General features: G+C 57.2%; 204 protein-coding genes, 1 tRNA gene and 10 pseudogenes (2 of these 215 only partly in view). 118 read left to right on the plus strand and 97 right to left on the minus strand.

All coding sequences use genetic code 11. The annotated features are described in order from the left end of the window. Positions 1-127, minus strand: the start of a protein-coding gene (locus RVM24_RS17905; protein ID WP_106694311.1) for a hotdog fold thioesterase. The gene continues 302 nt to the left of window position 1, outside the view; 127 of the gene's 429 nt are visible here — the first part of the coding sequence; the start codon lies at positions 125-127; the stop codon falls past the left edge of the window. Positions 128-264: 137 nt separating this feature from the next. On the opposite strand from RVM24_RS17905, the gene RVM24_RS17910 reads away from it, so the two are divergent. Next, a complete protein-coding gene (locus RVM24_RS17910) occupies positions 265-729 on the plus strand; it encodes a c-type cytochrome (protein WP_138436974.1) in 465 nt (154 codons plus the stop codon). A 14-nt stretch (positions 730-743) separates the two neighbouring features. Here RVM24_RS17910 and RVM24_RS17915 read toward each other — a convergent pair whose 3' ends face one another. From RVM24_RS17915 to RVM24_RS17925, 3 genes are all read right to left on the minus strand, one after another. After that, positions 744-1,436: a cytochrome b/b6 domain-containing protein gene (locus RVM24_RS17915; protein WP_431474492.1), complete on the minus strand. Its 693-nt coding sequence runs from the start codon at positions 1,434-1,436 to the stop codon at positions 744-746. A 71-nt stretch (positions 1,437-1,507) separates the two neighbouring features. Then, positions 1,508-2,890: a ribonuclease J gene (locus RVM24_RS17920; RefSeq protein ID WP_374813929.1), complete on the minus strand. Its 1,383-nt coding sequence runs from the start codon at positions 2,888-2,890 to the stop codon at positions 1,508-1,510. Beyond that, positions 2,887-3,654 carry a substrate-binding periplasmic protein gene (locus RVM24_RS17925; protein WP_374813930.1) on the minus strand — a complete coding sequence of 256 codons (768 nt, stop codon included), beginning with the start codon at positions 3,652-3,654 and terminating at the stop codon, positions 2,887-2,889. The genes RVM24_RS17920 and RVM24_RS17925 overlap by 4 nt, the downstream gene beginning before the upstream one ends. Positions 3,655-3,828: 174 nt before the next feature. Here RVM24_RS17925 and RVM24_RS17930 point away from each other — a divergent pair, with 174 nt between their 5' ends. Then, a complete protein-coding gene (locus RVM24_RS17930) occupies positions 3,829-4,512 on the plus strand; it encodes a type 1 glutamine amidotransferase domain-containing protein (RefSeq protein ID WP_374813932.1) in 684 nt (227 codons plus the stop codon). A gap of 80 nt (positions 4,513-4,592) precedes the next feature. On the opposite strand, the gene RVM24_RS17935 is transcribed toward RVM24_RS17930, so the two are convergent. Continuing rightward, the gene (locus tag RVM24_RS17935) at positions 4,593-5,705 is read right to left on the minus strand and encodes an S-(hydroxymethyl)glutathione dehydrogenase/class III alcohol dehydrogenase (protein ID WP_061331193.1); all 1,113 of its coding nucleotides are present in this window, start codon (positions 5,703-5,705) and stop codon (positions 4,593-4,595) included. A gap of 152 nt (positions 5,706-5,857) precedes the next feature. Here RVM24_RS17935 and RVM24_RS17940 point away from each other — a divergent pair, with 152 nt between their 5' ends. The 7 genes from RVM24_RS17940 to RVM24_RS17970 all read left to right on the plus strand — a co-directional run bounded on the left by RVM24_RS17940 (position 5,858) and on the right by RVM24_RS17970 (position 11,814). Next, positions 5,858-7,183 (plus strand): DASH family cryptochrome, encoded by a 1,326-nt coding sequence (locus tag RVM24_RS17940; protein ID WP_374813934.1) that lies wholly within the window; start codon positions 5,858-5,860, stop codon positions 7,181-7,183. Beyond that, the gene (locus tag RVM24_RS17945; RefSeq protein ID WP_061331195.1) at positions 7,180-7,668 is read left to right on the plus strand and encodes a DUF6231 family protein; all 489 of its coding nucleotides are present in this window, start codon (positions 7,180-7,182) and stop codon (positions 7,666-7,668) included. The genes RVM24_RS17940 and RVM24_RS17945 overlap by 4 nt, the downstream gene beginning before the upstream one ends. Next, complete coding sequence (locus RVM24_RS17950) at positions 7,662-9,305, plus strand: phytoene desaturase family protein (protein WP_431474493.1); 1,644 nt, start codon at positions 7,662-7,664, stop codon at positions 9,303-9,305. Before RVM24_RS17945 ends, RVM24_RS17950 begins: the two co-directional genes overlap by 7 nt. Before the next feature lie 9 nt (positions 9,306-9,314). After that, the gene (locus tag RVM24_RS17955; RefSeq protein WP_061331197.1) at positions 9,315-9,572 is read left to right on the plus strand and encodes a TIGR03643 family protein; all 258 of its coding nucleotides are present in this window, start codon (positions 9,315-9,317) and stop codon (positions 9,570-9,572) included. 56 nt (positions 9,573-9,628) lie between these two features. Further along, positions 9,629-10,051, plus strand: coding sequence for a YkvA family protein (locus RVM24_RS17960; RefSeq protein WP_061331198.1), 423 nt, complete (start codon positions 9,629-9,631; stop codon positions 10,049-10,051). Between the two features lie 63 nt (positions 10,052-10,114). Then, on the plus strand, positions 10,115-10,891 hold the full coding sequence (pomA, locus tag RVM24_RS17965; protein ID WP_061331199.1) for a flagellar motor protein PomA: 777 nt from the start codon (positions 10,115-10,117) through the stop codon (positions 10,889-10,891). A gap of 2 nt (positions 10,892-10,893) precedes the next feature. Beyond that, entirely contained in the window at positions 10,894-11,814 is a 921-nt protein-coding gene (locus tag RVM24_RS17970; RefSeq protein WP_431474494.1) for a MotB family protein, read from the plus strand. A 4-nt stretch (positions 11,815-11,818) separates the two neighbouring features. Here the strand turns inward: RVM24_RS17970 and RVM24_RS17975 are convergent, their stop codons facing one another. The 7 genes from RVM24_RS17975 to RVM24_RS18005 form a co-directional block, all read right to left on the minus strand. Further along, positions 11,819-12,919, minus strand: coding sequence for a lipocalin-like domain-containing protein (locus RVM24_RS17975; RefSeq protein WP_431474495.1), 1,101 nt, complete (start codon positions 12,917-12,919; stop codon positions 11,819-11,821). Continuing rightward, the gene (locus RVM24_RS17980; RefSeq protein ID WP_286920674.1) at positions 12,916-15,174 is read right to left on the minus strand and encodes an FtsX-like permease family protein; all 2,259 of its coding nucleotides are present in this window, start codon (positions 15,172-15,174) and stop codon (positions 12,916-12,918) included. The genes RVM24_RS17975 and RVM24_RS17980 overlap by 4 nt, the downstream gene beginning before the upstream one ends. Positions 15,175-15,180: 6 nt before the next feature. Then, positions 15,181-15,831, minus strand: coding sequence for an ABC transporter ATP-binding protein (locus RVM24_RS17985; RefSeq protein WP_061331424.1), 651 nt, complete (start codon positions 15,829-15,831; stop codon positions 15,181-15,183). Between the two features lie 39 nt (positions 15,832-15,870). Further along, positions 15,871-19,029: an efflux RND transporter permease subunit gene (locus RVM24_RS17990; protein ID WP_431474496.1), complete on the minus strand. Its 3,159-nt coding sequence runs from the start codon at positions 19,027-19,029 to the stop codon at positions 15,871-15,873. Next, complete coding sequence (locus tag RVM24_RS17995; RefSeq protein WP_286920670.1) at positions 19,026-20,267, minus strand: efflux RND transporter periplasmic adaptor subunit; 1,242 nt, start codon at positions 20,265-20,267, stop codon at positions 19,026-19,028. The genes RVM24_RS17990 and RVM24_RS17995 overlap by 4 nt, the downstream gene beginning before the upstream one ends. Positions 20,268-20,430: 163 nt before the next feature. Then, positions 20,431-22,044 carry a BCCT family transporter gene (locus RVM24_RS18000; RefSeq protein ID WP_431474497.1) on the minus strand — a complete coding sequence of 538 codons (1,614 nt, stop codon included), beginning with the start codon at positions 22,042-22,044 and terminating at the stop codon, positions 20,431-20,433. A gap of 180 nt (positions 22,045-22,224) precedes the next feature. Continuing rightward, positions 22,225-24,249 (minus strand): TonB-dependent receptor domain-containing protein, encoded by a 2,025-nt coding sequence (locus RVM24_RS18005; RefSeq protein ID WP_431474498.1) that lies wholly within the window; start codon positions 24,247-24,249, stop codon positions 22,225-22,227. A gap of 244 nt (positions 24,250-24,493) precedes the next feature. Between RVM24_RS18005 and RVM24_RS18010 the strand changes: the two genes are divergently transcribed. Beyond that, positions 24,494-25,699: an ISL3 family transposase gene (locus tag RVM24_RS18010; protein WP_431474477.1), complete on the plus strand. Its 1,206-nt coding sequence runs from the start codon at positions 24,494-24,496 to the stop codon at positions 25,697-25,699. A gap of 7 nt (positions 25,700-25,706) precedes the next feature. On the opposite strand, the gene RVM24_RS18015 is transcribed toward RVM24_RS18010, so the two are convergent. After that, a complete protein-coding gene (locus RVM24_RS18015) occupies positions 25,707-26,492 on the minus strand; it encodes a GntR family transcriptional regulator (protein WP_431474499.1) in 786 nt (261 codons plus the stop codon). Between the two features lie 218 nt (positions 26,493-26,710). On the opposite strand from RVM24_RS18015, the gene RVM24_RS18020 reads away from it, so the two are divergent. From RVM24_RS18020 to RVM24_RS18035, 4 genes are read left to right on the plus strand one after another with little or no spacing between them, the layout of a single operon-like run. Continuing rightward, positions 26,711-28,405: an L-lactate permease gene (locus RVM24_RS18020; protein WP_431474500.1), complete on the plus strand. Its 1,695-nt coding sequence runs from the start codon at positions 26,711-26,713 to the stop codon at positions 28,403-28,405. Positions 28,406-28,465: 60 nt separating this feature from the next. Further along, positions 28,466-29,293 (plus strand): (Fe-S)-binding protein, encoded by an 828-nt coding sequence (locus tag RVM24_RS18025; RefSeq protein ID WP_431474501.1) that lies wholly within the window; start codon positions 28,466-28,468, stop codon positions 29,291-29,293. Continuing rightward, the gene (locus RVM24_RS18030) at positions 29,290-30,732 is read left to right on the plus strand and encodes a LutB/LldF family L-lactate oxidation iron-sulfur protein (RefSeq protein WP_431474502.1); all 1,443 of its coding nucleotides are present in this window, start codon (positions 29,290-29,292) and stop codon (positions 30,730-30,732) included. The genes RVM24_RS18025 and RVM24_RS18030 overlap by 4 nt, the downstream gene beginning before the upstream one ends. Further along, positions 30,732-31,403 carry a LutC/YkgG family protein gene (locus tag RVM24_RS18035; RefSeq protein WP_061332488.1) on the plus strand — a complete coding sequence of 224 codons (672 nt, stop codon included), beginning with the start codon at positions 30,732-30,734 and terminating at the stop codon, positions 31,401-31,403. Before RVM24_RS18030 ends, RVM24_RS18035 begins: the two co-directional genes overlap by 1 nt. A 10-nt stretch (positions 31,404-31,413) precedes the next feature. On the opposite strand, the gene nfsA is transcribed toward RVM24_RS18035, so the two are convergent. Together nfsA and RVM24_RS18045 are read right to left on the minus strand one after the other, a co-directional pair. Continuing rightward, positions 31,414-32,151, minus strand: a complete 738-nt coding sequence (gene nfsA / locus RVM24_RS18040) for an oxygen-insensitive NADPH nitroreductase (protein WP_431474503.1) — start codon at positions 32,149-32,151, stop codon at positions 31,414-31,416. A 154-nt stretch (positions 32,152-32,305) separates the two neighbouring features. Further along, positions 32,306-33,355 carry a cytochrome-c peroxidase gene (locus RVM24_RS18045; protein ID WP_431474504.1) on the minus strand — a complete coding sequence of 350 codons (1,050 nt, stop codon included), beginning with the start codon at positions 33,353-33,355 and terminating at the stop codon, positions 32,306-32,308. A 248-nt stretch (positions 33,356-33,603) separates the two neighbouring features. Between RVM24_RS18045 and RVM24_RS18050 the strand changes: the two genes are divergently transcribed. Next, positions 33,604-34,149 (plus strand): rhodanese-like domain-containing protein, encoded by a 546-nt coding sequence (locus RVM24_RS18050; protein ID WP_431474505.1) that lies wholly within the window; start codon positions 33,604-33,606, stop codon positions 34,147-34,149. Positions 34,150-34,191: 42 nt separating this feature from the next. Here RVM24_RS18050 and RVM24_RS18055 read toward each other — a convergent pair whose 3' ends face one another. Both RVM24_RS18055 and RVM24_RS18060 read right to left on the minus strand, forming a co-directional pair. Next, a complete protein-coding gene (locus RVM24_RS18055) occupies positions 34,192-35,154 on the minus strand; it encodes an SLAC1 anion channel family protein (protein ID WP_286253217.1) in 963 nt (320 codons plus the stop codon). An 83-nt stretch (positions 35,155-35,237) separates the two neighbouring features. Beyond that, the gene (locus tag RVM24_RS18060; RefSeq protein WP_431474506.1) at positions 35,238-35,690 is read right to left on the minus strand and encodes a hypothetical protein; all 453 of its coding nucleotides are present in this window, start codon (positions 35,688-35,690) and stop codon (positions 35,238-35,240) included. Positions 35,691-35,753: 63 nt separating this feature from the next. Here RVM24_RS18060 and RVM24_RS18065 point away from each other — a divergent pair, with 63 nt between their 5' ends. The 4 genes from RVM24_RS18065 to RVM24_RS18080 all read left to right on the plus strand — a co-directional run bounded on the left by RVM24_RS18065 (position 35,754) and on the right by RVM24_RS18080 (position 38,165). Further along, on the plus strand, positions 35,754-35,909 hold the full coding sequence (locus tag RVM24_RS18065; protein ID WP_431474507.1) for a hypothetical protein: 156 nt from the start codon (positions 35,754-35,756) through the stop codon (positions 35,907-35,909). Between the two features lie 176 nt (positions 35,910-36,085). Then, positions 36,086-36,952: an MBL fold metallo-hydrolase gene (locus tag RVM24_RS18070; protein ID WP_138436943.1), complete on the plus strand. Its 867-nt coding sequence runs from the start codon at positions 36,086-36,088 to the stop codon at positions 36,950-36,952. Between the two features lie 27 nt (positions 36,953-36,979). Then, a complete protein-coding gene (locus RVM24_RS18075) occupies positions 36,980-37,405 on the plus strand; it encodes a TIGR01244 family sulfur transferase (RefSeq protein WP_431474508.1) in 426 nt (141 codons plus the stop codon). 133 nt (positions 37,406-37,538) lie between these two features. Next, complete coding sequence (locus RVM24_RS18080; RefSeq protein WP_138436941.1) at positions 37,539-38,165, plus strand: peroxiredoxin; 627 nt, start codon at positions 37,539-37,541, stop codon at positions 38,163-38,165. A gap of 56 nt (positions 38,166-38,221) precedes the next feature. On the opposite strand, the gene RVM24_RS18085 is transcribed toward RVM24_RS18080, so the two are convergent. After that, positions 38,222-39,325: a PilT/PilU family type 4a pilus ATPase gene (locus RVM24_RS18085; protein WP_431474509.1), complete on the minus strand. Its 1,104-nt coding sequence runs from the start codon at positions 39,323-39,325 to the stop codon at positions 38,222-38,224. A 189-nt stretch (positions 39,326-39,514) separates the two neighbouring features. On the opposite strand from RVM24_RS18085, the gene RVM24_RS18090 reads away from it, so the two are divergent. Both RVM24_RS18090 and RVM24_RS18095 read left to right on the plus strand, forming a co-directional pair. Next, the gene (locus RVM24_RS18090; protein WP_138436899.1) at positions 39,515-41,203 is read left to right on the plus strand and encodes an arylsulfatase; all 1,689 of its coding nucleotides are present in this window, start codon (positions 39,515-39,517) and stop codon (positions 41,201-41,203) included. Between the two features lie 33 nt (positions 41,204-41,236). Continuing rightward, on the plus strand, positions 41,237-42,262 hold the full coding sequence (locus RVM24_RS18095) for a porin (protein ID WP_286920742.1): 1,026 nt from the start codon (positions 41,237-41,239) through the stop codon (positions 42,260-42,262). Positions 42,263-42,295: 33 nt separating this feature from the next. On the opposite strand, the gene RVM24_RS18100 is transcribed toward RVM24_RS18095, so the two are convergent. After that, positions 42,296-43,285: a helix-turn-helix domain-containing protein gene (locus tag RVM24_RS18100; RefSeq protein ID WP_431474510.1), complete on the minus strand. Its 990-nt coding sequence runs from the start codon at positions 43,283-43,285 to the stop codon at positions 42,296-42,298. A gap of 186 nt (positions 43,286-43,471) precedes the next feature. Between RVM24_RS18100 and RVM24_RS18105 the strand changes: the two genes are divergently transcribed. Continuing rightward, on the plus strand, positions 43,472-45,562 hold the full coding sequence (locus tag RVM24_RS18105; RefSeq protein ID WP_431474511.1) for a tetratricopeptide repeat protein: 2,091 nt from the start codon (positions 43,472-43,474) through the stop codon (positions 45,560-45,562). A 36-nt stretch (positions 45,563-45,598) separates the two neighbouring features. Here RVM24_RS18105 and RVM24_RS18110 read toward each other — a convergent pair whose 3' ends face one another. The 8 genes from RVM24_RS18110 to RVM24_RS18145 form a co-directional block, all read right to left on the minus strand. Beyond that, positions 45,599-46,987 (minus strand): SLC13 family permease, encoded by a 1,389-nt coding sequence (locus RVM24_RS18110; RefSeq protein WP_431474512.1) that lies wholly within the window; start codon positions 46,985-46,987, stop codon positions 45,599-45,601. Between the two features lie 24 nt (positions 46,988-47,011). Continuing rightward, positions 47,012-47,596, minus strand: a complete 585-nt coding sequence (locus RVM24_RS18115) for an antibiotic biosynthesis monooxygenase (protein ID WP_431474513.1) — start codon at positions 47,594-47,596, stop codon at positions 47,012-47,014. Next, positions 47,593-49,200 carry a methyl-accepting chemotaxis protein gene (locus tag RVM24_RS18120; protein ID WP_431474514.1) on the minus strand — a complete coding sequence of 536 codons (1,608 nt, stop codon included), beginning with the start codon at positions 49,198-49,200 and terminating at the stop codon, positions 47,593-47,595. The genes RVM24_RS18115 and RVM24_RS18120 overlap by 4 nt, the downstream gene beginning before the upstream one ends. A 72-nt stretch (positions 49,201-49,272) precedes the next feature. Continuing rightward, positions 49,273-50,604, minus strand: coding sequence for a DUF1329 domain-containing protein (locus RVM24_RS18125; protein ID WP_286253315.1), 1,332 nt, complete (start codon positions 50,602-50,604; stop codon positions 49,273-49,275). A gap of 18 nt (positions 50,605-50,622) precedes the next feature. After that, entirely contained in the window at positions 50,623-52,566 is a 1,944-nt protein-coding gene (locus tag RVM24_RS18130; RefSeq protein WP_431474515.1) for a DUF1302 family protein, read from the minus strand. A gap of 41 nt (positions 52,567-52,607) precedes the next feature. Continuing rightward, positions 52,608-55,073 (minus strand): efflux RND transporter permease subunit, encoded by a 2,466-nt coding sequence (locus RVM24_RS18135; RefSeq protein WP_106694350.1) that lies wholly within the window; start codon positions 55,071-55,073, stop codon positions 52,608-52,610. Between the two features lie 11 nt (positions 55,074-55,084). Continuing rightward, positions 55,085-56,077, minus strand: coding sequence for a WD40/YVTN/BNR-like repeat-containing protein (locus RVM24_RS18140; RefSeq protein WP_106694521.1), 993 nt, complete (start codon positions 56,075-56,077; stop codon positions 55,085-55,087). Between the two features lie 262 nt (positions 56,078-56,339). After that, positions 56,340-58,043 carry a sigma 54-interacting transcriptional regulator gene (locus RVM24_RS18145; protein ID WP_431474516.1) on the minus strand — a complete coding sequence of 568 codons (1,704 nt, stop codon included), beginning with the start codon at positions 58,041-58,043 and terminating at the stop codon, positions 56,340-56,342. Positions 58,044-58,407: 364 nt separating this feature from the next. Between RVM24_RS18145 and RVM24_RS18150 the strand changes: the two genes are divergently transcribed. The 19 genes and pseudogenes from RVM24_RS18150 to RVM24_RS18240 all read left to right on the plus strand — a co-directional run bounded on the left by RVM24_RS18150 (position 58,408) and on the right by RVM24_RS18240 (position 73,431). Further along, positions 58,408-58,668, plus strand: a complete 261-nt coding sequence (locus RVM24_RS18150; protein WP_061332472.1) for a phenol hydroxylase subunit — start codon at positions 58,408-58,410, stop codon at positions 58,666-58,668. Between the two features lie 55 nt (positions 58,669-58,723). Beyond that, the gene (locus tag RVM24_RS18155) at positions 58,724-59,725 is read left to right on the plus strand and encodes an aromatic/alkene monooxygenase hydroxylase subunit beta (RefSeq protein WP_431474517.1); all 1,002 of its coding nucleotides are present in this window, start codon (positions 58,724-58,726) and stop codon (positions 59,723-59,725) included. Continuing rightward, positions 59,722-59,991, plus strand: a complete 270-nt coding sequence (locus tag RVM24_RS18160; protein WP_061332470.1) for an MmoB/DmpM family protein — start codon at positions 59,722-59,724, stop codon at positions 59,989-59,991. The genes RVM24_RS18155 and RVM24_RS18160 overlap by 4 nt, the downstream gene beginning before the upstream one ends. A 14-nt stretch (positions 59,992-60,005) precedes the next feature. Further along, entirely contained in the window at positions 60,006-61,541 is a 1,536-nt protein-coding gene (locus tag RVM24_RS18165; RefSeq protein ID WP_061332469.1) for an aromatic/alkene/methane monooxygenase hydroxylase/oxygenase subunit alpha, read from the plus strand. A 72-nt stretch (positions 61,542-61,613) separates the two neighbouring features. Further along, entirely contained in the window at positions 61,614-61,973 is a 360-nt protein-coding gene (locus tag RVM24_RS18170; protein WP_113880255.1) for a phenol hydroxylase subunit P4, read from the plus strand. Positions 61,974-61,983: 10 nt separating this feature from the next. Continuing rightward, positions 61,984-63,045: an NADH:ubiquinone reductase (Na(+)-transporting) subunit F gene (locus tag RVM24_RS18175; RefSeq protein ID WP_431474518.1), complete on the plus strand. Its 1,062-nt coding sequence runs from the start codon at positions 61,984-61,986 to the stop codon at positions 63,043-63,045. Between the two features lie 105 nt (positions 63,046-63,150). After that, the gene (locus tag RVM24_RS18180) at positions 63,151-63,318 is read left to right on the plus strand and encodes a 2Fe-2S iron-sulfur cluster-binding protein (RefSeq protein WP_431475415.1); all 168 of its coding nucleotides are present in this window, start codon (positions 63,151-63,153) and stop codon (positions 63,316-63,318) included. Between the two features lie 73 nt (positions 63,319-63,391). Further along, positions 63,392-64,315, plus strand: coding sequence for a catechol 2,3-dioxygenase (locus RVM24_RS18185; protein WP_061333813.1), 924 nt, complete (start codon positions 63,392-63,394; stop codon positions 64,313-64,315). A 46-nt stretch (positions 64,316-64,361) separates the two neighbouring features. Then, complete coding sequence (locus RVM24_RS18190; RefSeq protein WP_431474519.1) at positions 64,362-65,822, plus strand: 2-hydroxymuconic semialdehyde dehydrogenase; 1,461 nt, start codon at positions 64,362-64,364, stop codon at positions 65,820-65,822. Positions 65,823-65,829: 7 nt separating this feature from the next. Further along, the gene (locus RVM24_RS18195; protein WP_138436882.1) at positions 65,830-66,690 is read left to right on the plus strand and encodes an alpha/beta fold hydrolase; all 861 of its coding nucleotides are present in this window, start codon (positions 65,830-65,832) and stop codon (positions 66,688-66,690) included. Further along, positions 66,690-67,475, plus strand: coding sequence for a 2-oxopent-4-enoate hydratase (gene dmpE, locus RVM24_RS18200; RefSeq protein ID WP_431474520.1), 786 nt, complete (start codon positions 66,690-66,692; stop codon positions 67,473-67,475). The genes RVM24_RS18195 and dmpE overlap by 1 nt, the downstream gene beginning before the upstream one ends. Positions 67,476-67,499: 24 nt before the next feature. After that, positions 67,500-68,435, plus strand: a complete 936-nt coding sequence (locus RVM24_RS18205) for an acetaldehyde dehydrogenase (acetylating) (protein WP_431474521.1) — start codon at positions 67,500-67,502, stop codon at positions 68,433-68,435. A 12-nt stretch (positions 68,436-68,447) separates the two neighbouring features. After that, complete coding sequence (gene dmpG, locus RVM24_RS18210; RefSeq protein WP_431474522.1) at positions 68,448-69,485, plus strand: 4-hydroxy-2-oxovalerate aldolase; 1,038 nt, start codon at positions 68,448-68,450, stop codon at positions 69,483-69,485. Next, complete coding sequence (dmpH, locus tag RVM24_RS18215) at positions 69,482-70,276, plus strand: 2-oxo-3-hexenedioate decarboxylase (protein WP_431474523.1); 795 nt, start codon at positions 69,482-69,484, stop codon at positions 70,274-70,276. The genes dmpG and dmpH overlap by 4 nt, the downstream gene beginning before the upstream one ends. Before the next feature lie 9 nt (positions 70,277-70,285). Continuing rightward, a pseudogene (locus RVM24_RS18220) lies at positions 70,286-70,471 on the plus strand (2-hydroxymuconate tautomerase); the annotation flags it as partial. 551 nt (positions 70,472-71,022) lie between these two features. Further along, entirely contained in the window at positions 71,023-71,199 is a 177-nt protein-coding gene (locus tag RVM24_RS18225; protein ID WP_431474524.1) for a hypothetical protein, read from the plus strand. A gap of 5 nt (positions 71,200-71,204) precedes the next feature. Beyond that, positions 71,205-71,648, plus strand: coding sequence for a GlcG/HbpS family heme-binding protein (locus RVM24_RS18230; protein WP_431474525.1), 444 nt, complete (start codon positions 71,205-71,207; stop codon positions 71,646-71,648). Between the two features lie 79 nt (positions 71,649-71,727). Next, positions 71,728-72,672, plus strand: a complete 945-nt coding sequence (locus tag RVM24_RS18235; protein ID WP_228263858.1) for a ketopantoate reductase family protein — start codon at positions 71,728-71,730, stop codon at positions 72,670-72,672. A gap of 9 nt (positions 72,673-72,681) precedes the next feature. Further along, positions 72,682-73,431, plus strand: a complete 750-nt coding sequence (locus tag RVM24_RS18240; protein WP_431474526.1) for a fructosamine kinase family protein — start codon at positions 72,682-72,684, stop codon at positions 73,429-73,431. A gap of 72 nt (positions 73,432-73,503) precedes the next feature. On the opposite strand, the gene RVM24_RS18245 is transcribed toward RVM24_RS18240, so the two are convergent. From RVM24_RS18245 to RVM24_RS18260, 4 genes are all read right to left on the minus strand, one after another. After that, positions 73,504-74,388 carry a mechanosensitive ion channel family protein gene (locus RVM24_RS18245; RefSeq protein WP_106694369.1) on the minus strand — a complete coding sequence of 295 codons (885 nt, stop codon included), beginning with the start codon at positions 74,386-74,388 and terminating at the stop codon, positions 73,504-73,506. Positions 74,389-74,444: 56 nt separating this feature from the next. Further along, positions 74,445-75,758, minus strand: a complete 1,314-nt coding sequence (locus RVM24_RS18250) for a peptidoglycan DD-metalloendopeptidase family protein (protein ID WP_431474527.1) — start codon at positions 75,756-75,758, stop codon at positions 74,445-74,447. Between the two features lie 129 nt (positions 75,759-75,887). After that, positions 75,888-77,297 (minus strand): cytochrome P450, encoded by a 1,410-nt coding sequence (locus RVM24_RS18255; RefSeq protein WP_431474528.1) that lies wholly within the window; start codon positions 77,295-77,297, stop codon positions 75,888-75,890. Positions 77,298-77,376: 79 nt separating this feature from the next. Further along, positions 77,377-77,697 carry a 2Fe-2S iron-sulfur cluster-binding protein gene (locus tag RVM24_RS18260; RefSeq protein WP_431474529.1) on the minus strand — a complete coding sequence of 107 codons (321 nt, stop codon included), beginning with the start codon at positions 77,695-77,697 and terminating at the stop codon, positions 77,377-77,379. Positions 77,698-77,856: 159 nt separating this feature from the next. On the opposite strand from RVM24_RS18260, the gene RVM24_RS18265 reads away from it, so the two are divergent. After that, positions 77,857-78,894: a helix-turn-helix domain-containing protein gene (locus RVM24_RS18265; protein WP_431474530.1), complete on the plus strand. Its 1,038-nt coding sequence runs from the start codon at positions 77,857-77,859 to the stop codon at positions 78,892-78,894. 30 nt (positions 78,895-78,924) lie between these two features. On the opposite strand, the gene RVM24_RS18270 is transcribed toward RVM24_RS18265, so the two are convergent. From RVM24_RS18270 to RVM24_RS18310, 9 genes are all read right to left on the minus strand, one after another. Beyond that, positions 78,925-79,164: a sulfurtransferase TusA family protein gene (locus RVM24_RS18270; protein WP_061333170.1), complete on the minus strand. Its 240-nt coding sequence runs from the start codon at positions 79,162-79,164 to the stop codon at positions 78,925-78,927. Then, the gene (locus RVM24_RS18275; protein ID WP_264753582.1) at positions 79,157-79,285 is read right to left on the minus strand and encodes a hypothetical protein; all 129 of its coding nucleotides are present in this window, start codon (positions 79,283-79,285) and stop codon (positions 79,157-79,159) included. Before RVM24_RS18275 ends, RVM24_RS18270 begins: the two co-directional genes overlap by 8 nt. Continuing rightward, complete coding sequence (locus tag RVM24_RS18280; protein ID WP_431474531.1) at positions 79,282-80,454, minus strand: formate dehydrogenase subunit gamma; 1,173 nt, start codon at positions 80,452-80,454, stop codon at positions 79,282-79,284. Before RVM24_RS18280 ends, RVM24_RS18275 begins: the two co-directional genes overlap by 4 nt. A gap of 85 nt (positions 80,455-80,539) precedes the next feature. Beyond that, on the minus strand, positions 80,540-81,148 hold the full coding sequence (gene fdh3B, locus RVM24_RS18285; protein WP_058092956.1) for a formate dehydrogenase FDH3 subunit beta: 609 nt from the start codon (positions 81,146-81,148) through the stop codon (positions 80,540-80,542). Positions 81,149-81,163: 15 nt separating this feature from the next. Beyond that, positions 81,164-84,049 carry a formate dehydrogenase subunit alpha gene (locus tag RVM24_RS18290; protein ID WP_431474532.1) on the minus strand — a complete coding sequence of 962 codons (2,886 nt, stop codon included), beginning with the start codon at positions 84,047-84,049 and terminating at the stop codon, positions 81,164-81,166. A gap of 89 nt (positions 84,050-84,138) precedes the next feature. Further along, on the minus strand, positions 84,139-84,327 hold the full coding sequence (locus RVM24_RS18295; RefSeq protein WP_058092954.1) for a twin-arginine translocation signal domain-containing protein: 189 nt from the start codon (positions 84,325-84,327) through the stop codon (positions 84,139-84,141). A 41-nt stretch (positions 84,328-84,368) separates the two neighbouring features. Then, entirely contained in the window at positions 84,369-84,995 is a 627-nt protein-coding gene (locus tag RVM24_RS18300) for a TorD/DmsD family molecular chaperone (protein WP_431474533.1), read from the minus strand. 92 nt (positions 84,996-85,087) lie between these two features. Continuing rightward, entirely contained in the window at positions 85,088-85,702 is a 615-nt protein-coding gene (locus RVM24_RS18305) for a DUF3306 domain-containing protein (RefSeq protein ID WP_286920769.1), read from the minus strand. Beyond that, positions 85,702-86,280, minus strand: a complete 579-nt coding sequence (locus RVM24_RS18310; RefSeq protein ID WP_286920770.1) for a DUF3305 domain-containing protein — start codon at positions 86,278-86,280, stop codon at positions 85,702-85,704. The genes RVM24_RS18305 and RVM24_RS18310 overlap by 1 nt, the downstream gene beginning before the upstream one ends. 152 nt (positions 86,281-86,432) lie before the next feature. Here RVM24_RS18310 and RVM24_RS18315 point away from each other — a divergent pair, with 152 nt between their 5' ends. From RVM24_RS18315 to RVM24_RS18330, 4 genes are read left to right on the plus strand one after another with little or no spacing between them, the layout of a single operon-like run. Then, positions 86,433-88,412 carry a 4Fe-4S binding protein gene (locus RVM24_RS18315; RefSeq protein WP_431474534.1) on the plus strand — a complete coding sequence of 660 codons (1,980 nt, stop codon included), beginning with the start codon at positions 86,433-86,435 and terminating at the stop codon, positions 88,410-88,412. 18 nt (positions 88,413-88,430) lie between these two features. Beyond that, entirely contained in the window at positions 88,431-89,276 is an 846-nt protein-coding gene (locus RVM24_RS18320; RefSeq protein WP_082780612.1) for an Mrp/NBP35 family ATP-binding protein, read from the plus strand. Further along, positions 89,273-89,977 carry a biotin/lipoate--protein ligase family protein gene (locus RVM24_RS18325; protein ID WP_431474535.1) on the plus strand — a complete coding sequence of 235 codons (705 nt, stop codon included), beginning with the start codon at positions 89,273-89,275 and terminating at the stop codon, positions 89,975-89,977. Before RVM24_RS18320 ends, RVM24_RS18325 begins: the two co-directional genes overlap by 4 nt. Further along, positions 89,974-90,450, plus strand: a complete 477-nt coding sequence (locus RVM24_RS18330) for a DUF6505 family protein (RefSeq protein ID WP_431474536.1) — start codon at positions 89,974-89,976, stop codon at positions 90,448-90,450. Before RVM24_RS18325 ends, RVM24_RS18330 begins: the two co-directional genes overlap by 4 nt. Here the strand turns inward: RVM24_RS18330 and RVM24_RS18335 are convergent, their stop codons facing one another. The 7 genes from RVM24_RS18335 to RVM24_RS18365 all read right to left on the minus strand — a co-directional run bounded on the left by RVM24_RS18335 (position 90,451) and on the right by RVM24_RS18365 (position 96,040). Then, positions 90,451-91,728 (minus strand): molybdopterin-binding protein, encoded by a 1,278-nt coding sequence (locus tag RVM24_RS18335; RefSeq protein ID WP_431474537.1) that lies wholly within the window; start codon positions 91,726-91,728, stop codon positions 90,451-90,453. It lies immediately after the preceding gene. Continuing rightward, entirely contained in the window at positions 91,725-92,216 is a 492-nt protein-coding gene (gene mobB / locus RVM24_RS18340) for a molybdopterin-guanine dinucleotide biosynthesis protein B (RefSeq protein ID WP_431474538.1), read from the minus strand. The genes RVM24_RS18335 and mobB overlap by 4 nt, the downstream gene beginning before the upstream one ends. Next, positions 92,213-92,800, minus strand: coding sequence for a molybdenum cofactor guanylyltransferase MobA (gene mobA / locus RVM24_RS18345; RefSeq protein WP_431474539.1), 588 nt, complete (start codon positions 92,798-92,800; stop codon positions 92,213-92,215). The genes mobB and mobA overlap by 4 nt, the downstream gene beginning before the upstream one ends. After that, a complete protein-coding gene (locus tag RVM24_RS18350; protein WP_431474540.1) occupies positions 92,793-93,662 on the minus strand; it encodes a formate dehydrogenase accessory sulfurtransferase FdhD in 870 nt (289 codons plus the stop codon). The genes mobA and RVM24_RS18350 overlap by 8 nt, the downstream gene beginning before the upstream one ends. 65 nt (positions 93,663-93,727) lie before the next feature. Beyond that, a complete protein-coding gene (locus tag RVM24_RS18355) occupies positions 93,728-94,534 on the minus strand; it encodes a substrate-binding domain-containing protein (protein ID WP_431474541.1) in 807 nt (268 codons plus the stop codon). Between the two features lie 67 nt (positions 94,535-94,601). Next, positions 94,602-95,345 carry an ATP-binding cassette domain-containing protein gene (locus RVM24_RS18360; protein ID WP_431474542.1) on the minus strand — a complete coding sequence of 248 codons (744 nt, stop codon included), beginning with the start codon at positions 95,343-95,345 and terminating at the stop codon, positions 94,602-94,604. Continuing rightward, complete coding sequence (locus tag RVM24_RS18365; RefSeq protein ID WP_058092941.1) at positions 95,342-96,040, minus strand: ABC transporter permease; 699 nt, start codon at positions 96,038-96,040, stop codon at positions 95,342-95,344. Before RVM24_RS18365 ends, RVM24_RS18360 begins: the two co-directional genes overlap by 4 nt. A gap of 118 nt (positions 96,041-96,158) precedes the next feature. On the opposite strand from RVM24_RS18365, the gene RVM24_RS18370 reads away from it, so the two are divergent. The 4 genes from RVM24_RS18370 to RVM24_RS18385 all read left to right on the plus strand — a co-directional run bounded on the left by RVM24_RS18370 (position 96,159) and on the right by RVM24_RS18385 (position 100,376). After that, positions 96,159-97,043, plus strand: a complete 885-nt coding sequence (locus tag RVM24_RS18370) for a substrate-binding domain-containing protein (protein ID WP_431474543.1) — start codon at positions 96,159-96,161, stop codon at positions 97,041-97,043. Between the two features lie 268 nt (positions 97,044-97,311). After that, entirely contained in the window at positions 97,312-97,764 is a 453-nt protein-coding gene (locus RVM24_RS18375; protein ID WP_061333153.1) for an excisionase family DNA-binding protein, read from the plus strand. A 131-nt stretch (positions 97,765-97,895) separates the two neighbouring features. Then, a complete protein-coding gene (locus RVM24_RS18380) occupies positions 97,896-98,336 on the plus strand; it encodes a PIN domain-containing protein (RefSeq protein ID WP_431474544.1) in 441 nt (146 codons plus the stop codon). Between the two features lie 1,017 nt (positions 98,337-99,353). Further along, on the plus strand, positions 99,354-100,376 hold the full coding sequence (locus RVM24_RS18385) for a lipid A deacylase LpxR family protein (protein ID WP_286920779.1): 1,023 nt from the start codon (positions 99,354-99,356) through the stop codon (positions 100,374-100,376). 441 nt (positions 100,377-100,817) lie between these two features. Here the strand turns inward: RVM24_RS18385 and RVM24_RS18390 are convergent. Then, a pseudogene (locus tag RVM24_RS18390) lies at positions 100,818-101,459 on the minus strand (IS3 family transposase); the annotation flags it as partial. A gap of 959 nt (positions 101,460-102,418) precedes the next feature. On the opposite strand from RVM24_RS18390, the gene RVM24_RS18395 reads away from it, so the two are divergent. From RVM24_RS18395 to RVM24_RS18455, 13 genes are all read left to right on the plus strand, one after another. After that, complete coding sequence (locus tag RVM24_RS18395; protein WP_053114414.1) at positions 102,419-103,564, plus strand: acyl-CoA dehydrogenase family protein; 1,146 nt, start codon at positions 102,419-102,421, stop codon at positions 103,562-103,564. 38 nt (positions 103,565-103,602) lie between these two features. Next, on the plus strand, positions 103,603-104,391 hold the full coding sequence (locus RVM24_RS18400; RefSeq protein WP_058091432.1) for an enoyl-CoA hydratase/isomerase family protein: 789 nt from the start codon (positions 103,603-103,605) through the stop codon (positions 104,389-104,391). A 39-nt stretch (positions 104,392-104,430) separates the two neighbouring features. Continuing rightward, on the plus strand, positions 104,431-105,207 hold the full coding sequence (locus RVM24_RS18405) for an SDR family NAD(P)-dependent oxidoreductase (protein WP_094626091.1): 777 nt from the start codon (positions 104,431-104,433) through the stop codon (positions 105,205-105,207). 88 nt (positions 105,208-105,295) lie between these two features. Continuing rightward, positions 105,296-106,357 carry an MBL fold metallo-hydrolase gene (locus RVM24_RS18410; protein WP_167373050.1) on the plus strand — a complete coding sequence of 354 codons (1,062 nt, stop codon included), beginning with the start codon at positions 105,296-105,298 and terminating at the stop codon, positions 106,355-106,357. Between the two features lie 78 nt (positions 106,358-106,435). Then, complete coding sequence (locus RVM24_RS18415; protein WP_286920782.1) at positions 106,436-107,998, plus strand: class I adenylate-forming enzyme family protein; 1,563 nt, start codon at positions 106,436-106,438, stop codon at positions 107,996-107,998. An 82-nt stretch (positions 107,999-108,080) separates the two neighbouring features. Further along, complete coding sequence (locus RVM24_RS18420; protein ID WP_094626088.1) at positions 108,081-109,319, plus strand: thiolase family protein; 1,239 nt, start codon at positions 108,081-108,083, stop codon at positions 109,317-109,319. A gap of 371 nt (positions 109,320-109,690) precedes the next feature. Then, a complete protein-coding gene (locus tag RVM24_RS18425) occupies positions 109,691-110,590 on the plus strand; it encodes an IS630 family transposase (RefSeq protein WP_167373049.1) in 900 nt (299 codons plus the stop codon). Positions 110,591-110,632: 42 nt separating this feature from the next. Beyond that, positions 110,633-113,431 carry a LuxR C-terminal-related transcriptional regulator gene (locus RVM24_RS18430; protein ID WP_431474545.1) on the plus strand — a complete coding sequence of 933 codons (2,799 nt, stop codon included), beginning with the start codon at positions 110,633-110,635 and terminating at the stop codon, positions 113,429-113,431. A gap of 139 nt (positions 113,432-113,570) precedes the next feature. Continuing rightward, entirely contained in the window at positions 113,571-114,704 is a 1,134-nt protein-coding gene (locus RVM24_RS18435; protein WP_094626085.1) for a CaiB/BaiF CoA transferase family protein, read from the plus strand. Between the two features lie 163 nt (positions 114,705-114,867). After that, positions 114,868-115,242 carry an IS66-like element accessory protein TnpA gene (gene tnpA / locus RVM24_RS18440; RefSeq protein WP_431474546.1) on the plus strand — a complete coding sequence of 125 codons (375 nt, stop codon included), beginning with the start codon at positions 114,868-114,870 and terminating at the stop codon, positions 115,240-115,242. Then, the gene (tnpB, locus tag RVM24_RS18445; protein ID WP_022990718.1) at positions 115,239-115,574 is read left to right on the plus strand and encodes an IS66 family insertion sequence element accessory protein TnpB; all 336 of its coding nucleotides are present in this window, start codon (positions 115,239-115,241) and stop codon (positions 115,572-115,574) included. The genes tnpA and tnpB overlap by 4 nt, the downstream gene beginning before the upstream one ends. 75 nt (positions 115,575-115,649) lie before the next feature. Continuing rightward, positions 115,650-117,215, plus strand: a complete 1,566-nt coding sequence (gene tnpC / locus RVM24_RS18450; protein ID WP_431474547.1) for an IS66 family transposase — start codon at positions 115,650-115,652, stop codon at positions 117,213-117,215. 28 nt (positions 117,216-117,243) lie between these two features. Further along, positions 117,244-118,458 carry an IS256 family transposase gene (locus RVM24_RS18455; protein WP_094626143.1) on the plus strand — a complete coding sequence of 405 codons (1,215 nt, stop codon included), beginning with the start codon at positions 117,244-117,246 and terminating at the stop codon, positions 118,456-118,458. Positions 118,459-118,526: 68 nt separating this feature from the next. Here RVM24_RS18455 and RVM24_RS18460 read toward each other — a convergent pair. Together RVM24_RS18460 and RVM24_RS18465 are read right to left on the minus strand one after the other, a co-directional pair. Further along, positions 118,527-118,982, minus strand: a pseudogene (locus RVM24_RS18460) (DDE-type integrase/transposase/recombinase); the annotation flags it as partial. Positions 118,983-118,984: 2 nt separating this feature from the next. Continuing rightward, positions 118,985-119,325, minus strand: a pseudogene (locus tag RVM24_RS18465) (transposase); the annotation flags it as partial. A gap of 151 nt (positions 119,326-119,476) precedes the next feature. Between RVM24_RS18465 and RVM24_RS18470 the strand changes: the two are divergent. From RVM24_RS18470 to RVM24_RS18540, 15 genes and pseudogenes are all read left to right on the plus strand, one after another. Next, positions 119,477-119,746 (plus strand): ATP-binding protein, encoded by a 270-nt coding sequence (locus RVM24_RS18470; protein ID WP_286920790.1) that lies wholly within the window; start codon positions 119,477-119,479, stop codon positions 119,744-119,746. Positions 119,747-119,852: 106 nt separating this feature from the next. Further along, a complete protein-coding gene (locus tag RVM24_RS18475) occupies positions 119,853-120,659 on the plus strand; it encodes an ABC transporter ATP-binding protein (RefSeq protein ID WP_094626145.1) in 807 nt (268 codons plus the stop codon). Continuing rightward, the gene (locus RVM24_RS18480; RefSeq protein ID WP_094626146.1) at positions 120,656-121,378 is read left to right on the plus strand and encodes an ABC transporter ATP-binding protein; all 723 of its coding nucleotides are present in this window, start codon (positions 120,656-120,658) and stop codon (positions 121,376-121,378) included. Before RVM24_RS18475 ends, RVM24_RS18480 begins: the two co-directional genes overlap by 4 nt. 100 nt (positions 121,379-121,478) lie before the next feature. After that, positions 121,479-122,696, plus strand: coding sequence for an ABC transporter substrate-binding protein (locus tag RVM24_RS18485; RefSeq protein WP_058091424.1), 1,218 nt, complete (start codon positions 121,479-121,481; stop codon positions 122,694-122,696). 104 nt (positions 122,697-122,800) lie between these two features. After that, positions 122,801-123,688 carry a branched-chain amino acid ABC transporter permease gene (locus tag RVM24_RS18490; protein WP_094626147.1) on the plus strand — a complete coding sequence of 296 codons (888 nt, stop codon included), beginning with the start codon at positions 122,801-122,803 and terminating at the stop codon, positions 123,686-123,688. A 2-nt stretch (positions 123,689-123,690) separates the two neighbouring features. Further along, positions 123,691-124,686, plus strand: a complete 996-nt coding sequence (locus RVM24_RS18495; RefSeq protein ID WP_058091422.1) for a branched-chain amino acid ABC transporter permease — start codon at positions 123,691-123,693, stop codon at positions 124,684-124,686. A 413-nt stretch (positions 124,687-125,099) separates the two neighbouring features. Beyond that, a complete protein-coding gene (locus tag RVM24_RS18500) occupies positions 125,100-126,248 on the plus strand; it encodes a DcaP family trimeric outer membrane transporter (RefSeq protein ID WP_094626148.1) in 1,149 nt (382 codons plus the stop codon). 216 nt (positions 126,249-126,464) lie between these two features. Then, positions 126,465-127,112 (plus strand): annotated as a pseudogene (locus RVM24_RS18505) (IS1380-like element ISMaq4 family transposase); the annotation flags it as partial. A gap of 71 nt (positions 127,113-127,183) precedes the next feature. Next, positions 127,184-128,754 (plus strand): annotated as a pseudogene (locus RVM24_RS18510) (IS3 family transposase). Positions 128,755-128,792: 38 nt separating this feature from the next. Next, positions 128,793-129,452: pseudogene (locus RVM24_RS18515) on the plus strand (transposase); the annotation flags it as partial. A 589-nt stretch (positions 129,453-130,041) separates the two neighbouring features. Then, positions 130,042-131,226: a lipid-transfer protein gene (locus RVM24_RS18520; protein WP_094626201.1), complete on the plus strand. Its 1,185-nt coding sequence runs from the start codon at positions 130,042-130,044 to the stop codon at positions 131,224-131,226. Positions 131,227-131,320: 94 nt separating this feature from the next. Beyond that, positions 131,321-131,569, plus strand: a pseudogene (locus RVM24_RS18525) (TRAP transporter large permease subunit); the annotation flags it as partial. Between the two features lie 256 nt (positions 131,570-131,825). Then, positions 131,826-132,059, plus strand: a complete 234-nt coding sequence (locus RVM24_RS18530; protein ID WP_425268641.1) for a GmrSD restriction endonuclease domain-containing protein — start codon at positions 131,826-131,828, stop codon at positions 132,057-132,059. A 46-nt stretch (positions 132,060-132,105) separates the two neighbouring features. Beyond that, entirely contained in the window at positions 132,106-132,345 is a 240-nt protein-coding gene (locus RVM24_RS18535; RefSeq protein ID WP_064230386.1) for a hypothetical protein, read from the plus strand. Further along, on the plus strand, positions 132,345-132,722 hold the full coding sequence (locus RVM24_RS18540) for an antitoxin Xre-like helix-turn-helix domain-containing protein (protein WP_094626199.1): 378 nt from the start codon (positions 132,345-132,347) through the stop codon (positions 132,720-132,722). Before RVM24_RS18535 ends, RVM24_RS18540 begins: the two co-directional genes overlap by 1 nt. A gap of 622 nt (positions 132,723-133,344) precedes the next feature. On the opposite strand, the gene RVM24_RS18545 is transcribed toward RVM24_RS18540, so the two are convergent. From RVM24_RS18545 to RVM24_RS18565, 5 genes are all read right to left on the minus strand, one after another. Continuing rightward, positions 133,345-133,521, minus strand: coding sequence for a hypothetical protein (locus RVM24_RS18545; protein WP_286922146.1), 177 nt, complete (start codon positions 133,519-133,521; stop codon positions 133,345-133,347). Positions 133,522-133,593: 72 nt separating this feature from the next. After that, positions 133,594-133,791 carry a hypothetical protein gene (locus RVM24_RS18550; RefSeq protein ID WP_431474548.1) on the minus strand — a complete coding sequence of 66 codons (198 nt, stop codon included), beginning with the start codon at positions 133,789-133,791 and terminating at the stop codon, positions 133,594-133,596. 28 nt (positions 133,792-133,819) lie between these two features. Then, positions 133,820-134,059, minus strand: coding sequence for a hypothetical protein (locus RVM24_RS18555; RefSeq protein ID WP_094625146.1), 240 nt, complete (start codon positions 134,057-134,059; stop codon positions 133,820-133,822). Between the two features lie 28 nt (positions 134,060-134,087). Then, on the minus strand, positions 134,088-134,720 hold the full coding sequence (locus RVM24_RS18560) for a metallophosphatase domain-containing protein (protein WP_094625147.1): 633 nt from the start codon (positions 134,718-134,720) through the stop codon (positions 134,088-134,090). Further along, positions 134,717-135,322, minus strand: coding sequence for a 3'-5' exonuclease (locus RVM24_RS18565; protein WP_094625148.1), 606 nt, complete (start codon positions 135,320-135,322; stop codon positions 134,717-134,719). Before RVM24_RS18565 ends, RVM24_RS18560 begins: the two co-directional genes overlap by 4 nt. A 544-nt stretch (positions 135,323-135,866) precedes the next feature. Here RVM24_RS18565 and RVM24_RS18570 point away from each other — a divergent pair. The 3 genes from RVM24_RS18570 (at position 135,867) to RVM24_RS18580 (ending at position 142,841) form a co-directional block, all read left to right on the plus strand. Further along, positions 135,867-137,114 (plus strand): hypothetical protein, encoded by a 1,248-nt coding sequence (locus RVM24_RS18570; RefSeq protein ID WP_094625149.1) that lies wholly within the window; start codon positions 135,867-135,869, stop codon positions 137,112-137,114. After that, positions 137,114-139,474: a hypothetical protein gene (locus RVM24_RS18575; RefSeq protein ID WP_431474549.1), complete on the plus strand. Its 2,361-nt coding sequence runs from the start codon at positions 137,114-137,116 to the stop codon at positions 139,472-139,474. The genes RVM24_RS18570 and RVM24_RS18575 overlap by 1 nt, the downstream gene beginning before the upstream one ends. Positions 139,475-139,556: 82 nt before the next feature. After that, on the plus strand, positions 139,557-142,841 hold the full coding sequence (locus RVM24_RS18580) for a hypothetical protein (protein WP_431474550.1): 3,285 nt from the start codon (positions 139,557-139,559) through the stop codon (positions 142,839-142,841). Between the two features lie 303 nt (positions 142,842-143,144). Here RVM24_RS18580 and RVM24_RS18585 read toward each other — a convergent pair whose 3' ends face one another. The 3 genes from RVM24_RS18585 to RVM24_RS18595 are packed head-to-tail and all read right to left on the minus strand — an operon-like array spanning position 143,145 to position 144,868. After that, positions 143,145-143,438, minus strand: a complete 294-nt coding sequence (locus RVM24_RS18585) for a hypothetical protein (protein WP_035232409.1) — start codon at positions 143,436-143,438, stop codon at positions 143,145-143,147. Beyond that, positions 143,428-144,636 carry an Arm DNA-binding domain-containing protein gene (locus tag RVM24_RS18590; protein ID WP_431474551.1) on the minus strand — a complete coding sequence of 403 codons (1,209 nt, stop codon included), beginning with the start codon at positions 144,634-144,636 and terminating at the stop codon, positions 143,428-143,430. Before RVM24_RS18590 ends, RVM24_RS18585 begins: the two co-directional genes overlap by 11 nt. Further along, positions 144,629-144,868, minus strand: coding sequence for a hypothetical protein (locus RVM24_RS18595; RefSeq protein ID WP_058091260.1), 240 nt, complete (start codon positions 144,866-144,868; stop codon positions 144,629-144,631). The genes RVM24_RS18590 and RVM24_RS18595 overlap by 8 nt, the downstream gene beginning before the upstream one ends. Positions 144,869-145,020: 152 nt before the next feature. Between RVM24_RS18595 and RVM24_RS18600 the strand changes: the two genes are divergently transcribed. Further along, the gene (locus RVM24_RS18600) at positions 145,021-145,257 is read left to right on the plus strand and encodes a helix-turn-helix domain-containing protein (RefSeq protein ID WP_431475416.1); all 237 of its coding nucleotides are present in this window, start codon (positions 145,021-145,023) and stop codon (positions 145,255-145,257) included. Positions 145,258-145,568: 311 nt separating this feature from the next. Here the strand turns inward: RVM24_RS18600 and RVM24_RS18605 are convergent. The 8 genes and pseudogenes from RVM24_RS18605 to RVM24_RS18640 all read right to left on the minus strand — a co-directional run bounded on the left by RVM24_RS18605 (position 145,569) and on the right by RVM24_RS18640 (position 157,239). Then, positions 145,569-148,722 (minus strand): annotated as a pseudogene (locus RVM24_RS18605) (type I restriction endonuclease subunit R). A 9-nt stretch (positions 148,723-148,731) separates the two neighbouring features. Beyond that, positions 148,732-149,739 carry a virulence protein RhuM/Fic/DOC family protein gene (rhuM, locus tag RVM24_RS18610; protein ID WP_058341818.1) on the minus strand — a complete coding sequence of 336 codons (1,008 nt, stop codon included), beginning with the start codon at positions 149,737-149,739 and terminating at the stop codon, positions 148,732-148,734. A gap of 93 nt (positions 149,740-149,832) precedes the next feature. Further along, on the minus strand, positions 149,833-151,815 hold the full coding sequence (locus RVM24_RS18615) for an ATP-binding protein (protein ID WP_431474552.1): 1,983 nt from the start codon (positions 151,813-151,815) through the stop codon (positions 149,833-149,835). Positions 151,816-151,868: 53 nt separating this feature from the next. Then, positions 151,869-153,050 carry a DUF4268 domain-containing protein gene (locus RVM24_RS18620; protein ID WP_058341817.1) on the minus strand — a complete coding sequence of 394 codons (1,182 nt, stop codon included), beginning with the start codon at positions 153,048-153,050 and terminating at the stop codon, positions 151,869-151,871. Continuing rightward, entirely contained in the window at positions 153,043-154,473 is a 1,431-nt protein-coding gene (locus RVM24_RS18625; protein WP_431474553.1) for a restriction endonuclease subunit S, read from the minus strand. The genes RVM24_RS18620 and RVM24_RS18625 overlap by 8 nt, the downstream gene beginning before the upstream one ends. Next, positions 154,463-156,174, minus strand: a pseudogene (locus RVM24_RS18630) (type I restriction-modification system subunit M). The gene RVM24_RS18625 and the pseudogene RVM24_RS18630 overlap by 11 nt, the downstream one beginning before the upstream one ends. Positions 156,175-156,526: 352 nt before the next feature. Further along, positions 156,527-156,603, minus strand: a tRNA-Arg gene (locus RVM24_RS18635). A gap of 90 nt (positions 156,604-156,693) precedes the next feature. Beyond that, positions 156,694-157,239, minus strand: coding sequence for a YaeQ family protein (locus tag RVM24_RS18640; protein WP_431474554.1), 546 nt, complete (start codon positions 157,237-157,239; stop codon positions 156,694-156,696). 69 nt (positions 157,240-157,308) lie between these two features. On the opposite strand from RVM24_RS18640, the gene RVM24_RS18645 reads away from it, so the two are divergent. The 5 genes from RVM24_RS18645 to RVM24_RS18665 all read left to right on the plus strand — a co-directional run bounded on the left by RVM24_RS18645 (position 157,309) and on the right by RVM24_RS18665 (position 160,667). Further along, positions 157,309-157,674 carry a CidA/LrgA family protein gene (locus RVM24_RS18645; RefSeq protein ID WP_230715774.1) on the plus strand — a complete coding sequence of 122 codons (366 nt, stop codon included), beginning with the start codon at positions 157,309-157,311 and terminating at the stop codon, positions 157,672-157,674. Continuing rightward, positions 157,667-158,392, plus strand: a complete 726-nt coding sequence (locus RVM24_RS18650; RefSeq protein ID WP_138436851.1) for an LrgB family protein — start codon at positions 157,667-157,669, stop codon at positions 158,390-158,392. The genes RVM24_RS18645 and RVM24_RS18650 overlap by 8 nt, the downstream gene beginning before the upstream one ends. Positions 158,393-158,489: 97 nt before the next feature. Beyond that, positions 158,490-158,696 carry a bacterioferritin-associated ferredoxin gene (locus RVM24_RS18655; RefSeq protein WP_061333472.1) on the plus strand — a complete coding sequence of 69 codons (207 nt, stop codon included), beginning with the start codon at positions 158,490-158,492 and terminating at the stop codon, positions 158,694-158,696. Between the two features lie 129 nt (positions 158,697-158,825). Beyond that, positions 158,826-159,302, plus strand: coding sequence for a bacterioferritin (gene bfr / locus RVM24_RS18660; RefSeq protein WP_061333471.1), 477 nt, complete (start codon positions 158,826-158,828; stop codon positions 159,300-159,302). A gap of 9 nt (positions 159,303-159,311) precedes the next feature. Beyond that, complete coding sequence (locus RVM24_RS18665; RefSeq protein ID WP_431474555.1) at positions 159,312-160,667, plus strand: phosphomannomutase; 1,356 nt, start codon at positions 159,312-159,314, stop codon at positions 160,665-160,667. A gap of 128 nt (positions 160,668-160,795) precedes the next feature. Here RVM24_RS18665 and RVM24_RS18670 read toward each other — a convergent pair whose 3' ends face one another. Together RVM24_RS18670 and RVM24_RS18675 are read right to left on the minus strand one after the other, a co-directional pair. Next, entirely contained in the window at positions 160,796-161,914 is a 1,119-nt protein-coding gene (locus RVM24_RS18670; RefSeq protein ID WP_431474556.1) for a phospholipase A, read from the minus strand. A gap of 9 nt (positions 161,915-161,923) precedes the next feature. Further along, the gene (locus tag RVM24_RS18675; RefSeq protein WP_431474557.1) at positions 161,924-162,256 is read right to left on the minus strand and encodes a hypothetical protein; all 333 of its coding nucleotides are present in this window, start codon (positions 162,254-162,256) and stop codon (positions 161,924-161,926) included. A gap of 215 nt (positions 162,257-162,471) precedes the next feature. Here RVM24_RS18675 and RVM24_RS18680 point away from each other — a divergent pair, with 215 nt between their 5' ends. Then, positions 162,472-162,885, plus strand: coding sequence for a c-type cytochrome (locus tag RVM24_RS18680; RefSeq protein WP_106694394.1), 414 nt, complete (start codon positions 162,472-162,474; stop codon positions 162,883-162,885). 67 nt (positions 162,886-162,952) lie between these two features. Here RVM24_RS18680 and RVM24_RS18685 read toward each other — a convergent pair whose 3' ends face one another. From RVM24_RS18685 to rep, 3 genes are all read right to left on the minus strand, one after another. Then, positions 162,953-163,492 (minus strand): hypothetical protein, encoded by a 540-nt coding sequence (locus RVM24_RS18685; RefSeq protein WP_431474558.1) that lies wholly within the window; start codon positions 163,490-163,492, stop codon positions 162,953-162,955. 10 nt (positions 163,493-163,502) lie between these two features. After that, on the minus strand, positions 163,503-165,806 hold the full coding sequence (locus RVM24_RS18690) for a galactose oxidase-like domain-containing protein (RefSeq protein WP_431474559.1): 2,304 nt from the start codon (positions 165,804-165,806) through the stop codon (positions 163,503-163,505). 121 nt (positions 165,807-165,927) lie between these two features. Then, positions 165,928-167,946 (minus strand): DNA helicase Rep, encoded by a 2,019-nt coding sequence (gene rep / locus RVM24_RS18695; protein ID WP_420194992.1) that lies wholly within the window; start codon positions 167,944-167,946, stop codon positions 165,928-165,930. Between the two features lie 144 nt (positions 167,947-168,090). On the opposite strand from rep, the gene RVM24_RS18700 reads away from it, so the two are divergent. The 4 genes from RVM24_RS18700 (at position 168,091) to rmf (ending at position 174,155) form a co-directional block, all read left to right on the plus strand. Further along, complete coding sequence (locus RVM24_RS18700) at positions 168,091-169,824, plus strand: EAL domain-containing protein (protein ID WP_431474560.1); 1,734 nt, start codon at positions 168,091-168,093, stop codon at positions 169,822-169,824. A 52-nt stretch (positions 169,825-169,876) separates the two neighbouring features. Continuing rightward, positions 169,877-172,207, plus strand: coding sequence for a Tex family protein (locus tag RVM24_RS18705; protein WP_431474561.1), 2,331 nt, complete (start codon positions 169,877-169,879; stop codon positions 172,205-172,207). 65 nt (positions 172,208-172,272) lie between these two features. Next, entirely contained in the window at positions 172,273-173,829 is a 1,557-nt protein-coding gene (gene gshA / locus RVM24_RS18710) for a glutamate--cysteine ligase (protein WP_431474562.1), read from the plus strand. A 113-nt stretch (positions 173,830-173,942) separates the two neighbouring features. Beyond that, positions 173,943-174,155, plus strand: coding sequence for a ribosome modulation factor (rmf, locus tag RVM24_RS18715; protein WP_058091935.1), 213 nt, complete (start codon positions 173,943-173,945; stop codon positions 174,153-174,155). 1 nt (position 174,156) lies between these two features. Here rmf and RVM24_RS18720 read toward each other — a convergent pair whose 3' ends face one another. Next, positions 174,157-174,582, minus strand: coding sequence for a flagellar basal body-associated FliL family protein (locus RVM24_RS18720; RefSeq protein ID WP_058091955.1), 426 nt, complete (start codon positions 174,580-174,582; stop codon positions 174,157-174,159). A gap of 67 nt (positions 174,583-174,649) precedes the next feature. Between RVM24_RS18720 and RVM24_RS18725 the strand changes: the two genes are divergently transcribed. Both RVM24_RS18725 and rsd read left to right on the plus strand, forming a co-directional pair. After that, positions 174,650-175,156: a disulfide bond formation protein B gene (locus tag RVM24_RS18725; RefSeq protein ID WP_138436841.1), complete on the plus strand. Its 507-nt coding sequence runs from the start codon at positions 174,650-174,652 to the stop codon at positions 175,154-175,156. A gap of 105 nt (positions 175,157-175,261) precedes the next feature. Further along, positions 175,262-175,741: a sigma D regulator gene (rsd, locus tag RVM24_RS18730; protein WP_431474563.1), complete on the plus strand. Its 480-nt coding sequence runs from the start codon at positions 175,262-175,264 to the stop codon at positions 175,739-175,741. A gap of 71 nt (positions 175,742-175,812) precedes the next feature. Here rsd and RVM24_RS18735 read toward each other — a convergent pair whose 3' ends face one another. The 3 genes from RVM24_RS18735 to RVM24_RS18745 all read right to left on the minus strand — a co-directional run bounded on the left by RVM24_RS18735 (position 175,813) and on the right by RVM24_RS18745 (position 177,563). After that, the gene (locus tag RVM24_RS18735; RefSeq protein WP_138436840.1) at positions 175,813-176,526 is read right to left on the minus strand and encodes an FKBP-type peptidyl-prolyl cis-trans isomerase; all 714 of its coding nucleotides are present in this window, start codon (positions 176,524-176,526) and stop codon (positions 175,813-175,815) included. 123 nt (positions 176,527-176,649) lie between these two features. After that, the gene (locus tag RVM24_RS18740) at positions 176,650-177,033 is read right to left on the minus strand and encodes a hypothetical protein (RefSeq protein ID WP_072678671.1); all 384 of its coding nucleotides are present in this window, start codon (positions 177,031-177,033) and stop codon (positions 176,650-176,652) included. Next, positions 177,030-177,563 (minus strand): DUF2390 domain-containing protein, encoded by a 534-nt coding sequence (locus RVM24_RS18745; protein WP_138436839.1) that lies wholly within the window; start codon positions 177,561-177,563, stop codon positions 177,030-177,032. Before RVM24_RS18745 ends, RVM24_RS18740 begins: the two co-directional genes overlap by 4 nt. A 44-nt stretch (positions 177,564-177,607) precedes the next feature. On the opposite strand from RVM24_RS18745, the gene RVM24_RS18750 reads away from it, so the two are divergent. After that, positions 177,608-179,554 carry an ATP-binding cassette domain-containing protein gene (locus RVM24_RS18750; RefSeq protein WP_431474564.1) on the plus strand — a complete coding sequence of 649 codons (1,947 nt, stop codon included), beginning with the start codon at positions 177,608-177,610 and terminating at the stop codon, positions 179,552-179,554. 1 nt (position 179,555) lies between these two features. On the opposite strand, the gene ppx is transcribed toward RVM24_RS18750, so the two are convergent. Then, the gene (gene ppx, locus RVM24_RS18755; protein WP_138436837.1) at positions 179,556-181,082 is read right to left on the minus strand and encodes an exopolyphosphatase; all 1,527 of its coding nucleotides are present in this window, start codon (positions 181,080-181,082) and stop codon (positions 179,556-179,558) included. 285 nt (positions 181,083-181,367) lie between these two features. On the opposite strand from ppx, the gene trxA reads away from it, so the two are divergent. After that, a complete protein-coding gene (trxA, locus tag RVM24_RS18760) occupies positions 181,368-181,694 on the plus strand; it encodes a thioredoxin TrxA (RefSeq protein WP_011784020.1) in 327 nt (108 codons plus the stop codon). Positions 181,695-181,788: 94 nt separating this feature from the next. Here the strand turns inward: trxA and RVM24_RS18765 are convergent, their stop codons facing one another. Genes RVM24_RS18765 through moaB form a run of 4 tightly spaced genes read right to left on the minus strand, consistent with a single transcriptional unit; the run spans position 181,789 to position 184,299 of the window. Continuing rightward, positions 181,789-182,235 carry a molybdenum cofactor biosynthesis protein MoaE gene (locus tag RVM24_RS18765; protein WP_431474565.1) on the minus strand — a complete coding sequence of 149 codons (447 nt, stop codon included), beginning with the start codon at positions 182,233-182,235 and terminating at the stop codon, positions 181,789-181,791. A gap of 1 nt (position 182,236) precedes the next feature. Next, a complete protein-coding gene (gene moaD, locus RVM24_RS18770; protein ID WP_061332511.1) occupies positions 182,237-182,497 on the minus strand; it encodes a molybdopterin converting factor subunit 1 in 261 nt (86 codons plus the stop codon). A gap of 2 nt (positions 182,498-182,499) precedes the next feature. Next, complete coding sequence (locus RVM24_RS18775) at positions 182,500-183,714, minus strand: molybdopterin molybdotransferase MoeA (RefSeq protein ID WP_061332512.1); 1,215 nt, start codon at positions 183,712-183,714, stop codon at positions 182,500-182,502. A 12-nt stretch (positions 183,715-183,726) separates the two neighbouring features. Beyond that, on the minus strand, positions 183,727-184,299 hold the full coding sequence (gene moaB, locus RVM24_RS18780) for a molybdenum cofactor biosynthesis protein B (RefSeq protein WP_061332513.1): 573 nt from the start codon (positions 184,297-184,299) through the stop codon (positions 183,727-183,729). 367 nt (positions 184,300-184,666) lie between these two features. Between moaB and rho the strand changes: the two genes are divergently transcribed. The 3 genes from rho to RVM24_RS18795 all read left to right on the plus strand — a co-directional run bounded on the left by rho (position 184,667) and on the right by RVM24_RS18795 (position 188,647). Continuing rightward, entirely contained in the window at positions 184,667-185,929 is a 1,263-nt protein-coding gene (gene rho, locus RVM24_RS18785; protein ID WP_058091947.1) for a transcription termination factor Rho, read from the plus strand. A gap of 224 nt (positions 185,930-186,153) precedes the next feature. After that, positions 186,154-187,641 carry a 4-hydroxy-3-polyprenylbenzoate decarboxylase gene (ubiD, locus tag RVM24_RS18790; protein ID WP_374786388.1) on the plus strand — a complete coding sequence of 496 codons (1,488 nt, stop codon included), beginning with the start codon at positions 186,154-186,156 and terminating at the stop codon, positions 187,639-187,641. A gap of 13 nt (positions 187,642-187,654) precedes the next feature. Then, the gene (locus RVM24_RS18795; protein WP_431474566.1) at positions 187,655-188,647 is read left to right on the plus strand and encodes a 2Fe-2S iron-sulfur cluster-binding protein; all 993 of its coding nucleotides are present in this window, start codon (positions 187,655-187,657) and stop codon (positions 188,645-188,647) included. A gap of 61 nt (positions 188,648-188,708) precedes the next feature. Here the strand turns inward: RVM24_RS18795 and RVM24_RS18800 are convergent, their stop codons facing one another. The 6 genes from RVM24_RS18800 to RVM24_RS18825 form a co-directional block, all read right to left on the minus strand. Beyond that, entirely contained in the window at positions 188,709-189,950 is a 1,242-nt protein-coding gene (locus RVM24_RS18800) for a heme biosynthesis HemY N-terminal domain-containing protein (protein WP_431474567.1), read from the minus strand. Continuing rightward, on the minus strand, positions 189,947-191,059 hold the full coding sequence (locus tag RVM24_RS18805; protein ID WP_431474568.1) for a uroporphyrinogen-III C-methyltransferase: 1,113 nt from the start codon (positions 191,057-191,059) through the stop codon (positions 189,947-189,949). Before RVM24_RS18805 ends, RVM24_RS18800 begins: the two co-directional genes overlap by 4 nt. Beyond that, positions 191,046-191,885 carry a uroporphyrinogen-III synthase gene (locus RVM24_RS18810; protein WP_431474569.1) on the minus strand — a complete coding sequence of 280 codons (840 nt, stop codon included), beginning with the start codon at positions 191,883-191,885 and terminating at the stop codon, positions 191,046-191,048. The genes RVM24_RS18805 and RVM24_RS18810 overlap by 14 nt, the downstream gene beginning before the upstream one ends. Next, the gene (gene hemC / locus RVM24_RS18815) at positions 191,866-192,807 is read right to left on the minus strand and encodes a hydroxymethylbilane synthase (protein ID WP_061332518.1); all 942 of its coding nucleotides are present in this window, start codon (positions 192,805-192,807) and stop codon (positions 191,866-191,868) included. The genes RVM24_RS18810 and hemC overlap by 20 nt, the downstream gene beginning before the upstream one ends. A gap of 85 nt (positions 192,808-192,892) precedes the next feature. Beyond that, entirely contained in the window at positions 192,893-193,648 is a 756-nt protein-coding gene (locus RVM24_RS18820; RefSeq protein ID WP_061332519.1) for a LytR/AlgR family response regulator transcription factor, read from the minus strand. Between the two features lie 30 nt (positions 193,649-193,678). Then, complete coding sequence (locus RVM24_RS18825) at positions 193,679-194,767, minus strand: sensor histidine kinase (RefSeq protein WP_413774331.1); 1,089 nt, start codon at positions 194,765-194,767, stop codon at positions 193,679-193,681. Between the two features lie 59 nt (positions 194,768-194,826). Between RVM24_RS18825 and argH the strand changes: the two genes are divergently transcribed. The 3 genes from argH to RVM24_RS18840 all read left to right on the plus strand — a co-directional run bounded on the left by argH (position 194,827) and on the right by RVM24_RS18840 (position 199,065). Further along, positions 194,827-196,242: an argininosuccinate lyase gene (gene argH, locus RVM24_RS18830; protein ID WP_431474570.1), complete on the plus strand. Its 1,416-nt coding sequence runs from the start codon at positions 194,827-194,829 to the stop codon at positions 196,240-196,242. Positions 196,243-196,384: 142 nt separating this feature from the next. Then, positions 196,385-198,463, plus strand: a complete 2,079-nt coding sequence (locus RVM24_RS18835; protein WP_342631724.1) for a T6SS phospholipase effector Tle1-like catalytic domain-containing protein — start codon at positions 196,385-196,387, stop codon at positions 198,461-198,463. Then, positions 198,460-199,065, plus strand: a complete 606-nt coding sequence (locus RVM24_RS18840) for a DUF2931 family protein (RefSeq protein ID WP_227510188.1) — start codon at positions 198,460-198,462, stop codon at positions 199,063-199,065. The genes RVM24_RS18835 and RVM24_RS18840 overlap by 4 nt, the downstream gene beginning before the upstream one ends. Positions 199,066-199,083: 18 nt before the next feature. On the opposite strand, the gene RVM24_RS18845 is transcribed toward RVM24_RS18840, so the two are convergent. Beyond that, positions 199,084-201,525 (minus strand): EAL domain-containing protein, encoded by a 2,442-nt coding sequence (locus RVM24_RS18845; protein ID WP_431474571.1) that lies wholly within the window; start codon positions 201,523-201,525, stop codon positions 199,084-199,086. 139 nt (positions 201,526-201,664) lie between these two features. Here RVM24_RS18845 and RVM24_RS18850 point away from each other — a divergent pair, with 139 nt between their 5' ends. The 7 genes from RVM24_RS18850 (at position 201,665) to RVM24_RS18880 (ending at position 210,125) form a co-directional block, all read left to right on the plus strand. Further along, a complete protein-coding gene (locus RVM24_RS18850; protein WP_342631726.1) occupies positions 201,665-204,514 on the plus strand; it encodes a class I adenylate cyclase in 2,850 nt (949 codons plus the stop codon). A 72-nt stretch (positions 204,515-204,586) separates the two neighbouring features. After that, complete coding sequence (lptM, locus tag RVM24_RS18855) at positions 204,587-204,757, plus strand: LPS translocon maturation chaperone LptM (RefSeq protein WP_138436827.1); 171 nt, start codon at positions 204,587-204,589, stop codon at positions 204,755-204,757. A 44-nt stretch (positions 204,758-204,801) separates the two neighbouring features. Continuing rightward, positions 204,802-206,052, plus strand: coding sequence for a diaminopimelate decarboxylase (gene lysA, locus RVM24_RS18860; protein ID WP_106694427.1), 1,251 nt, complete (start codon positions 204,802-204,804; stop codon positions 206,050-206,052). 14 nt (positions 206,053-206,066) lie between these two features. Next, the gene (gene dapF, locus RVM24_RS18865) at positions 206,067-206,981 is read left to right on the plus strand and encodes a diaminopimelate epimerase (RefSeq protein WP_342631727.1); all 915 of its coding nucleotides are present in this window, start codon (positions 206,067-206,069) and stop codon (positions 206,979-206,981) included. A gap of 17 nt (positions 206,982-206,998) precedes the next feature. Next, the gene (locus tag RVM24_RS18870) at positions 206,999-207,751 is read left to right on the plus strand and encodes a DUF484 family protein (RefSeq protein WP_431474572.1); all 753 of its coding nucleotides are present in this window, start codon (positions 206,999-207,001) and stop codon (positions 207,749-207,751) included. Positions 207,752-207,786: 35 nt separating this feature from the next. Next, the gene (gene xerC, locus RVM24_RS18875; protein WP_431475417.1) at positions 207,787-208,719 is read left to right on the plus strand and encodes a tyrosine recombinase XerC; all 933 of its coding nucleotides are present in this window, start codon (positions 207,787-207,789) and stop codon (positions 208,717-208,719) included. Positions 208,720-208,730: 11 nt separating this feature from the next. Continuing rightward, positions 208,731-210,125 carry a diguanylate cyclase gene (locus RVM24_RS18880; RefSeq protein ID WP_431474573.1) on the plus strand — a complete coding sequence of 465 codons (1,395 nt, stop codon included), beginning with the start codon at positions 208,731-208,733 and terminating at the stop codon, positions 210,123-210,125. Between the two features lie 9 nt (positions 210,126-210,134). Here RVM24_RS18880 and RVM24_RS18885 read toward each other — a convergent pair whose 3' ends face one another. Beyond that, the gene (locus RVM24_RS18885; protein ID WP_061332527.1) at positions 210,135-210,368 is read right to left on the minus strand and encodes a DUF2789 domain-containing protein; all 234 of its coding nucleotides are present in this window, start codon (positions 210,366-210,368) and stop codon (positions 210,135-210,137) included. A 97-nt stretch (positions 210,369-210,465) separates the two neighbouring features. Between RVM24_RS18885 and RVM24_RS18890 the strand changes: the two genes are divergently transcribed. After that, positions 210,466-213,222 (plus strand): ATP-binding protein, encoded by a 2,757-nt coding sequence (locus RVM24_RS18890; RefSeq protein WP_286253493.1) that lies wholly within the window; start codon positions 210,466-210,468, stop codon positions 213,220-213,222. A gap of 2 nt (positions 213,223-213,224) precedes the next feature. On the opposite strand, the gene RVM24_RS18895 is transcribed toward RVM24_RS18890, so the two are convergent. Next, the gene (locus tag RVM24_RS18895; protein ID WP_061332529.1) at positions 213,225-213,590 is read right to left on the minus strand and encodes a hypothetical protein; all 366 of its coding nucleotides are present in this window, start codon (positions 213,588-213,590) and stop codon (positions 213,225-213,227) included. A 231-nt stretch (positions 213,591-213,821) separates the two neighbouring features. Here RVM24_RS18895 and RVM24_RS18900 point away from each other — a divergent pair, with 231 nt between their 5' ends. Beyond that, entirely contained in the window at positions 213,822-214,430 is a 609-nt protein-coding gene (locus RVM24_RS18900; RefSeq protein ID WP_286920919.1) for a hypothetical protein, read from the plus strand. 7 nt (positions 214,431-214,437) lie between these two features. After that, positions 214,438-216,648, plus strand: a complete 2,211-nt coding sequence (locus tag RVM24_RS18905) for a patatin-like phospholipase family protein (RefSeq protein ID WP_431474574.1) — start codon at positions 214,438-214,440, stop codon at positions 216,646-216,648. Positions 216,649-216,668: 20 nt separating this feature from the next. Here RVM24_RS18905 and RVM24_RS18910 read toward each other — a convergent pair whose 3' ends face one another. The 3 genes from RVM24_RS18910 to RVM24_RS18920 form a co-directional block, all read right to left on the minus strand. Beyond that, positions 216,669-217,331, minus strand: a complete 663-nt coding sequence (locus RVM24_RS18910; RefSeq protein ID WP_072678631.1) for a GntR family transcriptional regulator — start codon at positions 217,329-217,331, stop codon at positions 216,669-216,671. A 77-nt stretch (positions 217,332-217,408) separates the two neighbouring features. Next, entirely contained in the window at positions 217,409-218,845 is a 1,437-nt protein-coding gene (cls, locus tag RVM24_RS18915) for a cardiolipin synthase (RefSeq protein ID WP_072678630.1), read from the minus strand. Next, a complete protein-coding gene (locus RVM24_RS18920) occupies positions 218,842-219,882 on the minus strand; it encodes an AraC family transcriptional regulator (RefSeq protein WP_106694435.1) in 1,041 nt (346 codons plus the stop codon). The genes cls and RVM24_RS18920 overlap by 4 nt, the downstream gene beginning before the upstream one ends. 387 nt (positions 219,883-220,269) lie before the next feature. On the opposite strand from RVM24_RS18920, the gene RVM24_RS18925 reads away from it, so the two are divergent. The 4 genes from RVM24_RS18925 to RVM24_RS18940 all read left to right on the plus strand — a co-directional run bounded on the left by RVM24_RS18925 (position 220,270) and on the right by RVM24_RS18940 (position 223,768). Beyond that, a complete protein-coding gene (locus RVM24_RS18925; RefSeq protein WP_106694436.1) occupies positions 220,270-221,061 on the plus strand; it encodes an alpha/beta fold hydrolase in 792 nt (263 codons plus the stop codon). Between the two features lie 102 nt (positions 221,062-221,163). Further along, positions 221,164-222,249, plus strand: coding sequence for an SMP-30/gluconolactonase/LRE family protein (locus RVM24_RS18930; RefSeq protein WP_431475418.1), 1,086 nt, complete (start codon positions 221,164-221,166; stop codon positions 222,247-222,249). Continuing rightward, on the plus strand, positions 222,246-222,710 hold the full coding sequence (locus RVM24_RS18935) for an acyl-CoA thioesterase (RefSeq protein WP_072678627.1): 465 nt from the start codon (positions 222,246-222,248) through the stop codon (positions 222,708-222,710). The genes RVM24_RS18930 and RVM24_RS18935 overlap by 4 nt, the downstream gene beginning before the upstream one ends. Before the next feature lie 77 nt (positions 222,711-222,787). Continuing rightward, entirely contained in the window at positions 222,788-223,768 is a 981-nt protein-coding gene (locus RVM24_RS18940; RefSeq protein WP_286253507.1) for an NADP-dependent oxidoreductase, read from the plus strand. Here the strand turns inward: RVM24_RS18940 and tcdA are convergent. Both tcdA and RVM24_RS18950 read right to left on the minus strand, forming a co-directional pair. Beyond that, positions 223,765-224,562 carry a tRNA cyclic N6-threonylcarbamoyladenosine(37) synthase TcdA gene (gene tcdA, locus RVM24_RS18945; protein WP_106694438.1) on the minus strand — a complete coding sequence of 266 codons (798 nt, stop codon included), beginning with the start codon at positions 224,560-224,562 and terminating at the stop codon, positions 223,765-223,767. The two genes, RVM24_RS18940 and tcdA, sit on opposite strands and share 4 nt — an antisense overlap. Before the next feature lie 257 nt (positions 224,563-224,819). After that, positions 224,820-226,595 (minus strand): acyl-CoA dehydrogenase C-terminal domain-containing protein, encoded by a 1,776-nt coding sequence (locus RVM24_RS18950; protein ID WP_431474575.1) that lies wholly within the window; start codon positions 226,593-226,595, stop codon positions 224,820-224,822. 176 nt (positions 226,596-226,771) lie between these two features. Here RVM24_RS18950 and RVM24_RS18955 point away from each other — a divergent pair, with 176 nt between their 5' ends. Beyond that, a complete protein-coding gene (locus RVM24_RS18955) occupies positions 226,772-227,506 on the plus strand; it encodes an SDR family NAD(P)-dependent oxidoreductase (protein ID WP_374813099.1) in 735 nt (244 codons plus the stop codon). 18 nt (positions 227,507-227,524) lie between these two features. Here the strand turns inward: RVM24_RS18955 and RVM24_RS18960 are convergent, their stop codons facing one another. From RVM24_RS18960 to RVM24_RS18970, 3 genes are all read right to left on the minus strand, one after another. Beyond that, positions 227,525-228,469 (minus strand): sodium-dependent bicarbonate transport family permease, encoded by a 945-nt coding sequence (locus tag RVM24_RS18960; RefSeq protein WP_106694441.1) that lies wholly within the window; start codon positions 228,467-228,469, stop codon positions 227,525-227,527. 174 nt (positions 228,470-228,643) lie between these two features. Then, the gene (locus tag RVM24_RS18965; protein WP_061332541.1) at positions 228,644-229,282 is read right to left on the minus strand and encodes a ChrR family anti-sigma-E factor; all 639 of its coding nucleotides are present in this window, start codon (positions 229,280-229,282) and stop codon (positions 228,644-228,646) included. Continuing rightward, complete coding sequence (locus tag RVM24_RS18970; RefSeq protein WP_061332542.1) at positions 229,279-229,878, minus strand: sigma-70 family RNA polymerase sigma factor; 600 nt, start codon at positions 229,876-229,878, stop codon at positions 229,279-229,281. Before RVM24_RS18970 ends, RVM24_RS18965 begins: the two co-directional genes overlap by 4 nt. A 227-nt stretch (positions 229,879-230,105) precedes the next feature. Between RVM24_RS18970 and RVM24_RS18975 the strand changes: the two genes are divergently transcribed. Further along, positions 230,106-230,686: the 5' portion of an AraC family transcriptional regulator gene (locus RVM24_RS18975; protein ID WP_230713398.1), read on the plus strand. Its footprint extends 466 nt past the window's final position; only the first 581 of its 1,047 coding nucleotides appear in the window; it begins with the start codon at positions 230,106-230,108; the stop codon falls past the right edge of the window.

Below are 230,686 nucleotides of genomic sequence, written 5' to 3' on the forward strand. Positions count from 1 at the left end.
CCGGCATGCGGCCCTTCACGTAATCGTCACCAATCTCGAGGTATTCAATACCCATGTGGCTGACGGCGGTGTTTTTACTTGCCTCAGCCATGTGTTCCAGGTTCGGGGTTACTGTCCAGATCGCCATATGCGGAATTCTCCAGATTGAACTTTGGTCTGCTATAACTGTCTGCAATGAGTCTATACAGGTAGCATGCTCATAACCATGCCTTTATAGAGCATTTTGGTAACCTAACCAATCAGACTAAAAGAGAGGGACCTGAGATGAAAAAAACCGGTGTTATTACCGCCGCTATACTCGCTGCTTCGTTTGCCATACCAGCGGTTGCCCAGTTGAGCGTGGAGGACCAGATCAAAGCACGCCAAGCGGGTTACCAGTTCATGTCCTGGAACATGGGCAAGATCAAGGCCCAGGCGGTTGATGGCGACGTTGAATTCAATGCTGACCAGATGAAAGCCGCAGCCAATGCCATTGCCGCCGTTGCCAACTCCGGCATGGGCGCTCTGTACAGCCCGGATTCAGCCATGGACAAGGCGGAAAACACTCGCCTGAAGCCTGAGTTTTTCCAGCAAACGGATAAAGTCCGGGAAGTCGGCACCAACTTTGTTCGTGAAGCCAACAAACTGCAGGAAGTGGCTGCCACTGGTGACCGTGGTGCATTGGCGCGCCAGTTCAGCGCTGTCGGGCAAACCTGCAAGGCCTGCCACGACAACTTCCGCGCCGACTGATCAGCGCGGTTAACCTACCAACCCAGATCCTGGGGTGCAGGTGCGGGTGCCGGCGGTGGTGATACAAGCTCACCGCTGGCCACCCACACCACCGCCAGTGCAAGCACCAGAGACACCACGAATGCGATCGCACCCCCGCCTTTAGCATCCTCAGCCTGCCCTTGTGGGACCACTTTCCTGCCGGTGATCATCGGTTTCACCAGATTGTCTTTCTTGACGTGGGTGTAGAACATCACCGCTGCCACATGCAGGGCCACCAGGCCATACAGATACCATTCGGTTTGCCGGTGCCAGCCACTCAGGGTGCCGCTCAGATCTGACGACACCAGCGGGTACAGAGGGCCGTAGAAGGCGATTTCGTCATTGGCGAACAACCCAGTCACGGCCTGAAAACCGAACAGGCCGATCAGGGCCAGAACCGATAAAGCACCCAGCGGGTTGTGGCCCACGCCCTGCCACCGGCCTTTGAGATAGGCCATGATAGCGCCGGGGCCGCGTACAAAACGGGTAAACCTGGCGTAACTGGAACCCAGAAAGCCCCAGGCGATACGAAACGCCAGCAAGCCCACAACCAGCAAGCCAAATCGCTCATGCCACGCCATCCAGCTGCCACCGAGCTTGGTGGTCACGATGGCGCCAATCACCGCCAACACCAACAACCAGTGAAACAGCCGGACCGGTAGATCCCATAATCGAATAGTGGTCATCTTCATTCCCTTGCGTCACTCACGGATTGGCGACATAGACCATCATAAGCTTACTAAGTTCCTTGTAGCCCTCAGTACACTCTGACCAACTCCTGCTTCTGCCACCCCAACCGTCCGGTTTCGACAACCTGACGCCGAATGCCCGGTACTGGCCGCACCATGAACAGGTCGCCATTTCGGCCAACCATGGCCCTGGGCACGCCTGCACCTTTCGCAAGATCGGCATGCACGTCCATGTGTTCAGCCTCACCGTGAACAGGAATGGCAATGCGGGGCTGAACCCAGCGATACATCGCCTTGAGTTCATCCTGGGCCGGATGGCCTGAGGCATGAATGGGCACGCCCGCGTCTTCGGCGGTAATCACAATCACCCCCAGTTTGCGCAGCTGGCTGATCAGCGCCTCGATGGCTTCTTCATTGCCGGGTATTGCCCGGGCACTGAAAATCACCGTGTCACCGGCTTCCAGCTCAAAATCCGGGTGGCTGCCCTGGGCAAGGCGCCGCAACGCGGTTCGAGGTTCACCCTGGCTGCCGGTGGCCACACCCAGCACCTCATGGCGCGGCAGGTAGCCCAGATGGGCGGGGCTGATCAGTTTGTCTGAGCCCGGCCAAAGCCCCGTAGCCTTGGCCGCACCACTCATGTTTACCAACGAGCGGCCCAGCAATCCCATGTAGCGGCCTGTTTCCCGGGCAATACTGGCCAGCGTGTGCAGGCGCGCAATATTGCTGCCAAAGCAGGTGACAATCACCCGCCCCTCGGCCACCGCAATCAGGTCCCGCAGGCCTTCGTGCAGCGCCGCCTCGGAGACCGAGTGGCCCTGCACGGTGGCGTTGGTGGAATCACAGACCATGGCGGCCACACCTTCTTCCGCCAGATCGGTAAACGTGGATGTGGTGTAACCGTGACCAACCAACGGATTATCATCCAGCTTCCAGTCACCGCTGTGGAAAATGTTGCCAATCCGGGTGCGGATCATCAGGGCATTGGGGTCGGGAATCGAGTGGGTGAGTGCCAGCCACTGCACATTGAACGGGCCGATCTGCCGGCGCTCTCCGGTATCCACCTCGATGATCGGTACCCGATGCAACAGATCAAACTCCGCCAGCTTTCGGCGCAGGATTTCAGCGGTAAATCGGCTGGTGTAGACGGGGCACTGCAGCAGTGGCCAGAGATAGGGCACGGCGCCGATGTGATCTTCGTGGGCATGGGTAATGATCAACCCCGCCAGTTTGTCCCGCCGGTCGGCGATAAACGCCGGGTCTGCCATCTGCACCGGTGGCTCACCACGATGGTGCACGGTGCCATCGGCCGCGATACGGCCCGGCTTGGGGAAGGTCACCCCGCAGTCCACCATCAACCACTGGCCATCGTGGCCGTAGAGGTTCAGGTTCATACCGATTTCACCCGTGCCGCCAAGGGGCAAAAACCATAAATCGTTGTGGTCAGGGGTCATTGAGCGGGTTGTTCCAGGTACTTCAACACAAGATTTTCCTTAATTCCCTCACGCTCGATCAGCTTCAGGGCCGCGCGAATGTCGTCTGCGTACTTCAGGGCCGGCGATTTGTCTGACACGGCAATCCAGGTTCGCTCGCCCGGCACGAAAAACGGCGAAACCTGTGCAGGGAGTTTCAATTTACAGACGGTGTACTGACCCACAAGTTCCGGTGCGATCACCACATCCACCCGACCTTTTTCCATCATCAGCATCAGGTTCTCATAGTGCGGTGCCGATTCTTTGATCAAATCCCCGTCGCGATCAAACCGGGTAAAGTAGGTGGCGCCATCCAGGACGCCAACCGTTCTTCCGTAAAGATCGTTGTAGCGGGTAATCCGGTGCTCATCATCCAGATAGAAGAAAAGGCGGCGCTCCGGCGGGAAAGCGGGGGCAACGAAGGTCATGTAGTCCTCGCGACCGTCGGTTCTCAGCGGCCCCAGCATTACATCCACTTCCCCTCTTTGCAGCATCAGCAGAACACGCCGAAACGGCGCCTCCCGGTACTTCACCTGCCAACCAAGGCGATCGGCAATTTCCTCGAAAATCTCCAGATAGAGGCCACCTTTATGGCCGGCGTCCAGTATTCGGTAGGGCGGAGAATGGTTCACCCCGACGGTGACCGTGAGTGGTTCGACGGTTTCCGTGCCCTGCTGCGCCTGTGCTGACAAGGAGAACGCTAGCAGTATAGATGCCAGCCACAGCGGTGTGTTTCTCACGTCCATTTCGGCCTCAATCCATGGTCAAATGAGTGTAAAACGATGACAGTATAGTAGGCCGCAGCATCCATAACCTACCTGTAACCGTAATCCCTGTTGAAATATCGCCATCCCGTCACAAGGTCTCGGGGTAAGGCACATCAAACTCGTTTCTGAACTCCGACACAAGGATCGACCACTATGAAGATACTGATGGTACTGACTTCCCATGACCAAATGGGCGATACCGGCCACAAGACAGGCTTCTGGCTGGAAGAGTTCACGTCACCGTTTTACGTCTTCAAGGACGCAGGCGCCGACATTACCCTCGCGTCCCCTAAAGGCGGTCAGCCGCCGGTAGACCCCAACAGTGAAGCCGAAGACGCCCTCACTGAATCCACCCGCCGCTTCATGGACGACACTCACGCCCGTGAAATGCTCGCCAGCACGAAAAAACTGGCGGATGTGGACATGAACCAGTTCGATGCCATTTTCTACCCCGGTGGCCACGGCCCGCTGTGGGATCTGGCAGAGGATGAAAAGTCCATCGCCCTGATCAAGACGGCGTACGAACAGGACAAGGTGATCGGCGCTGTCTGCCACGCACCTGCCGTGTTCAAGAATGTGTTCGTGAAACCAGACCAGAACATCGTAGGCGGCCGGGAAGTCACCGGTTTCAGTAATACCGAAGAAGACGCCGTTCAGCTCACCAACATCGTGCCTTTTCTGCTGGAAGACATGCTCAAACAGAACAACGCACGTTACAGCCGTGGCGATGACTGGGCACCGCACATTGTGGTGGACGGCAAGTTGATCACCGGGCAAAACCCGGCCTCGTCCGAGGGCACCGCCAAGGCCGTGGTGCAGGCGTTACAGGCCAGCTAACAGGCTGAGTCCATGACCGAAAAAACAAAGGGGAGGCCGGCGGCCTCCCCTTTGACATTCTGACCTGAGTACCCCCCTGATCAGAAGTGAATCACCGTACGAATGCTCTTGCCTTCGTGCATCAGATCAAACGCCTTGTTGATGTCTTCCAGCGGCATTTCATGGGTGATGAACACATCCAGCGGAATCTCACCGGTTTTGGCTTTTTCGACATAAGACGGCAGCTCGGTACGGCCTTTTACGCCACCAAACGCTGAGCCTTTCCAGACCCGACCGGTCACCAGCTGGAACGGGCGGGTGCTGATTTCTTCGCCGGCACCGGCCACGCCTATGATGATGGATTCACCCCAGCCCTTGTGGCAGCATTCCAGGGCTGCACGCATCACCTTGACGTTACCGATGCATTCAAAGGAATAGTCCACGCCGCCGTCGGTCATCTCGACAATGACTTCCTGAATCGGCTTGTCGTAGTCGTTGGGGTTGACCACGTCGGTGGCACCCAACTGCCTGGCGATATCAAACTTGCCCGGGTTGATGTCGATGGCGATGATTCGGCTGGCCTTGGCCATGGTGGCGCCGATGATCGCTGCCAGGCCAATACCCCCCAGGCCGAAGATGGCCACAGTGGCACCCTCTTCCACCTTTGCGGTGTTCATCACCGCACCGATACCGGTGGTGACGCCACAACCCAGCAGGCACACCTTTTCCAACGGTGCTTCTTTGGGAATCTTGGCCAGGGAAATTTCCGGTAGCACGGTGTATTCGGAGAAGGTAGAGCAGCCCATGTAGTGGTACAGCGGCTGGCCCTTGTACGAGAAACGGGAAGTACCATCCGGCATCACGCCTTTGCCCTGGGTCGCCCGCACCGCACCGCACAGGTTGGTCTTGCCAGAGGTACAGAACTTACACTCGCCACACTCCGCGGTGTACAGGGGGATGACATGGTCACCTACCTTCAGGTCTTTCACGCCCGGGCCAACTGCTTCCACAATACCGCCACCCTCATGGCCCAGAATCGTCGGAAACAGGCCCTCCGGGTCGGCACCAGAAAGAGTGTAGGCATCGGTATGGCACACACCGGTGGCGACAATCTTCACCAGCACTTCGCCCTCTTGAGGCGGCGCCACATCCACTTCCACAATTTCCAGTGGCTTGTTAGCCTCAAACGCTACAGCCGCGCGGGATTTAATCACTTTCAATCTCCTGGTATCCGGTTGAGTCGAATTGCCTGCCAGCATTAACCTTGGACTTTAGCACGTCAGTGCCCTCAGGGCCTGAAACAGATGCCAATCCTCCGGGCAATTACTGACGTATGAACAGGGGAATATCCTGAGGGTGTAATACTTTGAAAACGCTTTACTGGTTTACCCGCGACCTGCGAATGCACGACAACGCTGCACTATTGGCGGCAGCCCGCTCTGACATGTTGCTGTGCGTGTACGTGGTGGATCCCCGCTGGTTTGCCAACGGGCCATTCCAGTGCCGGGCGATGGGTGAGCATCGATGGCGGTTTCTGTGGCAAAGCCTGACCGACCTGGAGCGCAGTCTGCGTGCCCTGGGGCAGCGCCTGCACATTGCCTTCGGAGAACCGGAGCAGGCACTCCCCGGGCTGGTTCACCAGCATTCCGTTGATCGCGTTATTCGCTCACGCCAGCCCGGCACCATCGAAGCGCAACAGTGGCAGACGCTTCAACAGAAGCTGCCAAACACTCTGTTTCAGGAGTTCGAAACACTGAGCCTGTATACGGAAGGCTCGCTGCCTATGCCTGTCAGCGAGCTGCCCGGAACCTTTTCCCAGTTCCGCAAGCGGATCGAGAAGCAGGGCGACCGGGGCCCCGATCTTCTGCGTATTCGCACGCTGACCGCCCTGCCACCGCCGCCCGGGTTCCCGGAAGACAACCGGGGCGAATGCCCGCCCATCCCGGAACCCTCATCGGCGCTGACGTTTACGGGCGGAGAGGCTGCCGGGCTGGCGCGCCTGCAAGAGTATTGCTTTGGCAACCACAGCATTGCCACCTACAAGGAAACCCGCAACGCCCTGGATGACTGGGAATCGTCCTCCAAGTTTTCCCCCTGGCTGGCCAATGGCAGCCTGTCGGCGCGGGAGGTGGCTGCCACCATCGAAGATTACGAACGCCAGCACACCCGTAACGATTCCACCTACTGGCTCTGGTTCGAACTGCTCTGGCGCGAATACTTCTACTGGTACGCGCTCAAACACGGCAGCCACCTGTTCCGCCGGGATGGTGTGCAACGCAAGCATCGGCAGGTGACCTTCTATGGCCATCGTTTCAAGGCCTGGTGTGAAGGAAACACCCAGTATCCCATCGTCAACGCCGCCATGAACCAACTGCGCGAAACCGGCTACATGAGCAACCGGGCCAGGCAATTGGTCGCCAGTTGCTTCGTGCATGAACTGGAGCTGGACTGGCGCTACGGCGCAGCCTGGTTTGAGCAGCAGTTGGTGGATTACGATGTCGCCAGCAACTACGGCAACTGGCAGTACCTCGCCGGCGTGGGCGCAGACCCGCGAGGCTTGCGGCAATTCAATCTGGACAAGCAGGCGCAACAGTACGATCCTGATGGAGCCTTCGTTGAACGATGGCAGGGCAGGTCTTCGCAACCGGTGGGCCTGCATACCGTGGACGCAGCAGACTGGCCCATTCTATGAGCACATCAGCGGACAGCCCGGCCAAGGTTCTGGCACGAATCATCGACACCAGCCAACCCCAAACCCTGCTTTCTTGCGGAAGCACCGCCAACGACGTTGCAGCCGTCTGGAAGCAGCAGGCAGGGTGCCAGTTACTGACTCTGGACACCAAAGACCCAAACGCCCACCTGCCACCGGCCCAAACACCGGATCTGGCCCTGATCACCGACACCCTTGAGCACCTTCCCTATGAAGAAGGCGCCCTGTTACTGGGCCAGCTGAGGAACTACGGCGCCCACCAGATTGCCGTCGTTATGCCCCAGTCCTCCGATTGGGGCTTTACCGATTTCATCGCTTTGGGTTTCCAGCGCCACGCAGAGCTGGAAACCGAGAACGGCGCACTCACGCTTTACACCTACAATCTGGATACTTACAACCATAAACGGGCCTGGAACAATCCCGATAACTGGGCCAATCCGCACATGTGGGGAAAATCGTGGTGGTAAAGAAAACAACCTCAAAAACACTGACACCCAGCTCCATCCGTATCGGCACCCGCTATCGGGCCAGCCGTTTGAAAGGCCCTTATGACGCCCTGGTGATCGGCTCTGGTATTGGCGGCCTGACCACCGCCGCCTGCCTGTCCAAGGCCGGCTACAAGGTGCTGGTTCTGGAACAGCATTACACCGCTGGCGGCTACACCCACAGCTATGCCCGCAACGGCTATGAATGGGACGTGGGTGTGCACTACATTGGTGACATGGGCGCCCGCCATACTCTTGGCCGCCGGCTGTTCGATTACATCACCGATGGCAAGCTCGAATGGGCGCCCATGGACGAGAACTACGACCGTTTCTTCCTGGGCGACAAGGTCGTCAACCTTCGGGCCGGCAAGGAGGGCCTGCGGCATTCCCTGCTGACGTCGTTCCCAAACGAAAGCGAAGCCATCGATCGCTACCTGGCCCTGCTCGGAAAAGTTGCCGACGGCATGCAGTGGTACACCCTGTCCAAACTGTCCCCGGCCCTGGCCGGCCCGCTGGTTTCCCGGGGCCTGAAAACCGTCCTCCCGGACTGCTTTAACCGGACCACCTACGAGGTGTTAAGCGACCTGACCGACAACCAGAAGCTGATTGGCGCCATCACCGGCCAGTGGGGCGATTGCGGCGTGACGCCCAAACATTCCAGCTTTATGGTGCACGCGCTGATCGCCAAGCATTACCTGTATGGTGGCTTCTACCCGGTGGGCGGCGCCTCGGAAATCGCCAAAACCATCATTCCGGTGGTCCAGGCCGGAGGCGGCGACGTGCTCACCTACGCCGATGTGAAGGAAATCCTGATCGAGAAGGGCAAGGCCGTTGGCGTGCGTATGGCCGACGGCCATGACATCCGCGCTCCGCTGGTGATCAGTAATGCGGGGGTGATCAATACCTTCGAACGACTGCTGCCCGAGTCCGTCGCTGACCGCATTGGCTATCCCGGCAATCGGGAACACATCAAGCCGTCCATGCCACATATCGGTCTTTACATCGGTCTGAAAGGCACGCCCGACCAGCTCGGCTTGCCCCGCACCAACTTCTGGATTTACCCGAGCGCAGACCACGATGGCAATGTGGAGCGGTTCCTTAGCGATCCCCATAACGCGCCTTTCCCCGTGGTCTACATCTCGTTCCCTGCGGCCAAAGACCCGGATTACCAGAATCGCTGGCCGGGCACGTCCACCATCGAGATTGTGGCGCCCACCACCTGGGAGATGTTCGAGCCCTGGCAGGGCTCCACCTGGGGCAAACGAGGTGATGATTACGAGGCAGTGAAAGCCCGGATCACCGACCAGTTGCTGGAGGTGATGTATGAGAAGCTGCCCCAGCTCCGGGGCAAGGTGGACTATGTGGAAACCTCCACACCGCTGTCGACTGCCTGGTTCTGCCGTTACGAGCAAGGCGAACTCTATGGCCTGGACCACACACCGGAACGCTTTGAACAACGCTGGCTGCGGCCGAAAACCGACATCCCCGGCCTGTACCTGACCGGGCAGGACATACTCACCTGCGGTGTGGTGGGCGCGATGATTGGCGGGCTGGTGACCACCCTGGCGATCCGAGGTCTGAAAGGCGCAGGCCTGGCCAAACGGATCTTTGTGGGCTGAGGTGCTGCGATGAGCTCCACACTGACACCTGAAGACGTGTCTCGGGTTATCGAAATGGCCTGGGAAGACCGCACACCCTTTGAGGCCATCGAAGCCTGCTTTGGGCTGCCGGAGAAAGAAGTCATCAGGCTAATGCGTCGGGAGCTGAAAGCAGGCAGCTTCCGGCTTTGGCGCAAGCGTGTCAGCGGGCGTAACACAAAGCATGCCCGGTTGAGGCCGGAGGGTGTTTTGCGGGCTTACTGCCCGACCCAGTACAAACACAGATGACGACATGGACGACTTTCGTTACCGTTACAGTCATCGGATAACCATTGAGCACAGCTATGGCATTGTTCTCTGAAAGAGCAGCAGCAACGCAACTGAAACAGGAAGCAGATAAGGTCGCCAAGGAAGACCTGAAGCCGCTGCTGGAACGGCAGAAAGCCATTGAGGAAAAGGTTCGGGGCAGTGGCCGGCTGCAACGGTTCGCCACCGACGTGCGGCTGATGTTTTCCCTGATACGGGATTACTGGCGGGGCGATTACCGGGCCATTCCCTGGAAAAGCATTGCCGCCATCGCCGGCGCGCTGTTGTATGTGCTGAACCCCATCGATCTGATTCCGGACATCATTTTCGGCATCGGCTTTCTGGACGACGCCGGCGTAGTGGCACTGTGCCTGAAACTGGTGGAATCAGACCTGCATCGCTACGCCGCCTGGAAAGAACACCGGGAATCCGACGATGTCACCACGGTGACAATTGATTAAGGAATAATCAAAGGGTATTCTCTCGCCCCCTGACCTCAACCCCCAGCAGTTAACGGAGTAACCGTGGATTTTGCCACCCTGATCGGCCTGGTCGGCGCCATCATGCTTATCGCATCGGCGGTGATACTGGGCGTGTCTCCCGAGGTATTTTTAAACCCGGCGTCACTACTGATTGTAGTGGGCGGCAGCCTGCTGGTGGTTCTAGCCAAATTCAGCTTTTTCCAGTTTCTTGATGCCTTCAAGGTGGCTGCCCGGGCGTTCAAGTTCAAGCTACCGGAAACCCAGGCCAGCATAGACGAGCTGGTTGAAGTCGCCCAGATTGCCCGCAAACAGGGTGTTCTGGGGCTTGAGGGCCGGGACGTCAGCTCGCCGTTTCTGGCCCAGGGCATTCAGATGCTGGTGGATGGCCAGGACGCCAACACCATCAAGCAACTGCTTAACAAAGAGCGGTTGATGACCCTGGACCACAACCGTTCCGGGGCCAAGGTGTTCAACGCCCTGGCTGATGTGGCGCCGGCCATGGGTATGATCGGTACCTTGATCGGCCTGGTGCAGATGCTGTCGAACATGGAAGACCCGAAATCCATCGGCCCGGCCATGGCGGTGGCGCTCCTAACCACGCTTTACGGCGCCATGATCGCCACCATGATTGCCACGCCCATCGCCGACAAGCTGTCGCTGCGAATGACCGAAGAAGCCCGTATGCAGTCCCTCTACATTGATGCGCTGGTGGCCATACAGGAAGGCACCAACCCCCGAATCATTGAACAGATGCTGTCTTCTTACCTGCCCCCGAAAGAACGCGCAAAGAACGGTGAAGCGGAGACGGCAAGCGACTGACCATGGACGAGTTACCGGAAGAGGAAAAGCGCGCGATACCGGCCTGGGTGGTCACCTTTGCCGACCTGATGTCGTTGCTGATGTGCTTCTTCGTGTTACTGCTGTCGTTCTCCGAAATCGACGCCCAGAAGTTCAAGCAGATTGCCGGTGAACTGTCCAAAGCCTTCGGTGTTCAGCGCGAAATTCCGGCCCTGGAAGTCCCCATGGGCACCAGCCCGATCTTCGACACGTTCTCACCGGCACCGCCGGAGCCGACCGTGGTCAACGAAATCCGCCAGACCACCACCGATCAACAGCCGCAACTGCAGACCCTTAACGACCCGACCGAGCAGACAGTGCAGGACGCCATTCAGGAACAGATGGATGCCAACCTGACAGAGATCCTGGAAGTACTGGAGCCGGCGATCATGGAAGGGCGCATCAACGTTTCGGAAGACCAGCGCCGAATTGTAATCCGGGTCGAAGAGAAGGGCTCGTTCCCGTCCGGATCCGCCCAACTGACCTGGGAATTCGAGGGCCTGCTGCTTGATATGGCAGAGGTACTGGCCGACATGCCCGGCGATCTGGCGGTGGAAGGCCATACTGACAACATCCCGATCCGCACGGAAAGATTCTTCAGCAACTGGGACCTGTCAGCGGCCCGGGCCGCTGCAGTGGCGAACGTGTTGTTGGCGCGGGATCAGGTGTCGCCCGAACGCCTCCGAGTGACCGGCCTGGCCGATACCCGCCCCCGGGTCGCAAACACCACCGCAGACAACCGGGCCAAGAACCGGCGCGTGGAAATCATCATTGACCTGTCCGGCCCCCTGGAAGAACAGGAAATCCGGCTGCGGGAGCTGATTGAAGCCGAGCAGCAAAGCCAGGAAGCAATCATTGATCTGCGGTCTGAGCAGGCTTCACCATCCGGCGACCTGGTCTGGTAAAGCGCTACGGCTCGGAGTAGCCCGTAAGCTCCATATACCCCACCCCTTCGTGACTGCCAGTCACCGTTACCGGGCTTTCCCAGTAGGGATACAAACCATCGTTGGTGTAGTTACCTGGTGGAGCCGACAGCGTCAGATCAATATCATGGTCCGGCACCGCCAAGCGCCACCGGGTGGGCACAGGCTCCGCGCCGGTGCCCGGTTCCAACTGCAACTGGCCCGGAGCCAGGGCAATCGGCTCACCACCCGCCGGTATCCAGGTGCCAGAGCGGAAATGATCTTGCTGCTCCCGAAGCTGGAATGCCATCAGTTTGTCGCCGGAGTCCAGGTGCAGGGCAAACCAGTCCCAGCCCTGCTGGCCCGCTTTCAGAAACTGGCTACTCCACTCCCGGTCGAACCAGGCCTTGCCCCTTACCGGCAGCGTTTCACGCCCTAACCTCACCTGTCCGGTCACCTCGATGTCCACCAGGCTGAAATACATGGACCCTTCACCGCTGGCCGACTTGGCACTAAACCCGTCAACCCCGTGGGCCACCGGCGCCCCCCGCACGGTCAGTTCAAGGTCAAACGCCCAGTAGTTCTCCGTATCGGGCTGCCCATGACTGACCTGTACCTGCCACTGGTTCGGGGACTCGCCCGTGGTCAGTTGCCAGTGGTCGAGCCAGACCTGGAAGGGCTCGGCGGTGGCACCCGCCTGGCCCAGATCACCCCGGGCCAGCCGTTCAACGAACCAATGCTGCTCCCGATAGCTGACGGCGGCATGGGCCATCCAGGCCGCCTGCAATGGCCAGCCCGAGGGCTCCGGTGACGAGGATTCATAATCCCGGGGCTCGATGGCCTGGCGGAACTGGGTCCATTGCAAGCCCAGCGGTTCGCCAGCGTCCGTTTCCAAATTCGCGGTGAGGTACCACCATTCGATGCGATGGGCCGGATGAGGGCCGAAGTCCCGGGGGAAAACCAGTTCCGTGCCCGGTCCCGGCTGCTCAAATCCGTCGTCAGGGCCGGCCGTTCCGCCCAGACCGGCAAAACCCGCGTCTGTGCCCGGCTCGCTGCAGCCTGCAAGCAGCCCGTAGACAAGCAATATGGTCAGCCAACGAAGCCTCATCGCTCTTCTCCCGTCACGCTACCGGTCACCGAAGGGCGAACCGCAGGGCGCCCCAACTGCCGGCGCATCAGCAAGGCAATACAGCCGCCGATGAGCAACGCCAGGGCCAGTAATTCCAACCAGAAAACCGGATAGACAGCCATCGGCAGTGACCAGCCGAAGGCCAGGGGGTTGATGCGCTGCACCAGCACCCAGGTCAGGCCAACACCCAGCGGTAAAGCCAGCGCCGCTGCACTCAGGGTCACTGCCAGCGCCAACAGCAGGAGTTTCCGGAAGATTTCTGCTTTAGTCATACCCCAGACTTCCAGCAGCCGGAAGTACCACAGGCGGGTGGACAGAAATACCCAGCCCATCAGTAACAGGGCAACCGCCGCCAGGGCCAGGGTCAGCACCGTCATGGCACGGGTCAGCATAAAGGTCTGCTCGAACACCCGGTTGGCCAGGTCCTGAATGGCGCGATTGTCCCGGATGGTCAATGCCGGCTCGGCCCAGAGTGCCCGCAACGCGTCAGTGATGGTTTCAATAGGGACACTGGCCGGGGAGATCGAGAAGCTCTCGAAGGTCACCTCAAAGTCCGCCGGTAGAATTTGCCCTGCAATCAGCACTTCCCCCGCAGGCCGGCCGTAATCCGGGTAGATACCCAGCACCGGCAAGTTAAGGGCCTGCTCCGCCAGCACCAGCTCCAGCTCTTCGCCCACGGACAAGTCCAGGCGGTAGGCGAGCTGCTCGTTAACCATCACACCGGCACCAGACGCCAGTGTCTGCCAGGGCTGTGATGTCTGCTCAAGCAGGCCCCAGCCGGTCATCAATGGGCCAACCGGTGCCACGGCAAAGATATCCACATCCTGCCAGGCTTGCCCATGCCGGAAGCGGCCCAAGCCACGCTGGACATGGTGCCAAAGCCCTTCGTCTGCGCTTGGGAGATGCTCCGTCAGCCAGTTGGCAGCCAGTGCGCTGTCCGCGCCCTCGGGCACCTGCACGTAGACATCCGCCGACAATCGCTGGCTCAGCCAGCGATCAAAGGTATCTTCAAAGGTAATCACCAAAGCCTGCACGGCCAACACCATGGCCAGGGAGAACTGTAACGCCACCAGGGGCAACGCCAGGCGCCGGCACAACACGCCAAACTCGGCCCACCACCAGCGCCAACCCGGTTGCGCGCTGGCACGCACACCTGCACCAGAGATCAAGGACAGGCCCCGGGGCATTAACCACCCGATACCGGCTAACACCAGTGCCAGTGCCACAAACAGCAGCCACAAGGCATTAGCCAGCCACACACCAGCCAGGCCAACCGACACCAACAATGTGGCCGCTGCGGGCCGCAGGCGGCTGCCCGGCGTGACGCGGGCAACCATCGGCATCAGCCAATCCACCATGGCCACGGCGAGCAGCAGCACGGTCATCACCAATGCGGGCACCCGCCAGTGATTGCCGCCGGTCGCTAACTGACGGCTATCAAACAGTCCTTCCATGACATTGGTGAAGCCACCTTCCAGTACCGATGCCAGCGCTTGGCCCAGCCAGATACCGGGAATCAGGGTGAGAGCGGCAAGACACAGAAGCTCCAATAGCAGATGCCCGCGCACCCGCCGGCCAGACACCCCAAAGCGGGCCAGGAGCGCGAAACTGTCCCGGCGCTGGGACAACGACAACAGATAGACACTGCGCAGGAGCAACCCGGTAATCAGCAACACCAGCACACTCAAGGCATCCAGGTTCAGCAGGAAACTGTCGCCCAGCTGACCGGTATCCGGTGACAAAGCGAAAGGGGCCACGCGATAGGCCGAGGGCAAAGGACCCTCGCCCGCGGCCAGGATCAGGAACAGCTGCTGTTCGGCGGCCGTTAGAGAAGCTGCGTCGGCGATATCCAGAAACGGCTGGCCGACCAGTGGCTGGCCATCGAAGCTGGCGACATCAGCCTGGCCCTGAAAACACAGGGCTGCCAAAGGGTCGACGCCAATCACCCGGCGGGACTGCCCCTCCGGCAAGACTTCCAGCCAAGGCATCACGCACAGGCCCTGGCGGCGAAGCAAGACAAAATCCTCCACCGTGAGCGCTGCGCCATCAACTCGCTGCACCTGTTCACGCACCTCCACCAGCCGTTCACTCTGGCCGAGGCTGTCGCGGGCCTGGCTGGTGAGGTGGTGAATACCGGTCCACAAGGCGGTGGCCAGCAGCATCAGAAGGGCCAGCGCGGCGCCCTGCCAGGGGTGCCGGCGATAGTGGCTGAATAGGGCGGTAAACACCGTCATGGGCGCTCAGCCCCCGGACCGATGGCCAAGGTCCAGCGTCTGCTGGCAGCGGGCAGCCAGCTCCGGGTCGTGGGTAGCGAGAATCAGGCTGCAACCGGTATCGCCCTGGAGCCTGAACAGCTCATCAGCCACCTCGTTGGCCGTGTTGCGATCCAGGCTGCCGGTGGGTTCGTCTGCCAGAATCAGATCCGGCGCCATGGCGAAGACCATGGCCAGCGCGGCCCGCTGGCGCTGGCCGCCAGACACCTGGTCCGGAAACCGGTGGCCGAGCTCCCCGATATCAAGCACCTCCAGCCAATGTTGGCAACGGGTTTCCGGCTGGCCGGCCAGCGAAGCGCGAAAGCGCACGTTATCCAGCAGCGACAGGGTGGGCATCAGGTTGGCTTCCTGAAACACCACACCGATTCGCTCGCGGCGCAGGCGTGGCCAGTCTGCGGTCCGGCCGCACTCGCCAAACAATGTCACGGTGCCGGCATCCACTTGCTCCAGCCCACACAGAATATTCAGCAAGGTGGACTTGCCAGAGCCGGAACGCCCCATCAGGGCCAACGAACTGCCGGCAGGCAGATCAAAGCCCAGGTCAGACAACACGGCAACGGCCGAATCGCCCTGGCCGAAGGTTTTACGTAAACCGCTGACGTTTACTGCACTGTGCACCTTAACGTTCTCCCCGTTGGCCAATTCGCCCCCCAACGTTCAACCCTGCAGGGGTTCCGGCGTTTCGCCATGGCGCTGCGCCCGCCATTCCCGGAACTGCTCCAGCCACGACAACAGTGCCGGTATCACCAGCAACACCAGGAAAGTGGACAGGCCCAGGCCAAAGGCGATGGACGTCGCCATGGGAATCAGGAACTGCGCCTGCAGGGAGGTTTCAAACAACAGCGGCAGCAAGCCACCGATGGTGGTGAGGGAGGTCAACAGTACCGCTCGAACCCGCTGCACGGCCGCCTCATTGAGGGCATCGGTAATACCCAGTCCTTTCTGGCGCTGCTGGTTATAGAACGACACCAGAATAATCGCGTTGTTGACCACAATACCGGACAAGCCAAACAGCCCGAACAACGACAGAATGGTGAGCTGCAACCCCATCAGCCAATGCCCCAACAAGGCACCCACCAGGGCAAAGGGAATGATCGCCATTACGATCAGCGGCAGACTCCAGGAGGCAAACACCCAGGCCAGCACCACGTACATCAGCGCCAACCCGATCATTAACCCGGTTTTCATGTCATCCATGGTCTCCCGCTGATCGGCAGACCGCCCCTCAAAGCTGTAACGCACACCGTACCGACTGGCGATATCCGGCAGGGCGCCGGCCTGCAGGCTTTCCAGTACCTGATCGGTGGTGGCCACCCGGGTATTCAGGGCCGAGGTCACCTCCACCGCCAGTTTGCCGTCGGCATGGCGCAGGGCCTGGAAACCCTGGCGGTGGTCCAGGTTCATTACCTGGGTCAACGGCACGAACCGGCCATCCGGAATACGCACCATCATTTGCTCGAGGGTGGAATACCGCTCCCGTTGATCGCGGGGTAGCTGCACCCGCACTTCGATCTCGTCACGGCCGTCCTGATAGATCTGGGCAATCCGGCCATCAAAGGCTGCCCGCAGCTGACGCCCGAGATCCACGGTGGTCAGGCCCAGGGCTTCACCATAGGGGCTAACCTGATAGATCAACTGCTCCCGGCCCCAGGGCATGTCGTCTTCCACATCCAGCACGCCCGGCAGGGTACTGAGAGCCTGGGCCACTTCGTCGGCCGCGCGTTTGAGGTTATCGGCGCTGTCGCCGGTCAGGCGAATGTTCACATCCCGCCCCGGCGGTCCGGACTGGCGCTCACTGATGTTGAGCGAATCCAGCCCTGCGGGTAACGGAAGGCGCTTGCGCCATTGCTCAATGAACTCCGGGTTGCGGACGTCGCGCCGATCCGACGGCACCAGTTCCACCAGCATCGAGCCCAACTCATCGTCGTTGCGGGAGCTGCCCTCGGCTCCCTGGGTGGCACCGTAGGTGGTGACCGCATGAAGAATCAGGTTGCCACCCAGCGCCTGCTCTGTTTCATTCAGCGCGCGCTGCATCTCGCGCATGAAATCCGCCACCTCGCGTTTATCGGTACCGGCCACAAAACTGGCGTTGGCATAGAACACCGAGGGCTCCGGTGTCGGGAAAAAATTGAAGCCCAGACGACCGCCAGCCAGCAGACCGACGGTGAGGATTGCCAGGGCCAGAGCGCTGGCCACCGTCACGCCGCGATGCTTCAGGCTGTAACGGGAAAACCGCCGGAACGGGCCATCGCGAAAAGCATCAAACCGCCGCTCAAAGCCATTGCGAAGCCGAGTGACCGGGTTTGGCTGACGCTTTGCAGGCGCCGGCTGGCCCGCCTTTTCAGTTTTACGCTTGAAGGCATGGCGCAAGTGCGCCGGCAGCACAATGAAGCACTCCACCAGCGAGGCAATGAGCACGCAGATCATTACCAGGGGAATGTCCCCCAGAATGTTACCAATCACGCCACCCACCACCAGCAACGGCATAAACGCCGCCACCGTGGTCAGGGACGATGCCAGCACCGGCCAGACCATGCGCTTGGCGGCACCCTCGGAGGCATAAATGGATTCCTCGCCCATTCGGGCGTGGGCGTCTGCGTCTTCCCCCACCACGATGGCGTCATCCACAATCACCCCCAGCGCCATGATCAGGGCAAACAGGGAAATCATGTTGATGGAGCCACCAATCAGCCAGAGCACCGCCAGCGCGGCCAGAAAGGCGGTGGGAATTCCGATCGCCACCCACATGGCCACGCGCCCCGGCAGGAACAGGTACAGCAACCCCACCACCAGCACCAGACCACCCAGGCCGTTGTTGACCAACAGGGAGATACGATCCTGCAACAGCTGCCAGGTTTCGTCATACACTTCCATTTTGATGGAATCCGGCAGCACCGGCCGGGTGTCTTCCAGCCAAATTTCCAGCACCTTGGCGGCGGCCAGAGAGTTGCCGTTTTCCGAGCGCTGCAGCTGTAGTTCCACCGCAGGCACGCCATGGTTCTCCATCACCGTCTGGTTGTCACGGGCTTCCTGGCGGATGATAGCGATATCGCCCAGCTGCATCCGCACCCGGTCACCACTGAGCACCGGAACGGTTTCAAAGGCCTGCGGGCTACGCCGTTGCTCGATGGAGCGAAGTTCCCGGGTAGCGTCCTGCTGCGCCATCATACCCGCTGGCAAATCCCGTGACAGGGAGGCCACCCGATCAGCGATCTGTTCAAGCGACAGGCCGAGGGTTTCCAGCCGTTCCGCCGGCACATCGATACTGATTTGCTGCTCCGGTAAACCACGGATAGCGATGCGGTCAATCCCCCGGTCCAGCAGCTCATCTTCAAAGCGGTACACCAGGTTGCGCAGTTCACTGCGGTCCACGTCGCCATAGATCAACAGGCGGGCTACCGGCTCATAACGTTCGATGCGGGCTACCTGCGGTTCTTCAGCGTCAGCCGGCAGGTTATTGAACTCGTCCACCTGCTGGCGCACGTCGTCCACCGCCTGAATCGGATCGGTGCCCTCATGGAATTCCAGAGTGATGGAAGAGATGCCCTGAGCGGAGGTAGACGTCATTTTCTTCAGGCCATCGACACTTCGGAGCCGTTGCTCCAGAGGGTCCGTGATCCCCCGTTCGACGTCCTCGGCAGACGCACCGCTCCAGACCACCCGCACACTGACCACATCCAACGCAAAGGTAGGAAAGAACTGGATGTTCATCCGGCTCAGGGCCAGCACACCACCAAGAATCATCACCAGCATAACCAGATTGCCGGCTACCCGGTGGTGGACGAAGAAACCGATAATGCCTTTCCTGCGCCTCACTCTGACGACTCCCCGTTGTCACCGGCCACTTCAACTTTCAGGCCGGTCATGGCATTGGGGAGGTGGGTAATGATCAGGCGGGCGCCTGGCGTAAGCTGCTCACCGGCGATCAGCAAACGACGTTCGCCGTTACTGGCTATCGCCTCGCCGATGCGCTCTACCTGCACCCGCTGCATGCGCTGATCGTCGGTCATCAGATAGATGCTATCGGCGCCGTACAGGGCACTGAATGGCACTTCCACCGCCTGTTCCCGGGCGGGTCGCTCAAGGGTCAGCGGCAGCAGCGCACCCGGCCTCAAGCCCGCCGGCGCCCCGTCGAGCGTCAACACCGCTTCGGTGCCTGCGGGGTCAGCAATCCCGGCAAAGCGGGTTAACGTGAACCGATGCTCCCGGTTGCGGCTGTAGGCGTTGAGGATGTCACCCCGCTCCAGCGCCCCGATCAATTCCCGCTGGAAGACTTCCGGCACTCTGGCGCGCACTTCGAGCCCGGCCAGCGGATAAATCGACAACAGCGACTGATTGCGGGATACCTGATCACCCACCGCCACCTGCACGTTGGTAACCACACCATCAAAGGGCGCGACGACGCGGGCCCTGTCACCGTCCCGTTCTGTGGCCGTCAGGTTAGCGGTGGCTTGCAGTAATCTGGCCTGTAAGCTTTGCAACCGGGCCGGGTGTTCATCGATGGCCCGCGCCCGGGTACTGACCGTCAGTTCCGCCCGGGCCAGGGCGTCGGTTGCCGTTTCCAGGTTCTCCCGGGAAGCCAGGTTCCGACCCACCAGGGCTTCAATCCGTTCGAACTGGCGGCGGGCGTTGTCCGCAATGGCCTGCTCACTTTCCAGGGCGCGCTGGTCGTTCCGATGGCGAACCTGCTCCGAGCGGATCTGGGCCTGCAAATCCTGAACCTGAGCACGGGCCTGGGCAAGAGCCGGCTCAATGTCTGCTTCGTCCAGGGCCAGCAAAAGGTCACCAAGGCTCACCCGGGCACCCTCCGCTGCCGGGCGCTCGGCAATGCGGCCAGCCATGGTGGCAGCCACCGTTTGCTGGTCAGGCGCCACCACTTCACCGTACAACGGCAACACAGGCACCCCGGTAGCTGGAGCCACGACCTGAACCTCTACCCGCCAGCTACGTTCGGTGGCGGCCACTTGGGCAGGCTCGGGGCGCGTTGCCTTGAGCACAATGAAGCCCGCAATACCCGCGGCCAGAATCAGGAGAGGAACAAAACGTTTGTACATGGGTAGTGTCTACGCTCAGGATGGTTGAGTCGCGCTTTCGCGCAAAGTTACTATACAACCCGTTACCGTATTCGGATTGTTAACAGGGTGCGACAAATATTCACAGCCACAACCGACAGTCAGCCAACATCAGAAAATCCATCCGGTACCATTCAACGGATGATCATTCGTTTTTCCCAGGCTCCTCGGGCTTCAACCCGGGTTCAGAGCCAGCCCGCTCATCACCAAGGTGATCGTTTTCTGCCAGTAAGCGCAGCAAGCGCTCTCTGGTCATGGCCTCGTGCAACTCGATCTGCCGCTGCTCGTTTCGCAGTGATTTCAACAGGGCAACAGCCATAAAAATCATCAACACCATGAACGGGAAGGCAGCCAGTATTGAAATGGTCTGGAGCGCTTCCAGTCCGCCACTGAGCAACAGTACCCCGGCCACCGACACCTGCACTATGCCCCAGGTCAAACGGGACCAGCGTTTCGGGTTCAGAACCCCTTTACTGGCAAACATACCCAGGACAAAGGTAGCCGAGTTTGCGGAAGTAATAACGAACAGCACGATCAGCACCAGCATCAGGCCGCCAATAATGGTAGTGCCCGGCAGGTAGTTCAGGGTGGCGAACAGGGCCGAGCTCATCTCCGCCAGCACGGCGTCACCCAGGGCGGCCCCCTCAAACAGTTCGAAATACAACGCGGAGCCGCCAAAGGTGGAGAACCAGACAATACTGAGCAACACCGGCATGCCAATCACCCCGAACACAAACTCCCGGATGGTTCGGCCCCGGGAGATCCGGGCAATAAAACTACCGACAAAGGGTGCCCAGGACAGCCCCCAGGCCCAGTAGAAGATGGTCCATCGCTCCACCCAGTCATCGCCGGTGTAGGGTGTCATCACCAGGCTCATGCCGACCATGTTGGCGAAATAGTCACCAATGGCATTGGTCATGGCGGCGGTGATGAAGTCGGTAGGGCCCATAAAGAACACAAACACCAGCAACCCCGCCGCCAGCAGCATGTTGGCGTCACTCACGAAGCGAATCCCACTCTCCAGAGGCGCCAGGGAACACAGCAGGAACAAAACCGCAACGCCGGCGAGAATGAACAGTTGTGGGGTGACACCGAACGCGGTACCGGCCACCGCCCCCAAACCACTGTTGATCTGGATGACGCCCAGGCCTAGGGTGGTCGCCACCCCGAACACGGTGGAGACAACGGCGAGGATATTGATGGAATGTCCGATGCCCGAGTCCACCCGGTTACCCAAGGTGGAGCGGAAGGCTTCACTGATCAAACCGGGGCGTTGCAGGCGGAAGCGCACATAGGCAATGGCCAGACCCACCAGGGCAAAGTTGGCCCACTGGTGAAAGCCCCAGTGAAACAAGGAATACCGCATCGCCATGCTCGCGGCCTGTGGGCCACGGGGCTCAGCCGAGTCAAACGGGGGCGCCACAAAATGGCTCATGGGCTCGGCCACGGCCCAGAACACCAGGCCAACACCCATACCGGCGGAAAAGATCATGCCCAGCCAGGTCAGATAGGAAAACTCCGGTGCCTCACCATCGGCACCCAGGCGAATCTTGCCGTAATTACCGGCAGCAACGGCAATGCAGAACACCAGAAATCCAGAAGTGGCAAACAGATACAGCCAGCCAAAATGCAGGGTGGTGAAATCCAGTGCCTCATTGGCATAGCGTGACAACTCGGCGGGCATCAGGCCCCCGGCCACCACAAACAAAACCAGCAGCACGAAAGAACAGTAGAACACCCAGCCGGGTCGATGACTCATAACAAACCTGATAATCCGATGACTTTAAAAACGAAAGCGCTTTCATTCTAGCCACATTCGTCCAGCCATTCCGAATCCCGGACCACCTCCTCAAAAAAAGGCCCCGGGCAGACTGGCTGTCTGCCCGGGGCACAAGATCACCCGCCGGCTATGAGAAGCGGGCAACCGCCATAATCGATGTCACCAACGCGCGGTCAGCGCGGCGCGTACGGTACGACCAGGTTCATTAACCCTGAACACACCGCTGTCTGCCAGGTTGTCCTTGCTGACATGATACGCCCAGGTGTTATCAAACAGATTATCCAGTGCCCAAGTGAAGCTCAGGTTCGCCATCAATGGATGGGTGCCAGAGAGATTAATAACGCCATAGCCCGGAGAGGTGCTTGGGTCCAGGCCGGACTCCAGATCTACCCGGTCCTGCCGGCGCGCCAGTTGCCATTCCGCTTCGATGGTATGGCCCTGATGCTGCCACCCGAGAGTTTGGATAAACTGAACTGGCGGAATGCGAGGCAACGCCTTGTCGGCATCCCGGTTCTCACCGCGAACGGAGGCGAGTTTGCTGCTGGTACTCCAGGTGCCGTTGCTCCAGCCAACCAGACCTTCCACACCCAGTAACCGGGCATCTATGTTGGCGTACCGGGTATCCACCGTGCCATCGGGATTGCGGGTATCAAATCGATAAACATAATCTTCCACCTGGTCTACCCAGACCGCCGGGCGCCAGCTCCAGTTGCCATCACGGCCAGACAGGCTCACTTCCAGCTTGTTGTGCTTTTCGGTTTCCAGATCAGGATTACCAATCCAGGAGCCTCGCATCGTTCTCTGGGCAACGTAGCGCTCGTTCACGCTGGGGGAACGAACACTGTGGGAAGCGGTGGCTTCCAGAGTGTTGGCCGGAGACAAACGCCACTCGCCGGTGATAAAGCCGCTGACATTGTTATCGTCGGCCTTGGTGTCCGTGACTCCATAGGCGCTCATATACAGCATCGCCGGGGTCATGGTCATGGGCGCCCCGGGCATCATCCGGAAGCTGTCTCCGGCGCGGGTGGCATCCATTTCAACCCGGTCATAGCGGATACCGGCACCCAGGCGGGTATTGACCCGAATCCGGTGAAATGCCTCCACGAAGACACCAACACGGTCCCGCTCCACACCCGGCCACATCAACGACGCCGGGTTGTCCAGATTCATGCCGTTGTACATGGTGGCATCCCACTCATTACGTTCCACGTCCAAACCAATGGCGATGTCTTTGGTAAAGTTGATGGTCTGATCCAGCACCAGGCGGGCACCCTGGGTGCGGGTTTGCGAGTCGGTCTGCATTTTCATGGCAGACTCCCGCAGGCTGAAGTTATCCATCACATGGTCCACGTCTGCCTGCCAGGCCATCAGGCTCCAGCCACCCTCGGCCACCGGTGCGCCGATTTCCATCCGATAGAGGTCAGTATCGGTTTTTGGCGCATCCATGCCACGGCCCGGGAACTTCACATCCCGCTCTTCCTGCCGGCTGACCAGGCCTTTGATATAAAAGCCGTTGTCTGCGGTCCAGGCAGCATCCACCCGGCCCTCAGTGTTCTCATAGGAACTGCGAACCTTGTTGCCGTCGCCGTCCTCATAATCGTTGGCTTCGTCATAGCCGGCGGCCATCCGCAGGTAGGAGGCTTTACTGCCAACAGCTACACTGCCATTCATTAACTTGCCATCACCATTGTCTGCACCACCCAGAGTCAGGTGCCCGGTGGTCAGGTTGTCATCCGCGAATTCCGGAGCCGCCGTGGTCGCCACTACCTGCCCCCCGGCAATCGGCCCCCAACGCAGGGTGCGATTACTGGTGCGCACTTCCAGCACCGGTGCCAGCGAGGTACTCAATCGACTGGTGGGCGGGTCCATCCGGCTTGGGCAGGCACCTTCAACCCGCATGCCATCCAGCAGCACGTCTACCCGTTCCTCGTTCTGACCTCGAATCACCGGGTCGAGCCCCCGCCCCCCCATTCGAGACAGAGACACCGACGCGCTGCCCGACAACCGCTGTGCCGGCTCCGACTGCACGGCGGCAGCCGAAAGCCTTGCCGCCTCTGCAGATTGCCCCTCCGTCACCCGTATCAGCAACGAATCTTCTCCTTCCATCTGGGCGTGAACGGCGGGAGTGAGGGTCAAGCCAGCCAACACCAGGCTGATACTGCGAGCCAGACGTTTCTTGAGCATGCAGGGCGTTCCTTTTAACAGCGCATTTCAAACGGGGGGAATGGTGATTTTTGGCAATTTTAAAGGGCGAGGGCATTGCTGGCTTGAGACACAATGCCGCACCCCGAAGGAGGTATCCCGGAAGGCAAAGGGTGAATAAATTTGGTTCATCGCGGGTTAGCGTGAAAAAGTAGGAGACGGCGGTCAAACCGGTTAGTTTTGAGTTCGCCAAAACAACAAACCTGACCGACTCACCGCCGTCCCTATGAATGCTAATCCTCTTGCCCTGTTCTGGGAAGGATTCACGATAGAATCGTATGCCCAGATTGACGCTCAATCTCTGCTCATCCGACTGCAACCTGCCGACGATTACTTGCCATGCTGCAGTGGTTGTAATCAGCACACGCTTGCCATCCATGACATCAGCACCCGACGAGTCCGAGAACGCGACCTGTTCCAATACCGCGTCTGGCTGGACGTGCCAGTTCGCCGAGTTCGTTGTACGACCTGTGGCCCCAAGCTTGAACAGATTCGCTGGTTACCAGGGCGACAGCGTCTGACGGCAGGCATGGTCAGTTGGATTGAATCCCTGGTACGACTGATGCCGATCCAACATGTGGCAACGCTGCTAGGGTTGCATTGGCATACGGTCAAGGCCATCGACCATCGGCGCCTCAAACGAGAAGTGACTGAGCCAGATAAACGCCGGATTCGTCGACTGATCATGGATGAGTTCGCCTTGTTCAAGGGACACCGCTACGCCACCGTGGCGATTGATGCGGATACTCAACAAGTCCTCTGGGTTGGAGAAGGCCGCAGTCGAGCAGCGGTACGCCCCTTCTTTGAATGGCTGGGGCCGGAAACCTGTGGCCAGATCGAAGCCGTGGCGATGGATATGAATACCGCCATGGACCTGGAAGTTCAGCACCACTGCCCACAAGCACGGGTGGTCTATGACCTGTTCCACGTTGTAGCAAAGTTCGGACGGGAAGTGATTGACCGTGTCCGGGTCGATCCGGCCAATCAGCTTCGACACGACAAGCCGGCTCGCAAAGTAGTGAAACGAAGTCGCTGGCTGTTGCTCAGAAACCGAGGCAACCTCAAGGACGAGCAGGCTCTGAAGCTCGAAGAACTGCTGCAAGCCAACCAGCCCCTGATGACTGTCTACGTCCTGAAAGACCAGCTCAAAGAGCTCTGGTACGCTCCCTCAGAGGCCGATGCCAGACAACGCTGGCAAGACTGGCTAAATCTGGCTATGAGTAGTGGGCTGGCCCCCGTGCAGCAGTTTGCCAGGCGCCTCAAGGGCTACGTCGACGGCATTATCGCCAGCGCGGTCTACCGGTTGAACACCAGTGTGTTGGAGGGAATGAACAACAAGATCAAGGTGATCAAGCGGGTGGCCTACGGCTACCGGGATAACGACTACTTCTTTCTGAAGATAAAAGCAGCATTTCCCGGTAAAGCGCGATGAACCTTTTTTATGCCTGTTCGTCAGCGTTGTGCCGTTCCCGGCGCAAGGCCCGCTGTTTGCGCCGTTCGTTTTCCGAGTGTTCCGAGATGGTCTGCTGGACAAACTCGATGTGGTGGCCGGCAATCGCCCGGGCATCCTCGGCCCTTCCTTCCATGATTGCCTGAAACAGCCGGGAATGCTGGTCGACCAGGCCCTGCCGGGTTTTGGCGGCTCTGGCATACATGCCGCCGATGTTGGTCACGATGTTGTTCTTGAGCATGTTGAACAGGTTACGCATGGTGTGCATCAGCACCACATTATGGCTGGCCTCGGCGATGGCCATGTGGAAGCGGGCGTCCGCTGCGCCCTCGGCTTCCAGGTTGTTGCCGGAGCTGTCGCGGTAACAGGCATCCAGGGCGGTCCAGGCTTGAGTCAGGTACTGGCGGTCAACTTCGGTGGCTCTTTGCGCTGCGTAAAAGGCGCAGTCTGCTTCCAGCGTGCGGCGAAATTCCAGCAGGTCGCGATGGGCTTCCGGGTGCGTCTCCAGCAACTTGATCAGTGGGTCACTGAAACTCGCACCCAGCGTTTCGGTGACAAAGTTGCCCCCTCCCTGGCGGCTGTGGAGCAGGCTTTTGGCGGCCAGTTTCTGGATTGCTTCTCTCAACGAAGGCCGGGACACACCGAATTGCTCTGCCAGCACCCGCTCCGGAGGTAACCGCTGGCCCGGTTGCAATGTGCCTTCCAGAATCATGGTTTCCAGTTGCTCAACGATGGTGTCGGCGAGGCGCCTGGGCGCCACCTGATTGATGGCCATGTACGGCTCCGGTTGATAAATAAATTGGTCTTACCAATAAATATTAGCCTGCTTTGTTCTTGTTTTCCCAGTAAAACCCTGAGGCAATTAGACGAATGTCGAAGGCCTTGCTTTTGACAGCCCAAAGGGTGTTCAAATAACGTACTTGGACAGACTTGTAAATTGGTATTACCAATTATCCAAAAATAGTATCCAACAACAATACTCTGGAGAAAATCATGTCGTCCGGATTGCTCGCCCTGTTGGCATTTGCCCCGATTCTGCTGGCCGGAATCCTTCTGATAGGCATGCGTTGGCCTGCCCGCCGCGCCATGCCTGTGGTGTTCCTGGTCACTGCGCTGATCGGTTACGGCGCCTGGGATATGACCTTGAACCGCATTCTGGCCTCCACCCTGCAGGGTCTGGTGATTACCATTGGCCTGCTTTGGATTATCTTCGGCGCTATTTTGCTGCTGAACACGCTCAAGCACTCGGGAGCCATCACCACCATTCGGGCCGGCTTTACCAACATCACGCCGGATCGCCGCATTCAGGCCATTATCATCGTCTGGTTGTTCGGTAGCTTCATCGAGGGCGCCTCCGGCTTTGGTACGCCGGCGGCCATTGCCGCGCCCCTGCTGGTGGCGGTGGGTTTCCCGGCTATGGCGGCGGTCATGCTGGGCATGATGGTGCAGAGTACGCCAGTATCCTTCGGCGCTGTGGGTACTCCGGTGGTGGTTGGGGTAACCACGGGTCTCGACCGTGCCACGATTACCGAACGACTGGAGGCTCTGGGCTCCAACTGGGATGTGTACCTGCAACTCATCACCTCGGAAGTGGCTATCACCCATGCCGTTGTCGGTGTGGTTATGCCGTTGCTGATGGTGACCATGATGACCCGCTTCTTCGGCAAGAACAAAAGCTGGAAAGAAGGGTTGGAGGTGCTGCCGTTTGCCCTGTTTGCCGGTGTTGCCTTTGTGGTTCCCTACGCGCTGACCGGTGTGATTCTGGGGCCGGAATTCCCGTCTCTGCTGGGTGGCCTGATTGGCCTGGCGATCGTGACCATGGCGGCGAAGAAGGGCTTCCTGATGCCCAAAAACGCCTGGGATTTTGCCGACCGCAAGGACTGGCCCTCGGAGTGGCTGGGCAGTATCGAGATGAAGCTCGAAGACATCGCGGCCAAGCCCATGAGCGGTTTCCGCGCCTGGGTGCCCTATGTACTGGTGGGCGTCGTGCTGGTGCTGAGCCGGACCGTCGACCCGATCAAACAGGCCTTCACCAGCGTTGGTGTATCGTTCTCGAATATTCTGGGTGAGGCAGGCATCAATGCCGGTGTTCAGCCTCTGTACCTGCCGGGCGGTATCCTGGTGATGGTTGTTCTGGCAACCTTCTTCATTCACCGCATGAGCGCTCGTGCCCTTGGGAATGCCGTCAAGGAATCCAGTGGTGTGCTGTTGAGCGCAGGCTTTGTTCTTCTGTTTACGGTGCCGATGGTGCGGATCCTGATCAACTCGGGCGTTAACATGTCCGATTTGCCCAGTATGCCGCTGGCCATGGCCACCTGGGCCGCCGATGCCGTGGGTGGTATCTATCCGCTGCTGGCACCGACCGTGGGTGCGCTGGGTGCCTTTCTGGCGGGTTCCAACACCGTATCCAACATGATGTTCAGTCAGTTCCAGTTTGGTGTCGCTGAAAGCCTCGGCCTGTCCACCGCCCTGATGGTGGCGGTGCAGGCCGTGGGTGCCGCTGCCGGTAACATGGTGGCCATTCATAACGTGGTGGCCGCCTCAGCCACGGTGGGGCTGTTGGGCCGTGAAGGACAGACCCTGCGCAAGACCGTGTGGCCGACCCTATACTACCTCTTGGCGACCGGTTTGATTGCATTGCTGGCGGCCTATGGCCTGGGTGTGATGGACCCGTTAATGGGCCGGTAACGCTGACATAACGATGACGGGCGGGCGGCCGGTGGCCGTATCGCCCGGAGGCAATGACTGATGAGTGAGCTGTTCTACGATGCCGCCCCCAATGCCACCCGTGTGGCTCCGGAGCGCCCCACGCCCCGGACCTACCCGGCAAAGCCGGCCGAGGTCACGCTGTTTGGCACCTGCGTGGTGGACTTGTTCTTCCCCGAGGCTGGGCTGGACGCCATCCGCCTGCTGGAACGGGAGGGTATTCGCGTACATTTTCCGCAGGCGCAGTCTTGCTGCGGCCAGCCGGCCTGGACCTCTGGTTACGTGAATGAGGCCCGGGAGGTGGCGCGGGCACAGCTCAATCTGCTGGATAATGGCTTGCCGGTGGTGGTGCCTTCCGGTTCCTGTGCCGGCATGTTCCGGCAGCATTATCATGAAGTGTTTGCCGAAGAGCCGGATACCCTCGAGCGTGTTGAAAGCCTGGCCGAGCGCACGTTCGAGCTGACCGAATTCCTGTTGCACGTCTGTAAAGTGGACTGGCAGGACCTGGGCCAGCCCACGCAGATTGCCCTGCACACCTCCTGTTCTGCCCGTCGGGAAATGAACACCCACCTGCACGCCCGGGAACTGCTGGGCAAGCTATCCAACGTGCAGCGACTGGACCACGACCATGAAAGCGAGTGCTGTGGTTTCGGTGGTACGTTCTCGGTGCGCATGCCGGAAGTCTCCGGCGCCATGGTGCTGGACAAAACCCGTTCGCTACGGGAGTCCGGCGCGGTGGAAATGGTCACCGCCGATGGTGGCTGCCTGCTCAACATCAATGGCTCCCTGGAAAAACAACAGCAGACCTTCCGGGGCCGGCACCTGGCCAGCTTCCTGTGGGAGCGGGTCAGCGGTGAGGTGACGCCATGAGCCAGCGCATACCCATTAAGGAGCTGACCGACAGCTTCCGTGGCCGCGCCGTGGGTGCCCTGGCGGACGACCAGCTGCGCACCAACTTCCGGGTGGCTATGGATTCGCTGATGAAAAAGCGCGCCGATGCTTTCCCGGATGAAGACGAGCGCGAAGGCTTGCGGGAACTGGGTAACCACATCAAGGCCCGGGCCCTGTCCCGGTTGCCGGATTTGCTGGAGCAGCTGGAAGCCAAACTGACCGACAATGGTGTGAAGGTCCACTGGGCGGAAACCACCGAAGAAGCCAACCGGATTGTCCATTCCATCATCGAGGCAAAGAAAGGCGCTCAGGTGGTGAAAGGCAAATCCATGGTCAGCGAAGAAATGGAGATGAACGACTACCTGGCCGAGCGCAACATCGAGTGCCTGGAGTCCGATATGGGCGAATACATTGTCCAGTTGGATGGTGAAAAGCCCTCCCACATCATCATGCCGGCCATTCACAAGAACCGTTTTCAGGTATCCAGGCTGTTCCATGACAAGCTGGGTGTGGATGAAACCGAGGATGTGAACGAGCTGATCCAGATTGGCCGGCGCACCCTGCGCCAGAAGTTCCTGGAGGCGGACGTCGGGGTGTCTGGCGTCAACTTCGCCATCGCCGAAACCGGCACCCTGCTGCTGGTAGAAAATGAAGGCAATGGCCGCATGAGTACCACCGCGCCGCCGGTGCACATTGCCGTGACCGGCATTGAAAAGGTGGTGGAAAACCTGCGGGACGTGGTGCCTCTGTTGTCGCTGCTGACCCGTTCCGCCTTGGGCCAACCCATCACCACTTACGTGAACATGATCTCCGGCCCGCGCAAGGCGGATGAGCTGGATGGCCCGGAAGAAGTCCACCTGGTGCTGCTGGATAATGGCCGCAGCGGCGCCTTTGCCGATGCCCAGCTGCGCCAGACCCTGAACTGTATCCGTTGTGGCGCCTGTATGAACCATTGCCCGGTGTATACCCGGGTGGGCGGCCATACCTACGGTGAGGTGTATCCGGGGCCGATCGGCAAGATCATTACGCCGCACATGGTGGGCCTGCACAAGGTTCCGGACCATCCCAGCGCGTCGTCATTGTGTGGTGCCTGTGGCGAAGTGTGCCCGGTGAAGATTCCAATTCCGGAAATGCTGCAGCGATTGCGGCAGGAAAACGTGAAAAGCCCGGCCGAGCAGCCAAAAGTGAAAGATGGCGGTGCCAAATACTCCCGCAAGGAGCGGGCGATCTGGCGCTTCTGGGCAAGACTGAACACGTCGCCGGTGTTCTACCGGTTGTTCCTGTGGGGCGCGACCCGCTTGCGCAAGCTGGCACCGAAAAACGTCGGCCCATGGACCGAGAACCACTCAGCGCTGGTGCCAGCCCGCCGGTCGTTGCACGATCTTGCCAAAGCCCATCTGAATCAGGGGGATCGGTGATGAGCGCTCGCAGCAATATTCTGAACAAACTTCGTGCCGGCCTGGCCGGCACCACGCCCCGGCCTGATGATTTTGACGAGGGTCTGGTTACAACTCCCTGGCAGTACGCCCCGGAAGACCGGATTACCCGCCTGCGCACTTTGATGGAAGCGGTACACACCGAGGTTCATCAGGTCACCAGCGCCCAGTGGCCTGCCAAAGTGCAGGAATTGCTGGAGAGCCGAGGTTTGGGCAATCTGCTATACGCCCCAGGCACCGCCCATGGCAGACAGCTGGCGGTGCACTGGCAGAGAAGCAGTGCGAAAGTTCAGTTGATGGTCTACGACCGGCCCATCGAGGAATGGAAAGATGAGCTGTTCTGGAAGGTGGATGCCAGCATAACCGGCACTGTGGGCGGCATTGCAGCCACCGGTTCTCTGGTGCTCTGGCCGGACCGTCATGAACCGCGCCTGATGAGCCTGCTGCCGCCGTTGCACATAGCCCTGCTCAAGGCTAGTGAGGTGGAAGACAACCTGTACGGCATGATGCAAAAACACAACTGGTCCGCGGGTTTGCCCACGAACCTGTTACTGGTCTCCGGCCCGTCCAAGACTGCGGATATCGAGCAGGTGCTGGCTTACGGTGCCCATGGCCCGAAAGAGCTGGTGGTCCTCATCCTTGAGGACGCCTGAGGGGAGGGGGTTACTTGACCCCGAACCCTCGCTTGTTCAGGAACTCCTTCATGTGCGGCCGAAGCTTGCTGGTAAACAGCGGCTTAAGCTGCTCGGACCAGTTGGTGTCCTTGTTGCCTCCGGTGCGCTCGCGGTAATAGCGGGCCATGGTGTCGTCGAAGCGGGCCACCAGGTGTTCATCCTGTGAATCGTCGTAAGCATCCTGTTTCAAGATGGCGGCCAGGGGCAGGCGCGGCTTAACTTCCGGTTGCTGGTCGGGATAGCCGAGGCACAGGCCAAATACCGGGTACACATGCTCCGGCAGCTTGAGCAGATCGCTCACTTCCTGCGGGTTGTTGCGAATACCGCCAATGTAGCAGATACCCAGTCCTTCCGATTCCGCCGCTACCACCACATTCTGGGCAATCAGAGCGGCATCAATGCTGGCCACCAGCAGTTGCTCGGTCATACCTCGAATCACATCCGCTCCGGCTTTCTCTGCCGATTCGGTCGCCCGTTTCATATCGGCGCAGAACACCAGGAAATCCGAGCAGCTTTCCACATAGGTCTGGCCCCCGGCCAGTTCTGCCAGTTTCCGACGGTTTTCCGGATTGACCACATGAATAATGGTGTAGGCCTGGACATGGTTGGAGGTGGCTGCGCATTGCCCGGCACGGATCAGGTCTTCAAACAGTTCCCGCGGAATCTTCTGATCCTTGAATTTCCGGATGGAGCGATGGGATTTCAGGAGTTCGATGGTCGGATTCATAGGGCCTCGTCTGCTGCAGGTAAAAACAGACGATAGCTTGCTTATCAGGATTGGCACAACAGGACAAAGGTGGGGAATTGTTCGTATGGCCCTGGCCCTGAACGAAACAGCGCGCCCGGAGGCACGCTGTTAAAGGTACCGGCTGATCAGGTGATCACGGCACCATGTCGGTGGGCCGAGGTGTGGTGGCGGTGCTCGGCGGCAGGATCGGGTACCGGATTTCAGGGACATTACCGGTCAGGGTCTTGAGGAAGGCAACGATGGCTTGAACCTCGTTGTCATTAAGCTCGGTACCCAGCTGTGCGGTACCCATGACCGCGACGGCCTCATCCAGGCTCCAGACTGCGCCAGAGTGGAAATAGGGTGCGGTCAGCTCAATGTTCCGAAGCGGGGACGCACGGAAGACATACTCGTCGGTTGCTGTCTGGGTCACTTCGAAGCGCCCGCGGTCACCCTCAGGCAGAATGGCACCGCCCGGGCGCTCGACCAGACCAAACGGGTAGTATTCCTGGCCACCCAGGTTCACACCGCTGTGGCAGGCCGCGCAACCGCGATCCATGAACAGGGCCAGTCCCTCTTTCTCTTTTTCGTTCATCGCCTCAGTGTTGCCACGCAGGTACTTGTCGAAATCTGAGTCCGGAGTGATCAAGGTTGCCTCGAAAGCTTCGATGGCAATGGCCATGTTATCGAAGGTTACCGGGTCATCCTGCCCCGGAAAGGCATCGCCAAAGCGCTCAACATACTCCGGCATACTCTTCAGGGTAGAAACCACCCGCTCCGGAGTGCTGCTCATTTCCACGCCCGCCTGAACCGGGCCCTTGGCCTGCTCGGCAAGGTCGGCTGCCCGGCCATCCCAGAACTGCGCTGCGTTGAACACCGCGTTGAATACCGTCGGGGAGTTACGGGGGCCTTTCTGCCAGCCGTGACCAATGGACACCGGCAGGTAATCATCTCCGCCTAAACCGACGTTGTGGCAGGTGTTACAGCTGATCAGATGGCTGGAAGACAGGCGCGGTTCGAAGAACAGCATCTTGCCCAGTTCCACCTTGGATTGGGTCAGCTCGTTGCCGTCGATCACAGGTGGATATTTGGGAATCGGCTCGAAGGTGCTTCTGGCCCGGTCCAGCAGGTCATCTGCTGCGGCAGAACCCGCCATTACGCCCAGACTCAGAATCAGGGCTTTGGTTAACGGACGTTTCATCATGGTTCACTCTCCTTATGAGACAGGTCTGGTCTCTCTGAATCAACGTTAACAAATGCCCCGGCAACTGCACGGAAAACCGGTCAGAGTTGGCGTCATAATTGATGTCTGTCAATTTTCACTTTTTGTCGTGGATATTCAGGGTTAGCTGCGACATTTCGCCGCTGAACGAAGCGGTTTGGCGGGTGTCAAATGGGAGGTTATATCGTTATGCTCGAAGAGAAATCCTAGACTCAAAACAGGAGATTGCCATGAAATCGTTACTCGTGATGTTGCTGTTCAGTTTTGCCCTGGTGACCACGGCCCAGGCAGAGGAAGCGCTGTCAGTCACGCCACAGGAAACCCTCGATATGGTCCAGGAGCAGGGCGATCAGGTGTTGTTCATTGACGTGCGGGACCCGGTGGAAATCATGTTCATCGGCTTCACCGATGCGGTGGATCTGAACATTCCTTTCCAGTTGGTGGACCGCACCCGGTTCAATGACGAGAAATCCGTTTTCGCCATGGACATCAACGAAAATTTTGTTGCCGAGGTGGATGCCGCGCTGGCCGACAAGGGGTTGAACCGGGATTCGCTGATCATCACCATGTGTCGTTCAGGTTCTGCCCGTGGCAAGCCCAGTGCGGACTATTTGCTGGAGCGCGGCTTTACCAACGTGAAGTATGTGGACCACGGCTTCCAGGGGGACTCCCTGAAAGAAGGTCCGCAGAAGGGTATGCGCCTGAAGAATGGCTGGCAGAACTCCGGAATGCCCTGGTCTACCAAAGCCAACCCGGAAAAAATCTATCGTCCGTAGTGGTTCGGGTGCTTGTCATGGCAAGCACCCGTTCTGTTCCGATTATTCCTCAATACAGATTTCCCGCCGGCGCACGGCAATCGCCGTTCTTAGCACAAGCCCCGCAATCAACACCACCAGAACGACCAACAGGCCAACCCCCAGCCATTTGAAGAATGGGATCTCCAAACGCTGATACATGGTCAATGTGGCAATAGTGATAGCGGCCATCGGAAACGAATAAGCCCACCAGGACAGGAAAAACTGCAGCTTCAGGAATCGCGACACCTGGGTAAACAGCATCAGGGTCAGAAACAGGGCGCTGTAATAAAGCACCCGGGCAAAACTGTCGAGTTCACCGGTGAGCTGGAGCCAGGAAATAAAACCCACTCCCGGCGGCGCAATCAGGATGAACAGGGTGGGTAGCAGCTTGCCGGGCAACGGGTGGTGGAAAAACATCCGGTTGAAGATGATGGTCAGCAACACCAGCCAGAACACCAGGCCAATGCTGAAGAAAAACCAGGAAAGCTCGGTAAAACCATGTTGCACCCCGGCAATGGGTACCAGAATGTTACCGACGATCGGGATGAACCAGGCCGGGTTCATGTGGTTGATCTCGAAGTGAGTGTGGTGAATCCATGCCGAGAGCACGTAAAGCGTGAAACCCAGATGCAGTACTGTGCCCAAACCCCAGATTATCAGAGACGCGCCCTGGTGGTGAGGGAGCAGCGCAATACTAAGCAGAATCAGGCCGATGGAAATGGTCGGGGCAAAATTGAGTTTGATCGGGTGGTTCAGTTCTGCCTTCACCTGCTGGGGGTATCGTGCCGCCTTCAGGGCATAGAGCAATGCCAGGCTGACAAATACCGCTATGGTCAGAACCAACACAGTGAGGCTGACGGTTGAGGGAAGGCCGAGCACTGCCTCGGCCCGATGCAGGGCAATGGTCAGGCCGGCCAGACCCATCACCGTGGCAAACCAGGAGACGGGAAAGTTCTGCAGGCGGGAGGTTTCAGCTTGGGCCATCGTTTACCTCAGTTGTCTGTTTAGAACCTGAAACGCCAGCCCTGGGGCTGGCGTTGTCGCTATAACTTGGCTACCCGATCACCTCAGAAGGTGAAAGTGCGCATTTTGCGATCCAGCATCTGGTCGGCCATCTGCGGCGGCATGGCAACACCAACACCGTCAATCAGGTCGTCTTTGTTATTGTCGCTGTTCGGCAAGTAGAGAGCACAAACACTGGCGGTACCACCCGCTTTCAGCAGGCCGCGCAGCATTTGCCCAGGCGTCACGTTGCGCGGTGCCAGAGCTTCGCCTTCATAGGATTTCAGGGCGAGGTCTCCGGCCTCATCACACAGCAGTACGTTAACCTTGGCGCCTTTTTCCGCCATGGTATTGGCCAGCACCATGGCCATGCCCTGGGTCTGGAGGGAGTCGCTGGACAGAATCACCAGAACTTCTTCTACGGCACTGCCTTTGTTTCCGTGGTTAGCGGCCATCGCGTGCATTGGTGCCAGTGTAACCAGAACGGCCAGGGTGAAAAGCTTGAGAATATTTGTCATTGGTTGGGCTCCTTGAGTGAGGTTGTCACTTACCAATATAGAGCGGCGTTGGGGGAGAGTTCAGTGACATTGTCACTGTCGGGCGAAAGAGCGAGATGCAAATTCAGGGTAGTGCCCGGATTGTCCGCCCACGTCTACATGGCCACCATGGGCACGACGGTGACCAGTCATATCAAGCCCATGATCACCGGTTACGAAGATCTTGAGGAGCGGCACTAGCCGCTCCCCCCCCGCCCTCCCCATTATTCATTGATTGCTATCAAAAATAGCTGGCCGATTACCTTCCCCTATAATCGATATAGAAATACATATTTCCAATAGGTATATCGTTATTCCTTGTTGTGTGGTTTAGTGGTCAACGAGTGATTCACACCATTTACGAGGAGGAAACGACTATGCAACAGCCAATAGTCACCCACTTCTTCGACGAAGCGACCAATACCTTCAGCTACGTCGTGAAAGATCCGGGCAGTGATGCCTGTGCCATTATCGATTCGGTGCTTGATTTCGATTACGCCGCTGGCCGTACCGATGTTCGCTCAGCCGACGAGATCGTGCGTTATGTCCAGGACAACGGCCTGGTGGTGGAATGGATTCTGGAAACCCATGTCCACGCGGACCACCTCTCGGCAGCGCCGTATCTGCAGGAGCGGCTTGGCGGTAAGACCGGTATCGGCGCGCGCATCATTGAGGTTCAGGAAATCTTTGGTAAGGCCTTCAATGCCGGTACCGAGTTTGCCCGGGACGGCAGCCAGTTCGGACAGTTGTTCGAAGAAGGTGACCGTTTCCGGATAGGCGCGCTTGAGGGTTATGTGCTTCACACCCCCGGCCACACACCGGCCTGCCTGACCTATGTCATCGGCGACGCTGCGTTTGTTGGGGACACCCTGTTTGCCCCGGATTCCGGCACGGCCCGGTGTGATTTCCCGGGGGGAGACGCCAAGGTGCTCTATCAATCAGTGCAGAAGGTGCTGGCACTGCCGGTCGAGACCCGCATTTTCCTGTGCCACGACTACAAAGCCCCGGGCCGGGATGAGTATCAGCATCAGACCACGGTCGCTGAACAGCGGGCACGCAATATCCACGTTCGCGAGGGTATGGCGGAAGAGGAGTTTGTGCGCCTGAGAACCGAGCGGGATGCCACCCTGGATATGCCGAGGCTGATTCTGCCTTCGGTGCAAGTGAACATGCGCGCCGGAGAAATGCCTGAGGCGGATCAAAACGGTCAAGTTTATCTGAAAGTACCGGTCAACCGGTTTTGAGCAGGTTGACCCAGAGGAGAGCAAGTAATGAAAGTGCATTTTGTTGAACCCGGATTTGCGATTTCGGACGAGATTACCCCTGAAGATTTCGAGAGCGTTCGCCAGCAGGGTTTCAAAGCGGTGATTTGCAACCGGCGGGTGGGCGAAGAAGGCTACGAAAGTGAGGATGTTTTTCGTGAGTCGGCGGAGCGCGCGGGGTTGCAATGGTTCTGTGTGCCGGTGGCCTCTGGCGAGTACACCGCCGCCGATGTCGAAGCGTTCGGCAAGGCGCTGGATGCGGCGCCGACACCAATCCTGGGCTTTTGCAGGACCGGCCGGCGAGCGGTGCATATGTGGGCCCAGAGCCGCGCCCAGAATCCGCAATGCAACATCCCGATGTTGCTTAAGGCCGCGCACGAAGCAGGGCACGACCCGCAATCCATCCGTGATTTGCTGGATAAGGAGGCAGGATGATCAAGCCATCGATCATTTGCTTAAAACTAATAGAGCTATAGATATATTGAAATTGATATAACGAAAGGGCTCGCTTACTCTGAACTTGTTGTTAACAAAACCACTGATGTGAAACCCCGACAGGAGAAATGACATGACAATTCGACTCGGCGAAACCGCCCCGGATTTCAACGTAGACACCACCAAAGGCCAAATGAGCTTCCACGAGTGGGCTGGTGATTCCTGGGTGTTCTTCTTCAGCCACCCGGCTGATTTCACCCCGGTATGTACCACTGAAATGGGCCGTACTGCCCAGCTGGCGCAAGAGTTCGCAGCCCGCAACGTCAAGCCTCTGGGTCTGTCTACCGATTCGGTAGAAGAGCACCTGAAGTGGATCGACGACGTCAACGACACCCAGAGCTGTGATCTGCAGTTCCCGATCGTTGCCGACGAAGACTTCAAGATTGCTCAGCTGTACGAAATGATTCACCCGGGCGAGAGCGAAACCGCCGCTGTGCGCAGCGTGTTCATCATCGACCCGAACAAGAAAGTGCGCCTGACCATGACCTACCCGATGGCGGTTGGTCGTAACTTCGACGAGATCCTTCGCGCCATCGATGCCCTGCAATTTGCGGATGCCAACAAGTGTGCGATGCCTGCAGACTGGCGCAAGGGTGGTGAGGTGATCATTCCGCCGTCAATCGACAACGAAAAGGCCAAGGAGATGTTCCCGCAGGGCTGGAACGAACTGCGTCCTTACCTGAGAATGACCAAGATCTGATCAGGTCTCCGGTCCAGAAAACGCCCCGTCAATCGGGGCGTTTTTCGTTGTTAGACTCAGCTTTCGTCAATGCTCAGCAGGTCGCTGGGCGATTGCAGGCCACCGCTGGCCAGGCGAATCTTGACTTCCAGGTTGTGCCTGGAGTTGGCGTTGCTGAGAGCCTCTTCCCGGGTAATCTTACCCGCGTTGTAGAGCTCGAGAATGGCCTGATCGAAGGTTTTCATGCCCTGTTCGCTGCCCCGCGTCATAATGTCCGCGATGCCATCAATTTCGCCCTTGGAGATCAGGTCCCGAATGTAGGGGCTGGCAAGCATCACTTCCACGGCGACCACTCGTTTGCCGTCTTTACCCTTCAGCAGACGTTGGGCCACCACCGCTTTCAGGTGCATGCTCATATCCATGAACAGCTCCTTATGGGCGTGTTCGGGAAAGAAGTTCACAATCCGCCGCATGGTATGGTCCACGTTGCTGGCGTGCAGAGTTGAGATGCACAGGTGGCCGGTTTCCGCATAGGTGAGCGCATGCTTCATAGTGTCCCGGTCGCGGATCTCACCGATCATGATCACATCGGGCGCTTCCCGCATGGCCCGGCGCAACGCTTCGTTATAGGAGCGGGTGTCTACCCCCACCTCCCGCTGGTTAACCACACTTTTCCTGTGGTTGTGGGTGTATTCAATGGGGTCTTCCACCGTCAGGATGTGGCCAGACTGGTTGCCGTTACGGTGGTCAATCATCGAGGCCAGGGTGGTGGATTTGCCGGAACCGGTGGAGCCAACCACCAGTATCAATCCGCGAGGTTCCAGGATCAGCTCTTTCAGCACCGATGGCAGGCCAAGACTCTCAATGGAGGGAATGTCGTTGCGCAGATGACGCACCACCATGCTGACTTCGCCGCGCTGCCAGAACACATTCACCCGGAATCGCCCAACCTCGTTCACTCCGACCGCCATGTCCAGTTCCAGGTTCTTCTCGAACTCGGCCCGCTGCTTGTCGTTCATCACCGAATAGGCCAGTTGCCGGACCGCGCCAGAGGCCAGGGGGTTCTGGGTGATCGGGCCGGTTTTGCCCTCGACCTTCATCATCACCGGTGAACCGGTAGAAAAGAACAGGTCAGAGGCGCCCTTGTCGGCCATGACTTTCAGGTAGGCGGGCAGTTCCATGAAGACTCCTCGTGCAAGGCGGACGACTATCACCACTATGTATTGTAGTCGGGTATTTTGCGTCTCAGAGAATGTTGCGCATTTATGACAATGGCTGCGCATACGGGATAACCCCTACCCACAAACCCTCAGCAGAATGGTGTTGACCACACACTGGTGGCACAACAACGAACTGATTGAGGGCATAGCATGTACAAAAACAACACGCTGCTTCGTCGGTTGGGGCTTGCCCTGGGGTTGGTGGCAGCGTCTACGCTGGCATCAGCCAACCAGGCTGAAAAACCCAACTTCCTGCTGATTATCGCCGATGACCTGGGCTATTCAGACATCGGCGCGTTTGGGGGCGAGATTGAAACCCCGAGCCTGGATGCCCTGGCCAATGAAGGCATCCGGATGACCAACTTCCACACCGCACCCACGTGTTCCCCGACCCGGTCCATGCTGTTTTCCGGCACCGATAACCACCGCGCCGGTATCGGCAACATGGCCGAGCTGCTGACGCCGGAACAGAAAGGGCAGCCAGGCTACGAGGGCCACCTGAATGATCTGGTGGTGACTCTGCCTGAAGTGCTGCGGGATAACGGGTACCACACATCCACCACAGGTAAATGGCATCTTGGCCGGACTGAAGCGCTGAGCCCCAATGCGCGTGGGTTCGACGAATCCTGGGTGCTGGTGCAGGGCGGCGCCAGCCACTTTGATGATGGCCGGGCGATTATCGGTGTCGATCCGAAAGCCATCTACCTGGAGAACGGCAAGCAGGTAGAGGTGCCCAATGGCTTCTTCTCTTCGGATTTCTACGCCGACAAAGCCATTGAGTACGTAACCGCAGCCGGCGACAAACCGTTCTTCCATGTGCTGTCGTTCACCGCACCCCATTGGCCCCTGCAGGCGCCGGATTCCTACATCAAGAAATACGAGGGTCGTTACGACGAGGGCTATGAAGCCATTCGCCAGCAGCGCCTGGGCAAGATGAAAGACATGGGGCTGGTTGGGCATGAACTCGCCGCCAACGTACCTTTTGACCAGCTGCCGAGCTGGGATGAGCTGACCGATGAGCAGCGCAGGATCGAAGCCCGAAAGATGGAGATCTACGCCGCCATGGTCGACAACATGGACGAGAACATCGGCCGTGTTATTGGTCACCTGGAAAAAGCTGGCAAGCTCGATAATACCGTGGTCATGTTCATGTCCGATAACGGCGCAGATGGCAACAGCCCGGAAGTGTTGCCCCGCAACAAGGAATGGATTGCCTCTGAGTACGACAACAGCTTCGAGAACATGGGCCGTCGTGACTCCTACATCTGGTATGGCGCCCAGTGGGGCCAGGTCAGTGCCACGCCCTGGCCGATGTGGAAAGGCTACCCAACCCAGGGTGGTTTCCTGGTGCCGGCTATCCTCAGCCTACCGGGTAAAGACGCCAACGGCGAAATCAACCACGAGTTTTTCCATGTGATGGACATCATGCCGACGTTCCTGGAACTGGCGGGTATCGATGTTCCTACCAGCCCTTACAAGGGCCGGGAAGTATTCGAGGTTCAAGGCATTTCGATGGTGCCCGGCCTGAACGGCAAGGCTCCGGAAAACCGGGTTGTTGGATGGGAACTCTATGGCCGTTCCGCGGTGCGCATGGGTGACTGGAAAATTCGACTGATGGAGCCACCTTATGGCCCGGGCGAATGGCAGCTTTTCAATCTGGCTGTTGATCCTACTGAAACCACGGACCTGGCCAGCAAGGAACCTGAAAAGCTGAAACAACTGCTGGCTGAGTGGGACAAGTACGTCAAGCGCAATGGCGTGATCGCAGCTGACCCTGCCGACATGCGGAGAGTTGGATACAGCTTCACCACCTGCCTGTACGGCAAGTGTGTTGAGTAACCCGACCCCATGTCAGAAAACAGGAGATACGCCATGAAACTGAAACAGACACTGCTGGTGGCTGCGATATGTGCAGCCGCCAGCCCGGCCCTCGCGGTCGAGCTGGATAAACCGAACTTCTACGGAAACCTGAATGCCGGTGCCCTGAAGATCGAAGGAAAAGACGCGGAAGCAGAAGCTTTTGAACTTGAACTCGGGTTGCAAGGCAAAGCGGCCATCGATCAAGGCCTGAACCTGAACTACGCCGTTGAGGTGGACCTTGCCTGGGCCGCCAACAGTGCCGATGACCCCACCACCGGCCGTGATGGTGAAGCCGATGTGCATGTGAAAGAGGCCAAGTTCTGGCTGCCAACCCGCTACGGGTTGTTTGTGGCGGCGCCCCGGGGCACCAGTGGCCAGTGGACGGATATCTACGGGCCAATCAACCACTATGAATACAACGTGTCCCGGGCAGACCCACGGCCCGATGGCATCTTCGCCCAGCCGGACCGGACATCAGGTACCTTTGCCTACCATACCCCCTGGTTTATGAAGACCAAGTTGGTATTTGCGGCGATCACCCTGAACGACAGCAACGGCAAAGATGCCGACGGCCGCTCGGTCCGGCTGGTGCACAAGGGCGACAACCTCGGATTCGCCATCGGAACCACTCAATTGGTGCAGGAGCAACTGCCGCCGTTTGCCACGGATGATTACCTGATCTCTGCCGCTGGCGTGAGTTACCAGCTGGGCAGTCTGGCCCTGGGTGCGGTTTGGGAAAACAACCGCAATTCCCCATACCCCCTAGACCCACAAGGCAAGGCCGATTTTGATTCCTACGGTGTCTCTGCCCAGTACATCACCGAAGGCGGTGCTGGCATAGCGGTAGGCTACAAGGAAAAGGATCACGATTACTCAGCGGCGGACAACTCCGTCTACACCGTGAAGCTCGAGCAGCGAATCACCCCTCAGGTGAAGGTGTGGGCAGAGACCGGGCAGTTCGATAAACCGGTTGTCAGCCCACAAGGGGCGCTCTTGACCGATACCAATTACGCCATTGGCTTTAACCTAACCTTCTGACTCTGAAAGCGTCTTGCCCGGTCAGGTTCGGTGTCATGCCGAATCGAGCCGGGCCTTTTTACTGACCACGACCCGGGATGCCCGGCACTGCCGCAGGGTTTCCGAAGGCAGCTCGCCAAAGGCTTCGTGGTACTGGCGGGTAAAGTGGCTCAGGTGGTTGAAGCCGAAGGAAAACGCCGCATCGCCGATGTTGATGTCGGGGCTGGTTCGGAGTAACTCCCGAACGCCTTTGAGTTTGTGGCACAGAATAAACTTTGCCGGCGTGGTGTTGAGGTAGGTACGAAACCCGGATTCCAGCGACCGCCGGCTGGCGCCGGTGATCCGCAGCAGGTCGCACACCGAGATGGGTTCGCGAATATGCGCCAGTATCCATTCCGTTGCCAGGCGCATCCGGCCCGGGAGTATCGACGGGTTTTCCAGGCCCTCACGGTGCAACTGGTTGGCAAATTGTGCCAGCAGCAAGCCTTCCCACTGGGACTGAACCGCCGGGTCGATCCGCCCGTGACAGATTTCGTGTTGTTGCGCCAGGCAGGTAATGGCGTTTCTCAACACCAGGGCGTCTTGATGATTACCGGGGATAAAGGCGTTGGTTTCCCTAAGAAAGCTGAGGTCCGGGACACCCAGGGTGTCGATCAGTTTCTGGCGCGCCAGGCTCATCACCACGGCCCGGGTGCCTTTTTCCCAGACCAGGTCTGCCTGCTTGCCCGGCGCCGTCAACACCAGGCTGTCGGCTGGCACGTTGGTATCGAGGGATTTGCAATAGATGTTGCCGGACAGCACCAGAACCGCATGAAACGTCTGCTGGGTTTCGGACTGAATGTGAACCTTCTCGGACCACATGGCGCCGAACAACGAGCTGCTGCCTACCGGCTGCAACGTCAGCAGGTTTTCGGCCCGGCCGCTATGCGACAGTGGCGCAACCTCGCGGTCTTCAATGTGGGCATTGATAAACGCCTTTGCCTCCTCAAAATCGGGAGAGCGCACACCCACGTTGTATCGGAATGGAACCTGTTTTTCGTTCATGGCGGAGTCGTTGTTTTTGTGTGTTCAGCCAACGGGATTTTCACAATCTTTATCATAAATCAAGCAAGCGGCAGGCCACATCCCGAAAGTTGGGCCAGCCTTTGCAGGTTGTGGTCTTACAGGGGGAGCCGAGGGATATTCCGGGAATTCGGGTTTATGATCTGGTGAAATGGGTGCTGAAGTAACATGGAATTGAACGATATGATGAAGCGAGGCTGCAGGCTATTAGCCATCGGTCTGCTGATGCTGGCCGGCGGCACGGCTGTGGCCGACCCTTCTGTTTGTGTGGATTGCCATGAAGGGGAAGTGGCCGAATGGTCCCGCTCCCAGCACGCCGTCGCCATGGCGGAAGCCAGCCCGGAGGTGGTGGCCGGTGATTTCTCCGGCGCCCGCTATCAAGACTCAGAGCTCGCCGTTCAATTCCTGGAGAAAGACGGGCAATTCGTTATTCACACCCGGGAGGGTGACGAAAAACGCCAGTGGACCGTCCGCTACACCTTCGGGGTTTACCCGCTGCAACAGTACCTGATTGATATTGGCGATGGCCGCCTTCAGGCTTTCAACATTGCCTGGGATACCCGCAGCAAGTCCGACGGCGGTCAGCGCTGGTTCCGGTTGGATGAACCGGGGCAGAACCGGCCCGGTGATGCCATGCACTGGACCGGCATTTACCAGAACTGGAACAACCAATGCGCCGATTGCCATTCCACCGGGCTGGAGCGTCATTACGACCCGGTGGAAGACCGCTACCACACCGAGTGGCAGCACGTGGCCGTGAGTTGCACCGCCTGCCATGATGCGGCGCTAGACCATGCCTCTGCGCAGCGTAGCGGAGACGCCCTGGCCGCCGACGTGCAACTGGCGGCGGTGGGGGCCTGGCTGGTGAGCGAAGGAAAACAGCCACCTCGCCTGAAAGGGGCCAAGCCTGGTTCCAAACAGGTGGCCACCTGCGGCCAGTGCCATTCCCTGCGCACCAGCCTGACGGATACCGCCGGTGGCCAGGTACACGACCAGTTCAGCCTGAGCCGGCTGGACCAGCCGCTGTATTACTCTGATGGGCGAGTCCGGGAAGAGGTATTTGTGCTGGGCTCCTTTGAACAAAGCAAGATGTTCCAGGCCGGTGTGGTCTGTAGCGACTGCCATAACCCCCATACCGGCAAGCTCAAGATTGAAGGCAACGGTGTCTGTGCCCAGTGCCACAACGCCGGTGACTACGATACCCCGGATCACCACCATCACCCCCGCAACAGCGAGGGTGCGCAGTGCGTGAGCTGCCATATGCCCGAAGCCACGTTTATGAGGATCGACGAGCGGCGGGAGCACAGTTTCATGGTGCCCCGGCCTGATGTGTCGAAGGCATCCGGCAGCCCGGATGTTTGCCTGGCGTGCCACACAGACCAGGATCGTGCCTGGTCGATAGAAACCGTCGGGAGCTGGTATCCGGATCTCTACCAGCCGGACACCTGGCACCATGTTCAGCAACGTAACCTGTCAGAGGTTCTGGCTTATCTGGCCGATGAGGGCGAGCCTGCCATTCGCCGGGCAACGCTGCTGGAACAGCACGGGGACGCCCTCGTGGCCCGGCACATGTCGGTGGTGGGGCGCCTGGCCCAGAGCGATCATGCGGTGATCCGCGAGAGCGCCTATCGTGTGCTCAGGCACGGCGAGACGGGCCGGGTCCGGAACCTTGCCGAGCACGGGTTGGCTGATGAATCACTGGCGGTCAGGCTGGCGGCCTTTGAATCCATGGTGTGGAGCGGCAGCCTGCCGGACTCCGAACGCTGGGCCGGGGTTAAGCGGGAATACGAGCACTATGTTGATATGCAGTCAGACCTGCCCGCGGGCAGTGTGCTGAAAGCCCGATACCTGATGGCCGGGGATTATGTCTACAAGGCTGAGCAACAACTCAAACGTGCACTGGCCAAAGACCGAGGCTATGTGCCCGCCACCATCCTGCTGACCGATATTCTCCGTTCCGGAGACCGAAACCTGGAAGCGGTCCGGGCTATTGATCAAACCCTGGAACACAGCCCTGATGAACCCCAACTGATTCACCTGCGGGGGCTGATCCGCATTCGCCTGCGAGACTACCCGGCGGCGCTGGCGGATCTGGAACGGGCTCATGCACTGGCGCCCGGCCAGTGGCTGTTTGGCTACCGGTACGCGGTTGCACTGTTCCAGCTGGACCAGAAGGATAAGGCCCGGCAAGTGACCCAGACCTTGTTGAAACGATACCCCGACAACGCCCAGTTGCGGGCACTGATGAACCACCTGTAGGGACAACCCGAACCGGGGCTAGGGCGCTCTGTCGCCTCAGATCCACCCCAGCCACTTCCACCACAGGTAATCCAGCGGAAACAGCACCAGGATGGTGAGTGCTGACAGAATCAGGCACAGCCGGGCGGCATGGCGCATGGGAATATCCGCCAGGGGCATGGCCATCATCAAGGGTACGGACTGGTAGGTGAAGATGATGGTGGAGAAGCCCAGAACCTGGGTCATCAGCACCGCTTCCAGGCTGAAACCGGTCATCTCGCTCATGGCGCCGGCGAGGGGCGTGAGCGTTGCCGGAATGCCGGCCAGGGTGGTCACCATCCCGGTCGCGGTCGCCGTCAGTGACAAGGTAAGAAAGTTGGCGAAATCACGCCCCGGCTCCAGCGGCAGCCAGGCCAGTACATGGCCGCCCAGAATGCCGCTGATGTTCTGATGGTTGATCAGCCCGGCAATGCCCAGCAGGCCGGCCACCACCAGAATCGAGCTGATATTCACTTTCTGGTTGAAGCTCTGGGTGGAGATCATGCCAATACCGGGCATCAGCAGCAGGGTGGCTGCCGCCAGGCCAATCCACGCCGCGGAGATCTGGTGCCAGGTGTCGGTCAGCCAGAACCCGAGGGTCACCAAAAGGATCACCATCAGCCGCGATTCTGTGAAATTGAAAGGCCGGCTTGGGCCCGCTTGCGGAACCGGTTTCGGGTTGTCCGGGTACAACCGCACCAGCACAACCACCAGCAGGATGGCCTTGAGGATGCCCAGCACCGGAAAGTGCAGCAACAGGTATTCCCCGAACATCGGGCTCCAGCCATGAATCTTCTCGGCAGAGCCGATCATGATCATGTTCGGGACATTGGCGGGCAGAATGGCAAAGGTGGGCAGATGGCTGCCAAAGGCCGCTGCCAGCCCGACGGCTTTCTGGCCATTGCTGCCAGGCTCAAAGCCACAGCTGTGGGCGATGGTCAGCGCGATGGGAATAAATAGAACAATACGCCCCACCGAGGACGGCATGACAAAGCCCAGCACAATGCCGATCACCACAATGCCGGCGATCAACCGGGTATAGCTGGTATCCAGGTGGCGGGTAAACAGGTCTGACACCCGCTGGGCCAGGCCGGTTTCCGAGATGGCAATGCCGATCACCAGCCCGGACACAATCAGCCAGCAGGCGGTTGAAGTGAGCCCGGAAAACACCACCTCGGCCGGGGCCAGCGACAACAGCATGGCCAGGGTCAGCACCAGCAGGGCGGTGACAAACTCCGGCAAGGCGCCGGTGGCGAACAGCACAAGCCCGGCCATCACCAGCAAGGCCGATAGCAGTTGCGGGCCGTCAAACCAACCCGCCACCGGGCTGAACAGCAACCCTGCAGACAATAATGGAATCAGGGCCAGCGCGAGCCACTGAGACCGGCTAACAGGCAGGTTGGTCATTGCCGGGTAAGATCCTTCTCGCCGTTAACGAACATCGTGGTTCTTTTTCGGAAACAGCCAGAAGGCAAACCACCGGGTCATCCGTGGCATCAGCACGTAGCTCATCAGCAGCATGACCACGATGGTGACCGCCATGGTGCGCAGCAGCAGCGGGATCTGTGCCAGCAGGTCGCCAAAGAGCAGGAACACCAGGGTAACGGCGGGATACAGGGCCAGCCAGCTGACGAAGGTCATTTTCCACTTGGGTGGCGGTTTGACCGGGTTCTGACCGGGCAGGGTAAACCAGGTGACAATGCCAGAGGTGACTTCCCGCTCACTGGGTTTTGCCAGCAGCGCTTCAATCTGCTCAAGCAGTTCGGTCCGTTCGGGGGAGTCTTCCCAGGCGCTCAGGGTGTCCCGGTCCCGGAACTTGAAGACAATCCGGTATTCCGGGTCATCCGGCGAGGAGGGCCGGAACATGGTGGCACCCAGATAACCCGGGAAGCTGGCGGCCCTTTCGGTCATCTGGCTGCTGAGTTGCTCAAAGGCCGATTCCTCACCTATTTTTACCCGGCGGGAAACCACCACCGTGAGGGGAGTGTGGGTGTCCTGGTTGGTGTGCGTTGTCACGATACCTTCTCCTTGAGCTGTACTTGCCGAGCATTGCTGGCGCTGGCGGGCATCAGGTGTTTGATCAGAAACTTCTGGCGGAACACATGGTGGCCAACGGATTCACCGGCGTTTACCGTATCTGCCAGTTGGTGACAGGTCTGGCTGGCCAGCTGGTGAATGGTGTGGATCTCCTGGCTCAGCTGGCTGACGGTCTGGCTCTGCTGTTCGGTGGCGGCGGCAATCTGCTGGTTCAGGCCATCGCTTTCGTTAATGCCGGCGACAATGGCTTGAAGCGCTTCGGCGCTGGCGGACACTTGTTCAACACTGGCCGCCGACTGGCGCTTGCCTTTTTCCATGGATTCAACCACCCGGGCAGACCCTTCCTGCAGGGCGCTGATCATCTCGCGAACTTCATCGGTGGATTGCTGGGTTCGTTTGGCCAGGGATCGGACCTCGTCGGCAACCACCGCAAACCCTCGCCCGTTTTCACCGGCCCTGGCGGCTTCAATCGCCGCATTAAGCGCCAGAAGGTTAGTTTGTTCGGCGATGGCATTGATCACATCCAGTATACGCCCGATGGCCTGACTGTTCTGGTCCAGCTCCTGGACAATATCGCCGGCCTCTTCCAGTTCCCGGGCCAGGGTGCGAATACTTTCCTGTGCGGCTGCGGCGGAGCGGGCACTGTCGTCACCGGATTCCCGGTTGCGGGTGCTCAGATGGGCGGCCTGATGGGTGCTTTCGGACACCTCCCGGATGGTGGCACTGAACTCTTCCACCGAGGCCGCGACGGTACTCAACCCGGAGAGCTGCTGTTCAGACGCTCGGGTGCTGGCCTGCAACAGTGTATTGGCCTGGCCGACATAGCCTTCGATCTGGCTGCCGCTGTCCCGTACCCTGGCGATCATCACGTTCAGCCGGGTTTCCACCAGTCGCATGGCCAGTTGGATCTTGCCGACGGTGCCGGCTTGGCCGGTGTACACCAGTTGTTTGATGGGGTGGTCTACAATGCCCTGACAGTACCGGGACAGCGTTTGTAAGGGGCGGTTCAGCAGGAAAAGCGCCAGGCCACACAGGGCGCTGCTGAGGGTAAACAGAACGGCGAACAGTGCGGGTTGGGCCATCAGCCCGGCTATCAACAGGGGGCTGAACAACAGCGTTGCCAGAAGCCATTGCTGAGTGGCCGGCGCCAGCCCGGGAAGCTTCAGGGCCAGTGGTTGTTTGCCCCTGGCCCGGGCCTGGTAAACCTGCTGGGTGCGCTGAACCGTGGCACCGTCCGGTACCTGATAAATGGCCTGGTATTCGACGACCCGACCGTGCTCGTCCGAGATTGGAGTGACAAAGGCATCGAGCCAGAGATCGTTGCCGCGGGCGTTGCGGTTCCGGATCATACCCATCCAGGAGTCATTCCGCCCCAGGGTTTCCCACAGATCATTCAGTGGACCTTTGGGCATGTTCGGGTGTCGAAGCTGGCTGAACCCTTCGGCTTTCAGCGTGTCTTCATCAAAGCCGCACAGCCGGCAAAAAGCACTGCTTGCGTAGGTAATTCTGCCTTTGTCATCGGTCAGTACCAGAAGTTGATCCTGGTCCTGCGCGTTCCCTGGTAATGGTTCATATCGGGACATCTTTTTTCATCCTCCGAAATGAAAAAGGGGCCCGCACAGCGGGCCCAAAGGAGAGCAACTACGACTTGCCGATCAGCTGCCTGTTGCGCGCATGTGTTGCACGTTGAACATTTGTGGCGGTGACATCTCCGGGTCAACCTGGCCCTTGAACTGGCCGGTGGTGCAGTGGCTGGCCTGAACATCGATCATGCTAAAGCTGTCATCGATAGACACGCCGCTGCCCTTGTTCTTGGGCAGGTGATGGTCCGGATGCGCCTGACCAATGGTGAAGGTTTTCCACATGCTGCCCTTGCGGTCATAAGACACCGTGCGCGGGATAGTGAAGGTCTGGGCGTCCATGTAGTGAACCCGGCGCGACAGCGGGTGGCTGTCATCCACCGGCACCGATTCCACTTCGTAGACCTTGCGCAGCTGCCAGGTGATGTTTGGGAAGCAGCCACCCTGGCCGCCGAAGGCCACAACCTGGTAGCCATCGCTGTCCTGGTGGGTCTCGGTATCCAGTTCCAGGTCGTTGTGGTTGTAGAACGGCATCAGCATGTTCCGGGTGCCTTTGTAGGTCCAGTTCATGTCTGAAATTCGGCCGTTGTAGCCCTCAAAGTCCTCGATCATCAGGTCTGAGCCGAGGAAGGCATCGGTTACCTGGCCGGTGGCCAGGCGACGAACCCGGCGCTGGAAGCCCAGGTACAGCCAGGAGTTGTCGCGCTTGAGGTCATCTGCGGCGCGGTGAATCAGCAACTGGGTGTTGCGCACATCGGCCGGGTCCAGTACCTGCACGTAGATGGCACGGAACAGGTCAGACGGGTTGGGGGTGATTTCCGGCGTCGGTTCCTGGTTTACCCGACCCTTGAAGTTCAGGAAGTGGAAGTTGAACTTGATGGTGCGCTCCAGCTTGCCGGAGTTCATGTCCCGGTACTTCCAGTAGAACGGGTAAATGGCGGCGCTGTCGCCCCAGTTGTAACCGTACTTGTAGTTCCACGCCAGCTTCTCGCCAGCGCGCGGGTCGTTGGCATCCGGCTCTTCCGGGAACGGGCGGCCGGCTTGCCAGCCGTTGATCTCACCCACCTGGTCACCCAGCGATACCTGGCCAAGGGCGGCGCGGGTGGCCTCGATGTAGCCTTCGTTCAGGCCAAAGGAGGTGGTGTCACCCACGGTGATGGAAGTCCAGCCATTCTCGATAAACGTGTAGAAGGCCGGGTCAATCACATCTTTGAATTCGGCCACGTTAGACTGGTCGATCACCAGGCCGGTGTTCAGGCCCTCTTTCGTAGGCACCGAATCGTTATATGGGAAAAAAGAGTTCTCGATAACGTCGTCACTGGCATGGGCCAGTGAGGCCAGCATTCCGGTGGCCAGGCCAGCGGCCAGGCACCGGGAAAGCAGCGTTGGTTTGGTTGTGGTTTTCATGGTTCTGTCCTCTTGTTATCAGAAGCTGTAACGGGCGGTCAGCTGAATTTCGTCTTCTTTCTGGGCCATGCCGATGGGGCCAGACTGGAAACGACCGAGGGGTTCATAGCCGGAGAGACCTGCGGATTCACCCGGTTGGTGTCCGACAACGCCCGGGGTTTGTGTGAACGGGTCCCAGGGGTTGCAGGAGCGGCAGTCGTCAAACTTGCGGGCGCCCGTGCCCACCTTGAAGTTGCCGCCGGCGGTGAGCTTGAAGCGATCGGTCACCAGCCATTCAACCGACGGTGCCAGGGCGGTGGCCTGGGCACGGAAATCGTGGGCGGTGATGAGCTGGGGGCTGAGCCGGCCATTCATGTAGAAGCCCTTGATCAGCAGTGTCGCGGTCCAGTTGTGTTCCCAGTCGGGGATACCGGCCTCGCCGTAGGTGCGCTGCTCACGTTCGTGATCCAGAATGTGCTGACCAAAGATCTGGCCTGAGAACAGGAACGCCTGGCTTTCGTTCAGCGCCGGGATGAAGATGTTCTTGTCTGCACCGATCACGTAACGCAGAACATCGGATTCGGAGTAGAGCCGTTCACGGAGGGTGTTGGCGAACTCCTCACCGGAGGTATAGGCGGTTTCGACCCGGAATACGGTATCGATGCCTTGTGAGTAGTAATCGAGGGAACCGCCCACCAGGTTGACCCGCGGGAAGTGAATGTCGAACGCAATCAGGCTCGGCCAAACGCCGGTTTCACCTGTGAACCCGTTCTGGGCGGGTATGCCTCCACGGAGCGAGGGCAGCTGTGAACGGTAGGTCAGCGCATTCAGCGAGAAGCCAAGATCGCCGTAAACCCCTTCCATCTTCAGACCAAGCTGGGTGTTGGACAGGCTCCAGCTGGGCATGTGCGCCTTGCGGATACCGATCTGGCCAGGGCCGAAGTCTGTTGCCAGCCCCCCGTCAGGAGTGGCGCCCGCGAAGTTGGCCACGGTGCCACCATTCTCCCAGAGGTTATTCATGCCCCGGAAAAAGCAGCCGGCATCCAGAATCACATTTGGCTGGCCACACTGGCCAATGTCATGGGGCCGGAACTTGTCGAAGTTCCAGACCACCTGGAAGTTCAGATCATCAAACGCCAGGCCGTCGAAGACTTCGGTGGGCCCCATGCGGTAGTCGGTACGAACCATCCACATCGGAATCCGGATATCTTCCAGTTCGTCGTAGATGTTGTTGCGGGAGAAGTCGACCGGGTTGATCACATCGAGCACCCGGAACAGGTCGGTTCGGCCCCAGATCACCTGCTGTTTACCCACACGAGTACTCAGGATATTACCGTTGGAGAAGTTAATGTCGAAATCGGCGTAGAGTTCACGGATGAAGTCGGCCCGGTCGTTGAATTCCTGGAACCTCATCTCATTTGAATCTTTATCCAGATAGCCCTGGATACAGCCCCGGTCGTCCTTGTCGCAGGGCCGGACGGGAACACCAAAGGCTACGCCGTTGTCTTGCCCGTGCAGGTGTTCGCCCAGTACCACCATGCCGTCGTTCGGGTTTTGGTTGGTGTCAAAGCCGAAGGTGTTTCCCGGCGGCAATGGGATCGCGCTGGCAGGACTGCCAACACCGCTGCCATGGGGCACGGAGCCCTGGGCAAGATCCTGTAATTGAATCGGCCCGCCGGCGTTACGGCCATACTCGTCATCATTCAGATCATAAACACCATCGTAACTACCCCGCAGGATGGCGTTGAAGCGAACGTTACTGAAGATGCCCATGTCGCCAGCGCGTTTCTGAGCCTCTAACTGAAGGGTGTTACGGAACTTGGAAAGGCCAACGCCCTCCCGCCCGTAGGTTGCGTTCTCCACGTAGCCGTTAAAGCGGGTGTCTTCCGCGGCCACGGTGGTGGTCATTGGTAGCAGCGCCAGGCTGGCCCCACCCGCCAGGGTGTAGCACCAGAATCTCAGGCCTCTTGTTTTTATTTGCATGGCTTGTCCTCGTTACAGGTTTTTGGGAGTTGGTACCAGGCTCAGGCCCGGTACGGTTCTCCTGGCACAAATCCATCTTCCTGCTTCATGGCTGGAGCAGCAGAGGGAGTTGATTTCGGGGTTCTGTGGTCGGAATGCAGGATGCCGTCTTCATCGGCGTACACATCGGTGATGAAGCGGGGGCGGAAACTCAGCACCCAGGAAGGCACCAGCAGCATGGCGGCCAGGCCGTTGATCACGATCATCACGCACAGCAGCAACGCGGCATCGGACTGGAAGCGCAGGTCAGAGAAGATCACCCACATCACGATGCCGGCCATCAGGGTGAGGGCGGTAAAGCTGATGGCCATACCGGTGGTGGATATTGCGCGACGCACCGCCTCGCGAAGATCCTGGCACTTGGCCATTTCTTCCCGGATGCGATCCATCATGTAGATGGAGTAATCGATACCCACACCAATGCCAACGGCAATCACCGGTACCGTGTTGATATCAATGCTGAGCCCCTTGATGCCCATGTAGGCGTAGGTCAGCGTGGTGGCGAACAGCATCGACAACAGCATCATCAGCCCGGCGTGCCAGGAGGTGTAGAACAGCATCACGAAGATGAAAATCAGCAGGAACACCAGTGGCAGTACGATCACGTTGGTTTCGAACGCGGACTCGTTCATGGCGGCAGCCACACCCAGGGTGCCACCGGCGAGGCGGATGGTCAGGCCTTCCACGCTGTCGCCGTGCGCGTCAATCCACTCCTTGGCCATATGAATGGCGCGGCGGATGGTCTCGCCCTGGCGGTCCTTGTAATAGAACACCAGGTTGGCGATGCGGTCGTCGGTATCGTTGAATTCGTCCAGGGCTCCGGGAACCGGGCTGGAGGCCATGTAAGTGAACATCAATCCGCCCACGTAGCCGGCATCGTGGGGAATCTGGTACCAGCGGGGGTCGTCGTTGTGCATCAGGCGGTTAACCTGCTTGATCAGGTCTGGCAGGCCCTTGGTGCCGCCTACTTCCGGGTCGAGCAGCATGTGAGCTTGCAGATCGGACAGTGCCGCCAGCACTTCCGGCCGCTTCAGACCGCCGTTCTCGCTGGTTTCGGCAACGATGTACAGTTCCTCGGAACCCGGAAAGCGGTCGTTAACGATTCTGGAAGAGAGGTTGTAATCGTGGTCCGGATACAGAATGGGAGAGCCCGGTTCGGAGTCACCAATCTGCACATTGGAAGACGCCAGCAAGCCACCGAGCATGGCGACCGCGGCGAACGCCAGTATCAACCGTGCCGCCCCCGGTTTGGTGACCGTACGGGAGCAGGTGGAACCAATGTGACGCAATGCGGTTTCCCGGATTTCCGGATTTTTCGGGGTGGGCAGAATGGAGAGCAGCAGCGGCACACCAATCAACACCGTGAACACCACGGTGATCGCCCACAGGGACGCGTAAATGCCCAGGTGGGTGTTCAGGGGAATCGAGCCAATGGCAATCAGGGACAGGCCGATGGCATCTGACACCACGCCCAGTGAGCCGGGGCGGAACAGGCTGTCGAAGGTGGCTTTTGCCGCCTTGGGGCCACTGCCCAGTACCAGGGTTTCGGCGTAGTAGCGCTCGACCAGCTGCACCCCGTGGCTCATGGCCCGTGCGGCGATCAAAAAGGGGATTACCAGCCCAAGGGGGTCAAGGTTGTAGCCCAGCAGGCTGATAATCCCAAGCCCCCAAATCGTTGAGACCAGAACGCCTCCAAGGGGGATGAGCACACCGTACGCTTTACGGAAATGGAAGATCAGAAGGGCCAGCATGGTCAGCACGGTGAAAATAAAGATCTGCAGGATCTGATCCATGTAGGTATAGGCCCAGCCCACCAAGACTGGTTGGCCGGTGGCGTAGATATTGATGCCTTCGGCGGCTTCATTGGCCCGAAGCTGCTGGAGTTGAGCGAAGGTTGTTTCGTAGTCCAGCTGGCCTTCAATCAGCTGAGCTTTCACCAGGGCCATCTTTAGGTCCGGTGACACCAGGGGGCCGTAAACCCGCGGGTTGGCAGCCACATCCGCACGCATGGCTTCAAGAGCCTCCGGTGAGTACAGGCCCCGGGTGGAATCGTAGTAAGGCTCGGAGTTGATGCTGCCGACTTCCGTCAGCCACACCTTCCGGGAATTGCGGTGGGTAACGCTGGACACCAGGTTGTGGTTGACCCCCGGCAGGCTGTCCACCGCCTGGGTAATGCGATCAATCCGCGCCAGGTTCTCGTTGGTGAAAATATCCCCCTCTTCGAACTCAACACCGACAACCAACACGTTGGCACCGCCAAAGCTGTCTTTGATGCTGTTGTGCAGCTCAATGTAGGGGTGCTGTTGCGGCAACAGGTCCGCGAAATCGGTGAAAATCTTGAGCCCCGGAATGCGCAGGGCAAACACCAGGGTGAGAATGGCAATTAACGACAACACCTTGCGTGGATTGTTGAAGATCCACACTTCCAACAGGTGCAGCAAATGCGTGAAACGATGCAGTTGGGACATGGTGGGAATCCTCAGTCTTTACTGGCGGCAAGGGCCGTGGGGAGTTCAAGGTCGAAGAGCAGGCCCCGGCCACCGGCCACCAACAGGCGATGGTCTGGCAGAGCCAGCCCGGCTCTCAGGTAGAGTGGTTGGCTGGATTCCGAGATCTTTCTCCAGCCGGCATCGCCCAGTTTCAGTACCGTGGCGTTATCGGCCAGGGCGTAGACGGCACCTGCACCCGGAATGAAGCCAAACACCGGTGCGGAGGTTTCGGCCGGCACCTGATCCCAGCTCTCACCGCCGTCCGTGGTGTGATAGATGAAGCCGTTCAGGCCACCTACCCAGCCTTCAGACTCAGATGCGAAGTAACTGGCGTGAATGTAGAACTCGTCCGGAGCACGGCCGGCGATTTCCCAGTTCATGCCACTGTCGTCGCTGCGCAGAACCAGCCCGTATTCGCCGGTGGCGATCACCTGCTCGTCACTGACAAACTGGAGATTGTTGATGATGGCGTCTTCGTAGAGGGAGGTTTCGTCCCAGCTTTCGCCTTGATCGGTGCTGAACTGAACGGTGGTAAAGCTGCCTGCGGCGAGCCAGCTACCATCGGGCCCGCAGGCCGCGGTCATCATCTGCTCCTGGCTGGGCATGGCGTGGGCTGTCCACTCGGATGCATCGGCTGTGCCGTGCCAGATGTGGTTGTCGAAGGCCAGCGCGACAAAGGAGTTATCTGGGCACACATCCATGGCCAGGAAACTGCTGGCGGCGCCGACCGGTAGCCGCTTCCAGGTATCGCCTTGGTCATCACTGGCCAGGAGAACCCCATCATTGCCAGACACCACAATCACCTGGTGGTTGCTGGCCATGGCCTGGTAGAAATCTGTGCGTTTTGAGGATTGCTCTGAAACCGCCCTGACGGATTCCAGATTCAGCGGTGCTTCGCACCCGGTCAGGATAAGCGACGATGCGCCGACCATCGCGACAGCCACCGCCGTTTTGCGCTTCGAGCGCAGGAAAGCGTTTTGCATTGTTTTGTCACCGTCTTTGTTTTTGTGAAAAGCGACTGACAATGCCATCAGCAACGGCTGTGCCATTTGGAATGGTGATTAATTAACGCATTGAATAATATGTAAATATTTTGTTTCTGGAAGGGTTGGAGGCAAAAGCAGAGGGGGGGTTGTCAGGGTTTGATTTTAATCAAATGATCAAGTGATCTGGCGGGTTGTCCATTTCGTAAGGCGACGGAAAGGTGGTGCAACATCCCTGTTGCTGGATGAATCAGGTTGCTGATCAGCTTTCGGCAAGAATGCCGGATTTCTTCAGGCGGTAAGCTAGGGCGGGGCGGGTGAGGCCCAGCAGTCGGGCGGCTTTGGAGACGTTCTGATTGGCTTGCTCCATGGCTTGGCGCATCAGGGTTTCCTCTACTTCATCCAGGCTTATTCCAGCCCCCAGAATCGTATCAGACCAGCTGCCCGTGCCGCCTTCCGGTGGGCCGGACCGCATATTGCCTTCTTCATCAATACGCTCACCTGGCTGTTTGTCCGTCGCGGGCGGAGTCACAAACAGGGCATCCTGACTGATGGTTTCGTTGTTGTCGGTCAGGATCACCCCCCGCTCAATCACATTCTCCAGTTCCCGGATATTGCCGGGCCAGTGGTAGCTCATGCACAGCGACAATGCCTTGTCGGAGAGGCCAAGCGTGCGCTTCTCGTACTGGGCGTGAAACTTTTCAAGAAAGTGCCCCACCAGCAGAGGCAGGTCTTCCAGGCGATCCCGCAAGGCCGGAATCTGTACCGGGAACACGTTGAGGCGATAGAACAGATCGGCCCGGAACCGGCCTTGCTCGACCGCTTGCTCAAGGCTTTCATTAGTCGCGGCAATCACCCGGACATTGACCTTGCGGGTACGGTTGTCGCCCACCCGCTCCAACTCGCCCTCCTGCAGAACCCGTAACAGGGTTGCCTGGGCCCGAGGGGTCAGTTCAATCACTTCGTCCAGAAAAATCGTGCCGCCGTGGGCGCGTTCGAAGCGACCCTCACGGGCCTGGTTGGCGCCGGTATAGGCGCCTTTTTCCACCCCGAACAGCTCGGCTTCAATCAGGTCTGGCGGAATGGCGGCGCAGTTGACAGCAATGAACGGGCCGTCGGCCCGCTCGCTGCGCAGATGAACACTCTTGGCGATGACCTCCTTACCAACGCCGGTTTCACCGAGCAGCAGCACAGACACCTTGCCCTGGGCTGCCTTGTCGATCATCTTGCACACTTTGTTATAGGAAGCCGACTGGCCGATGCCGTAGTACTGGCCCTGCTGTCGCTGCAGGGTACTGCGCAGGGAGTTCAGTTGCTCCTGCAGGTCGTAGAGCTCTTCGATGATCGGGTCTGCTTTGAAGTGGCGGGAAAATTCTTTTGCATCCGGCCATTCCTCTGCCGGTTTGCCTTCAATAATGCATTTCTCGTCGCCACAACCCCGACAACTCACCTCCCGGAAGATAATTTCCCGCCCCATGAATGACGATGTATAGGCGCAGGCGTACCCCAGCAAAACCCAGCAGGCCGGCTCGCTCATTTGCCCCAGTTCGGTTTTGCAGATTTCCACTTCCCAGGAGTCAATCCATTCAAGGCGGCCATAGAAATCGCCGGTTTCCTGGTCCAGATCGATTTCCAGCGGGATCACCTTGACCATGCCTTTGAGCGAGTGTAACTGGGGGCCTGCCAGGAAAATGTCCAGCTCACTGCAATGCGGGCGAAGTTTGCGGGCCAGCTCGGCATCTTTCAGACCAGACAGATAACCCAGCCGCAGAAAGAACCCCTTGGCTCTCTCTGCGCCCATGCTGTTGACGATCTCACGGCGAAACGCACCCAGAGAGGTGAGGTTCATCAGCAGCATCCGCTGCTCGCCAAACCAGATCTTGCCTTCCGAGCTTTGGAAATGAATCTGCTCCGTCAGATCCTTGAAATCGGTGTAGTTCAGTTGTGGCTTGTAACTGACAGCCATGGTCGGAGACCCCTTTTATAGTTGTAGGCGGGGAACAGCTCATTCGGAGCTCATTAATTGATCATCTAACACCTGATCAAGATCAAAAATCAACCAAATAATAAAAAAATGGAGGTAATCGTTGAATTGGGCCTTGGTCTGAGCATTTGGTCAGATCACCCTTGGTTTTGATCATTTGGTGAAAAAAGAACCCCTCTCGAGCCGAAGTTCGGAGCTCGTTTTAACCGCTTGAAGCGTTCGTTTGCTCCAGAAAAACCTATCAAAAACATTGGCCTACATACTCTCTCGTGGTGGTCGTCTCCGAAGTGGCACAGCCGTTGCTCAGTACACTGCAAGCCGACCACAAACATAAACGGGGCTCACTATGACGAACCAGCCAGAAGCCAAGACCTTTAACGAAATGACCCGCTATATCCGGGTCCGCAGCGAGCCAGGTGACAAATTCGTGGAATTCGATTTTGCGATTGGTTATCCGGAGCTGTTCGTCGAGCTTGTGCTGCCACGGGAAGCCTTCGAGATCTTCTGCAAGCACAACAACGTGGTCCATATGGATTCGGACATGATCCGCGAGATCGACGAAGACATGGTCAAGTGGCGCTTCGGAGAGCGCGGCCAGCGTTATTGAGCCAAACAAGCAACACCCACAATCTGATCCACAAAAACAAAACGGAAAGGTTGATATGAGTATCGAAATCAAAACCACCTCGATGGAACCCATTCGTCACACCTACAGCCACATTGCGCGCCGATTTGGTGACAAGCCGGCGACTCGCTATCAGGAAGCGAGCTACGACCTGGAGGCGAAAACCAACTTCCACTATCGCCCCCAATGGGATTCCCGATACGAGCTCAATGATGATCGCCGTACCGCCATCCGCATGGACGACTGGTACGCGGTGTCTGATCCCCGCCAGTACTACTACGGCGCCTACGTAGGCAATCGGGCCAAAATGCAGGAGTCCGCCGAGACCAGCTTTGGTTTTTGCGACAAGCGCAACTTGTTGACCCGCCTGCCCGAAGAAACCCAGAAGCTGTTGCTGCGCCTGATGGTGCCCCTGCGCCATGTGGAACTGGGCGCCAACATGAACAACAGCAAGATCGCGGGTGACGCTGTAGCCACCACTGTTTCCCAGATGCACATCTACGCCGCGATGGATCGTCTGGGCATTGGTCAGTACCTGTCTCGCATTGCTCTGATGATTGACGGTAGCACCGGTAAGGCACTGGACGAGTCCAAAGGCTACTGGATGGATGACGAGCTGTGGCAGCCCATGCGCAAACTCGTGGAGGACACCCTGGTCGTTGATGACTGGTTCGAACTGACCCTGGTTCAGAACATTCTGTTGGATGGACTGATGTACACCCTGGTGTACGACAAAATGGATGCCTGGCTTGCGACTCAGGGTGCGGAAGACGTTTCCATGCTCACCGAGTTCATGCGCGACTGGTACAAAGAATCCCTTCGCTGGACCAACGCCATGATCAAAGCCGTCGCCGGTGAGAGCGAAGCCAATTGCGAACTGCTCCAGACGTGGATCGATCAGTGGGAGCCGCAGATCTATAGCGCTCTCCAACCACTGGCAGAAGCCTCGGTGGGTATTGACGCTCTGGATGAAGCCTGGGCGGAGCTTTCTACCCGCCTGAAGAAATTCGGACTGCAGAGTAGGGGAGTCTCAGCATGAGCCAGTTGGTATTCATTGTATTTCAGGACAACGATGACTCTCGCTATCTCGCCGAAGCGGTTATGGAGGATAACCCTCATGCGGAAATACAGCACCAGCCTGCGTTGATCCGGATCCAGGCTGAGAAGCGCCTGGTGATAAATCGGGAAACGATGGAAGAAAAGCTGGGGCGCGATTGGGATGTTCAGGAAATGCTCGTAAATGTCATCAGCATCGGCGGCAATGTCGATGAGGACGATGACCATTTTATTCTTGAGTGGAAATAATTGGGAGAATCATCATGGCTGTTCAAAACAAGAAATTGAATCTCAAAGACAAATACCAGTATCTGACCCGCGACATGGGTTGGGAGCCTACCTACCAGAAAAAAGAAGACATTTTTCCGCACGAGGACTTTGAAGGTATCAAGATTACCGATTGGTCTCAGTGGGAAGACCCATTCCGTCTGACCATGGATTCGTACTGGAAGTATCAGGCGGAAAAAGAGAAGAAGCTGTACGCCATTTTTGATGCGTTTGCCCAGAATAATGGCCACCAGAACATTTCAGACGCTCGCTACGTCAACGCCCTGAAGCTGTTCCTCGGTGGCGTATCTCCGTTGGAACATGGGGCCTTCCAGGGATATGCCAAGGCAGGTCGTCAGTTCAGTGGTACTGGTGCGCGGGTGGCTTGTCAGATGCAGTCGATTGACGAGTTGCGTCATTCGCAGACCCAGCAACACGCCATGAGCCATTACAACAAGCACTTTAACGGCCTGCATGATGCTGCGCACATGCACGACCGGGTGTGGTTCCTGTCGGTGCCCAAGTCGTTCTTTGACGATGCCCGCACCGCTGGTCCTTTCGAATTCCTGACCGCCATTTCGTTCTCGTTCGAGTATGTGCTGACTAACCTCTTGTTCGTTCCGTTTATGTCGGGCGCCGCATACAACGGCGACATGGCCACCGTGACCTTCGGCTTCTCTGCCCAGTCAGACGAAGCACGCCACATGACTCTGGGCCTGGAGGTGATCAAGTTCATCCTGGAGCAGCACGAAGACAACGTGCCCATTGTTCAGCGCTGGATCGATAAGTGGTTCTGGCGCGGATTCCGCCTGCTCAGCCTGGTCAGCATGATGATGGACTACATGCTGCCGAACAAGGTGATGAGCTGGGCCGAGGCCTGGGAAGTGTATTACGAGCAGAACGGTGGAGCCCTGTTCAAGGATCTGGAGCGTTACGGCATCCGTCCGCCCAAGTACCAGGACGTGGCCAACGATGCCAAGCATCACCTGAGCCACCAGCTGTGGACCACTTTCTACCAGTATAGCCATGCCACCAACTTCCATACCTGGGTTCCAGAGAAGGAAGAAATGGACTGGATGTCTGAAAAGTACCCGGACACTTTCGACAAGTACTACCGTCCGCGCTACGAGTTCCTGGCGAAAGAGGCCGCCGCTGGCCGTCGCTTCTACAACAACACCCTGCCGCAACTGTGCCAGGTGTGCCAGGTACCGAACCTGTTCACCGAAATGGGCGCGCCCACCAAGTTGAGCCATCGTCAGTTGGTTCATGAAGGCGAGCGTTACCATTTCTGCTCCGAAGCCTGCTGCGACATCTTCAAGCACGAGCCGGAAAAATACGTGCAGGCCTGGCTGCCGGTGCATCAGATCTATCAGGGTAACTGCGAAGGCGCAGATGTCGAGACCGTGGTGCAGAAGTACTACCACATCAACATCGGCGAGGACAATTTCGAGTACCTCGGTTCGCCGGACCACAAGCGCTGGATGTCCATCAAGGGCGAAAAGCCTGCTGATGAGAACCAGGACGCCGCCTGATACTGACCCGGGAGTCGCCCGGTAGCCACTGGCGCCGGGCGAACCACCCACAAAAACAACAAGGTGACCATCATGAGTGTAAGCGCACTTTACGACTACAAGTTTGAACCGAAAGACAAGGTCGAAAACTTTCACGGCATGCAGCTGCTGTATATCTACTGGCCCGACCACCTGCTGTTCTGCGCGCCGTTTGCGTTGCTGGTGCAGCCGGATATGACCTTCCGTGCCCTGGTGGAGGAGATCCTCAAGCCGGCCACCGCAGCACACCCGGAGTCTGCAAAAGCGGACTTCCTGAATGCTGAATGGCTGCTGAACGATGAGCCGTTCACCCCGAATGCGGATGCCACCCTGAAAGACCAGGGCATTGATCACAAAAGCATGCTGACGGTTACCACGCCGGGCCTGAAAGGCATGGCGAACGCCGGATACTGAGGGCAGAGCGATGAGTCATACCGTTACTATCGAGCCGATTGGCGAGCAGATTGAAGTCGAGGATGGCCAGACTATCCTCCAGGCGGCGCTCCGCCAGGGCGTCTGGTTGCCGTTTGCATGCGGTCACGGCACCTGTGCTACCTGCAAGGTGCAGGTGCTTGAGGGCGACGTCGAGATTGGCGACGCCTCACCGTTTGCCCTGATGGACGTGGAGCGAGGCGAAGGCAAGGTGCTGGCCTGCTGCGCCACAGTGGAAAGCGACGTGACCATCGAAGCCGATATCGATGTCGATCCGGACTTCGAGGGCCACCCGGTGGAGGATTACGTAGCGACAGTAACGGATATTGTTGACCTGTCGCCCACCATCAAGGGTCTGCACCTGAAACTGGACCGCCCGATGACCTTCCAGGCTGGCCAGTACATCAACATCGAAGTGCCGGGAGTTGAGGGTGCCCGCGCGTTCTCACTCGCTAACCCGCCAGGCAAGCCCGATGAAGTGGAACTGCACATTCGCCTGGTTGAAGGGGGCGCTGCAACCACCTACATCCACGAGCAGCTGAAAGCAGGCGATGAACTGAACCTGTCCGGCCCCTATGGGCAGTTCTTTGTGCGCAGTTCCCAGCCTGGTGATCTGATCTTCATCGCGGGTGGTTCAGGGCTTTCCAGCCCGCAATCGATGATTCTCGACCTGCTGGAGCAGAACGACGAACGCAAGATCGTGTTGTTCCAGGGCGCCCGCAACCTCGCAGAACTCTACAACCGCGAACTGTTTGAAGCACTGGATCGTGACCACGACAACTTTACCTACGTGCCGGCCCTGAGCCAGGCCGAGGACGATGCCGACTGGCAGGGCTTCCGGGGTTATGTGCACGACGCCGCCAAGGAACACTTTGGCGGCCGGTTTTCCGGTAACAAGGCTTACCTGTGTGGCCCACCTCCGATGATCGATGCAGCGATCACCGCCCTGATGCAAGGCCGGTTGTTCGAGCGGGACATCTTCATGGAGAAATTCCTGACAGCGGCCGACGGTGCGGAAGACACCCAGCGTTCAGCCCTGTTCAAGAAAATCTGACCGGGAGGCGGTATGGCCGGGTTCCAGGTGTTCAACCGCACAACGGGTGACCACTTCATCTGCCAGGAAGGCCAGAGCGTGCTCAAGGCTATGGAACAGCTGGGTATGAAGTGCGTGCCCGTAGGCTGCCGGGGCGGTGGCTGCGGCTTTTGCAAGATCCGGGTTCTGGAGGGGGATTTCGAGTGCGGCAAGATGAGCAAGGTGCATGCCCCACCTGAAGCCGTTGAAAAAGGGAGGTCCTGGCTTGCCGGATCTACCCGCGGACCGACTTGATCATCGAGTGTGTGCCTCTGCCGGAGGCGGCGCTTGCGAAGCAAACAACAACAAATCCGTTGAGGTGATTGTCATGAAAAAAGGTGTAATGCGTCCCGGCCACGTTCAGATCCGGGTTCTCGATATGGGCGAAGCCGTCAAACACTACACCGAGCTGCTGGGCATGATCGAAACCGATCGTGATGACCAGGGCCGGGTGTACCTGAAAGCCTGGACCGAGGTAGACAAGTTCTCTCTGGTGCTGCGTGAGGCAGACGAGCCAGGCTGCGACTTCATGGGTTTCAAGGTGCTGGATGAAGACACCCTGGTCAAACTGGAAAAAGACCTCGTGGCCTACGGTGTTGAGGTAGAGCAGGTGCCGGCGGAGGAACTGAAGGATTGCGGCCGCCGAGTGCGTTTCACCGTACCATCCGGCCATGCCTTTGAGCTCTATGCCGACAAGAAGTACACCGGCAAGTGGGGCGTTTCCAGCGTCAACCCGGAAGCCTGGCCTCGCGGCCTGCAAGGGATGAAGGCCGTGCGCTTCGACCATTGCCTGTTTTACGGACCGGAGCTTGCCGCCGTTTACGACATCTTCGTGAATGTTCTGGGCTTCGATCTGGCCGAGCAGGTGCTCGACCCGGAAGGCACTCGGATCGCCCAGTTCCTGACTGTGTCCATGAAAGAGCACGACATTGCCTTCATTCACCATGAAGAGAAGGGCAAGTTCCACCACGCGTCTTTCTTCCTGGAAACCTGGGAAGACGTGCTGCGGGCGGCAGACCTGATCTCCATGACCGATACCTCCATCGATATCGGCCCGACCCGTCACGGCCTGACCCACGGCAAGACCATTTACTTCTTTGACCCGTCCGGCAATCGCAACGAAGTGTTCTGTGGCGGCGATTACTTCTACCCGGACCACAAACCAGTGACCTGGCAGGCCGAACAACTTGGTAAGGCCATTTTCTACCACGACCGGGTACTGAACGAGCGTTTCTTGACGGTGTTGACCTGATCTGAGAACGCCCAAACAGGATTCAACTTTACAGGACTAGGCAGCAATGAAAGAGATCAAACACTACATCAACGGCCAATACGTCGGCTCTGCCAACGGAAAGCTGTTTGACAACGTCAACCCGGTGAACGGCAAGGTGATTGCCAAGGTTCACGAGGCTGGCCGCGATGAAGTGGATGCGGCCGTCAAAGCGGCCAGAGCCGCTTTGAAAGGCCCTTGGGGCAAGATGACCCTGGACGAGCGCACCCGGATTCTGCACAAGGTGGCCGACGGCATTAACGACCGCTTTGACGAGTTTCTGGAGGCGGAGTGCCTGGACACCGGCAAGCCCAAGTCCATGGCCAGCCACATCGACATCCCCCGGGGTGCCGCCAACTTCAAGGTATTCGCCGACATGGTCAAAAACGTGGCGGCAGAATCCTTTGAAATGGCCACGCCCGATGGCAGCGGCGCGCTGAACTACGCCGTGCGCCGTCCCAAGGGCGTGATCGGTGTGATCAGCCCCTGGAACCTGCCTTTGCTGCTGATGACCTGGAAAGTGGGCCCTGCATTGGCCTGTGGTAATACCGTGGTGGTTAAGCCGTCGGAAGAAACCCCGACCACCACCGCTCTGCTGGGCGAAGTGATGAAGGAAGCCGGCGTGCCGGACGGAGTGTACAACGTGGTGCACGGCTTCGGTGGCGATTCCGCCGGCGCCTATCTCACGGCCCACCCGGACGTAGACGGCTTCACTTTCACCGGTGAAACCGGCACCGGCGAAGTGATCATGAAAGCGGCCGCCAAGGGCATCCGGGATATCTCCCTGGAACTGGGTGGCAAGAACGCCGGCCTGGTGTTCGCAGACTGCGATATGGACAAGGCCATCGAAGGCACCATGCGCTCTGCATTCGTCAACTGTGGCCAGGTGTGCCTGGGCACCGAACGAGTCTATGTGGAACGTTCCATCTTTGACGAGTTTGTCTCCCGCCTGAAAGCGGAAGCAGAAAAGCTGCGTATCGGACCGCCCGATGACGACAAGGCCAATTTCGGCCCGCTGGTCAGCCTGAAGCACCGTGAAAAGGTGCTGTCCTACTACCAGAAAGCGGTGGACGACGGCGCCACGGTGGTGTCCGGTGGCGGTGTGCCCGACATGCCGGAAGAGTACGCTGGCGGCGCCTGGGTGCAGCCCACGATCTGGACCGGCTTGCCGGACGATTCGGCGGTGATTACCGACGAAATCTTCGGCCCCTGCTGCCACATTCGCCCGTTCGACAGTGAAGAAGAAGCCATCGAGCTGGCCAACAGCCTGCCTTACGGCCTGGCGTCTGCGATCTGGACCGAAAACGTCAGCCGTGCGCACCGGGTAGCAGGACAAATTGAAGCCGGCATCATCTGGGTGAACAGCTGGTTCCTGCGGGATCTGCGCACACCGTTTGGTGGCAGCAAGCAGTCCGGTATTGGCCGCGAGGGCGGTGTGCACTCCCTGGAGTTCTACACCGAAATGAAGAACGTCTGTATCAAACTGTGAGGTAGCCATGAACGCACCTGTAGACAGCCCTGAAATCGGGCGCGAGATTACCGCCGCCGGCTACCGGACCAACCTGCACGATCACGGCAAGGGCGGATTTCCGCTGATGATGATCCACGGCTCCGGCCCCGGCGTGACCGCCTGGGCCAACTGGCGCCTGGTGATTCCCGAGCTGGCAAAGCATCGCCGGGTGATCGCCCCGGACATGCTGGGCTTCGGCTACAGCGAACGCCCCGAAGACCAGGTCTACAACCGTGAACGCTGGGTTAAACATGCCATCGGCGTGCTGGATGAACTGGGCCTGGAACAGGTGGACCTGGTGGGTAACTCCTTTGGTGGTGGTCTCGCTCTGGCTCTGGCTATCGAACACCCGCAACGGGTTCGCCGGTTGGTGTTGATGGGGTCTGTAGGTGTCAGCTTCCCGATCACCAAGGGTTTGGACGAAGTCTGGGGTTACCAGCCGTCACTGGACGCCATGCGTCGGTTGATGGATGTGTTTGCCTTCAATAAGGGGCTGCTGACCGACGAGCTGGCGGAAATGCGGTATCAGGCCAGCGTTCGCCCCGGCTTCCAGGAATCCTTTGCGGCCATGTTCCCGGCACCTCGCCAGCGCTGGGTGGATGGACTGGCCAGCAACGAGGACGACATCCGCGCCCTGCAACACGAAACCCTGATCATCCACGGCCGCGAAGACGAAGTCATTCCACTGGACGCCTCCTACAAGCTGGCTGAACTGATTGATCGTGCCCAGCTGCACGTGTTCGGCCGCTGCGGCCACTGGACCCAGATTGAACACGCTGACCGGTTCGCCCGGTTGGTTAACGATTTCCTGAACGAAGCGGATCAGGCCGCTGCCGGAGACAAGTAATGGATAAGCAGAAGATCCAGCAGTTTGGCGACGAACTGTACGAAGCGATGGTCAAGCGGGAAGCCGTTTCGCCCCTGACCAGCCGTGGCGAAGACATCAGCATTGACGACGCCTACCACATCTCACTGCGCATGCTCGAGCGCCGGCAACAGGCCGGTGCCCGGATCATCGGCAAGAAGATCGGTGTCACCAGCAAAGCGGTGATGAACATGCTGAACGTACACCAGCCGGATTTCGGTTACCTGACCGACGACATGGTGTTCAACAGCGGTGAAGTGGTGCCCATCAGCGACCGACTGATTGCCCCTCGGGCCGAAGGGGAAATTGCCTTCATCCTGAAGAAAGACCTGACCGGCCCGGGCGTGACCAACGCCGACGTGCTGGCGGCCACCGAGTGTGTGATGCCCTGTTTCGAGATTGTCGATTCCCGCATCCAGGACTGGAAGATCGCCATTCAGGATACCATCGCCGACAACGCCTCCTGTGGCCTGTTTGTGTTGGGCGACAACGCAGTCTCTCCCCGGGATATCGATCTGGTGACCTGCGGCATGGTGGTGGAGAAGAACGGTTCCATTATCAGCACCGGCGCCGGCGCAGCGGCGTTGAGTTCCCCGGTGAACTGCGTGGCCTGGCTGGCCAACACCCTGGGCGAGTTCGGTATTTCCCTGAAGGCAGGTGAAGTCATCCTGTCGGGCTCCCTGGTACCGCTGGAGCCGGTGAAAGCCGGTGACACCATGCGTGTGGACATTGGCGGGATTGGCAGCGCGTCTGTGCGCTTTGTCTGATCCGTACCCATTGAGGACAAGATTATGAGCAAAAAACTGAAAGCCGCCATCATCGGCTCGGGCAACATCGGCACCGACCTGATGATCAAGATCCTGCGTAACGGCCAGCACATCGAAATGGGCGCCATGGTCGGCATCGACCCGGAATCCGATGGCCTGGCCCGCGCCAACCGCATGGGCGTAGCCACCACCCACGAAGGCGTGGACGGCCTTGTGAAGATGCCGGAATTTGCCGACATCGACATCGTATTCGATGCCACCTCAGCTGGCGCCCACATGCACAACGAAGTGTTCCTGCGTGGCCATAAGGAAAGCCTGAAGATCATCGACCTGACGCCGGCGGCCATCGGCCCCTACTGCGTGCCGGTGGTGAACCTGGAGCAGAACCTGCATGAAGGTAACGTGAACATGGTCACCTGCGGTGGCCAGGCCACCATCCCGATGGTGGCGGCGGTATCTCGCGTCGCCAAGGTGCACTACGCCGAAATCGTGGCCTCGATTTCCAGTAAGTCTGCCGGCCCCGGCACCCGCGCCAACATCGACGAGTTCACCGAAACCACCTCCAAGGCCATCGAAGTGGTCGGTGGTGCCCAGAAGGGCAAGGCCATCATCATCCTGAACCCGGCTGAACCGCCGCTGCTGATGCGCGACACCGTGTATGTGCTGTCTGAGGCCGCTGACCAGGCCGAGGTGGAAGCCTCGGTCGAAGAAATGGTGAAAGCCGTGTCGTCCTACGTCCCCGGCTACCGCCTCAAGCAGAAAGTGCAGTTCGACGTAATTCCCGAAGACCAGCCCATGAACGTGCCGGGCCTGGGCCGCTTCAGTGGCCTGAAGACCTCCATCTTCCTGGAAGTCGAAGGCGCCGCCCATTACCTGCCCGCCTACGCCGGCAACCTGGACATCATGACCTCCGCCGCCCTCGGTACCGCCGAGCGCATCGCCGAATCGCTGGTCAAGTGAGGAGACTGAATCATGACCTTTAACCCTGGCAAGAAACTCTACATCTCCGACGTGACCCTGCGCGACGGCAGCCACGCCATTCGCCATCAGTACAGCATCAAGAACGTGCAGGACATCGCCCGTGCCCTGGACAAGGCGAAAGTCGATTCCATCGAAGTCGCCCACGGCGACGGCCTGCAAGGCTCCAGCTTCAACTACGGCTTCGGTGCCCACACCGACCTGGAGTGGATCGAGGCGGTGGCCGAAGTGGTCACCCATTCCCAGATCGCCACCCTGCTGCTGCCTGGCATCGGCACCGTGCACGACCTGGACAACGCCTACCAGGCGGGCGCCCGAATCGTACGCGTGGCGACTCACTGCACCGAAGCGGATGTTTCCAAACAGCACATCGAACACGCCCGCAAGCTCGGCATGGACACCGTCGGCTTCCTGATGATGAGCCACATGCAGACCCCGCAGGGCCTGGCCGAACAAGCCAAGCTGATGGAAGACTACGGCGCCACCTGCCTCTATGTGGTCGACTCCGGCGGCGCCATGAACATGAACGATATTCGTGACCGCTTCCGCGCCCTGAAAGACGTACTCAAGCCGGAAACCCAGACCGGCATCCACGCCCACCACAACCTGGCGCTGGGTGTGGCCAACTCCATGGTGGCGGTGGAAGAAGGCTGTGACCGCATCGACGCCAGCCTCTCCGGCATGGGTGCCGGCGCTGGCAACGCCCCGCTGGAAGTGTGCATTGCCGCCTTCGACAAGCTGGGCTGGAACCACGGCACGGACGTGTACGCGCTGATGGACGCCGCCGACGACATCGTGCGCCCGTTGCAAGACCGCCCGGTAAGAGTCGACCGTGAAACATTGGCCCTGGGCTACGCCGGTGTGTACTCCAGCTTCCTGCGCCATTCCGAAGTGGCAGCGCAGAAGTATGGCCTGAAGACTGTGGATATTCTCGTTGAACTGGGCAAGCGCCGGATGGTGGGTGGCCAGGAAGACATGATCGTGGACGTGGCGCTGGATCTGCTGAAGGCGCAAGAGGAGCAAAAAGCATGAGCAAGACCCTGAGCAATGACCAGATGCTGGCCCTGGCCGAGCACGTAGAAAACGCCGAACTGAACGCCCGCGACATCACCAAGGTCACCAATGATTATCCGGACATGACCTTTGAAGACGCCTACGACGTGCAGTGGGAAATCCGCCGCCGTAAGGAAGCTCGCGGCAACAAGGTGGTTGGTATGAAAATGGGCCTGACCTCCTGGGCCAAGATGGCCCAGATGGGCGTGGAAACCCCCATCTACGGCTTCCTGGCGGACTATTTCAGTGTGCCGGACGGCGGTGTGGTCAACACCAAAGAGCTGATCCACCCGAAAATCGAAGCCGAGATCGCGTTTGTGACCAAAGCACCGTTGCACGGCCCGGGTTGTCACATCGGTGACGTCCTGGCTGCCACCGACTTCGTGATTCCGGCGGTGGAAGTGATCGATTCCCGCTACGAGAACTTCAAGTTCGACCTGGTGAGCGTGGTGGCTGACAACGCTTCCTCCAGCCGGTTTATCACCGGTGGCACCATGACGAATACTGCCGACCTGGACCTGAAAACCCTGGGTGTTGTGGTCGAGAAGAACGGTGAGATTGTGGACGTCGGCGCCGGTGCTGCGGTGCTGGGCCATCCGGCATCCAGTGTGGCCATGCTGGCCAACCTGCTGGCTGAGCGCGGTGAGCACATCCCGGCCGGCACCTTCATCATGACCGGTGGCATCACCGCGGCGATTACGGTGGAAGCCGGTGACAACATCAGCGTTCGCTACCAGGGCCTGGGAACGGTCACGGCCCGGTTCGCATAAGGAGGTTTTATGCCCGTTGCTCAAATCAACATTCTGGAAGGCCGTACGGACGAGCAAAAGGAGATGCTGATCCACGAGGTGACAGACGCCATTGTCCGTTCTCTCGGCGCGCCGGTTGAAAGTGTTCGTGTCATTCTCAACGAAATGCCGAAGCAACATTTCGGCATCGGCGGGCAGTCAGCAAAAAACTGGGGCGATAAGCCCCGGCAATTTCGCCGTCTTATTAGGAGAAGATACATGACAAAACTTCCGGTGTTATTTGTCTCCTGTGACGCTGACAGCATCCAGTCCCGGGAACAGACCTGTTCCGGGCCTGCCCGGATGATCTGGGGCAAGCAGTACAAGAGCGTGGTGGTGATCAGCTCCCGTGCCGATCAAAAAGCCCCGGAAATCCTGCAGCTTAAAGGCAACGGCTCCACCGCTGACAGGATAAAGACGCTGCTCTCAGACCAGGGCTTTGAGCCGGAAGTGCATTCACGGGATGTCGTAAGCCGGCACCAGTTGTTCCGGGTGCTTCTGGCAGAGGAGCCCGGGGAGTTAACGGAGCTGATCCTTAATACCGGTATGAGTGAGCTTGAATACCGGCGAGTCGGACGTTGTCTGGAGGTGCTTCGGGAACAGGATGTCCTTTTAATCTGCCTTGATGACAAGGCCTGCCATAGAGAAGCGGACGGTATTTCCCTGCATGACCGGCATTTAAGGGAGCTACTCAACGCCTGGGCACAGGATCAGCAGTGGGGGCCGTGATGTCATTCAAGGGAGATGCTGCGGGCTCCGCCCAGAATAATCGCCTGGATGACCCGACGGTGTGCCTGCTCAATGCCGCGTTTACCCTGGGGGGCTCGCAGTTTCCCCAACGGATGTTCAGCAGTGGAATGAACAATGCGGCACAGATGCTGTCCGGATTTGGCTGGATGAGATAGCAACCATGAATGACAATCAGCGATTCGCACTCGTACAACCCTCGTTTTCTTTGACTGAACAAGCGTCGTTAAGCCTGCTCCAGGCTGCCGTCAACAAGGCGAGTGGGCTGGGCATCAAGGCGACGGTATCAATTGTGGATACGTCCGGGCGCCAGTTGGCGTTCATTAAAATGGCCGGGTCGTTCCTGGTGTCCTCCGAACTGGCTCAGAAAAAAGCCACCACGGCCGCAGGTATGGGCGTTAACACGGTTGATCTGGAAAATATGCTCGCGTCGGCTCCTGCCAGAGTGCTTGACGGCCTCACCAAGGCCGGTGAATTCGCCGTGATTGGCGGCGGCGTGCCGCTGTACTGGGAAGGCGTTCTGGTGGGCGGCATTGGGGTATCTGGTGGCAGTGAAGATGAGGACATTGAATGCGCCCTTTCTGCAGCGGAGGTCCTGGCAAGCTGACGGCGCTGCGGGCCTGATATACTCTGGGCTGCTGTCCCTGAACGCTCTCTGACCAACGCCCTGACTGATCGAGGTTGCCGTGGTTGCTTTGAAGATTCTGATGATCGGTGCTGGTGGCATCGGAGGTTACTACGCCGCAAGGTTGGCTGACGCCGGTCACCAGGTTGTGCTGACGGCCCGTGGCGATCACCTTGAGGCATTGAGAGCAAAAGGCCTGACCGTAGATTATCAAGGGCAGGTTCTCCAGCATCGCCTCCCGGCCTGCGATCATCAGGAGCTCATTCGGGATTACCACCCGAATGATTTTGATCTGGTTGCCATTGCCCTCAAATCGACGGCGACCGGTGCCGTGATGACGGAGCTTTCTGACTGGCTGTGTGCAGGCTCCGTTCCGGTGCTGTCTCTCCAGAATGGTATTGATAATGAACCCCTGATTGCCGAGGTGGTGGGCGAAGAACGTGTGCTCGGCGGCCTTGCGGTGCGCATTGGCGGCCACATAACCGAGCCGGGCAAGGTGTTCGCCGAAGGCGTGGCCCAGATCGTGATGGGCGCCTGGCCCATACCAAAAACTGACGACCTACGAGTGGAACTGCTCAAGACTTTGGCGTTGGCTTTTAACGAGGCGGGCATTCCCACCACCGTATCGGAAAACATCCGGTACGAACTCTGGCGCAAGCTGGTCATCAACAATGGAGTTAATCCGTTGTCAGCGCTCACTCATCTGGATACCCGCAGCCTGACTCATCACCCGGAGTTCGGCAAAGTGGTCTACGGCATGATGGCGGAAACGGTTAAGGCATCGGAAGCAGACGGGGTGAACCTGACACGGCAAGACCTGGATGACATGTTCGAGCTGATCAGCAACTTCAACGCCATCAAAACCTCCATGCTGGTGGACAAGGAAAAAGGCCGACCGCTGGAGCTGGACAGCATCGCCGGGGCCGTGCTGCGCCGGTGTGCGCAACTGGGTGTGGATGCGCCGTATACCTTTACGGTGAATGCCTTGCTGCGCCAGCAGCAATAGGGCGACGTTATGTTTGTCAAAACCAACACCACCGGCTTTGCCGATGCATTAACCTGTGAGGCGGAGGGGCTGGAAAGCCTTCGCGAAGTGTTGGTGCAGGTTGGTGTGGAGCATCTGAGAATTCCGCAAGTGGCTGAGGTCGATCAGTACAAGCTGGTGATGACCCAGATCGTGTCTGTTACTCCGGACGAACGATGCCAGGCTCTGCTCGGTGAGGGCTTGGCCCGACTGCACCAGCAAGAGCGGGAACACTACGGCTGGGGCCGGGATAATTATATCGGTCTGTCACCACAGCCCAACGGGTTAACGGAATCCTGGGGGCAGTTCTTTGTCGACTATCGACTCCGGTACCAGGTCAGCCGGATTGCTGATCCGGTTATTCGAGAAAGATTTCAACGCGTTGTTGACCAAAGTAGCGCTGCGCTTACCCGCTGGCTGGACAGCCACTGCAAGCACCCCAGCCTTCTGCACGGTGATTTGTGGCGTGGCAATGTGTTGTTCGATCACGACGGCCCCTGGCTGATTGACCCTGCGGTCTATCAGGGCGATCGGGAAGCGGATATCGCAATGACAGAAATGTTTGGAGGCTTCGGTGCGGCCTTCTATCGCGCTTATGACAGTGTTTATCCTCGCTCGGAGGTCTATACCACCAAGCGCGAGATCTACAACCTCTACCATTACCTGAATCACTACAACCTGTTTGGTGCTGGTTATCTGGGGGGATGCGAACGGGGTATGAAGGTAGTTGCGAGGGTCTGACCAGCAGACGCAACAACTGCGAGCAGATCAAAACGATAAGGTTTGACTACTTTTGACAACTGGAAGGTTCAATTATTCCTTCGTGGGTTCGCTTGGTTCGGGCTCAGCTTTCTTGGCAGAAAAATCATTGTTCAGAAAAACCTCTGACAGAATGGCCTGCTCGATATAACTGCGTTGCCCGGTGCGGGTGGGTAATCGGACGGTTAGATGAATCTCTCCGGCGGCGGGAGCCTGGATAGTGACCCTGGGATCGACAGAGGGCACTTCCAGTCCTCGGGCTGTACCCACTTTGCTCATGTATTTGCGAGCGGTATCCAGGTACGACTCGCAGTGGCGGTTTGCGGCATTTAACAGGGCTTCCCGGGCCGCTGGCCAGTTGTCTTCGCGTTTGAACGGCACAGTAAAAACGTGGAAATCCCAGTGGTCGGTGAAGCTCTCATTAGTAACTGGCTCCGATACAAACAACGCATTGGGCAACACGATCATGCGCCCGGTGCGCTGATGGCTGGCCTTGCCGGGCCCAACTTCCAGCAGCGTGGTGGTCAGCAGGGTCTGGTCGATCACATCACCCCGAAAATCCTTTACCTGAATACGATCGCCAATGCTGAATGAGCCGGCACCGCCTTTGAGAATGGAGCCGGACACACAAAGAATCAGTTCCTTGGTAGCCACCACAAACGCTACCGCGATGGCGACGATCGACAGCGCCAGGGAACGAAGCTGCTCGCCCCAGATAAAGACCAGGCCGAACACCGCCAGCAACACCAGTGCATTTCGGGAATTGACCAAGAGCCGGCCACGCAGTTCAGATGACGCCACGTTGCGCCGGATAACCCCTGCGATGACAACCCTCAGGGCAATCACACCAAGGATCAGGAGCGTGGTGCTGATCAGCAGTGGTAAGGCCGACTCCGGCAGGCTGAGGTTGTCTGGAAACCAGGCCAGGCTCTCGGGCATAGCTAGTATCCCTGGGCTATAAGCGGTTGATGGTTACCCGTGCTGAATGGTCGGGTTCAGTCAAACGAAACCCGAGCACCCGCCAACATCAGATTCGAACGGCTACCCGCCCGTTCCATAACCGCCAGCTTGTAGGAAGCGTCCTCTTTGAACGCTTTGGCGTGTTCACTGGGGATGTCCGCTGCGGTAGGTATATCTGCCTTCAGAGGATTCACCGGCCGTCCATTCACATGCAGCTCAAAATGCAGGTGAGGGCCGGTGCTGCGCCCGGTGTTGCCAGACAGCGCAATTCTCTCACCCCGCTGAATGGACTGTCCTTTCTTGACCAGAATCCTGTGCAGATGCAGGTAACGGGTTTTGTAAGCGTTGCCGTGGTCGATGTCGATGTACTTGCCTGCGAAAGGATGGTTACCTACGCGCTGCACAATGCCATCGCCGGTACTGAAAATGGGGGTGCCAACGGGGGTGGCCAGATCAACGCCGTTGTGCGGGGCGATTCGCTTGGTGACCGGGTGCTTGCGGTTCGGATTGAAGTGGGAACTGACCCGGTAAGGCGTCTGGGTGGGCCAGCGGCGAAACGCGGGCAGCACACTTTTACCGCTTTGGTCGTAGTAATTGCCGTCCTCAAACCGGAATGCGGTGTGTGTGCGGCTCCCGCGCTTCAGCGAAACCGCTTCAACCCGGGTTTTACCGGTGCTTTGGTCATCAGTCATTTCATGGCTGATGATCACGGCAAACTGGTCGCCGGCACGTAGATCCCGCCGGAAATTCAGGCGGTGTTCCAGTAACTGGTTGACCGAGGCAATCTGGTGCGCGGTGAGCCCTGCTTTTACCGCAGAAACGTAGAAGCTGCCTTCAATGGAACCTCTAAGCACTTCAGACACCCAGTGAGTGTCTGCTTCCATCCGGCGGTATTCGAACTGGTCATCGTCGGTGCGGGTATAGAAAACGGTGCGGGCGGAATCAAGCACAAGGGCAAGCTCGGTGAACCTGTCCTGATCGTCAAAGGTCAGCCGCAGCTGGGTGCCGGGTTGCAGGGTTTCCAGGGCCAGGTATTCCACATCCGTTTCCATGATTTTGTACAGATCAGACGTGGGTGCCCCGTAGCGGCTGAAAATACTGCTCAGGGTGTCGCCGGGCTGAACTTCGTGGTGCTGGGTGCGGGTGTCTGAACGGGATTCGGCAAGCGTATCAGGCAGCGCCCCAACACCGGCAGAGGGATCAGTAGGGGTAACCAGGGGCTCAACCGGTAGGGCGGGTATCTTCGCGGATGAGCTTTGTGTGGACCAGAAGCTGGCGATCAACACCATGAGCACGGTGATGCCAAGCAGCACCTTGTGAGTTGGAGTGAATGCCTGTTGCTTTGCCATCGTTCAATAAACCCCGCTCGCCCTGAAACCGTTCCGACAAGCTTTAAACCTGATTGCGTACTGCACGCCCTGCGGGCCTGCTCCGAAAGCAGTTTAACAGGTGATGCCCATCCGGTGTTAACCCCCTCGTCAGGGCTTGGCGGAGAGTTTTACCGTCATCGCACTGTAGCCGCGTACGAAATTGGACTGAACGTACTCGGGCTCTGCCAAAACTTCAATACGGTCAAAGCGTTTCAGTATCTCCTCCCATAAGATCCTGAGCTGCAATTCTGCCAGGCGGTTACCCATGCAGCGGTGCACGCCGAAACCGAAGGAAAGATGCTTACGCACGTTTTTCCGATCAATAATGAACTGGTCCGGGTCTTGCTCGAAGGCCCGCTCATCCCGATTGCCCGAGGCGTACCACATAACCACCTTGTCACCCTGTTTAATGGTCTGCCCGTTCAGCGTCACATCCTGTTTCGCAACCCTGCGCATGTAGGCCAGGGGTGTTTGCCAGCGGATGATTTCTGACACCATATTGGGAATCAGCTCGGGATTCTGTTTGAGTTTTGTGAACTGCTCTGGAAACTGGTTAAGCGCCAGCACGCCGCCGGTCATGGAATTACGGGTGGTGTCGTTGCCGCCAATGATCAGCAGCACCATATTACCCATGAACTCCATGGGGCGGTTGATCATGTCCCGGGTGTCGTCATTGGCCAACAGCAGACTGATCAGGTCAAACCCGGTTTCTTCACCAGCAGCTTTCCGTGCCTCCTTTTCTCGCCACAACAACGACATCTGCTGCGCCATATCGGCGGCCGCCCGGAAAAACTCGTCACGGTTGGCGTGCCCTCCGGTGGATTCCGGGGCGCCGGAGGCCACATCCGACCAGTAAGCGAGTTTGTGACGCAGCTCGAAGGGGAAATCGAACAGGGTGGCCAGCATACGGGAAGTGAGTTCAACCGATACCCGTTGTACCCAGTCAAAGGGTTCGTCCACCGGCAGCTGGTCCAGCACATCGGCTGTGCGGCTGCGAATCAGCGCCTCCATCTGCATCAGGTTCTTTGGCGCCACCACGCCCTGAACGGCTTGTCGTTGAGCGTCGTGTTTGGGTGGGTCCATGGCAATGAAGGTTTCAATTTCCAGGCCCTCGGGCTGGGGGCCGATGGAAATGATGGGCTCGGCGGAGAACAGGTCATGACGGGTGTCTACAAACAGGATGTCCTCATAGCGGGTGACGGACCAGAAGGGGCCGAACGGGCTCTGCTTTTGGAAATGCACCGGGCACTCATCTCGTAACCGCTTGAAATAGGATCGCCACAGGCCTTGCCGATACAGGAAGGGGTTACTGAGGTCGATGTCTTCGAGCGCGAGTGTTGAGACATCCGGTAGCGGGGTTTCTTCGAAAACCGGCACCGGTCGGTCCCTGCCAATGCGATGTTTCACATTCTGAAAGGCATGGGCGCCTTTGATCTGCCAATGGATGGGAATGATCGACGTGGCTAGGTTCAAGGCTGGCTGAATAACAGGTTCAAGTAAGGGACTCAGTACGCGCATACAGCACCTCGGGGTTCGTAGTGGTTGTTGGTACAGGTGGTGGTCGTCCGAAGGTTTCGAGATCGAACTCGGGTGTTGCCTACATCTGGAATTCCGGCAGGCGCACAATCAGACCATCCAGGGCCTCCGAGACGGTGATCTGGCAAGACAGGCGTGAGGTATCGGCTCTTTCGGGCGTGAGACCCAGCATGCCCTGCTCATCGGCGTTGATGTTGCCGGTGGCCTGAATCCAGTTGTGATCAACAATTACATGGCAGGTGCCACAGGCGCAGGCGCCGCCACAATCCGCGTCTATTCCCGGGATGCCGTTATCAACGGCGGTCTGCATCAGCGATTGGCCTGCGGCAATCTCGACCACATGTGCGGCACCGTTGTGTTCAATAAATGTGATCTGACCCATACGCGTTTCACCTCTGTTGTTTTTAGAGTGGCTTCAGTGGAAGCCAGATTACGATCAGCGGTGTTCGGGTGGCAGGTCATTAATTGACAGCGAGGGGTCATTTAAAGACACTCAAGGTGTGCGCCGGTCTTCAGGCGCTCACTCAAGGACACAAGAATAATGATGCGCGACATTGACCTGAGCCAGCCGTGTATTCCCTCCAATTACAGCCGACTGATTGCCCGGGAGTTGGCTTTACAAACCCGCGATGTCCCGGATTTGCTGGCGATGACCCAGCTGACAGTGGATCAGTTTCTGCAGGAGGACACTCTGCTGACCCCGCAACAGCAATTGCAGATACTGGATAACAGTTTGCAGCTGGCCAATGACGATACCTTCGGATTGCGCCTGGGCCGGCGGCTGACGTCGCCTACCCACGGTGCCATGGGGTTTCTGGTCAACAGCAGCCCGGACCTGCTGACTGCCATTCGGGCTTTTCAGGTCTTCCTGCCAACCCGCATGAACCTGGCCCGCCTTGAGATGGCCGCCAGGGACAACTGGTTGGAGGTGACTTGCCGCTTTCATGTGGAATTGTCGGAATCACTTTTAAAGGTTCTGAGTGAGAGCTTTGCGGTGATCTTCTTTGATTGTGCGGAATTTATTGTGGGCCGACCGGTGGGGGAGGTGGTATGCGGGTTTCTGCACAAGGAGCCTGGGTACAGCCATTGCTACGCGGACTACATTCCGGGTTCGATAACGTTTGGCGCAACCTCACTCGCGCTGAACATTCCGCTCGACGTGTGCAAGGTGCCCAATGCGTCCGCCAACCATGAGAACTACATGATGGCGCTGAAGCAGTGTGAATGCATGCTGGCGCAATTGCAGTCCGACCGTGAGAGCTGCAAATACCGGGTACAGAAAATGATGCTGTCTCATCCGCCCGGGGTGTTGACTGAAGAAGAGGCCGCCGCCGCGCTGTTTATCTGCAAGCGCACGTTGGCGAGGAGATTGAAAGCGGAAGGCACCAGTTTTCGGCAATTGAGAGACGGCATTTTGTCGCAGCAGGCGATAGGCTATCTGCGGGACAGCTCGGTGTCCGTCGAGGCCATTGCGGAGTTGCTGAATTATCACGACAGCGCGAATTTCCGGCGGGCATTCAAGCGGTGGTTTGGCGTTACACCGGACCAATATCGACGTCGTAGTGCATCGCAAACATGATCTGTGGCCAGAGGTATTGGGCGCTTTGCTTCAGGCCAGGCAAATACGATAACGAATGACGCCGTTATCTTCTTCGTGGACCGATTCAATCTGGTGGCCGGTGATCTCGCACAGGGCCTGCAAATCGCGGCGGCCACTGACGTCATCCGCCAGGAATTCCACCCGGGTGCCACTGGGCAGCCCCTGGGTGCGTTTCTTGAAGCGCAAAACCGGAAGCGGGCATACCAGACCGACAGCGTCGATCCGGTATACCTCTGTTTGGTCAGTCAAGGCGCACACTCGTGGAGCTGCTGCCTTGTTCTGCGGAGGACCAGCCAAACTGGTTCAGTACCACGGGCGCGCAAACGGCAATGACCAGAGCCACGACAAACGCGGCTACCATAACTTTCATGATGAACCCCCTTTGCCTTGTTTTGCCTCAACCTCTTCCACCCACAGGTCGTGATGCTGGCGGGCCCATTCACGGTCAACCTGGCCGTTGCCCATGGCATCAAACGCACCTTCCATACCGACAGAGCCGATGTAGATGTGGGCGATGATGGCCACCATCATGGCGAACGCGACGATAGAGTGCCAGATGTTGGCGTACTGCATCTCTTCATGGGGCGTCAGCGCAGTCGGGAAGTCGGTACCGATAACACTGTTAATAACGCTGAAGGTGCCAGCGAACATGGGCATTTCAAACGGGAACAGCAGCGACAGGCCTGACAGGGACACCGAGACACCCAGCAGCATCACGGTCCAGAAGATGATCTTCTGGCCGGCGTTGAACTTCTTCGAGGAGGGGTGGGACTTGGTGAAGATGCCACCGCCCGCCTTGATCCACTGCCAGTCGAGCTTGTTGGGTATGTTGTGCGCGACCCACATGCAAAAGGTCATGACCAGGCCCAGCATAAAGGCCCAGGCGACATTATTGTGCAACCACTTGGAACCCACGGCGAGGGTTGAATAGGCCTCGTGCCCAATCACGGGAATCAGGAAACTTCGCCCCATCAGCGTGATCAGGCCGGTCAGGGCCAGTGCGATAAACGAACCCGCCAACAGCCAATGGCCAAAGCGTTCGATGGCTTTGAATCGTTCGATTTTGGTGCCTGAGGGGCCACCATCAATCATGATTTTGCCGCGAACAAAGTAGAACACCACCAGCAGCAGAATGATGCCCAGAAGTGCGCCACCGCCGTAGGAGATGATCGGGCCCTCCCGCAGCTTGTACCAAGGCATTCCCCCATCCTGAATCAGCACATCGGCCCCGGGGCCCCTGGCCTGGGTTTTGATATCGCTCTGGTTGTAGCGGATGCCCCGCCAGACATCGGAGTCTGACACGCCGCCCCGGGTGCCCAGTTGCTCCGTGATCGGTTTGGCGTTGGCCGGGTTGCCGAGGTTTTCAGAACGGAACGACTCGTCCATTTTCAGCTGTTGCTGGCGAGCCATGATATCTTCGAGGGTTTGCGCGCCCCCGGTCGCGGTTCGATCAACCGCCGGGGCATCACTCGCCCAGGCAGGCTGAAAAAGCAGTGTCGCCATAGCAAGCAGGGCGGCACCCAATAGTTTTGTTTTCATCAGAGTGCTCCAGCGGAATAGACCAAAAGAAGACAATGCCGAAATCAGTTCCGGGGCCCGAAGGCCCCGGAACTGTCCGGTGGGTTTACGCGCCCTTCTTCTCGTAGGCTGTGCCCCATCCCCAGGCGCCGGAACCGAAACCGCGGTTCACCACTCGCTGGCGATAGATGTCCGAAACCGTGTTGCCATCACCGGCCAACAGGGCTTTGGTTGAGCACATTTCCGCGCAGAGTGGCAATTTGCCCTCTGCAATACGGTTACGGCCGTATTTGTTGAACTCGGTTGTGGAGTGGTCTTCCTCCGGGCCACCCGCACAGAACGTGCACTTGTCCATCTTGCCCCGGCTGCCAAAGTTTCCCGCCTGGGGAAACTGCGGCGCACCGAAGGGGCAGGCGTAAAAACAATAGCCACACCCGATACACAGATCCTTGGAGTGCAGCACAATGCCGTCCGCCGTCTGGTAGAAGCAGTCTGTTGGGCACACGGCCATACAGGGCGCGTCTGAACAGTGCATGCAAGCTACCGAGATGGACCGCTCACCCGGTTTACCGTCTTCAATGGTAACCACGCGGCGGCGGTTGATGCCCCAGGGGACCTCGTGCTCGTTCTTACAGGCTGTCACGCAAGCATTACATTCGATGCAGCGCTCGGCGTCACAAAGGAATTTTGCTCTTGCTTGTCCTTCAAGTGCCATGGTCTACACCTCTTGTTATGCTGGTTCGATGGCACACAGGGTGCACTTGGTCTCTTGCATCTGCGTGACCGAGTCGTACCCGTATGTCTGAACGGTGTTTGTGGATTCACCCAACACGTAAGGATCAGCACCCTTTGGATACTTGTGCCTGCGATCCTCGCCTTGCAGGTGACCGCCGAAGTGGAACGGCATGAAGGCCACGCCTTCGCCAACCCTTTCGGTAACCATTGCTTTTACCTTGATGCGTGCGCCCTCCGGGCCAGACACCCAGACATCCCTGCCGTCGCGAATGTTCATGTTATTCGCGTCGCGTGGATTCACCTCAATGAACATGTCCTGCTGGAGTTCCGCCAGCCAGGGGTTGGAGCGAGTTTCGTCGCCACCCCCTTCGTATTCCACCAGTCGACCGGAGGTCAGAATGATGGGGAAGTCCTTGCTGAAGTCGTTCTTCTGGATCGACTCGTACAGGGTTGGCACCCGCCAGAAGGTCTTGTCGGCGTAGGTTGGATAGTCCTCGATCAGGTCGCGACGATTGGTATACAGCGGTTCACGGTGCAGTGGCACGGGGTCCGGGAAGTTCCAGACGATGGTGCGGGCCTTGGCATTACCAAAGGGCGCGCATTCGTGCTTGATGGCCACCCGCTGGATACCGCCTGACAGGTCCGTTTTCCAGTTTGCGGTTGGTCCGCCAACAGCTTCGATGGCAGCCCGTTCCTCTGCGGTCAGATCGCTGTCCCAGCCCAGATCCATCAGCATTTGCATGGTGAATTCCGGGTAACCATCCTTGATTTCGGAGTCTTTGGAGTAAACACCGTCTGCCAGAATGTTCTGGCCGTTGTGCTCCACCCCGAATCGCGCCCGGAAGGTGAGGCCGCCTTTGGAGACGGGCACCGACATGTCGTACAGGATATGCGTACCCGGGTGGTTCATCTCCGCTGTGCCCCAGCAGGGCCAGGGCAAACCGTAGGTGTCTCCATCACAGGGCCCGCCCACTGCGCGCAAGGTGGTCTTGTCGAAGTGGTGCTGATACTGCATGTGTTTTTTCAGGCGTTCTGGCGACTGGCCGGTGTAGCCAATGGTCCACATGCCCCGGTTGAACTCGCGGGTGATGTCCTCAATCAGTGGCTCGTTGCCCTCAATGGCGATGTTGCGGAACATGCGATCGGTAAAGCCAAACTTGTCCGCAAGGAGCTTCATGATTTCGTGGTCGACCTTGGAGTCGAACAGGGGCTCAATCACTTTTTCACGCCACTGCAAAGAGCGGTTCGAGGCGGTCACCGAACCTGTAGTCTCGAACTGGGTGGTGGCCGGCAGCAGGTAAGCGCCTTCTTTACGATCATGCAGCACCGCTGAAACCGTCGGGAAGGGGTCCACCACAACCAGCAGATCGAGCTTCTCCATGGCCTCTTTCATTTCCAGCATACGGGTCTGCGAGTTGGGCGCATGGCCCCACAGCACCATGGCCCGGGTGTTGTCGGGCTGCTCGAGGTTTTCCTTGGCTTCCAGGACGCCATCTATCCAGCGGGATACCGGAATGCCTTTTTCGTTCATCATGGCCCGGGATTTTCCATCTTTGTCCCAGGTGACAAAACGACCCTTCAGCCAGTCCATGTCCTCTTCCCAGACCCGTGCCCAATGGGCCCAGGAGCCGGCGGTCAGGCCGTAGTAGCCGGGCAGGGTGTCGGCCAGTACGCCAAGGTCGGTGGCGCCCTGTACGTTGTCGTGGCCCCGGAAAATGTTGGTGCCACCGCCGGCCACGCCCATATTGCCCAGTGCCAGTTGCAGCACGCAGTAGGCGCGGGTGTTGTTGTTACCGTTGGTATGCTGGGTACCACCCATGCACCAGATCACCGTGCCCGGGCGGTTGTTGACCAGAGTGCGGGCAACCCGTTCCAGCTGTGCTCCGGGTGCACCGGTTACTCGCTCTACCTCCTCGGGGTTCCAGCGTTTAACCTCTTCGCGAATCTGCTCCATGCCATAAACGCGGGTGCGGATAAACTCTCTGTCTTCCCATTTATTTTCGAAAATGTGCCAGAGAATGCCCCAGATCAGCGCGACGTCTGAGCCTGGGCGGAAGCGCACAAACTCGTCGGCATGAGCCGCCGTTCGGGTGAAGCGTGGATCGCAGACAATCAGTGGTGCGTTGTTTTCTTCCTTGGCTTTAAGAATGTGCAGCAGCGATACCGGGTGTGCTTCGGCCGGGTTGCCTCCTATCAGGAAGATGGCCTTGGAATTGTGGATGTCGTTGTAGGAGTTGGTCATCGCGCCGTAGCCCCAGGTGTTGGCTACACCGGCAACGGTGGTGGAGTGACAGATCCGGGCCTGGTGGTCGACGTTGTTGGTGCCCCAGTAAGCGGCAAACTTCCGAAACAAATAGGCCTGTTCGTTGTTGAACTTCGCGCTGCCGAGCCAATAGACGGAATCCGGGCCGCTCTCGTCGCGGATATGGAGCATCTTGTCGCCAATCTCGTTGATGGCGTCGTCCCAGGAGATCTTCTGCCACTGACCGTTAACCATTTTCATGGGTGACTTCAGACGGCGCTCACCGTGGGCATGTTCCCGTACCGAAGCGCCTTTGGCGCAGTGGGCGCCCATGTTGAAAGGGCTGTCCCATCCCGGCTCCTGACCAATCCAGGTACCGTTCTGAACCTCCGCTTCCACCGTGCAGCCTACCGAGCAGTGGGTACACACGGATTTTCTGCGAACGACGTTTCCGCCTTCAGTTGATGGCGTTGAGGCCTGTACCCGTGTGGTTGGTAACGACAACGCAGCCAGCCCGCCCACGGCAACTCCGGAGGCGGTCAAAAAGCCCCGTCGGTCCATGGTGGTTGCAGCGAGGGATGAAAGTAAAGAACCCGCCCGGGGGCCTTTCGCTACCCCGTTGGTTTTCTTCCTTAACATGTCCAATACCTCTCTCTTTTATTGTTCTCGTTTTACCGGGGGCAGGGTCATCCAAGAGCATCACGCAATCTTGAACGGCCTGGCTCCCTTCAAAAGCGAGCCGATTCGAAATACTTGCGCGTATGTTCTGTGTCGCGCAGGCCGCTGCTTTTCGGTACGTCTTTAACGACCTCGGCTGCGGCGTTCGGTGCTACCGTCATTGCAACTGCAGCGGGGGCAGCGGCAACGGCCATCCGCAAAAAATGTCGGCGGCTGTTTTCTTTATTACGGTCGTTCATACAACATCTCCACCTGGTTCAGGGGATCGAGCTGATCCCGGTTACTGGATTGCAAAGGCGTCGGCTTCTACGGCCATGAATGCTTTACCAAGCGAGCCCACGGGGGCGTAGAAGATGGCACTTTGCGCTTGCTCCAGATCGGTAAAAAACAATCGCGCCCACTTTGCCATGTGGGCGTCAAAAAACGCTTTTTGCGACGGCAGGTCGCTGTCACACTCAAATTCGCCGGTGATAATGCCTGCCATGGTTTCACACAGCGTGCCCATGTGATCTTCCGGCTCTTTGACGTCGGCACGGGCACGGATGCCCCTTGCCATCAAATCACTGCGAAGGCTCGCAAGAGGCTTTTCGTTCAGGAATCCGGTCAGGTAATAGCTGGCGTAAGGCAGCAGTTCACCACGGCCAAGGCCCACGAACAGATTGTTATACTCCCGCTCCGCGTCGGTGGCCGAGGTGCGTTGGGCGAGGGCAGCAAGGTTCTTCGAGGCAGACCCAATGAGGGTGTCGTCGCCCTTGAGGGTCGCCAGCCCCTTCAGCAACTCACTTGACGGTGGGTTGCTCAGCAGGGTGCCCAGTAGCTGGTAAATCTGGGCTCTGGCTCGATCCTCGTCACTGATCGAGCGAGGACAAAGGCTTTCAGCAGTGTTGGCCAAATCACGTTCCTTCATGTTGTTGTTCAAATTTTGTGCTATCTAGATTTATAGTCCCGAAAGGGCGATGGCGCAACCAGTCTCGAGACATGTCTGGTTTGTGGTGGTGTTTAATCAAACCTCATTCTTGGCCGGTAACGTGGGGCCGGTTCTGCCTCTTCATCCTCCGCGTCCGACAGCGATGGTGCTTGCCTGGGCTGGCTTGAAGAGTCAATGGCTGGCTCTGGTTCCGAAGACCCCTCCGGTGGCGAAGTTTCCCGGGTGTTGACTGGTTCCGGCTCGCCGGTCTGAGGTTCTGCGTGTTCTATTGTTGATTCGGTCTTTGTCGCCGTTTTGTCGAACATGCCCTGGCCGACTTTGTACAAAGTCTTGACGGCTTCGCCTGCGGTTGCCGCGTCTGTGTAGTCCTCGTCGTAGTCGTTGAGGCCATCCAGCACCGCCAGGACTGGATTGGATTTCCAGAGTGCGCGCAGCGCCTTGCGGCGCAACAATTCGGGGATCTCCTTGCGCATGAACCCGGTGATGTCGGTGCCGAGTGTGATGGTGTCCGGATCCGGCAAGCCGTATTTTTCGAGCACTTCGTGCTCAGGCAGCGCCTGGTTAATGGCGAGCTCCTGCTCTTCGGCAGGGGGCTCATTCTCAACAGGTAAGGGGGTGGTAGGGCCAGACTGCTTGCTGGCTTCGGCTTTCTTGCGCGACCATCGTTGCAGGCGTGATTCAGTCATCACTGCACATTCGGTTTTTTGATGTTTGTCGGAGCCCGGTAAACGTCGCTCTCCTGACGAATACGCGGGTCGCCTTTGCCCTCTTCGACGGCATCTACGTCAACCCGGTCTCGGCGGCGTTTCTTGAAGGGCTCATCGACGAAGTGCATATCAATAAATTCTTTGATCCAGGCCGCCAGAGACTCGGGGATCGGAACGGGTTCGACGATACTTTCGCCGCTGTCCAGGGTATCGAGGGCTTCATGGGCACTGGCGGTGATGGTGGTGACGACCCATCCCGCCGGGGACTGACCGGTGGTATCTCTGTCCAACACGACCCAAACAGAGGGGACGGCCATGTTGAGGGAAACAAGGTAACCTTCCACATCAGCACGAAACAGCTCCATGGTCACGGTGCCGGCGTGGTAATCCACCACATCGCCATTGCGGACCATTTCATTCCAGAACGCCTCTGGCGCACCGGGGATCACAGCAACGGGTGTCCAGATATCACGTGCCCACCGGGTGACCCCGGGGGTACGCCGAACCACCGCGCCGACCGGCAATTCTCGTTTCCAACTGTCCGTGCGACTGCTCATGATGTTTCTCTTTCTTATTGTCTCTTGAAGCTAGCAGAGCCCCGGCAATTATCCAATTATCCGATTGTCCAAGGCCAAACAGCTGTGGCATGCTCGAAGAGCCACGGTTGAAATCAATACGTACAAAAATAACTAAAAGAGTAATTTTCCTGATGACGCCAACTAAAACCCTTCTGTTATGCACCTGCGAAAAAACGCAGGCCGTCAGTCCCGAGGCGCTGAAAGCGGCTTCCGCAGCCGGGCAGGTGATTGTTGTGGATGAGTTGTGTGGCAAGGATATGGCTACGGCCGCCGAACACCTGAGCGGCACTGGTGAAGTGCTCATTGCCTGCGGCCAGCAAGCGGCGTTATTCGAGCGCCTGGGCGAGGATGTGCAAGCGGAAGTGGGCCAGTCCGCGCCGTTGAGCACCATCGATATCCGGGACCGTGCCGGCTGGAGCGCGCCGGATGCCAATCCCAAACGCCTGCATGCCAAGCAGGCCGCGTTGATGGTCGGGGCGCAGCTGCCGGCGGCCATGGCGCCGGCAAAGCTCATCCAGTCCAGTGGCGTCTGCTGTATCGTTGGCCAAACCGACCAGGCCATCCGGATGGCGGAACTGGTGCAGGATGAGCTTGGCGTTACCTGCGTTGTGAGTGATGCCGGCCCTGTCCAGTTACCCTCCGCCAGGTACGACGTAGCCAGGGGTAAACTGACCGCGGCCAAAGGCGCACTGGGCAATTTCACGCTGGAATTCGCCCAGCTGCAAATGCTGAATCCGGCGGGCCGGGGTGCACCGGCCTATGGCGACGCAAAGGCCACGGCCCGCAGCGAGTGCGACATTTTTATCGATCTGCGGGGCGGTGCCCCGGCATTTCCACACTACCAGAAGCGCAACGGCTATTTCTGGGCTGATCCTGCCAAAAGCGGTGAGCTGGAGCGCATTGCCCTGACCGCCAGAGAACGGGTGGGTGAGTTCGAGAAAACCGTGTATTTCCGGCTGGAAGAATCCCTGTGCGCCCACTCGCGGGCGAACCAGCCCGGTTGTACCCGTTGCCTGGATGTCTGTTCCACCGAGGCCATCTTTTCCGCCGGCGACCACATTCAGATTGATTCCGATATCTGCGCCGGTTGCGGGACTTGTGCAGCGGTTTGCCCGACCTCCGCCATCACCATGAACGAAACCCCCTTTGAGTCGATTACCAAAGCGCTGGATGTGATGGCCAGGACCTACCGGGAGCACGCGGGCGAGGCACCACGGCTGGTATTTCATTCCCTGGGTGCGGGCGCCGAGGCCATTGCCTACCTGGCCAGGTATCACGATGGTCTGGCGGATGACCTGATTCCGTTTGGCCTGGAACAGATTGACCGCATAGGCCATGCAGAGATACTGGCGGCCTTTGGTGCGGGCTATGCAGAAGTGCTGATGCTGGCCGACAGCGAACTGGATCGGCGGGCTGTCGCTGCCGAAGTGGAACTGGCCCAAGCCATGCTGGTGGGTACCCACAATTCCCCCAGCCGGATTCGGGTTATTGCGGCTGAGCACCTCGGCGAAGCCGGTGACAATGCCGGCCGCCTGAGTGAACCTGTGTTGCTGGTGGGCGGCCGCAGGGATATCACCAGAGTTGCCGCCACCGCGATGGCAGACAAAATTGAGGCGCCCATTCCCCTGCCGGCGGGCGCGCCCTACGGCGCTATCGAAATTGATTCAGACAAGTGCACGTTGTGCCTTGCCTGTGTATCCCTGTGCCCGACCGGTGCGCTTGGCGATCACCCGGACCGACCGGAAGTTCAGTTCACCGAGAACGCCTGTGTGCAGTGCGGTGTCTGCGAAAGCACCTGTCCGGAAACCGCCATCACTCTGAAGCCACAGCTGGATCTGTCCAAGGCGGCACTGAGCGCCCGTGCCCTGCACGGTGAAGATCCCTTCGAATGTATCCAGTGTGGTAAACCCTTTGGTGTTGCCAGCACCATTAACCGGATTGTTGAGAAGCTGGAAAACCAACACTGGATGTACACCAAGTCTGACAACGTCCAGCTCATCAAGATGTGTGACGATTGCCGGGTAAAGGCCCAGTTCCATGGCGACAGTGCGCCCATGGCCAGCGGTGAGCGCCCCCGGGTTCGCACCAGTGACGACTATCGCGACCACTAAATCTGATCGGGACATTGTATGGTTCAATACGTTAACGCCGACAAAAGCAATCTGATCGGAACCGATGCGCCCCGGCCGCAGGACAAGAATCCGAGAGGTATCAGCCGGATTATCGCCATTGCCTCGGGCAAGGGCGGTGTTGGTAAATCCACCGTGGCCTCCAACCTGGCGGTGGCACTGGCATCGAAAGGGCTCAAAGTGGGGCTGCTTGATGCGGACGTCTATGGGCCCAGCCAGCCCCGTATGCTGGGGGTTTCCGGTCGCCCTTCCAGCCCGGACGGGCACACCATTCTGCCCCTGCGCAATCATGGCGTAACGCTGATGTCGCTGGGCCTGATGACCACGGAAGACGAAGCGATCGTGTGGCGCGGGCCAATGCTGATGGGGGCCCTGGAACAGATGATGAATCAGGTGGACTGGGGCAGGCTGGACGTGTTGCTGGTGGATCTGCCCCCCGGCACCGGCGATGTCCAGATGACGCTTAGCCAGAAGTTCTTTGTGGCCGGCGCGGTTGTGGTGTCGACGCCCCAGGACATTGCCCTGATGGACGCGCGCAAGGGCATCGACATGTTCAACCGCATGGATGTGCCACTGTTTGGCCTGATCGAGAACATGGCCTCGTTCGTCTGTGACGGTTGTGGCAAAGAACATCATCCCTTCGGCTCTGGCGGCGCCAGGGCGGAAGCGGAAAAGCTTGGGGCGCCTTTCCTGGGCGAAATCCCGCTGGACCTGGATATCCGGGTCGGATCCGACGGCGGTGTGCCGATTGTGGTGTCGAAGCCGGAAAGTCCCCAGGCCAGGGCGTTCCAGCGAATCGCCGATGAAATTATGGCCTCTGATGTGTATGCCCGGGCTGTGTTATGAACCAATCTCCCCAGTTTCCGCCACTGCTGACGGGCGAGGTGGTGCCCAAGCATACCGACCCTTTTGACAAGGCGGTCAGCCGTGCCATCGCCGGGGTCGATTCTGGCTCCATCTTCTACTCGCAAGGGGAGGATACCTTGCGTGCCGCGCTTGTGTTGGCACCGGAAACGCCACTGGAAGAGGCCATTCAGGCTGTCTACGTGGCCCAGATCGGCTTGGCTGAGAGCCTGGGTGCGCTGGCGCCGCCAGAGGTGCCGGTTCATTTCCAGTGGCCGGATCGTATCAAGGTGAATGGTGCCGTGTGCGGCGGTGTTCGCTTTGCCGCGGACGTGTCTGATCCGAAGGCGTACCCGAACTGGCTGGTGATCGGGGTTCATGTGCCGTTCACCATGGCTGGTAACGAGCCCGGTGAGAATCCGGACGAAACCTGCCTGTGTGAAGAAGGCTGTGTGGATATCACCCCCATGTCGCTGCTGGAAAGCTGGTCCAAGCACACATTGCTCTGGCTGACGTACTTTCTGGATAGCGGATTCGAGCGCATACATACCGACTGGCGACCACGTTGCGACACCCTTGGCATGCAGATTGACTACCCGAGGCCGGGACTCTTCGTTGGCCTCGATGACAAAGGCCGGATGTTGTTACGGGAAGATGTGATGACAGAAACCGTAAGCCTGATTGAATTCGCGGAGCACCTATGAAACTGGCCCGAACCCTGCGACTGGATGTGTCTGATGACAATGTGTTCGAGAATCCGGCGCCGAGCGGCGAATGGGCTATTTCGGGCGGATTCGAGTTCTCCAACTGGACCGACGCGGAGCTGAAGGGCAAAGCCCGGCAGGCCTTCAGTAATGGTTGGTACAGCATCGAATCCGGTGGTCGAGCCAGTTTCGTGGGTGTGTGTGACATTACCGAAACCGAACTGGAGCGGTTGCGCCGGACCCTGGCGCAAACCTTTGTCGAGCAATACGGGGCGCCAGACATAGAGGCGGCCTACCCCGTGGCTTGCGAAGAAATCGACCAGATGCGCAGCATGTGTGAGGACTTCGAGGACAATACCCTGCTGATGGTCAGCCGAACCCTGACCGAACTGGGGGTTGAGGAAACCTACCGTTCCCGGGCCCCGCAGGATGCCTCACTGGAAGCCTTCGCCGTGCACGGCAGCGTTGAGTGATTACAGCCCGAAGCTGCCATAAGGTATAAAGCGAACGGGCGTTCCCGGCTCGATCTCCTGGGCGCTCTCGTCCAGCTCCACCAGACCTTCAGACCAGGCCAGGCCGGTCACCCGCCCGGAGCCTTCGGAACCAAACACTTCAACCTGCCCGTCCCGCACCCGTGCCCGCAACATCTCACTGCGCCCCGGTTTTTTGTTCTTGGAAAAGTTGGCGGGAATCAGGTAACTCGTTGGTTCAAACCACTCACCCCCGGCCAGCAGTGCCATGGCCGGAACCCCAAAGCGCAATGCGCAGACCCAGGCCGCCACCGGGTTGCCCGGCAGACCCACCACCGGTGTGCCCTTGAACATGGCCAGCGCCAGGGGGCGGCCCGGTTTGATGGCAATGCGCCAGTTGCTGATGTCACCGTGGGCTTTCAGGGTTTTCGAGACATGGTCTTCATCCCCGGCGGAAACGCCGCCGCTGGTGAGGATCAAGTCGCATTGGTCCGCACCGCGCTCCAGTGCGGCTTTAACGTCCTCAGCCCGGTCCAGCGCATGGCCCAGGTCGACCAGTTCATAGCCCAGTTGCGTCACCATGGCGCTGAGCATCGGGCGGTTGGCGTCGTAAATCTGCCAGTCGGTCACCGGGGCACCGACGGGCTTTACTTCGTCTCCCGTCGACAACACGCCAACACGCAGCCGCTGGTAAACATCCACTGATTCGATACCCACACTGGCAAGTACCGAAATCTGGGTAGGTGTCAGCCGGGTGCCGGCGGTCAGAATGCAATCCTGTACCTGGATATCCTCGCCGGCTTTGCGCCGGTTGGCACCCGCCTTTAACGTGCCGTTCAGGTGCAGCTGGCCATCGATGACCTCGCAGTCTTCTTCCAGCACTACGGTGTCTGTGCCTGCCGGCATCACTGCGCCGGTGAGTATGCGGATGGCGTATCCCTCGGGAACCTGCCCGGTGTATGGTTCACCGGCAGCACTGCGGCCATCGGCCAGTGGCAGCACACAAGGCACCTCGGTTAGAGGGCCGGCAAGGGCATACCCATCGACGGCGGAATTGCTGCTTGGCGGGTGGGCTCTGGGTGCATAGACATCTTTAGCCAGTATTCGGCCGTTGAGCTGAGACAGCGGGACGTCTTGCTCCACCCCCACCACCGGGTGCAGGCGGGAACGCAGCCGCGCCAGCGCTTCGTCCACCGGTGTCCAGTTCACCCCTGGAGGCAGGGCAAAGCAGTCGTTGCGGAGCGGTTTCGTGGGGCTCCCGTTATTGGCGGCGTTGCTCATGGTTGTTCACGCTTCAGAATAAAGTCAGTGATGCCGGTGACATCGTTGATATCGAAGACCGGGCCCGGGAAATCCGCGGCATAGTCTGCCGCCACCGCCACAATGCTTGGGTCCTGCGGGTACAGGGGGGCGTGGGAGCTGTCCTGCCGGTGAACTTCAATTTTGGGATGGGCGTTGGTTTTGAATCCCTCAACCACGACCCAGTCGCAGGGGCCCAGCCTGGCCAGCAACTCATCCAGGGTTGGCTCGCGGGCGCCCCGGAGTTCGTGCATGATGGCAAAGCGTTGGCCGCCCGCGAGGATGACTTCCTGAGCGCCAGCCTCCCGGTGCTTGTAGCTGTCGGTTCCGGGTTGGTCTATGTCCACCAGGTGGTGGGCGTGTTTGATGGCGTTAACGGTCAAACCTCTGCTGGACAACTCGTGAATCACGGCGCTGGCCAGGGTGGTCTTGCCCGAATTCTTCCAGCCTACGACACCTATCACGTTCACGTCAGATGCTGCTCCGCCCAAGCCAGGTCTTCCGGTGTATTGATGTTGAAGAAGTCGGCCTCCTCGAGCATCACCAGGGTTTCACCCTTGGCCAGCGTCCATTGGCGAATCTTGCGCACGCCGTCGTTCAGGGCGGCTCTCAGGTCATGCCTCAGCGCGACTTGCCAGCGGCCAAAGGTGGGCTGGGGAATCCGCCCACGTTCCGGGTCTGGTGTGGCTGCCAGCACCACCGGGGCGCCAGATGCGGACAGGCGCTCGACCATGTCCAGGGGAAAAGATGGGGTATCCGCCGCAACGCTGATCAGCCACTCATGGCCCTGTTCCGCTGCCCAGTCCATGCCCGCCAGAATGCCGGCCAGGGGGCCGGCGTAGTCCGGGATGGAGTCGGCAACCACCGGTAACCCCAGATCATCGAACCGGGACAGGTCGCCATTGGCATTCAGTACCACGGCGTCTACCTGCGGTGTTATCCGCTCGATAACCCGATGAATCAGGGATTGGTCCCCCAGCATCAACCGGCCTTTATCGCCACCGCCCATTCGGTGGGCCTGGCCCCCGGCCAGAATCACGGCGCACTCAGTCATGCTCAGCCCCTTTACGACGCATTTTCTTGTCCTCATCCGGAACCTGAGACAGGTCCTGATCAAACACCAGGCGGTGCTGGCCACTGAGGCAGGTGAATTTCTTGCCCCGCATCCGACCGATCAGGGTTAGCCCCACTTGCCGGGCAATATCCACGCCCCAGGCGGTGAAACCGGACCGGCTGATCAGGGTCGGGATGCCCATCAGGGACGTTTTGATCACCATTTCGGAGGTTAAGCGGCCGGTGGTATAGAGCACCTTGTCGGCCGCGGAAACCTTGTGCTGATGCATCCAGCCGGCAATCTTGTCGACCGCGTTGTGGCGCCCGACATCCTCCATGTACGCCAGAATCTCGCGGCCCTGGCACAGCGCGGTGCCATGGATGGCGCCGGTTTCCATGTACAGGCTGGGGGTGTGGTTGATCTGGTAGGACAGGTCGTAAAAGGTACTGGTGTGTACCGGGGTGTCTGGCAGCGAAAGCCCGTCCAGCCCTGCCATCATGTCACCAAACACCGTGCCCACGGCGCAGCCGGAGGTTCGGGTTTTCTTTTCCAGTTTGTCCTCAACATCCGTGATGCCGGCTGTGCGCACCACGGCCACTTCCAGCTCTTCGTCGAAATCAATCCCGGTAACCTGATCGGTCTCTTTCAGCATGCCCTGATTCAACAGGAAGCCCAGAGCCAGGTATTCCGGGTGATCGCCAATGGTCATGGCGGTGACGATTTCCTGGCTGTTCAGGTAAATGGTCAGGGGGCGCTCTTCGATAACGCTGATGGCTTTCGGTTGGCCGGTTTCATCAACACCCTCGACTGCCCGGGACAGTCGAGGGTCTTTCGGGTCTGGAAGTATGGAATCGATCGTCATTGTTATTCTGGCTCTCTCAGGGATTCCGCATACTGCATTATCTACGGACATAGCCAGAGGTTAGCCTATTTGGCATTCGGGAAAAACAACTGTTGTCCATTCACTTTAAAGTCGGCAATCGCTTGCTGACCCTCTTCGGAAATCAGCCAGTTGTGCCACTGACGGGCTAGATCATGTTTGAGGTGGGGGTGCTTCTGTTCCGAGAGCAACAAGCTGCCGTACTGGTTGAACAGCACGTTGTCACCTTCAAAAAGCAAAGTCAGGTTCTGCCGGTTGCCGAACGCTACCCAGGTGGCGCGATCCGACATCACGTAGGCGTCCATGGCCGCGGCGGTGTTGAGCGTTGGCCCCATGCCGCTGCCAAGCTCCCGGTACCAGTCGCCATCGGGCTCAACACCGGCGTTTTCCCAAAGGCGCAACTCGGCGCGGTTGGTGCCACTGTCATCACCCCGTGAAGTGAACGGGGCTCGGGCACTGGCGATGGCCGCAAACGCTTCGGCTGCGGTTTTGGCGTTGCGGACATTGGCGGGGTCGTTTGCTGGACCAATCAGTACAAAGTCGTTGTACATCACATCCACGCGCCCGGTGGCATGGCCATTGTCGATAAATCGCTGTTCGCCGCTGGTGTCGTGCACCAACAGGCTGTCGGCGTCGCCGCGGCGGGCGAGCTCAAAGGCCTGCCCGGTGCCAACAGCCACAACCCGCACGTCGATGCCGCTGGCGTTTTTGAATTTGGGCAGAATAGAGTCGAACAACCCCGAGTTTTCCGTCGAGGTGGTGGAGGCGAGAATGATGTATCCCTCGGCGTGCGCACTGAGCGACATGCCCATCGCCATTACGATTGCAAAGAGCAGATTCAGGGTCTTTTTCATCTTGTTTTTCCTTCCGTGCGTTGGGAGTGTTTTTCGGGGCACTTCATGTCAAAGTCCTGAGGCGGAGCTATTCCACCAGTTCTCCGGTAACAAACGCTTGCGCCTCGGGGGATACTGGGTTGCTGAAGAAGGTGTCAGCCGCCGTGTGTTCGCGCACTTTTCCCCCAGACAGGAACAGGACGTCACCGGCGAGCCGACGGGCCTGATGTAAATCGTGGGTGGTCATCACAATGCGTGTGCCTCGCTGGTGAAAATCCAGCACGGCGGCCTCGACAGCCTTTATCGCGGCTGGGTCAAGCGCCGAGGTGGGTTCGTCAAGAAACAGCACCTGGGGCGAGAGCACCCAGGCCCGCGCCAACGCAAGGCGTTGTTGTTGTCCACCCGAAAGCACCCGTGCGGGTGTATGTGCGCAGGCCGACAGGCCGAAGCGTTCAAGGGCATCCAGTGCCAGTTTCGCCCGTGCCCGACGGGGGACGTTGTTGACCGCCAGAGCGTGCCGGAGATTGGCCACCGCAGAGCGGCGCAGAAGCACCGGTTGCTGGAACACCATGGCCTGGCGGGGAATGCCCTCATCCGACCAAATAATCCGGCCTTGGGTTGGCGATAGCAGCCCGTGAGCCAGGCGCAGCAGGAGGCTTTTGCCGGCGCCGTTGGGGCCCATCACCAGGGTAGGGCCGGGGCCGTCCAGGGTGAAGGAACAGGGGCCCAGCAATGTCTTTTCCTCGTGATGGAAGGCGACACCCTGGAAGGACAGGGCCGGTGGTGGAAGCAGAACGGATCTGGAAATGAGGGGGGCGTTCAGTGAGGTCATCCTGTCCGCCTCCTGCTCAGTTCACCTACAAGATAGGCGCCGGCGTTAATCAACATGACCAGCGTCAAAAGTACAATGCCGAGCCCGAGCGCCAGGGGCAGATTGCCTTTGCCAGTTTCCAGCACGATGGCGGTCGTCATTACCCGGGTGACCCCATCAATATTGCCGCCAACCATCATCACTGCGCCTACTTCGGCACTGGCCCGGCCAAACCCGGCGAGCAGTACCGTCAACAGCGCAAAACGGGCATCCCAGAGCAGGGTGGGCATCATGCGAGCCCGGGACATACCGAGAGACACGAACTGCTCCCGGTACTCGCCCAGCATCTCTTCCACCTTCTGGCGCGACAGCGCAGCCAGGATGGGCAGCACCAGCACCACCTGGGCGATCACCATGGCGCCGGGTGTAAACAGAAGCCCCCATTCACCGAGCGGCCCGGCGCGGGAGAGCAGCAAATACACCATCAGCCCGGCCACCACCGGCGGGAGTCCCATAAGTGCGTTCAGCACCACGACCACGGCGCCGCGTCCCGGGAAGCGCCACAGCGCCACTGCAGCGCCAAGCGGAAACCCCAGCACCGCTGCAATCAGCACGGCCAGAAGCGACACCTGTAGCGAGAGCGCGACGATCTGGATTAGCGAGGCGTCGAGGCTTAACAGCAACGACAACGCCACATAGAACGCATTATTTTCCACTGCTGCGTCTCCTTATTATTTGAGCATCGTGGCGTTTTTAACTACGCTTTGCACAGCCTTCCGGAATTCATGCAGCCTGAAACAGTCCTGTGCTTTCCCCGCGCAGCTGGAGAAAATGATGCCCCTTCCTGCTTATCTCACCACCGCTGAAGCCGCCGAGTATTTGCGGCTCAAAGAGCGCAAGGTTTACGACCTGGTCAGCCAGGGCGTGATTCCCTGTGTCCGGGTAACAGGCAAGCTCCTCTTCCCGCGCCAGCGGCTGGATCTGTGGTTGATGAACCACCTGGAGGGTGACGATGCCGTCAGCACGCCGATCCCGCCCGTTCTGGCGGGCAGTCAGGACCCGCTGCTGGAATGGGCGGTGAAGGAAAGCGGCGCGGAGCTGGCTTTGCTGTGCCAGGGGAGCGGTGATGGCGTGCAGAGACTGGTGGATGGGCGCGCCATGCTCGCCGGTATGCATATCTGGCACGAAGACAGCCAGTGTTACAATGACCCGGCCACCCTGGGCCTGAGTGGCATGCGCGACCTGGTGCTGATCCGCTGGGCAAAACGTCAGCAGGGGCTTCTACTGGCCGCCGATAACCCTCACCAATTGGTGCGGCTAGAGGACATCGCCCGCCCCGGCATCCGGGTTGCCCATCGCCAGCCCGATGCCGGCGTCAGCCATTTGCTCCAGAGCTTACTCGCTCGCCACCGTATTGACGCGAAACAACTCAGATGGGCTGTTCACCCGTCACTCAGCGAGGACGACCTGGCGCTGGCCATTCGCCAGGGCGAGGCGGATATCGGGCTGGGTATCGAGGCGGCAGCGCGCCGCCAGGGCTTGGCGTTTATTCCTCTGAAGCAGGAGCATTTTGATCTCGCCATGCGCCGGCGCCACTATTTTGAACCCGCCATGCAGCGCTTGCTGGCGTTTGCCCGATGCGAGCGCTTCGGCCAGCGGGCAGAGGCGTTGGGGGGGTATGACATCAGTGAGTTGGGGCGGGTGGTTTATAATGCTTGAAGCAGATTGCCGGACGATCTCTCAGCCATCTTCGGCGAACCATTGCAGGCATTGTAGTTCCATCTGATCTTCAGTCACTCCGTACTTCCTTAACTCAAACGGATCTTTTCAAGACTTGCAGCCATGAAAACATGCGCAATTCCAATGAACTTGGTCAGAGTTTGCATCTGGTTATAGCGGAATCGTCTATTTCGTTTGTTTCGGTTGTTTCGTTTGAGCGGCATAATATGCCTTCAGATGGTTATCGTTTTAATATCAGGGGGCTGCGATGTCTGCTCAGAAAATTGTACATTTGCCGACGGCGGCAGAGGTGGAACAGGCCAAGCTCTCCAGTCGCACCTTGTCTAAGTATGCGGACGTGGATCGAGTACAGCTTTCACTCCGTGGCAGCAACGGCGAGACTGACGAACTGGTGCTGCCCGGGCATGTGCTGCAAATTCTGCTGGACGTTCTGGCAGAGGTTTCACAAGGCAATGCCATCAGCCTGATCCCATATCACCAGGAAATCAGTACACAGGATGCGGCTAACCTCTTGAACGTCAGCCGCCCCTTTCTCGTGAAGGTGCTGGAGGCGGGTGATATACCCTTCCGGAAGGTAGGTGCGCATCGGCGGGTCAAGCTGCAAGATGTCTTGAGCTACAAGGAACAGGTCGATCGTCAACGTCAGGCCACACTGGATGAATTGGCTGAACTCTCCCAGGACGAGGGAATGGGATACTGACAGGGAATGAGTAAATTCACCGTTGTTTATGATGCCTGCGTGCTGTATCCCGCACCCTTGAGAGATGCGCTGATGCGGCTGGCATTGACAGACTTGTTCAAAGCACATTGGACGGACCACATACACGATGAGTGGATCAACGCGCTGCTGAGGGCAAAGAAGCATTCCCCGAGAGCTTGTTGCGGGTGAGGGAACTTATGGATCGGCATGTGCGCGATGCAAAAGTGTACGGCTACGAACCGCTGATTGAGGGGCTGGATCTGCCGGACCCGGATGATCGCCATGTGCTGGCCGCCGCCATCCGTTGCAACGCCAACGCCATCGTTACTTTCAACCTCAAGGATTTTCCTGATCCGTCGCTTCGCCAGTACGATATCGAAGTGATTCACCCTGACGATTTTATTCTCTATCAGATTGACATGGCGCCGACCCTATGTTGCCGTGCTTTTCAGGCGCAGCGGGCAGCGCTGAAGAATCCGTCACTCAGTGTCGATACTTTTCTGGCAACGCTGCAAAAGCAGCAGTTACCCCAAACAGTTTCGAAGCTTCGGGAGTTTGCAGATTTTCTCTAACCACCGGTTCCTGAGTGGAATACATGCTTTTGGCTGCTTGGCTTTGAGCTCATAATCCAGTCACCGGCTTGCGTCGTTTTGACGGAGAGCGGAATGGTAAAGCGAGAGAGGGGTGTGTCAGGGAAGGATAGACTCCAGATCGCCTGAGGGCGATCTTCCGGGGCTTTGCCCCGCCTTCGCTGCACTGCGGCGCCCAAACTGCTGGCGCAGTTTGTCGAACGGAGGTTCTGCATCTGCCCTCAGGCAAACCAGCATTCAATAAAAAAGCCCACTCAAGGTGGGCTTTTTTATTGAATATGGCGCGCCCGAGAGGATTCGAACCTCTGACCTCTGCCTCCGGAGGGCGCCGATTGGGGGCGGTTTGGAGTGAGGTCGGTGGGTCTAAATCGTTGTTCGTCAGTAACTTGCAGGTCGGGCGGAAGCTCGCGAAAAGTTCTTTTAACACCGCTAGTTACACGATTTATCCCAAGTTTGGGCACACACTTGTCAGGTTAGAGATGGCTTTAACTGGACAGAATGACCGCTGCTCCAACTGCTTATTTTCCAGTTCACAGTTTACTATGCGAACTCCAAGCTCAGAAAAAATGTCTGGTTTTAACTGTCCGAAATTGGACAATTGTCGAGCGGGGTAGTCCGAGAGTCCGCCTGTAGAAAGCTATATTTTGCGAGAGAGTATCACCCATCGGCTCTCGTTAACAGTCAAGGGTTGGCCGCATCAGAGGTTATCAAGAGTAACGGGGGGGATTCGGCAACCACATAGCTGACACTCGGGGCGATTAGTGTAGAGTTCAGACTACCAATAGTTAAAGAGCCAGTATCTGTCAGGTCGATTGACTACAGCTGAACTTTTCCAAGTAATCGGGTGTTCTTATCTCGTCCGGCGGCACGTTAATCCGGAAGAGCTGACTGCGTCGATGGGAGGGAGCTAGAAAAGCGAGGGAAAGCGACTTAGTCTGCACATCTGATTGAGTGGCCGTTGTAACGGTATGACTCGACATAGGCCATGCTTGTTAACTCTTGTATCAACCGGAGAGACTGGATTTGAGTTGTCGCTGCGGATGTGCCCTCCTGCTGTTTTTCGTCATTAGTGTTTTCCCAACCAGCCTGAAGGCTGAAGTCGTGAACCTGTCCTGGGATAACGACCTGCTTACCGGAACCGATCGCGGCTATACAAACGGGGTACGCTTTTCGTATCTGACAGACACCGCTGACGAGAACGATGGAAAGTCGGCAAGATTTGCCCGGACTCTGCGTGATGAGCTGCGCTTTCTGCCAGGTATTGGAACTGCTGATTCAAAGCAGGCGGTAAGCCTGAGTTTGCGGCAATTCATGGTCACACCTGAAGATATTACGGTTGAAGATCCGCAGTTCGACGACATTCCCTATGCCGGCCACCTGTCGCTCAGCGGCACACTATGGAGCTGGAACGCCGATACGATTACCGGCTTTGGTGCTCACATTGGTGTTATTGGGCCCGAAAGCGGTGCCGAGTCGGTTCAGAAATGGGTGCACAAAGCCACGGGAAGCGACAAGCCGCAAGGGTGGGGGAATCAGCTTGGAACCGATGTGGTGGGTGGCATACAGGCTGCGCATGGCCGAAAACTCCTGCAACTCGGGCAGGGCGGCAACATTGAACAGCGTGTGTCGGTGATCGGATCCGGACTACTGTCGAGTTTTCGAACCTCCGCTAAAACCGGGTTGGTCTGGCAGCTTGGCAGACACCTTCCTATAAATTTTGTGCCGGACTACGCTGGTACCTCCTCAACCATCGCTTTGCCGGGCTCGTTCAAGGATTCGGGCAGTAGCTGGTCCGTGTATGTGGGGCTGGGTGTGGAGTATGTAGGCTATTCCTACATCGACGACAATGCCGGGGCTTATCGTTTCGACGAAGGGCCGCTGATTGGTCAGCTTGGTCTGGGCGCTACCTGGCAGTGGGATCACCTGCTGGCCGCGGTCACATTGCGTGCCTCGACGAGCGAAGACGAGCGCCATAAAGACAACTTCAGCTTTGGAACACTGTCAGTTTCTTGGGCATTGTAGAAAGGTTGGTTTTGCCCGTTGCTTACGGGATGTGGTGGCGCTTGTTCCCGCTGTTAAAAAAAAGCGAACATTCATGGCGCCTGTAATCCTCGGCTCTGTCTGCCTAGTTGAGCGCTTGGTCATTCTTCAAGAACCTAGCAAACGGTCAAATGGACTAACTGTTCCAGCTCGTCGATCGCCAATAACGTGGGTGTAGATTTCAGTCGTGCGAATATCGCTGTGGCCGCGGCTCTCCTGAACCGTTCGGATATCACTTCGGGATCTCAGTACCAAAAGCGTGGCGAAAAGTATGCGCCGTCACCCGATTGGTAATTCCGCTCGTTTGCACAGCCTGCCTTAATTGCCTCGCGTGTGTAGTGATGTCAGCAAACATAGGCAGCGATGAGGTGAACGCATCTTGTTGGGGGCGGGAATAGATAATGCCTGACCTGCCCCCAGTCTTTAATCCAACTGCTTCCTAGTAATGTCCGTTACTGCTGAATCAGTTTTGCCAAGTCGGAGAGCGGAGGCAAATTCCAGGGGTGTCTGATACCCCAGGGATGAATGCGGACGCTGCTCATTGTAGTCCAAGCGCCAATTGCTGATCTTCTCCCGGGCGTGTGCGAGATCTCGGAACCAGTGTTCATTCAGACACTCATCCCGGAATTTTCCGTTAAAGCTCTCGACGTAACCATTCTGCATCGGCTTTCCGGGCTGAATCAGCTTCAGTTCAACGCCATGACGGTAGGCCCATTGATCGAGTGCTTTGCCAGTGAATTCCGGCCCTTGGTCGGTTCTACCGGCTTTCGGGTGGCCTCGGAAGGCCGCAATGCCATCCAGGGTACGGGCTACCTGTTCACCCGAGATGCCCATGGCCGCGGGAATGTCGAGGCATTCCTTGGTGAAGTCATCCACGATCGTCAGGCATTTGATCCTGCGCCCGTTGGCCAAGGAATCCATCACGAAGTCCATGGACCACGAATGATTCGGTGCATCGGGCAACACGAGGGGCTGTCGTTCCACCATCACACCTTTACGGCGCTTGCGTTTGCGGACGGCCAGGCCTGCCTCCCGGTAAAGCCGATAAACCTTCTTGTGATTCACCTCAGCAGCAACGCCAATCAGGGCGGAATTCATGGGAGATCGATCGGGACTGATCACCAACAGAGCGCAGATGGCCAGAATTGCGCAATTAAAGAAGATGGAGTAGCCCACACCAAGCAAGTACATCAGCACCGAAGACGTCAGCAGGCAGCCAACAACACTGCCGATTGTGCTCAAGGCTGTAGCACTACCGTTGGCTTCGCTTTTTCTCGTATTCTGGTCTGCCGCGTTAAGTAGCAATGACACGGTCTGGCCAAGTAAGAACATTGGCCGTGCCATAATAGTCGGACAGAAGGCTAGCAGGTGGGTTAGAGCATTGCTGAGTACCGGGATTACCGCAGTGAGTTCCGTCACCGTCAGAACAAACCAGCTGAAGAACGGGTAGGAGAAGACCAATACCGAATAATCCTATGGCGAAAACGAGGTTGATCAACAGGGCCCTGGAAAATTTCTCGGGTGATCTCTTCCCAGCCTGATAATAGCCAAGTCCAGGGCCGCCAAAAAGCAAGTTATGAAAATTGAGGTGTAAGGCACTGATCTGCCGATAAACGCGATGGTTTGACGGTTAGTGACCATCTGAATACCTGAACTGGCCAAGCCAGGGACCGCCCCTTCCGGTCGTTTCATATGTTCCACAAACGCCTACCAAAAAAATGACGCTATCTAGCAATTGGGATTGTCAAAGCTGATAAGGGCTGGAATTCCCGCGCTTTCTGCCAATTTTGCCTTGCCGTAGCGGAGTTACTGCACCCCCGGATGCCCCGGGAACGCCCACGAGCTGGCTAATCGACGGTTTTTGATAACAGGCCTCTTAGAAAGCTAAGTATCTAGAAAATTGATCATTGGCCCTACCCCCGCTTTTGAGGGGGGTGAAACCAAAACGATTGAGATACGGTTAGAAATATCCAATAAACCCGAGCTACCAACGATAGCTCTCCCTTAGTTAGAAAGGCGGTTTTATGACCATGCAGATGACAGAAGAACAAAGAATGGCCACGGACGGCTTGAGGAAGGTTCTCGACGCTGAGATTGAGCCAAAATTGAGAGCCCACGGTGAAAAGTTTATTCCCAAAGAGATGATGAAGGGCTTCATCAAAACGTTGACAGAATATGGTCTGATCAGAGCGCCGTTCCCAGAACAGTGGGGGGGCTTAGAGATGGACTGGGTCACACATTTACGCTTGTGGGAGGAGGTTGGTGTCAGCGCAATCGATCTGGCGTTACCAATCCTTATCAATGTTTCCGGCGCAGACATGTTAATCAGAAATGCTTCTGATTCCGTGAAGGAAAAATATGTCCCCGGACTGCTCTCTGGTGAAGTTTTCATAAGCATGGGGATATCTGAGCCTGACGTCGGTTCGGACGTTGCGGCTGCAAAGACGCGTGCAGTCCGTGATGGGGATTATTGGGTCATTAATGGAGAGAAAACGTGGATTTCCAATGGAGAACATATGGATATCTTCGTATGCACCTGTAAGACCGGCGAAGGCGAATTGACACACATCCTTATCGAGGCAGATACGCCGGGCCTCGAAGTGCGTGGCATTCCTAAAATGGCGTTGAACGGACAATCAACCTCTCAAATTTTCCTCGCGGATGTACGCGTACCCGTCGAGAACACTGTCGGAGAGATCGGGCAGGGATTAAAGAACACGCTAGTAACCTTTGAGCGTGCCCGGTGTCACATGGCCGCGTGGGGCTATTCGATTGCACGGCGGGCGATGGAAGAGTCAATTAAATACAGTCAAACCCGATCTCAACATGGGAAATTGATTGCAGGTCATCAGCTGATTGCAGAGAAAATTGCCAACATGGCTACGCAGATTGATGCCGCTCGATTACTTACGCTCAGGGCAGCAGAAATGATTGATCAAGGTTTGCGGTGTGACAAAGAGTGTGCGATGGCAAAGTGGTTTAGCACAGAAATCGCGGTAAAAGCCTGTCGTGATGCGGTCCAGATCCACGGCGGTAATGGAGTTACTAAAGAGTTCATCGTAGAGCGACTAGCGAGGGAAGCAATAATTGGCCCTATTCCAGATGGAACGACTGAAATCCAAAAGCTGTTAATCGCCCGATCACTAACTGGTGTACCGGCCTTCAGTTAAAAAGCCACCAAAACAAGATGACTTGGCGAGGTAATCAAATGACGAACAGTGCCTTACTTTATGAGCAATCTGGACCCGTTGGGTGGATTAATCTAAACCGCCCGAATGAAATGAATGCGATCAATCTGCAGATGCTGGATGAGTTTGAAGAGATTTTGCCCAGGATCGCTAATGATGATGCCGTAAAAGTCATTGTTTTGACTGGAAAGGGGAGAGCCTTTTGCGCCGGTGCAGATCTGAAAGAGATCCTTAATTCTGCTCGTTTACAACCCGGAGAAGCGGATTTTATCGATCGATTGACTGAGCGCGTTTTGAATGTACTTCGTGACTTCCCTAAGCCGGTAATCGCGGCCTTGAACGGCATCACGATGGCTGGAGGCCTTGAAACCGCCATGTGTGCGGACATCGTGGTTGCGGCTGATTGCGCAAGAATCGGAGACGCGCACGCCAACTACGGCGTATACCCTGGAGCTGGCGGCGCAGCAGTTTTACCAAGAATCATTCCTCTTAACGTAGCGAAATTTCTGCTTTTCACCGGTAGCACGCTTTCTGCAGAAGAAATGAAAATTTACGGATTTGTGAATCAAGTGGTGGATCTTAATTCCCTGCGGGCTGAAACACAAAGGATTGCAGAGTTAATCGCAGAGAAAAGCCCAATTGCGCTTCAACGTATGAAAACTGTAGCGAATGAAACAGGCAGCAAGGCTCTTCACGCTGCGTTGGAGCATGAACAGGTACTTTTCCGACGCCACATGCGTTCATATGACGCTATGGAAGGCCTTAATGCATTTAGTGAAAAGCGAAGGCCTCAATTCAAAGGTTACTAAGTCGCATTTAGGTCTCAAATATTCAAACAGGAGTAGATCATGAATTTGGAAAATAAAGTAGTTGTGATTAGCGGAGGTGCATCGGGTCTAGGGCTAGCAACTGCGCGCTATCTTGTGAAAAAGAAAAAGGCAAAGGTCGCTTTACTAGATATGAACCGAGAAGCCGGACTGAATGCTGTAGAAGAGCTCGGTGATGAAAACGCGATTTTTATAGCCACTGATGTCACCGAAGAGAACGATGTGGATGCCGCGATTAGCGCAACGATCCAAAAATTTGGCGCAATCCATGTGGACATAAATGCGGCGGGGATTGTAGCCCCAAAAAAGATTCTCGATAAAAATGGAATTGCGGGCTCGATCAATAATTTTAGAAATGTAATAAACGTCAATCTAGTGGGCCTATATACAGTAATGGCCAAGTGTGCAGAAAAGATGGCACTGAATGAACCGGATCAAAATGGTGAACGGGGCGTCATTATTAACGTTTCATCGGGCGCTGCTTGGGAGGGACAGCTTGGACAGTGCGCTTATGGCGCTTCTAAGTCCGGGGTTAACGGAATCAATATTCCAGCAGCACGTGAACTAGGTTCAATCGGTGTTCGCGTCAATTCAATTGCCCCAGGATTATTCGCAACTCCGATGGTAGATGCGCTGGATTCAAAGGTGAAAAATGCCTTGATCGAAATGTGCGAAGCACCGAAACGAATGGGTAATGTTGATGAGTTTGCGTCAGCCTGCGCATTTCTAGTTGAAAATGGGTATATGAATGGTCGCTATATCCGTCTTGATGCTGCAACAGTTATGCAGGCGAAATAGCGGTAAAAGGATGTGTCCCTTTAGCCCTCAAAAATGGAGGGCTCTTTTTAAATTAATTAAAATTTAACAGTTCATTGAGGGATAAATTGTGCAAACTACCAATAAAAGCGTTGCTCAGGGAAACATAATAAATATAGCTCCTCCTAAATTTGGAGAGCTGGTTTCTATCAGTGCTGGTCTGCTCTGGACAAGGCTTACAATTCCCTCAAAGCTTGATCATATAAATATCTATCTGATTAAAGATAAAGGCGGTTGGTTTGCCATTGATAGTGGCCCAAGTTCGGATGCTAATCGGGAAATTTGGGAGGAAATAGTAAAAAAACTACCTGAGCCAAAAAAGCTCACTGGATTGTTGGTTACACACTGTCATCCTGACCATATTGGCCTCTCTGGCTGGATTCAGCAACATTTCCAAGTTCCAGTCTATGCCTCCGAGAATGAAATTTCCAAAGCCAGGCGTGACGAGTTTAGCAGGTTATCCAGTGACCATGAAAAGGATGACTTTTTCTATAGAACTTTGGGGGTTTCGAATACAGAAATACCTGAGTTAAAGAAATACGCAAGAGTAATGGATAACCTTTATGGTCCGCTCCCAGAGAAAGTAGAAATAATTGAAAAAGGCGATTCTATAATTATAGGCGAAAATGATTGGGATATTTGGTCCGGATCTGGTCATTCCGTTGAGCATATATGTCTTAAAAACGACAAGCTAGGAATATTTATCTCTGGGGACCAAGTGCTTCCAGGCATAACGCCTCATGTAGGTACGGATATAATAAGCTTAAATGACAATCCTATCAAAAATTGGCTCGAAAGCTTAACTGATCTAAAGTCATGGGTTAACCCAGATTATTTAGTTTTACCAGCGCATGAAAGGATATTTTTCAATGCAATAGCTAGGGTTGACGAGGTTTTAGAGCATCATCACAACCTGTTAAGAACGTTAATTCGAAAGCTTGATCAATGGTTAACTACAGATGAATTGTTATCTTTTGTAGGTTGGGGCGCGGTGAAAGGCTTCGGTCGCTGCCTCGCACTTGAGGAAACATTTGCGCACTTAATTTTTCTGGTCAATTCGGGAGAAGTAAAGATTCAGAAAAACGAGTCTTCTGACGCTATAGAGTTTCGCTCAATTTTAGTTGAAAAATAGTTATTTTACTGTTTTCGATTAAATAATGACCTGAGACCATAGCTTATATAAAAATAAGTCCTAACAAGCGAGGAATTTATGAAAATTAATTTCAGTAATCACATGGAAAATTTGGCAAATCGATATGGTGAATGTGAAGCTATTGTAAATATTGAGCGTAATAGGCGATACAGCTTCGCAGAGTTTCATGCACTGACTAACAGAATTGTAAACATGATGACGTCTTTAGGGCTCGGTGCTGGTGATAGGTTTGTTAATATTTTGGATAACGACAATCTTTCGTTACTTCATGCTCCTACTATTTTTAAAGGTTGTGTGACCGGAGCTTTTACAAACTTTAGAGATTCCTTGGAAGAACATACTTGGCAAGTTGAAGCTTCTGGTGCCAAAGTGGCATTTATTGAAAATGAGCTCCTCGACTCTCATTACAAGATGCTACGGGATAGAAACGTTACTGTGATTGTAATGGATGAGCCTAAAGAAAGTCTTGATGGTGTTTTCTATTTCTGGGATTTGGTCAACAAGGCGTCGGATCATAATCCAGATATAGTCGTTGATGACAGAGAACATTGCGCAATAATTCGGTTTACAGGAGGTACAACAGGTAAGGGTAAACCAGCAATGTACAGCATTGATAACTGGCTTAGCTGCCGTGACACGGCATTTGCCTTGCAAGATAAGGATGCATGGATCAAAAATCCCAGATGCATTCATATTGCACCAATAAGTCACGGAAGTGGTATGTTATTTTTGCCAACGTTGTATTCTGGTGGTTGCACCATTACACAAAATGAACCTGACTTGAATCTATACTGCAAAAACATTGAAAAAGAAAAAGCGACGCTCACGTTTCTTGTTCCCACGATACTTTATCGTATGCTTGAGATCGATTCAGATTTGAGTTCTCTGAGGTTCGTGATCTATGGCGCTGCGCCTATGAGTCCCGGAAAGCTTAAAAAGTTGCAAGAAAAACTTGGGAATATTTTTGTTCAGTGTTATGGCTCTACCGAACATTTTGGTTTTGCATCGAACATGGGGACGAGTCAGCATTTGATTAATAAAGAAGAAGATGAGGTTAGGCTTAGTTCAGCTGGGCAGCCGACCCCTGGCGTTGAATGCATAATCGTGAACGAAAAAGGTGAGAAGGTCCACAAGGGAGAAACCGGTGAGGTTTGGCTACGTTCCCGAAGTATCTGTCTCGGATATTTAAATGCTCCGGAGCAAACCGCCGATGAGTTTAAGGACGGATTTTGGAAGTCGGGCGACCTTGGTTATATGGATGATGAAGGGTTTATTTACTTGGTTGACCGAAAAAAAGATATGATTATTTCAGGTGGGTTTAACGTTTATGCTAATGAAGTCGAAGCGGCACTTAATAGCCATCCTTCAGTTTTAATGTCGGCAGTTGTTGGCATCCCGCATGAAGAATGGGGCGAGGCGGTTCATGCTGAGGTTACTTTACGCGAAGGTTGTGATGTAGGTGAAGATGAATTAGTTGCGCATGTTAAAGGTCTGATCGGTGGTTACAAAGCGCCAAAATCTCTAATGATTGTCGACCAGCTTCCTACTAGTGTGGTTGGTAAGGTCTTACGCAGGAAAGTGCGTGAAAGATACTGGAAAGGTGAACGGAAAATTTCGTAATGGCAAGGTAAAAAAGTCATAAATCATAGTGACAATAAATGTCAAATTTGTGATTTAAAATTTGTAATCTCGGAGAAATATAATGGAAGATATTTTTGTCGCCGGCGTTGGTATGACAAAATTTGGTCGTCATTTTGATCATAGTTATAAGGAACTGGCGAGAGAGGCTATCGAGCAGGCGCTTACTGATGCTGGAGCTAGCAAGGCTGATGTAAAGCAAGCATTTTTCGCCTCTTGTGTTATCGGTTTAATGCATGATCAACATATGATTCCTGGTCACGTTGCTTTGCGGTCGATGGGATTTGAGGGCATTCCTATCTTTAACCTTGAGGGGGCTTGCGCATCTGCTAGCACAGCCCTTCATTTGGCCGAGAACGCTATTAGGAGTGGGTCTTGTGACATTGCAATTGCTGTGGGCGTAGAGAAAATGAACAGCCCTGATAAGGCAAAAATGTTTTCGGCGTTTGACTCTGCTTGGGATGTTGAAACCGTGAGTGATAACCGGGACATCCTCTTAAAGATGGGGGAGGGAGTCGAATGCCCGGAGGGCTCTCAGTCCCCTAGACCATATTCCATGTTTATGGATGTGTATGCAGCGTTCTCCCGTTTTCATATGAAAACATTCGGAACGACCCAAAGACAAATCGCTGCGGTATCCGCAAAAAACCATCGACACTCTGTTCATAATCCTCTCTCGCAGTATCAGGTTGCGTATACTATCGAGGAGGTTTTGGCTGCGCCGCCTATAACCTACCCACTTACATTGCCGATGTGCGCTCCGATTTCGGATGGCGCGGCGGCTGCGGTTTTGTGTAGCGCCGAGGGGCTAAAGAGGCTTAAGGGGGACAGCTCAAGAGCCATTAGGCTGCTTGCCAGTGTTGTGCGATCTAGCTCAGATAGAAGTTTCGATGATTTTGAAAATCACCTAACTGCTTTAGCTGCTAAAGATGCTTATGAAAAGGCTGGCGTTGCTCCAACCGATGTTGACGTTGCCGAGGTTCACGATGCGACTGCGATGGGGGAAATAATACAGGCCGAGAATCTCCAGCTAGCGCCATACGGTGGGGCTGGTTGGGCTGCTGAAGCTGGCGAGTTCACTGTAGGAGGCCGAATTCCCATCAATCCATCGGGCGGTCTGGAATCCAAAGGGCACCCGATTGGCGCAACCGGAATCGGGCAAGTTTATGAGCTAGTGACTCAATTGAGAGGCGAGGCTGGAAAAAGACAAGTCGAAGATGCTCAAATCGCCATTCAAGAAAATGGCGGCGGCATTTACGGAGTTGAGGAAGCTACAGCTGTAGTAAATATTTTTTCTAAATAGTACAAACTTAGCATGGGCCATGTCGGGGCGCATATAAAGTGTCCCGCCATGGCAACTCAATCTTGTCGACCTGTTGGCTCAATGGATCAATTGGATTATTTGAGCCTGAAGCTTTTGTGTTGTCGTTCCCCTACTCTACAGGATGATTTAGTGCGCCGTCTGATTAATATGAGCTAGGATAGAAATTTTTCTGTAAGTAAGAGAAGTATTCGATTGTGCCCATGCCGATAGCTCCATTCAATCTGACCCTATACGATCAATTGATACTCCATGGCGGGTGCCGAGCCAGCACTTTGATCAAACGCCTAGTTCATCGTGTCAGTCTTCATTTCTTAGGGAATGCATGCGAGACGGTCCAAGGGATATCAAGCTTGCTTCAGGTTAACACTCAAATGGTATTCAAGTGGCGCAAGCGCTACAGTGTGCATGATTTTAAAGGGTTTTATGATTCCCCGCGCCTGAGCCAGCACCGAAAACTGAACCGTGGAGACGTCAAAATTTATGAGCACACGGTTCACCAGGTTCCGATACAAGCCTTGCACTGGAGTATCAGCCTCACGCGAACATGCTGGGGGGGCGTGTTGGCAAGTGCATCAGCTGAAGAATGCGTTAAATTTGAAGCCGCAACGGCTCATTACGTTAAAATCACGAATAATCCGTATTTTTTCGAGAACGTTTGTGGCATTGTCGGCCTCTATCTGAATGCGCTGGTCCTCTCTGTTGATGAAAAGACCCAATTTCAGACGTTCGATCGAACACACCCAAATCTACAGCTCAAGCCAGGCCAAGTTGAGCGTCATACTTACGATTACGAGCAACATAGCACGACAAGCCTTTACGCGGACCTCAACATTTTGACGGACGAAGTGATTGGCCGTGTCACCCAGCGTCATCACGCCTTGGAATTTTTAGATGTTTTAAGACAGATCGATTGGGAAGCCCCGCAGGATCTGCAGCTGTATGTCATCCTAGATAGCAACTCTTCTCACAACACCTCGGAGGTCAAAGCCTGGCTCGCCAAGAATCCTCGGTTCAAGGTGCATTTCACCCCAACCAGCGCGTCGTGGTTGAATGAGGTTGATAAGTGGTTTGGTCAACTGGATCGGCGCGAACTTTATCGAGGAAATTTAACCAGCGTTGGTGAATCGAAGTCAGGGATTAAGAAGTGTATCAAGGTTCACAACGAAAAACTGGCCAATCCCTTCCGGTGGAATAAAACTACTGCACACGATTGTATCATTGGCATGGGCAAGTTTGCGCTTAATCGATAATAAGCGTGTAAATTTAATAGGCGCTATATTTGGTGGGCTGGAATGAGGCAAAAACAAGATCTAAGAGACATGCGACATCATCTGAGTTCGAATTGGCGCCTGCCGTTGATTCCGACCAAACTTTCGCCGCCAAGGAGGTCTCAGCCTCTCTTTTCCCGAAAACGGCTGGAGAGTCTTGCCCCGGCAATCATGAAGCATGCTTTGACACTAGTCCAGGCGCCTGCAGGGTATGGAAAGACTACACTCGTTGGCCAATGGGCGGACATGTATCGAGGTGAAGATAAGCTTGTAGCTTGGTTAAGTCTCTCAGAAGAAGACAACTCAGAAAAGCGATTCTTATCATATCTCATTGCCTCACTGTCAATAACGAAGTCGAATTTCTGCAATGAATCTATTTTAGCGATTAACTCTGAACTATCTTCATCGATTGAAGTTGTTGAATCGATTTTGCTCGCCGAGTTAGAGGCCTCTCGTGAGGAAATCCTACTTACATTAGACGACTACCACTGCATTACTAATCCTGAAATTCACTCGCTAATGTTGCGTCTGATACAGAATCGACCCGAAAATCTCCATATTATCATTGCAACCAGATCCGAAATTCCCATACGGCTATCTAAGCTGAAGTTGGAAAACCAATTGTTAATCTTGGGTGTCTCTGATCTTCGAATGGATTTTAGTGAGCTTGAGATTTTTCTAAACGAAGTTGTTGAGTTGGATCTACCTAAGAACGTCGCGAGATTGCTTTACGAAGTTAGCGAGGGATGGGTTGCCGGCGTGCAAATGGCGGCTTTGTCACCAAGGCTTCGCAAAGAACCAAAACAATTCCTTAATGAATTTGCAAGCGGCTCGAAGGATCTTAAAAACTACCTCCATGAGGTATTAGTGGAACTATTACCTTCAGATTGTGAGGAAGCCCTTTTACGCTGCTCAATTTTAGAGCGTTTCAACGTATCGCTATGCGAGGTGGTTGGTGGGGTAAGCGATGGGAATACCTTTTTAGAGAAATTGTCTCGGTTGAATTTGTTTATATTTTCGCTTGATGACAATAATGAGTGGTTCCGGCTTCATCGGTTATTTTCTGATTTTCTTCGAGAACGTTTGGGTCAGTTAGGTAAAAAGGAGGTGTTAGCCCTTCATCGTCTTGCTTGCAACTGGTTCGTCGCTCATGAGTTGTGGTCTGAAGCAGTGAGTCACGCTTTAGCCATTGGTAATTCAGATCTTGCTAAAACGTTCATCGAACGCTGTGCATCGGAAATGCTAGAAAAAAGCCGAACGGCCACACTGGTCAATTGGGGAAAGCAAATACCAGAGCATGAGTTGAGCAAGAATATTGACATACGCTTGGCAATCGTCCGGGCTCAGATGCTAATGATGGAGCTTCCTCCCATTCATGGCTTGCTTCATGAGATAGAGTCTGATTTGCAGAAAAGTGATGATGTTGATTTGATGGAAAGAAAAGAGGATTTGCAAAAACAAATACAGACAACGTCATCGCTACTGGCACTACTTGAGGACCGATTGGAAGACGCTAGGCGCTCTGCGGAGCCATTGATGGAAGCGCCTAGCGAGCTCAATAGATTTGAGTACGAAGTGGTCTTCAATGTCCTAGGCTATATTTATCTCCATCAAATGCGCTTTGATGAGATAGTTGAGGTACAGCGGCAAGCAGCTCGAATGACCAATAAGCTTCACTTTGGTGAGGGATACCGAAAAAGTTTTGAAGGCTTGGCCTGGTTCTGGCGTGGACGCTTAGATAGAGCTAAAGCATTGCTAGGCGAGTCTTTAGCGATTTCTGAAAAAATCGCCGGTCGGCGTTCGATGGCTTCTGTGACAGCCATCGCGAACTTGGCCGAGCTTTGCTATGAGCGTAACGAAATAGAGGAGGCGGAGGAATTATTAGCATCTGCAATGACGGGCTCTTTGGACGCCTGCCTATTGATAACAGCACAAACCATTTATTCGCTTCTTGCTCGAATAAGTAAGCTGCGCGGAGAAAAAGCAGAATCTTGGATATTACTGGATAAGCTCGAAAAGGTTGCCATGAAAAGAGGGTGGGTCCGACTGGAGGGCCACTGCTATGCAGAGCGTATTCAGTCTGATATATGGGAGGGTGATGGAATATCAGCAACTAGAGAGCTAGGGCGTTTTGAACAGTATCTTGAGACCGTGAATCCGGATGTTATTGCTCAAGAACTCCTACATGATGATTGGCTAATATCGAAGGCACGAATTGAACTCCTTAATCAACCATCTAAGGGTTTTATAAAGGAGTTGCATGAGCGTATTACTGTTCTAGACCGTCAGGGTGCGCTTTATCGTAGTGCTAAATTCAGAATGCTGGCTGCGCTTGGAGAGTGGAAAATTGGCCAAACCAAGGCGGCTAAGAAAAGCTTAATTCCAGCACTCGCACTAGGTCAAGCGCAAGGCATGTTTAGAACCTTTGCAGATGAACTTCAAGGTGGGCAGCATCTTCTAAAAAATATTGCTTCAAGTTTAGACGCACACGAAATGCGGTTGATGCCTTATATTGAAGGCTTAGTAAACAATATGGAACCTGCACCAAAATTGTTAGGCAATTTTGAAAAAGACCTTGAATCTGACTCGTTACCATCTGACATTTCTGATCTCGAACTCTTGAGTGCATCAGAGGTTACTGAAAGGGAGCGTGAGATTCTGGAACTAATTGGGGATGGTCTATTTAATAAGGAAGTTGCGAACCTATTAGGAATATCCGAGGGTACTGTCAAATGGCACCTAAAAAACCTATACAGTAAATTGGGCGTTTCCAGCCGAACTCAAGCCTTAAAAAGGGCGCATAGTCTAAAACTGATAAATTAACCTTCCGTCCCTGTCCCGCCCTTTCGAGGGGGGGAAGGTTGTTTATTTTTGGTTAGTATTTTGGGTCGCGAGAGTAAAGTAATACTGCTGAATTAAATGCCATTTCGATCGAAAGCATCTCGGAATATTAGGAGTTTTTATGGGGCCTCTTGAGGGAGTCAAAGTTGTAGAGTTTGCAGGGATTGGTCCAGCACCGATAGTGGGTATGCTGTTAGCTGACTTGGGAGCCCAAGTTGTGCTAATTGAACGCAAAGTGATGAATTCAAACGCTGCAACAGTTGATCCCACTTTGATGGGAAAGGCTGCATTTTTTAAACGAGGTAAGAAGTCAATCACACTAAACCTCAGCAAATGTAGTGATGTTGAGGCTGCTTTGAGTTTAGTTGCAAAGGCTGATGTGCTCGTGGAGGGTTTCCGCCCTGGCGTTATGGAGAGATTGGGGATTGGACCAGAGGTATGCCTCGAAAAAAATCCAAAACTAATCTACGGTCGGATGACTGGATGGGGACAGACGGGACCGCTAGCGCCTTCGGCCGGTCATGACCTGAACTTTTCTGCCATCACAGGAGCTCTTTTTTACGGCGGTTTGCCAGGGGATATTCCGTTCCCGACGCCAACTTTGCAGGGTGATGTGGGGGGAGGGAGCATGTCTTTGGCGCTCGGTATCCTATCTGCACTGTTTCATGTCAATAAAACTGGCCAAGGTCAAGTGATTGATGCGGCTATTTCTGATGGTGTAATTTATAACATGATGCTTCTGGCCAGTTTGAGGGAACAAGGAGTCATTAGTGATGGCGACCGTAATGACTTTTTCAGTGGTGCGGCTCCGTGGTGCAGCACTTATCGGTGTGCCGATGATCGCTTTATTACCGTTCAAGCATTAGAGCCTAATTTTTACCAAAAGCTAATTTCTATTTGTGGTTTTAGCGATGATCCAGACTTTGTAGACCAATACGATAAGAGTTGCTGGCAGATAGCGAAGAAGAAGATGTCAGCGTATTTTGGCTCCCGTACGCAGGCTGAATGTTGTTCGCTTTTGGAGGGAACAGACGCTTGTTTCGCTCCGATTTTGAATCTTTCTGAGGCTGCAAATCATCCTCATAATCAGGCGCGTGAAAGCTTCATTCGTATCGACGGAGTGCTGCAGCCTGCACCCGCACCTAAGTTTAGTCTCACTAAGCAGGTGGTTGGTAGTATACCTGATTTGGGTGAGCACAATGACAATATTTTGGGACCGCTAGGTTTGTATAACAAATCCAATCTCTCTGATTGATATCAGAATCTGAGCCTGTAAACCAAATTGTGTAACTGCCCACGACTGAGTAATCTTTTCAAAAGGATACCATCGTGGGTAGTAACCGTCCGGTAAACCCATCTTGAGCCAGGCGCTGCGGCCGTCAGGATAGTGTCCACTTATTTTTAAGTGGACACTTAACATGACCAACATAAGCGTAACCAAGCCCTACCAAAAACGTCGTCGTTACTCTAAAGAGCTGAAGGCTCGTATCGTCGCCGAATGTTTGAAGCCCGGGGCGTCTGTTTCCCGGATTTCGCTGGATAACGGTCTCAACGCCAACATGGTCCGGCGCTGGATGAGCGAAGCGCGAAGAGCGGCTAATACTCCGGAAGCACCTGGATTCGTTCCGGTCCGTCTGCCAGCCGTAGCGCCTGTGCCGGACACCCTGTCAGTCTCGAATCAATGTAGCACCATCCGCATCAAGATTCCCCGCGCCGGTGGTGCGGTTGTGGTGGAGTGGCCTGCGGAGCAAGCCCATCAGTGTGCGGCTTTGCTTCGGGATCTGTTGGGATGATCCGCATTGATGAGATCTGGCTGGCCACCGAACCGCTGGATATGCGGGCCGGACCCGACAAGGCCCTGGCGCGGGTTATTCAGGTATTCGGTTCGGCTAAACCCCATTGCGCCTACCTGTTCGCCAACAAGCGAGGCAATCGGATGAAGGTGCTGATCCATGATGGCCTGGGCATCTGGTTGTGCGCCCGCCGGCTGAACCGGGGTAAGTTCCACTGGGGCGAAACCTGGCGTGGTGACCAACTGCGCCTGACCGAGGAACAGTTGTCTGCCTTGGTTCAGGGCCTGCCCTGGCAGCGCATTGGCGCGGAGGGCGTCATCTGCATCCTGTAATCACAAGTGCTGTGATGCCGCTATAGCCAGAACCGCGAATCGCCTGCCGAACAGGGACTTGGCATACTAGGCGGCATGACTCAGCGCCCCGATATCAACCAACTCTCAGCCGATCAGCTCCGCGCTCTGGCGACGGAACTGATGGACTCTCTGGACGCCAAGGATCAAGCCTTGGGCCGGAAGGAGCGGGAGTTGGTGCGCCGCAATGCCATCATCGAGAAGCTGACCCACGAAGTCGCCATCCTCAAACGTCACAAGTTCGCCCGCCGCAGTGAGCAACTCGATGCCGTTCAGGGCAAGCTCCTGGACGAGCTGATCGACAGTGACCTGGCCGCCATCGAAGCCGAGCTGGACCAGGCGATGACTGAGGAGCAGAAGGCCGCTCGACCCAAGCAGAAGCCTAAGCGCACCCCGCTGCCACCGGAGCTGCCCCGTACCCTGATCCACCATGAACCGGACAATACCCAGTGCCATTGCGGCTGCCAGCTCAAGCGTATTGGCGAGGACGTGAGCGAAAAGCTGGATTACGTCCCGGGCGAGTTCACCGTGGAGCGGCACATCCGGGGCAAGTGGGCCTGCGAGCAGTGCGAGACCTTGATCCAGGCACCGGTACCACCGCAGGTGATCGACAAGGGCATCCCCACCGCCGGCCTGCTGGCTCAGGTGTTGGTGGCCAAGTACGCGGACCACCTGCCACTGTACCGTCAGGAACGCATCTTCGGCCGTGCCGGCCTGGAAATACCCCGTTCCACACTCGCCGAATGGGTCGGTGCCTGCGGTGTGCAGTTGCAGCCCCTGGCAGATGCGTTGAGAAACGCCTTGCTGGAACACAACGTTCTGCACGCCGATGAAGCGCCGGTCAGCATGTTGGCTCCGGGTAAGAAGAAAACCCATAAGGCCTACGTCTGGGCTTACTGCACCACACCGTTCTCGGACCTGAAAGCCACCGTTTACGACTTCGCCCCAAGCCGGGCGGGTGAACACGCCCGCACCTTCCTGGGTGACTGGCAGGGCAAGCTGGTCTGTGACGATTACGCCGGCTACGAGGCCGGGTTCGGCAACGGCATCACCGAAATCGGCTGTATGGCACACGCCCGACGCAAGTTCTACGACCTGCACGAGGCCAACAAGAGCGAGCTGGCTGCGAAGGCTCTGGAATACATCGGCGGCCTCTACGAGATCGAACGGGAAACCAAAGACCTGCCGCCGGATAAGCGGCTGGAAATCCGACAAACCAAAGCCAAACCGCTTGCCGATGCACTACAGCAATGGATGCAGGCGCATCGTCAGAAAGTGCCGGATGGCTCCGGCACGGCCAAAGCCCTGGATTACAGCCTCAAACGCTGGGCAGCGCTGACGCGCTACCTCGACGATGGCGCTGTGCCCATAGACAACAACTGGGTGGAAAACCAGATCCGGCCCTGGGCGCTGGGCCGTTCCAACTGGCTGTTCGCCGGGTCACTGCGCAGTGGTCAACGTGCGGCTGCGGTGATGACCCTGATCCAGTCTGCCAAGCTGAACGGTCATGATCCCTATGCCTATCTAAAAGATGTGCTGACCCGCCTGCCGACGCAGAAGAACAACGCCATCGACGAGCTATTGCCCCACAACTGGAAGCCGACTATATCTGACAAGGTGTGATGGCCGGACGCTTACCGTGGGTACACAATTGGACCAAGAAAAACTCAAAGCCATGGCCGCCGAGCTGGCCAAGGACATCAAGTCCGAAAAAGATCTCGGAGCCCTCACGCAGCAACTAGTCAAGCTGACCGTCGAGACCGCACTCAATGCTGAACTGGATGAGCACCTCGGATACGAGAAGCACGCTCCTGAAGGTCGTGGCACTGGCAACAGTCGCAATGGCTATTCTGCCAAGCGCCTGAAGGGCCAGCACGGGGAAGTTTCCATCCAGTCTCCCCGTGATCGGGAAGGCTCATTTGAGCCTCAGTTCGTCCGTAAGGGTCAGTCTCGGCTGACCCAGATGGATGATCAAATCTTGGCATTGTATGCCAAGGGATTGAGCACACGAGACATCGTAGATGCCTTCAAAGAGATGTACGACGCGGACATCTCGGCAACACTGGTTTCCAAGGTGACGGAGCGTGTGATCGATCAGGTTCATGAGTGGCAGAATCGCCCTGTTGATCCGATCTACCCCATCGTCTATCTGGACTGCATCGTTCTGAAAATTCGTCAGGACAAGAGAGTGATCAACAAGTCCCTATATCTGGCCCTGGGCATCAACATGGAAGGCCAGAAGGAGCTGCTGGGCCTGTGGCTTGCCGAAACTGAAGGTGCGAAGTTCTGGCTGTCGGTACTGACAGAGCTCAAGAATCGGGGTCTGGAGGACATCCTGATCGCCTGCGTGGATGGCCTCAAGGGCTTCCCGGATGCTATTGCCGCTGAGTACCCGCAAACCAAAGTGCAGCTATGCATCGTGCATATGGTTCGTAACTCGCTGCGCTACGTGTCCTGGAAGGACTACAGGGCGGTTACTGCGGACCTGAAGCAGATCTATCAGTCCGCCACGGAACATGAAGCCCGGCAGGCACTGGAGGCCTTTGGAGAGCGCTGGGACAGCCAATACCCACAGATCTCTCGTTCCTGGCAAAGCCACTGGGATAACCTGATCACCATCTTCGAGTACCCGCCGGCGATCCGGAAAGTGATCTACACCACCAATGCCATTGAGTCGCTGAACAGCGTGATCCGCAAAGCGACCAAGCGCCGGAAGCTGTTCCCAAGTGATGACTCGGCCCTGAAAGTGGCCTTCCTGGCGATCCAGCAAGCATCAAAGAAATGGACCATGCCAATCAGGGATTGGAAGCCTGCGCTGAATCGCTTTATTATCGAATTCGGTGACCGCCTGGACGGCCACCTGTAATGGGATGGGCAGTTACACAGATTTATTTACAGGCTCCAGAATCTTAGACGCGAAAGGTCAGAGGGGTTCTACCCCATTTCCACGGACGGTTTTAAAACGGCTGACAACTTCCGATCCTGAACGGCAACTCTACGTCGCATCCTGGGATTATGGAACCGCTCAATGTAGTCGAATACATCAGCTCGCGCTTCGTTCTGAGTGCGGTAATGCCGGTGGTGAATTCGCTCCCGCTTGAGCATCCCGAAGAATCCCTCGCAGGCAGCATTATCGCCACAATGACCGACCGCACTCATGCTGCTTACCAAACGGTTGCTACCAAGATATCGCTGGTAGTCACCACTGGTAAATTGACTGCCTCGATCTGAATGCAATACCACCGGGACTTTCCCCTGGCGCTGCCAAACGGCCATCTCAACGGCTCTGATCACCATATGCCGATCCTGCCGGTAATGCATGGGCCAACCAACGATCAGCTTGCTGTATAGGTCGAGAACCACGCACAGAAAGAGCTTTCCTTCCTGCGTGGGCACATAATACGTATTGGGAAATGACTGCGACAACGTTGAATCGCCTGATACCTCAGGACGACTCCTTTGCGAAGAACACTGCCGCTTCGCACAAAAAATCACGCTCCTTCTTCACACGGGCCAGTTCTCGCTTGAGACGGGCGACCTCCTCGTCTCTGGGAGAAGCAGAGCCCTTGAAGGCCATGTCTGTCTCCTCATCCGCTTCTCTGCGCCCCCGAGACAGCAGGTTGGGATTAATACCAACCTCCAGGGCAATCTGGCGACAGCTCACACCGGGCTGACGGGTTAAAGCGATGGCTTCGCGTTTGAACTCTTGGCTATATTTTCTGCGTCTGGACATGAACACTCCTTTGGCACAGTGTGCCTCTTTTTAGGAATGTCCGCAGTAACGGGGTAGAACCCACCCGCCTCGGAGTGGCTGTAGCCCCCAGGCCACAGAGCCAGCTACTTTCCTTGCTGGATTAGCAGTTCCTCGACGAACGGAAAACCTGGTGTTCATCAGCCCGTCGGGTGTGGGCAGGTCAACCCAGCAGGCCCGCTACAGCCTGCTCCAGTTGATCGATAGCCTTTACGAATACCGGTCGATCATCCTGACCACCACCAAGAACCTCATCAGTTGGGGCGAGTTCTTCCACGACGACAACGTGGAGGTGCTGATCATCGACAGGACGATACACCACTCACACTTCTTGTGTTGGGAGGCGAAACTATCGACTGAGGCAGAAAGCTACAAGATTGACGCTGAAGAGTGGGCAAAGTAGATGGCCATTGGAAAATCTTTACCCGGCCCCTTCTTTTGGGGGGGGTGTCATATGATTTATGAAGATACTTTGGACAAGGTTCAAAAACAAAAATAGTAGGCAAGAAATGAGTAATCCATATATATTGCAAACCCGAGGCCTCGTAAAGACGTTTAGGGGATTTCAGGCCGTTGATCATGTCGATCTACAAATTCGGCAGGGCGATATTCATGCCTTAATTGGCCCTAACGGTGCCGGCAAGACCACGGTTTTCAATCTCCTGACCAAGTTCCTGATCCCGACCAGGGGGCAGATCCTTTATAAGGGAGAGGACATCACCTCTCTGAAATCCGCCGCCATCGCCCGTAGGGGTGTGGTTCGGTCCTTCCAGATTTCCGCTGTGTTCCCGCACATGACTGCCCTCGAGAATATCCGCGTCGCATTGCAGACGTTCGAGGGCAACTCTTTCAGCTTCTGGCAATCCGGAGCCCGTCTGAACAAGCTCAATGAGCGCGCTATGGAATTGCTGGATGCGGTGGGACTGACCAGTTTTGCCAATACCACCACCGTGGAGCTGGCCTACGGCCGCAAACGGGCATTGGAGCTGGCGACCACGCTGGCGATGGAGCCGGAAATCCTGCTGCTCGACGAACCCACCCAGGGTATGGGCAGCGAGGATGTGGATCGCGTGGTGGAACTGGTGCGCAGCGCGGCCAAGGGCCGTACCGTGCTGATGGTGGAGCATAACCTGAGCGTGGTCAGCAAACTGTGTGACCGCATCACCGTGCTGGCCCAGGGGGCCGTTCTGACTGAAGGCGACTACGAAACCGTGTCTGCCGATCCCCGTGTGCGCGAGGTTTACATGGGATCCGACGGTAGTGGCGAGCGAGGCGCGACCGAGACCAATCCCGCCAGTGCGGAGGCCGCCCAATGAGTCACGGACCGGACAAGGAATACGAACAGCTGCGGGTTTCCGGACTGCACGCCTTCTACGGCGAGTCCCATATCCTGCATGGCATCGACATGGTGGTGCACCGGGGTGAACTGGTAACCCTGCTGGGGCGCAATGGCGCCGGCCGCACCACGACCCTCAAAGCGATCATGAACATGGTGGGCCGCCGCACCGGCTCCATCATGATCAACGGGGAGGAGACCATGTCCTGCGCTCCCCATCATATTGCCAGGTTGGGTGTCGGGTATTGCCCCGAACATCGGGGCATTTTTTCGTCACTCAACGTCCAGGAAAACCTGACCCTGCCACCGGTGGTGCGCAGCGGCGGCATGAGCCTGGAAGAAATCTACACCATGTTCCCCAACCTCTACGAACGCCGATTCAGTCAGGGGACGAAGCTCTCTGGCGGTGAGCAGCAGATGCTGGCCATGGCGCGCATCCTGCGCACCGGTGCCAATATGCTGTTGCTCGACGAAATTACCGAGGGTCTGGCGCCTGTCATCGTGGAAACGTTGGGTGAGGTGTTGGTGGCCTTGAAGAAAAAGGGCCTGACAATCGTTCTAGCTGAGCAGAACTTTCACTTTGCAGCGTCCCTCGCAGATCGCCATTACGTTTTGGAGTACGGCCAGATTGTGGAAGAGATTAACTCACACGAGCTGAGTTCTAAAAGGACATTGCTGGATCATTATCTCTGTGTATAGCGAAAGCCAACAATAGGAAAAGAAGTTTGGAATATTGACGTGCAGTAACTCACTAGTTTTGAACCACAATACAATGAGCGACCTAGTTGGAGATATAAAAATGATAAATATGAAAAAGTCTTTCTTGGCGATGATTTTGTCCGCAGTGATCGTTAGCGATGCGCAAGCAGAAATTTCTGACGATATTGTGAAAATTGGCTATCTCGCTGATATGTCCGGTACCTACCGAGATTTGGTTGGGCCAAATGGCCTTGCTGCACTGGAGATGGCGGTGGATGATTTCGGCGGCAAGGTTGGCATGGCTGATATCCAAATCGTTAGCGCTGATGATCGTAATAGCCCCGACGTGGCTTCAAGCACAGTGCGCCGGTGGTTAGAGAATGAAGACGTGGATATGGTAGCGGGATTTGTAGCCTCTTCTGTATCTCTAGCGGCCATTGAAGTTATAAAAGAGAATAATAAGTTAGGCATCGTGTCGGGCTCAATCGCATCAAGTATCACGAATGAGCATTGCTCTCCGAACCATATTCATTATGTATACGATACATATCCGTTAGCTGTTGGAACTGCCCGTGCTGTCGTAGAGGAAGGAGGAGAGTCATGGTTCATTTTGACTGTCGACTATAGTGGAGGCCATGAACTTGAAGCGGCGGTTTCAAGTGTTGTCGAGGCGAGTGGAGGTGAAGTTATAAAGACCCTTCGCCATCCGTTTCCTACACCAGACTTTTCTTCATTCATCCTTCAAGCCCAGGCCTCAGGAGCAGATGTGGTCGCTCTAGCCAACACCGGAGCTGACGCGATTAACGCTATCAATACCGCTGGCGAATTTGGCTTGACTCAATCCGGCCAGAAACTCGCAGCATTGCTGCTCTTTCTTACAGAAGTGCACTCGCTTGGAGTTGAGACTGCTCAGGGGATCCAACTCACAACAGGTTGGTATTGGGATATGAATCCGGAAGCTCGCGCTTGGGCAGACCGATTCTTTGAAAAAACAGGTGTGCGTCCGACAATGGTCCATGCCGGTATCTACTCCAGCACAATACATTATCTTAATGCTGTCGAAGCTACGGGCTCCGACGACTCTCAGATCGTTCGCACTCAGATGATTAATACCCCCATCAACGACATGTTCGCAACTAACGGAAGGATTCGTCAGGACGGTCGTATGGTCTATGATATGTATTTGGCTCAGGTTAAGACCCCGGAGGAATCCCAAGGGGAATGGGATCTATATAAGATTGTCCGCACAATCCCTGCCGAGGAAGCGTTCCGTCCCCTTTCAAATAGTGTTTGTCCTCTAGTCACCGACAACAGGTAATTTTTCGACATGGGCTCTTGAATATTGAGTTTGAAGAGCCCTTGCCGGTCGGTTCGAATAACTTTTGACTATACATTTTTATTAGCTGATTTGGAGTCCGTTGCATGTCAATGGTGTTCGGCGTTCCTCTTGCTGTGCTGTCCGGCCAGCTCATGATCGGGATTATTAACGGTGCCTTTTACGCCCTGTTAAGCCTCGGCCTTGCGGTTATCTTCGGTCTGTTGAAAATCATCAACTTCGCCCATGGCGCCATGTATATGCTCGGTGCCCTGGTCACCGTGGTTCTGTTTGACCTGCTGAGCGTCAATTACTGGGTAGCTCTGTTTGTGGCCCCGGTCCTGGTTGGCGCTTTCGGCTTGTTGATTGAATACTTCCTGCTCCGGCGCATTGCTGGTCAGGATCACATCTACAGCCTGCTGCTCACCTTCGGGGCGGCCCTGATCATCCAGGGCGTCCTCACCAACATCTACGGAGTGTCCGGGTTGCGCTATTCCATGCCGGATATGTTCAAAGGGGGCATCAACTTGGGTTTCATGTTCCTGCCGTACTACCGGGCCTGGGTGATCGTGGTGGCCCTGCTGGTGTGTTTCGGCACCTGGTTCATCATCGAGAAAACCAAGCTGGGTTCCTACTTGAGGGCGGGCACAGAAGACTCGCAGCTGATGCAGGGCTTCGGCATTAACGCACCCTTGCTGGTGAGCCTGACCTACGGATTCGGCGTCATGCTGGCGGCATTCGCCGGTGTGCTGGCGGCACCCATTTATTCGATAACTCCGGTGATGGGGTCCAACATTCTCATCGTGGTCTTTGCGGTGGTGGTGATCGGGGGCATGGGCTCCATTGGCGGGGCCATTATCACGGGCATCCTGATGGGCGTGATCGAAGGCCTCACCAAAACCTTTTACCCGCCGGCGTCCTCGGCCGTTATCTTCCTGGTGATGGTGGTGGTGCTGATGATCCGACCCACTGGCCTGTTCGGTAAGGAGGCATAATCATGAACCAGCCTGTTAATCCTGCCGATATCCACAAAGCCATTGTCGAGCAGCAAAAGATCCAGGACCGCAAGAAATTGATGGTGAACGGCGTTCTGCTGCTGTTGCTGCTGGCCGCGCCCTTCGTGATGTACCCGGTCTTCCTGATGAAGATCCTGTGTTTTGCCTTGTTTGCGGTGGCCTTTAACCTGCTGTTCGGGTTTACCGGTTTGCTGTCCTTCGGCCATGCCGCCTTCCTGGCCACCGGAGGCTACACCACGGGCTACCTGCTCAGTAATTTCTCCGGCCTGACCACGGAGATGGGGATTATTGCCGGTACCGCCATGGCCACCCTGTTGGGGCTGGCCTTTGCGTTACTGTCGATCCGCCGGCAAGGCATATACTTTGCCATGGTGACCCTGGCGTTGGCACAGCTGGTGTTTTTCTTCTTTGTGCAGTCGGAATTCACCGGCGGCGAAGACGGCATGCACGGCATCCCCCGGGGCGAGCTGTTTGGTCTGATTAACCTCGAAGACAACCTCAACATGTACTACTTCGTGCTGGTGGTGTTTATCGCCTGTTACCTGCTGGTGCAGCGCATTGTCGGCAGTCCGTACGGGCAGATCCTGAAAGCCATCAAGCAGAACGAACCTCGGGCGGTCTCGCTGGGTTACAACGTGGATCGCTACAAGATCCTGGCCTTTGTGATCTCCGCCGCGCTGGCGGGTCTGGCCGGCTCCATGAAATCCGTGGTGTTCCAGCTGGCGTCACTGAACGATGCCCATTGGCATATGTCGGGCGAAGTTATTCTGATGACACTGGTTGGAGGTATGGGCACGCTGCTCGGACCGGTGGTGGGCGCCACCTTTGTGGTGAACATAGAGTATCTGTTGTCGCAGGGCCCGCTACGTGACTGGGTAGACCCCATCCTGGGTGGCACCTTTGTGCTAACCGTTCTGGCGTTCCGCAGCGGTATTGTGGGTGAAATCCAAAAATTCATAAAAAAGAACTTGGGGTGATTTAAACAGGATGTGGCTGGTTTTATTTTGGCGAATTGAGCTACTAGTCATTCTAAATAACGAAATTTTTAGATTCCTGCAAAAATCCATAAAGACAGTATTTCTATAAGAAAAAGCTACGTGACTAAAAGACGTTATCTCAGTTCTACTGATATTCTGAAGTTGAAATTAAATTCGTGAGTATTCGATTTATTCCGGCAGTGGGCATTAAATTTTGGTGCCCTAAAAATTAATGTACGGATCTAGATTTTCTAAATGTTAGACATATACGTTGAAAGTCGAATATATGCATCAAGCCCCCCCCCACTTTTGAGAGGGGAGCCAATCAGAGGGGTGCATTACGATTGTTTTAGCATCACAAATTAAGTTTGAGATGCAAGTAGGTTTCAATAATTTAAAAAAGGAAACAATTAATGAGCTATAAAAAAAACAATACCTATAAACTAAGCGCCCTTGCAGCAATTACTATGCTTTCTACATGTTCGGTATCTGCCTTTGAACTAGATGTGGCTGATATGAAGGCTAGCATTTATGGATATGCGAAGCTCGACATGATTTATGACGTTGACGGGTATATTGGACCTACTGTTACCCACCGTCTAATTTCCCTCGACAGTCAGGAGGGGGCGGAGGGGCATGCTAATCTTCACGCCTTTGAAAGTCGATTAGGGTTTAAGACTTCCACTCCCGTCGCCGGAAGCACGCTCAACACAACTATCGAGGGCGATTTTTACGGAGGTGGAGGCGGTCAGTTCCGACTGCGACATGCATATGGTGAATGGAATGGAGTTCTTGCAGGGCAAACATGGACGAATTTTGGAGGTTTCCTGGGTTTTACGCCGGTTGTTGATTTCACTGCTCAGTTTGGACAGGGGAACATTACACGCCAAGCACAGTTGCGATATACGAGCGGTGGACTATCAATAGCATTGGAGGACCCCGGCAACATCGGAAGCAATGTTGATATGACTAATAGCCCCAGTACTGATGATGAGTTAAAGAATGGATATCCCGATTTAACTCTTCGGTATGAAGATCGTTATGGCGCTATTAGTTATGGCGTCTCCACCGTTTTAAGAGAGATCGCATATTACAATTCTGCTAGTAATAGCGATGAAAGTATTCTGGGCTGGGGGGTGAATTTTGAGGCTGCTTCAAAGGTGACGGATAGATTTACCCTTAGGGGCGCATTTACTCATGGTGATGGATTGGGGGGCTATCTTTACGGGTCACCTAGTGGTGCCGGATTCATTGACGCTAGCGGCTCTGTAGAGGGAATTAAGGGTGTTGGCGGCACTGTTGGTATGACGATTTCGGTTGGTACCGGAAACGTGAATGTTGCCTATGGAATTGCAACGGTGGACTTGGATGATGCAGTTGGCCAGGGTGCAATGTCTTCGCTAGCGACCGACAGAGCGGAAAGCATCTACCTAAATTATATTTGGTCACCTGCTAAGCGTATCAACTATGGCGTTGAGGCCGGTTATCACAGTCGTAGAACACAAAGTGGCGAGGAGGGTGATGCAGTTCGCTTACAAGGAATGGTGCAGTATGTTTTCTGACGTGCCGTATATGAAAATGTTTGGATAGACTAAAGTCTTATCCCGAATATAAAGCGACATTTTTCCCTCGTTAGTATCTTGCCAACGGGGGATTTTACTTGGTGGAGTGTAGAGTTTAGCCCGGATTTCTCATGAGGGGATAAAAGAAAGCGGCTGAAAGTGCTATAGTTTCAGGACCTTACACCGTTCACCAAGCACCAAAAGCCGCTATCCAAAATGGTACCTGAAAAACTGACCTTCTCGCCACTCTCTCGCCGTCAAATTGAAGCCGATTTCTCCGGTGGCCACATCACCTCCGATGCCGGATTGCTCCTACTTCGCGAAGTCGACAAACAACACCAGCTCACTCAGCGCCTGGCTACGGTGCTGGACGATACCCGTAATCCGGTGCTGGTTCGCCACAAGCTTCAAACCATGATCCGGCAACGGGTCTTTGGCGTAGCCGCCGGATACGAAGATCTGAACGATCACGAAACGTTACGCGCTGACCAGGCACTTCAGACCGCGACCGGTGAAGATGCCATTCTGGCGGGCAAATCGACCTTGTGCCGCATGGAACAGCGCGTGGACCGGCAGGCGGTGGTCAAGGCCCACGAACTGCTGTGGCATCACTTCATCGAACAGCACGAGACTCCACCCAAGGAAATTGTGCTGGACTTCGATGGCACTGACATTCCAGTGCATGGCGACCAGCCCGGCAAGTTCTTTAACGCCTACTACGATCACCATTGTTACTTCCCGCTGTACGTGTTCTGCGGCCGTCACCTGTTGGTGAGCTACCTGCGCACCAGCAACCGAAGCGACAGCCGCCACAGCTGGGCCATTCTGGCCCTGCTGGTGAAGTTCATCCGGCAGTACTGCCCCCTCTGTCAGCCTAGTTGTCCAGTTGGCGATTTCGCCTGAATTCCACTAGCTGGGGCGGCATGGGAGCATTCATGCCACGTTATTCCGAAGAACGTAAAGCGGCCGTTTTGAATAAGTTGTTACCTCCGCAGAACCGAAGTGTTGTGTCGGTGGCGGCAGAGGAAGGCATATCCGATGTGACTCTGTATAGTTGGTTGAAACAGTGTCGACAACAAGGAATGCCCGTGCCAGGTAATCGTACCACCGGAGAAGATTGGTCCCCCGAAGCCAAGCTGGCCGTTGTAGTAGAAACGGCCGCTATGTCTGAAGCCGAACTCAGTGCCTATTGCCGCAAGAAAGGCTTGTATCCGGAGCAAGTACAGCGCTGGAAGGAAGCCTGCCTTCAGGGTGCCGGCATGCAGGATGAGCGTCAGAAAGCAGCTCAGAAGCAACAGCGAGAAGCCCGCAAGACCATTAAAAAGCTGAAGTCAGAAGTTCGCCGTAAAGACAGGGCGTTGGCCGAGACGACGTCACTTCTGGTGCTGTCAAAAAAGCTCGAAGCCTTGTACGGCGAGGATCCGGACAGCAGCGAGGACGACTGACGCCGCTGGACGAACGTGCAAGGCTCCTGGCGCTGTTTGATGAAGCCGTTGCCGGCGGTGCCGCCCGATACAAGGCCGCAGAGTTAATGGACATCAGCGAGCGCACATTGAAGCGCTGGCGAGACCCTAGTGGCCAGGTTGCTGAAGATCAGCGCCCTGAGGCAGAGCGAGCCGAACAGCCCCACAAACTGACACAGGCCGAGGAGCTGGCCATTCTGAGCGCATGCAATCAACCTGAATACCGGAGTTCGCCACCGTCGCAGATTGTGCCGTCACTCGCTGATAAAGGCCTTTATCTGGCCTCGGAATCGTCGTTCTACCGGGTGCTAAAGAAGCACCAGCAACAGAATCACAGAGGGCGCATGAAGCCGCCACGCAAGGTACCAGAGCCTACCAGCTTTACTGCGACAGGCCCGAACCAGGTGTGGAGTTGGGACATCAGCTATTGCCCCTCAGCGGTACGTGGCCAGCATTGGTATCTGTACCTGATCATGGACATCTACAGTCGCAAGATCGTTGCCTGGGAAATCCATGAGGCGGAGTCGGGCGAGCTGGCCCGGAAACTGGTTGAACGTGCCCTGTTACGAGAAGGCTGCTGGCATAATCCGCCGGTCCTGCACTCTGACAACGGAGCGCCGATGACCTCTTATATGCTCAAAGCCCGGCTGGCTGAGCTGGGCATGTTGATGTCTCACAGCCGACCGAGAGTCAGCAACGATAATCCTTACTCGGAATCGTTGTTCCGGACCGTCAAATACTGCCCGGAATGGCCGTCAAAAGGCTTTAAATCGCTCACGTCGGTGCGTGAATGGATGTTGGCGTTCGAGTACGCCTACAACGAACAGCACCTACACAGCGGCATCCGGTTCGTGACACCGGCGGACCGACATCGTGGCGTTGACCACGAGCGCCTGACGCACCGGAAACTGGTTTATGAAAGAGCAAAACGCCAGAATCCACGGCGCTGGTCTGGCAATACCCGGAACTGGGAAGTCACCGGACCGGTCTCGCTCAACCCTGGCAAATTGCAGGAAATTGAGCGTAATAAATTGGCCGCTTAAACGCGGTCATTTGGACAACTGGGTTGAAAATCGCCGACTGGCCGGATACCCGCATCGTGTTCCGGGGTGACAGCGGCTTCTATCGCCCCCGATTGTTGAGCTGGTGCGACCGGAATAAGGTGGATTACCTGGTCGGTATCAGTAAGAACAGCCGACTGCTCAAGGAGGTAGACGCACCCTCAATGATTGTTCGCAAGGCTCACAACGAACTGGGTGACAAAGTCTCCGCCACCTATCGATTCCAGTACCAGGCCCACACCTGGAAACACCCTCGCTGGGTGGTCGCCCGGCTGGAAGAAGGCGAACTGGGTGTCAACCCCAGGTTCATCATCAGTTCCCGTTACGACGACGGCGTTAAACTCTACTACGAGCAATACTGTGCCCGGGGCGACATGGAAAACCGGATCAAGGATCAGCAGTTGTGTCTGTTCGCAGATCGCACCTCCAGCACGCGGTGGTGGACCAATCAGTGGCGGCTGCTTCTGACGGGCTTTGCCTACACGTTGTTCGAGCGATTACGCGCTCACCTGAAGAAAACGCCCTTCGAGAGAATGAGCGCCAGTAACCTGCGACTGAAGCTGATCAAGGTGGGCGCGGTCATCATTCGCAACACTCGGCGCATACGGGTGTTGATGAGTGATGCCTATCCTTACAAAGACGAACTCTCTGACCTGGTACGTCAACTGGTTCCGGGATAGAAGCCTGGGCTCCCCCGGCCCGACTCAATGGGGGAAAGGGGGCCGTGTGTCCGGACAACAGGAATTGATTAATCATTAATCAATCACGGCCGAAAATGAGCGGTCATGGCAGTAACCCGCACAGTCTGCGAGACTTGCCGGGGACCTATGAGAAATCCGGGTTAGCAAATCTATTAGAAAGTCAAAGTATTCATTTAAATATTTTAATAATATATTGTACTAGTGTTTGTGATAATAATAAATAAGTAAAAGTGTAAATTCACGATGAGAATAAAATTATCTTATTAACAGTTAAGTTTGAAATTGGCAAGATCGAATATATTGAATTAATTAAATTTACCTTGCAAAGTGTGTGCCCCCCCCCCCTCCCCCCTTTGAGGGGGGATGATTTGGAAATAGGAAACTAATATCCTTTTGTGGCGTAAAGAATGGCTTGATATCGGTGCCTTTCGTGGGTCAGACGTCTTCGATAGAGCTAATACAATTTACCGGCTTTCGCATTGTTGAGTGCGGAAAGTGCAGCTAGCTAATAACTAAGAGTCGGTATTTTTATAAGTTAGAGATATTTATTTTGATAGGAGGCTTTCAAATGGCGGCGTTCATCGCTGGTACAAGTCTTGTGCCGTTTGCGAAACCGGGCTTGTCTGAAATGTATGACAGAATGGGCTCCGATGCACTTTTTCTGGCATTAAACGACGCCGGACTCTCACTCAAGCATCTAGATCAGGCTTATGTTGGGTATGTCTACGGCGACAGCACTTCAGGGCAACGAGCCGTTTACCGTGTTGGAATGACCGGAATTCCCATTATCAATGTAAATAACAACTGTGCGAGTGGATCAACCGCCCTGTTTTTAGCGCGACAGGCTGTAGAAAGCGGTGTTGCCGACTGTGTTTTAGCTTTAGGCTTTGAACAGATGAAACCTGGCGCACTTGAGCAAGTCTTTAGTGATCGACCCTCTCCTTTAGAAAAATTTGAAATGATTGCTGATGAAGCCTTTTTCGATAAGCGTGATTTGCCGGTAACTTTAAAGTTGTTTGGCGGGGCAGGGAAGGCTCATATGGATCTTTACGGAACAAAGCTCGAAACGTTCGCTCGAATTCGCGCAAAAGCCAGTGATCATGCTTTCAACAATCCTCAGGCGCTTTTTCGAAAAAAAGTTTCTACAGAAGAAGTGCTTCATGATCAATCAATTTGGCCAGGCGTAATGACGAAAATGATGGCATGTCCGCCAACCTGTGGAGCTTCAGCTGCTGTCGTGGTTTCGGAAAGATTTGCGTTGAAGCATGGGTTAGATGCAACTGTTCGAATCAGGTCGCAGGCGATGGTTTCCGATTTGCAAGATACTTTCGAAGGTCCAGACATGATTAAGTTGGTTGGAGCCGGCCTAACGGAGTTGGCGGCCGAAAAAGTATATGAACAAGCTGGAGTGGCACCTGAAGATATTGACGTAATTGAGTTGCACGATTGCTTTGCTCAAAACGAACTTATCACCTATGAGGCTCTTGGTCTTTGTTCTCCAGGAGAGGGGGAGCGTTTAGTTGAAGATGGTGATAATACATACGGTGGAAAGTTCGTTACAAATCCTTCCGGTGGTCTTCTTTCAAAAGGACATCCTTTGGGCGCAACTGGGCTCGCTCAGTGTTTTGAGTTGACTCAACAATTGCGCGGGAACGCTGGAGCTCGTCAGGTCGACAATGCCCGATTTGGATTACAGCATAACTTAGGGCTTGGTAGCGCAGCTGTAGTTACATTATATGAACGAACGAGATAAGGCTTTCAGAAGTCCTATAATATTTTTGGTAGAAGCTGAATGAATAAAACTAATAAAGGAGTTCAAGAAATGATTAAGGAGACTTATTCAGAGTCTCCTTAGTTTAGGTGTTGACCCTGTTTGGTTTGCGGTTTTATTCGCTTTGTGCCTTCAAACATCTTTTTTGACGCCTCCAGTAGGACCTGCTCTTTTTTACATTAAAGGCGTATGTCCGACCGCTATTAAAACCAGGGATATTTATACTGGCGTTTTTCCTTTCATTATTATTCAGTTGTCGGTTCTTTTCGCGGTTTTTGTTTTAGGTGATTTGGCTACCTGGCTTCCAGATATTGTTCATAATTAAAGATTCCCATTGCGTTGTGTTGCGATCCTTTTGGCCCCTTAGCGGGGCCATTTTTTTGCTGGCGAAGCCGGCAATCCCGGCCATCTGAAATTTAGTGGTAATAGCAGAGAACAATTCTACTGGCAGTGGCGTCGCTGGCGTACGGGGGTCTTGAAGAATCCTTAGGGCGGTAACGGTACATAAGGCACGCCGCAAAGCCAAGGCGTTATTCCAAAATCTGAATGTTCGCTTTGCGACCATACCGTGTACCAAAAGCTTGTTCCTTGAGGGCACAAAACATGTTGTGCCGCTGGCCTGGGTTTGGGATCGCGGAGCCAGAGAATGGCTTGGCCAGAAGCGCCGGTCCATCGCCAATGATCCGGTTAATCTTTTGCCGGTCAAGACGAGCCTGAGCAAGGGAGCCGAAGGCCCCGACGAATGGCTGCCCCCATTGGGCGAGTGCGGCTATGTAGCTCGCTTCGTTCGGGTGGTAAAGTCATACTATCTGTAGCCCACTGCCCCGGAGTTGGCCTGCTTGTGATTGCGGAGAGTGTGCCATGAAAACCAAACGCCCAACCGAAAAAGAACTCCTGGACGGCCTCGATGCCTACACGGCCCATGCCGATGAGCTGGCCGACCCGTTGCCTCAGGAACTCACTCCACTGGAACGCCTCAGGGATTCCGTCAAACGCTATGACCGGCCAACCGATCCGGTTTGGGACGAGTATTTCGATTCTGAAGGCGTCAGTGACGATTTTATGGAGGATCGAGAGCAGCCCAAGGATGGGCGAACATAATGACCGTCGATGATGAAAAAGCCAAAGGGCATGTGGCTCTCAAAGGCTTCGTTGGTATCTGTCGCGAATGGGACTGCACCCAGGAAGAGATGATGCTGTTGCTTGGTGGTGTGCCCCAGAGCACGCTGGCCAAGTATGAGACGTTGCCACACGTTACGCTCTCGCAGGATACCCTGGAGCGCATCAGCTACATCCTGGGCATCTACAAATCCCTGAGAGTCATGTATCCAACGGCCGAACGCGCCAATCGTCGGGTTCGACTGGAAACCAGTGAGCCTCCCTTCTTCGGAACGTCAGCCCTAGACTTTATGGCGCAAGGCTCCATGAAGCACCTCATGGAAACTCGACGCTACTTTGATGCAAAGCGGGCGGGGTAACCAGCCCCCGTCGGCCAAGATTTTGGGCGGTCAGTTTGGTCACCTTTTTTGTTTGAGTGGTAGGAAATACGGAGCGCACGAAAGTGTTTCTATAGAAACACCCATCCTGGCGCTGACCGACCAGCCAATCGAAACGCCCTGTTTCTATAGAAACAGCGGTCAAATTTGACCACCTTTCTTGGTTTGAGTGGCATGAAATACGGAGCCAGCTCGAGAGACCTTCCATGCTAAGAATCACACGGATCGACCCGGAGCCCTTTTTCACCTTGCCACACCGTACCAACGGCCCGACCGGTATGCCTCTGCATAATCGCCTGCCGTTTTATCGGGCCTATGCCACAGGAGACACCCTTCTCCGAGCGCTTTGCCATTGAATGCACCTGGCCCTGGAACCGGGCCCAAGGAAAAAATCAAACCATTTCGGGTATCACGGCCGTGGTGTCAGGCCACATCGGGACTGCCGAGGTCATTCAGCGCGGAAACCAGGTCTGGATTGACGTTCTGGCGAGAACGGGTCAGGTGCCGTTAATGCCGGCTCATCGTGTGCTGGAAAGAGTGGCGCAAGTACAGCGAAATGGTTAATTTTTTAGGGCAGCATCCGCGTGCGAGGTTTCCGGCGTAGTTATCCGGCACGCCAAAGCACAATACCGTCCCTGACAATGTTTTCGAGTAGTTCTGGGGTGGAGTAGCCCTTCGGGTTGGCCCATTCACACTCCCAGACCGGCAGGGCCTGAATCAACACGCCGGTATCCAAAAGCACTTCAAACGCCAGGCCCGCCATCTCCAGCTTGGTGTCCACAAAATCCCCAGGCTGTCCGGCCAAAACAACGGCTACATCGGCATCGCTTTCGTCGTGATAGTCGCCACGGGCTCAGCTACCAAACAGGATCAGCTGAACCGCATCGAACCGGCCAGCCAGTTTTTCGCCAAAAACCAGTACCGCCTCCCGAATATCCACTTGGTCACCCATAACGACCTGTTCCAGGCCAACCGGCGCAGCCAGATCCCACTCTCGGAGCGTCTCTTGTATGGGCGCCTCGGGGTTACACTGGGCCACCAAGTCACTCAAGCTGTACGATTTCTTATCCTTCATCATTTTACCTTCGAGAGCCTCTGCAACCCCGGATCACCGCAGCTTGCAGCACTCCGGTTTCTGGGTTGGAGAACCTGTCTGGCGCCTGGTATTCGCCATCCCACTCCTGAGCATGCCGGTACCGGACAACCTGTTCGGGTGTGAGCTCGACAATATCATCAAAGCCGGTTTCGTAGCCCTCGACCAGCACTGGCGTCTCCGGCGGCAACTTTTGTAGTTGCGTTATCAGCTCTTCTGCTGTCATTTCGACTCCCCGGTCAAATTTGACCGCTTCAAACTTCTATCACAATCGGTGCGTTCCGCGGCTCATACCGAGCGGTGCAGGTGCTGGCATTGATCAACGTCGTTTGCCCCTTCTGGTACTCCCCATAGCCTTCGTGGATATGGCCAAAAATGTGCGCTTTGAGTGAGAGTTGCTGGATTCGGTCAAGCAAGTCAATGCAGCCAACATTCTGGCATTTGAATCCAAGGTTTGCCTCATCGCCGATACCTTTGGGTGGGCCGTGGGTAATGAGCACATCGGTATCGCTCGGTATAAGCTGCCATTTTTTGTGCAACTGCTGGCCACGCTCCAGCATAAATGCCCAATCCATAAAGGTGGGCGTCCAGGGTGAACCCCAGAACCGAATACCCTCAATCTCCACGCCGCTGTCTTCCAGGTAAATGGCATTCGTTAGTGCCTGCCGTGCTAATTCCGGCGTTTCCTGGAAGGCCCAGTCGTGATTACCGGCAATCACAATCTTATACCGATGCGGTAGCGTTCCGAGCCATTCATTGAGCTCTTCTATGTTTTCCAGCGTGCCCAGGCCCAGGCAGTCACCGGCATGGATCAAGACATCGCCATCTGGAATATCTGGTAGGCGATGGTGCAGACTGTGAGTGTCGGAAATACAGACCAGTTTCATACTGGCACCTCCGGTGGCGTCAGCAACTCGGGTTCCAAAGACCAATCCATATACGGGAGGACTCGGGCCATATTTCGCGCATCGTCCACACCACGATGGTGATGGCCCTCAAAGTCCAATCCGTGAAAAGCTAGCGCGTGGGCAAATCCATTCTTTCTCTTCTGCCCCGTGGTGCGTCGCCAGATACGTTTCAAATTCAGGTGCGGGCGAGCCAGGATGACCGGCCAAGCACCATCCAGCTGGCTTTGGGCTTCCAGGTGCAGGCGGTCGTAGTTGCCCCAGCTGCACCAGATGAAGTCGTCCGGCAGATCACCCAGCCAGGCATTCATGGCCTCAATCGCCTCGGGGAGTGTGGGTGCGGCATCCACCATCGACTGGGTGATCCCGGTCAGCTCCATGCAGAAGTCGCTCAGCACAGGATTCCGGGTTGGTCTGACCAGAAACGAGCGGGCATCCACCAGGTTTCCTTTCCGAGTGGCGAGGGCACCACCGACTTCAATGATCTCCATGTTGTGGATACTCTGAGCATCACCTGCGGGTGTCGTCTGGTCTTCCCAACAGGTCGCCTCAAGGTCGACAACCAGGATTGTGTCGTCACGCATTTTACTCGCCCGGGCACTCGGCTTGGCATCTTAAAAGCGGATATTCCGCTCACCTAGAGTTTCACTTTTCTTGATTCGTAGATCTAGTTTACCGGAGTTATTGGCGCTTGAGGGCGACTCCTCACAAACGATGATTTTTCTGATTTCTTGCTCGATTTTGCTGGACGGGAGAGCTGCCTTTGCGGTCACTTCGCCTTTGTTTTGCTCCAAAGTCGAGATTAAAAGCGGGCTTTTTCGTACGCATTTTCCAGTACGACGCCAATGCCTGTTCCAGGTCCTTCCCAGCTTGGTGAAATAAACGGTTTTTTCTTGGGTAAAACATAATCATAAAAATCAGTTACTTACATATAATATTTTATGATTCGGTGGTCATTTATGGTTACATGGTAGGCGTTAAGCCTACCTAACTTGCTGAAAAGGCTCGGTTTTTTGACGGCCTGCGTGCTTGCGCACTTTCTGGGGCAGTGATACTCCTAAAAAAGGATTTTTGAGGGGCAAAGGTCGAACGCCCCTGATGTCGATTGAATTCAGTTAGGAGCAGAACGTGACCGGAACCAAAAGAACCCTAAAATTTTTACGCGTTGCGCAACTAAGAATTGAACGGTTAGATACCGAGGTTGAGGACGTGATCCTCGGCTCCTACTCTGGACTACGTAGGCCAGAACTCCTCACTGAAGACGCGCTTCTAGCTGTGGCCAGTCACTATCCTGTTTCGGTTTGCAAGACCAGGAATGGCGATTACCGTGTCGTCGGAAACGCGCACGTAGCTGCACTCCTGAAAGTGTTCGCTCCGGATAACAAGGTTCAGGTTCTCGTGTGGAAGCACCGAGAAGCTGAAAGTCAGCAGGTTTCGCGGTTACTGGCAGCATTGTTTTTCGGGCTGAGCTCGCAAAATGCTTTTCTTCGGTTGTGGGCCAGTCTGTCCGAGGACGAGCGCCGTTGGATTTCATCATCGCTCAACACTCGAGTGGGGCTGGAAGAGTTCGCCGGCATCAGCCGCAAGCTCAGAATCCAGGATGAGGAACCGGTTCTCGTTCCCGGGCTTGCACGGCACTTACTTCCGCCGGACGAGAGCGAGGAGCCTGAAGTTGACCATCATGACGCGCTGAGTGAGGTTGATCACCCCGATCTGGTAGAGGGCGCTTCTGAGGCGGTGGCTAGAATCTCAAGTGCCGATATCAAACCTGTATTTCTGGCCCCCCGCACCCGCTCAATTTTGGAATACCTACTAGCCTCCAGCTCTGAACAGCCAAGCCGCCAGAACTCATCGCCAGCTGTCCCTTACTACCTGAGCGATGCCCTAAGCCAGGTAGGGCTGCTGGGTCAGGATAACGATGGAACTGTTCAACCAGATGATGTAGCTGACGATGCCCCAGCATCGAAAATCCTCGACGCGGTCAAAGCTCATTTCACGGTTATGTGGCAACAGGCTGCTGAAGAAAGAGAGTCGGGGTTACGTCTACAGCTCTGCGCGACGCTCACCGCTTCTTGTATCGAGTGGCTGAATGATCTCCATAGCGACAGTCTCCTCAAACAGTTTTCCAATCCGAAGAATGCCTGGGCCGCTATTTCGGCGTTGTCACTCGACACCATCGGACAGTTAGCGCCGTTCTCACCCAACGCTGAAAGTCTGCTCCACAAAGTTCAGGACACATCTCAAAAGTGTGACGACGGTAACCCTGACAGCAAGGCCGAACGGCGGCACCTCAAGATTCTGGCGAAATACCTCAAAGGCTATTTAACGGCGAAGTCTCAACTCCGCCTTCCCCTCAACGACGCGGAGGTCGCGTGATGGCATTGAAATTTAACTCAGGAAACCCCGAGGCGCTTCTTAATGAGATCGTGCAACCTCGACCCGATTGGTTTGCGATGGACCTCATCGCAAACTTGTTGCCACGCCTGGTAAGCGCATTTGACCAAATTTCGCAGCCGATCGACGGTGCAGATGCCTTCCTGGAATGGTTGGAGTCTGGCGCCGTAGAAACAAAATACGAGGAACTTGCCCCTGACCGTCAGGGAATTCGGGGGCTTGTTGGTGAGTATCCCCGGCATGCGGGGTTGCGTGACCTCGCGGAGCGTGAGGAGTGCTCGGACAAAAGGCTCCAAGTTGTCGCATACGTCATCAACACCACCAGTGCCTGGCGACAGGAACTGGTGCCCTCTGAAAAAACGTTTTTCGAAAAACGGGTAGACGGCGCGTGGCGCGCCTTGAGGCTCTTATCGGAGCCGGCTTTGGCGAAGGTGCCGAAGTGCGCGGACGATGTAGAGCGCTTTGAAAAGCACTTTGCCCGAGTAAATGAGCACCTGGATCAACGGCAATTTGAAGAGCAGGACAGGCGTTACCTCGATGAACTGCACCGATTTTTCAAATTTTATTTGGGTGAAGGGAAATTCGTTACTTACCAATCCGACAAACCAAAGTTACAACGCAGGGAATTGCAGAAAATCGGTGACTGGAAGGGCTTAGACAGCGATGTTGACTCGGAGATAGAAAGCGTTCAAGGGCTGGTTCACATTACGCTGCCGCAGGACTCGGAACGTGCGCGTCAGGAGCACCACGACGCTGGCAATGCGCCAGAGGAATTGATGAATGAGAGCGTTCTGATCTCACAGCGCGGAGCCGCCCTGAATACCGAGCGTGGTGAAACCCCCTCCATCGGACTCAGAAAACAGCAACCGAAGCGCGCAGCATACCGGCGTGCAAACAGTTTTCTACCAGGTCGTTGGGAAAGCCTCAACGACTATGAGCGAGGGCTGGTTTTGAAAGCCCTGTTTGAGAACAAGATGGGCTCTGAGAATACGCGCCTACATGTCCTGTTGATCCTCCTCACCGGGCGCTCTCTGGAATCTATATCGGAAACTGTGGTCGTCCAGAACCGCTCTCAAGTACCGGATAATCCGCAAAAAAATAAACCGGGATGTATCTACCTCGTCAGAGACGATCAAGCTTGGGCAGGCTTTGTTGCGGAGCCTCCGGAGCGTCGAAAATTAGCGAAAAAATGGGCGCCTCATATGGAGGTCACAAATAAGCTGTTTATCGGTCCGATTCCGGATGTTTTTTGGCAAATACTCAGGCCGCGGGTAGAACCGGTTGCAAGGCGGGCTCGAAAGAAGGACCGGATTCTTTTCGCGAATAATCTTTCGACTGAGTCTGTGGCTGAGGAGATTGCGATTGAGATCAAAAAAATCAATAAGAGCACTGGTTCGAGGATTACCCTGAAACGAATTCAGACCTGCGTGTTTGAGGGGTTGATTCATCAAACCACGGATACGGTGGATGCGAGCCTGGTGACCGGGCGCACGCTACCCACCGGGCAATCGGCAAACCTCTACTACCACACCCGGGCGGTTGAGACGTTGGCGGCGGATTATGTCGATGTCGTGAATACCTGGCTGGTGAACCTGGGGCTCTCGTCGCCGTCGATGGCTCCCGCCAACCTCGATTTCGGTTTGCCGAGAGTGGGTTCTCCATTTTGCGTGCGTCTGGAGGTCATGCGAGACGTGGTTAGCCGACTGCGAGCGCAGATTGCCGAATACCGTAAAACGGCCTACTCCAGGGCCAACATCCGAAGATTTCATAATCTGTTTACAGCGTACGCCATCCTGCAGGTTATGTGGTCGACCGGTTTTCGGGCCGTTCGCGATCCGATCGCCCATCCATACGAGTTCAACGAGCGCCGGGGATTCGTAATTATTGCTGACAAAGTGGATGACAATCTCGGCCACTCTCGCCTGGTTTACCTGCCGGAGGTCGTTATCGATCAGCTTCGCCGCTATGAGACGCACCGGCAGCACATGAAGCTGCGCCTGAATGAGGTAGGCGTCGAAGCTCCCATTGAAACCTTCTTCGTTTTTCTTGATGCGAAACTCCAGTCAGAGTTCGCGACCCCAAAACGATTGGCGGATGAAATTCAATGGACGTTTCCGTGGCCCCTGAACGTCAACCGGCACACCCTGAGAGGCTTCCTGCGTGACCAGGGGGTTCCAGGTTATCTGGTCGACGTCTTCATGGGGCACTGGGGCGTGGGGACTGAGCCTCTCGCCAAGTTCTCATCGCTCGATCTTTTCGAGATGAAGAATCGGATTGTGCCGGCAACAGCGGCGTTGTTGGATGAGTTGGGGTTCGGGGTGGAGGCAGGTCTCGATGCGTGATGATAAAGCAGTGTTTGAGCCATTAAATAAACCAATTGATGCGTTGAAGAAGAGGCTTTCAGCGGCAAACCAAGGACCCTCAGTGGGCTCCGAGTACCGGGCCAATAATCGAAACGCCGAGAAACTCGGCCACCTGGAGGCGGTTCGGGATTATCTGCGAGAGCACCACCCGGAGCTGGCAAGCGGCCAGCGAGGATTGACGATGACAGCCGAAGAGGTTGCCCTGCTGATCGACAAGACCTGTCAAACCGTTGAAGGTCGGGCGGTCAAGGACCGGCAGTACTACCTCGTGAAACTGTTGGAGGAAGGGGTGAAAACCCGGAATTGGCAGCTGCCTGTCCCGATGCCTGTGCAGAGCGTCCAGATGTTTTCCTCGTTCACCACCCCTGACATGGGAGCCCGATTGGCCGACTACGACCGTATAAATGATGCGTTCCTGGCCAGCCTGGAGAGTGCCGCTCCTGAGCTGCAAGCCGAAGAGGCCATGGCGAGGGATGCTGGTGAGTTACTGTACAGCCTGGTTTTTCATAGCGGCGTTACCGCGCGCCGATGGTTCAACCGGCTGAGTGAGGCGATCCGGCAGGGTGCCGGTAGCGTCGATGATTACACATGGCTGGAATTGGAATCGACTTCCCTCGGCGGGCGTACCCGTCCCTCAACCGACACCTGCCGTCGGGTCATTCTGGCGCCTATCACCGAGCTGCTGCTTCGACGCTGGTACCTGCGCTGGGGCAGCAATTGGCCAGAGGCAAATGAGGTAAAAGGTAAGGCGTCTCCGGATGAGGAGCTGCTGAAACGCTTTGTCGGTGGGCTCATTGAGGCAAACCGGATTACCTTGAACCGGCCGTTGCATGTTTTTGCGGTTGCCGAGGCAAACCTGGTCATGGTCGCGCCAGGTTTCCTGGTTCACTACGCCCGAACACCTGACCTGGGCGCTTCTTTGCCACTGTCTAACTGGATGCGATTGTTGACCGGTGGGACGGTGGTCCAACCTGCACCGCAAGCATCTCAGGATGAGCGTGAGAACGAGATGGTCGGCTCTCCGGCTCTCATCATTCCTGAATTCCCGTTGATCGACCAAAAACCATTTTTCAAACGTCTGATGAAGCGGGTGCGGTTCCTGGCATCTGAAGCGTTGACCGCCCAGGGGGCCAGAGACCCTATAGGGACGGACAGGCAACGGAGGGATGTATTGGCAACCAAGGCGGAGGTGTTTAAAACGCTCGACAAGATTGCAGAAGAGAAGGGCTGCTCCATTCTGGTGCAGTTGATGTGTCACTACGTTCGAGCCCTTCTGAGAACTGACGAGAGTGTGTCACCGGCCTTGCAGCAAAAGATTCGCAATCTTCAACACCTGGAACTTTTGCTGCCCTATGCAACTGACATTCCGAACCCTGAAAGCCTGGACTCGGATGAGTGGCAATCGATCTATGAGACGGTGGTGAGCGGCTTTCCCGGTAACGGTGGAGCACTCAGACAGACATTATCCGAGTGGCACGAATTTCTTCACCGATATTACGGAATGCCTCGTATCCCAATGGAGGAGGGCTCAGGCTATGGCGTCGACGCGGCAATACTGACGCCTCTGGAGTATCACCGGGCAAAGAGCTTTTTGTTGGCTCGTGCCGACGATGAGCTGGCGGGAATACAGCTGGCCCTGTTGATTATGGGGTTCCGTTGTGGGCTTCGGCGAACCGAGTGTTGGGCCCGGCAATACGGAGATTTCCATGGCCTCGGGGATCCTACCGTTAACAATCCCGAGCTGCTGGTACGTCCCACCAAAATTGCCGGCGTAAAGTCGGACGCGGCAATCCGCCGACTTCCGTTACGCTTGCTTTTAACCGGAGATGAACTGGAGTGGTTGACCGGGTTTGTGAATGAGCGCAAGTTGCGGCGCGCCAACGATGAGGCGCGTGACGCCTTGTTCGAAGATCCAGTCAGCGGAACCTTTCGAATCCAGGAGAAATGGGCGTTTGATGGGCTAACGGCCCTGCTCAGGTCCGTGTCGGGTGATGAAAATATACGTTTTCACCATCTGAGACACAGTTTTGCATCGCTGACCTTGCTGCGATTGCTGGAGCGCAAACCTTTTGACCTCTTGCCGGAACCTTGGGTTCGGTCGAATGACGTAGAACTCATGCCAGCCGTGCACGGCTCAGGCAACACGGTGAATGCTGGAGTCGCTAATGCCTGGCGGCCGCTTTCTCAGCTGGCTCAGTGGATGGGCCATTCGAGTGAAAGGGTGACCCTAAAAAGCTACACCCACCTGCTGGATCTCGCACTTCGCCAGTACTTGCTTAGCGATGATCGGTTTTACACGATTGCACAGCAGGAAACGCTTCTAGACAAAACTTCAGGTGCACTTGAACGATTCCGGCACCGTGCACAGCTAAAGGACCGGGCGACACCCGGAATAACATTGGCAGCTGTGGCTCGAATACCTGCGAAAGGCCTGATGGCGCTTCCGAAAATCAGCGATAAAAAGAAGGAATTGCCACCCGTTGTAAACCGGGTGTCTGAAGACGTCAATCCGCTGCTGCCGTATCGGGTTTCGTGTCAGGTTTTCATTCGGACGCAGGCGCAGCTTCATGAGCCCCTGTCTGTGGCATTGGAGAAAACGGCGGTCCAGTTGGATCTGGATTTGCCGATCGTGCAGCAGTGGTATGAGCGCTCGGCGTTGCTGATGAACAGCTCTACTGGCATGACCGGAACACCCTCATCGACTCGAAAGCTTGGCATTCGGTTGAGTTTTTCGTTGAGACCGAAATCAGAGCTAGCTAACACAGAATTGTATAAGGCCTTTACGCTGATCTTTCGGGCACCGGAATTGCCGACCTACATCAGCCCTCCCCAATCGAAATCCGCGTTTCAGGAGTGTATGCAGTTCTTCAAATGGTTGTCTGACTGGATGGCCGAAGATCCGGAGTCTGGGCGACGAGCGCTTATCGCAGCAGCCGAGAGCGTGCAGCGGAGTAAGGCTCCGCTCCGGCCCCTGGGAAGGTCAAGGCAGATTGCCTTTATGGCTCTGATGAAGAAGTTTCGCCTCGGAGCAAGGGCTACTATTACGCTGACGGTCAAAGAAGAGAACAGAAAAGCAGCTTTAAAGTTCTGGGGACAGAGCTTGGGTGTTGCGCAAAATGCCATCATTATCCGGCCGGCCGAGGACATAAGAATCCCTAAGCATGGCAATGTCAGCTTTGATTGGAAAGCCCCCCACAAGCTTGGCAAATATCTTTGGCCCACCATTCGGTTTGTGGTGTTCACCGGGTGTGTGCTCTATGACGCAGTGCCTGAGAGTTTCCGAGACGGGAGCTTTGATGCTGACACGCTGGAAGATGAAAGTGAGAAGGACGCCGTCCCTGGCTAAGATGTTCACGCTATTGAGTGTTTGAGGAAAGATCTAACGATTCCACGATCAGGCGGCCTCCCGAAGGAAATCTCAGCAGCTTTAGGCTGGCGGTCACTCGGTTGCCTAATACCGGTACGCCAGTCTGAACCGCCTGAGCCTGCGCGAGATAAGCCATCACCTGTCGTCCGCGACAGTGCAGGGTTAGTTGATAAATGGTTTTCTGAGTGCGAGCTGATTGGAAGGGATGCACTCCAAGAACCGTAAACTGATCTCTCCAAAACGCTAGGTGAAGGCCTGCTGGTTCAATCGCTGGGTTGGCCATTAGTATGTCCTCCATTCATGCTCCAGCTCCTGGAGCCGGTTGATCAGCATTGGAAGAGAGTCACGGCCCGCTTCCAGATTCTGCTTAACGAGTTCGCAGTACACCCAGGTTTCCATCGCCTCCTGGTTGGTGCGTTCTCCTCCCAGACCAAGGATGGCCACCAGATGACAGCCCTCTTGCAGGATGCCCATGGCCACACACAGGCTGCTAGCCAGATTACGAACGGTGCGCCGTTCGGCAGGTATCAGACGGTTCAACGGCATGGCTGCCAATAACATCAGCTCAGACCTCATCGCTTGCTGCCTCCTCTTCCGGTATTACCTTGGCCTCGAACTCATTGATCAACAGCCGCTCAAACGCAGAACCATCCCGGCGGGTCAGATTCGGAACATAGCGGCTGTACACGCGGAACAACATTTCCGTTGTGGTATGGCCCATCTGCCGGGCAATCCACTCCGGGTTCTCGCCAGCGGCCAGCCACAACGTGGCGGCAGTGTGGCGGGTCTGGTACGGCCGGCGCTTTCGTAGGCCCAGATGGCTGAGCAGGGGATACCACACCCGCTTGGTAACGTTGTTGTGCTCAAGCGGATTGCCTGCCCCATTGCAGAACACAAAAGTGTTGTTGCCAGTGGCCTTGCGCTGGTCCTTCAGGGCGTCGTAGACCAGTTGTGGCATTTCAATGTGCCGGTAGCTGCCGTCGGTTTTGGTCTGCTCGATCTCCCCATTCACCAGTGCCTGGCGAACCAGAATCTGCCGGCGTTGAAAGTCGACGCAATCCCACTGCAGCCCGTCGATCTCACCGGTCCGAAGACCGGTAAAGAAGCGAACGGTGTAGTAGTTCCTGAAATCTGCCCGAACAGTGGCGAGAATCAGCCGAACCTCCTCCAGTGAAAACGGCTCCACATCGGACCGCGGCACCTTCAGTGATTTGATCCCCTGAAAGGGTGAGGTAAACTCAAATCGGTTGGCTGCCTCTCCCAGAATCATGCGCAAAGGCGTCATGATGCGGTTGATACGGCTGGCGGAAAGTGGCTTTTTGCTCCGGGTCTGAACTTTGGCGAGGGACGCCCGGAACGAAAGAATTTCCTGCCTGGTGATGTGGCCAACCTCCTTCTCCCCGAACTCCGGGATCAGGTAATTCTTCAGAGTGCCTTCGATGGTGGTGATGTGCGACTTTCGCCACTGCACCCGCATCTCATCCATCCAGGTTTCACAAAACTCACTGAACAACGGCGTGTCGTGAGCTTCGCGAGACCGCTGGAGCTCTGCTTGGCGGGTGAACTCCTGAGCACGAGGGCTGTTTGGGAAATACTTGTGGTACTCGAAAGTACCCAGTGTGATTTCCGCTTCGATTCGTTTGAGAATCGCCTGGAGTTTTTTCCGATTTATGGGCGTGTTGTCCAGAGCCGTTTGCTCCCGGCAGCGCTTACCCCGAAACTGAAAATCAAAAAACAGCTTCTGCGTTGCTTCGCGTACTCGAATGCTAGCCATGCATACGTCCTCCGTTGGCCATAGGAATAGAAAGTGAGTGGTGGCCCGAGTGCAGCGCCATATCTCGCTGGATGGGCTCCCACATGTAAAGAATCTTCCGGCCGCCAAACGGCCGAATGTAATGAACGCCTTCGAGGAGCACGGAGTCTTTCAGGCGCTCGCGAATGGTCCGGGCTTCATAGCGAATCCGTTCTGCAAGCTCTTCAGTGGTCAGGTATTCGGTAGTGTTCATATGTTTCTCCTAGGCTTTCTTTGTAGCGTACAAGCTACATATTAAGACTATTTTCGACGCTGTCAACAGTCTTTTGTAGGTTTTAATCATCATTGGATGCGGGTTTGCGTCTTATGAGGTATCATCGCTACACACTCAAAGGCCTGCCGACCATGATCAGATTTCGTCTAAAAGAACTAATCGCAGAGAAAGGATTTCAAGAAAATCGAAGGGTTACGCTGGATGAGGTTTCGAAGGAGACTGGAATCCACAGGACGACGCTATCCAAAATTGCGAACCAGCGTGGCTATAACACCACGACTGAGATTTTGGACAAACTCTGTGTTTATTTCGGAGTAGAGCTGCAGGAGGTGGCGCAGTTTGTTGAGGACCCGGAAGGAAAAAGTTGATCTATATATGGCGTACCCATGCAATCTCGATACCGCGATTTTCAGTGCGTCCCAAGATTGCATGGACGGGCTAGTTAATTCTTGCACCCGTTTTTGTCGCATGTAATACGCTGTGATGACGAGACCCAGTGGTGGGCGTTTTCTCGAGTATCGAATCCACAACCGGTCTTACCGCCTTTGTTTCCTTTATGAATAACATTGGTTGGAGTGTGTTTTACAGCCATTTTTAAATCCTCCCGGGAAGTTTTCGATTGAGCGTTGGGGCTAAAAAATTCACCAACGCTCGCCTTCGGGTTGATCGCGACGGTTTGCTAGCGCGTCCACCCATTTGAAAGCACCTCAGCCTGCTCCATAATCAACTCAATGGCAGCAGGCGCCTTATCCGGCGGATACTTGTACCGCTGCAACGTCCGCCGCACCAGAATCCGCAGCTTCGCCCGCACGCTTTCCCGCACCTGCCAGTCCACGGTGGTGGATTTGCGCAGCTTGTCGGTGATCTCTACAGCGATCTTTTTCAGGATCTCGTCACCCAGCTCCCGCACGGCGCTTTCGTTGCTCGCCAGGGCGTCGTAGAAGGCCACTTCGTCCGGGTTCAGGCCGAGGGCGGCATCCCGCTGCAGTTCGGCTTGGAACTGCTTGGCCATGGCGATTAGCTCTTCGATCACCTGCGCAGTCTCTATGCCCCGGTTGTTGTACTTGCGCAGCGTCTCCTGCAGGCGGTCGGCGTACTTCTTCTCCTGAACTACATTGTTGCGGGTCTTGGCCTTGATGTCGTCCTTGAGCAACTTCTCCAGCAGCTCCACGGCGAAGTTCTTGTAGGGCATCTGCCGCACGTCTTCCAGGAACTCGTCGGAGAGCAGCCCGATGTTGGGCTTGTCCAGGCCGCACAGGGCGAAGACATCCGTTACCCCTCGGCCACCAGCGCGTTGTCCAGGATCTGCTTCAGGGCGGTGTTCTTCTCTTCCTCGGTCAGCTTCTTGTCTACGCTGGTGAACTTGGTGATGGCCGTTTTCACCTGTGACAGGAACGCCACCTCCTTCTGCAGCGCCTGGGCTTCGTCCAGGGTGGCGCACAGTGAGAAGGCCTTGTTCATGGCCAGCACGGTATCCAGGAAGCGCTTCTTGCCGTCTTCCAGGCTGAGCACGTAGTTGGCGGTGGGCACCAGATACTTGTGGGGCTCGGTTTCGAATCCGCTGTAGCTGAATCCCTTACCTTTGGGGCCGGGCGCAAACATGCCGTGGATGATGTCCAGCTTTTCCAGCAGGATGGCGTAGGCTTCTTCGGCGCTGTGGGTGGGGAGCCCTTGCCCTTGGCGTCGGTGTAGGTTTTCAGGGCCTGCTTGAGCTCGTTGGCGATGCCGATGTAATCCACCACCAGCCCGCCGGGCTTGTCCTTGAACACGCGGTTTACCCGGGCGATGGCCTGCATCAGGTTGTGGCCTTTCATGGGCTTGTCCACATACATGGTGTGACAGCAGGGCGCATCGAAGCCGGTCAGCCACATATCCCGAACGATCACCAGCCTGAGCGGGTCGTTGATGTCCTTGAAGCGCTTCTCGAACCGTTTCTTGGTCTGCTTGTTGTGGATGTGCGGCTGAAGCAAGGCCCGATCAGAGGCGGAACCGGTCATTACAACTTTGATGGCGCCTTTCTCCGGGTCGTCGTCGTGCCACTCCGGGCGCAGGGCAACAATCTCGTTATACAGGTGAACCGCAATCTCCCGGCTCATGGCCACAATCATGGCCTTGCCATCGATAGTGCTGGAGCGGGTTTCAAAGTGGTTCACCAAGTCTTCCGCCACCTGCTTCAGGCGCGGGCCGGCGCCGACCAGCTTCTCCAGCCGGCTCCACTCGCCCTTGGTTTTCTCGCGGCTGCCAACGTCTTCATCGTCTTCAACCACTTCCTCCACCTGGTCAGACAACTCCTCGATCTGCTCGCGGTTGATGTCCAGCTTGGCCAGGCGGGATTCGTAGAAGATGGGCACGGTCGCACCATCGTCCACCGCATCCTGGATGTCGTAGATGGACACGTAGTCGCCGAACACGGCCCGGGTGTCCTTATCTTCGCTCTCGATGGGGGTGCCGGTAAAGCCGATGAAGGAGGCATTGGGCAAGGCATCGCGCATGTGGCGTGCATAGCCGAATTTGTAGGTGCCGTCCTTCTTGAGGGTGGCTTTCAGGCCGTACTGGCTGCGGTGGGCTTCATCCGAGATCACCACGATGTTGTGGCGGTCGTTCAGAATCGGGTGGCCGGATTCGTCATTCAGGAGGGCAAACTTCTGTACCGTGGTGAAGATGATGCCGCCGGATTCCCGCTCAGACAGCAGGCGGCGCAGGGTGTCCCGGTCATCTGCCTGCACCGGCTCCTGCTTCAGCAATTCCCGGGCGGCGCTGAAAGTGGCGAACAACTGGCCGTCAAGATCGTTGCGGTCGGTGACGACAATCAGCGTGGGGTTGTTCATCTCCGGCTGTTGCAGCAGCTTTCCAGCGTAGCAGCACATGGAAATACTCTTGCCGGAGCCCTGTGTATGCCATACCACGCCGGCTTTCTTGCTGCCCGGCAGAACCTCGTCGCCGTAGGTGGCGCGCTTCTCGCTGATACCATCGCCGCTCATATCCCGTGCTGCAATCACGGTTGCACGAACCGCCTCTCGTACAGCATGGAACTGATGGTAACCGGCGATCTTCTTGATCAGCTTGTCGGAATCCGTTTCGAAGATCACGAAGTAGCGGATGTAATCCAGAAACAGCTCCCGGTCGAAGAAGCCCCGCACCATGGTTTCCAGCTGCCATTCCAGCAGGGGCTTGTCGTCCTCATGCTTGATGGTGCGCCAGGGCATGTAGCGTTCCTGGCTGGCGGTTAGCGAGCCCACGCGGGCCAGATAGCCGTCGCTGATAATCGCCGCCTCGTTGTAGGCGAACAGATCGGAGCATTCGTCTTTGTAGGTTTGGATCTGGTTGTAGGCATCCCAGATGTTCACGTTCTCGGCGCCGGGGCTCTTCAGCTCCAGTACCGCCAGGGGCAGGCCGTTGATAAAGCAGATCACATCCGGCCGGCGGAGCTGTTTGGAGCCTTCGAGAGTGAACTGGTTGATGGCCCGGAAGCGGTTGGCGGTCAGGTCGCCGAAGTCCACCAGAAAGGCCTGGTCGTGAACTACCTTGTCGTCGCGCTTGTACTCAACCGGCACGCCGTCCAGCAGCAGGCGGTGAAAGGCCCGGTTGCTGACCACCACATCCAGGCTTTCCGGTTTGCGGACAACCGCCACAGCTTGCTCAACGGCGCTCTGGGGCAGGTGAGGGTTGATGCGGCGAATAGCCGCCTCAAGATCCGCCAGCAACAATACCTGCCGGTAATCGGCCCGTTCCGGGGCTTCGCCCTCCGGTGCCAGGTCTGGCCCGTGGGCGATCTCCCAGCCGCCTTCGGCAAACCATTGCAGGCATTGTTGTTCCAGCTGATCTTCCGTCATACATCCGTCCTATTCCCGGGTGGGCTCCTTCAGCAGCAGGAAATGCTCAATCAGCCGGATCATCAGGGTTTTCTGATCCGGCAGGCTTTCCGCCACCAGCAGGGCCAAGGCCACCAGGGTGTTGTCATTAATCAGTTGTTCCACCGGTCGCGCCAGCAAAGCGGCGTTGCGGCGCAGATACCATAAAAACAGAAACGAGCCGCAGCGCTTGTTGCCGTCGGCCAGCGGGTGGTTCTTGATCACGAAGTAGAGCAGGTGAGCGGCACGGGTAGCCACGTTCGGATAAAAGAGCTCATCACCAAAGCCCTGCTCGATCGTCGCCAGCGCAGAAGCCAGACCGTCACCCCGTAACTGGCCGAACAGCTCGGTAGCCTCGCCTTTGGCGATCAGAGTCTGTTTAAGCTCGCCAATGGCCTTGAGCGCTTCGTCCAGCTCGAGTGGCTGCATATCCGGTTGCTTGATGCCGACCTCGGCCAGCTGCTGCTCGTCGTAGCCTTGCAGTAAGCTCCAGGAGCGGGCGTAGTCGCTGATCACCCGGGCAACGGCTTCGCCTTCATTGGATATCAGGCCTTGATTGGTAAGAGTGCGGCTGAGTAGATTTACGGCTTGCTCAAATTCGATGCCGCGTTCTGCCATACGGCGCTGGTTAAGGGTATAGCCCTGAACGAGGTGGTCTTTGAGAACCTGGGTGGCCCATTTGCGAAATTGCACGCCGCGCTGGGATTTCACCCGGTAGCCGACGGAGATGATCATATCCAGATTGTAGTGATCAATTTCGCGCTGAACCTGGCGCTTGCCCTCCTGGCGAACTATCCGGAATTTCCGGATAGTTGGTTCTTTCTCCAGTTCACCCTCCTGGAACACATTGCTCACGTGCTCGTTGACGGTTCGCACGTCTTTACCAAACAGCTCCGCCATCTGGATTTGGCTGAGCCAGACCGTTTCCTGATCCAGCGCCACTTCCAGCTGCGCCTGGCCATCGGTTGACGTAAAAATTCTGACTTGCTGTTCGGGCATGACATCTCTTTATGGCGTTTGGTTTGATCGGTCAATCTATTGGCGTGTCATCTAATGACGGCTGATCTTCGGCACCAACTAGAGCTGGGTGGCTCACTGTGATAATTGTTCAGTTGTAGGATCTTGCTCTCCATTAGAAGAAGCGTCCTCGAAAGACATGTCCTCTTGTCTCGGTTTTGAGAAAACCCGCTCAAGAAGGCTATCGGTGGATGCCGCGCCATATCGACTTGCCAGCGTTTTGCGGAGCTTTAGCAAACGAGCGTTGGCCGTATCGACCAAGGAACTGAACGTAACGGCTCTTACTCGTCCATACTCGGGAGATCCGAGTCGTTTGTCACGCTCTACACCGGGGGACACTCGTTGCCCTACAACCCATGCGGAAATATACGGGGTTCCGGCCATAGCACCAGAGCTGGATATGTCTTGAACATAGCCGTCCGCTTGGTTTACCTCTTTACGAGTCAGAGGGAAATCCCCACGCTTTAACTCGATGACCAGCACGCTCTGTATCTGCACTACTGTTGGATCGCTTGGATCGAACCCTTCACAGCCCGTCATCTGCCAAGTAGTTTTATCTGGGAGCACGACGATGTCAGGTCTATGCCTTTCGTTGATAAAGGTTGCGTCTTCGGAACCAAACAATTGTCGAGCGATAGTCTGGAGTGTGACGTTGGAGCAGAACTCTTGGGATTCATATTCGGGGCCGAATAGCCAGCGAGAACGTAGGATTAGGGGGTGCAGAGTATGCAGTTCGTCTGTCTCAGGGTCATCAGCTAGTCGCTTGATAGTTTCTATGACGCTGAGCCGGCTATCGATTTCGTCCAGAACCCGCAGCGCATCTTTGATTGTCCATTCTTCAAGTAATCGGTCCAGGCCATCGATGTCGCCAGCAGATAAAGCCGAGAGTTTCTGCAAGAGTGCTGCGCCGCTCTTCGTTTTTTCGAGATTGATAACAGCTTGAACAGCGGTCGATAAAAAGTCGGGGGAAATGGTCGGATGTTCTTCTGCAATAATTTTCGTGAATTCAGCGACCTCTAGGCGTGCGCCTTGACCTAATGATTCCAAGTCCGAGCGGTTCTTGATCAGTGCATCTTCTGATGTTGCCTCAACAACTTCCTTGGCGAGTTCTTGTGAAACTTTTTCTATCTGGTGGGCTGTCGCTTCGTGCAATTCTTTAACTGCGTCTGTTGAGCGGAATGCTGTCCAATCTTGCTCCACATCGGATTCGTATCCCTCAGTATCCACAATCACTTTATAGCGGCGCGCAAACCGTGTTCGGCCATCAAAGGTCAATACATTACCAACGGACCAAGAAGGGGTCCCTACAAGTCTCTTCTGTACCCAAAAAGCTACTCCTTGGTGTATTGATGAATGGTTGAGCTTGGTTGAATCAATAACTGTAACTGTGGCGCTTCGTCCATTTCCAAGGTCGAGTGTTTCCTCGCTGACCTTGCCATCCAGTTCGTGAAAGGATAGCCGCCGATTATTTACTCTGATCTCAAATTCAGGATCGTGAACAAATCGGGCGGCCAGTACGGTTAGTATCTCTTCCGGATCAGGCAGCTTTCGAGTGACTGAGACAAGTAATCTGGTCCCAGTACCTTCTCGGTGTTCCAGAGTCTCGCTTCGAAGAACGAAGGGGCTGGGCCCCGATTCTGTGCCCACGGTAAACTTTCCCAATGTCCCGTCTCGCCAAGTCTCGACTGCGTATTCATCAGCGAAGCAGAGCAGTCCATGACGCCCAACCCCATTCCGCCCATAGGCTCGGCGAGGACGTGCAGATCGATTGGCTGGAAATTCAACACTTAGCCCTTGATGCTTCTCGCGGCTGTATCGAAGAGTCATCCACCGCTTTTTAAATTGATCGGGTGTCATACCGTGACCATCGTCCGTAACGGTCAACGTGCCCCCTGTTTCATTCGGAAGAACCAGATCAACTTTTGATGCTCCGGCATCCCACGCATTAGCTACCAATTCCGTCAGAGCAACTTGTGGCACGTGAGCGACTTGGCCCAGTTCTCGTAACAGGTAATCTTCCTCAAACAATGAGCTCTGTAACGACGGGTCAGACATCATCAATTCCCTTATTGTTTTGGTCCGGCGAGGTAGGCCTGATATCTCCAGAGTTGCTACAGGCCGGCCGTAAGTCCCTTATTGAGATCCGCAGTCTTCAATTCCGGGCGAATCTTTTCCAGCGGTCCTCTTAAAGCTGTCTCTAAACGAGACATATGCTCCACAAGCCATGCAACAATATCTGACCAGTTGTCTTTATCATAGCCGTCAACGGATTCGCCGTGCTGAATGCGGCATGCTTTACGATTGGGTAAACGCAGCCAGATAAGAGGCGCACCGAAAATTCTTTCGATTTCTTGTTTCTGGGCTTCGAGTCGATCGAATACAAATTTATTAGCTTCGGCTTGAGTTCGTGCCATGGAGAACTCGACCCGTACCTCACTCTTGCCGAAAATCAGATTAAACGTCATTCCCGACAAGCCAGAGCCCGCCGCTAACCAATGGTCTTTACCCGGGCTGATGTTGTTATAAAGGTCACAGCTGCTTTGACTGAATGCTTCCAGCGTCTGGTCCCAGAACTCCAGACGCAGTCGGTGGCTTAGTCTCTGTTCTTTACTGGCGCTCTTCTCCTCAGCCTCCTTGGCCATCATGCCAATCATAAAGTCGGAGGCTTCCGGGGTGGGGATGATCTGCTCCACGTTGAGGAACAGCTCTGCACCGGCCTGGTAGGGCGTGACCTTGAAACACTGGCAGTTGACGCCGAACTGGCTCAGCCAGAGCACCGTATTGGTGACTTCCTTGCGGTAGTGGGCGGCCACCAGAATCAGGCGTTGGCTTTTCAGGGTATTTAGTTGCACAGATTGCAGGTCGTCTGCCTGCAGGAACTCCAGCAACACGCTCTCTGCATCCGCCGGTGCGCCGCCTTCGTTCTGGGCTTTCTGGTTCAGGTAGCGCTGGAAGATCTCCACCACCTGCTGCTTTTTCAGATTGGCGCAGTAGCTGGCGTACTTGAGCGCCTGCCACACTACATCCCGGCCACTGTCATCGAGTTTGTTTTCGATGATGACTAGATTGCCGTCCTTGTCGATGGCCAGCAGATCCAGCCGTTCGCGGGTGTCGTCGAAGCCGTCGAATTCCTTCTGGATAATCAGTAGTTCCTCGCCATCGCCTTGGGTAAGCGCTTGCGGGTAGTTTTCCAACCATTCCTGCAGGTGTTTGCGCTCGGTGAAGCCGAGGTCGCTGAAGCGTTTGGCTTCCAGTGGGTTGATGCGGTTGGCGGTGGAGTCGATCTTAAACATTGGTTGGTTCCACCTTTTCCAACGTTTGGTTCGCGGTTTCCGATACAGAGAGTTCGCCGGATAGGAGTTTGGGAAGCAGCGCATCGCGTAGTTCAGACAAGTATTTACTCTCTAGCCGAAGCTCAATCTGTTTATTCAGAACACTACTTAGAACCTTGCCGGCACTCTCTATAAATTTCCCATCGGGAATTGCGCACAACGCGCTCTTGAGGTGCTCGCGTTTTATATGTCCCATCGTGACCGCTTTGTCTGCAGCGATGCGCTGGAATTCTTCTAAATGGTGTCGGGTGAAGTGGAAATACAACCATTTCGGATAGTTCTCAGAGGTCACCTTGAACAAGTGCTGGTTTAGTGCCGCCCTGCCTCCACACCATGTATCAACCATCAGTGAACCAGACCAAGAAAACACAACATCACCGTTGTCGATGATGCAATCTGGTTTGATATTGGGAGAGGCTTTTTCTTCGTGATCTGCGTAGCCTTTCTTGAGCTGGGCAATTTTTACCACTGGCAAATAATCGTCTTCGTTTTCGGGACGGAATTTTTGGAGAGCCAATCCGTTCTGGTACTTGGCTATCTGGTCAAGTGCCAAGCATTCCCACCCCTCCGGAATCTCCACCAGCTCACTCTCCTGCATAGCCGACGGAAACAGCTCGGCGGTCGCGCGGAGCTCGGCGTATTGCTCGGGCTGTTCGGCCTGGAGGCGGGTTAGCTCCGCCTCGTCTTTGCCGGAAACGGTCTGCATCGCGGCGAGCAGGGCGTCTTCCTCGCTGCCGTCGGCTTCCAGTGCGGCGACCTTGGCTTTGACCGGCTCGAAATCGACAAACCAGCTTTTGAAGATGGCCTGGGCCATCTGTTCAAGGGTTTGGTTGATTTGGTGGTTGAGTTCGATCTTATCGTCAAGACCGCTCAAAATTTTCGCGATTCTTTTTTGGGTATCTAGGCTAGGTAGCAAGACCGGGGATTTACGGAGAATTCCGAGATTTGTGTGGGGGACCCCTGTTTGGATGGCGTTCGTTTTTACGTAGTCTATTTGATCAGGCGCTGAGAAATAGTAATAGAGGAATTTCGCATCAGCCAAATTTGGGTCAACCGTTATTTTCATCTGGCTCTGCGACACAATGTATCTCTCAAACGGTTCGTCCGGCACGATTGACACTTGGCCCAGCGTCCCTCTCTGGGTGAATACCAGGTCGCCCGGGTGTGCAGTATTGGTCGAGAGTTGTTCTGCTTTCGCTTGAGATACGAAAGCAAAATTTCCTGATACCCAGCGTTTACCCATGTTTTGGCCGCGAATTACTGGAATACCTGTCTCTGTGTAGTCTTTGGATACCAGATTGGAGCCAAAGGGCCCTCCGACCATAGCGTTCTTCTTTTGGGCTGCAAGTGCCTCCAAAGCATATTCTTTGAAATCAGCACTCATACCCGATGCCCCCAAGACTCATCTTGATCTCTGCTTCCAGCCGGTCACTCTCCGCAAACTGCTCCCGCAACTGCAGGGTCAGCCGTGCCATCTTTTCAGCAAACGGCTCCCCATCGTCTTCCTGTTCCTGAGCACCAACATAACGCCCTGGCGTCAGCACAAAATCATGTTTCTTGATCTCGTCCAGGCTGGCGGACTTGCAGAAGCCGGCGATATCCTCATAGCCCTCGCCACGCTGCCAGGCATGGAAGGTGTCGGCGACCTTGGCGATGTCGTCGTTGGTGAAGTCCCGCAGTACCCGATCCCGCATAAAGCCCAGGTTGCGGGCGTCGATAAACAGAAACTCCTCCCGGCGGTCCCGCTTCTTCTCATTGCGCACCATGCCGTTGGCTTTGTCTTTGGTCAGGAACCAGATACAGGCCGGGATCTGGGTGTTGGTGAACAGCTGGCCGGGCAGGGCGACCATGCATTCCACCAGGTCTTCCTCCACCAGACGCTTGCGGATTTCGCCTTCGTTGTTGGTGTTGGAACTCATGGACCCGTTGGCCAGCAGCAGGGCCATGCTGCCAGTGGGCGCCAGGTGGTGGATCATGTGCTGCATCCAGCCGAAGTTGGCGTTGCCCTTGGGCGGGGTGCCGTACTTCCAGCGCACGTCGTCGGCCAGGGACTCGCTCCACCAGTCTTTGATGTTGAACGGCGGGTTGGCCATCACGAAGTCGGCGCGCAAGTCCGGGTGCTGATCGTCCAGGAAGGTGTCGGCGTTCTTCTTGCCGAAATTGAAGTCGATACCCCGGATGGCCATGTTCATGGCGGCCAGCTTCCAGGTGGTGGGGTTGGATTCCTGGCCGTACACGGAGATGTGCTTCTTCTGCTCGCTGGCGTCGTAGTGTTGTTCGCTGGCGTGTTCCTCGATGAACTTGTCGCTGGAGACAAAGAAACCGCCGGAGCCCATGGCCGGGTCGTACACACGGCCGGAGTAGGGCTGCAGCATTTCGACAATCAGGGTGACGATGCTTTTGGGGTGTAATACTGGCCGCCCTGCTTGCCTTCGGCCAGGGCGAACTGGCCGAGGAAGTATTCGTACACATGGCCGAGGATGTCTTTGCTGTGCAGGCTCAGCTTCTCGCCCTCGAACACCGGCCGGGTGAAGGAGGTGTCGGAGAAGGTGTTGATCAGGCCCAGCAGTTTGTCGTTGTCCAGCTGGTACTGGCTGATGCGGTTGAGGATGCCCTTGAGCTTGGCGTTGCTCTTCTCGATTTCTTCCAGGGCGTTGTCGATCAGCCAGGACACGGAGCGCAGCTTTACGTCGTTACCGGCATCGTCCTGCCAGAGCACGGTGCCCACGGGCAGCACGGCTTTCTCTTTCAGGGTGCTCCAGCGGGCGGCCTTGGGCACCCAAAACACGTTGGCCTCGCGGTAGTAATCTAATACTTCCAGTTCTTCCAGCAGGGCTTGCTGGTAGTCCTCGTCGCCGTCGTAATCTTCCGGCGGCAAGTAGTAGATGTCGTCGTTCTCATCCTTGAACCGTTCCAGCAACTTTTCCTGGCGCTCCTCGAAGGCATCGGAGACGTACTTCAGGAAGATCAGGCCCAGCACCACGTGCTTGTAGTTGGCGGCATCCAGGTTGGCGCGGAGCTTGTCGGCGGCTTTCCAGAGCTTGTCGTCCAGGGCTTTGAGGAATTGCTGTTCCGTGTTGTTCATTGCTCGGCTGTTCCCTATAAAAAGTTACGGCTTTCGTTCTCTGATAAAGCGTAAAGGCACGGAGCGACAGGCTGTGTCGGTTCGTGCCTTTGATTGTTCCGGAGTGTAACGGGCAATACCGGGGGTGTATTGCTTGCTAACCACTCGATATAGGGTTGTTTTACGTCAGTTGGTGGGGTTAGGCAAGGCTGGGAAAGCTCTGTGCCCAAACCCTCTAAACGGGCAAGCAGGGCAAAGGTCACGAAAAAGATTGGAAACTAATCTGTGAAAAAATGGTGGGCACTGCCAGGGCACCATTTGGGCACAAGCCAAAAAAAAGGACCTGCGTTTTCACGCAAGTCCTTGATATTCATGGCGCGCCCGAGAGGATTCGAACCTCTGACCTCTGCCTCCGGAGGGCAGCGCTCTATCCAGCTGAGCTACGGGCGCATTCGAAACTGCGGATTGCTCGTCAATTTCGAGTGCGCAATCTTACGTGCGCCGGGGGCGTCTGTCCAGCCCCTTGCGGCAACTCTGTTTTCACACCTTCGGCAGTTTCTGTTCCGGTGTGATGCTGACCAGATCAGTGTCATTGCTGAAGGTGACTTCGCCGTCCTGCATCGACACCTGTAGCGTCATTGAGCGCTCCACCAGGCGAGCCAGTGCGGCGGTGCTTTCGGCGGGAAGGTCGACGATGGTCAGGTTGCCAAATCTTTCCAGCTTGTTATGGTGTTTCTCCCACCACACCGGCACCGCGCGGCCACCGTAGGTATACAGAATGACCTGCTGCGACCGGTTGCAGGCTTTGCGAACCCGGTCTTCGTCTGGCAGGCCCAGCTCTACCCAGAGTTCGATGTCATCGGTCAGGGATTTCTGCCACAGCTCCGGTTCGTCATCGGTGCTCAGGCCTTTGGTAAACTCCAGCGTATCTGTGGCGTTCAGGGCAAAGGCCAGCAGCCGGATCATCATTCGCTCGTCGGTTTCTGACGGGTGGCGGGCGATGGTCAGGTGGTGGTCGACGTAGTAATGCCGGTCCATATCCGCGATATGGAGTGTGGCTTTGAATATAGTGGCTTTCAGTGCCATTGAGCGTCCTGTGTTTTGGGTGGCAGGGCAATAGTGTAGAGCAATTTTGACGTGGCAGGGCATAGCGGCATGGTGGTGTTGCGGGGTTTTCTGGTTCTGGTGGTGTTTTTTCTGCTGGGTGAAGCGGTGCGGGTACTGGTGGGGCTGCCCATCAGCGGCGGGGTTCTGGGTATGGTGATGGCAACCTTTACCCTGATGCTTCGCGGGCGGGTAACCGACGAGCTGGCGGCAGCCAGCCAGGGGCTGATCTCGGTTCTGGTGTTACTGATCACGCCCGGTGTTGTTGGTGTGTTCTTCATCGCGGATCAGTTTGCCGGGCACTGGACAGCCGTGGTGGTGGCGTTGGTTTTAGGCACGTTGTTGAGTGTATTCACCACGTTGCTGTTGATGAAGAAACTGACGACAGGGCAAACCCGAGGTGATCAACATGACTGATCAACCGGGCGGATTCAACGCTTTGCTGGCGGCCTGGACGGCTGGCCCCATGTTGTCCATTGGTCTGACCCTGGGCGCCTTTATCGTGGCCCAGTGGCTGTTCGCCAGGCTACGGCGCCCATTGTGGTTGCCGCCGGTGATGATTGCGGCGCTGCTGCTGGCGACGGTAGTGGCCGCCAGTGGCCTGGGCTTTGAACGTTACGAGGCGGGTGCGCGCTGGCTAACGGTGCTGCTGGGGCCGGCAACGGTTGCGCTTGGTATTCCCCTGTATCAGCAGATGCATCACATCCGGGCGCTGTGGCGGCCGATTATCGTGACGCTGCCCCTGGCCGCAAGCCTGGCGGCGATCTATGCCCTGGCCATTGCCTGGTTGATGGGGGCGGCGCCGATGGTGTTGGCATCACTGGCGCCTAAATCCGTTACGGCACCCATTGCGATGGGCATCACTGAGGAGTTGGGCGGGTCGGTGTCGCTCACACTGGGCGGGCTGCTGATCACCGGTGTACTGGCCTCGCTGTTCGTGGACTGGTGCGCCCGCTGGCTCAGGATTACCGACGACCGAATCATCGGATTTGCCCTTGGCCTCAATGGTCACGCCATTGGCACGGCCCGTGCGTTTGAGATCAGTCATACTGCCGGCGCCTTTGCTTCTCTGGGGATGGGGCTGACGGGCGTATTCACGGCGTTGTTCCTGCCGCTGGCCTTCTGGATGATCTGATACATTTATTAGCAAAAAGTTAAGTACAAATGGTTGCAATTCTCGTTTGTAATGACAATAATTATCACTAACGTTTTTCAGTTGGTGAGTGTCTCCTATGTATGTATGCTTGTGTGTCGGGGTAACAGACAGAGAAATCCGCGAAGCGGCAGATAACGGTATCAGCTCCATGCGTCAGTTGGGCAAAGAGTTGGGTGTTGGTCGCCAGTGTGGTCGTTGCGCCTGTACGGCCCGGGAAATCCTGAAAGAAGCACGTTCTCCTGACTACCTGACCCTTGCCAACATGCTGGCCCAGCCCGCCTGACACTGGCGGGCGCCAGACTCCTCATCTCGGGGCGCGAAACCCTCTTAAAAATGCCACAGACATTTTTTATCGGCTACAAACCGGCTATCCTGACTAGCTGACAACTCAGCAAATCAAAGGACTCCGGCTATGAAAGGCGATAAAAAGGTCATTCAGTTCCTGAATAAAGTGCTCGCCAACGAGCTGACGGCGATCAACCAGTACTTTCTGCACTCGCGCATGTACAAGGACTGGGGTATTACCAAGCTGGCGGCCAAGGAATATGAAGAATCCATCGATGAAATGAAACACGCCGATCAGCTGATCGAGCGCATTCTGTTCCTCGAAGGCCTGCCCAACCTGCAAGACCTGAATAAGCTGCTGATCGGCGAAAACGTCCAGGAAATGATCGAGTGCGATCTGAAACTCGAGCACATTGCCCACACCGATCTGAAAGAAGCCATCCTCTATTGCGAGCAGGTGCAGGACTTTACCAGCCGTGAACTGTTCCGCAGCATCCTCGATAGCGAAGAAGAGCACATCGACTGGCTGGAAACCCAACTGGAAATGATTTCGCAGATGGGTATCCAGAATTACATTCAGCTTCAATCTTCTGCAGCGGAGTAAGCACTGACAATGGACCTGTCCTGTTTCAAGGCCTACGACCTTCGCGGTCGGGTGCCGGACCAGCTTAACCCCACGCTGGCTGAAAAGATTGGCCGGGCCTACGTGGCCATTACCGGCGCAAAAAAAGTCATCGTGGGTTACGACATCCGGCTCTCGAGCCCGGAAATCACAGAAGCCTTGAGCTCCGGCCTGATGGCCGCCGGCGCGGATGTATATGACATTGGCCTGTGTGGCACCGAGCAGGTGTATTTTGCTACCAGCCACTACGGCATGGACGGCGGCATCATGGTGACTGCCAGCCATAACCCGAAAGACCACAACGGCATGAAAATGGTTGGCCCCGAATCACGGCCGATCAGCTCCGACAACGGCCTGAACGACATTCGGGACCGGGTTCTGGAGCCCTTCGCCAACGCCCCGGAACAGGGCCGTTACGAGACACTGGAAGTGATGAGTGCCTATGTAGACCACCTGCTGGGCTACATCGATGCGGGCAGCCTCAAGCCCATGACCATCGTCTGCAACGCGGGTAACGGTGGTGCAGGGCTGGTGATTGACGAACTGGAACAGCACCTGCCATTCGAGTTCGTGAAAGTGCACCACCAGCCGGATGGCCACTTCCCCAATGGCGTACCCAACCCGATCCTGCCGGAGAACCGCACCGCCACCGCAGACGCCGTGATCGAACACGGCGCCGCCATGGGCATCGCCTGGGACGGCGACTACGACCGCTGCTTCTTCTTCGACGAAAACGGCCGGTTCATTGAAGGCTACTATGTAGTGGGCTTGCTGGCCGACCAGTTCCTGCGCAAGACCGGCGGTGGCAAAGTCATCCACGACCCCCGCCTCACCTGGAACACCCTGGACCTGGTCAAAGCCGCCGGCGGCGAAGCCATCGAAAGCAAAACCGGCCACGCCTTCATCAAGCAGAGAATGCGCGACGAAGACGCCGTCTACGGCGGCGAAATGAGCGCCCACCACTACTTCCGTGACTTCGCCTACTGCGACAGCGGCATGATCCCCTGGCTACTGATCGCCGAGCGCCTGTGCCAGTCCGGCCAGACCCTGTCGTCTTTGATCGACGCCAGAATCGAAGCCTACCCCGCCAGCGGCGAAATCAACCGCACCATCAACGATCCCCCCAAGGTCATCGCCGCCATCGAAGCCAAATACTCCGTGGGAGCCAAGAGCGTCAGCTTCGTAGATGGCCTGAGCGTCGAATTCGACAACTGGCGCTTCAACCTCCGGATGTCCAACACCGAACCGGTGGTTCGCCTGAACGTGGAATCCAGGGCAGACAAAGCGTTGATGGAGGCGAAAACGGAAGAGTTACTGCAGGAAATGGACAGACTGAACAAGAATTAAGACTGTGAGTTGAAACCACGGATGGGCTTCGGGACCGGGGTAAGGGGGAGGGCTTCCAAAACTATCAGGAAAGCCACGGTTTCCGTTTTGGAAGCCCTCCCCCTTACCCCGGTCTTGAACTATATTTACTACAGCCAGTTATTCAGCATAATACCCACCCCAAAGCGCTCAATACGCTCATTATAATCAATCAAACTCTCCCCATACCCGTTGTAGTACTGGAAAAAGCCCTTCAACGTATCCCCCATCGGGAAACTGTACCCGAACTCCACCGACGTCCGATTGGTAGAGCGCATATTATTCAAAAGCTTCAGCGAGAACGTACGGTCCTCCGTCAGCTTATAGACGGCATGGTAACTGCCATACCCCAGATACTTCTCGATATCCGAATTATCGTCATCACTGCTGCTCTCCGGCACCCGGTACCAGGGGTTTGCCATAAACAGCCAGCGGTCATAGCTGTAGGCCAGCCCGCCCTTTATCCTGTTCCAGCTTCGTGAACGGGGGTCTGATTGACCATTTGACTGGTGATTGAGCCCGATAGAGACACCACTTAGAGTTCCTGGCCCCACCTTCCAATCCAGTCGCTGCCGAAAGAAAATCTCAGGCTCGTAGTTGGTTTCCCGGAAAGGCGCGGATTCTTTGGTGTTATAAACCTGCCAGTAGGACTGCTGGGTGTAACCGAACCAGAAGGTTGTGCGATCATCAAAAATGCCGGTCAGCAACGGTATCTTGAAACTGATCTGGTATTTCGCTTCCTCCTGCTCCAGACCGTAGTCATAACCACCGGTGCCCAATCGCGGGCTGACGGGCCTTGGATTCGGGTCGTCTACGTAAGTAATCGGCAGGATATAGTTGGGCCGATGGGTAACAAAGCTGCCGGTGAATGAGAAGATTGCTTTTTCTGCGGTCAGATAATTATCAACCAAAGCTGCCATCATGCCGGCATCCGGATCATCCCCCAGGGCATCACCAACCATATCCTCGCGGGTGGCGTCATCTGCCACCAGTTCGGCAGCTTCCTCGTCGGCCTGTTCTAATGCCTCCTCGTCAGCCGCCTCTCTTGCTGCCCCCGGGTCGTTCTGGGCGTCGTAGCAGGCCAAGCGCTGTATGCCGTCTCGAATCAGGGCGCAGTTAACAGCGCTCTGATCGGGTGTGGTGCCCTCATCGGCCGGCGCAGCACTGCTTGTAGCCACCAAAATCATGGCCAGCACCTTGGCCGGCAAACCGCTGTGATTTCCTTTCATCGAATCCTCTCAATTGGTGGCGGTCAGGCTGAGCCAGGTATTGGCAATGCTGTATACCCAGATCCCCAGCAGGCTCAGGGCCAGCAGGAGGAAAATCAGTTTATGCCGGGCGTTGCCCTCATCACTGGCAGACGCCACCCAGCGCAGATACATCAGACCGATGAAGCTCAGGAAAACGCCCAGGCTGGCCACCGCCGGAACAAGAAGCCAGGCAGCGCTCACCGGCGTCTCAGCAGTGGACTGGTTGCCAAACCAGGCCATCGAAACCAATAGAATCGCGAGGCTGGAGAACTCGACGATCAACAGCGGTTTGCGCAGGCGGTGGGGGTTGTTGTCTGACATGTGACTCCCTGTTCTGGCCGGAATAATGTTAAACCACACGGTCAACAGGTATGGTAACCGGAATTGGCTTCAGTTCCGTTATAACCTACGAAACTGTCACTAAAATGGTTGAAATCAAATTCTGTTTCTGGCCTTTGGTTTTTTTGCGGGGGCTCAATCGCTATAATGCTGCCACCGAAAGATTATAACGCTCAAATGCGAGGTGCATTGTGAAGATGAAGAGAGTCCTGGCTGTTGTTGTTCTGGGTTTTGGCCTGGCCGCTGGTGCTGCACTGGCAAGTGTTGAAGATGAGATCCGTAACCGCATCAAACCAGTGGGCGAAGTGTGCCTGCAGGGTGAGGAGTGTGGTGAAGCAGCAGCTGCTCCGGCCGCCGCCAGCTCTGGCCCTCGCTCCGGTAGCGAAGTTTACGATGCAGCCTGTATGGCTTGCCACACCACCGGTGCCGCCGGTGCTCCGGTTATCGGCAACGCCGACCAGTGGGCGCCTCGCATTGACAAGGGCATGGACACCCTGATTGATCATGCCATTAACGGCTTCAACGCCATGCCGGCCAAAGGCGGCTGTGCCAGCTGCTCCGATGAGGAAATCGTTGCTGCTATTGAGCACATCATTGATGAGAGCCAGTAATTCGGCTTGAGAATGTTTGGATGAATAAAACAGCCCCTCATAAAGGGGCTGTTTTATTTTGTGCGGATCAGTGGTGGTCATCCTTGGGTAGTGGGTTTCTGGTTAGGCGCCCCCTGATCTCAGACTGAGCGCCCGAATCTGTAATGACGGGAATTCGCCAGAGTCCCTCCCCGTTTTCAACACCCAGGCGTGGATCCAGCCAGCCAAAGCTTGGCGTCGCAGATACCTTGACCCAAGGGCGGCCGTTGGTGCTGCTGTTGACCATGCCTGGCCTTGCCTGGCTCAGGTCCGGCCAGTCTGTGCTCGAACGGTTTGCCATCACGCCTTCCGGGCTGAACCTCAGCAGCCCCTCGCCTTCCGTATCCTCCACGGTAAGAACATTGTTCCCACGGTAAGACACCAGAATGCCCGGCTGGGGAGCATCCAGGATAACCGCAGACAGCCCGGGGATCGCTGCAGGCTGACTGATGCTCGCCTGCAGGATGTGCTCGGGCGCGTTGTCTACCTCAACGGCTCCGTGCGCCAGCAAGGTTGAGGGTAAAGCTGAGCCTAGCAGTGCAAACACAGCGGCCTCAGCCAATGTCCGCGCCTTTTTCGTCATCTGCATGATCGCCTCCTTAGCCGGATGCACCAGTCAACAGCTCAAGCATGTCCTGGCCCAGCTGCGCCATGGTGGCATCGCCCTGGCACTGGAGCGCTTCGTTTACCACCGCAATCGGTGCAGAAACCGAGGGTACCCGCCCCTCCGGCGTGGATTTGCTGACGAACAACATATACTGCCCGGCGGGCACAACGCTCTGTTTCCTGGGCATTTCCAGTTGCAGGTTGCGGCCGTTGCGGGCCTTGACCGGCAGCTCAATCGCCCGCTGATCGCCATCAATCAGGTGAGTCATCACCGTTCTTCGGATCAGCAGCACCTTGTCGATGTCCAGGGCCTGGTCCACCTGAATGGTAAAGCTATCGCCAACACTGAGCTGCTCGGGTGCAGACAGTATGGTGGGCCGATCATTACGCATGGCGTAGGGCGGTGTGTAGATCTCGAAGCTTGGGTCCCGGCCATCGTTCGGGGCCAGTCCGAAGTCTTCCAGGCTGATGTGAGACAAATACGCTGTGTTGATCGGAGCGTGCCCGCCAATCATGACCCGGCCATCGGCCATCAACACGGCGGTGTTGTGATAGGTGCGTGGGCGATGGCCGCTGGCCATTTCGGTCCAGGTTTCGGTGTCCGGATCAAATCGCTCCGCGGTCATGATGGCGCCTTCAAGCCCCGGCAAGACGACGCCGTCTCGGGTGCCACCACTGAATACCATCTCGCTGCCGTCAGGCATCACCACATTGGTGCCATACCAGCGCGGCTGGTTCAGGGCGCCGGTCAGCCGTGATTCATAGCCAATCTGGTCGCCGTTGGTTTCAATCCGGTCAATCCGGCTCTGATCGGTCGGCAGGTAGCCGCCAGGGCTGGTCAGCAGTGCATAGCTGGGCACGCCACCGGCTGTGAGCAGTTCAACGTCGTTGTACTCGCCATTTTCGTCCGGCTCTAACGGCAGCATGGTCGAGGAGGTGGAGCCCCGCATACCACCGCCGATGGCTTTGATCAGCGTGTCAGTTGTCAGGAGCGAATCGTCCGGGCTGGTCAGCAGATCGGTGACGGAGCTGATCAGTCCATCCGTGCTGGATAACAGGTCTTCGGTAAACAACCGGAGCTGCTCTTCGGTCAGGTTGGTCAGATTGAGCGTGCTGGCAAGCTGCCCCAAACCGACTTCATCCAGCCGCAACGGCAGGCCGGCATAGCCAATGTCATTCCAGCGCTGGCTGGCAGGGTCAAAGGTGGCGACGATGTTCCAGAGTGCCTGGTCATAACCCTGGCCAAAGGGATTGAAGGCCTGGCCACCGGCATTGTAGAGCACGTGGCCGTTAGGCAGCAGGTGCAAGCGGGGGTACAAAGGCAGCGAGCGGTCCGCGGTGCTGGGGTTCTGGCTCCATACGCCGGTGCAGGGGTTGAAGGTTTCCGTTTGCACCACGTTGCGGCCGGAGTTGATGGGCTCCTCGGGATAAACCGGCTTCAGCAGTTTGGTGACGCCGCTGGCAACAAAGATTTTGCTGTCTGGCAGCGTGACCATGGAGGGATACCAGCGGCCGAAGTTCATGTCTCCCGTTTGCCGCCAGGTATTGGTGGCCGGATCAAAGATCCGGGAATTCTTGATGCCTTCCAGCTCAGCTACCCCCAGGGGTAAGCCATCAATGCCCGGCTCGGAATAATAGTCGGTGCCGCCCACGGCCATGACACTGCCATCCGCGAGCCCGATCACGTCAGAGCAGAACAGGGCGCCGTCGTTCCGGTTGGTGTTGTCGGCGGTGTCCAGCAAACCGTCCAGTGGCGTTCCGCCAAGCAACGTCTCACTGTCGTTGCCATCCGGGTTGGCACCACCGCGTAGCGGAGAGGGTTTCAGCCAGTCGGGGCGATCGTCGTCACCCAATGACAGCACGCGGGTCTGGTCGTTTACCGATACTTCGCCGAACTCGGCAACAATGGACAACTCAACGTTTTCGGTTCCCTCCAGCGCATTCAGGTAAAGAAGGCGGTCGTCGGGAAGCAGCGCCATGGTGCCGGCGGCCGGCTTACATTCCTGCAGACCGTCTTCGGTGGTGATGCACTTTTCGTCGGTTTCGACCACTTCCCCATCTACCACGATGGTGGGTTCGGCGAACGGTGCGCTGAACACGCCGATAGGTGAGTAATTCTCCGGGATGGCCGGCAGCGGCCTGGGCGACGGCTGGGCCGCGTCTGCTACTTCTGGAGCCTCGGTGCGTGTGTTGGCGGTATCGCCCGATTCAGCGCCGTCACCGCCGCAGGCTGAAAGATAGGCGGCGCCCAACAAAATGGGGATACCCCTGTATAACCCGATTTTTGTTCGATTCATCGTATGCTCCCTTGTCTTGTATTTGTATGGCATGCGGTGGTCTATACGACCACTACTTACTCATACGGCGGGGAGCGGAAAAAGTTTCAAAAAATGTAAAATGTAATATTGTCCGGCAATATTACTCGCGGAGATTGCCGAGCAGGGCGCTCAGAGTTGCCTTGCCTTTTTTCTGATTGGTCTCTTTGTCCTGATCGCCGAGGCCCTCCCACTTCACGTCGTCTTCTGGCAGCTCGTCCAGAAACCGGCTGGGAATGGTCTCCAGTTTCTCGCCGTACTGCTTGCGTGAAGCGGCATAGGTCAGTGCCAGGGTTTCCCTGGCCCGGGTGATACCCACATACATCAGCCGTCGCTCTTCTTCGATATTGCCTTCTTCAATGCTGCTTCGGTGCGGCAGGATTTCCTCTTCCAGGCCCATGATGAACACATGGGGGAACTCCAGTCCCTTGGACGCGTGAAGGGTCAACAACTGCACCTTGTCGCTGTCATCTTCCTCTTCCCGCTGTTCCATCATGTCGCGCAGAATGAGCTTGGCGATGGCATCCTCTATGCCCAATTCATCGGCGGTCCCCTTGCCGTCGTCCAGCATGCGCTGGATCGATTCCACCAGGTACCAGATGTTCTCCATCCGCCGCTCGGCCTGCTTCGGGCTGCCGGAATGCTGGTGCAGCCATTCCTCGTATTCGATGTCGGTGAACAGTTGCTTGATCACCGGTATCGGATCTTCGGAAAACAGCCGCTCGCAGGTTTTGTCCGCCCAGTGGGCGAAGCGGCGCAGCCGGTCCAGGCCTTTCTCGGTGACGTGGGTTTCCGCGCCCATGTCGCCCAGCGCCTTGAACAGGCTGACATTGCGTGAACGGGCATAGTGGCTCAGCTGTTCGAGAGTGCGCGGGCCAATCTCCCGGCGAGGCACGTTCACCACCCGCAGGAAGGCGGCGTCGTCATCCGGGTTGATCATCAACCGCAGGTACGACATCGCATCCTTGATCTCGCTCTTGGAGAAGAACGACTGCCCGCCGGAAATCCGATAGGGAATCTGATATGCCTGCAGCTTCATTTCCAGCAACCGGGCTTGGTGGTTGCCCCGGTAGAGTACGGCAAAGTCTTTGAAATCTAGCCCGTTCTTGAGCTTCTGGTCGAGGATCTCCGTGGCCACCCGCTCGGTTTCTGCGTCTTCGTTACGGCAACGGATGATGCGGATTTCCTCACCAATCGTGTGGTCACTCCACAGGGCCTTCTCGAACACGTGGGGGTTGTTGGCAATCACGGTGTTGGCGCTGCGCAGAATACGGCCGGTGGACCGGTAGTTCTGTTCCAGTTTAACGATCTTCAGGCTGGGAAAGTCTTCCTTGAGCTGCGCCAGGTTTTCCGGCCGGGCTCCACGCCAGGCATAAATGGACTGGTCATCGTCGCCCACCACGGTAAACGCTGACCGCTCTGCGACCAGTTGTTTGACCAGCTCATACTGACACACGTTGGTGTCCTGGTATTCATCCACCAGCATGTATCGGATTTTCCTGCGCCACTTGGCCAGCACGTCCGGGATGTCCCGGAACAACTGCACTGGTAGCAGGATCAGGTCGTCAAAATCCACCGCGTTGTAGGCTTTCAAATACTCGTTGTAGTGCTTGTAGACAATGGCGATGCGCTGCTCACGCTCGTCAGCAGCCTTGCTGTAGGCTTCCGACGGACTGCGCATGGCGTTTTTCCAGGACGAGATGGTCATCTGTACATCGTTCAGCTCGTCGCCGGCCTCGGCGCTGGCTTCCCGCATCATCAGGTCCTGCAGCAGGGCTTTCGCATCTTCGGCATCGAAGATGGAGAAACCGGGGTGGTAGCCCAGGTGCGCATGTTCCTCCCGGATAATATTCAGGCCCAGATTGTGAAAGGTGGACACGATCAGCCCCCGGGCCTTACCCCGGTCAACAATCCGGCTGACCCGTTCCTTCATTTCCCGGGCGGCCTTGTTGGTGAACGTCACTGCGGCAATGTGTCGCCCCGGAATGCCCAGCTCTTCAATCAGGTAGGCAATCTTGCGGGTGATTACACTGGTTTTGCCACTACCCGCCCCGGCCAGCACCAGCAGAGGGCCTTCGGCGTAGCGAACCGCTTCGCGTTGTCTCGGGTTGAGCTTGTTCACAATGTAGAGACCAAATAGGGAACCATGGGGAGGTATTTAGCGTGGGGCTATTCTACACCAGCCAGACTTTCTGTACCTTGACGATCTATCAGCTATGCTTCCTAGAATGGACTCTGCTGTTGGCCGACACATGGATTTTGCTCGATGACACTGTCTCTGGACACCAGACCTGATCGTCTACGCCTGCTGGTACTGACCCCGGAATACGCGGATTTTCTGTGGTTATCCGCGCTGCTGGACGACGATCCGGAAATCAGTCCGGACGCCATATGGTGCCCGGACCTGGTGGATTGTGATGATCTTATCCGCAACGCCAGTTTCGATGTCATTGTCTGGGACTGCATTTTTCACGGTGGTGACGAACAGTCATTTCTACAGTATCTGTCCGTTTCCAGTGAAGACAAACCGGTGCTTGCCCTGAGCGCGGAACCCTGTAACGAGCGAGCAGGCGAGCTGTTGCGCGACGGTGCATCCGACTACCTGTGCCGGCAGACCCTGGATCGCTGGAACTTTCGCCGGGCGGTGAAGTATCTCTGGTATCGCGTGCAGCTGTCAGAGTCGGCCCACGGCCAGTTAGGCCGTGAGGTGGCAACCGGGTTTATCAATAGGGACCTGTTCTTCGATCGCCTGCAGCAGGCGCTGTTGCGGGCGGAGAGAGCTGGCCACCGGCTGGCACTCCTGCATCTCAATGTCGATGATTTTCGCAGTATCAACGAATCCTTCGGTTATCAGAAAAGCGACCAGTTGATGTTCCGGCTGGCGGAGCGGCTGCGCCAGAAGATGCGTCGGGTGGATTCGCTGATGCGCATCGGCGGCGACGAGTTGGCGATTATTATCGAGAAGGTGGAAGACTCGCTCGATATTACCCAGATTATCCGTAAGGTGGTGGTTGCACTGGATGAGCCGCTGACCGTTGACGGCCAGATGATTGTGGTCAGCGCCAGCCTGGGCGTGGCGACCTATCCCGAGGCGGGCGACAGCCCGGAAGAACTGCTGAGGCGGGCCAACCGGGCGATGTTCGAGGCCAAACGGGACCCGGGTACCAGTTATCGGTTCTATGACCGGCAGTTACATATTTCTGCTGGCTACCAGCTCCGGTTGGAAGCGGATTTGCGTAACGCTTTACGCGGTAAAGAGCTGGAGCTCTACTATCAACCAAGAATCGATCTGGCGACCGAAGAGGTTCGTGGCGTCGAGTGCCTTCTGCGCTGGAATCATCCCAAGCGAGGCCTGGTGGGGCCCGACGAGTTCATACCGGTGGCGGAACGCAGTGGCCTGATTGTACCCATTGGTTACTGGGTTATAGAGCAGGCCTGCAAGCGCCTGCAGGAGAGCGCCGAAATGGGCTTTCCCGGCCTGGTATTTGCGGTCAATCTGTCGTTCCGCCAGTTCCACGACCGCAAGATGACCGAAACCATCTTCCGGATTATTTTCAACGCTAACGTCGACACCAGCCTGCTGGAGCTGGAGCTGACCGAAAGCGCCATGATGCACGATCCGGATTACGCCCAGCGATGCCTGCGGGAACTCAATCAGCTAGGCATCAGCTTTGCCCTGGATGACTTCGGTACCGGTTTTTCATCCCTGAGCAATCTGCAACACCTGCCCATTTCCCTGGTGAAAATCGACAAATCCTTCGTCCAGGAACTGGGGCAGTCGGCGGATGCCGAGCACATCATCCGGGCCATCATCAGCCTGGCCCACAGCCTGCAGATCAGCGTGGTGGCGGAGGGTGTTGAAACCGAAAGCCAGCTGGAATTCCTGCGCCAGCAGCACTGCGATGAGATCCAGGGCTATTACTTTGCCCGCCCCATGCCCTGGAATGACCTTGTACAATTCCTGAACCACCGTAACCAGTCCGCTTGCCTGCAGCAGTAAGCCGCTGTACCTTTGCGCATTAATTCCGAACGCGATAATACACAGAGGTTGCATGAACAGTATCTCCCGGCGCATTGCCGACGAACTCGGCGTACGCGAGCAACAGGTTAATGCCACCGTTGCCTTGCTGGATGAAGGGGCCACCGTTCCGTTTATTGCCCGTTACCGGAAAGAGGTGACCGGCTCACTGGATGACAACCAGCTGCGAACCCTGGAAGAGCGTCTTCGTTACCTGCGCGAGCTGGAAGACCGCCGCGGCACCATCCTCAACAGCATTGATGAGCAGGGCAAGCTTACCGATGAGCTGCGCGCCGCCATCCAGGAGGCAGACACCAAGAACCGCCTGGAAGATCTGTATCTGCCCTACAAGCCCAAGCGCCGCACCAAGGCCCAGATTGCCCGTGAAGCCGGGCTGGAGCCCTTGGCTGACGCCCTGTTTGGCGACCCTACGCTGGACCCGGAAGCCACCGCCGCCGGTTACCTGAACCCGGAAGCTGGCGTGGAAGACACCAAAGCCGCGCTGGAAGGCGCCCGCCACATTCTGATGGAGCGCTTTGCCGAAGACGCCGAGTTGCTGGGTTCATTGCGGGACTTTATCTGGCAGGAAGGTCAGTTGAAAGTCGCGGTGGTGGATGGCAAGGAAAACGAAGGCGCCAAGTTCCGGGATTATTTCGATCACGTGGAGCCCCTGAAGAAAGTACCTTCACACCGGGCCCTGGCGATTCTGCGCGGACGTAACGAAGGCATACTGACCTATTCGCTGGTGGTGGGGGATGTCGAAGACGATCGCCGTCAGCCCCATCCCGCCGAGCAGCGGATTGCCGCGCGCTGGGGTATTCGGGATAACGGGCGGGCCGCCGACAAATGGCTGTCGGAAGTGGTGCGCTGGACCTGGCGGGTGAAGCTCTCTACCCAGATTGAAACCGACCTGATGTCTCAGGTAAGGGAAGCCGCCGAGGCCGAAGCCATCAACGTGTTTGCCGCCAACCTAAAAGACCTGTTGTTGCTGGCCCCGGCCGGCCCCCGGCCAACCCTGGGCCTGGACCCCGGTCTGCGTACTGGCGTTAAAGTCGCGGTGATCGACGGCACTGGCCAGGTGGTGGACCACGGGGCCATCTTCCCCCATGCGCCCCAGAACAAATGGGAGCCATCCATTGCCCAGCTGGCGGCCTGGTGCCAGAAATACCAGATTGAGCTGGTCGCCATCGGCAACGGCACCGCGTCCCGGGAAACCGAGAAGCTGGTGGGCGACCTGTGCAAACGCTATCCGGAACTGAAGCTGGCCCGTATTGTGGTGAACGAATCCGGTGCGTCCATCTACTCCGCCTCGGAATTTGCCTCAAAAGAGCTGCCGGATCTGGATGTTACCATCCGTGGTGCGGTGTCCATCGCCCGCCGCCTGCAGGACCCACTGGCGGAACTGGTAAAGATCGAACCCAAGTCCATCGGGGTTGGCCAGTACCAGCATGACGTTTCCCAGGTGCAGCTGTCCCGTAGCCTGGATGCGGTGGTGGAAGACTGTGTAAACGGCGTTGGGGTCGACCTGAATACGGCCTCCGTGCCTCTGCTTACCCGGGTCTCCGGCCTGAATCCGAGCATTGCCCAGAATATCGTCGATTTTCGCAACCAGAACGGCAAGTTTGTCAGTCGCAAGCAGCTATTGAAGGTCTCCCGCCTGGGTGAGCGCACCTTTGAGCAGGCGGCCGGCTTCCTGCGTATTGCTGGCGGCGACAACCCGCTGGACCGTTCCTCGGTGCACCCGGAAGCCTACGGTGTGGTTGAGGCCATCGCGAAGGGTAATGGTCGCAAGGTGGAAGACATCATTGGCGACTCGGCGTTTCTGCGCAGCCTGAACCCTCAGGACTACGTTACCGAACAGTTTGGCCTGCCAACCATCAAAGACATCATCTCCGAACTGGAAAAGCCGGGCCGCGACCCGCGCCCCGAGTTCCGCTTTGCCAACTTCGAGGAAGGGGTGGAAACCCTGAATGACCTGAAACCAGGCATGGTGCTGGAAGGTTCGGTAACCAACGTCACCAATTTCGGCGCCTTTGTTGATATCGGCGTGCATCAGGACGGCCTGGTGCACATCTCCGCCCTGTCTCATACTTTCGTTAAAGATCCGCGCGAAGTGGTCAAGGCCGGTGATATTGTTAAGGTCAAAGTGATGGAAGTGGACATTCCCCGTAAACGCATCGGGCTGTCTATGCGTATGGATGACCAGCCCGGTGCCGAGACCCAGGCCAAGCCAGCCCGGGGCGCCGACCGCAACGCAGGTCGCTCCGGTGGTCGCAAACCCCAGGGTGGCCAGGGCCAGGCGCAGGGCGCCATGGCGGGTGCGTTGGCGCAGGCGCTGGCCTCTGCCCGCAAGAACGGTCGTTAAATCACCTTATCGATTCAACGCGATTGCTCCTCACGAGGGGGCAATCGCGCCAACAGGAGCTCACCATGGCTGAATCCCGCCACTCCCTGTTTCACCAGTTTGCGGCCAGCGATTGGGACGGTTTCCTCAAAGGGGTCGAAAAAGAAGGCCTTCGCGTGGATGCCAATGGTTTCATTGCCCAGACACCGCACCCGGAGGCGCTGGGCTCGGCCCTGACCCATCCACGGATTACCACCGATTATTCCGAAGCCCTGCTGGAGCTGATCACCCCGGTTTTCAGCTCCACTGAGGCCATGCTGGCATCGCTGCGAGACACCCACCGGTTTGTCCAGCAGAATCTCGGTGACGAAGTGTTCTGGTCGGCCAGTATGCCCTGTGAGATTGATGGCGATCAGAGCATTCCCATCGCTGAGTATGGCCGCTCCAACATTGGCCAGCTCAAGCATGTCTATCGGCAGGGGTTGGCTGTGCGTTACGGTCGCATCATGCAGAGTATTGCCGGGGCCCACTACAACCTGTCGTTACCCGACAGTTTCTGGCGTAAGTGGCAGCAACTGACCGGCAATCAGGATGCCCTGAAGGATTTCAAATCCGACCAGTATTTCTGGTTGATCCGCAATTTCCGTCGCCGAAGCTGGCTGTTAATGCTGTTGTTCGGTGCATCACCAGCCCTGGACGCCAGTTTCGTTGCCGGCGTGAAGCATGACCTAAGCCGGTTTGACGAGCGAACCTGGTATGGCAAACACGCTACGTCGCTGAGGATGGGTGATCTGGGTTACCACAACAATGCCCAGGCCTCCCTCAACATCTGTTTCAACGAGCTGGACACTTACACCCGTACCCTGGACCAGGCTATCCATACCAATTGGCCTGCCTATGAAGCCATTGGCACTCGTCGTAACGACGAGTTTATCCAGATCAACACCAGTGTGTTGCAGATTGAGAACGAGTATTACAGCGCCGTTCGTCCCAAACGCACCACCGAGCGCGCTGAGAAGCCTATCCAGGCGCTGGATGCCCGTGGAGTTGAATACATAGAGGTACGTTGTCTGGATCTGGACCCATTCTCGCCGGTAGGGGTCAACCGGGCGCAGATCGATTTTCTGGATCTGTTCCTGCTTGACTGCCTGCTGACCGACTCTCCCCGAATCGGAGATGACGAATGTCAGCGGCTGGATGACAACTATAAAGATGTGGTGGCATCAGGCCGCTGGCAGGATCTGGGGGTGTGCCAGGGTGGCCAGCGGGTGCCGGTGGGTGATGCTGCCCGTGAGTTGCTGGATCGCTTGCAGCCGCTGGCGGATTTGCTGGACAGCTGGGGTAAGGACGAGACCTACCGTTCAGCCCTGGCTGCTCAGCGTGAAAAGTTGCAGGGGCAGGAATGGTCTGTGCCATCAGCCCGCGTACTGGCGTCGATGGAAGCCTCCGGGCTTGGTCACCGGGACTGGGTGCTGGCGTTGTCCCGGCAGCACCAGGAAACCCTCAGAAGCGAACCACTGGCTCCGGACGTGCTGGCGGATTACCAACGCATGTCGCGGGAATCCCTGGCCGAACAGGATGCCCAGGAACAGTCGGATAAACTTCCGTTTGCCACCTTCCTGGAAGAGTATCTTCGCTCGTGAGCCGTGGTTGAGTCACAACCCGAAAGGGACGTGACGCACAGAAACCACCGAAGGGTTTGCCGGCTTCGTTACCTGCTGTTACTTTTGTTTACAACAGGTAAGGAGACGGCGCCATGGCAAGAGATATCAAGCTCGGATGGGATGTGGAAGCCCTCAACAAGGCGTATCGCCAGGGGTACATGGCGGGCTCCATGGGCATGGATAAAAACCGATGCCCGTATCGGGGTGAGGTGATCATCGCCGCCTGGGAAGCGGGTTGGGATGATGCCGGCCAAGTGGCTGCTGAGCAGCCCTCCAGCGACGACCTGTTCTCCCGAATCGCCTGACCTACCGTTGCACCACAAATTCCGTAAACAGCACGCCGGTGATGCGCTCACCGGTTTTCTGTTCTTCCAGGGCGGCATTGATCCGCTGTGTGGCTTCCCCTCTTAACGCTTGCTGGCCCTGCTGAGTAGTGAGCTGGTCAACGTCCGTCTGCTCACCGAACAACATTACCAGTTCGTGCCGCAATCGCGGCATATGGGCCTGTACTGCGGCTCTTGTTGTCTCCTGCGAGGCACGAAGGGTTACCGATGCCTTCAGGTAAATGACCTTGTTGCCGGGTTCGCCCACATGGGTCACAAATGCCGGCTCCATGGCGATGTAGTCGGTTACCCCCCGTTCCTCCGGCTCCTCCTCCGCCATGGCCGGCCAGGCGATCAGGGAAGCGATAGCGAGTAACAGCGTTAGGGCGTATTTTCGGTGAAAGGTCATAGGCGCAATGTTCTTCATGGGTTAGGATTGGCAGCATCAGCTTACATGATGATTCCGGGGTGTTGATTTGACAAGCAGATGGGTGTTCGGCGTCGTTTTTCTTTTGTGCGCAGCTCTGTTGGCCGTGGCCTTTTACATGGAGCACGTCATGGGCCTGGAGCCTTGTCCGTTGTGCTGGTTGCAGCGTTTTGGCTTCATGGGCGCCGGGCTGGTAGCCCTGATTGCGTTTCTCCATGGCCCCACCGGTTTTGGTAACCGGGTGTATGGCTTTTTTCTGGTGCTGACCGCCGGTACCGGGCTGGGCATTGCTGGCCGGCAGCTGTGGCTGCAAAGCCTGCCGGAGGATCAGGTGCCCGCCTGTGGCCCGTCCGTGGACTACATGCTTGAGGTGTTGCCCTGGTTTGAGGTGCTGCAGACGGCCCTGAAAGGTACCGGTGATTGCGCCGAGGTGGTCTGGCGCTTTCTCGGGTTGAGCATTCCTGGCTGGACAGCCGTGTTCTTCAGCTTGTTGGTGCTGGTTGGCCTGGTGATGATGTTCCGCCGATACCGGCCGAAAAACTGGTTGCAGGGCTGAAACGGTTGCGGGCCACCATGGCCTTGGGGTAACTTGATTCAGTCATGACGACAATCAAGTGAACGGCCATTTATCAGGCAGACTGACTGAGGGGAGACAGACGTCATGTTGGAGAACTGCAGAAACGCCAGGGAGCGTTGGGGCGGAGTCAGCGAGCTGATCGACCGTTGGCTGAAAGAGCGCCAAGAGCTGTTGGCGCGCTACTGCGATCTGTCGACCGAGACCGATTTTTCCCAGACCGAGATGCTGCGAGACAAGTTTGTCCGCCTCTGTGAGGTGCTGGTCGATTATGTGTCTGCCGGGCACTTCGAAGTCTACGAACAGTTGATCCAGGAAGCCCGTGAGTTCAACGATGGCGGCCTGGAGTTGGCGGCAAAGGTCTATCCCCGGATTGAGCAGACGACCGGTGTGGCTCTCAATTTCAATGATCGCGTTGATGGTCGACTGCTGACCGAAGGCGACGTCAGAGAGCTGTTCTCAGAGTTGTCCAAGCTGGGTGAAGTGCTGGAAAGCCGCTTCGAGATGGAAGACTTCCTGATCGAGCATCTGCATAACGCCCACGCTGGAAAAATGGCCTCAGCCTGATTCCGGGCAGCCAAAAGAGTCTTCCAAAAAAACGGCCTGAATGTTCAGGCCGTTTTTTTTATTGCCCGGTGTTATTCGCCTTCCGGGTTCACTGCCAGCAGTTCCACATCAAAAATCAGGGTTTCGTTGGGTCCGATGGCCTGATTGCCGCCGGGGCCGTAGGCCAGATCGGCAGGAATGTAGAGCTTGTAGCGGGCGCCTTCGCTCATCAGTTGCAGGCCCTCGGTCCAGCCCGGAATCACCTGGTTCAGGCCAAAGGTAACCGGTTGGCCACGATCACGGGAGCTGTCGAACACATCGCCATTGATCAGCTCACCGGTGTAGTGTACCTGTACACGGTCTGAAGCTGTCGGGTTGTTGCCGTCGCCTTCCTCGATGACCTCATATTGCAGGCCGGACTCGGTGGTTTCCACACCATCCCGTTCAGCGTTCTGGGCCAGGAAGGCTTCGCCGGCTTCCAGGTTCTGGCTGGCCAGTTCGTTGTATTGCTGTTCCTGTTGGCTCTGAAGCTCCTCCTGATAGGCCATCAGTGCTTCCTGAATTTGCTCCCGGGTCAGGCGCTTGGTCTCCTCGTCACCGGCGTGGCCGTGCTGGATGCCCTGCAGGAACTGATCCATTTGCAGGTCAGGCAGGTCATTGCTCATGCGCTCACCAAGCACCAGGCCCATGCCGTAGCTGACTTTCTCCGGCGTCGTGTCCAGAGCGGGGTCCTTTGCGGAATCCTGGGCGGTAGAGCAGCCGGCAACCAGGCCGGTCATGGCGATAGCTAACAGGGTTTTCTTCATACGGGTATCCTTTGCGCGTGTAACAGGGCCAGACGGCCCACTTGGATTTGGCAAACAGGAAAGGTAACGGGTTCAGCCGCAGGATGCCACTGAAACTGTGGTAACAGTGTGATGCCGTTGGCGTCAGGTGCCGTTATCCCCGGGCGATGGAGCCAGGGAAAAAGGGGCTCGGTAGGGCGAGCGCCAGTCGTTGTCATTGTCGGCCCGGCGTTCGTTATGCAGGTTCTTGCCCGGACGTTCAATGGCCAGAGCATTCCAGGGGCCCTGGGCCGGTGGCTGGTCGGCGTAGTGCCAGTTCCCCTCGGTGTCCTGCCATTTGAAGACAATCTCCGGGCCCTCGGTGGGAATGGGGGCCGGTAGCAGGCCTTCGAACGAAGGGATGGCCTCGGGTTTCTCCTCAGCCGCAGACTCCGATACCTTGCCTGGGTCCCCCAGGCCAAAGAAAATCAGCAACAACAGCAGGCCAAGAGCCGGAAACGATAGCCGAATAAGCCATTTCATCATCATGGCCGGAGTTCTCCTGCCGCAGCCTCCAGGAGGCCTGCCAGCGTGTCCAGTGATATGGGGCCCCGGGTGTCTGCTTCCCGACGCGGTGCTGCAGCCAATAGGTTTTGCTGGATGGCGGCTTTGCGATTGTGCATGTTGCCAGTCTCCGGGTACCTGGGTGTCAGTGTGTGCCAGGCCAGGGCAAGTTCGGTTTGCTCGGCCTGTAGTTCGGCCCGTGCCAGCGCTTCCCGGAGATCACGACAACCAATATGATGCCGGGGAATGGATTTTCTGGCCGAACGAATGCTGCCGGTTACACGGGATCGCCACTCTGTTACCTTAGCGTCCTCAACGCCAGTGAACAGGTGCCCGTTCACCCCCAACCAGCCGGCACAGAGAATTCGGGTAACGCTCCAGTCACAGGCCTGCAACGTCAGGCAGGCCTCGGCCAGCTCCGGGTTTTGCCAGCAGGCCAGTGCATAACGCCACAGGGGATTATCCGGTTCCATTGTTGCGGGCAGATTCAATGATTCTGTCTGCGGAACGGTCATGGCAGGGCGCTTCCCTGGCTGAAATCCATGGATAAAGACAGTCTATGTTAACGATAACCGATCTCAGTTTACAACGAGGCGGCGTCTGGTTGCTAGAAAACGTCAGCCTGACGGTGCAGCCCGGCCAGAGGGTAGCGATTGTTGGCGCTAATGGTGCCGGAAAATCCAGCCTGTTCCAGCTCTTACTGGGCCATCTGGCGCCGGAGCAGGGCAGTGTGTCGCTGCCAGGGGGCTGCGGTATAGCCCACATGGCGCAGGAGGTTGAGGCCAGCCAGCGATCTGCACGGGACTTTGTCCTGGATGGCGACTTTGAATTGCGCCGTATGGAGCGTGAGCTGGCCGATGCGGAAGCCCGGGATGATCATCACGCCATTGCCCGCCTGCACGGCGAGCTGGATGTACACGAAGCCTGGTCTGCGCCGAGAAGAGCCGACTCGTTGCTGCGTGGGTTGGGGTTTGCCGACAGCGATGTCGGCCGGCCAGTATCGGCGTTTTCAGGGGGCTGGCGTATTCGTCTGAATCTGGCCCAGGCCCTGATGAGGCCATCAGACCTCCTGTTGCTGGATGAGCCCACCAACCACCTGGACCTGGACGCCTGTCTGTGGCTTGAGAACTGGCTTCGTCGATATCCTGGCACCCTTCTATTTATCTCCCATGATCGGGATTTCATGGATCGGGTGGCCACACACCTGGTGCACTTTGATAACAAAAAGCTGGAACTCTACACCGGCAACTACTCGGCGTTTGAAGTGCAGCGCAGCGAGCGCCTGGCCCAGCAACAATCCAATTACGAGCGCCAGCAGGCCCGTATTGCCGAGATCCAGCGCTTTATCGATCGCTTCAAGGCCAAGGCTACCAAAGCCCGCCAGGCCCAGAGCCGGGTCAAGGCGCTGGAACGGATGGAGCGAATTGCCCCGGCCCATGTGGATTCGCCCTTCAGTTTTGAATTCCCGATGGCGGACAAGGTATCCAACCCGTTGTTATCCATTCGCAACGGCGTGGCCGGCCACGGCCAGACGGCGATCCTGAACAATATCAACGTCACCTTGCTGCCCGGCTCGCGCATTGGTTTGCTGGGCCCCAATGGTGCGGGCAAATCAACCTTTATGGATGCCCTGCGGGGCACTGGCACGCTGCTGGCGGGCGAGCGCACCTGTGGCGAGCACCTGGCCATCGGGTATTTTGCCCAGCACCAGCTGGAAGCCCTGGATCTGGATGCCAGCCCGTTCCTGCACTTGCAGCGGTTGGCGCCCCGCGCCTCAGAGCAGTCGGTGCGAAACTTCCTGGGCGGTTTCGATTTTCATGGCGACGAGGCCCTGAGCCCGATTCGCTCGTTCTCCGGGGGTGAAAAAGCCCGTGTCGCCCTGGCGGTGATCGCCTGGCAGAAACCCAATCTGTTGCTGCTGGACGAGCCCACCAACCACCTGGACCTGGAAATGCGCCAGGCCCTGACCATGGCATTACAGAACTTTGATGGCGCTATTGTGGTGGTGTCCCACGATCGGCACCTGCTGCGCAATACGGTGGATGAGTTCTGGTTGGTGTCGGATGGCACGGTTCAGGAATACGATGGCGACCTGGAAGATTACGAACGCTGGCTGGCAGATCGCAGAAAGGATGAGGGCGAGCCACCCAAACGCCAGGTGGCTGAGGACGCAAATGTTGAAAGGAATGCTGGCGGTGCTCCGGCATTGACGGCCGAGGAGCGCAAGGCCAGAAAGCGCCAGGAGGCGGAACTGCGCCAGAAACTGAGCCCGTGGCGGAAAAAACAGGTATCTCTGGAAGCTCGGATGGATCAGCTGCAGCAGCAATTGGCAGGCGTGGAAGCTTCTCTGGGCGACCCTGCGGTGTACGAAGACAGCGGGAAAGTACGCCTGAAGGCGCTGCTGGCGGAGCAGACCGAACTCAAGCGGGCCCTGGAGGAGGCCGAGGCCGAATGGCTGGAGGTCAGCGAAACGGTGGAAAATCTGGAGGCCGAACTGGCTGGATAGTTTACCGGGTGCCGATTTCCAGGGTGAAATCCTGTTTGGACAGGTAATCCCGCTCGTTCTCCAGGTCTGCCAGGGTCAGTGGCCGGTTATCCAGCCAGCCTTCCGGAAACTCCACCACCAGCTTGTTTTCATGGCCATGGAGGACGAATTCGGGTGGCTGCTCCAGATTCCTGGGGTGTTGGATCAACACGGCCAGCCTTAGCAAAACGCACAGGTAGCGCAGGCGTGGCTTGTCTTCCGGCTCTATGCCCTCGAACACGGTGGAGGAGAATTTCCGTCGATGGCCACGCACCAGGGTGGCCAGATCTTTTTGAAACTGCTGGGTAAAGCCTGGCAAGTCTGAATAACGCAGCAGATAAGCGCCATGTTTGTGGTACTGGCTGTGGGAGATGGTCAGACCAATCTCGTGCAGCCGGCAGGCCCAGCGCAGTACATCCTCGTCCGCTGACGTATGCAGGCCCCATTGATCGGCCACTTGCTGCCATGCAGCAATAGCCGTTTGCTCAACGGCAGCGCCGTGAGCCTGGTCCACATGGTAGCGCTCCTGCAGCGCGGCAATGGTGCGCTCCCGTACATCCTCGTGCTGGATACGGCCTACGATGTCGTACAGCAGCCCCTCCCGCAGCGCGCCATCAGCGAAGGTCATCGCTTGAATATCCAGTGATCGGAACGCCGCCAGCAGGATGGCAAACCCGGCCGGGAAAATGCTTTGCCGGTCCTGGCGCACGCCCAGGTCTGCCAGTTTTTCGACCCTGCCCATGTCGACAAGCCGTTTACGCAGCTCTTCCATTGCGTCACGGGTGAGGGTGCCATCGGTGATCTTCAGGTTGGCCAGCACACTGCAGATCGCCTTGATGGATCCTGAGGAACCGACGGCACTCTGCCAGCCAACCGAGCGGTAGTGCTGGCGGATGTTCAGGAGCTCCTGTTCGGCGTGAGTGATCGCTTTGTCCATCTGCCGCCGGGTAATTTTGCCGTCCGGGAAATAGCGATTGCGAAACGACACACAGCCCATATGCAGGCTTTCCAGCTCCTGGGGCTCAAATCGCTGGCCGATAATGAATTCGGTGCTGCCGCCGCCAATATCGATGACCAGTCGCTTACCTTCGTCATCGGCCAGGGTGTGGGAAACGCCAAGGTAGATCAGGCGGGCTTCTTCCCGTCCCGCGATGATCTCAACCGGGTAACCGAGGACCTCTTCTGCCCGGGCAATGAACTCGGGGGCGTTGCGGGCCACTCTCAAAGCGTTGGTACCGACAATCTGAACGCCCTCGGCAGGCATGCCCTGCAGGCGCTGGGCAAACCGGCTGAGACATTCCAGAGCCCTTTGCTGGGCTTCTTCCGTCAGCCGGTTATAGGGGTCCAGCCCAGCGCCAAGCTGGACTTTCTCGCCCATCTTTTCGACCGTGCGAATTTCACCATGGACCAGCCTGGCCACGACCATATGGAAGCTGTTGGAGCCCATATCAATGGCTGCCAGCATGTCCGGGGAGGGGGCGGTGTTCTCGGCAGGGGATGCGGCCGTCACGTGGGTTGGCGTCCTGTATGGTGTGAACTTGTCGATACAATGGCCGTACTATAAAAGAAAGCGCGGTGCGCTGTCAGTAACGGTCTGCGGTGAATACGGATGCGGATCGTCGCCGACGGAAACAGATCTCGCTTCACATTGAGGCCGGCAATCGCGTAAAGTATTCGTCTAACGAAATCCGGGCAGGCGACATTCCGATGACGGTTTGTAGAGCCTGCTACAGTCAACAGCGACTCCGACGCGGCTGCGTTACAGGCCCCGGAGCGCCTGAATCAGGAAAAGGTAATGAGCGGAAATATCGTTAATGTCACCGACGCTTCTTTCGAACAGGACGTACTGAAGTCCGACGTCCCGGTACTGGTCGACTACTGGGCTGAGTGGTGCGGCCCGTGCAAGATGATTGCCCCGGTTCTGGAAGAAATCGCCGACGAATACGACGGCAAGCTCAAGGTCTGCAAGCTCAACATCGACGAAAACGAACAGACCCCGCCCAAGTTCAACATCCGTGGTATCCCGACCCTCATGCTGTTCAAGAACGGCAACGTGGACGCCACCAAAGTTGGCGCTTTGTCCAAGTCACAACTCGCCGCCTTCCTCGACAGCAACCTCTGATCCGCTGTTGAAGAAAACCGCCCCTGAACATGGTTCACGGGCGGTTTTTTTGTGCCTCAATCACCCTCACTGGCCGTCAGTCGCAAGGTGGGCTTTATTTCCAGGCCCTGGAGCGGTCCAGGTCCGAGTCTTTTTGCTCAACCCAGTGTTCGGTGTCTCCGGTGATTTCTTTTTTCCAGAACGGGGCTGACGTTTTCAGGGCATCCATGATGAATTCGCAGGCTGCAAATGCGTCCCCCCGGTGAGCACTGCAAACGCCGACAAACACGATCTGATCCGACAGCGCCAGCCGCCCGACCCGATGAATCACCCTCGCCTTGCGGACATCCCAGCGCTGGGAGGCGGAATCAATCAATCCCTGAATCACCTGTTCCGTCATGCCGGGATAATGCTCCAGGAATAACCCGGTCACCCCGGACAGGTCCCCTGAGTCCCGCACCAGCCCGGAAAAGGTCGCCACCGCACCCGTGCCGGAGCCGGAGGCGCGCAGCGCCTTGTATTCCGAGCCGACATCGAAATCTTCCGTCTGGATAGAAATCATTTCAACCTCCGGTCACCGGTGGAAAGAAGGCCACTTCATCGCCCGGCGTGACTGGCGTTGATGGTTTGGCCATGGCCTGATTGACGGCCGCCATGACCGGCTGGTCGCCCTGCAGTTGAGCCCAGGGGCCGCCACGGGCGGCCAGTTCTGACAACACGCCCTCAACGGTTTGGCCCGGAGTTGCCGGCAACTCAAGGCTCTCGGTATCAAGCTCCTCGCGAAGCCGTGCGAAAAAGCGAACAGTCAGGTTCTGGTCAGTCATGATCAGCTCATCAGTTCAGGGTACGAGTAATACATCACCGGGTCACCGATATTGATGGTGCTGTTTTCCGGCACCACCGCCAGGCCGGAGCTCCAGCAAGCGGCACTCAGCACGCCGGAGCTCTGGTTCGGGGCAGCGGACACGGAAGCGGTGGCCCCGTTGCCTGTCTTGCGGGCGCGGACAAACTCCCGTCGGATGGATGGTGAATGAGTGGTGAAATCTGCGGGCAGGCATTCCCCGATCGGCAGCGCGTCGGGTCGCCCCTGGCGTTTGCGAATGTAGGGCATCACGATGACCATAAAGGAAATCAACACAGAGGCCGGGTTGCCGGGCAGCCCAAGCACCGGCGTGTCGTCAATGCTGCCGAACGCCAATGGTTTGCCAGGCTTGATGGCCATCCGCCACAAAGACAGCCGGCCGGACTCCTCGAGCACTGCGCGCACGTGGTCTTCTTCGCCCACCGACACGCCGCCACTGGTGATAATCAGGTCGGCTTTCCTTGCCGCCTCTTGCAGCGCTTGGCGGGTGCCGTCGCGAGTATCCCGAACGGTCTCGCAGAGGATAGCCTCACATCCCGCCTGTGCCAGCATTCCGAGCAGGGTGTAGCGATTGCTGTTGTAAATCTGGCCGGGGGCAAGCGGCTCGCCGGGTTGTACCAGTTCATCGCCGGTGCTCAGGATGGCCACCCGCAACCGGTCCAGTACCGGCACCTGTGCGATGCCCATCGAGGCCAGTAAGCCCATTTCCTGGGGGCGAATAAGGGTGCCCCGGGGCAATGCCAGGTCCCCCTGGGTCAGGTCCTGTCCGCGACGACGAATGTTCTGCCCGGCGCTGACTTCGGCCATGATGAGGATGTTGTCACCGGTACGTTCCACCCGCTCCTGCATCACCACCGCATTCGCGCCCTCCGGAATCTCTGAACCGGTGAAGATTCGCACAGCGGTACCGGGCGCCAGTGGTTTGGGGGCCGTGCCCGCCGGCACCCGGTCAGAGACCACCAGCGCCCGCCCGGGTGCGACGTCTGAGTGGTACACCGCATAGCCATCCACGGCGCTGTTGTCAGCCGGGGGAACGTCCGCCGGCACATACTGGTTCTCGGCCAGGACCCGCCCCAAACACTCGCTGAGCGGCACCGCCTGGGATTGTGTGACAGCGGTGGCGCGACTCAATATGTAGTTGAGAGCGTCGTCAACAGAGATCAGGTCAGAGCCTGCCATGGTACCTCCCGGTTATTTTTCTGCGCGGTTGCCAATGACTTCCTGAAGCCGGCTGAAAGCACGCTCTGGCTTGCGCATGACCAGTCCGGAATAGTTGCAGGGGCCGTGCCGGCTGTCCAGCTGGTCTTTCAGAATGCCTTCCCAGCCAGTCCTGCAGGCACCGGTTGAACCCGGCAGGCAGAAAATAACGGTGTTGTTGGCCATGCCACCGAATGACCGGGACTGAATCGTGGAAGAACGGATCTCCAGCGCCGATAACCGGCGAAATTCCTCGCCGAAACCCTCAATGACCTTGTCCAGCAGGGGCTTGACCGCTTCCGGTGTGCTATCTCGTTCATGAAAGCCGGTGCCGCCGGTTATGATGACCGCCTGAACGTCCTGGTCCGCAATCCATTGTGAAATAATAGCGCGTATCAGGTAAACGTCGTCCGGAAGTATCCGGCGAGACACCAGTCGGTGGCCGGCCTCAATCACGCTGTCTTCGAGGAACTGCCCGGAGGTGTCCTGCTCGAAACCCCGTGTGTCAGATACGGTCAAAATAGCAATGTTCAGAGGTTTGAGTTCATTCGTAAGCTCAGTGCTCATGGCTTGGCTCCGCTCTACTGCATTCGAGATGCGTTCATCAGTAATACTAGTGTCAGTATCCGTATACGGGCCGCAGATGGGAAGGGAGTAACCCATCAGAGGGAGGTGTGCCGGTGGCGGAAGATCATGAAACTGACTTAATTTTGGGCAGAGGTCTTGACAGACGCCTTCAAGGTGGTCGATTATGCGGCTTGCCCGGCGAACGGTTGTTCCCACTCTCTGGCTTCAGCAAACAAATCCGGCTTCCATCTGCACCGGTTGCTCCATCTAGCCAGCACCATGTTTCAGCTTTTTTGATCAATGCGTTCAGGGGCACCCCTGTCATTCCAACAGTCGTTTACTTCCATTCCTGACAATCCTACAAATTATGAATCTTACTGAACTCAAGCAGAAATCTGTGCCCGAATTGCTCGATATCGCGCAAGAAATGGGCCTGGACAACCTGGCTCGCTCGCGCAAACAGGATGTTATCTTCACCATCCTGAAGAAACACGCCAAGAGCGGCGAAGACATCTACGGCGACGGCGTACTGGAAATTCTGCAGGACGGTTTCGGCTTCCTTCGCTCCGGCGACGCCTCCTACCTGGCCGGCCCGGACGATATCTATGTTTCCCCCAGCCAGATTCGCCGTTTCAACCTGCGTACCGGCGATACCGTCTCCGGTAAAATCCGTCCTCCCAAGGATGGTGAGCGTTACTTCGCCCTGCTGAAAGTTAACGAGATTAACTTCGACAAGCCGGACAACGCCCGCAACAAGATTCTGTTTGAAAACCTGACCCCGTTGTTCCCCCAGGAGCGATTGACCCTGGAAGTGGGCAACGGCAGTACCGAAGACCTTTCCTCTCGGGTACTCGACCTGGTAGCCCCGATCGGTAAAGGCCAGCGTGGCCTGATTGTGTCCCCGCCCAAGGCTGGTAAAACGCTGCTGATGCAGGGCATCGCCCAGTCCATCGCCCGCAACAACCCGGAATGTCACCTGATGGTGCTGCTGATTGACGAGCGCCCGGAAGAAGTGACTGAAATGCAGCGCACCGTGCGCGGCGAGGTTGTAGCCTCCACCTTCGATGAGCCGCCGGCCCGTCACGTGCAGGTAGCGGAAATGGTGATCGAAAAGGCCAAGCGCCTGGTCGAGCACAAGAAAGATGTCATCATCCTGCTGGACTCCATCACTCGCCTGGCCCGCGCCTACAATACGGTGATTCCGTCTTCCGGCAAGGTGCTCACCGGTGGTGTTGACGCCCATGCCCTGGAAAAGCCCAAACGCTTCTTCGGTGCGGCCCGGAATGTGGAAGAGGGCGGCAGCCTGACCATCCTGGCGACCGCGCTGGTGGATACCGGTTCCAAGATGGACGAGGTTATCTACGAGGAGTTCAAGGGCACCGGTAACATGGAAGTGCACCTGGACCGCAAGATTGCCGAGAAGCGTGTCTACCCGGCCATCAACATCCGTCGCTCCGGCACTCGCCGTGAAGACCTGCTGATGAGCGAGGCAGACATCCAGCGCGTGTGGATTCTGCGCAAGCTGCTGCACTCCATGGACGACGACACCGGTGCACTGGAGTTCCTGCTCGACAAACTGCGTGACACCAAGACCAACGACGAGTTCTTCCAGTCCATGAAACGTCGTTGATGTTGATGTCTATGCGCGGCTGACCCAGGGGGGCGCCCCCCCCAAAGTCCAAAGAACAAGGCCGGAAGAGGGTGTCAAAACCATCAGGAAAACCACCGTTTTCCGTTTTGACACCCTCTTCCGGCCTTGTTCAAACTCCGAACAAAAAAACCAAAAGGCGAAATACAGGGCAGTCCGGTTAAGCCCGAACTCCGTAGTACCGTAGACCAGAAACGGAGCACACCATGAAATACAACGACCTAAGAGACTTCATCAGCCAGCTGGAAAAGCTGGGCGAGCTGAAACGCATCAGCGTAGAAGTCGACCCCCACCTGGAAATGACCGAAATCTGCGACCGCACACTGCGGGCCGGTGGGCCGGCGTTGTTGTTTGAAAACCCGAAAGGCTACGACATGCCCGTGTTGGCCAACCTGTTTGGCACTCCCAAACGGGTGGCGCTGGGGATGGGGCAGGAAGACGTGGCGGCATTGCGGGAGGTTGGCAAACTGCTGGCGTTCCTGAAAGAGCCGGATCCCCCCAAGGGCTTCAGGGATGCCATCGAAAAACTGCCGATCTTCAAACAGGTGATGCGCATGAGCCCGAAAGTGCTCCGCTCGGCGCCCTGCCAGGACGTAGTGATCGACAAGGACCAGGTCGACCTGTACCAGATTCCGGTACAGCACTGCTGGCCCGGTGACGCCGGCCCGTTGGTAACCTGGCCGCTGGTAATCACCCGTGGGCCCAATAAAGAGCGCCAGAACCTGGGAATCTATCGGCAGCAGGTGATTGGTCGCAACCGGTTAATCATGCGCTGGCTCAGCCATCGGGGCGGGGCGTTGGACTATCAGGAATTCCGTCGGGCCAACCCGGACAAACCCTATCCGGTGGCGGTGGCCCTGGGCGCGGACCCGGCAACCATTCTCGGCGCTGTTACCCCGGTGCCGGATTCGTTGTCCGAGTACGCCTTCGCCGGGTTGTTACGGGGTGCCCGTACCGAGCTGGTCAAGGCTGGCCTGAGTGATTTGCAGGTACCGGCCAGCGCCGAGATCGTGCTGGAAGGGTTTATCTACCCGGACGACATGGCTCCGGAGGGCCCCTTCGGCGACCATACCGGTTATTACAACGAGGTGGACCATTTCCCGGTTTTCACCGTGGAGCGAATCACGCACCGCCGTGACCCGATTTACCACAGCACCTACACCGGTCGCCCGCCCGATGAGCCGGCGGTGCTCGGGGTGGCGTTGAACGAAGTGTTTATTCCGATCCTGCAGAAGCAGTTTCCGGAGATTGTGGATTTCTACCTGCCTCCGGAAGGCTGCTCCTATCGGCTGGCCATCGTTACCATGAAAAAACAGTACCCGGGCCATGCCAAACGGGTGATGATGGGCGTATGGTCGTTCCTGCGGCAGTTTATGTACACCAAGTTCGTGATTGTCACCGATGACGATGTGAATGCCCGCAGCTGGGAAGATGTGATCTGGGCCATGACCACTCGGATGGACCCGGTTCGGGACACCACGATGGTGGAGAATACACCGATCGACTATCTCGACTTCGCCTCGCCGGTGTCTGGCCTGGGTTCAAAAATGGGCCTTGATGCCACCAACAAATGGCCCGGTGAGACCGATCGGGAGTGGGGCACCGCGATCACCATGACCGATGAGGTCAAGCAGCGGGTGGACGACCTGTGGGACAGCCTCGGCATTGAAATTCCCGCCGCCCGCCCCGATTGACAGGAGCAGCCGGATGCATCGGATTCGGCTTAAGCCATCCGGCCTGAGTTTTCAGGTGGCAGACGATACGGACTTGCTGCTGGCCGCTGCTGAATCCGGGATTCAGGTGCCGGCCGCCTGCAGAAATGGCGTTTGTGAAATCTGTGAGGCCCGGCTGGTGTCCGGTCTGGCCCTGAATACCCGTAATCAGAAACTAATCACGGTTGGTGAGCGTTTAATGATGTGTCGAACTTTGGCGCTGACTGACCTGAAACTGGAGATACCCGCCGTTATGGCATCAGGAAATCATCAACCCCGGCAATACCTGGCAAAAGTGGTGGACGTGCGCTCCATCAGTCACGATGTGTATCGGGTTGAATTGCAGTTGCCGAAGCGCCGCGAGGTGGCTTTTCACGCCGGCCAGTACCTGTCGGTGAATCTTCCAGGTGCCGAGCCCTGCTATTTTTCAATTGCCAGCAGTCCGTCGGCCGCCAATATCGAGTTGCACATCCAGGCCTCGCCAGACTGGGTGTCTGCCCAGAAGGTGATTGATGCCCTGACCTCAGGGCAGGATGTTACCGTGGAGTTGCCTCACGGCAAGGCGTGCCTGGCTGCCGCGCCGGACAAACCGGTGCTGATGGTGGCGGCAGGTACCGGTTTTGCACAGATGAAAAGCCTGTGCGAATTCCTGCAGGAAACCCGTTTCCAGCACCCGGTCAAATTGTACTGGGGGGTGCGCAAGCACGAGGATATGTACCTGCGGTCGCTGGCCCAGCAATGGCATGACGACTGGCCACCGTTCAGCTTCTTCCCGGTGGTCGGTGACGACGAGGACAACGATTGGGGTGGCCATCACGATCAGTTGGTGGGTGCCGTGCTGGCATCCGGGGCAGACTGGCAAAATGTGGAAGTGCATGCCAGTGGCTCGCCAGCCATGGTCTACACCCTGATGGATGCGCTGATGGCTGAAGGGTTACCAAAGCAGGCGTTCTTTTCGGATGTGTTGGAATACGCTCCGCGGGATTGAACGCCGCCATGGTGAACCAAAAAGGCCGGATGGTAACCATCCGGCCTTTTTGGTTCCAGTGTCAGGCCCTTGGCATGGGCAGGTCTGGCAAACTGTTATCGCTTTCCAGACCCTGCATCAGCAGCTTGATACTGGCTTCCTCTTCGCCCATGTGAGCATTCAGCCGGCTTAACTCGGCCAGGGTTTCCCGGCTACGGCGCAGGTGCAGGCTGGTCTGGAAATACTCTTTTGCCTTGCCCCAGAGCTCGTTACGCAGGCTGAGGCGGCCCAGGGCCAGCAACAGCTCCGCATTATTGGGACGGTCTTTCAGCCACTGTTCGGCAATCAGCAGTTGCTCTTCGGGCTGGTTGCCCTTTACCCGCCCATACAGGTTGATGAGCTCATCGCTCCAGTGGTTTCTCAGTACCTTGCGCAACAGGGTTTCGGCCTGGGCTTCGTCACCCAGCCTGGCCAGCAGGCTGGCGTAATCCCGGATGGTGTATTCGTCCCGGCGCACAAAGCCGGGCAGCTCGTCCCATAGCCGGGTCAGTGGTTCCAGAGACGCCTCCGGGTTGTCTTTGCGCAGCTTCTGGGTGTCTTCTGCGGCCCTTTCCAGCAGGTTATGCCATACCTGCCGTTCAAGCTCGTCCAGATCTTTGCCCGGCAATACATCCCGCTTGCGAAGCTCTGGTATCAACCGGGACAGCTCACGCCAGTCTTCCAGGCGCAGGTAGGTGTTCTTCAGGAGCTTCAGCACAAACGGATGATGGGGCGACTCCTTGCGAAGGCGCAGCAGGGTGGCCAGGGCTTGCTCCAGCCGATTGCCTGCCAGTTGCAGCTGGGCCTGGGTCAGCCCTACCGCCATGCTGGAGCCAGGGGTGCTGTCATAGGCTTTGCGCAACAGCTCATCCACCGCTTCGTGGTCACCGGTTTCAAAGGCCGCCTGGGCGGCAGCAAGGTAGTTGATCAGCGGTGTGTCGGCTTTGTCTGCCGAGGTGGCCAGCAGCTTGCGGGCCCGTGGCCAGTTGCCCTCGGCCAGTGCCAGTAGGCCCTGGGTGGTGCGGCGCCGGGCCCGGCGTTCGTTGCCCCGGGATACCCAGCCGGCCACCATCCCGGTGCCGTGGCGCAGGTGCCTGAAGGTATTGATCAGAGAAACCGCCAATACCACCAGCAGAATGATCAGCCCGAGGCCCACCCAGAAATTGGTTTCAATCAGATAATGGCCCAGGCTGATGCGAATATAGCCAAGATCGTAGGTCAGCCCCAGGGATAATGCGGTGCCAACCAGCAGCGCGACCAGCAGGAGCAGCAGAAGCCGGATCATGAGCCATTGCCCCCGCGTTCGGTTTCGGAGGCGTCTCCATTACTGGTCGCCAGCCGACCGGCCAGCCGCTCTTTCAGCAAGCCGAGAGACTGGCTGATATCCGGCAGGGTGGGGTCCACATTGCGGTCTGCCAGTTCCGTCAGCGTATCGGCCAATCCCTGGATGGCCGGATTGGTGGCGTCGTACCAGTCATTGACGGTGGTGATGGCCTTGTTCAGGGCCCGTTCATACAAAGGCTGGTTGCCCCGAAGCACGGCCATCTCCGCCTCTTCCAGCATCAACTGAAGGTTAAGGCGAGCCCAGGCGCTCTGGTCCGGCGACAACAGGGGTTTGACCGGTTCGTCCAGGCGACGGACCACGACCACCTGCTTGAGGGTATCGAGGAAACGATTCCAGCCCCGCACAAACATATTGCGGCCATCGGTCGGGGCATTCGGGTCTTCGGTCATCTGGAAGCCGGGGGCCTGATCGTGAATCAGGGCCTGGTCGGTCAGGTCGTGAATGCTGGCAATGGCCGCTTCCAGTTTCAGGTACAGTCCGGTGCGGTCGACGCCCTGGATGCCCCGCAGTGACAGAATTTCCCGGGCCAGTTGCTGGCGAACCGGGTAAACCCCGATGTCATCGGATTCCCGCAGAACCTCATCCGCGGATTCCAGGGCAGACAGGGCGCCCCGGATATCTTTCTCAATCAACAGGCGCTGGTTGGCGATGCGCAGCAGGTATTCTGCCTCGGCCAGCAGCCAGTCGGTACGGGTACGATTCCCGGCCTCAAGCAGTTCCCGGGCATTATGGTCAATCTGTCGCTGCTGGGTAGCGATCAGCTCGCGCTGGGCTGAAAGGTTATTTTCCAGTGACTGAAGGCGCTGGCTCTGCTCGCTGCCACGGCTGCCATAACGGTCTTCCAGTTGTGCCGTATCCTGGCGCAATTCCTGGATCACCAGCATGGTGGTTTGGTGGGTTTGCCATTGTTGCCAGTTCCAGAACGCCAGAGCCAGGGCAATAATCAGGGCGAGAATGGCAATCAGCCATACCGGCCACAGGCGTACGCGGGCGGAATTGGCGGGGTTTACCGGAGCGGGCAGTTGTTTTGTTGTTTCAGTCACGGGCATCCTTACTTGGTTTACCGTTGTCACCGGCCTCCTGCATCAACCAGGAAGCCACACTGGTCACCAGATCCTGATCAGCCAGGCCATCCGGAACCAGCACATTCCCGAAGCCGGCCTTGTGGGCCTGCTCCGAGACTCGTTCCGCTGGAACCACCAGCAGCGCATTGTGCAGGGTCGCCAGGAACGCGCTGCTGGCCTCTACCAGATTGTTCAGGGTTTCACCGGAAAGCGCAATAATCACCTCCGGCCGGAACCCAGCGAAATTGTCTTCTAAGTCGTTGGCAGCATAGTACGGCCGGAAGCGTCGGTACAGCGGCAGAACCGTTACACGGGCACCTCGTTGCTCCAGGGTCTGTCGGATCAGCTCGCGGCCGTCTTCTCCCCGGGCCAGTAGCACTTTTTCGTGGTTTAGATTCTGCAAGCCGGGCAGGGCCAGCAGGGCTTCACTGGTCCAGCCATTGTCTGGCTTGTTCGGGCTCAGACCGTGGTGGGCGAAAACCGCGGCGGTGCCGGCACCCACGCCATACCACTGGATGCCCATGGGCACCTGGGGCCACCAGTGATCGATCTCATCAAGCAGCACGCTGGCGGCGTAGGGGCTGACGGCAATGATGTGAGCGAAGTGGTCCAGATCCTGAAGGGTCGACCGGCGCTCTGGTGTTGCAGGCAGCGGCTCCCTGGCCATCAGGGGCATCCGGCGAACTTCGGCGCCGGCGGCCTGAAAAGCCTGTGCCAGGCGGCTTGCCTCGGGTTCTGGCCGGCAAATCAGTACGCGCCGGCCCTGCAAGGGCAGGGCCTGGCTATTCCGATCAGCTTGGGGTGTGGCCATAGATCTCAGCCAGTACCTTGTCAGCACCCATAGCCAGCAGCTGCTCCGCCAGTTCACGGCCCAGGCGTTCGCCTTCGGCGCGGGGCGCGCGGCCTTCTACCCGAAAAATCTCGGTGCCGTCGACAGCGCCCACCAGCCCGCGCAGCCACAATGTGTTGTCGTCTTCCAGCAGGGCATAGGCGGCAATGGGAACCTGGCAACCCCCTTCGAGGCGCCGGTTCAGGGCCCTTTCTGCTTTCACCCGGTCAGAAGTATCGTCGTGATTCAGTGGTGCCAGCAATGCCCGCAGCTCGCTGTCATCAAGGCGGCATTCAATACCCAGCGCGCCCTGGCCAACGGCCGGAAGCGAGACAGTATCCGGCATGCAGTAGCGTATCCGGTCGTGGAAGCCCAGGCGCTTGAGGCCGGAGCTGGCCAGAACAATGGCGTCGTATTCGCCGGCATCCAGCTTGGCCAATCGGGTGTTGACGTTGCCTCGCAGCATCTTGATTTCCAGGTCCGGGCGGTTGGCCCTGAGCTGGGTTTCGCGGCGCAGACTTGAGGTGCCAACCACGGCACCCTGGGGCAGTTGGTCCAGATGATCGTACTGATTGCTGATAAACGCATCGGTCGGGTCTTCCCGCTCACAGATAGCCACCAGGCCAAGGCCCTCCGGGAATTCCATGGGCACGTCTTTCATGGAATGCACCGCAAGGTCGGCCCGGCCGTCCAGCATGGCTTCTTCCAGCTCCTTCACAAACAGCCCCTTGCCACCAATCTTGGCCAGGGGCACGTCCAGAATCTTGTCGCCCTGGGTTTTGATCTTCACCAGCTCCACGGTGATGTGATCGTGCAGCCTTTCCAGTTCGGATTTGATGAATTCCGCCTGCCACAACGCCAGGGCGCTGCTGCGGGTTGCAATGCGAAGGGTTCGTGTTGACATGGCACTCACAGTCGTAGGAAAAAATGTGCCCCAAGGTTACCTTGTGGCAGTGAAAAAGTCCCGCCGTAGACGGCCCTGTACCCCGTCAGGGGGAGGGTTGGTGCTCCTGCAACCACTGCCTGACATGGCTGGCATGGCGGCGGCTGACCGGTAGCAGGGTGTCTGAGTCGTTCAGTGCCAGCATACTCTGACCATCGCTGTTGCGCCGCAGGGCCTGGATGAAACGCACGCCGACCAGGGTATGCCGATGAATGCGTAACAGTTTTTCCGGATACGCCTGCTCCAGTTCTTTCAGGGTGTAATCACAGACCGTTTCACCCCGGCTGTGGTGCAGGGTGACGTATTTCTGGTCCGCTTCGCAGTAGCGGATGTCTGTAAGATCAATCAGTTCTGTTCCCCGGTGGGTGCGCACGGCAACCTGTTCGGTGGTCAGGTCGCTGTTGTGGGTCAAGGCCTGGAGCTGAACCCGGTTGACCTTTCCCGCCCGAGCCAGAGCGTCGGCCAATGCCTCCCGTCGCACCGGTTTGAGCAGGTAGGCGATGGCGCGAACCTCGAACGCCTGGATGGCATAGTGGTCGTAGGCTGTACAGAAAATAACCGCCGGCGGGTTGCTGAGCTGGCTCAGCTGGTGCGCCGCTTCCATGCCGTCCATGCCCGGCATGCGAATGTCCATCAGCAGGATATCCGGTTCCAGCTCGGCCACCTTGCGCAGGGCGTCATTGCCATCGCTCGCTTCACCGCACACCCGGTATTCCGGCAGTTCTTCCACCAGGCGCTGAATGCGCTGCCGGGCCAGGGGTTCGTCGTCTGCGATCAGAATGCGCTGCGGTTGTTGGTTCATGGTGCTCCTGCGGTCGCCTGGTCTGTTTTGTCAGCTTGCTGTCCTTGCGGGCAGCCTGAGGGTAACTGTGTAGATGTTGTGTTGATGGCTGTGTTTGAGAACCGCTGGCTCGCCGAACAAAGCCTGGAGCCTGGCCTGGATGTTAACAAGGGCCACCTGGTTGCCCTGGTGCTGGCGGTTGCTGGACTCCGGTTTCGGGTTCTGGACCATCAAGTATACAAAATGGCCTTTGCCGTACACCTCGATCCGCACTGTGCCGCCTTCGGGTCTGGGCTGAATGCCGTGGTAGATGGCGTTCTCTACCAGCGGTTGCAAGGTCAGCGGAGGAATGGCCTGTTGCTCGAGGCCCGGCTGTATGTCCCAGTCCAGCTTTAACCGGTCTCCCAGGCGCAGGGCTTCAATGGCCAGATAGCGTTGGCACAGCTCCAGTTCACGGCTGAGTGGTACCAGTTGATCATCGGTGCGCAGGCTGGCCCGGAACAGCTCGGACAGATCCAGAACCGCCTCTTCTGCCTGTTCCGGATTGCTGGCAATCAGGCTGGCAATGGTGTTCATGCTGTTAAACAGGAAATGGGGCTGGATCCTGGCCTGCAGCGACGTCAGCCGGGCCTGCATTTCGGCCTCTCGCTGTTGTTGCCACTGGTCCTGCAGGTAAAAGTAGCGTAACACCATCAGCACGATCAGCAGTGCCACCAACAGTTTCTTGGCAATGCCCTGCCACAGCGCAACCCCCGGCTGCGGGTGCAATACGTTGTCGGCAAACAGGCTGAAAGCCAGCACATCCAGCAGCACAATGACCACAATGGCGAGGGTGGCGCGGGCGACGCTCATTTGCGCCAGCCATGGCCGCAGCAGGCAGATCAGTGCGGCACTGGTGAGGGTGGTCCACTGTACGAACAGGGACAGCAAGCCGAAGTAGTTCCAGTCTATCCAGCCGCGCTCGGCCTGCACGATAGACAACACCAGGACAAAAAGCTCACTGGTGACCAGCAGCAGGAACACCGCCCGCACCCGGCAAAGATCGGGAACGTAGAAGTCGGTGGAGTCCTTCTTGTTGATGCCTTTGTCGGTTGCCAGGGGAGTCTCCTTAACCGTGGTCAGAATGCTATACTGCGGCAAATTTTCACTTATCCATTGCCGGCGTGATGATGCCGGGCTGTCAGCAGGAAAGATAGACCATGACGGATCAGAAAAAGTCTGACCAGACCACATCCTCCGAAAAACCCTGGGGTGGCCGCTTCAGCGAGCCCACAGACGCCTTTGTTGAGCGCTTCACCGCGTCGGTCGGTTTTGACCAGCGCCTGTATCACCATGATATTACCGGCTCCATCGCCCATGCCACCATGCTGGCTCAAGTGGGTGTGCTCACTGACGCTGAGCGGGACCAGGTTATTGAGGGCCTGAAAGGCGTTAAAGAAGACATCGAGGCCGGCCGCTTCGAATGGTCTGTCAGCCTTGAAGACGTGCACATGAACATCGAAGCCCGGCTGACCGACCGCATCGGCATTACCGGTAAAAAACTGCACACCGGTCGCAGCCGTAACGACCAGGTGGCCACTGACATCCGTCTGTACCTGCGGGACGAAATCGACGTGATTGCCGAGGAACTGGCCCGCCTGCAGGCTGGCCTGTTGGACCTGGCCGAGCGCGAAGCGGACACCATTATGCCCGGCTTCACCCACCTGCAGACCGCCCAGCCGGTCACCTTCGGCCACCACCTGCTGGCCTGGTACGAGATGCTGGTGCGCGATGCCGATCGCCTGCAGGATTGTCGCAAGCGGGTGAATGTGATGCCCCTGGGCGCTGCCGCCCTGGCCGGTACCACCTATCCGATCGACCGTAACCTGACCGCGGAACTGCTGGGCTTTGACCGGCCCACTGAAAACAGCCTGGATTCGGTGTCTGACCGGGACTTCGCCATCGAATTCTGCAGCTTTGCCGCCCTGCTGATGACCCACCTGTCCCGGTTCAGTGAAGAACTGGTGCTGTGGACCTCGGCCCAGTTTGATTTCATCGACCTTCCGGACCGCTTCTGCACCGGGTCCTCCATCATGCCCCAGAAGAAGAACCCGGATGTGCCGGAGCTGGTGCGCGGCAAGACCGGCCGGGTCAATGGCCACCTGATCAGCCTGCTGACCCTGATGAAGAGCCAGCCGCTGGCCTACAACAAGGACAATCAGGAAGACAAGGAGCCGCTGTTTGACACCGTCGATACCATCAAGGGCTGCCTGAAGGCCTACGCCGACATGATTCCGGCGATCGAAGCCAAGGCCGATAACATGCGGGTAGCGGCCAAGCGGGGCTTCTCTACCGCCACCGATCTGGCCGACTACCTGGTCAAGAGAGGCGTGCCTTTCCGGGATGCCCACGAAATCGTCGGCAAATCCGTGGCTTTTGGTGTGGCGGAAGGCCGTGACCTGTCCGATATGACCCTGGAAGAACTGAAGCAGTTCTCCGACGTGATTGGTGAGGATGTGTTTGACGTGCTGACCCTGGAAGGCTCCGTGCAGGCCCGTGATCACCTGGGCGGCACCGCACCGAACCAGGTGCGTGCGGCGGTGGCCCGCGCCCGGAAGGGGCTAAGGCTGGTGTAGTCCATGGGTGTGTCATAGGCTGATCAGCGTAGAAGATTTATGACAAAACCGTGAAGTGCGGTTTTGTCATAAATACGAAATATCGGCTAGGATTGCCGACTGATTCTTACCCATTTTCTACCGTCAACAAGGAATGCTGACGATGAGCTTCATGAAACTGGTCAGGCCCTCGGAGCTGAGAGCCTGTGATCTTCCCCACGTTGAAACCCCCTTTTTCGCCGCCGATAAGGCCAGGCGCCTGGTTAAAGAGAACGACCATGTTCGTTCAAACATGCACTCGTTATTCAGGCACCACTACCGTGGCCGAGGCAACATAGCCGAGACTGTCCACCGGGCGGTGAAAGACGGTGAGCTGATGTTGGTCTGTGAAGGCTGGGATGGCCCCTTCTCCCCCATGGTGACCTGGCAGCCAGATGACAGCTTGCCTGCCGGGGGGCGGTGGCGGGTAAATGATAGCTGGATATACACGCCTTCTGCGATTGAGAGCGCCGTGGCGCAACTGAACGAATGCGGCGTGACCCCCGATCAGTTGCGCCAATCTGACCCCTGGGGGGTTGGGGCGCTGGAAGTGAATATGTTCTCGATGCACTACCGGCAGTGTCAGCGTCAGGAGCAGGCGGCTCAGGGCAGCGAAGATGACCACCGGCTGAGCCTGCCCTTAGGGGCTTCCGCGCTAGTGGCTCCCGTTCTGATGTCCGCATCCGCCGCCGAAGGCGCCAAGGAGGACTCCTCCCGGGAACCTTCTCCCAAGATTAATCTGGAAGTTGGCCTGTTTACCGACGGCACCATGAACAATGCCGCGAATACCCAGGCTTTTAAAGAGCAGCTGGAGCAGGAGTGCCTGATTCCCTACGAGAACAACACCATCAGCCGGGAAGAGTGTGAGCGGCGGATGGGCCTGATGTTGGGTGACAGTTACGCCAATGCCGCCAGCAATGTGGCTAAGTTGTGGGATTTGTACATCGAAGAAGAAAAAGAGGAGGAGGGTACCAGCACCTACCGGCGTAAAATCTATGCTCCTGGGGCGGGCACCAAGACCGGCGATGATGATGTGCTGTATAGCGCAGCCACCGGCATGGGGGAGGCTGGCATTGTCCCACAGGTAACCTACGCCTTCTCTCAACTGGCCCAGCAGGCCAAAGACACATTTCAAGATAAGCCTATTAATCGGTTGACCCTGGATCTGTTCGGCTTCAGTCGGGGGGCTGCTGCGGCCCGCCACGCTGCGCATGAGATTAATCAGGGGGAAAGCGGCCTGCTCGCCGAGATACTAGCTCAGAACCATATTCCTTGGCCGGAGACGGTAGAAATTCGCTTCGTGGGACTATTCGATTCCGTGGCCGCCATCGTTAACCCGGCCGCTGGTGATTTATCGGCTCATAACAACCGCAACTACCCGGTAAAGCTGTACCTGAATTCGGACAAGGTGCGCCATGCAGTGCACCTGACCGCCGCCCATGAGCACCGCAGGAACTTTGCTCTGAACAGTCTGCGAAGCCGCGACGGTAGCTTGCCGGCCAACTTCCGGGAAATCTCCCTGCCTGGGGTTCATTCCGATATTGGAGGTGGTTACGGCGACAGCCAGCGCGAGGACGTGCTGTTAAGCCCGAGGCTGCAGGTACCTCGCGACCGGCTGCGCTGGCCGGACAAAACCCTGCAGTGGGACAACCTGGAGGCCAAACGGCAACAGGTAGAGGCCGCTGGCTGGATTGGCCCCGACAACCTGCCGGTACGGCAATCCGAACAATTGCAGGCCTGGCCGAAAGACCTGGGCCCTGAAGGACCAGCCCGACTGGAAATTGTTACCCGGCGCCAGGAGCACCCGGCGCCGGATGGCCGGGTGGAACTGGTGTTGCGGATGCTGCGCCAGGTGCGGGGGGAGTATTCGCAGGTGGCCTTGAGGTTGATGCATCGGCTGGCCACCGATAGCGGTGCGCCGCTGCAAGATATCGATACCAGGAGAACCGACAATACCTTGCCAGATGAACTGACCCCCATCCTGCAACAAATCCTGGAACAGGTTGAACAAGGGAGCGACGCCCCTTCATTGACCACGGAACATGAACACCTGTTGCTCCAGCGCTATATCCATTACTCCGCACACTACAACGGCATCGAAACCCTGGTGGCGGGAACACCTGCGAAGTTAGAGGGATTGCATCCCCATGCACCGGTGCTCTCCGGGGAGCGCCTGGTTTATCCACAAACAGAGGGCGAATGATGATTCAGAAAATTCTGGCCATAGGCATAGTGGCCATGGCCCTGTTGGGCAGCGGGTGTTCAGCGTGGTCGAAGGCAGACGACACTCTTTGGATGATCAGGATAGCGGCACCACAGCACTACGAAGTGTGGGTGACCGACATGTTTCTGGAGAAGTCGGGTGAGCGGAGCTGGCGCCAGCCCATCGGCGCGGTGGGGTGTTGCTGGAAGGGGCCCCGTGGCCCAACTGGAGCTGGGGCCGGAGTTGACCCCTTTCCGGAACTGATTCTGGTCAACTGGTTTTCCTACGCGGAGCAGAAATATTACACCAAGATCATTCAAGTGCCGGAAGACCTGTTGGACCGAATGCGGGAGCCGGCAACCTACAAGACGCCGATGGGTGTGTATTCCGGCCCCCGGCACTTCTTGACCATTGGCCTGGCACCCGGCGGCACCGTGGTGGTCTGGATTTCGAACCAGATTGGCAACGAAATCGAGGTGATGCGCATGCAGGCCACGGAAGTACCGGGTGACCCGGATGATTTTGAGGTGGGCACCAAAAATTATCTTGAAAAGCACGGTGACTACCTCAGGGAACATGGCGTCCCGATGGAGGGCTGGTAGGCGGCTCCCAGCAACCGCTTACCCGCCTATCCGGCCGGTGCTGAGTTCTACCTCCGCTGGCTTGAGCTCTTCCAGCGGCCGCGGCCGTGACAACCGGTAACCTTGGCCAAAGTGAATGCCCAGGGTTCGGACTTTCCTGAGGGTTTCATCGTTCTCGATAAAGGTGGCGACGGTTTCCTTGCCGGCGGTTTCGGCAATCCGATTCAGGGCATCCACCATGATCTGCTGCACCGGATCACGTTCCAGATCGTTCATGATGCGCCGGTCCAGTTTGATGATATCCACCGGCAGGTTGGCGGCCAGGCTGTAACTTTCCACGGATGCCCCCGCCCCTTCCAGGGCAACCCGGCACCCCGCCCGGTGCAGGGCGTCACATAATACGGCTACCTCATCGGGATACTGGGTGGCGTGGGATTCACGGATCTCCAGGCAGAAACAATGGGCCTGGAACGGGGTCTGGCGCACCTGTTGTTCCATGAAATCAGCAAAGGTGTCATCCAGAATGGTGGCCAGCGACAGGTTGAAGCCGCAGTACTTCAGCCTTGGCTCCAACAGTCGATGCTGGCTCAGCCACTGGAGAGTCTGTCGGATAACCTGGCGGTCCAGGCGCTTGGCCAGGTCAAACCGTTCTGCTACTGGCAGGAACTGCTCCGGCAGCAGGGGCGAGTCGTCGCCTGTACCCGGAATCCGGCACAGGATTTCAATGTGGTCACCCCAGGTGACGCTGGCCACCGGCTTGAGGGATTGAAACTCCAGAATCAGCTGGCCGTTATCCAGGGCCTGATGCAGCTGTTCAAGCTGGCGGTCGGTGCCCCGATTGGCCAACTCGCCGGGCAAGGCCTGGGTGGTGTGGATACGGTTGCGCCCGGAGGTCTTGGCGGTATGGCACAGGTCGGCGGCCTGGGTCAGTAGTTGTTCAGGCTGGAGCGGAGCGTCGGTTCCGAGAATCAGCAGGCCGCCACTGGCGGTGGTCTGTAACTGTCTGCCCTGCCATTCAAACTGGAACTGGGCAATCTGCTCCCGGATTTCCTCGGCAATCTTGCGGGCCCTGGGTTCGGGGCAGTTCTCTATGAACAGGGCAAAGGTGTCACCGGACAGCCGGGCCAGGGCGTCCCGCTGGCGCACCCGCAGCCCGAGCATACCGGCCAATTCACGCAGGTACCGATCGCAGGTGCCACTGCCGGCCTGTTCGTTGAACTGTTCAAAACTGTCCAGGTCGAGCAGCAGCAAGCCGTCCATCGACTGGCGTTTGCGCTTATGCTTCATGGCCCGTTCCAGATGCTCGACAAAGGAGCGCCGGTTCATCAATCCGGTCACCGGGTCATGGCGCATCCGGTAGTCGCCGCTGCCGCTGTGCTGGACACGATTGCTGATGTCTTTGGCAACATGGACGGCACCGACCACCTCGCCTTGCAGGCCCTGAATATTCTGGAAATGAAATTCGTAGACTGGCAGGCCTTCGCCCTGGCGGTTCAGGGGCATCTCGGCCACGAAGTGCTCCCGGTCAAAGGCCCGTTGCCACAGGCGCTCAATCATGCGCCGTTCGTTGGTGAAGTCGGCAAGCAGGGTTTTAAGGTTGTCGCCGGGCCTTGGTTCGGCGCCAAAGGCGTTTCGGAACTGTTCTGCCCAGGGAGCGTTGAAATGCAACAGGTTCAGGCTGGTGTCGACAGCGACCACGAGGTCTGGCGTGGCGCTGGCGGTTGCTTCCAGAATCCTCTGGGCCTGCTGCCGGGCGTGGTCATGTAGCATGGCTTCACTGTGGTTGACCATCACGCCACCGAGCTTCTGGATCCGGCCGCCGCTTTTCAGGGCGCGGCCCGACAGGATGACTCGTTGCAGACGTTGCCGGCTGGTCAGTACCGACAGCTCCATACTGAACGGCCGGCCCGTGCGCATGCAGCGGCGGAACAGGGCGCGCACGCGGTTCTGGCCGACCTGGCAGTAGAACAAGGCCTGCTCGGGTGACAATTCTGTCCCGGGGCGCAACTCCAGCAAACGGTACATGCCCTCAGACCAGCTGATCTCATTGGAGGTCATATCCAACTCCCAGAGCCCGAAACCCGCGCCTTGTTCTGCCAGTCGTAACAGGCGGCTGTCCATGTCGCCGCTGTCTTTCATGGAAATGGTGGCGTTGGCGGCCTGGTCTGAATCGCGCATTTCCATGCGCAAGCCCAGAATGGCGGTAAAAAAGAAGCCATCCTTGTGGCGGAAGGTCACCAGCACCGTCTGGCCGTTGTCCAGGTGGTGTCGGTGGGCCGGGGCAAAGGGATCGTCCTGCCGGGAGGCGAGAATGCGTTGCACCGGTTGCCTGATCAACGCCCCGGCATCGTAGCCGAACATGGCCTCGGCATGGCGGTCGACGTGGGCGATTCGGCCATCGTCGTCCACCCGCAGCAGGGTTGGCTGAATGACAGGTCCGGACAGATCCGGCCGATAACGTTGAATAATGAATTCTTTCACAGCGCAGGTGCCTCTTCAGGAGGTGCCGGTTCCGGTGTGTGCCGAAAACGGGTCATCCTTTTATTTTTTTTTCGGTTTTGCCACGATTCATTCATCATACTGACTATCTGACCGAAAATAACCACTTGCCGGAGCCCTCTTGACCGTTCTCGCACCGCCCATCGTTCTCGACTTTGAGGACGGCATCGACCGAAAAACCCTGCGGCGGCTGCGGGACCGGTTTCTGTTGGTCAATCGTCAGCGCTGGGAACGGGCGTGTTCCGCCCTGACTTACCGGCAGCAGGTGGTGCTTGAACTGTTACCGCTGGCGTTTCATCTGAATCATCCCGCTTTGCCGGGCTATCTTGATGGCAGCTGCCCCCAGGGCCTGGCCGGCTATACGCCGGGTAACGATGTGCTGAATTCCGCGCGCCGGTTTGCCCGAAGTTTCAGTGTTCGCGACCAAGGGCTTCGCAAGGCCGATCTCGACAGTCTGTTCCTGATGGGCAGTCCCGGCACCCTTGGGCACTCGGTTGCCAGTGATCTGGATGCCTGGCTTTGTCATCGGGATGATCTGTCTGAACAGGGCATCCGCAGCCTGGAGCGCAAGGCCGAAAAGCTGTCGCAATGGGCGGCAACGCTGGGCGTTGAGCTCCATGTGTTTGTCTTCTCGGCCGCTGACTGGCGGGCCGGCCGGCAGCGGGCCGAGGTCACCGGAGAGAACTGTGGCAGTGCCCAGCACTTTCTGTTGCTGGATGAATTCTACCGGACCAGCATCCATCTGGCTGGGCGCTATCCGCTCTGGTGGCTGATCCCGTCGGAGGCCGAGGCGGACTACGGGGAATGTCGCCGGCGTTTGCTGGAGTGCCGGTTCATCAAGGCCAGCGAGTACATTGATTTTGGCGCCGTGCCGTCGATTCCGGATGAGGAGTTCCCCGGCGCCGGTATCTGGCAACTCTATAAAGGCATTGATGCTCCCTGGAAGGCCATTCTCAAGTTGTTTCTGATTGAGTGTTACGCCACCGATACCGCCCAGCCGTTATTGTCCGCCAGCTTCAAACAGGCGGTGTATCAGGGGCAAACCAGTGCCGATGTTCTGGACCCCTACGTCATGCTGTATCAGCGCCTGGAGCAATGGCTGTTAACCAGTGGTGCTCCGGAGCGCCTCGACCTGGTGCGCCGGAGCCTGTACCTGAAGGCGGGTTTGCCGCTCACCCGGGCCGGAATGGCCGGGGACCAATGGCGAATCGATCTGCTACGACAGCTAGTGCAGCAGTGGGAATGGGGCGAAGACCGCCTCAGTGCCCTGGACGATCGCCAGCGCTGGCGGGTAGAAGAGGTGACAGGCCTCAGGCGGAACATCGTGGCGGAGCTTACCCACAGTTACCGCCTGTTGTCGCGCATGGCCCGGGAGCAGCAAACCCAGGCAGCCATCAGCGCCAATGACATCAACCTGCTGGGCCGCAAACTCTACGCTGCCTTTCAGCGCAAGGCGGGCAAGATCGAACTGGTTAACCCTGGTCTGGTGCCGTCGCTGGCGGAGGAAAACCTGTCTTTTCACCACCAGTCCGAACAGGGCGGGGAAGGTGATGGGTGGTTGCTGTACCGGGATCTTGAAGATCCCTCCGACGCCTTCTGGCAACCGGTGATCCGCCGCGCAGGCAATCTGGCGGAGCTGTTGGTGTGGTGTTACTGCAACGGCTTGTTGCATCGCTCCACCCGGCTCAATGTCCGGGCGGGCAAGAGTGTTGCCTCGGTGGCCGAACTGAAAGACATTGTGGAGGTGTTGTCGGGCTTTCTGCCCATGCCCATGTCTCCGGCGCCCAGAGAGGCGCTGTCCCGAGGTGTGCGCCCGCTGAAAAACCTGTTGCTGATTAATGTGGCGGTGGACCCGCAAGCCCACCTGACCGAACGTGGGCTGCACAAGCTCAGTGCCCGCTCCGACTCACTGGGGTTCAGCGGTGGTCGCGATAACCTGGTGCTGACCATTGATCAGATTACCCTGAACAGCTGGCATGAGATCAGTCTGCAGCACTATGCCGCCGGAGATACCCTGATCCAGTGCCTGAAAAACGTGTTGGCCCAGGTGGCCATGAACCCGGCCGAGCTGCCGGAAATTCGCGTGGCGGCCCCCAGCCGGGGGCACGGCAGTGCCATTGCACGCCGGGTGAGGGAGTTGTTCGGAGATGTGTTGCGCCATTTCTTTGCTGGCGGCACCGGGCCGCACCCCTTGCGTTACATCATCGAGATGGATCATCGCTATTTCCTGCTGCAGTTCAGCGGCCGGGAACCGGGGTTTGTCGCCCTGGACAGCCGTGAAGCTCTGCTGGCAGCGCTGTTGCAGCCGCAGGATCGGTATCTGCCAATCGTGCCGGACCGCCACGCCCTGCGGGACGAGCCGGTGCTCAAGGCGGTCTGCGCGGCGTCCGAAGCGGGCAATATTCAGGTGTTCTGGTTGCTTCAGGGTGACCGTGGCCAGCTCTGGGTTGTCGATGAGCATGGCAGTTTGTGGACCCGATCGATGCGGGCAGGGCATCGCAACCACTTGCTCGGTCCGTTGATGCGTTTTCTGGAGAACCTGGTGGAACGGCGCCTGTTGCGTCAGGCTGATAACCTGGACCCGGCGGGCGGTATCCGTTGCTATGAAATGGTGCGCCGAGACGGCCGCTGGCTTGCTGAACTCCGGCCCTATCAGGGCACCGCGGTGCCACTTTCGGGCCTGGAGGTTCAGGCCGTCGGTGTTCAGCAGGGCGACAGCACACTGCGGTTCGATATTTACTGCAACGATCAGGAATTCAGTGTGCAGGAATACGGGGACCGTTTGATTCCCGCCGTCGCACACTACATCCGTTCGCTGCGCCAAAGTGGTGAATCTTATCCGGTGTATCTCACCGACCTGCACCTGCCCCATGATCTGGACCCGCAGTTGTATCAGCGGGATATCCAGACCGGTCAGTCACTGTATTACCGTACCAGGCTGGAAGACGCCCTCAACCGTTATCTGCCGTAAGCCATCGGGTCTCTCGCGATCAGGGGCGGGTGTCGGGTATACTTCGGCCATTATTCACTCAGGGGTATGGGTATGCAGGTTGGACCATCTCGCCGGCCGTGGGCGCTCTCGATGCTGTTGTTGCTGCTGCTTGCCGGTTGTGGCCAGAAGGGGCCACTGTACCGGGACGTGCCGCAGGCAGATCCGGCCCGGTCCGGTCAGGTCGATGAGCGCGCCGACACCGATGAGTCGCCGGAACGCTGAGCGGCCAACCCTGGCAGTAACCCATCCAGATAGTCAGGATCAACATGGATCATTTCAATTACCGCAATGGCGAACTGTACGCCGAAGATGTTCCGGTGGCGTCAATCGCTGAGCGATTTGGCACCCCGGCTTACGTATATTCCCGGGCCACCCTCGAGCGTCACTATCGGGCCTACGACAGCGCCCTGAATGGCCGCCCGCACCTGGTGTGCTATGCCGTGAAGGCCAACAGCAACCTGGCGGTGCTCAATGTGCTGGCGCGACTTGGCGCCGGTTTTGATATTGTCTCTGCCGGTGAGTTGGAGCGGGTGCTGCGCGCCGGTGGCGATGCCGCCAGGGTGGTGTTCTCCGGCGTTGGCAAGCAGGAATGGGAAATGAAGCGGGCGCTGGAAGTGGGCGTGCGCTGTTTCAACGTTGAATCTGACACCGAGCTGGACCGCCTGAACAAAGTGGCCGGAGAGTTGGGCGTGAGGGCACCGGTATCGCTTCGGGTGAACCCGGATGTCGATGCCGGCACCCATCCCTACATTTCCACCGGACTGAAGGAAAACAAGTTTGGTATCGATATCGCCGAGGCCCCTCAGGTTTACGCCCGTGCCGCAGCGTTACCAAACCTGGATGTCCATGGAGTGGACTGTCACATTGGTTCCCAGCTGACGTCAGTCTCTCCGTTTCTGGATGCCCTGGACCGGGTGTTGGTGCTGATCGATACCCTGGCGGACCAGGGCATTCATATCCGCCATCTGGACATGGGGGGCGGCCTGGGCGTGACCTACAATCAGGAACAGCCCCCGCAGCCAGCGGATTACGTCAAGGCACTGGCCGAGCGACTGGGTGATCGGGAGCTGGAACTGATCATGGAACCGGGCCGCTCCATTGCCGCCAACGCCGGTATATTGCTGACCCGCGTGGAGTTTCTGAAGTGCACCGAGCATCGTAACTTCGCGATTATTGATGCCGCCATGAACGACCTGATCCGCCCGGCACTGTACAGCGCCTGGCAGGCCATCATCCCGGTACAGCCCCATCAGGATGGCGAGGAAAAAGCCTGGGATCTGGTCGGGCCGGTGTGCGAAACCGGCGATTTTCTGGGCAAGGATCGTCAACTCCGGCTGAAGGCGGGCGATTTGCTTGCGGTTCGGTCGGCGGGTGCCTACGGTTTCGTTATGGCATCCAATTACAACACCCGTAACCGCCCGCCCGAGTTGATGGTTGACGGCGATCAGGTGCATGTGGTGCGCCGCCGGGAGACCCTGGACGATCAGCTTGGCCCTGAAAGTTGCCTGCCGGAATGAACGGGGAGCAAGAAATGAATCCGCAAAGACGGGGCCAGGGGCCGTTGCTCCGGTTTACCAAGATGCACGGGCTGGGGAACGACTTTATGGTGGTGGATGCCATCAGCCAGCCTTTCCGCCTGCGCCCGGAGTTGATCCGGGAGCTGGCGGACCGGAACTTTGGTATCGGCTTCGACCAGTTGCTGGTGGTGGAGCCGCCGGGCCTGCCTGATGTGGATTTTCGCTATCGTATTTTTAATGCCGACGGTTCGGAAGTGGAGCAGTGCGGCAACGGCGCCCGCTGCTTTGCCCGGTTTGTGCGTGATCAGCGGCTGACCAACAAGCGGGTGATCCGGGTACAGACTGCCAAGGGCGTGATCGAGCTGAAAATCGGCAAGGATGGCCTGGTGATGGTCAATATGGGCGTGCCGGAACTCAATCCGCCTGCCATTCCCTTCGCCGCGGACTGTCAGGAGACCGTGTACACCGTCGATGTTGATGGCCAGAGCGTGGAATTGTCGGCGGTTTCCATGGGCAATCCCCACGGTGTACTGGTGGTGGATGACGTCGACACGGCGCCGGTGGCCACCCTTGGCCCCATGCTGGAGAAGCATCCCCGGTTCCCCGCGCGGGCCAATATCGGATTCCTGCAGATCGTCGACCGGAGCCATGCCCGCTTGCGTGTATTTGAGCGTGGTTCGGGAGAAACCCTGGCCTGTGGCAGTGGCGCCTGTGCTGCGGTGGTGGCCGGCCAGCTGCGAGGCCTGCTGGATACCCGGGTGGAGGTGGAGCTGCGGGGTGGCCCTCTGGTGATCGAATGGCAGGGGAATGGGTCCCCTGTTATGATGGAAGGCCCCGCTAAAACGGTATTTGAAGGGCAGCTTCGTCTGCCGGGCGATCCCCAGCCCCGGCGTCGCAGAAGTTCCCGAACCAATAAAACAAGGTCCTGACGGCTCAGGAGAACACGATGACAGAACAAACGGCCCGCCAGAAGGCCGGCGAACTCACCCGGGAGCAGGTGGCCGATTATCTTCGCGCCAATCCTGATTTTTTTCTTGATCAGGATGAACTGCTGCGCAGCCTGACTCTGCCCCACGACAGTGGCCGGGCGATCTCACTGGTGGAGCGCCAGGTTCATCTGTTCCGTGAGCAGCGGGATACCCTTCGGCGTGAACTGGTGGAGCTGGTATCGATCGCCCGTCATAACGACCGCCTCTTCGAGAAAAGCAAACGGTTGCTGATGCAGGTGATCGAAGCCAAGTCACTCAACGACATGGCCGCCGCTGTTGATGACAGCATCCGCGGCGATTTTGGTCTGGATGCCGCCTCGGTACTGCTGTTCAGTGATTCGGCGCAGCCGGAAAAAGGCGAGGGGGCCCTGCACATTGTCAACTCCGTCCAGGCCCGGGAGCGCCTGGGTTCGTTGCTGGAGGGTGACCGTGCGGTGTGTGGCCAGTTCCGGGAAAGCGAGCGGGAGTTCCTGTTCCCGGACCGGGATGAGCCGATTGCCTCGGTGGCCCTGGTGCCGCTGCGTCATGACGGGCTGGTTGGCGTATTTGCTGTCGGCAGCTGTGAGCAGGGTTATTTTGATCAGAGCATGGGGTCGCTGTTTCTCAGCTATATCAGCGATACCCTGAGCCGGCTGCTGCCCCCCATGCTTGATCGTTATCGCACAGAGGCCCCGGTGTCTGGCCTGGCTGTGGAGAGCGGCCAGGGGTGACCGGGCTGGCGACGGACAGCCGACCACCCGAAGCGATGGCCGCCCCGGTGGTTGCGTTTGTCCGGCATCTCGCCACCGAAAAGCGCCATTCCCCCCGCACCTGTGATCACTATCAACGAGACCTTGATCGCCTGGTCGCCTGGCTGATCGAAGTTGACATCCCGGCCTGGTCAGAGCTGACGATTCACGACATCCGCCGCTACGTGGCCCGGCTGAGCCGAGACGGTTTAAGCGGCCGGAGCATTGCCAGGCACCTGTCCGCCATTCGGCGTTTCTATCAGTTCCTGCTTCGGGAAGGGCTTGCCCGGGACAACCCCGCTCTGGACGTCCGGGCCCCCAAGAGCGGTCGCCGGTTACCGAAGGTGGCAGACGTTGACCAGATCAGCCAGCTGCTGGACATCAATCCGGACGACCCCCTGGAAATCCGCGACCTCGCCATGTTCGAGCTGATGTACTCTTCGGGCCTCCGGTTGGCAGAGCTGGCCAGCCTGAGCCTGCTCGCCCTGGACCTGAAAGGCCGGGAGGTGCGTGTTCTGGGTAAAGGTAACAAGGAGCGGATTCTGCCGGTCGGCAGCAAGGCCGTCGCGGCCCTGAATAAATGGCTGGCGCACCGAACAGCCATGGCTAACGAGGGTGAAACCGCGGTATTCGTCAGCCAGCGGGGCGGTCGCCTGAGCCAGCGCAGTATCCAGGCCCGCCTGGCCCGCTGGGGCGTGGTGCAGGGTGCCGACCAGCGCTTGCATCCACACCTGCTGCGCCACTCCTTTGCCAGCCATATGCTGGAGTCCAGCGGCGACCTGCGTGCGGTGCAGGAACTGCTTGGTCATGCGGACATCGCCACCACACAGGTCTATACTCATCTGGACTTTCAGCATCTTGCCCGGGTGTACGATCAGAGTCATCCCCGGGCGCGTCGACGTTCGACCAACCATATCAACCGCAACGACAATGATCATACCGGTTCTTGAGGGAGTGTTTCATGGCATCTGAGGAGTCCTGGAAGGATAAGTATCTTCGGGAACTGGACGAGGCAGAGCAGCGCGAAAAACTGTGGTTAGCCGAGCGCAATGTGCTTGAGCGCATGCTGGTGCGAACCAGCCTGGCCTCGGAAGGCCAGACTCCGGAACTTGATAACCTGCTCAATCGCCTGAGATCCGACCTGCGCAAACAAAAGTTCGATATCGATGCCTGGAAAACCCTGCAGGATCAGATTGACAAAGCCATTACCCGTCTTGATGAAGCCGAGCCAAAGGGCCCAAAGGCCGACACACAGGCCGTCGCGCCGGAGGAGCCGACGGGAAGTGAGCATGATATCGCCGAAGAGGGGCATCGGCTCAGAATCGCCCGCCGCGTAGGCCAGTTGTTGGGGCTGTTGTTGAATCAGGTCAGCCTGGAACCAGAGGTGGAGTCGCAGGCCAGGACGCTTCAGCAAACCCTGTTATCGAGCAACGACTGGGAGGTCCTTAGGGAAGGCCTGAATCAGGTGGCTGAACTGGTGATCGAAGCGGTTACCCGCAGTCAACGGGAGTTCGAGACATTCCTCAAGCGCCTGGATGAGCGCCTGGAAACACTGCGCCAGCATTTTTCGCAACAGTCCGATGCTCAGGCTTCCAGGCAGGATGACACCGCGACGCTGGACCGGGAAATCCGGGAAGAGCTGGGGAAAGTGTCCGAGGATATTCAAAGCAGTCAGGATTTACAGAGCCTCAAGCAGTCTGTGAGCCAGCGCCTGGAATTTATTGGCGGCGCCCTCGAGCGATTCCGCACCCGCGATTCGGAGCGGGAAGAAATGCTGGCGCAGCAACTCAATGCCATGCAGGAAAAAGTTGCTGCCATGGAGGCACATTCCGAGCAGATGCAGGCCCAGGTTCGCCGGGAGCGGGAGCGCGCGATGACCGACCTGCTTACCCAGCTGCCCAACCGGGAAGCCTGGCAGGAGCGGCTTTCATTCGAATACAACCGCTGGCAGCGTTACCGACACCCGCTCAGTGTGTCGGTGATTGATATTGACCTGTTCAAGAAAATCAACGATTCCTTTGGCCATAAAGCCGGTGACCGGGTACTGCAATTGGTGGCACGGGAGATGAAAAGCCGCCTGCGCAGCACGGATTTCATCGCCCGGTTTGGTGGTGAGGAGTTCGTGTTGCTGTTACCGGAGACCGGGCTGGAGGCTGCCCGGGACGTGGTAGAGCAGTTTCGTGAGCATGTCGGCAAACTGCCGTTCCATTTTGGCGGCAAGCCGGTATCAATCACCTTTTCTGCCGGCGTGTCAGAGTTCCGGGATGGTGATGCCGAAGATACCGTGTTTGATCGTGCCGACCGGGCCCTGTATCAGGCCAAAGATGCCGGCCGCAATCAGGTCATGGTGGACTGACGGCGCCGATCAGTGCCGCAGCAGGGCGTCCAGTTCATCAATAATCTCGGCCCAGTCGCTGTCTTCCTCAAGCCCCTCCTCAAGAAATTGCGACTGGCTTTCGGACCAGAAAGGGGCGTCCTGGATGGCAATTTCCGAAGGCAGTGGAGAATACCGGGCGATAAAACTCTCCATGCTTTTCTGATCTGATGGTAAACCAAGCTGCTGAAAAAGGACGCTTAGAGTGTGTTTGCTGGTGTCCATGAGACAGGCTTCTCCTGTGTGCGGTGAGGCAGTATGAAATCTTCCACATTTGCAGGTATTGTTCCCTGAAATGTAGTGGAACCACCGAGGATATCCAGTGAAGTCTCTTCCACAGTTATTGTATGGCCTCTTGTTTGTCCTGATTCAAGGGGTCGTGTGGGCGGAACCGCCCCAGGCTTCGCCGGCGCCGGTTCTGGGCGCTGCAGACCTGGAGTGGTTGGGCCAGCAGGATGGCTTCCGGGTGGCTGTCAGGCAGAGCCAGGTGCCGCTGGTGTTCGATACCGGTGAGGGTGCGCTGGCGGGTATCTGGATTGATTATCTCGCCCGCTTGTCAGATAAGCTTGGCGTGCCGGTTGAGCCTTTCATGGCGGTCGACCAGGGCGAAGATGCGGACCTGGTTCTGACCACCCGCATTCCGGGATCGCCGGTGATCCCGGGCCTTCGGCACACCTCACCGATGATGTCGCTGACCTATGGGATATTTGTGAATGCCGGTGACGCCGCCTACCGGACGCTGTCGGATCTGGAATCTGCCAATGTCGCGATTATTGGTGGCGATCCCAACCAGTTCCCACTGCTGGACCCGATTGATAACTTTTCGCCGGTGCCCGTCGCCAGTCTGGGGGAAGCCATCAGCCTGGTTTTGTCCGGCAAGGCCGACGCCTTCCTCGGACCGGTCCCGGTGGTCTCGGATTACCTTGAATCCGCGATGATCAATGGTATCGGTCTGGCCGTTCTGCTGGATAATCGCCCGGTGGATGTCGTGTTGCAGGTGCCGACCAGCCGTGACCGCCTTTTCCGGGTGTTTGACCGGGCCGTTCAGGCATTGAGTCACAACGAGCACCGGGATATTCGCCAGTCCTGGTTGCAGGCGAATATGCCAGCCCTTGAGGGCCGTGGCGTGGCCCTGACCGCTTCGGAACTGGAGTGGTTGAAACGCCATCCCGGGCTGAAAGTGGGTATGCGTGGCGATTGGCCACCGTTTGAATTCGAGCAAGATGGCCGCCCGGCGGGCCTTGCCTCTGACCTCGTCAAACGGCTGGAGGAGAACCTGGATGTTCGCTTCAACCGGGTGATTGCGGGCTCCCGACAGTCGGCCGAGGACATGTTGAAGGCGGGTGAAGTGGATATTCTGCCGGGTATGTCCCGCACCCCCCGAACCGAACAGGAATTCCTGTTCACCCGGGCCTATGTGTCGGTACCGATTGCCCTGGCCATCCGGGATACCGGCCGGTTCATTGGTGACCTCAGAGAGCTGCGGGACGAGCGGGTTGGGGTGGTTAACCGCCAGGCCAGTCACGACTATCTGTTGATCAATCACCCGAACCTGGATCTGTATCCGCAAAAAACGGTTGAAGAGGGGCTCCTGGCGCTGTCCAACGGCGACCTGGATGTGATGGTCACGCATATTCCGGCGGTAAGTTACACGGTTGCCCGGCTGGGCCTGTCGAACCTGCGGATTACCAGCATCACGCCCTATCAATATGACCTGCGGCTGGCGGTCAGCAAGGACAACCCGATTTTACACCGTATCCTCAACAAGGCCCTGAGCAGCCTGCCAGCATCGGAAACCGAGGCGGTGTATAACCGCTGGATACACCTGGATATCGAACAGGAAACCGACTATACGGTGGTCAGGCGCATCATTTTGATTGCCATTGTGGTGGTACTGATTTTCCTCTACTGGAACCGCAAGCTGTCGCTGGAAGTGGACGAACGGATTCGGTCCGAGAATGCCTTGCGGCGCAGCGAAGATGAACTGCGAGCGGCCAAGCTTGAGGCCGAGCGCCTGGCCCGGGAGGCGGAGACGGCGAGCAGGGCCAAGAGTGAGTTCCTGGCCAATATGTCCCATGAGATCCGAACCCCGATGAATGCGGTCATTGGGTACAGCGATCTGCTCTACAACTCGGTGACCGATCCCCAGCAGCGCAACTACCTGAACGCCATCCGCGCCGGCAGCCGCAGCCTGTTAATGCTGATCAACGACATTCTTGACCTGTCACGGATCGAGGCTGGCAAGATGCGCCTGGACTTCGGCCCGGTTTCGGTTCGCCGGCTGCTCAGCGATGTCCGGCATATCTTTGATCTGCGAGCGACCGAACAGGGCATTACCCTGGAGGTGAGCGTAGGCTCTGGTATGCCCTCGGCAATGATGCTGGATGAAACCCGGTTGCGCCAGGTGTTGTTCAATCTGGTGGGCAATGCCATCAAGTTCACCCATGAGGGTGGAGTGACAGTGCGGGCCGTGGCCAAAGAACTGGAGGAATCCACCGGCAAGGACGCGGATATCCGCTACTACCGGTTGAAAGTGACCGTGGCCGACACTGGCATTGGCATTGCGCCGGATCAGCAGGATCGTATTTTTGACGCCTTTGAGCAGCAGGAAGGTCAGAGTTCCCGGCGATACGGCGGCACCGGCCTGGGCCTGGCCATCAGTCGGAAGCTGGTGGAAATGATGGGCGGTGAACTGACGGTAAAGAGTGAACCGGATGTTGGGTCCACCTTTACTCTCGTGTTGCCCCGGGTTGAGGCCACCGTAGAGCAGGCGGAAGATGACGGGACGCCGGAGGAAGCCGAGCGGCTGCTGGCCCAGACCATGAGTATGCAGGAGCGAGGCTGGCTGCGGGAGAAGCTGGCGGAGGACTTTGGTGACCAGTGGCAGGATGTTCGTGAAAGCGGCGACCCGGAACAGATGAAAGACTTTGCGCTACGAATTGTTGAGTGGGGTCAGCGCCATCGTTCGCCGTCGGTCACCAGCTACGGCGAAAAACTGCTGGCGGATGTAGAGGCGTTCAATCTGGATGCGGTTAATACGGCCCTTGAAGCTTTCCCCAAATTGCTGGGCCAGCGTTGAGCTTAGAGGCAGTCGAACTGGGATTTGCGGTCGAACGCCACCGACACCATGTCGTACCCGGAGTCTGACAGGGAGCGAACCAGCGCCCGGTCTTTCAGCAGGGTCATGCAGACTTTGTGGACGCTGGCCTGAAGCTGCTCACTTTCCGGATTCTGCTCGGCGAGTCGGAAGTCGACGATCAGATATTTCCGGTCTACGGCGGCTTGTTCCGGGATGTCTTCCCGTTCCACGCTTTCAAAACCGATGTAGGTGGCTTCCTGGTTGGAAAAAACCTGGCTCATCAAAACGTCAAGATTTTCGGCATGTACCTGGCTGGCTGGCATCGATAACGCAACCGCGGATGCGAAGGCGTATAGTCTGGTGCGCATAACGAGCACTCCCGAAAACGGATGAGATAACTTCTATGTTACCAAGTGTAAAGTTTGGTTACGGTTGATTATTGCAGAGAGTGTCGAAAATTTCGTCATTGATTCCCGGTATTTTTCAATTGTTTGCATTTTGGACATAATTCCGCGTCGCCGGGTGTTTGCCTGCCTGCCGCAGAGCTGGTTTTCCGCTATTATGGAGCCAGAACCATTGGGAAAGTGAGAGGGATAGCCATGTTCCAGCTTGTATTCAGGGGTGAATGCGCGCCAGGTACTGATGTCGAGACTGCCCGCAACAACGCCCGGGCCCTGTTCAAGGCCAGCGTGGAGCAACTGGACCGCATGTTCAGTGGCCAGCCAGTCGTTATTCGTAACAAGCTGGAACAGGTTCAGGCAGAGAAGTACCAGGCGGTGCTGCGCAAGCATGGCATGATTGCCCATGTACAACCGATGGCCGGGGCTGCCCAGGTTGCGGCCCCGGCACCGAAACCTGCGCCGGTTTCCCAGGCTGATCAGCAAGCCGAGACTGAAGCACCATCGGCCCCGCCGAAACCGGCCTCTGAGGGCAATGTGCCGGCGACCGAACCCGGAGATCGCCTACCGGTGGCCGGTGACAAAGTGGATGATATCCTCGCGGGCTCAGGCCTGACCCTGGACCCGGTGGGTGTCACCCTGGTGGAACACGAAGACCCGGAAACGCCCATGTTCGAGCACCTGGATGACTGGAGCCTGGCGCCTCCTGGCTCCGATCTGGGCGTAAAACGAGATCTGCCACCACCGATGGTTCCGGACGTTTCCCACCTTTCCCTGGCCGACGATGACAAACACCGCGACAAGAGCTGACCGGGATTTGCCTGACCGGCGGTATTATCTGTTTCTGTTGTTCATTCTGGTGCCCCTGTTGTGGGCGCCAGTACTGGCGTCAGAACCCTCAGAACGCCCGAAAGTTGGGCTGGTGCTCAGTGGTGGCGGTGCCAAAGGGATGGCCCATGTGGGCGTTCTGAGGGTGCTGGAAGAAATGCGGGTGCCGGTGGATGTGGTGGTAGGCACCAGTGCCGGCTCCGCCGTGGCGGCACTCTACGCCTCGGGTATGTCGGTATCCGAGATTGAGCAGCGGTTTCTGGAGCTGGACTGGTTGTCCAGCTTCCGCGACGACCCCGGCCGGGCGTTCAAGCCGGTCCGGCGCAAACAGGACGATTGGCGTCTGCCACTGGTGCCCGGCCTGGGGGTCAGCAGGCAAGGTGTGCACCTGGGCGGAGGCTTGGTGACCGGGCAGAATCTTGGCTTTATCCTCAATGAACTCACCCGCAATGCTGCCCTGGTTGAAAATTTCGATCAGTTACCCATTCCCTTCCGAGCCGTGGCCACCGACCTTGAAACCGGTGAAGAGGTGGTCATCGGAGACGGTAATCTTGCTGAGGCCATTCGGGCCAGCATGAGCATTCCGGGCGTTTATGCGCCAGTTGAGCGCAACGGTCGGCTGTTGGTGGACGGAGGCGTTGCCAACAATCTGCCGGTCAGTGTAGCCCGGGAGATGGGCGCGGATGTGGTCATTGCCGTGGATATCACCGATCCGATGATGGGCGCCGATCAATTGCGGGAGGCTTTCTCGGTGGTGGGGCAACTGACTACCCTGATAACCCGCAGGAATACCGATGCCCAGTTGGCACTGCTGACCGAGCAAGACGTGTTGGTTCACCCGGACCTCGAAGGCTTTGGCTCCGCCGACTTTTACGATGCACCGGTCCTGTTCGAACTGGGTGCCACCGCCGCCCGAGAGCATGCGGTTGCCCTGAATCGGCTGTCGGTGCCTGAGGAACAGTGGGCGGCGTATCAGTCGCGCCGTGCCGCAGGCAGTTGGGTGCCTGGGCCTGTGGTTCGGGTTGAGATCGCCCAGGGCGAGCGTCTGGCGACAGACTTCCTGAGGGAGCGGATTCGCCAGCAACCGGGGGAGGTGCTGGACGTACCGGAGCTTGAGGCAGACCTGAAGCGTATCTATGGCCTTGGCTATTACGAATCCGTGGGCTGGTCACTGGCACCTACGGAAGCGGGGCCGGTCCTTGTGATACGGGCGCGGGAGAAAAGCTGGGGACCTAATTACCTGTCATTCGGGCTCAACTATGAAGATAACTTTGAGGGAAATACCCGCTTCAATCTGGCAGCCGGCCTGCGCATGACCGAGCTGAACCGGTTGGGCGCCGAGTGGCTGACCGGTGTTCAGCTGGGCACCCAGCCCTGGGTCCGAAGCCAGTGGTACCAGCCGCTGACCTTCGGCTATGACCGGTTTGCCGTGGTCGGTGTGGAGTATCGACGCGACGATTACAGCATCTACGATCAGGGCCGGCGCATCTCGGAAGTGGATGTCACCTTCCGGCAAGTGGACCTGGCCTTGGGCATGGAGCTGGGAGGCAACGGAGAAGTTCGTCTGGCCTATGTGCGCGGGTATGCCTCGGTTGATGACGAAGTGGGTGTTCCGGTCGCCCCCGCCGACAATGTGCATCAGGGGCATGTCAGCTTGCAGCTGGTGCACGATTCCCTGAGCGATGCCTTCTTCCCGAAATCTGGTGCGTTTGCCGGGATCCGCGGGCGGATTGAGCGGGAAGATCTCGGCTCAGACCGGCACTTTGATGGCGTGACGGCCATGCTGCTGGGTACTGGCACCTGGGAGCGTTTTAACCTGACCGGGCTGCTGTATACCCGCCAGATTTTCAGCGGCGATGCCGGTATTGAAAACGCCGCCCGCCTGGGTGGTTTTCGCCAGCTTTCAGCCTATGCCCCGGGGGAAATTACCGGCAACGACGCGGTGTTGGCCTCTGTGTACGGTCGGCGGGAGTTTGGTGGTCCGGTCATGCCCTGGTTTGCCGGCGCCGGTTTTGAAACCGGCAATGCCTGGGACAGTATGCGCGATGCCCGGTGGGGCGACACCGTGCGTTCCTGGAGTGCCTTTGCTGGCGTGGATACCCTGCTCGGGCCGGTGCAACTGGCCGCTGCCTACAACAACGAGGATAACTGGACCGCCTACCTGAATATCGGCTTCTCGTTTACCCAGCTGTTCTACTGACCCATCAGCCAGCGCCAGTCTCAACCCACGTTGATGGCGGCCAGAACCTGTTCGCATTGCTGGATGGCGTATCGGTGCAGGATGCTTGCCAGGGCCGCTTCGTCCCGGTTGCCAATGGCGCGGATGGATTCTTCCATGTGTGCCAGATTGTCCTCCAGTACTTGTGCCCCGCCTTGGCGAAAGGCGACAAATGCACAACGTTTGGCCGAGGGCCAGAGGTCATCAATGGCGGAGACGATAAAGTAGTTGTCCGCGTACACCAGTGACGCCTTGGTGTATTCAATGCCCAGTTCCAGAAACGCCATCAGGTCGTTTTTCTGGTAGCAGTCCTTCATTTGCCGATACAGATTTTCAAGCCGGGCCATGTCCTCGGGTTGCCATTGTCGCACCAGTTTTTGGCCGGTGTGGGTCAGGTACAGTTCGAGAATTTCATAGAGACTTCGTACAAAGTGCTCGTCCAGCGGGGTAACGAATGCCCCCTTGCGTGGCACGTTGCGGACCAGGTGCCGTTTTTCCAGCAGTAACAGCGCCTCGCGGATGGAACCATGACTGACGTCCATCTCTTTGGCCATGGAGCTTTCGTAGATGCGCTCACCGGATCTCAGCTGTTCAAAGGCAATCAGGTTTTCAATATGGCGGGCGACTTGTTCGGTCAGGGTTTCTCTGGGCTTGAATGCGTTCATGGGTTATCTGTTTACAGCAGGTGAACCGTCGGAAAGGCCATGGTCGCACAATGTTTCTGCCGGAGCCAGAATAACCGCTACAGCAACGGCGCCAGCAGTCGCACCGCGCGACAGCTGAGTCGGAAGAGGATGGATCGGTCCTGGTAGTCTCGCTCAGTCATTCTCTGGCAGTACTCAAGGTCTTCCCGGAGCATGGAGTCGACCGAGCGGACGAAGTCCTCGTTGGTGTTCACCGCCGTGATCTCGAAGTTCAGGCGCATGGAGCGATTGTCCAGGTTCGCCGTGCCCACGGCAGCATAACGGTCATCCACCAGCACCACCTTCTGGTGCATGAAACCGGGCTGGTAGCGATAGATCCCGATGCCGGCCTGGCTGGCTTGCACCAGGTAGGAATAGGCCGCCAGGCGAATAAGCCGGCTGTCGGATTTTTCCGGAATCAGGATGCGAACGTCCACCCCCCGCAGTGCCGCCAGCTGCAGGGCGTTCATGATCTGGAAATCTGGTACAAAATAGGGCGACGCAATCCAGATTCGGGTGCGGGCATTGTTGATGCTGTTCAGGAAGAATAGCGTGCAGGTTTCCCAGGTGTCTGCAGGCCCGGTAGGCAGCACCAGAACCTGTTGATCACCGCCGGTGTCAAAGCCCGGGTGCCAGTCCAGTTCCGGGCGGATATTGCTGGCCCAGTGCCAGTCTTCCAGCCACGCCAGCTGCAACCCGGTCACGGCCGGGCCCTCAATGCGACAGTGGGTATCGCGCCAGGGTTCCTGGTCCATCGCGGTGCCCAGGTATTCGTCGCCCAGGTTAATGCCGCCAACAAAGCCCACCTTGCCATCACAGACCAGTAACTTCCGGTGGTTCCGGAAATTGATCTGGAAACGCCGGCGGCGCACGTTACCGTTGCCGAACGAAGCGATGCGCGCGCCGGCGGCTGACAGCTCGTTAAGCCAGCGCCGTGACAGCAACACACTGCCGATGTCGTCGTACAGAAACCACACCTCGACACCCTGCGCCAGCTTGCGTTCCAGAATCGCCTTGATGCGCTGCCCCACCTTGTCTGAGCGCACGATGTAGAACTCCAGCAGAATGTATTGCCTGGCATCCTCCATGGCTTCGAACAGGGCCTCAAAGGTTGCGGTTCCGTCTTTCAGCAGGGTGCACTGGTTGCCGCTGGTAAACGGCTGCCGGCTCAACTTGCACAGCACCTGCAGCTCATCGCTGAAATGTTCGTGGCCGGGGTTGGAGATCGACGTGGTCTGCTTCTCGAACTGGTCCAGCAGGGTGGTCAGGGACTGATCGCCCATCCGGCGGGCTTTGACATAACCGCCAAAGCGGCTTCTGCCGAACAGAACAAACAGTGGCACCGCGATATAGGGCAGGCCTACCAGCGCGATGATCCAGGCAATGGCCCCCTGGGCGGTGCGATAGCTGAGCAGGATCCGATAAATGCAGGCCAGGGCCGCCAGGTACAGTGCAGCAAGGGGGATGGCCAGCAGTGACAGGTTATCCGGGGTCATCTCTTGCCTTCCTGGTGGCTTGCCCTGAACTGGGCCGGTGCCACGCCGGTCCAGCGTTTGAAGGCACGGCTGAAGGCGCTGAGTTCGGAAAAGCCTAGCAGGAAGGCAATTTCTCCCAGTGCGTACTGATCGTCAGCCACATACCGAAGGGCTTTGTCCTGGCGCACCTGTTCCACCAGGTCATGGAAGCTCAGGCCTTCTTTTTTCAGCTTGCGGTACAGGGTCTGGCGGCTCATATGGCATTGCCGGGCCAGGGTGTCGGCATCAATGCGATCGGTGGCCATCTGGCGCGAAATCAGGCGGCGAACCTTGCGGCTGAACGACTTCCGCGTTTGCAGACGGGCCAGTACCGCATTGACCTGCTTCAGCATGGCGGAATAGACATACGGGTTGCGATGGGGAATCGGGTGCCCGAGGTGCTGGCTGGAGAACGCCATTCTGGTGATGCCGGCACCAAAAATAACCGGCCCGCCAAACAGTTTCCGGTACTCGCTGGCATAGCCGGGTTCCGGATGGGCCACTTCCAGCCAGTCGGCTTCAATGCCCCGGTGAATAAAATGACGGGTTCGACACAGGGCCGCCGCCAGGGTGCGATCCATATCCTGACGACAGTAGTGATCGGGGTGGTCTGGCTGCCAGGTCAGGATGGCCTGATCCGGCGTTTGCTCAAAGCTCAGGGTTACCGATTCGTTGATCAGCCGGTGCAGCCGCACGTACTGCACGACGGCCTCGCCCAGTGTGTCGCAATTGAAGAATACATGCCCGACCAGGCCCATTCGTTCAGGGTCAACAACCTGCCCGGCATGCAGTCCAACACCGGGGTCTCCAGTCAGTTGTTCCGCCAGTTCCCAAAGTTGGTAGTGAGTGCTGGCGGGAATGCGCAAATCCGGATCTTCCAGGGCTTCCAGGCTCAGGCCGGTGAGCGCCTCTACGCGGGAGCGGTCTAACAGCCCGAGCGTATCAAGGTAGTGAACCAGTGCCAGGGTGCTGGACGCCGCAACCTGCGGGGGATCGGCTTGGTCCATTTGCGCGTGCATGCCGATGGTTGGCTCCGGGTGGTTGTGTGTCAGAGTGATACAAAATGTCAAACGATTGGCACAGCCAGTCAACGGCTTGCCATAGCTTCAACGATAGCATGGTACGCATCAGGTTGAAGTAGCCAACAGGCAAAATGGAGGTGTTGTATGGAACGGGAAATCTTTGTACCCCATAACGAGGCCGAGCGTAAAAACGTTTTGGCACTGGCGGAATATCTGGACAGCATCTTCTACTGTTGATCTGTCCGTCGTAATGTCTGTGACCTTCTGGCCGGGTTTATCCCGGCTTTTTTGTGCCTGCGGTTTGTCTGCCTAATTTCTCCTTGCCCCCGAGTCTGGCGATGGTAGTGTATCCGGTTCATCCCCATCACCGGAGGCTGTCAGCGCATGACCGTTGAACTGAATCATCGTATTACCGGCCAGGGCGAGCCCCTGATCCTGCTGCATGGGCTGTTCGGCTCCCTTGAGAACCTTGGGGGTATCGCCCGCCGCCTGGAAGATGGCTGGCAGATTCACGCCCTCGATCAGCGCAATCACGGTAGTTCGCCCCACACCGACGACATGGATTACCCGGCCATGGCGGCCGATGTGGTGGCCTACATGGACGCTCACAATCTGGACAAGGCCTGGGTGCTGGGTCATTCCATGGGTGGCAAGGTGGCGATGCAGGTCGCCTTGGGTTATCCGGAACGGGTCAAGGGTATCATCGTCGCGGACATAGCACCGGTCACCTACAAAGCCCGGCATGATGCGGTTCTGGATGGTATGAAGAACCTGGACCTGGTTGGCGTAACAACTCGCCAGGAAGCGGACAAGCGCCTGGCCGAATTTGTTGAAATCCCGGGCGTGCGGCAGTTCCTGCTGAAAAACCTGGAGCGGATACCGGCAGAGCAGGCCCGTGATGGTGATCAGATGTTCCGCTGGCGCCTGAATTTGCCTGTGATTGACACTTGTTATCAGAAACTGGCCGCCGCGCCGGAGGGTGAGGGGCCATACAATGGTCCGGTGCTGTTTATCAAAGGCGCTGATTCCGCCTATATCCAAAGCAAACATCAAGACCCCATCCGGCAACTGTTCCCGGCCGCCGAACTGAAGATAATCGAGGGTACCGGGCACTGGCTGCATGCGGAAAAGCCCGATACCTTTGCGGCTTTGTGTCGTCGTTTTCTCGGATCCTGACGGCCTGTCCTGCGTTGCCAGAAACCCGGTAATGTCTGCTAAGGTTAGGGTGCTTTGATATTGCCTACCGTCTAACAATCACCAATGGATCGGGCGCACATGATGAAATGGTTGTTGATAGGCCTGCTGGTCATCTTTCTACTGCTGGGCAGCTTCCTGCTCACGCCGTCGCCGGTTGACAGCAAGGCCTGGGAGGCACCATCGCCGCCGGCCATGACCGGTGTGCTGGCGCCCAACGAACGCCTGCGCCTGGCAGACTTGCTGGCCCGGGGCCAGGTCTATGGTCCGGAAGATACCACCATTGATGCAAACGGCGTGCTTTACACCGGTACCCAGGACGGCAAGATCGTGCGCGTGTTTCCTGATGGTACTGTAGAGAATTGGCTGGAGACCGGCGGACGGCCACTGGGTATGGTATTCGATGCCCAGGGCAACCTGATTGTCGCTGATGCCTGGAAAGGCCTGCTGTCCATCACCCCAGACGGCACCCTGTCGGTACTGACCCGCGAGGCCGAAGGCACGCCGTTCCGCTTTACCGATGACGTGGACATTGCGCCGGATGGCCGTATCTATTTCACCGACGCCAGTTCCCGCTTCCGCCAGCCGGACTACCTTCTGGATTTGCTGGAAATGCGCCCCCACGGCCGCCTGCTTCGTTATAATCCTCGTACCCGCCGTACCGAAGTCCTGCTGGCCAACCTGCACTTTGCCAACGGCGTGGCGGTGTCGCCGGCGGGTGACTACGTGCTGGTTAACGAAACCTGGAAGTACCGTATCCTGAAATACTGGATCACCGGGCCCAGGGCGGGCCAGGCTGAAGTCTTTGCAGACAACCTGCCCGGGTTTCCCGATAACCTGGCCGTAGATGATCAGGACCGCTACTGGGTCGCGTTTCCAACCTTACGCAATGCTCAGGTGGACAGCATGCATCGCAAGCCCTGGCTGAAGAATCTGGTGGCCAAGTTGCCTGACAGTCTGAAGCCCCAGCCACAGGAGTATGGGCTGGTGGTTGCCTTTGATGCCAGCGGTAAGATGATCACCAGCCTGCACGATACGCGCGGCAGCCACCTTCAGGAAATCACCTCGGTGAATCCCCATGATGGCGTTCTATACTTTGGTTCACTTCACAATGACCGTATTGGCCGGCTACCGTTGCACGCTATTCCCGGCCTTGGAGAGCAACCATGACACAGGCGCTGAACTGGGACTTGCCTGACCCGTTTACCATGACCATCACCGTTCGCCCGGAGGACACCGACCGGCTGGGGCACGCCAATAATGTGGTGTATGTGCGCTGGCTGGAAGAGGTGAGCTGGCAGCACATCGACAGCCTGGGCATGACCTGGGCCCTGCATGAAGAGACCGGCAAGGCCATGGCGATTACTCGCACTGAGCTGGATTACCTGGCCTCTGCCAATGCCGGGGATGAACTGGTGCTGGGTACCTGGCTCACCGACTGGGATGGCCGTTTCCGCTCTGCCCGGCAGTTTCAGCTGATTCGCCCGGCCGATGGCAAAACCTTGCTGCGCGCGCTCTCCACCCATGCCTGTGTCGATATGAAATCCCAGCGGCCAGCCCGGGCGCCCAAGGCCTTCGCCGAGATACTTGGCGGCGCGCTGGTAGCCGGCGGGCGGGGCCTGCCCGGTTGAGGCCGGGCAGGTAAAATTCTGCTAGTCTGAGAGTTCAGGCCGGTAACGGCACCGTTCACTGCTGTCTGGAGACACCCATGGAATCATCTGATCTGACCGAAACCGGCACCATGCGCCACGTGGTCTATGATCGCTTTGGTGAGCGTGATGTGCTGCGCGTGACAGAATCGCCCATTCCGCAACCGGGTGAGGGCGAGGTGCTTGTTCGCGTACACGGAGCCGGCCTCAATCCCATCGACTGGAAAACCCGTAAGGGCATGGGATTCGTCGCAACCCAGATAGAAAACAGTCTGCCCTGGACGCCCGGTTACGACGCGGCGGGTGAAGTGGTGGACGTGGGTGAAGGTGTGACCACGCTGGTGCCGGGCGACCGGGTGATGGGCATGATCGGTTTCCCGGTCACTGGCGGAGCCTACGCCGAGTACGCCATTGCCGACGCTGAAGATCTCGCCATTGTGCCGGAAGAGCTGGACCTGATCGCGGCTGCCGGCGTGCCCCTTGCTGCGCTCACTGCCTGGCAGGCCTTATTTGAGGTGGCGGAGCTGGAGTCTGGCCAGAAAATCCTGATTCATGCCGGGGCCGGCGGTGTTGGGCACTTTGCGGTTCAGTTTGCCCTGGAGCGGGGCGCCCACGTCATCGTGACGGCGTCCTCCCGTAACCGGGATTTCCTGGCGGAACTGGGGGTACATGAGGTGATCGACTACCACACCACCGACTTCACCGAAGAATGCTATGGCCTGGATGTGGTGCTGGACCTGGTAGGGGGAGAGACCGGCAAGCGTTCCCTGCAAACCCTCAGTGATTCCGGCGTGCTGGTAACCATCCCCACGGTGACCGCCGATGAAGTGGTCAGCGCCGCAGAAGCCATGGGCGTTCGAGCCCACGGCATGCGCTCACGGCCGGATGCCTTCCATCTGGATGAAATCGCCGAGTTGATTGAAGACGGTGATGTGAAGGTCCATGTTGAGCAGGTATTTTCCCTGGACCAGGTACAGGCAGCCCACGAACTGCTGGAAGGCGGTCATGTGCGGGGCAAGCTGGTGCTGGATTGCCGTTAATCGGCCTGATTGGCTTTGCGGGCAATCCGGTTCAATAACCGGGAGGCGGCAAAGAAACCAAAACTGGCGGTTACCGGGCTGGCTGCGCCGAAGCCGGAGGCGCAGTCAAGCCGCACCGGACCCTCGGTGGCCGGCTTCTGAAGGCACACCTCGCCATCGGCGGCGGGGTAGGTGAGCTGTTCCAGTGAATACACCGCCTCAATTCCAAAACGCCGCTTTGGATTCCGGGAGAACCCGTACTCCCGGCGCAGCATATTGCGCACCTTTGCCAACAACGGGTCCTGGGTGGTCTTGCTCAGGTCGGCCACCTGAATCTGGGTTGGGTCCATCTGGCCGCCGGCCCCGCCGGCACAGACAATCGGAACCTTCCGCCGCTGGCAATGGGCAATCAGCGCTGCTTTCGCCTTCACGCTGTCGATGGCGTCCACCACCCCGGTCATATCCTCGGTAATCAACTCTGCCACGTTCTTGGTGGTTAAAAACCCGAAATGCACCCGGATATCCGCCTGGGGGTTGATGGCCTTCAGCCGCTCGGCCATGGCATCGGTCTTGGTGTGGCCATACTGGCCCTCCAGGGCATGCAGCTGGCGGTTGGTGTTGGACACACAGATGTCGTCCATGTCGATCAGGGTGAGCGTGCCGATGCCGCTGCGAGCCAGCGATTCAGCGGCCCAGGAGCCAACACCACCGAGGCCGACGATGGCTATGTGGGCATTACGGAAGGCGTTCAGGGCCTTGCGGCCATAGAGGCGCTCTATGCCGCCAAAGCGGAACGGATAATCATCGGCGGTCATTCAGCCTCCGGAATGCAGGGAAAAAAGAGAAGCGCATTGTAACCGAGACTGCCGCAGGCGGGAAAACGCGATAAAAAAAGCCGCGCAAGAGCGCGGCTTCAAGAAGGTACCCGGCTCGGCAAGAGGCGGGTTGGACTAGTTCAGAGACACTAATCAACGTGACTATTATCAAGTTCTGATCTGTCTTTAAGAAGGTCAGAAGTTGCCAATTACCGGTCATTTTCGGCCAGCCATTTTGGCCAGACCGGTATTGCCGTTTAAGCCACCCAGTGCTCGTCTTCAAACGCCATCAGGCTGTCTTTGCCGGTCTGGATGTCTTTTAGCAGCCAGTCCACTTCAGGCATCAGCTTCTCGAAATAGTAGCGGGCGGATACCTGCTTGCCCTCAAGCAACGGCTTATTACCCTCTCCGAGTTGCAGCTGCTGGCCTGCGACGCCGGCCATGCGAGACCACAGATAACCGATCACGGTCAGGGCCATAATCCGCAGGTACGGGGTGGCGGCAGCGCCGGCCTGTTCCGGATCTTTGGGGGCATTCTGGGCCAGCCACATGGTGGCCTGTTCCAGACTCTTCAGCGCAACCTTGAGTTCTTCGCGGTACGGCGCCTCCGGGTTGTCCTTCAGGTATCCGGTCAGTTCTGCGAACAGGGCGCGAACCAGTTGGCCTCCCTTGAGGGACAGCTTCCGGCCCACCAGGTCCATCGCCTGGATGCCGTTGGTGCCCTCATAGATGCGGGCAATACGGCCGTCCCGAACCAGCTGCTCCAGCGGCCAATCCTGGGTGAAGCCAGAACCGCCCAGAACCTGCTGGCCCCAGTTGGCGTTGTTATAGCCTTCGTCGGTCAGGAAGGCTTTAACCACAGGCGTCAGCAGCTGCACCAGGTCATCGGCGTTTTCAAGCACGCTTTCATCCGGGTGAGCCACGGAAAGGTCCAGTTGATGGCCAGTGAACAGCGCCAGTGCCCGCATACCTTCATTCAGCACCTTCTGGCGCATCAGCATGCGGCGTACGTCCGGGTGCACAATAATCGCATCAGCAGGGCCGTTCGGGTTCTTGGGGCCGCTCAGGGAGCGGCTTTGCAGGCGCTCCCTAGCAAACGCCAGGCTTTCCTGGTAAGCCATCTCGGCCAAGCCAAGGCCCTGCATGCCCACCATCAGCCGGGCTTCGTTCATCATGGTGAACATGGCGCTCATGCCCTTATTGGGCTCGCCTACCAGCCAGCCTTTGGCGCCTTCAAAATTCATCACGCAGGTGGCAGAGCCCTTGATGCCCATCTTGTGCTCAAGGCCACCACAGAAGGCGGGGTTGCGCTCGCCGGAATCCGGCAGGAACTTGGGCACCACAAACAGGGAGATGCCCTTGGTGGTGTCCGGTGCGCCCGGCAGCTTAGCCAGTACCAGGTGTACGATATTGTCGACCAGGTCGTGCTCACCGCCGGTGATCCAGATTTTGGTGCCCTCGATGGCGTAGCTGCCGTCGTCATTCGGTGTGGCCTTGGTGCGGATCAGGCCCAGATCGGTGCCGCACTGGGGCTCGGTCAGACACATGGTGCCGGTCCACTCGCCGGAAATCAGTTTTTCCAGATAAGTCTGCTTCAACTCCTCGGAGCCGTGCGCATACAGGGCGCTGATGGCACCGTGGGTCAGGCCGGGGTACATGCCCAGGGACAGGTTGGTGGAGCACACCATTTCGTCCACGACAAACTTCAGGGTGTGGGGCAGGCCCTGCCCGCCGAATTCCAGTGGTGCATCCAGAGCGGTCCAGCCACCTTCCACAAACTTCTGGTAGGCCTCTTTGAAGCCGTCAGGTGTCTTGACCGATTTGGTTTCCGGATCGTAACTGCAACCCTGGCGGTCGCCAATCTGGTTAGTAGGCTGGATGACCTCTGACGCCAGTTTGCCGGCTTCATCGATCACCGCCGAAATCAGATCCGGAGTCGCATCGGCGTACTTTTCCAGTTCGTGCAGTTTGTCTGCGCCCAACACATCAAACAACAGAAAGCGAAGATCGTTCGCTGGTGCCTGGTATTGCATGGATACTCTCCTGTTTGGATTTAGCAGTCTGAATGACTGCCGGATGTCGTTGTTTCAATCCGGAAGTGTCTCTTCATACGAGCGTTTGAATTTTTTGGTTTGCTGGCTGGTGGCCCGAAGGCATTGAATTTTCGTATCACCGGCATGGTATCCATTGATAGTGGAAGGGCGTGGGAATGACGATCGTGATTGCCGGTATATCCGGTGCAATTGGTGCGGCGCTGGCGAAACGCTATCTGGAGACTTGCCCGGCCCAGGCCGTCATTGGTCTGTGTCGTGATCCTCAGCGGGCACCGGACGATCTCAGGAATCATCCCGGTGTGAGATTGCTGGCCTGGGATGCGGAAGATGAGAAGCGGCTTGATAAAGCCGAGTTGAGAACGGCATTGGACGGTTCCGGCCCGATCGTCACTGTGATTTACGCCGCTGGCCTGCTGCATGATGACCGGCTGTTTCCCGAAAAGCGATTGGACGACGTGGCGGCCGTTAACATGGCCCGCGCTTTCGCGGTCAACGCCACCGGATTTGCCTTGCTGATCCAGACCTTGCTGCCCTGGCTGCGGCATCGTGAGTTCAAGCGCGTGGCGGCCATCTCGGCCAAGGTGGGGTCGATATCCGATAACGGGTTTGGCGGCTGGTACGCTTATAGAAGTTCAAAAGCCGCCCTGAACATGCTGGTGCGGAATCTTTCCATCGAACTGCCTCGTCGGTGCAAGCCCATTGCCTGCGTGGCGCTGCATCCGGGGACCACCGAGTCGACCCTGAGTGCACCGTTCAGCCAGTCATTGTCCAAACTGACGGTACATAAGCCCTTGCAGACGGCTGATAACCTGATCCGGGTATTGGGCGCCCTGGACGACAGCAGTAACGGTCGGTTCTTCAGTTGGGATGGTTCGGAGTTACCCTGGTAGGCGGCGCCAGGCGGGACACTATAGCGGCACCGCCCAGCTGAGCATGGAGTAATAAAGCCCGATGCCGACGAGCACATTGAATGGAAAGGTGACGCCCAGGGAAGCCAGCATAGCCAGGCCGATATTGGCATCGGGAACGGCGTGGCGAATCGCCACCGGTGCGGCGATGTAGGACGCACTGGCGGTGAGCGTTGCGAGGATGACGATAGAGCCGGTGTCGAGCCCGAGCAGGGTGCCCACCGTTAGCCCAGCCACCGACAGCACGGGGGGCATCGCAAGCCCAAACAGTACAACCCGCCAGTGGATCAGCTTCAGGTTGCGCAGGGTTTCGGCGGCCACCAGCCCCATCTCCAGCAGGAACAGCGACAGAATGACGGAAAACGCACTGGTCAGGGGGGCGGTGACGCCGGTGCCCTGTCCGGGCCCGTAAAGCGCTCCAATGACCACACCACCCACCAGCAGGATAACGCTTCGGTTGGTCAGGGTTTCCTGCCAGAGCGGCGTGCCCTTGGAATCGCCCGTGCGTTTGCCAAAACGCCGGTAGAACCAGAGCCCGACCATGATGGCCGGTAACTCCAGAAGTACCAGATAGAGCGTGACCTGGCCGCCGGAGCTGAGGCCGCGAGTTTCAACCCACGCCAAGGCGACGGCAAAAGTGCCGGCACTGACCGAGCCATAGTGGGCGGCGAAACTGGCGGTGTCGGCGATTGAAAGTCCGACGCCGTAACGCAGGATCGGGATCATCAGCAGGGGTAGCGCAAAGCCCAGGCCTGCTACCGCAAGCATTTCCAGAAGCAGGCCTGGTGCCAGGTTCCCGTACAGGGCCATTCCGCCCTTCAGGCCAATGGTGAGCATCAGCAGCAGGCTGAGAATGTCGTAGGCTTCTCGTGGAATGGACAGGTCAGATTTGACGGTTCCTGCTACCAGGCCGAGCAGGAAAAACATGACGATGATGTCGGGCATGTGTCAGCTGTTGCGTTTTGAATGGTGCTGGAGTTGTTACCTACTATGGATCAGTTTAGGGGGATGGGCGCCCAAGTCAATTAAACCATTACCGGATTGCGATAACGGATCTTCGGTCGCCACAAAAAACGGAGGCAACCTGCCTCCGTTTCTCACTGGACTGATCAACTAAACTTACCGAATGAACGGATTCAACATTCTGGTGAAGGTGCCCGTCAGCTTGACCGGGGCGCTCAGCACAGACAATGTAATGCAGTCTTCACACCCTACGGCAACGGGCCTGTGCTCGTCCTGCTCATTCAACACCACGAAATCCCATTGGTTGAACACGCCCTTCTGGTCGGCGAACGCACCCTGTAGCACGATCGTTGTCTCATCACCGCGGTGAGTGTGGGCCGGGGCCTTGCCGCCTGCCACCAGTTTCTGCAGTACCACCCGCTCACCCTGACCGGGAAACTTTTCCGAAATATCCAGTACGCTGACATCGCCCAGCTGACGTTTCCAGGGCAGCTCGTTGATGTCCTGACCAAGCAACTTCTGCAGCGGGCTCAATCGCGGTGCCTGCACAACCGGTGAAGTATCCTGGGGTGCTGAGTCAATACGTGCCATCAACTGCTCGAAACTGCTATCCGAAACAGTGACCTTGGGCTGCTGTTCCATCATCACCGCGCCCAGGCTGTTCAGGGTGTCCACCCGGCTCCGACAGTGTGGGCACTGCTCAAGGTGCAGCCGGATGCAGAGAGCATGGGGCTCAGTCAGATTGCCAGCGCTGTATTCCATCAGGCTGAGACTGTCGGGGTGGTGCCGTGTCATACGTTCTGATCCTGCAAAATCACTTTTAACTTGTTCAGTGCCAGGCGTACCCGGCTCTTCACGGTTCCCAGGGGGATCTGAAGTTCATCCGCCACCATCTGGTGAGACTTATGCTCCATGTACACCTTGGCGATGACGGTAATCTGCTCTTCCGGTAACTGGCTGAGAGACTCACGAATCCGGCGCTCTGACATCAAACGGTGCAGGGACGTCACCGGCTCATCCTCATTATCGCCAGGAATCTGCCACAGATCCTCGGTTTCCACTGCCATTTCAGCGCTGGTCCGCTGCATTTTTCGCAGCATATCAATCCGCTGGTTACGGGCAATGGTAAAGATCCAGGTAGACGCCGCAGCCTTACGCCAGTCATACAGGCAGGAGCGGCGCCAAATGGAAATGAACACTTCCTGCACCAGTTCCTCGGCGTGGCTGGCCATGCCGTTAGAAATGGCGTAGTACTTTATCTGCGGCGCAAAGTGTTCGAACAAAGCGTGGTATGCAGCTCTATCCTGGTGTTTGCCTACTTTTTCCAGCAAGACACCCCAAGGGTCTTTTCGGCCCTCGGCTTTCGCTGGTTGCTGATCCAGTGTGGTCACCGGACGCTCCTTGACAGTCGCATGAGTTGAGCTGATTACAGTCATCATTCTAGGCACTCGCCGCTGGTTTGTCAGTCTGGTTATTTACGGGAGGCTGCAAGAAGTGGATTGCCTTGAGTGAAAAAAATCTGGCCGCATTGTCGGCGGAGTTGTGTCAGTGGAGTGATTGCCGGATCCCAGAGCAGGCGCTAGTCTGACAACCATAATAACGACTCAAAGTTCAAACCATGAACGCACTGCTTTCCGGCGGCACCCTGCCGGTTATCCGGGCCCATTACGCCGAGATTCTTTGCCAGCTGGCAGAGGAGCGGGGTGTTGCCCAGCAAGAGCTGGTCAGCGCTGCCGGTATCCGCCAGCCACAGCTGAGCCACCCGGATAATTTCATTACCCTGGACCAGTTCACTGAGCTGTGTCGTCAAGCCTTTGTTCGCTGCAAGGACGACAGCCTGGGGCTGGAGTTTGGCCGGCGCCTGAAATTTACCGCCCATGGTGCGCTGTCTCAGGCCGCCATCAGCTGCGACACGCTCGAGCAGGCGCTGCGGGTGTTGATCAAATATTTCCGGATTCGTTTTGCCTACATGGCCCTGTCGTTTTTTATCGAAGGCGATGAAGCTGTCATTCAGCTCGATATCAAGCACGACACCCGGGATTTACATCGTTTCAACATCGAGGTGGTCCTGGCTTCCCTGATGGAAGTGAACAACCTGCTGTTTGGTCAGCGGTTGTTGGAGGGCGGGCGGTGCCTGGTGGACTACGAGCAGCCAGCCAATGTGGGGCCTTACCAGCCGCTGTTTGGCAATGCCGTGAG

Origin of the sequence: Marinobacter sp. KM021 (assembly GCF_050707965.1) — a bacterium.
GTDB classification, from domain to species: domain Bacteria; phylum Pseudomonadota; class Gammaproteobacteria; order Pseudomonadales; family Oleiphilaceae; genus Marinobacter; species Marinobacter shengliensis.

Excerpts from the sequence above, each read along its gene's own strand:
- RVM24_RS18320 (WP_082780612.1), top strand. The coding sequence starts at position 88,431 with ATGGTTCAATACGTTAACGCCGACAAAAGCAATCTGATCGGAACCGAT.
- RVM24_RS18240 (WP_431474526.1), top strand. The coding sequence starts at position 72,682 with ATGTTTGTCAAAACCAACACCACCGGCTTTGCCGATGCATTAACCTGT.
- RVM24_RS18125 (WP_286253315.1), bottom strand. The coding sequence starts at position 50,604 with ATGAAAACCACAACCAAACCAACGCTGCTTTCCCGGTGCCTGGCCGCT.
- RVM24_RS18185 (WP_061333813.1), top strand. The coding sequence starts at position 63,392 with ATGAAAAAAGGTGTAATGCGTCCCGGCCACGTTCAGATCCGGGTTCTC.
- RVM24_RS18360 (WP_431474542.1), bottom strand. The coding sequence starts at position 95,345 with ATGACCTCACTGAACGCCCCCCTCATTTCCAGATCCGTTCTGCTTCCA.
- RVM24_RS18255 (WP_431474528.1), bottom strand. The coding sequence starts at position 77,297 with ATGCGCGTACTGAGTCCCTTACTTGAACCTGTTATTCAGCCAGCCTTG.
- rsd (WP_431474563.1), top strand. The coding sequence starts at position 175,262 with ATGTTGGAGAACTGCAGAAACGCCAGGGAGCGTTGGGGCGGAGTCAGC.
- RVM24_RS18900 (WP_286920919.1), top strand. The coding sequence starts at position 213,822 with ATGTTCCAGCTTGTATTCAGGGGTGAATGCGCGCCAGGTACTGATGTC.
- rho (WP_058091947.1), top strand. The coding sequence starts at position 184,667 with ATGAATCTTACTGAACTCAAGCAGAAATCTGTGCCCGAATTGCTCGAT.
- RVM24_RS18625 (WP_431474553.1), bottom strand. The coding sequence starts at position 154,473 with ATGAGTGCTGATTTCAAAGAATATGCTTTGGAGGCACTTGCAGCCCAA.
- RVM24_RS18010 (WP_431474477.1), top strand. The coding sequence starts at position 24,494 with ATGAATGCTAATCCTCTTGCCCTGTTCTGGGAAGGATTCACGATAGAA.
- RVM24_RS18555 (WP_094625146.1), bottom strand. The coding sequence starts at position 134,059 with ATGACAGCAGAAGAGCTGATAACGCAACTACAAAAGTTGCCGCCGGAG.
- RVM24_RS18480 (WP_094626146.1), top strand. The coding sequence starts at position 120,656 with ATGAGTCACGGACCGGACAAGGAATACGAACAGCTGCGGGTTTCCGGA.
- RVM24_RS18205 (WP_431474521.1), top strand. The coding sequence starts at position 67,500 with ATGAGCAAAAAACTGAAAGCCGCCATCATCGGCTCGGGCAACATCGGC.
- rmf (WP_058091935.1), top strand. The coding sequence starts at position 173,943 with ATGGCAAGAGATATCAAGCTCGGATGGGATGTGGAAGCCCTCAACAAG.
- RVM24_RS18590 (WP_431474551.1), bottom strand. The coding sequence starts at position 144,636 with ATGGCTAGCATTCGAGTACGCGAAGCAACGCAGAAGCTGTTTTTTGAT.
- RVM24_RS18655 (WP_061333472.1), top strand. The coding sequence starts at position 158,490 with ATGTATGTATGCTTGTGTGTCGGGGTAACAGACAGAGAAATCCGCGAA.
- RVM24_RS18950 (WP_431474575.1), bottom strand. The coding sequence starts at position 226,595 with ATGCAATACCAGGCACCAGCGAACGATCTTCGCTTTCTGTTGTTTGAT.
- RVM24_RS18170 (WP_113880255.1), top strand. The coding sequence starts at position 61,614 with ATGAGTGTAAGCGCACTTTACGACTACAAGTTTGAACCGAAAGACAAG.
- RVM24_RS17945 (WP_061331195.1), top strand. The coding sequence starts at position 7,180 with ATGAGCACATCAGCGGACAGCCCGGCCAAGGTTCTGGCACGAATCATC.
- RVM24_RS18000 (WP_431474497.1), bottom strand. The coding sequence starts at position 22,044 with ATGAGTCATCGACCCGGCTGGGTGTTCTACTGTTCTTTCGTGCTGCTG.
- RVM24_RS18740 (WP_072678671.1), bottom strand. The coding sequence starts at position 177,033 with ATGATGATGAAATGGCTTATTCGGCTATCGTTTCCGGCTCTTGGCCTG.
- RVM24_RS17930 (WP_374813932.1), top strand. The coding sequence starts at position 3,829 with ATGAAGATACTGATGGTACTGACTTCCCATGACCAAATGGGCGATACC.
- RVM24_RS17975 (WP_431474495.1), bottom strand. The coding sequence starts at position 12,919 with ATGAGGCTTCGTTGGCTGACCATATTGCTTGTCTACGGGCTGCTTGCA.
- RVM24_RS18130 (WP_431474515.1), bottom strand. The coding sequence starts at position 52,566 with ATGCAAATAAAAACAAGAGGCCTGAGATTCTGGTGCTACACCCTGGCG.
- RVM24_RS18140 (WP_106694521.1), bottom strand. The coding sequence starts at position 56,077 with ATGCAAAACGCTTTCCTGCGCTCGAAGCGCAAAACGGCGGTGGCTGTC.
- RVM24_RS18295 (WP_058092954.1), bottom strand. The coding sequence starts at position 84,327 with ATGAACGACCGTAATAAAGAAAACAGCCGCCGACATTTTTTGCGGATG.
- RVM24_RS18230 (WP_431474525.1), top strand. The coding sequence starts at position 71,205 with ATGAATGACAATCAGCGATTCGCACTCGTACAACCCTCGTTTTCTTTG.
- RVM24_RS18645 (WP_230715774.1), top strand. The coding sequence starts at position 157,309 with ATGGTGGTGTTGCGGGGTTTTCTGGTTCTGGTGGTGTTTTTTCTGCTG.
- RVM24_RS18615 (WP_431474552.1), bottom strand. The coding sequence starts at position 151,815 with ATGATGTCTGACCCGTCGTTACAGAGCTCATTGTTTGAGGAAGATTAC.
- RVM24_RS18430 (WP_431474545.1), top strand. The coding sequence starts at position 110,633 with ATGAGGCAAAAACAAGATCTAAGAGACATGCGACATCATCTGAGTTCG.
- ubiD (WP_374786388.1), top strand. The coding sequence starts at position 186,154 with ATGAAATACAACGACCTAAGAGACTTCATCAGCCAGCTGGAAAAGCTG.
- RVM24_RS18810 (WP_431474569.1), bottom strand. The coding sequence starts at position 191,885 with ATGGCCACACCCCAAGCTGATCGGAATAGCCAGGCCCTGCCCTTGCAG.
- RVM24_RS18260 (WP_431474529.1), bottom strand. The coding sequence starts at position 77,697 with ATGGGTCAGATCACATTTATTGAACACAACGGTGCCGCACATGTGGTC.
- RVM24_RS18175 (WP_431474518.1), top strand. The coding sequence starts at position 61,984 with ATGAGTCATACCGTTACTATCGAGCCGATTGGCGAGCAGATTGAAGTC.
- RVM24_RS18030 (WP_431474502.1), top strand. The coding sequence starts at position 29,290 with ATGAGCCAGCGCATACCCATTAAGGAGCTGACCGACAGCTTCCGTGGC.
- RVM24_RS18765 (WP_431474565.1), bottom strand. The coding sequence starts at position 182,235 with ATGATTTCTATCCAGACGGAAGATTTCGATGTCGGCTCGGAATACAAG.
- moaD (WP_061332511.1), bottom strand. The coding sequence starts at position 182,497 with ATGACTGACCAGAACCTGACTGTTCGCTTTTTCGCACGGCTTCGCGAG.
- RVM24_RS18475 (WP_094626145.1), top strand. The coding sequence starts at position 119,853 with ATGAGTAATCCATATATATTGCAAACCCGAGGCCTCGTAAAGACGTTT.
- RVM24_RS18070 (WP_138436943.1), top strand. The coding sequence starts at position 36,086 with ATGCAACAGCCAATAGTCACCCACTTCTTCGACGAAGCGACCAATACC.
- RVM24_RS18600 (WP_431475416.1), top strand. The coding sequence starts at position 145,021 with ATGATCAGATTTCGTCTAAAAGAACTAATCGCAGAGAAAGGATTTCAA.
- RVM24_RS18090 (WP_138436899.1), top strand. The coding sequence starts at position 39,515 with ATGTACAAAAACAACACGCTGCTTCGTCGGTTGGGGCTTGCCCTGGGG.
- RVM24_RS18050 (WP_431474505.1), top strand. The coding sequence starts at position 33,604 with ATGAAATCGTTACTCGTGATGTTGCTGTTCAGTTTTGCCCTGGTGACC.
- RVM24_RS18840 (WP_227510188.1), top strand. The coding sequence starts at position 198,460 with ATGATGATTCAGAAAATTCTGGCCATAGGCATAGTGGCCATGGCCCTG.
- RVM24_RS18895 (WP_061332529.1), bottom strand. The coding sequence starts at position 213,590 with ATGCGCACCAGACTATACGCCTTCGCATCCGCGGTTGCGTTATCGATG.
- argH (WP_431474570.1), top strand. The coding sequence starts at position 194,827 with ATGACGGATCAGAAAAAGTCTGACCAGACCACATCCTCCGAAAAACCC.
- RVM24_RS18245 (WP_106694369.1), bottom strand. The coding sequence starts at position 74,388 with ATGCCCGAGAGCCTGGCCTGGTTTCCAGACAACCTCAGCCTGCCGGAG.
- RVM24_RS17980 (WP_286920674.1), bottom strand. The coding sequence starts at position 15,174 with ATGACGGTGTTTACCGCCCTATTCAGCCACTATCGCCGGCACCCCTGG.
- RVM24_RS17970 (WP_431474494.1), top strand. The coding sequence starts at position 10,894 with ATGGACGAGTTACCGGAAGAGGAAAAGCGCGCGATACCGGCCTGGGTG.
- RVM24_RS18310 (WP_286920770.1), bottom strand. The coding sequence starts at position 86,280 with ATGAGCAGTCGCACGGACAGTTGGAAACGAGAATTGCCGGTCGGCGCG.
- RVM24_RS18085 (WP_431474509.1), bottom strand. The coding sequence starts at position 39,325 with ATGGAACTGCCCGCCTACCTGAAAGTCATGGCCGACAAGGGCGCCTCT.
- RVM24_RS18930 (WP_431475418.1), top strand. The coding sequence starts at position 221,164 with ATGAAATGGTTGTTGATAGGCCTGCTGGTCATCTTTCTACTGCTGGGC.
- RVM24_RS18250 (WP_431474527.1), bottom strand. The coding sequence starts at position 75,758 with ATGGCAAAGCAACAGGCATTCACTCCAACTCACAAGGTGCTGCTTGGC.
- RVM24_RS18650 (WP_138436851.1), top strand. The coding sequence starts at position 157,667 with ATGACTGATCAACCGGGCGGATTCAACGCTTTGCTGGCGGCCTGGACG.
- RVM24_RS18560 (WP_094625147.1), bottom strand. The coding sequence starts at position 134,720 with ATGAAACTGGTCTGTATTTCCGACACTCACAGTCTGCACCATCGCCTA.
- RVM24_RS18045 (WP_431474504.1), bottom strand. The coding sequence starts at position 33,355 with ATGATGAAACGTCCGTTAACCAAAGCCCTGATTCTGAGTCTGGGCGTA.
- RVM24_RS18435 (WP_094626085.1), top strand. The coding sequence starts at position 113,571 with ATGGGGCCTCTTGAGGGAGTCAAAGTTGTAGAGTTTGCAGGGATTGGT.
- RVM24_RS18495 (WP_058091422.1), top strand. The coding sequence starts at position 123,691 with ATGAACCAGCCTGTTAATCCTGCCGATATCCACAAAGCCATTGTCGAG.
- trxA (WP_011784020.1), top strand. The coding sequence starts at position 181,368 with ATGAGCGGAAATATCGTTAATGTCACCGACGCTTCTTTCGAACAGGAC.
- RVM24_RS18150 (WP_061332472.1), top strand. The coding sequence starts at position 58,408 with ATGACGAACCAGCCAGAAGCCAAGACCTTTAACGAAATGACCCGCTAT.
- rhuM (WP_058341818.1), bottom strand. The coding sequence starts at position 149,739 with ATGCCCGAACAGCAAGTCAGAATTTTTACGTCAACCGATGGCCAGGCG.
- RVM24_RS18165 (WP_061332469.1), top strand. The coding sequence starts at position 60,006 with ATGGCTGTTCAAAACAAGAAATTGAATCTCAAAGACAAATACCAGTAT.
- RVM24_RS18805 (WP_431474568.1), bottom strand. The coding sequence starts at position 191,059 with ATGCCCGTGACTGAAACAACAAAACAACTGCCCGCTCCGGTAAACCCC.
- RVM24_RS17955 (WP_061331197.1), top strand. The coding sequence starts at position 9,315 with ATGAGCTCCACACTGACACCTGAAGACGTGTCTCGGGTTATCGAAATG.
- mobA (WP_431474539.1), bottom strand. The coding sequence starts at position 92,800 with ATGACTGAGTGCGCCGTGATTCTGGCCGGGGGCCAGGCCCACCGAATG.
- RVM24_RS18105 (WP_431474511.1), top strand. The coding sequence starts at position 43,472 with ATGGAATTGAACGATATGATGAAGCGAGGCTGCAGGCTATTAGCCATC.
- RVM24_RS18705 (WP_431474561.1), top strand. The coding sequence starts at position 169,877 with ATGAACAGTATCTCCCGGCGCATTGCCGACGAACTCGGCGTACGCGAG.
- RVM24_RS18680 (WP_106694394.1), top strand. The coding sequence starts at position 162,472 with ATGAAGAGAGTCCTGGCTGTTGTTGTTCTGGGTTTTGGCCTGGCCGCT.
- RVM24_RS18485 (WP_058091424.1), top strand. The coding sequence starts at position 121,479 with ATGATAAATATGAAAAAGTCTTTCTTGGCGATGATTTTGTCCGCAGTG.
- RVM24_RS17920 (WP_374813929.1), bottom strand. The coding sequence starts at position 2,890 with ATGACCCCTGACCACAACGATTTATGGTTTTTGCCCCTTGGCGGCACG.
- RVM24_RS18750 (WP_431474564.1), top strand. The coding sequence starts at position 177,608 with ATGTTAACGATAACCGATCTCAGTTTACAACGAGGCGGCGTCTGGTTG.
- RVM24_RS18370 (WP_431474543.1), top strand. The coding sequence starts at position 96,159 with ATGCCCCTTCCTGCTTATCTCACCACCGCTGAAGCCGCCGAGTATTTG.
- cls (WP_072678630.1), bottom strand. The coding sequence starts at position 218,845 with ATGACCCCGGATAACCTGTCACTGCTGGCCATCCCCCTTGCTGCACTG.
- RVM24_RS18315 (WP_431474534.1), top strand. The coding sequence starts at position 86,433 with ATGACGCCAACTAAAACCCTTCTGTTATGCACCTGCGAAAAAACGCAG.
- RVM24_RS18375 (WP_061333153.1), top strand. The coding sequence starts at position 97,312 with ATGTCTGCTCAGAAAATTGTACATTTGCCGACGGCGGCAGAGGTGGAA.
- RVM24_RS18155 (WP_431474517.1), top strand. The coding sequence starts at position 58,724 with ATGAGTATCGAAATCAAAACCACCTCGATGGAACCCATTCGTCACACC.
- moaB (WP_061332513.1), bottom strand. The coding sequence starts at position 184,299 with ATGAGCACTGAGCTTACGAATGAACTCAAACCTCTGAACATTGCTATT.
- RVM24_RS18400 (WP_058091432.1), top strand. The coding sequence starts at position 103,603 with ATGACGAACAGTGCCTTACTTTATGAGCAATCTGGACCCGTTGGGTGG.
- RVM24_RS18720 (WP_058091955.1), bottom strand. The coding sequence starts at position 174,582 with ATGACCTTTCACCGAAAATACGCCCTAACGCTGTTACTCGCTATCGCT.
- RVM24_RS18835 (WP_342631724.1), top strand. The coding sequence starts at position 196,385 with ATGAGCTTCATGAAACTGGTCAGGCCCTCGGAGCTGAGAGCCTGTGAT.
- lptM (WP_138436827.1), top strand. The coding sequence starts at position 204,587 with ATGCAGGTTGGACCATCTCGCCGGCCGTGGGCGCTCTCGATGCTGTTG.
- RVM24_RS18920 (WP_106694435.1), bottom strand. The coding sequence starts at position 219,882 with ATGCACGCGCAAATGGACCAAGCCGATCCCCCGCAGGTTGCGGCGTCC.
- RVM24_RS18940 (WP_286253507.1), top strand. The coding sequence starts at position 222,788 with ATGGAATCATCTGATCTGACCGAAACCGGCACCATGCGCCACGTGGTC.
- RVM24_RS18585 (WP_035232409.1), bottom strand. The coding sequence starts at position 143,438 with ATGAGGTCTGAGCTGATGTTATTGGCAGCCATGCCGTTGAACCGTCTG.
- RVM24_RS18685 (WP_431474558.1), bottom strand. The coding sequence starts at position 163,492 with ATGCAGATGACGAAAAAGGCGCGGACATTGGCTGAGGCCGCTGTGTTT.
- tnpB (WP_022990718.1), top strand. The coding sequence starts at position 115,239 with ATGATCCGCATTGATGAGATCTGGCTGGCCACCGAACCGCTGGATATG.
- RVM24_RS18540 (WP_094626199.1), top strand. The coding sequence starts at position 132,345 with ATGACCGTCGATGATGAAAAAGCCAAAGGGCATGTGGCTCTCAAAGGC.
- RVM24_RS18350 (WP_431474540.1), bottom strand. The coding sequence starts at position 93,662 with ATGACGATCGATTCCATACTTCCAGACCCGAAAGACCCTCGACTGTCC.
- RVM24_RS18300 (WP_431474533.1), bottom strand. The coding sequence starts at position 84,995 with ATGAAGGAACGTGATTTGGCCAACACTGCTGAAAGCCTTTGTCCTCGC.
- tnpA (WP_431474546.1), top strand. The coding sequence starts at position 114,868 with ATGACCAACATAAGCGTAACCAAGCCCTACCAAAAACGTCGTCGTTAC.
- RVM24_RS18075 (WP_431474508.1), top strand. The coding sequence starts at position 36,980 with ATGAAAGTGCATTTTGTTGAACCCGGATTTGCGATTTCGGACGAGATT.
- RVM24_RS18925 (WP_106694436.1), top strand. The coding sequence starts at position 220,270 with ATGACCGTTGAACTGAATCATCGTATTACCGGCCAGGGCGAGCCCCTG.
- RVM24_RS18415 (WP_286920782.1), top strand. The coding sequence starts at position 106,436 with ATGAAAATTAATTTCAGTAATCACATGGAAAATTTGGCAAATCGATAT.
- RVM24_RS18095 (WP_286920742.1), top strand. The coding sequence starts at position 41,237 with ATGAAACTGAAACAGACACTGCTGGTGGCTGCGATATGTGCAGCCGCC.
- RVM24_RS18280 (WP_431474531.1), bottom strand. The coding sequence starts at position 80,454 with ATGAAAACAAAACTATTGGGTGCCGCCCTGCTTGCTATGGCGACACTG.
- RVM24_RS18795 (WP_431474566.1), top strand. The coding sequence starts at position 187,655 with ATGCATCGGATTCGGCTTAAGCCATCCGGCCTGAGTTTTCAGGTGGCA.
- bfr (WP_061333471.1), top strand. The coding sequence starts at position 158,826 with ATGAAAGGCGATAAAAAGGTCATTCAGTTCCTGAATAAAGTGCTCGCC.
- RVM24_RS18595 (WP_058091260.1), bottom strand. The coding sequence starts at position 144,868 with ATGAACACTACCGAATACCTGACCACTGAAGAGCTTGCAGAACGGATT.
- RVM24_RS18145 (WP_431474516.1), bottom strand. The coding sequence starts at position 58,043 with ATGGCTGTCAGTTACAAGCCACAACTGAACTACACCGATTTCAAGGAT.
- RVM24_RS17910 (WP_138436974.1), top strand. The coding sequence starts at position 265 with ATGAAAAAAACCGGTGTTATTACCGCCGCTATACTCGCTGCTTCGTTT.
- RVM24_RS18665 (WP_431474555.1), top strand. The coding sequence starts at position 159,312 with ATGGACCTGTCCTGTTTCAAGGCCTACGACCTTCGCGGTCGGGTGCCG.
- RVM24_RS18420 (WP_094626088.1), top strand. The coding sequence starts at position 108,081 with ATGGAAGATATTTTTGTCGCCGGCGTTGGTATGACAAAATTTGGTCGT.
- xerC (WP_431475417.1), top strand. The coding sequence starts at position 207,787 with ATGGCCGCCCCGGTGGTTGCGTTTGTCCGGCATCTCGCCACCGAAAAG.
- RVM24_RS17995 (WP_286920670.1), bottom strand. The coding sequence starts at position 20,267 with ATGTACAAACGTTTTGTTCCTCTCCTGATTCTGGCCGCGGGTATTGCG.
- RVM24_RS18490 (WP_094626147.1), top strand. The coding sequence starts at position 122,801 with ATGTCAATGGTGTTCGGCGTTCCTCTTGCTGTGCTGTCCGGCCAGCTC.
- lysA (WP_106694427.1), top strand. The coding sequence starts at position 204,802 with ATGGATCATTTCAATTACCGCAATGGCGAACTGTACGCCGAAGATGTT.
- RVM24_RS18880 (WP_431474573.1), top strand. The coding sequence starts at position 208,731 with ATGGCATCTGAGGAGTCCTGGAAGGATAAGTATCTTCGGGAACTGGAC.
- RVM24_RS18620 (WP_058341817.1), bottom strand. The coding sequence starts at position 153,050 with ATGTTTAAGATCGACTCCACCGCCAACCGCATCAACCCACTGGAAGCC.
- RVM24_RS18335 (WP_431474537.1), bottom strand. The coding sequence starts at position 91,728 with ATGAGCAACGCCGCCAATAACGGGAGCCCCACGAAACCGCTCCGCAAC.
- RVM24_RS18910 (WP_072678631.1), bottom strand. The coding sequence starts at position 217,331 with ATGAACGCATTCAAGCCCAGAGAAACCCTGACCGAACAAGTCGCCCGC.
- RVM24_RS18745 (WP_138436839.1), bottom strand. The coding sequence starts at position 177,563 with ATGACCGTTCCGCAGACAGAATCATTGAATCTGCCCGCAACAATGGAA.
- RVM24_RS18290 (WP_431474532.1), bottom strand. The coding sequence starts at position 84,049 with ATGTTAAGGAAGAAAACCAACGGGGTAGCGAAAGGCCCCCGGGCGGGT.
- RVM24_RS18820 (WP_061332519.1), bottom strand. The coding sequence starts at position 193,648 with ATGAACCAACAACCGCAGCGCATTCTGATCGCAGACGACGAACCCCTG.
- RVM24_RS18005 (WP_431474498.1), bottom strand. The coding sequence starts at position 24,249 with ATGCTCAAGAAACGTCTGGCTCGCAGTATCAGCCTGGTGTTGGCTGGC.
- RVM24_RS18355 (WP_431474541.1), bottom strand. The coding sequence starts at position 94,534 with ATGAAAAAGACCCTGAATCTGCTCTTTGCAATCGTAATGGCGATGGGC.
- dapF (WP_342631727.1), top strand. The coding sequence starts at position 206,067 with ATGAATCCGCAAAGACGGGGCCAGGGGCCGTTGCTCCGGTTTACCAAG.
- RVM24_RS18060 (WP_431474506.1), bottom strand. The coding sequence starts at position 35,690 with ATGACAAATATTCTCAAGCTTTTCACCCTGGCCGTTCTGGTTACACTG.
- RVM24_RS17925 (WP_374813930.1), bottom strand. The coding sequence starts at position 3,654 with ATGGACGTGAGAAACACACCGCTGTGGCTGGCATCTATACTGCTAGCG.
- tcdA (WP_106694438.1), bottom strand. The coding sequence starts at position 224,562 with ATGACCGCCGATGATTATCCGTTCCGCTTTGGCGGCATAGAGCGCCTC.
- RVM24_RS18800 (WP_431474567.1), bottom strand. The coding sequence starts at position 189,950 with ATGATCCGGCTTCTGCTGCTCCTGCTGGTCGCGCTGCTGGTTGGCACC.
- RVM24_RS18870 (WP_431474572.1), top strand. The coding sequence starts at position 206,999 with ATGACAGAACAAACGGCCCGCCAGAAGGCCGGCGAACTCACCCGGGAG.
- RVM24_RS18955 (WP_374813099.1), top strand. The coding sequence starts at position 226,772 with ATGACGATCGTGATTGCCGGTATATCCGGTGCAATTGGTGCGGCGCTG.
- RVM24_RS18500 (WP_094626148.1), top strand. The coding sequence starts at position 125,100 with ATGAGCTATAAAAAAAACAATACCTATAAACTAAGCGCCCTTGCAGCA.
- RVM24_RS18265 (WP_431474530.1), top strand. The coding sequence starts at position 77,857 with ATGATGCGCGACATTGACCTGAGCCAGCCGTGTATTCCCTCCAATTAC.
- RVM24_RS18535 (WP_064230386.1), top strand. The coding sequence starts at position 132,106 with ATGAAAACCAAACGCCCAACCGAAAAAGAACTCCTGGACGGCCTCGAT.
- RVM24_RS18225 (WP_431474524.1), top strand. The coding sequence starts at position 71,023 with ATGTCATTCAAGGGAGATGCTGCGGGCTCCGCCCAGAATAATCGCCTG.
- RVM24_RS18965 (WP_061332541.1), bottom strand. The coding sequence starts at position 229,282 with ATGACACGGCACCACCCCGACAGTCTCAGCCTGATGGAATACAGCGCT.
- RVM24_RS18305 (WP_286920769.1), bottom strand. The coding sequence starts at position 85,702 with ATGACTGAATCACGCCTGCAACGATGGTCGCGCAAGAAAGCCGAAGCC.
- RVM24_RS18775 (WP_061332512.1), bottom strand. The coding sequence starts at position 183,714 with ATGGCAGGCTCTGACCTGATCTCTGTTGACGACGCTCTCAACTACATA.
- RVM24_RS18035 (WP_061332488.1), top strand. The coding sequence starts at position 30,732 with ATGAGCGCTCGCAGCAATATTCTGAACAAACTTCGTGCCGGCCTGGCC.
- RVM24_RS18330 (WP_431474536.1), top strand. The coding sequence starts at position 89,974 with ATGAAACTGGCCCGAACCCTGCGACTGGATGTGTCTGATGACAATGTG.
- RVM24_RS18160 (WP_061332470.1), top strand. The coding sequence starts at position 59,722 with ATGAGCCAGTTGGTATTCATTGTATTTCAGGACAACGATGACTCTCGC.
- RVM24_RS18275 (WP_264753582.1), bottom strand. The coding sequence starts at position 79,285 with ATGAAAGTTATGGTAGCCGCGTTTGTCGTGGCTCTGGTCATTGCCGTT.
- RVM24_RS18565 (WP_094625148.1), bottom strand. The coding sequence starts at position 135,322 with ATGCGTGACGACACAATCCTGGTTGTCGACCTTGAGGCGACCTGTTGG.
- RVM24_RS18675 (WP_431474557.1), bottom strand. The coding sequence starts at position 162,256 with ATGTCAGACAACAACCCCCACCGCCTGCGCAAACCGCTGTTGATCGTC.
- RVM24_RS18670 (WP_431474556.1), bottom strand. The coding sequence starts at position 161,914 with ATGAAAGGAAATCACAGCGGTTTGCCGGCCAAGGTGCTGGCCATGATT.
- dmpE (WP_431474520.1), top strand. The coding sequence starts at position 66,690 with ATGGATAAGCAGAAGATCCAGCAGTTTGGCGACGAACTGTACGAAGCG.
- RVM24_RS18520 (WP_094626201.1), top strand. The coding sequence starts at position 130,042 with ATGGCGGCGTTCATCGCTGGTACAAGTCTTGTGCCGTTTGCGAAACCG.
- RVM24_RS17960 (WP_061331198.1), top strand. The coding sequence starts at position 9,629 with ATGGCATTGTTCTCTGAAAGAGCAGCAGCAACGCAACTGAAACAGGAA.
- RVM24_RS18575 (WP_431474549.1), top strand. The coding sequence starts at position 137,114 with ATGGCATTGAAATTTAACTCAGGAAACCCCGAGGCGCTTCTTAATGAG.
- RVM24_RS18120 (WP_431474514.1), bottom strand. The coding sequence starts at position 49,200 with ATGTCCCGATATGAACCATTACCAGGGAACGCGCAGGACCAGGATCAA.
- RVM24_RS18080 (WP_138436941.1), top strand. The coding sequence starts at position 37,539 with ATGACAATTCGACTCGGCGAAACCGCCCCGGATTTCAACGTAGACACC.
- RVM24_RS18100 (WP_431474510.1), bottom strand. The coding sequence starts at position 43,285 with ATGAACGAAAAACAGGTTCCATTCCGATACAACGTGGGTGTGCGCTCT.
- nfsA (WP_431474503.1), bottom strand. The coding sequence starts at position 32,151 with ATGAATCCGACCATCGAACTCCTGAAATCCCATCGCTCCATCCGGAAA.
- RVM24_RS18935 (WP_072678627.1), top strand. The coding sequence starts at position 222,246 with ATGACACAGGCGCTGAACTGGGACTTGCCTGACCCGTTTACCATGACC.
- RVM24_RS18640 (WP_431474554.1), bottom strand. The coding sequence starts at position 157,239 with ATGGCACTGAAAGCCACTATATTCAAAGCCACACTCCATATCGCGGAT.
- RVM24_RS18405 (WP_094626091.1), top strand. The coding sequence starts at position 104,431 with ATGAATTTGGAAAATAAAGTAGTTGTGATTAGCGGAGGTGCATCGGGT.
- RVM24_RS17915 (WP_431474492.1), bottom strand. The coding sequence starts at position 1,436 with ATGACCACTATTCGATTATGGGATCTACCGGTCCGGCTGTTTCACTGG.
- RVM24_RS18690 (WP_431474559.1), bottom strand. The coding sequence starts at position 165,806 with ATGAATCGAACAAAAATCGGGTTATACAGGGGTATCCCCATTTTGTTG.
- RVM24_RS18110 (WP_431474512.1), bottom strand. The coding sequence starts at position 46,987 with ATGACCAACCTGCCTGTTAGCCGGTCTCAGTGGCTCGCGCTGGCCCTG.
- RVM24_RS18735 (WP_138436840.1), bottom strand. The coding sequence starts at position 176,526 with ATGAAGAAAACCCTGTTAGCTATCGCCATGACCGGCCTGGTTGCCGGC.
- dmpG (WP_431474522.1), top strand. The coding sequence starts at position 68,448 with ATGACCTTTAACCCTGGCAAGAAACTCTACATCTCCGACGTGACCCTG.
- RVM24_RS18135 (WP_106694350.1), bottom strand. The coding sequence starts at position 55,073 with ATGTCCCAACTGCATCGTTTCACGCATTTGCTGCACCTGTTGGAAGTG.
- gshA (WP_431474562.1), top strand. The coding sequence starts at position 172,273 with ATGGCTGAATCCCGCCACTCCCTGTTTCACCAGTTTGCGGCCAGCGAT.
- RVM24_RS18960 (WP_106694441.1), bottom strand. The coding sequence starts at position 228,469 with ATGCCCGACATCATCGTCATGTTTTTCCTGCTCGGCCTGGTAGCAGGA.
- RVM24_RS18180 (WP_431475415.1), top strand. The coding sequence starts at position 63,151 with ATGAAGTGCGTGCCCGTAGGCTGCCGGGGCGGTGGCTGCGGCTTTTGC.
- hemC (WP_061332518.1), bottom strand. The coding sequence starts at position 192,807 with ATGTCAACACGAACCCTTCGCATTGCAACCCGCAGCAGCGCCCTGGCG.
- RVM24_RS18700 (WP_431474560.1), top strand. The coding sequence starts at position 168,091 with ATGACACTGTCTCTGGACACCAGACCTGATCGTCTACGCCTGCTGGTA.
- RVM24_RS18885 (WP_061332527.1), bottom strand. The coding sequence starts at position 210,368 with ATGGACACCAGCAAACACACTCTAAGCGTCCTTTTTCAGCAGCTTGGT.
- tnpC (WP_431474547.1), top strand. The coding sequence starts at position 115,650 with ATGACTCAGCGCCCCGATATCAACCAACTCTCAGCCGATCAGCTCCGC.
- RVM24_RS18055 (WP_286253217.1), bottom strand. The coding sequence starts at position 35,154 with ATGGCCCAAGCTGAAACCTCCCGCCTGCAGAACTTTCCCGTCTCCTGG.
- RVM24_RS18190 (WP_431474519.1), top strand. The coding sequence starts at position 64,362 with ATGAAAGAGATCAAACACTACATCAACGGCCAATACGTCGGCTCTGCC.
- dmpH (WP_431474523.1), top strand. The coding sequence starts at position 69,482 with ATGAGCAAGACCCTGAGCAATGACCAGATGCTGGCCCTGGCCGAGCAC.
- RVM24_RS18325 (WP_431474535.1), top strand. The coding sequence starts at position 89,273 with ATGAACCAATCTCCCCAGTTTCCGCCACTGCTGACGGGCGAGGTGGTG.
- RVM24_RS18020 (WP_431474500.1), top strand. The coding sequence starts at position 26,711 with ATGTCGTCCGGATTGCTCGCCCTGTTGGCATTTGCCCCGATTCTGCTG.
- fdh3B (WP_058092956.1), bottom strand. The coding sequence starts at position 81,148 with ATGGCACTTGAAGGACAAGCAAGAGCAAAATTCCTTTGTGACGCCGAG.
- RVM24_RS18015 (WP_431474499.1), bottom strand. The coding sequence starts at position 26,492 with ATGGCCATCAATCAGGTGGCGCCCAGGCGCCTCGCCGACACCATCGTT.
- RVM24_RS18395 (WP_053114414.1), top strand. The coding sequence starts at position 102,419 with ATGACCATGCAGATGACAGAAGAACAAAGAATGGCCACGGACGGCTTG.
- RVM24_RS18195 (WP_138436882.1), top strand. The coding sequence starts at position 65,830 with ATGAACGCACCTGTAGACAGCCCTGAAATCGGGCGCGAGATTACCGCC.
- RVM24_RS18025 (WP_431474501.1), top strand. The coding sequence starts at position 28,466 with ATGAGTGAGCTGTTCTACGATGCCGCCCCCAATGCCACCCGTGTGGCT.